The 230,686-nt window shown below is 31.3% G+C and carries 206 protein-coding genes, 2 tRNA genes and 1 riboswitch (1 of these 209 cut by a window edge); of the genes, 184 read left to right on the top strand and 24 right to left on the bottom strand.

Annotation, left to right across the window (positions count from 1 at the left end; genetic code table 11):
• Together BMY82_RS02445 and BMY82_RS02440 are read left to right on the top strand one after the other, a co-directional pair.
• Window positions 1-651, top strand: the final stretch of a protein-coding gene (locus tag BMY82_RS02445; RefSeq protein WP_091974265.1) for a MocR-like pyridoxine biosynthesis transcription factor PdxR. It extends 777 nt beyond the left edge of the window; the window shows 651 of its 1,428 coding nt (coding positions 778-1,428); the start codon falls outside the window, past its left edge; it ends in the stop codon at window positions 649-651.
• A gap of 109 nt (window positions 652-760) precedes the next feature.
• On the top strand, window positions 761-1,081 hold the full coding sequence (locus BMY82_RS02440; protein WP_091974263.1) for a DUF896 domain-containing protein: 321 nt from the start codon (window positions 761-763) through the stop codon (window positions 1,079-1,081).
• 140 nt (window positions 1,082-1,221) lie between these two features.
• Here BMY82_RS02440 and BMY82_RS02435 read toward each other — a convergent pair whose 3' ends face one another.
• On the bottom strand, window positions 1,222-2,148 hold the full coding sequence (locus BMY82_RS02435) for a selenium metabolism-associated LysR family transcriptional regulator (protein ID WP_091974262.1): 927 nt from the start codon (window positions 2,146-2,148) through the stop codon (window positions 1,222-1,224).
• Window positions 2,149-2,398: 250 nt separating this feature from the next.
• A tRNA-Leu gene (locus tag BMY82_RS02430) sits at window positions 2,399-2,482 on the bottom strand.
• 361 nt (window positions 2,483-2,843) lie between these two features.
• Here BMY82_RS02430 and polA point away from each other — a divergent pair.
• From polA to BMY82_RS02395, 6 genes are all read left to right on the top strand, one after another.
• Entirely contained in the window at window positions 2,844-5,489 is a 2,646-nt protein-coding gene (polA, locus tag BMY82_RS02425; protein ID WP_091974260.1) for a DNA polymerase I, read from the top strand.
• A gap of 59 nt (window positions 5,490-5,548) precedes the next feature.
• The gene (gene coaE, locus BMY82_RS02420) at window positions 5,549-6,154 is read left to right on the top strand and encodes a dephospho-CoA kinase (protein WP_091974258.1); all 606 of its coding nucleotides are present in this window, start codon (window positions 5,549-5,551) and stop codon (window positions 6,152-6,154) included.
• 1 nt (window position 6,155) lies between these two features.
• Window positions 6,156-6,710, top strand: a complete 555-nt coding sequence (locus BMY82_RS02415) for a lytic transglycosylase domain-containing protein (RefSeq protein ID WP_330386657.1) — start codon at window positions 6,156-6,158, stop codon at window positions 6,708-6,710.
• Window positions 6,711-6,762: 52 nt separating this feature from the next.
• Window positions 6,763-6,981: a heavy-metal-associated domain-containing protein gene (locus tag BMY82_RS02410; protein ID WP_091974254.1), complete on the top strand. Its 219-nt coding sequence runs from the start codon at window positions 6,763-6,765 to the stop codon at window positions 6,979-6,981.
• 680 nt (window positions 6,982-7,661) lie between these two features.
• On the top strand, window positions 7,662-9,197 hold the full coding sequence (locus BMY82_RS09560; RefSeq protein ID WP_242938892.1) for an SH3 domain-containing protein: 1,536 nt from the start codon (window positions 7,662-7,664) through the stop codon (window positions 9,195-9,197).
• A gap of 209 nt (window positions 9,198-9,406) precedes the next feature.
• Window positions 9,407-10,231, top strand: coding sequence for a carbon-nitrogen hydrolase family protein (locus BMY82_RS02395; RefSeq protein WP_091974342.1), 825 nt, complete (start codon window positions 9,407-9,409; stop codon window positions 10,229-10,231).
• A gap of 239 nt (window positions 10,232-10,470) precedes the next feature.
• Here BMY82_RS02395 and BMY82_RS02390 read toward each other — a convergent pair whose 3' ends face one another.
• On the bottom strand, window positions 10,471-11,265 hold the full coding sequence (locus BMY82_RS02390) for a DeoR/GlpR family DNA-binding transcription regulator (RefSeq protein WP_091974252.1): 795 nt from the start codon (window positions 11,263-11,265) through the stop codon (window positions 10,471-10,473).
• A 460-nt stretch (window positions 11,266-11,725) separates the two neighbouring features.
• Between BMY82_RS02390 and deoC the strand changes: the two genes are divergently transcribed.
• The 22 genes from deoC to BMY82_RS02280 all read left to right on the top strand — a co-directional run bounded on the left by deoC (window position 11,726) and on the right by BMY82_RS02280 (window position 39,638).
• Window positions 11,726-12,394, top strand: coding sequence for a deoxyribose-phosphate aldolase (gene deoC, locus BMY82_RS02385; RefSeq protein WP_091974250.1), 669 nt, complete (start codon window positions 11,726-11,728; stop codon window positions 12,392-12,394).
• 71 nt (window positions 12,395-12,465) lie between these two features.
• Window positions 12,466-13,653 carry a phosphopentomutase gene (locus BMY82_RS02380; RefSeq protein ID WP_091974248.1) on the top strand — a complete coding sequence of 396 codons (1,188 nt, stop codon included), beginning with the start codon at window positions 12,466-12,468 and terminating at the stop codon, window positions 13,651-13,653.
• Window positions 13,654-13,704: 51 nt separating this feature from the next.
• On the top strand, window positions 13,705-14,907 hold the full coding sequence (locus BMY82_RS02375; RefSeq protein WP_091974246.1) for a NupC/NupG family nucleoside CNT transporter: 1,203 nt from the start codon (window positions 13,705-13,707) through the stop codon (window positions 14,905-14,907).
• A gap of 524 nt (window positions 14,908-15,431) precedes the next feature.
• Window positions 15,432-16,733 carry a pyrimidine-nucleoside phosphorylase gene (locus BMY82_RS02370; protein ID WP_091974243.1) on the top strand — a complete coding sequence of 434 codons (1,302 nt, stop codon included), beginning with the start codon at window positions 15,432-15,434 and terminating at the stop codon, window positions 16,731-16,733.
• Between the two features lie 281 nt (window positions 16,734-17,014).
• Window positions 17,015-18,358: an electron transport complex subunit RsxC gene (gene rsxC / locus BMY82_RS02365; protein ID WP_091974241.1), complete on the top strand. Its 1,344-nt coding sequence runs from the start codon at window positions 17,015-17,017 to the stop codon at window positions 18,356-18,358.
• A gap of 19 nt (window positions 18,359-18,377) precedes the next feature.
• Entirely contained in the window at window positions 18,378-19,361 is a 984-nt protein-coding gene (locus BMY82_RS02360) for an RnfABCDGE type electron transport complex subunit D (protein WP_180366702.1), read from the top strand.
• A complete protein-coding gene (locus tag BMY82_RS02355; RefSeq protein ID WP_091974237.1) occupies window positions 19,361-19,927 on the top strand; it encodes an RnfABCDGE type electron transport complex subunit G in 567 nt (188 codons plus the stop codon). Before BMY82_RS02360 ends, BMY82_RS02355 begins: the two co-directional genes overlap by 1 nt.
• A gap of 14 nt (window positions 19,928-19,941) precedes the next feature.
• Window positions 19,942-20,535 (top strand): electron transport complex subunit RsxE, encoded by a 594-nt coding sequence (gene rsxE, locus BMY82_RS02350; RefSeq protein WP_091974235.1) that lies wholly within the window; start codon window positions 19,942-19,944, stop codon window positions 20,533-20,535.
• A 13-nt stretch (window positions 20,536-20,548) separates the two neighbouring features.
• On the top strand, window positions 20,549-21,124 hold the full coding sequence (gene rsxA / locus BMY82_RS02345; RefSeq protein WP_091974233.1) for an electron transport complex subunit RsxA: 576 nt from the start codon (window positions 20,549-20,551) through the stop codon (window positions 21,122-21,124).
• A gap of 16 nt (window positions 21,125-21,140) precedes the next feature.
• Window positions 21,141-21,995, top strand: a complete 855-nt coding sequence (locus tag BMY82_RS02340; RefSeq protein WP_091974231.1) for an RnfABCDGE type electron transport complex subunit B — start codon at window positions 21,141-21,143, stop codon at window positions 21,993-21,995.
• A gap of 190 nt (window positions 21,996-22,185) precedes the next feature.
• Complete coding sequence (radC, locus tag BMY82_RS02335; RefSeq protein WP_278308729.1) at window positions 22,186-22,845, top strand: RadC family protein; 660 nt, start codon at window positions 22,186-22,188, stop codon at window positions 22,843-22,845.
• Window positions 22,846-23,414: 569 nt separating this feature from the next.
• Window positions 23,415-24,464: a rod shape-determining protein gene (locus BMY82_RS02330; RefSeq protein ID WP_091974219.1), complete on the top strand. Its 1,050-nt coding sequence runs from the start codon at window positions 23,415-23,417 to the stop codon at window positions 24,462-24,464.
• A 12-nt stretch (window positions 24,465-24,476) separates the two neighbouring features.
• Window positions 24,477-25,358 carry a rod shape-determining protein MreC gene (gene mreC, locus BMY82_RS02325; RefSeq protein ID WP_091974217.1) on the top strand — a complete coding sequence of 294 codons (882 nt, stop codon included), beginning with the start codon at window positions 24,477-24,479 and terminating at the stop codon, window positions 25,356-25,358.
• A gap of 9 nt (window positions 25,359-25,367) precedes the next feature.
• Window positions 25,368-25,862 (top strand): rod shape-determining protein MreD, encoded by a 495-nt coding sequence (gene mreD, locus BMY82_RS02320; protein ID WP_091974215.1) that lies wholly within the window; start codon window positions 25,368-25,370, stop codon window positions 25,860-25,862.
• 11 nt (window positions 25,863-25,873) lie between these two features.
• Window positions 25,874-28,933, top strand: coding sequence for a penicillin-binding transpeptidase domain-containing protein (locus tag BMY82_RS02315; protein WP_091974340.1), 3,060 nt, complete (start codon window positions 25,874-25,876; stop codon window positions 28,931-28,933).
• Between the two features lie 22 nt (window positions 28,934-28,955).
• Complete coding sequence (gene minC, locus BMY82_RS02310) at window positions 28,956-30,305, top strand: septum site-determining protein MinC (protein WP_091974212.1); 1,350 nt, start codon at window positions 28,956-28,958, stop codon at window positions 30,303-30,305.
• Window positions 30,286-31,407, top strand: coding sequence for a rod shape-determining protein RodA (gene rodA / locus BMY82_RS02305; protein ID WP_091974210.1), 1,122 nt, complete (start codon window positions 30,286-30,288; stop codon window positions 31,405-31,407). Before minC ends, rodA begins: the two co-directional genes overlap by 20 nt.
• A 163-nt stretch (window positions 31,408-31,570) precedes the next feature.
• Window positions 31,571-33,430: a TIGR03960 family B12-binding radical SAM protein gene (locus tag BMY82_RS02300; protein ID WP_091974208.1), complete on the top strand. Its 1,860-nt coding sequence runs from the start codon at window positions 31,571-31,573 to the stop codon at window positions 33,428-33,430.
• Entirely contained in the window at window positions 33,430-34,131 is a 702-nt protein-coding gene (locus BMY82_RS02295; RefSeq protein WP_091974206.1) for a TIGR03936 family radical SAM-associated protein, read from the top strand. Before BMY82_RS02300 ends, BMY82_RS02295 begins: the two co-directional genes overlap by 1 nt.
• Before the next feature lie 210 nt (window positions 34,132-34,341).
• Window positions 34,342-35,646 (top strand): Rne/Rng family ribonuclease, encoded by a 1,305-nt coding sequence (locus BMY82_RS02290; protein WP_091974204.1) that lies wholly within the window; start codon window positions 34,342-34,344, stop codon window positions 35,644-35,646.
• Window positions 35,647-36,033: 387 nt separating this feature from the next.
• Complete coding sequence (locus BMY82_RS02285) at window positions 36,034-37,869, top strand: NAD(P)-binding protein (RefSeq protein WP_091974202.1); 1,836 nt, start codon at window positions 36,034-36,036, stop codon at window positions 37,867-37,869.
• Window positions 37,863-39,638, top strand: coding sequence for a [FeFe] hydrogenase, group A (locus tag BMY82_RS02280; protein WP_091974200.1), 1,776 nt, complete (start codon window positions 37,863-37,865; stop codon window positions 39,636-39,638). The genes BMY82_RS02285 and BMY82_RS02280 overlap by 7 nt, the downstream gene beginning before the upstream one ends.
• A 157-nt stretch (window positions 39,639-39,795) precedes the next feature.
• Here BMY82_RS02280 and BMY82_RS02275 read toward each other — a convergent pair whose 3' ends face one another.
• From BMY82_RS02275 to crcB (BMY82_RS02265), 3 genes are read right to left on the bottom strand one after another with little or no spacing between them, the layout of a single operon-like run.
• Complete coding sequence (locus tag BMY82_RS02275; protein ID WP_091974338.1) at window positions 39,796-40,719, bottom strand: ribonuclease Z; 924 nt, start codon at window positions 40,717-40,719, stop codon at window positions 39,796-39,798.
• Window positions 40,720-40,777: 58 nt separating this feature from the next.
• Window positions 40,778-41,188, bottom strand: a complete 411-nt coding sequence (gene crcB, locus BMY82_RS02270) for a fluoride efflux transporter CrcB (protein WP_180366701.1) — start codon at window positions 41,186-41,188, stop codon at window positions 40,778-40,780.
• 29 nt (window positions 41,189-41,217) lie between these two features.
• Window positions 41,218-41,568, bottom strand: coding sequence for a fluoride efflux transporter CrcB (gene crcB / locus BMY82_RS02265; RefSeq protein WP_091974197.1), 351 nt, complete (start codon window positions 41,566-41,568; stop codon window positions 41,218-41,220).
• 369 nt (window positions 41,569-41,937) lie between these two features.
• On the opposite strand from crcB (BMY82_RS02265), the gene recX reads away from it, so the two are divergent.
• From recX to BMY82_RS02185, 16 genes are all read left to right on the top strand, one after another.
• A complete protein-coding gene (recX, locus tag BMY82_RS02260; protein WP_091974195.1) occupies window positions 41,938-42,567 on the top strand; it encodes a recombination regulator RecX in 630 nt (209 codons plus the stop codon).
• A 461-nt stretch (window positions 42,568-43,028) separates the two neighbouring features.
• Window positions 43,029-43,718, top strand: coding sequence for a nicotinate-nucleotide adenylyltransferase (gene nadD / locus BMY82_RS02255; protein WP_091974193.1), 690 nt, complete (start codon window positions 43,029-43,031; stop codon window positions 43,716-43,718).
• Window positions 43,719-44,303 (top strand): bis(5'-nucleosyl)-tetraphosphatase (symmetrical) YqeK, encoded by a 585-nt coding sequence (yqeK, locus tag BMY82_RS02250; RefSeq protein ID WP_091974191.1) that lies wholly within the window; start codon window positions 43,719-43,721, stop codon window positions 44,301-44,303.
• Between the two features lie 4 nt (window positions 44,304-44,307).
• A complete protein-coding gene (gene rsfS / locus BMY82_RS02245; RefSeq protein ID WP_091974189.1) occupies window positions 44,308-44,694 on the top strand; it encodes a ribosome silencing factor in 387 nt (128 codons plus the stop codon).
• Window positions 44,695-45,099: 405 nt separating this feature from the next.
• The gene (leuS, locus tag BMY82_RS02240; RefSeq protein WP_091974187.1) at window positions 45,100-47,520 is read left to right on the top strand and encodes a leucine--tRNA ligase; all 2,421 of its coding nucleotides are present in this window, start codon (window positions 45,100-45,102) and stop codon (window positions 47,518-47,520) included.
• A 457-nt stretch (window positions 47,521-47,977) separates the two neighbouring features.
• The gene (locus BMY82_RS02235) at window positions 47,978-48,949 is read left to right on the top strand and encodes a DMT family transporter (RefSeq protein WP_091974186.1); all 972 of its coding nucleotides are present in this window, start codon (window positions 47,978-47,980) and stop codon (window positions 48,947-48,949) included.
• 458 nt (window positions 48,950-49,407) lie between these two features.
• A complete protein-coding gene (gene rplU, locus BMY82_RS02230; protein ID WP_091974184.1) occupies window positions 49,408-49,716 on the top strand; it encodes a 50S ribosomal protein L21 in 309 nt (102 codons plus the stop codon).
• A 9-nt stretch (window positions 49,717-49,725) separates the two neighbouring features.
• Window positions 49,726-50,043: a ribosomal-processing cysteine protease Prp gene (locus tag BMY82_RS02225; RefSeq protein WP_091974182.1), complete on the top strand. Its 318-nt coding sequence runs from the start codon at window positions 49,726-49,728 to the stop codon at window positions 50,041-50,043.
• Window positions 50,044-50,056: 13 nt separating this feature from the next.
• A complete protein-coding gene (gene rpmA / locus BMY82_RS02220) occupies window positions 50,057-50,347 on the top strand; it encodes a 50S ribosomal protein L27 (protein WP_091974180.1) in 291 nt (96 codons plus the stop codon).
• A gap of 324 nt (window positions 50,348-50,671) precedes the next feature.
• Window positions 50,672-51,949, top strand: a complete 1,278-nt coding sequence (gene obgE, locus BMY82_RS02215) for a GTPase ObgE (protein WP_091974178.1) — start codon at window positions 50,672-50,674, stop codon at window positions 51,947-51,949.
• A gap of 199 nt (window positions 51,950-52,148) precedes the next feature.
• Complete coding sequence (locus BMY82_RS02210) at window positions 52,149-52,568, top strand: YhbY family RNA-binding protein (RefSeq protein WP_091974176.1); 420 nt, start codon at window positions 52,149-52,151, stop codon at window positions 52,566-52,568.
• 506 nt (window positions 52,569-53,074) lie between these two features.
• The gene (gene ilvA / locus BMY82_RS02205; protein ID WP_091974336.1) at window positions 53,075-54,292 is read left to right on the top strand and encodes a threonine ammonia-lyase; all 1,218 of its coding nucleotides are present in this window, start codon (window positions 53,075-53,077) and stop codon (window positions 54,290-54,292) included.
• A 435-nt stretch (window positions 54,293-54,727) separates the two neighbouring features.
• Window positions 54,728-55,105 (top strand): RidA family protein, encoded by a 378-nt coding sequence (locus tag BMY82_RS02200; protein ID WP_091974174.1) that lies wholly within the window; start codon window positions 54,728-54,730, stop codon window positions 55,103-55,105.
• Window positions 55,106-55,212: 107 nt separating this feature from the next.
• Complete coding sequence (locus tag BMY82_RS02195; protein WP_180366700.1) at window positions 55,213-55,506, top strand: hypothetical protein; 294 nt, start codon at window positions 55,213-55,215, stop codon at window positions 55,504-55,506.
• A gap of 397 nt (window positions 55,507-55,903) precedes the next feature.
• The gene (locus BMY82_RS02190; protein WP_091974170.1) at window positions 55,904-58,600 is read left to right on the top strand and encodes a cation-translocating P-type ATPase; all 2,697 of its coding nucleotides are present in this window, start codon (window positions 55,904-55,906) and stop codon (window positions 58,598-58,600) included.
• 352 nt (window positions 58,601-58,952) lie between these two features.
• Complete coding sequence (locus BMY82_RS02185) at window positions 58,953-59,273, top strand: DUF2325 domain-containing protein (protein WP_091974168.1); 321 nt, start codon at window positions 58,953-58,955, stop codon at window positions 59,271-59,273.
• 196 nt (window positions 59,274-59,469) lie between these two features.
• Here BMY82_RS02185 and BMY82_RS02180 read toward each other — a convergent pair whose 3' ends face one another.
• Entirely contained in the window at window positions 59,470-61,326 is a 1,857-nt protein-coding gene (locus BMY82_RS02180) for a D-alanyl-D-alanine carboxypeptidase family protein (RefSeq protein ID WP_242938891.1), read from the bottom strand.
• 267 nt (window positions 61,327-61,593) lie between these two features.
• Between BMY82_RS02180 and BMY82_RS02175 the strand changes: the two genes are divergently transcribed.
• The 4 genes from BMY82_RS02175 to selB all read left to right on the top strand — a co-directional run bounded on the left by BMY82_RS02175 (window position 61,594) and on the right by selB (window position 67,290).
• On the top strand, window positions 61,594-62,316 hold the full coding sequence (locus tag BMY82_RS02175) for a helix-hairpin-helix domain-containing protein (protein ID WP_091974166.1): 723 nt from the start codon (window positions 61,594-61,596) through the stop codon (window positions 62,314-62,316).
• A gap of 462 nt (window positions 62,317-62,778) precedes the next feature.
• Window positions 62,779-63,831 (top strand): selenide, water dikinase SelD, encoded by a 1,053-nt coding sequence (gene selD / locus BMY82_RS02170; protein WP_091974164.1) that lies wholly within the window; start codon window positions 62,779-62,781, stop codon window positions 63,829-63,831.
• Between the two features lie 133 nt (window positions 63,832-63,964).
• Window positions 63,965-65,401, top strand: a complete 1,437-nt coding sequence (gene selA / locus BMY82_RS02165; protein ID WP_091974162.1) for an L-seryl-tRNA(Sec) selenium transferase — start codon at window positions 63,965-63,967, stop codon at window positions 65,399-65,401.
• Complete coding sequence (selB, locus tag BMY82_RS02160; RefSeq protein WP_091974160.1) at window positions 65,401-67,290, top strand: selenocysteine-specific translation elongation factor; 1,890 nt, start codon at window positions 65,401-65,403, stop codon at window positions 67,288-67,290. Before selA ends, selB begins: the two co-directional genes overlap by 1 nt.
• A 143-nt stretch (window positions 67,291-67,433) precedes the next feature.
• Here selB and prdC read toward each other — a convergent pair whose 3' ends face one another.
• Window positions 67,434-68,750: a proline reductase-associated electron transfer protein PrdC gene (prdC, locus tag BMY82_RS02155; RefSeq protein WP_091974148.1), complete on the bottom strand. Its 1,317-nt coding sequence runs from the start codon at window positions 68,748-68,750 to the stop codon at window positions 67,434-67,436.
• A gap of 791 nt (window positions 68,751-69,541) precedes the next feature.
• Between prdC and BMY82_RS02150 the strand changes: the two genes are divergently transcribed.
• The 37 genes from BMY82_RS02150 to BMY82_RS01975 all read left to right on the top strand — a co-directional run bounded on the left by BMY82_RS02150 (window position 69,542) and on the right by BMY82_RS01975 (window position 109,566).
• Window positions 69,542-71,299, top strand: coding sequence for a sigma 54-interacting transcriptional regulator (locus BMY82_RS02150; protein ID WP_091974146.1), 1,758 nt, complete (start codon window positions 69,542-69,544; stop codon window positions 71,297-71,299).
• A gap of 1,159 nt (window positions 71,300-72,458) precedes the next feature.
• On the top strand, window positions 72,459-72,869 hold the full coding sequence (locus BMY82_RS02145; RefSeq protein WP_091974144.1) for a sugar transporter: 411 nt from the start codon (window positions 72,459-72,461) through the stop codon (window positions 72,867-72,869).
• Window positions 72,870-73,024: 155 nt separating this feature from the next.
• Window positions 73,025-74,929: a D-proline reductase (dithiol) proprotein PrdA gene (gene prdA / locus BMY82_RS02140; RefSeq protein WP_091974135.1), complete on the top strand. Its 1,905-nt coding sequence runs from the start codon at window positions 73,025-73,027 to the stop codon at window positions 74,927-74,929.
• 52 nt (window positions 74,930-74,981) lie between these two features.
• Window positions 74,982-75,356: a CBO2463/CBO2479 domain-containing protein gene (locus tag BMY82_RS02135; protein ID WP_091974133.1), complete on the top strand. Its 375-nt coding sequence runs from the start codon at window positions 74,982-74,984 to the stop codon at window positions 75,354-75,356.
• 19 nt (window positions 75,357-75,375) lie between these two features.
• The gene (gene prdB, locus BMY82_RS02130) at window positions 75,376-76,107 is read left to right on the top strand and encodes a D-proline reductase (dithiol) protein PrdB (RefSeq protein ID WP_091974131.1); all 732 of its coding nucleotides are present in this window, start codon (window positions 75,376-75,378) and stop codon (window positions 76,105-76,107) included.
• A 176-nt stretch (window positions 76,108-76,283) separates the two neighbouring features.
• Window positions 76,284-77,045 (top strand): proline reductase cluster protein PrdD, encoded by a 762-nt coding sequence (gene prdD / locus BMY82_RS02125; RefSeq protein ID WP_091974128.1) that lies wholly within the window; start codon window positions 76,284-76,286, stop codon window positions 77,043-77,045.
• 13 nt (window positions 77,046-77,058) lie between these two features.
• On the top strand, window positions 77,059-77,523 hold the full coding sequence (locus BMY82_RS02120; RefSeq protein WP_091974126.1) for a glycine/sarcosine/betaine reductase component B subunit: 465 nt from the start codon (window positions 77,059-77,061) through the stop codon (window positions 77,521-77,523).
• A gap of 39 nt (window positions 77,524-77,562) precedes the next feature.
• Window positions 77,563-78,570: a proline racemase gene (locus tag BMY82_RS02115; protein WP_091974124.1), complete on the top strand. Its 1,008-nt coding sequence runs from the start codon at window positions 77,563-77,565 to the stop codon at window positions 78,568-78,570.
• Window positions 78,571-78,857: 287 nt separating this feature from the next.
• A complete protein-coding gene (locus tag BMY82_RS02110) occupies window positions 78,858-79,538 on the top strand; it encodes a sulfite exporter TauE/SafE family protein (RefSeq protein ID WP_242938890.1) in 681 nt (226 codons plus the stop codon).
• Window positions 79,498-79,737 (top strand): hypothetical protein, encoded by a 240-nt coding sequence (locus BMY82_RS09555; protein ID WP_242938889.1) that lies wholly within the window; start codon window positions 79,498-79,500, stop codon window positions 79,735-79,737. The genes BMY82_RS02110 and BMY82_RS09555 overlap by 41 nt, the downstream gene beginning before the upstream one ends.
• Before the next feature lie 461 nt (window positions 79,738-80,198).
• Window positions 80,199-81,254, top strand: coding sequence for a YeiH family protein (locus tag BMY82_RS02105; protein WP_091974122.1), 1,056 nt, complete (start codon window positions 80,199-80,201; stop codon window positions 81,252-81,254).
• Between the two features lie 133 nt (window positions 81,255-81,387).
• The gene (locus tag BMY82_RS02100) at window positions 81,388-82,086 is read left to right on the top strand and encodes a 5'-methylthioadenosine/adenosylhomocysteine nucleosidase (RefSeq protein WP_091974120.1); all 699 of its coding nucleotides are present in this window, start codon (window positions 81,388-81,390) and stop codon (window positions 82,084-82,086) included.
• 317 nt (window positions 82,087-82,403) lie between these two features.
• Window positions 82,404-83,288: a sulfite exporter TauE/SafE family protein gene (locus BMY82_RS02095; RefSeq protein ID WP_091974117.1), complete on the top strand. Its 885-nt coding sequence runs from the start codon at window positions 82,404-82,406 to the stop codon at window positions 83,286-83,288.
• 224 nt (window positions 83,289-83,512) lie between these two features.
• Complete coding sequence (gene trpS, locus BMY82_RS02090) at window positions 83,513-84,520, top strand: tryptophan--tRNA ligase (RefSeq protein ID WP_091974115.1); 1,008 nt, start codon at window positions 83,513-83,515, stop codon at window positions 84,518-84,520.
• 238 nt (window positions 84,521-84,758) lie between these two features.
• A complete protein-coding gene (gene lspA / locus BMY82_RS02085) occupies window positions 84,759-85,268 on the top strand; it encodes a signal peptidase II (protein WP_317316014.1) in 510 nt (169 codons plus the stop codon).
• 65 nt (window positions 85,269-85,333) lie between these two features.
• Window positions 85,334-86,329: an RluA family pseudouridine synthase gene (locus BMY82_RS02080; protein WP_091974111.1), complete on the top strand. Its 996-nt coding sequence runs from the start codon at window positions 85,334-85,336 to the stop codon at window positions 86,327-86,329.
• Window positions 86,330-86,446: 117 nt separating this feature from the next.
• Window positions 86,447-86,974 (top strand): bifunctional pyr operon transcriptional regulator/uracil phosphoribosyltransferase PyrR, encoded by a 528-nt coding sequence (gene pyrR, locus BMY82_RS02075; protein WP_091974109.1) that lies wholly within the window; start codon window positions 86,447-86,449, stop codon window positions 86,972-86,974.
• Between the two features lie 139 nt (window positions 86,975-87,113).
• On the top strand, window positions 87,114-88,895 hold the full coding sequence (locus tag BMY82_RS02070; protein WP_091974107.1) for an Rqc2 family fibronectin-binding protein: 1,782 nt from the start codon (window positions 87,114-87,116) through the stop codon (window positions 88,893-88,895).
• Window positions 88,895-89,722, top strand: coding sequence for an alpha/beta fold hydrolase (locus BMY82_RS02065; RefSeq protein WP_091974105.1), 828 nt, complete (start codon window positions 88,895-88,897; stop codon window positions 89,720-89,722). The genes BMY82_RS02070 and BMY82_RS02065 overlap by 1 nt, the downstream gene beginning before the upstream one ends.
• A 61-nt stretch (window positions 89,723-89,783) precedes the next feature.
• Window positions 89,784-90,665, top strand: a complete 882-nt coding sequence (locus tag BMY82_RS02060; RefSeq protein ID WP_091974103.1) for a YicC/YloC family endoribonuclease — start codon at window positions 89,784-89,786, stop codon at window positions 90,663-90,665.
• A gap of 23 nt (window positions 90,666-90,688) precedes the next feature.
• Complete coding sequence (gmk, locus tag BMY82_RS02055; RefSeq protein WP_091974332.1) at window positions 90,689-91,312, top strand: guanylate kinase; 624 nt, start codon at window positions 90,689-90,691, stop codon at window positions 91,310-91,312.
• A complete protein-coding gene (rpoZ, locus tag BMY82_RS02050; protein WP_091974101.1) occupies window positions 91,306-91,572 on the top strand; it encodes a DNA-directed RNA polymerase subunit omega in 267 nt (88 codons plus the stop codon). The genes gmk and rpoZ overlap by 7 nt, the downstream gene beginning before the upstream one ends.
• 33 nt (window positions 91,573-91,605) lie before the next feature.
• Entirely contained in the window at window positions 91,606-92,823 is a 1,218-nt protein-coding gene (gene coaBC, locus BMY82_RS02045; RefSeq protein WP_091974099.1) for a bifunctional phosphopantothenoylcysteine decarboxylase/phosphopantothenate--cysteine ligase CoaBC, read from the top strand.
• 49 nt (window positions 92,824-92,872) lie between these two features.
• Window positions 92,873-95,332, top strand: coding sequence for a primosomal protein N' (priA, locus tag BMY82_RS02040; protein WP_091974096.1), 2,460 nt, complete (start codon window positions 92,873-92,875; stop codon window positions 95,330-95,332).
• A gap of 89 nt (window positions 95,333-95,421) precedes the next feature.
• Window positions 95,422-95,877 (top strand): peptide deformylase, encoded by a 456-nt coding sequence (def, locus tag BMY82_RS02035; RefSeq protein ID WP_091974094.1) that lies wholly within the window; start codon window positions 95,422-95,424, stop codon window positions 95,875-95,877.
• 2 nt (window positions 95,878-95,879) lie between these two features.
• Window positions 95,880-96,809, top strand: coding sequence for a methionyl-tRNA formyltransferase (fmt, locus tag BMY82_RS02030; RefSeq protein ID WP_091974092.1), 930 nt, complete (start codon window positions 95,880-95,882; stop codon window positions 96,807-96,809).
• Window positions 96,810-96,840: 31 nt separating this feature from the next.
• The gene (locus tag BMY82_RS02025) at window positions 96,841-97,533 is read left to right on the top strand and encodes a zinc metallopeptidase (RefSeq protein WP_091974090.1); all 693 of its coding nucleotides are present in this window, start codon (window positions 96,841-96,843) and stop codon (window positions 97,531-97,533) included.
• A 355-nt stretch (window positions 97,534-97,888) separates the two neighbouring features.
• Window positions 97,889-99,232, top strand: coding sequence for a 16S rRNA (cytosine(967)-C(5))-methyltransferase RsmB (gene rsmB / locus BMY82_RS02020; protein ID WP_091974088.1), 1,344 nt, complete (start codon window positions 97,889-97,891; stop codon window positions 99,230-99,232).
• 24 nt (window positions 99,233-99,256) lie between these two features.
• Window positions 99,257-100,288: a dual-specificity RNA methyltransferase RlmN gene (rlmN, locus tag BMY82_RS02015; protein WP_091974086.1), complete on the top strand. Its 1,032-nt coding sequence runs from the start codon at window positions 99,257-99,259 to the stop codon at window positions 100,286-100,288.
• Between the two features lie 20 nt (window positions 100,289-100,308).
• Window positions 100,309-101,061, top strand: a complete 753-nt coding sequence (locus BMY82_RS02010; protein WP_091974084.1) for a Stp1/IreP family PP2C-type Ser/Thr phosphatase — start codon at window positions 100,309-100,311, stop codon at window positions 101,059-101,061.
• 12 nt (window positions 101,062-101,073) lie between these two features.
• Window positions 101,074-102,966, top strand: a complete 1,893-nt coding sequence (pknB, locus tag BMY82_RS02005; protein ID WP_091974083.1) for a Stk1 family PASTA domain-containing Ser/Thr kinase — start codon at window positions 101,074-101,076, stop codon at window positions 102,964-102,966.
• Window positions 102,967-103,102: 136 nt separating this feature from the next.
• Window positions 103,103-103,846: an elongation factor P 5-aminopentanone reductase gene (ymfI, locus tag BMY82_RS02000; protein WP_420358840.1), complete on the top strand. Its 744-nt coding sequence runs from the start codon at window positions 103,103-103,105 to the stop codon at window positions 103,844-103,846.
• Window positions 103,847-103,999: 153 nt separating this feature from the next.
• Window positions 104,000-104,896 carry a ribosome small subunit-dependent GTPase A gene (gene rsgA, locus BMY82_RS01995; protein WP_091974080.1) on the top strand — a complete coding sequence of 299 codons (897 nt, stop codon included), beginning with the start codon at window positions 104,000-104,002 and terminating at the stop codon, window positions 104,894-104,896.
• 28 nt (window positions 104,897-104,924) lie between these two features.
• Window positions 104,925-105,581 (top strand): ribulose-phosphate 3-epimerase, encoded by a 657-nt coding sequence (rpe, locus tag BMY82_RS01990; protein WP_091974077.1) that lies wholly within the window; start codon window positions 104,925-104,927, stop codon window positions 105,579-105,581.
• A 9-nt stretch (window positions 105,582-105,590) separates the two neighbouring features.
• Entirely contained in the window at window positions 105,591-106,256 is a 666-nt protein-coding gene (locus BMY82_RS01985) for a thiamine diphosphokinase (protein WP_242938888.1), read from the top strand.
• Window positions 106,257-106,331: 75 nt separating this feature from the next.
• On the top strand, window positions 106,332-107,042 hold the full coding sequence (locus BMY82_RS01980) for a response regulator transcription factor (protein ID WP_091974075.1): 711 nt from the start codon (window positions 106,332-106,334) through the stop codon (window positions 107,040-107,042).
• Window positions 107,017-109,566, top strand: coding sequence for a histidine kinase dimerization/phospho-acceptor domain-containing protein (locus BMY82_RS01975; RefSeq protein ID WP_091974073.1), 2,550 nt, complete (start codon window positions 107,017-107,019; stop codon window positions 109,564-109,566). The genes BMY82_RS01980 and BMY82_RS01975 overlap by 26 nt, the downstream gene beginning before the upstream one ends.
• A 139-nt stretch (window positions 109,567-109,705) precedes the next feature.
• On the opposite strand, the gene rpmB is transcribed toward BMY82_RS01975, so the two are convergent.
• Window positions 109,706-109,894 carry a 50S ribosomal protein L28 gene (gene rpmB, locus BMY82_RS01970; RefSeq protein ID WP_091974071.1) on the bottom strand — a complete coding sequence of 63 codons (189 nt, stop codon included), beginning with the start codon at window positions 109,892-109,894 and terminating at the stop codon, window positions 109,706-109,708.
• A 215-nt stretch (window positions 109,895-110,109) separates the two neighbouring features.
• Here rpmB and BMY82_RS01965 point away from each other — a divergent pair, with 215 nt between their 5' ends.
• The 14 genes from BMY82_RS01965 to nusB all read left to right on the top strand — a co-directional run bounded on the left by BMY82_RS01965 (window position 110,110) and on the right by nusB (window position 124,096).
• On the top strand, window positions 110,110-110,460 hold the full coding sequence (locus BMY82_RS01965; RefSeq protein ID WP_091974069.1) for an Asp23/Gls24 family envelope stress response protein: 351 nt from the start codon (window positions 110,110-110,112) through the stop codon (window positions 110,458-110,460).
• 15 nt (window positions 110,461-110,475) lie between these two features.
• Window positions 110,476-112,143, top strand: a complete 1,668-nt coding sequence (locus tag BMY82_RS01960; protein WP_091974067.1) for a DAK2 domain-containing protein — start codon at window positions 110,476-110,478, stop codon at window positions 112,141-112,143.
• A gap of 245 nt (window positions 112,144-112,388) precedes the next feature.
• Entirely contained in the window at window positions 112,389-114,446 is a 2,058-nt protein-coding gene (gene recG, locus BMY82_RS01955; RefSeq protein WP_091974065.1) for an ATP-dependent DNA helicase RecG, read from the top strand.
• A 119-nt stretch (window positions 114,447-114,565) separates the two neighbouring features.
• Window positions 114,566-115,126 carry a 16S rRNA (guanine(966)-N(2))-methyltransferase RsmD gene (gene rsmD, locus BMY82_RS01950; protein ID WP_091974063.1) on the top strand — a complete coding sequence of 187 codons (561 nt, stop codon included), beginning with the start codon at window positions 114,566-114,568 and terminating at the stop codon, window positions 115,124-115,126.
• Window positions 115,119-115,610, top strand: coding sequence for a pantetheine-phosphate adenylyltransferase (gene coaD, locus BMY82_RS01945; RefSeq protein WP_091974060.1), 492 nt, complete (start codon window positions 115,119-115,121; stop codon window positions 115,608-115,610). Before rsmD ends, coaD begins: the two co-directional genes overlap by 8 nt.
• A 66-nt stretch (window positions 115,611-115,676) precedes the next feature.
• Window positions 115,677-116,222: a permease gene (locus BMY82_RS01940; RefSeq protein WP_091974058.1), complete on the top strand. Its 546-nt coding sequence runs from the start codon at window positions 115,677-115,679 to the stop codon at window positions 116,220-116,222.
• A 12-nt stretch (window positions 116,223-116,234) separates the two neighbouring features.
• Window positions 116,235-117,542, top strand: a complete 1,308-nt coding sequence (locus BMY82_RS01935; RefSeq protein ID WP_091974056.1) for a nucleotidyltransferase — start codon at window positions 116,235-116,237, stop codon at window positions 117,540-117,542.
• A 262-nt stretch (window positions 117,543-117,804) separates the two neighbouring features.
• A complete protein-coding gene (locus BMY82_RS01930) occupies window positions 117,805-119,001 on the top strand; it encodes an acetate/propionate family kinase (protein ID WP_091974054.1) in 1,197 nt (398 codons plus the stop codon).
• 150 nt (window positions 119,002-119,151) lie between these two features.
• Window positions 119,152-119,670 carry a YceD family protein gene (locus BMY82_RS01925; RefSeq protein ID WP_091974052.1) on the top strand — a complete coding sequence of 173 codons (519 nt, stop codon included), beginning with the start codon at window positions 119,152-119,154 and terminating at the stop codon, window positions 119,668-119,670.
• A gap of 17 nt (window positions 119,671-119,687) precedes the next feature.
• Window positions 119,688-119,867 (top strand): 50S ribosomal protein L32, encoded by a 180-nt coding sequence (gene rpmF / locus BMY82_RS01920; protein ID WP_091974050.1) that lies wholly within the window; start codon window positions 119,688-119,690, stop codon window positions 119,865-119,867.
• A gap of 270 nt (window positions 119,868-120,137) precedes the next feature.
• Window positions 120,138-121,139, top strand: coding sequence for a phosphate acyltransferase PlsX (gene plsX / locus BMY82_RS01915; protein WP_091974048.1), 1,002 nt, complete (start codon window positions 120,138-120,140; stop codon window positions 121,137-121,139).
• Window positions 121,140-121,159: 20 nt separating this feature from the next.
• A complete protein-coding gene (locus BMY82_RS01910) occupies window positions 121,160-123,136 on the top strand; it encodes a fructose-1,6-bisphosphatase (protein WP_091974046.1) in 1,977 nt (658 codons plus the stop codon).
• Window positions 123,137-123,264: 128 nt separating this feature from the next.
• Complete coding sequence (locus BMY82_RS01905) at window positions 123,265-123,606, top strand: Asp23/Gls24 family envelope stress response protein (RefSeq protein WP_091974044.1); 342 nt, start codon at window positions 123,265-123,267, stop codon at window positions 123,604-123,606.
• The gene (gene nusB, locus BMY82_RS01900) at window positions 123,596-124,096 is read left to right on the top strand and encodes a transcription antitermination factor NusB (RefSeq protein WP_091974042.1); all 501 of its coding nucleotides are present in this window, start codon (window positions 123,596-123,598) and stop codon (window positions 124,094-124,096) included. The genes BMY82_RS01905 and nusB overlap by 11 nt, the downstream gene beginning before the upstream one ends.
• Window positions 124,097-124,146: 50 nt before the next feature.
• On the opposite strand, the gene BMY82_RS01895 is transcribed toward nusB, so the two are convergent.
• On the bottom strand, window positions 124,147-125,193 hold the full coding sequence (locus BMY82_RS01895) for an FAD:protein FMN transferase (RefSeq protein ID WP_091974040.1): 1,047 nt from the start codon (window positions 125,191-125,193) through the stop codon (window positions 124,147-124,149).
• A 99-nt stretch (window positions 125,194-125,292) separates the two neighbouring features.
• Between BMY82_RS01895 and BMY82_RS01890 the strand changes: the two genes are divergently transcribed.
• The 7 genes from BMY82_RS01890 (at window position 125,293) to BMY82_RS01865 (ending at window position 131,388) form a co-directional block, all read left to right on the top strand.
• A complete protein-coding gene (locus BMY82_RS01890; RefSeq protein ID WP_091974037.1) occupies window positions 125,293-125,664 on the top strand; it encodes a NusG domain II-containing protein in 372 nt (123 codons plus the stop codon).
• Between the two features lie 123 nt (window positions 125,665-125,787).
• Complete coding sequence (locus tag BMY82_RS01885) at window positions 125,788-126,462, top strand: uracil-DNA glycosylase (RefSeq protein WP_091974034.1); 675 nt, start codon at window positions 125,788-125,790, stop codon at window positions 126,460-126,462.
• A 308-nt stretch (window positions 126,463-126,770) separates the two neighbouring features.
• Window positions 126,771-126,867 (top strand) — tRNA-Sec (locus BMY82_RS09425).
• A 100-nt stretch (window positions 126,868-126,967) separates the two neighbouring features.
• Window positions 126,968-128,809: an aminotransferase class V-fold PLP-dependent enzyme gene (locus BMY82_RS01880; RefSeq protein WP_091974031.1), complete on the top strand. Its 1,842-nt coding sequence runs from the start codon at window positions 126,968-126,970 to the stop codon at window positions 128,807-128,809.
• Window positions 128,810-129,055: 246 nt separating this feature from the next.
• A complete protein-coding gene (locus BMY82_RS01875) occupies window positions 129,056-130,330 on the top strand; it encodes a double-cubane-cluster-containing anaerobic reductase (protein ID WP_091974028.1) in 1,275 nt (424 codons plus the stop codon).
• Window positions 130,331-130,342: 12 nt separating this feature from the next.
• Window positions 130,343-130,600: a putative Se/S carrier protein gene (locus BMY82_RS01870; protein WP_091974025.1), complete on the top strand. Its 258-nt coding sequence runs from the start codon at window positions 130,343-130,345 to the stop codon at window positions 130,598-130,600.
• 14 nt (window positions 130,601-130,614) lie between these two features.
• Window positions 130,615-131,388, top strand: a complete 774-nt coding sequence (locus BMY82_RS01865) for an acyl-CoA dehydratase activase (RefSeq protein WP_091974022.1) — start codon at window positions 130,615-130,617, stop codon at window positions 131,386-131,388.
• 141 nt (window positions 131,389-131,529) lie between these two features.
• Here BMY82_RS01865 and BMY82_RS01860 read toward each other — a convergent pair whose 3' ends face one another.
• Window positions 131,530-132,411, bottom strand: coding sequence for an SH3 domain-containing protein (locus tag BMY82_RS01860; protein ID WP_091974019.1), 882 nt, complete (start codon window positions 132,409-132,411; stop codon window positions 131,530-131,532).
• Window positions 132,412-132,720: 309 nt separating this feature from the next.
• Here BMY82_RS01860 and BMY82_RS01855 point away from each other — a divergent pair, with 309 nt between their 5' ends.
• Complete coding sequence (locus BMY82_RS01855; protein ID WP_091974013.1) at window positions 132,721-133,428, top strand: tRNA threonylcarbamoyladenosine dehydratase; 708 nt, start codon at window positions 132,721-132,723, stop codon at window positions 133,426-133,428.
• Window positions 133,429-133,446: 18 nt separating this feature from the next.
• On the opposite strand, the gene BMY82_RS01850 is transcribed toward BMY82_RS01855, so the two are convergent.
• A complete protein-coding gene (locus BMY82_RS01850; RefSeq protein ID WP_091974011.1) occupies window positions 133,447-134,274 on the bottom strand; it encodes a ComEC/Rec2 family competence protein in 828 nt (275 codons plus the stop codon).
• 294 nt (window positions 134,275-134,568) lie between these two features.
• On the opposite strand from BMY82_RS01850, the gene BMY82_RS01845 reads away from it, so the two are divergent.
• The 4 genes from BMY82_RS01845 (at window position 134,569) to holA (ending at window position 139,369) form a co-directional block, all read left to right on the top strand.
• The gene (locus tag BMY82_RS01845) at window positions 134,569-135,474 is read left to right on the top strand and encodes a DUF2156 domain-containing protein (RefSeq protein WP_091974008.1); all 906 of its coding nucleotides are present in this window, start codon (window positions 134,569-134,571) and stop codon (window positions 135,472-135,474) included.
• 15 nt (window positions 135,475-135,489) lie between these two features.
• Entirely contained in the window at window positions 135,490-136,668 is a 1,179-nt protein-coding gene (locus BMY82_RS01840; protein WP_091974006.1) for a GNAT family N-acetyltransferase, read from the top strand.
• 331 nt (window positions 136,669-136,999) lie between these two features.
• The gene (locus tag BMY82_RS01835; RefSeq protein ID WP_091974003.1) at window positions 137,000-138,262 is read left to right on the top strand and encodes a ComEC/Rec2 family competence protein; all 1,263 of its coding nucleotides are present in this window, start codon (window positions 137,000-137,002) and stop codon (window positions 138,260-138,262) included.
• 75 nt (window positions 138,263-138,337) lie between these two features.
• The gene (gene holA / locus BMY82_RS01830) at window positions 138,338-139,369 is read left to right on the top strand and encodes a DNA polymerase III subunit delta (RefSeq protein ID WP_091974000.1); all 1,032 of its coding nucleotides are present in this window, start codon (window positions 138,338-138,340) and stop codon (window positions 139,367-139,369) included.
• A 212-nt stretch (window positions 139,370-139,581) separates the two neighbouring features.
• Here holA and rpsT read toward each other — a convergent pair whose 3' ends face one another.
• A complete protein-coding gene (gene rpsT / locus BMY82_RS01825; protein ID WP_091973997.1) occupies window positions 139,582-139,848 on the bottom strand; it encodes a 30S ribosomal protein S20 in 267 nt (88 codons plus the stop codon).
• A gap of 201 nt (window positions 139,849-140,049) precedes the next feature.
• Here rpsT and lepA point away from each other — a divergent pair, with 201 nt between their 5' ends.
• From lepA to BMY82_RS01760, 13 genes are all read left to right on the top strand, one after another.
• A complete protein-coding gene (lepA, locus tag BMY82_RS01820; RefSeq protein WP_091973978.1) occupies window positions 140,050-141,855 on the top strand; it encodes a translation elongation factor 4 in 1,806 nt (601 codons plus the stop codon).
• On the top strand, window positions 141,848-143,158 hold the full coding sequence (locus BMY82_RS01815; RefSeq protein WP_091973975.1) for a CCA tRNA nucleotidyltransferase: 1,311 nt from the start codon (window positions 141,848-141,850) through the stop codon (window positions 143,156-143,158). Before lepA ends, BMY82_RS01815 begins: the two co-directional genes overlap by 8 nt.
• Before the next feature lie 16 nt (window positions 143,159-143,174).
• Window positions 143,175-144,035: a nitroreductase family protein gene (locus tag BMY82_RS01810; protein WP_091973972.1), complete on the top strand. Its 861-nt coding sequence runs from the start codon at window positions 143,175-143,177 to the stop codon at window positions 144,033-144,035.
• A gap of 239 nt (window positions 144,036-144,274) precedes the next feature.
• Entirely contained in the window at window positions 144,275-145,417 is a 1,143-nt protein-coding gene (gene hemW / locus BMY82_RS01805) for a radical SAM family heme chaperone HemW (RefSeq protein ID WP_091973969.1), read from the top strand.
• A 101-nt stretch (window positions 145,418-145,518) separates the two neighbouring features.
• Window positions 145,519-145,619: riboswitch (glycine riboswitch) on the top strand.
• A gap of 240 nt (window positions 145,620-145,859) precedes the next feature.
• Entirely contained in the window at window positions 145,860-146,246 is a 387-nt protein-coding gene (locus BMY82_RS01800; protein WP_091973965.1) for a GrdX family protein, read from the top strand.
• Window positions 146,247-146,388: 142 nt separating this feature from the next.
• Window positions 146,389-147,330, top strand: a complete 942-nt coding sequence (trxB, locus tag BMY82_RS01795) for a thioredoxin-disulfide reductase (RefSeq protein ID WP_091973962.1) — start codon at window positions 146,389-146,391, stop codon at window positions 147,328-147,330.
• An 83-nt stretch (window positions 147,331-147,413) separates the two neighbouring features.
• Window positions 147,414-147,731 (top strand): thioredoxin TrxA, encoded by a 318-nt coding sequence (trxA, locus tag BMY82_RS01790; protein ID WP_091973958.1) that lies wholly within the window; start codon window positions 147,414-147,416, stop codon window positions 147,729-147,731.
• A 177-nt stretch (window positions 147,732-147,908) separates the two neighbouring features.
• Window positions 147,909-149,195, top strand: a complete 1,287-nt coding sequence (locus BMY82_RS01785) for a glycine/sarcosine/betaine reductase component B subunit (RefSeq protein WP_091973955.1) — start codon at window positions 147,909-147,911, stop codon at window positions 149,193-149,195.
• 124 nt (window positions 149,196-149,319) lie between these two features.
• Entirely contained in the window at window positions 149,320-149,796 is a 477-nt protein-coding gene (gene grdA, locus BMY82_RS01780) for a glycine/sarcosine/betaine reductase complex selenoprotein A (protein ID WP_091973952.1), read from the top strand.
• 21 nt (window positions 149,797-149,817) lie between these two features.
• Entirely contained in the window at window positions 149,818-151,128 is a 1,311-nt protein-coding gene (grdB, locus tag BMY82_RS01775; protein ID WP_091973949.1) for a glycine reductase complex selenoprotein B, read from the top strand.
• Between the two features lie 94 nt (window positions 151,129-151,222).
• Window positions 151,223-152,755, top strand: coding sequence for a glycine/sarcosine/betaine reductase complex component C subunit beta (grdC, locus tag BMY82_RS01770; RefSeq protein WP_091973946.1), 1,533 nt, complete (start codon window positions 151,223-151,225; stop codon window positions 152,753-152,755).
• An 11-nt stretch (window positions 152,756-152,766) separates the two neighbouring features.
• A complete protein-coding gene (grdD, locus tag BMY82_RS01765; RefSeq protein WP_091973942.1) occupies window positions 152,767-153,909 on the top strand; it encodes a glycine/sarcosine/betaine reductase complex component C subunit alpha in 1,143 nt (380 codons plus the stop codon).
• Window positions 153,910-154,377: 468 nt separating this feature from the next.
• Window positions 154,378-154,773, top strand: coding sequence for a YbaN family protein (locus BMY82_RS01760; protein ID WP_091973939.1), 396 nt, complete (start codon window positions 154,378-154,380; stop codon window positions 154,771-154,773).
• Between the two features lie 175 nt (window positions 154,774-154,948).
• Here the strand turns inward: BMY82_RS01760 and BMY82_RS01755 are convergent, their stop codons facing one another.
• Window positions 154,949-155,491 (bottom strand): CD3072 family TudS-related putative desulfidase, encoded by a 543-nt coding sequence (locus tag BMY82_RS01755; RefSeq protein ID WP_091973936.1) that lies wholly within the window; start codon window positions 155,489-155,491, stop codon window positions 154,949-154,951.
• Between the two features lie 158 nt (window positions 155,492-155,649).
• On the opposite strand from BMY82_RS01755, the gene BMY82_RS01750 reads away from it, so the two are divergent.
• The 12 genes from BMY82_RS01750 (at window position 155,650) to BMY82_RS01695 (ending at window position 166,545) form a co-directional block, all read left to right on the top strand.
• Window positions 155,650-156,207, top strand: a complete 558-nt coding sequence (locus tag BMY82_RS01750; RefSeq protein ID WP_091973933.1) for a CD3073 family putative ECF transporter S component — start codon at window positions 155,650-155,652, stop codon at window positions 156,205-156,207.
• Window positions 156,208-156,524: 317 nt separating this feature from the next.
• Window positions 156,525-157,541, top strand: coding sequence for a heat-inducible transcriptional repressor HrcA (gene hrcA, locus BMY82_RS01745; RefSeq protein WP_091973930.1), 1,017 nt, complete (start codon window positions 156,525-156,527; stop codon window positions 157,539-157,541).
• An 18-nt stretch (window positions 157,542-157,559) separates the two neighbouring features.
• Window positions 157,560-158,153 (top strand): nucleotide exchange factor GrpE, encoded by a 594-nt coding sequence (gene grpE, locus BMY82_RS01740; protein WP_420358839.1) that lies wholly within the window; start codon window positions 157,560-157,562, stop codon window positions 158,151-158,153.
• 64 nt (window positions 158,154-158,217) lie between these two features.
• On the top strand, window positions 158,218-160,056 hold the full coding sequence (gene dnaK, locus BMY82_RS01735; RefSeq protein ID WP_091973927.1) for a molecular chaperone DnaK: 1,839 nt from the start codon (window positions 158,218-158,220) through the stop codon (window positions 160,054-160,056).
• Window positions 160,057-160,180: 124 nt separating this feature from the next.
• A complete protein-coding gene (dnaJ, locus tag BMY82_RS01730) occupies window positions 160,181-161,350 on the top strand; it encodes a molecular chaperone DnaJ (protein WP_091973924.1) in 1,170 nt (389 codons plus the stop codon).
• Window positions 161,351-161,668: 318 nt separating this feature from the next.
• Window positions 161,669-162,616, top strand: coding sequence for a 50S ribosomal protein L11 methyltransferase (gene prmA, locus BMY82_RS01725; RefSeq protein ID WP_091973921.1), 948 nt, complete (start codon window positions 161,669-161,671; stop codon window positions 162,614-162,616).
• A 10-nt stretch (window positions 162,617-162,626) separates the two neighbouring features.
• Complete coding sequence (locus BMY82_RS01720; protein WP_091973916.1) at window positions 162,627-163,406, top strand: RsmE family RNA methyltransferase; 780 nt, start codon at window positions 162,627-162,629, stop codon at window positions 163,404-163,406.
• A gap of 171 nt (window positions 163,407-163,577) precedes the next feature.
• Window positions 163,578-164,873, top strand: a complete 1,296-nt coding sequence (gene mtaB, locus BMY82_RS01715; RefSeq protein ID WP_091973913.1) for a tRNA (N(6)-L-threonylcarbamoyladenosine(37)-C(2))-methylthiotransferase MtaB — start codon at window positions 163,578-163,580, stop codon at window positions 164,871-164,873.
• Between the two features lie 29 nt (window positions 164,874-164,902).
• Window positions 164,903-165,223 (top strand): putative heavy metal-binding protein, encoded by a 321-nt coding sequence (locus BMY82_RS01710; RefSeq protein WP_091973910.1) that lies wholly within the window; start codon window positions 164,903-164,905, stop codon window positions 165,221-165,223.
• A 129-nt stretch (window positions 165,224-165,352) separates the two neighbouring features.
• Entirely contained in the window at window positions 165,353-165,697 is a 345-nt protein-coding gene (locus tag BMY82_RS01705; RefSeq protein WP_091973907.1) for a histidine triad nucleotide-binding protein, read from the top strand.
• A gap of 205 nt (window positions 165,698-165,902) precedes the next feature.
• Entirely contained in the window at window positions 165,903-166,082 is a 180-nt protein-coding gene (gene rpsU, locus BMY82_RS01700) for a 30S ribosomal protein S21 (RefSeq protein WP_002844447.1), read from the top strand.
• Window positions 166,083-166,104: 22 nt separating this feature from the next.
• The gene (locus tag BMY82_RS01695) at window positions 166,105-166,545 is read left to right on the top strand and encodes a GatB/YqeY domain-containing protein (RefSeq protein WP_091973904.1); all 441 of its coding nucleotides are present in this window, start codon (window positions 166,105-166,107) and stop codon (window positions 166,543-166,545) included.
• A 137-nt stretch (window positions 166,546-166,682) separates the two neighbouring features.
• Here the strand turns inward: BMY82_RS01695 and BMY82_RS01690 are convergent, their stop codons facing one another.
• Entirely contained in the window at window positions 166,683-167,060 is a 378-nt protein-coding gene (locus BMY82_RS01690; protein ID WP_091973901.1) for an HsmA family protein, read from the bottom strand.
• 267 nt (window positions 167,061-167,327) lie between these two features.
• Here BMY82_RS01690 and BMY82_RS01685 point away from each other — a divergent pair, with 267 nt between their 5' ends.
• The 20 genes from BMY82_RS01685 (at window position 167,328) to BMY82_RS01585 (ending at window position 191,656) form a co-directional block, all read left to right on the top strand.
• Window positions 167,328-168,467, top strand: coding sequence for a TDT family transporter (locus tag BMY82_RS01685; protein WP_091973898.1), 1,140 nt, complete (start codon window positions 167,328-167,330; stop codon window positions 168,465-168,467).
• 328 nt (window positions 168,468-168,795) lie between these two features.
• Entirely contained in the window at window positions 168,796-169,347 is a 552-nt protein-coding gene (gene hpf / locus BMY82_RS01680; RefSeq protein ID WP_091973896.1) for a ribosome hibernation-promoting factor, HPF/YfiA family, read from the top strand.
• 347 nt (window positions 169,348-169,694) lie between these two features.
• Entirely contained in the window at window positions 169,695-170,705 is a 1,011-nt protein-coding gene (locus BMY82_RS01675) for a PhoH family protein (protein WP_091973891.1), read from the top strand.
• A gap of 107 nt (window positions 170,706-170,812) precedes the next feature.
• A complete protein-coding gene (ybeY, locus tag BMY82_RS01670; RefSeq protein WP_091973888.1) occupies window positions 170,813-171,277 on the top strand; it encodes an rRNA maturation RNase YbeY in 465 nt (154 codons plus the stop codon).
• On the top strand, window positions 171,278-172,015 hold the full coding sequence (locus BMY82_RS01665) for a diacylglycerol kinase (protein WP_091973885.1): 738 nt from the start codon (window positions 171,278-171,280) through the stop codon (window positions 172,013-172,015).
• A gap of 86 nt (window positions 172,016-172,101) precedes the next feature.
• Window positions 172,102-173,004, top strand: a complete 903-nt coding sequence (era, locus tag BMY82_RS01660; protein ID WP_091973882.1) for a GTPase Era — start codon at window positions 172,102-172,104, stop codon at window positions 173,002-173,004.
• Window positions 173,005-173,059: 55 nt separating this feature from the next.
• A complete protein-coding gene (gene mgtE / locus BMY82_RS01655; RefSeq protein WP_091973879.1) occupies window positions 173,060-174,433 on the top strand; it encodes a magnesium transporter in 1,374 nt (457 codons plus the stop codon).
• A gap of 207 nt (window positions 174,434-174,640) precedes the next feature.
• Entirely contained in the window at window positions 174,641-175,390 is a 750-nt protein-coding gene (gene recO / locus BMY82_RS01650) for a DNA repair protein RecO (RefSeq protein WP_091973876.1), read from the top strand.
• A 20-nt stretch (window positions 175,391-175,410) separates the two neighbouring features.
• Window positions 175,411-175,998 carry a DUF4342 domain-containing protein gene (locus tag BMY82_RS01645; RefSeq protein WP_091973873.1) on the top strand — a complete coding sequence of 196 codons (588 nt, stop codon included), beginning with the start codon at window positions 175,411-175,413 and terminating at the stop codon, window positions 175,996-175,998.
• Between the two features lie 69 nt (window positions 175,999-176,067).
• On the top strand, window positions 176,068-176,952 hold the full coding sequence (gene glyQ, locus BMY82_RS01640; protein ID WP_091973871.1) for a glycine--tRNA ligase subunit alpha: 885 nt from the start codon (window positions 176,068-176,070) through the stop codon (window positions 176,950-176,952).
• Entirely contained in the window at window positions 176,945-179,008 is a 2,064-nt protein-coding gene (gene glyS, locus BMY82_RS01635; protein WP_091973868.1) for a glycine--tRNA ligase subunit beta, read from the top strand. The genes glyQ and glyS overlap by 8 nt, the downstream gene beginning before the upstream one ends.
• A gap of 328 nt (window positions 179,009-179,336) precedes the next feature.
• The gene (locus BMY82_RS01630; RefSeq protein ID WP_091973864.1) at window positions 179,337-179,972 is read left to right on the top strand and encodes a transcriptional regulator CcpN; all 636 of its coding nucleotides are present in this window, start codon (window positions 179,337-179,339) and stop codon (window positions 179,970-179,972) included.
• Between the two features lie 21 nt (window positions 179,973-179,993).
• On the top strand, window positions 179,994-180,833 hold the full coding sequence (locus BMY82_RS01625) for a pyruvate, water dikinase regulatory protein (protein ID WP_091973862.1): 840 nt from the start codon (window positions 179,994-179,996) through the stop codon (window positions 180,831-180,833).
• Window positions 180,834-180,951: 118 nt separating this feature from the next.
• Window positions 180,952-183,597: a pyruvate, phosphate dikinase gene (gene ppdK / locus BMY82_RS01620; RefSeq protein WP_091973859.1), complete on the top strand. Its 2,646-nt coding sequence runs from the start codon at window positions 180,952-180,954 to the stop codon at window positions 183,595-183,597.
• Window positions 183,598-184,586: 989 nt separating this feature from the next.
• Entirely contained in the window at window positions 184,587-185,765 is a 1,179-nt protein-coding gene (locus BMY82_RS01610) for a CD0519/CD1768 family membrane protein (protein ID WP_091973853.1), read from the top strand.
• Between the two features lie 507 nt (window positions 185,766-186,272).
• Complete coding sequence (locus BMY82_RS01605; RefSeq protein WP_144019711.1) at window positions 186,273-186,749, top strand: GrdX family protein; 477 nt, start codon at window positions 186,273-186,275, stop codon at window positions 186,747-186,749.
• A gap of 15 nt (window positions 186,750-186,764) precedes the next feature.
• On the top strand, window positions 186,765-188,051 hold the full coding sequence (locus BMY82_RS01600; RefSeq protein ID WP_091973846.1) for a glycine/sarcosine/betaine reductase component B subunit: 1,287 nt from the start codon (window positions 186,765-186,767) through the stop codon (window positions 188,049-188,051).
• 12 nt (window positions 188,052-188,063) lie between these two features.
• Window positions 188,064-189,359, top strand: coding sequence for a glycine/betaine/sarcosine/D-proline family reductase selenoprotein B (locus BMY82_RS01595; RefSeq protein WP_091973843.1), 1,296 nt, complete (start codon window positions 188,064-188,066; stop codon window positions 189,357-189,359).
• 100 nt (window positions 189,360-189,459) lie between these two features.
• Window positions 189,460-190,554: a YkvI family membrane protein gene (locus tag BMY82_RS01590; protein ID WP_091973840.1), complete on the top strand. Its 1,095-nt coding sequence runs from the start codon at window positions 189,460-189,462 to the stop codon at window positions 190,552-190,554.
• Between the two features lie 445 nt (window positions 190,555-190,999).
• Complete coding sequence (locus BMY82_RS01585; RefSeq protein WP_091973837.1) at window positions 191,000-191,656, top strand: Crp/Fnr family transcriptional regulator; 657 nt, start codon at window positions 191,000-191,002, stop codon at window positions 191,654-191,656.
• A 140-nt stretch (window positions 191,657-191,796) separates the two neighbouring features.
• Here the strand turns inward: BMY82_RS01585 and BMY82_RS01580 are convergent, their stop codons facing one another.
• Both BMY82_RS01580 and BMY82_RS01575 read right to left on the bottom strand, forming a co-directional pair.
• On the bottom strand, window positions 191,797-192,300 hold the full coding sequence (locus BMY82_RS01580) for a dihydrofolate reductase (protein WP_091973834.1): 504 nt from the start codon (window positions 192,298-192,300) through the stop codon (window positions 191,797-191,799).
• 24 nt (window positions 192,301-192,324) lie between these two features.
• Window positions 192,325-193,161: a thymidylate synthase gene (locus BMY82_RS01575; RefSeq protein WP_091973831.1), complete on the bottom strand. Its 837-nt coding sequence runs from the start codon at window positions 193,159-193,161 to the stop codon at window positions 192,325-192,327.
• A gap of 450 nt (window positions 193,162-193,611) precedes the next feature.
• Between BMY82_RS01575 and BMY82_RS01570 the strand changes: the two genes are divergently transcribed.
• The 4 genes from BMY82_RS01570 to BMY82_RS01555 all read left to right on the top strand — a co-directional run bounded on the left by BMY82_RS01570 (window position 193,612) and on the right by BMY82_RS01555 (window position 200,506).
• Window positions 193,612-195,756, top strand: a complete 2,145-nt coding sequence (locus tag BMY82_RS01570; RefSeq protein WP_091973828.1) for a cell wall-binding repeat-containing protein — start codon at window positions 193,612-193,614, stop codon at window positions 195,754-195,756.
• 293 nt (window positions 195,757-196,049) lie between these two features.
• On the top strand, window positions 196,050-197,243 hold the full coding sequence (locus tag BMY82_RS01565) for an iron-containing alcohol dehydrogenase (RefSeq protein WP_091973825.1): 1,194 nt from the start codon (window positions 196,050-196,052) through the stop codon (window positions 197,241-197,243).
• 317 nt (window positions 197,244-197,560) lie between these two features.
• Window positions 197,561-198,442: a hypothetical protein gene (locus tag BMY82_RS01560; RefSeq protein WP_091973822.1), complete on the top strand. Its 882-nt coding sequence runs from the start codon at window positions 197,561-197,563 to the stop codon at window positions 198,440-198,442.
• A gap of 285 nt (window positions 198,443-198,727) precedes the next feature.
• Complete coding sequence (locus BMY82_RS01555) at window positions 198,728-200,506, top strand: UvrD-helicase domain-containing protein (RefSeq protein WP_091973820.1); 1,779 nt, start codon at window positions 198,728-198,730, stop codon at window positions 200,504-200,506.
• 73 nt (window positions 200,507-200,579) lie between these two features.
• Here BMY82_RS01555 and BMY82_RS01550 read toward each other — a convergent pair whose 3' ends face one another.
• On the bottom strand, window positions 200,580-201,392 hold the full coding sequence (locus BMY82_RS01550; RefSeq protein ID WP_091973817.1) for an undecaprenyl-diphosphate phosphatase: 813 nt from the start codon (window positions 201,390-201,392) through the stop codon (window positions 200,580-200,582).
• Window positions 201,393-201,914: 522 nt separating this feature from the next.
• Here BMY82_RS01550 and BMY82_RS01545 point away from each other — a divergent pair.
• Both BMY82_RS01545 and BMY82_RS01540 read left to right on the top strand, forming a co-directional pair.
• Entirely contained in the window at window positions 201,915-202,913 is a 999-nt protein-coding gene (locus tag BMY82_RS01545; protein WP_091973814.1) for an ABC transporter substrate-binding protein, read from the top strand.
• Between the two features lie 324 nt (window positions 202,914-203,237).
• Entirely contained in the window at window positions 203,238-203,687 is a 450-nt protein-coding gene (locus BMY82_RS01540; protein WP_091973811.1) for a MarR family winged helix-turn-helix transcriptional regulator, read from the top strand.
• Between the two features lie 174 nt (window positions 203,688-203,861).
• On the opposite strand, the gene BMY82_RS01535 is transcribed toward BMY82_RS01540, so the two are convergent.
• On the bottom strand, window positions 203,862-205,061 hold the full coding sequence (locus BMY82_RS01535) for a pyridoxal phosphate-dependent aminotransferase (RefSeq protein ID WP_091973808.1): 1,200 nt from the start codon (window positions 205,059-205,061) through the stop codon (window positions 203,862-203,864).
• Between the two features lie 360 nt (window positions 205,062-205,421).
• Here BMY82_RS01535 and BMY82_RS01530 point away from each other — a divergent pair, with 360 nt between their 5' ends.
• Complete coding sequence (locus tag BMY82_RS01530) at window positions 205,422-206,381, top strand: galactose-1-phosphate uridylyltransferase (protein WP_091973805.1); 960 nt, start codon at window positions 205,422-205,424, stop codon at window positions 206,379-206,381.
• 333 nt (window positions 206,382-206,714) lie between these two features.
• A complete protein-coding gene (locus tag BMY82_RS01525) occupies window positions 206,715-208,616 on the top strand; it encodes a type I glutamate--ammonia ligase (RefSeq protein WP_091973802.1) in 1,902 nt (633 codons plus the stop codon).
• Between the two features lie 89 nt (window positions 208,617-208,705).
• Here the strand turns inward: BMY82_RS01525 and BMY82_RS01520 are convergent, their stop codons facing one another.
• Entirely contained in the window at window positions 208,706-209,539 is an 834-nt protein-coding gene (locus BMY82_RS01520) for a pyridoxamine kinase (protein WP_304206234.1), read from the bottom strand.
• A 306-nt stretch (window positions 209,540-209,845) separates the two neighbouring features.
• Between BMY82_RS01520 and BMY82_RS01515 the strand changes: the two genes are divergently transcribed.
• Complete coding sequence (locus BMY82_RS01515; RefSeq protein ID WP_091973799.1) at window positions 209,846-210,046, top strand: cold-shock protein; 201 nt, start codon at window positions 209,846-209,848, stop codon at window positions 210,044-210,046.
• Between the two features lie 296 nt (window positions 210,047-210,342).
• A complete protein-coding gene (locus BMY82_RS01510) occupies window positions 210,343-210,759 on the top strand; it encodes a CBS domain-containing protein (RefSeq protein ID WP_091973796.1) in 417 nt (138 codons plus the stop codon).
• A 158-nt stretch (window positions 210,760-210,917) separates the two neighbouring features.
• On the opposite strand, the gene BMY82_RS01505 is transcribed toward BMY82_RS01510, so the two are convergent.
• A complete protein-coding gene (locus BMY82_RS01505; protein ID WP_091973793.1) occupies window positions 210,918-211,385 on the bottom strand; it encodes a hypothetical protein in 468 nt (155 codons plus the stop codon).
• Window positions 211,386-211,553: 168 nt separating this feature from the next.
• Here BMY82_RS01505 and BMY82_RS01500 point away from each other — a divergent pair, with 168 nt between their 5' ends.
• From BMY82_RS01500 to BMY82_RS01480, 5 genes are all read left to right on the top strand, one after another.
• Complete coding sequence (locus BMY82_RS01500; RefSeq protein ID WP_091973790.1) at window positions 211,554-211,982, top strand: hypothetical protein; 429 nt, start codon at window positions 211,554-211,556, stop codon at window positions 211,980-211,982.
• A gap of 184 nt (window positions 211,983-212,166) precedes the next feature.
• The gene (locus tag BMY82_RS01495) at window positions 212,167-212,925 is read left to right on the top strand and encodes a peptidylprolyl isomerase (RefSeq protein ID WP_091973787.1); all 759 of its coding nucleotides are present in this window, start codon (window positions 212,167-212,169) and stop codon (window positions 212,923-212,925) included.
• A gap of 217 nt (window positions 212,926-213,142) precedes the next feature.
• The gene (locus BMY82_RS01490) at window positions 213,143-215,308 is read left to right on the top strand and encodes an ABC transporter ATP-binding protein (RefSeq protein ID WP_091973785.1); all 2,166 of its coding nucleotides are present in this window, start codon (window positions 213,143-213,145) and stop codon (window positions 215,306-215,308) included.
• The gene (locus tag BMY82_RS01485) at window positions 215,292-217,112 is read left to right on the top strand and encodes an ABC transporter ATP-binding protein (RefSeq protein ID WP_091973783.1); all 1,821 of its coding nucleotides are present in this window, start codon (window positions 215,292-215,294) and stop codon (window positions 217,110-217,112) included. Before BMY82_RS01490 ends, BMY82_RS01485 begins: the two co-directional genes overlap by 17 nt.
• Window positions 217,112-218,278: an AI-2E family transporter gene (locus BMY82_RS01480; protein WP_091973780.1), complete on the top strand. Its 1,167-nt coding sequence runs from the start codon at window positions 217,112-217,114 to the stop codon at window positions 218,276-218,278. The genes BMY82_RS01485 and BMY82_RS01480 overlap by 1 nt, the downstream gene beginning before the upstream one ends.
• A 120-nt stretch (window positions 218,279-218,398) precedes the next feature.
• Here the strand turns inward: BMY82_RS01480 and BMY82_RS01475 are convergent, their stop codons facing one another.
• The gene (locus BMY82_RS01475; protein WP_091973777.1) at window positions 218,399-219,106 is read right to left on the bottom strand and encodes a Crp/Fnr family transcriptional regulator; all 708 of its coding nucleotides are present in this window, start codon (window positions 219,104-219,106) and stop codon (window positions 218,399-218,401) included.
• 303 nt (window positions 219,107-219,409) lie between these two features.
• Here BMY82_RS01475 and msrB point away from each other — a divergent pair, with 303 nt between their 5' ends.
• The 6 genes from msrB to BMY82_RS01445 all read left to right on the top strand — a co-directional run bounded on the left by msrB (window position 219,410) and on the right by BMY82_RS01445 (window position 224,750).
• Window positions 219,410-220,357 (top strand): peptide-methionine (R)-S-oxide reductase MsrB, encoded by a 948-nt coding sequence (msrB, locus tag BMY82_RS01470; RefSeq protein ID WP_091973774.1) that lies wholly within the window; start codon window positions 219,410-219,412, stop codon window positions 220,355-220,357.
• 95 nt (window positions 220,358-220,452) lie between these two features.
• Window positions 220,453-221,700, top strand: coding sequence for an alanyl-tRNA editing protein (locus BMY82_RS01465; RefSeq protein ID WP_091973771.1), 1,248 nt, complete (start codon window positions 220,453-220,455; stop codon window positions 221,698-221,700).
• Between the two features lie 218 nt (window positions 221,701-221,918).
• Window positions 221,919-222,236, top strand: coding sequence for a hypothetical protein (locus BMY82_RS01460; RefSeq protein ID WP_091973768.1), 318 nt, complete (start codon window positions 221,919-221,921; stop codon window positions 222,234-222,236).
• 253 nt (window positions 222,237-222,489) lie between these two features.
• Window positions 222,490-223,308: a transporter substrate-binding domain-containing protein gene (locus tag BMY82_RS01455; RefSeq protein WP_091973766.1), complete on the top strand. Its 819-nt coding sequence runs from the start codon at window positions 222,490-222,492 to the stop codon at window positions 223,306-223,308.
• Window positions 223,309-223,320: 12 nt separating this feature from the next.
• Window positions 223,321-224,001: an amino acid ABC transporter permease gene (locus tag BMY82_RS01450; protein ID WP_091973763.1), complete on the top strand. Its 681-nt coding sequence runs from the start codon at window positions 223,321-223,323 to the stop codon at window positions 223,999-224,001.
• On the top strand, window positions 223,998-224,750 hold the full coding sequence (locus BMY82_RS01445; protein ID WP_091973760.1) for an amino acid ABC transporter ATP-binding protein: 753 nt from the start codon (window positions 223,998-224,000) through the stop codon (window positions 224,748-224,750). The genes BMY82_RS01450 and BMY82_RS01445 overlap by 4 nt, the downstream gene beginning before the upstream one ends.
• 266 nt (window positions 224,751-225,016) lie before the next feature.
• Here BMY82_RS01445 and BMY82_RS01440 read toward each other — a convergent pair whose 3' ends face one another.
• Window positions 225,017-225,607, bottom strand: coding sequence for a hypothetical protein (locus BMY82_RS01440; protein WP_091973757.1), 591 nt, complete (start codon window positions 225,605-225,607; stop codon window positions 225,017-225,019).
• A 223-nt stretch (window positions 225,608-225,830) separates the two neighbouring features.
• Between BMY82_RS01440 and BMY82_RS01435 the strand changes: the two genes are divergently transcribed.
• The 5 genes from BMY82_RS01435 (at window position 225,831) to frr (ending at window position 230,380) form a co-directional block, all read left to right on the top strand.
• The gene (locus tag BMY82_RS01435) at window positions 225,831-226,928 is read left to right on the top strand and encodes a protein kinase domain-containing protein (RefSeq protein ID WP_091973754.1); all 1,098 of its coding nucleotides are present in this window, start codon (window positions 225,831-225,833) and stop codon (window positions 226,926-226,928) included.
• A gap of 194 nt (window positions 226,929-227,122) precedes the next feature.
• Window positions 227,123-227,878: a 30S ribosomal protein S2 gene (gene rpsB / locus BMY82_RS01430; RefSeq protein ID WP_091973751.1), complete on the top strand. Its 756-nt coding sequence runs from the start codon at window positions 227,123-227,125 to the stop codon at window positions 227,876-227,878.
• A 91-nt stretch (window positions 227,879-227,969) separates the two neighbouring features.
• Window positions 227,970-228,878, top strand: coding sequence for a translation elongation factor Ts (tsf, locus tag BMY82_RS01425; RefSeq protein ID WP_091973732.1), 909 nt, complete (start codon window positions 227,970-227,972; stop codon window positions 228,876-228,878).
• Window positions 228,879-229,066: 188 nt separating this feature from the next.
• Window positions 229,067-229,771 carry a UMP kinase gene (pyrH, locus tag BMY82_RS01420; protein WP_091973729.1) on the top strand — a complete coding sequence of 235 codons (705 nt, stop codon included), beginning with the start codon at window positions 229,067-229,069 and terminating at the stop codon, window positions 229,769-229,771.
• A 51-nt stretch (window positions 229,772-229,822) separates the two neighbouring features.
• On the top strand, window positions 229,823-230,380 hold the full coding sequence (gene frr, locus BMY82_RS01415) for a ribosome recycling factor (protein WP_091973726.1): 558 nt from the start codon (window positions 229,823-229,825) through the stop codon (window positions 230,378-230,380).
• 124 nt (window positions 230,381-230,504) lie between these two features.
• Here frr and BMY82_RS01410 read toward each other — a convergent pair.
• The coding region (locus BMY82_RS01410; protein WP_144019710.1) for a transposase at window positions 230,505-230,686 on the bottom strand (182 nt) is incomplete at its 5' end.

Raw genomic sequence — 230,686 nt, 5'->3', positions numbered from 1 at the left:
GCAGAAGAATATGGATTTTATATTTTAGAAGATGATTTTATAAGTGATTTTAGATTTTTATCAGAGAACAATAGAACTTTAAAGAGCTATGATAAATATAATAGGGTAATTTATATAAAGAGTTTCTCTAAGATACTTATGCCGGGGCTTAGAGTAGGTGTAATGGATATTCCGACAGAACTTATTAATAGAGTTCTTATATCCAAGTATAGCTCAGATATATCAACTTCTACACTTATACAGAAATCTCTTTATTATTATATGGATAAGTTTAATTGGAAAAATCATATAATCAATGTAGAGAAAATATATACACAAAAATATGTAGAATGTTATAAATATATACATAAAAAGCTAGGATCAAGATTGAATATAATAGATAATAAGGGTGGAATTAACTTTTTTTTAGAGTTAAGTAGAGGTTATTTTTCTAATGACTTTACAAAGTTTATGTTAGAAAAGAAGGTAGCTCTTCAACCAGGATCTATGTATTTTGATAATGAAATAGATGATAGATTCTTTAGAATAAATATAGCTAGGGAATCTGTAGAAAGAATCAAAGAAGCTGTCGATATTATTGCAGATAGCCTTGATGAATTTTATCAAAAAAATTCTAATTTATCTAAGATAGATAATAGCGAATTACAGTAATAGTTAATTAATTATAAAATTTGATAAAAAAATAAATAATGTGGAAAAATAAGAATACTTATAGTATAATGTTATTCAGAATATTGGTATTAAATAAGGAGGTAATATTATGGATATGATTAATGAATTTGATAAAGATAAATTAGCTAGAATAAATGAGCTTGCAAAAATTGCCAAGGAAAGAGAATTAACTAAGGAAGAAACTGATGAAAGAGCAGGTCTAAGAAAAGAATTTCTTGAAAATTTTAGAGCAGGATTTAGACAACAGCTAAGCAATATAAAGGTTGTTCATCCAGAAGAGGTAACAGAAGCTATAGAGGAAGAAATTGAAGAGGAAATAGAAGAAGTAGAGGAAATAGCTGAAGAAATAGATGAGGAATTAGAAGCAGAGGTAGAAGAAGTAGCTTCAGAAATAAAAAAAGAGATTTAATTAAATGGAAAAATTAGGTAAAATAAAAACCATATTATCGTATAAATCGATAATATGGTTTTTTAGTTTATATGATTAAAAGTTCTTTTTAACAAAATTTCGATGAACTAATAAACGGAAAACAAATTTCAATAAAATATTTATGAAGAAAATATTTGCAAATCAATATCTAGATCGTAGAAATCCTTTAGATATTCGATGAATTTCTTTTCTGTTGGTGTGAATACTTTCTTTTTAGAGAATATAAAATAGAAGTTTCTGTCAAATGGATGATTTTTGATTCTATATTCTTTTAATTCTCCTTTGTCTATCAAATATCTTGCTGATATTTCTGATACAAAAGAACATCCTAAGCCATTTCTTACCATCTCAATTATTGCATTGTTAGATTCTACATAAGCTCTAATTTTTAGTGCTGATGGTGGAACTGGACTTGCATTTAATTTCTTTATAATTACATTTCTAGTACCAGAGCCTTCTTTTCGCATAATAAAGGTCAAATCTCTTAGTTTTTCGATGTCTATATATCCGTTATCGTTTTCTATCTCACAATCAGGAGGACAGATTAAAACAAGCTCATCATTGATCAAGTCGTAATAATCAATATGTGGATGCTTCTGCTTTGAACCGACAATACCGAAAGTAGCTCTTTCACTTAATATTTCTGGAATTACGAGATTTGAGTTACAGTGGTTTATAGTAAAGGTAATATTAGGGTATTTTTCACAGAACTTGTTTAGGAAACTAGGGAATAGATGCGCTTCTGGAACGGAGCTACATACTATACTAATGCTTCCTTCTATTTTACCTGAATACTCCTTTATGTCGTAAACAGCCTTTTTACAATCGTTAAGTATTACAATAGCATGATTGTAAAGAATGTGTCCCGAGTCTGTAAGAGTGATAGTTTTATTATTCCTATTTAATAAAACAGTCTGCATTTCGTTTTCTAAATTTTGAATATGAGAACTAACAGTCGGCTGTGTTAAGAAAAGTTCTCTTGCGGCTTTAGAGAAACTTTTGTGCTTTGCAACTGCAACAAAAACCTCAAGTTGTTTGATGTCCATCAATTCACCTCCATAAAAATAAATTACACTACTATTATACTACATATTTATAGATAAATGAAATATATATTATAGAATCATACTATATTTAGCTATAATACAAATACTAGCATAATATTGATAATTTTAAAGATTTTTAATCTAGATGTACTTATACAAAAAAATAACAAAGTTTTGCATAAATAAAACTATAACTAAAATTTTACAAAATAAAAGCCATAAAGAAATTAATCTTCATGGCCGGCAACAGTGCCGCTGGCCGGGGTCGAACCGGCACGATATTGCTACCGCAGGATTTTGAATCCTGTGCGTCTGCCAATTCCGCCACAGCGGCGCACAATTGTATATCTTAATAACGAATTTTAAAATACTTTAAAAACAAAGCGTTATCAAGTACATGTAATATATTAGCATAATGAGAGATAAAAAACAAGTTAATTATAAAAAATAATAAAAAAATTTATGAAGTAGAATTTGTGGTATAATTTATATGGTGATAGCTAGTTGAAAATAGCTAAAAAATAGAAATGTTTTTTGCTTTTAGGATAGAGATGAAAAGGAAATTAGATAGTCAGATAAAATACTTTGAAATAATATATTTTAAAGTAGATTTAAATTTAGAAGTAATTCTATATTGACTTGGAAAAAATATCTAGCTATCGATATGTATAATATGAAAAAGAAATGAGGATAATATGACAGATAAAAAAACTTTACTTTTAATAGATGGAAATTCCATCATAAACAGAGCATTTTTTGCACTACCTCCAATGGATAATGGAGCAGGTGTGCATACAAATGCTATTTACGGATTTTTGACGATGATGTTTAAGGTGATAAATGAGTGTAAGCCTACTCATATTTCAGTAGCATTCGATCTAAAAGCTCCGACTTTTAGACATAAATCCTATTCTGAATATAAGGCTGGAAGAAAAAAGACTGCGCCGGAATTATCACAGCAGTTTGAGCCTCTAAAGAATCTTCTTGATAAAATGAATATAGATAGGGAAGAAATAGAAGGCTATGAAGCTGACGATATCTTGGGTACTCTTTCTCTAGCCGCTGAAAAAGAAGGTTATAAGGTATATGTAGTAACTGGAGATAGAGATGCTATACAGTTAGCATCGGATGACACTACAGTATTAATTACTAAAAAAGGTATAACAGAAATGGAAGCCTATGATACAGAAGCTGTAAAAGAAAGATATGGCTTAACTCCATCTCAATTTATAGACCTAAAGGGATTAATGGGAGATAAATCAGATAATATACCAGGTGTTCCTGGAATAGGAGAAAAGACAGGAATCAAGCTTCTTACTCAATTTGAAAGTGTAGAAGGTGTTATTGATAATATAGATAAGCTAAAGGGAGCACAAAAGAAAAAAATGGAAGAAAATAAGGAATCTGCAATAATGAGTAAGGAACTTGCTACTATTGTAAGAGATGTTCCTCTAGATTACAAATTAGACGATATGGTCTTTGGTGATTTTGATATGCCAAGTGTAATAGAAGAGTTTAAAAATCTTAAATTCAATAGCCTTATATCAAGGATTGGAGAATTTTCAAATGAAGAAGTAGAAGAAATAAAAATAGAAATAGAAAAACTAGAAGATATTGAAAAATTCAAAGCAGAAGTTAGGGAAAAGAGAAGTGTCTTTATAAAGACTTTTGTAAGAGCAGGCAATATTCTAGAAAAGAATATATATAGAACATATCTATCAACAGAGTCTGAAAAAATGTACTTCCTTGAAGGTGAAGAAATTGAGCAATTAAAGGATATATTAGAAGATGCAGATATAGAAAAAATTGGATATGAATTGAAACAAGATTATCTAGCTCTTAGACCTTATGGTATAGAACTTGATAAAATTGCCTTTGATATATCTATAGCTGAATACATTATAGACTCAAAGTCTTCAACTTCTTATGAATTTGACATAATAGCCAATAAATACCTTTATAGAAAGGTTACTTCTAAGGAAGACCTTTTAGGTAAGGGGGCAAAGGCTGTAGATTATCCAGATGTAGATATAAAAGATTTAGATGATTATGCAGCTGGAATTATGAGCACAGTTTATGGCGTAATAGATAAGATGAAAAATGTTATAAAAGAAGATGACATGGAAATGTTATTTTATGATGTGGAAATGCCTCTTATAGAAGTTCTTGGAGATATGGAATATTCAGGAATATATACTGATGAAAAAATCATTGATGACCTAGGCAAAGAATTTGATGAAATTATAGAATCAACAGAAAGCAAGATATTTGAATATGCAGGAGAAGAGTTTAATGTAAATTCTCCTAAGCAGTTAGGTGTAATACTGTTTGAAAAATTAGAACTGCCAGTAGTGAAAAAGACAAAGACAGGATATTCGACAAATGCAGAGGTTCTAGAAAAGCTAAGTGATAAACATCCTATAATAGATTTAATAGGTGAGTATAGAAGTGTAGTGAAACTTAAATCTACATATATAGATGGTATTAAGGCTTTGGTAAATCCGATAGATGGAAGAATACATTCTTCATTTAATCAGACTGTTGCTACAACAGGAAGAATATCTTCAACTGATCCTAATATGCAAAATATTCCTGTAAGAACTGAAATGGGAAGAAAAATAAGAAAAGTATTTATAGCTGAGCCTGGCAAAAAATTAGTAGATGCCGATTATTCACAGGTTGAATTAAGAGTTTTAGCACATATGAGTGGTGATGAACATATGATAGAAGCCTTTGAAAGCGGAGAGGATATACATAGAAAGACTGCTTCACAGGTATTTGGAGTTGACTTTGATGATGTTACTCCAGAACTTAGAAGCGCTGCAAAGGCAGTAAACTTTGGTATCATATACGGTAAAAGTGATTTTGGACTTGCGAAAGATTTGGGAATATCTCAGAAAAAGGCTAAGGACTATATAGCAAGCTACTTTGCAAAATATGGAAGCATAAAAGGCTTTATGGATCATATTGTTTCATCTGCTGAAGATTTAGGCTATTCTACAACTATGTTTAATAGAAGAAGATATATACCAGAAATAAAATCAAGCAATTTTATGGATAAAAATAGAGGTAAGAGAGCGGCTATGAATGCCCCTATACAGGGAAGTGCAGCTGATATTATCAAGATAGCTATGGTAAATGTATACAATAGATTAAAGGAAGAAGAATTATATTCTAAGCTAATACTTCAGGTTCACGATGAGCTGATTGTTGAAGCTGTAGAAGAAGAAATAGAAAAGGTACAGGAACTTCTTAGAAGTGAAATGGAAAATGCAGTCAATTTAAGTGTAGATTTAGATGTGGACTTAAATACTGGAGATTCATGGTACGAAACAAAGTAGTTGACAAAGAAATCTTATTGTCATATATTAAATAGAAAATAAATAGGCGGGGATTATAAATGCTGAAAATAGGTTTAACAGGGAATATAGGCTGTGGAAAAAGCAGTGTTTCTAATGAACTAAAAAAGCACGGTATTGAGATTATTGATGCTGATATTATTTCAAGAGAAATATATGAATACGAGGATATGCTTGAAAAAATAAAAAAATATTTTCCAAGTGCCATAAAAAATTCTAAAGTAGATAGAAATGAATTGGGAAAGATAGTTTTTTCAGATAGGGATAAACTAGAGTTATTAAACAAGCTTACTCACACAAAAATAAAAGAAGTTGTTCTAGAAAGATTAAAAGAAGCTAATGAAAAAAAACATATAGCCGTATTAGATGCTGCGCTTCTTTGCGAGGCGGCATTTGATGATATGGTAGACAAACTAGTTGTGGTCTATTGTAAAGATAGCGAGCAGCTTAAGAGAGTCGTTTTAAGAGATGCTATATCAGAAGAAGAAGCTTTGAAAAGAATAAACAGTCAAATGAGTCAGATGGAGAAGGTGAAAAGAGCAGATTATGTTATTGACAACTCTTCTACTCTAGATGACTTAAAGAAAAATACGGAAAAATTACTTGAAGAAATAAAAAAATGGAAATATGAGTACGGGGGAATCTAGTTTGAAGGAGATACTGAAAAAAATTGCATTAGTATCTATCATGCTATTGACCGTTGTGCTATGTGTAAACTACAATCAGATAGAAAGAATATTTTATCCAACTGAGTATTCTGAGTATGTAGAAAAGTACTCCGAGGAATATAAGGTTGATAAATACCTTATTTACAGCATTATAAAAACAGAAAGTAAATTTAATCCAGATGCAGTTTCTTCTAAGGGGGCTGCAGGTTTGATGCAGATTACAGACGTTACGGCTTCGTGGGCAGCAAAAGAGCTCAAGTTAAAAAATGCCGACATACATGACCCAGAAACTAATATTAGGATGGGAACGTGGTATTTGCATCGATTGAATAAAGAATTTAAAGGCGATTTAAGTTTGATGATTTCTGCTTATAATGGTGGATCAGGAAATGTTAGAAAATGGTTAAGGTCCTCCAAGTATAGTGATGACGGTAAGTCTTTAACTCAGATACCATTTAAGGAAACTTCGCAGTATACTGAAAAAGTTTTAAAAAATTATAGGAAATACAGAGAGATTTATGTATATTACAAATAAAGTGGGTATATACTAATTTAGTAGTAAAATTTACATTAAAAGGAGCAGTGTCATGAAAAAGAGATTAATAATAGAAGGAATGCATTGTGAAAACTGTGTAAAGGGATTAAATGCAGTATTGACAGAAGATGTAGAAGGGCTTGAAGTAGTTGAAATCAATCTTGATGGTGGATATGCAGATGTTGAGCTTGATGATAAGGTAAGTGAAGATATTCTAAAAGATGCTGTAGAAGAGCTAGGTTTCGAGCTTAAGGAAATAAAAAATATATAGCATGGCTATAAATAGCATGATAAAAGAATAGGAATAAAAAAGACAGACCTTCGGGTCTGTCTTTTTTGCTAAGTAAGTATTTTAAAAGACTTGATATATTTATTGAAGAGTGATATATTATGTAACTAAAGATATTATGGAAAGTAATTTGCCTGTCTAAATTAGATAAAAAATAATGAGCTGGCATATATAATAGAAATAAAAAGTAATTTTAGTGCTTAGAGAGTATTGAAAAGAAAAATTAGACAATAAATAAAGAAAGTAAGAATGCAAATATTACAAAAAAATGTATATATAAATATATAATATCTATAATTTTTCCATAAAAAATAAAAAAGCGTCTAAAAAAACTAGAATTTAGACTAAAAAATGGGAATTTAAATAAAAAAAATATAAAAAACAAAAAAATTACAAAAAAGTAACAGAAATAAATGCTTGCAAGAAGCTAATAGTTACAAAATAGTGTCTAAAAGTAACAAAGTTTACTGTAAAAATGACATTTTTTCAAAAAAAAGCTTTACAAACTGTAATAATATGATGTATTATAAGAATGTAATCAAAATTTCCACGAGGGAAGTTTATAAAATCGAAAATAAAATTTAAAAATAGTAACAAAAGATAGCGACAATTAAGAGTCGGAAATATATAGGGAATAGAAAATAACGAGAGGTGAGAATTAGATGAAAAAAGCAATGACAGTATTAGGGTTAGGTGCAGCAGCTGTAGCGATATCTGTTTCTAACGCCAGTGCAATGGAACAGGCTCAGACGACGACAGACATAAACCTAAGACAGGACCCAAGCGCAACTTCAAATAAGGTCTCAGAATTAAAGGCTGGAGCAAATCTTCAGGTTCAGGAGACTAAGGATGGATGGACTAAGGTTCAGACTGAAGATGGACAGAATGGTTGGGTAAGTGGATATTATGTATCTGGAGAAGATAATAAGGAAACAGCACAGACTAATGATGCTAATTCACAAGCTGAAGCAAACCAGAATGTTCAGACTGAAAACACAACTGAAGCAAATAACCAGACAACAAATAATGAAAATAACGCAGTAAATAATACAAATACAACAAATAACAATAATACAAATACAACAAATAACAATAATGCATCTACAACAAACAACAATGTAAATACAGAAGCCAATTCTGCACAGAATAGTTCAGTAAAGGAAGAAAATGTAGATGGAAGCAAGTACATAAAGGAATCAAGTAAGGATGCTAATCAGCCAGCTAAGGTTACTTCAAACGGTAAGCTTAACTCAACAGCTGCTTTGAATGTTAGAGTGGGTCCATCAGTTTCTAATGGTGTATCTTCTGTAATATACAAGGGAGAAATATTTAAGGTTGTTGAAAAAGCTCCTAACGGTTGGGTAAAGGTAGTTCTTAATGATGGAACAACTGGTTGGGCTAATGGTAAGTACATAGACTTAACTGAAGAAGAAGACAAGACAAATATAACAGACTATAATAAGAAACCTGAACAGGATGCTTCAAAGGATACTTCAAAAGATGATCCTAAGGCAGAAGAAACTGTAGTTTCTCAGGAAGCTGCTAAGACTAATCAGGGTAAGGTAAACAGTTCTGTAGGTCTTAATGTTAGAGCAGGTGCAGGAACTAACACTTCAGTATTAACAACTTTAAAGAATAATTCAGTAGTTAATATAATAGGTGAAGAAAACGGCTGGTACAAGGTTAAACTTGATAATGGAAGTATAGGATATGTTGGTGCAAACTACATAACTAAGACTAGCAGCGATTCTGTAACAAATATAAAGGAATCAGCTGAAACTACAACTTCTAATTCTCAGGTTGCTAATCAGGGATCAACAGAAGCTGCTCAGAAGGTAGTAGATGTTGCTCAGTCTCTATTAGGTGTTAAATACTCTTGGGGTGGAACAACTACTGCAGGATTTGACTGCTCAGGATTTACTCAGTATGTTTACAAGAATGCATTAGGTATAGATATACCTAGAGTATCTAGAGATCAGGCAAAGGCTGGTACAGGAGTAGCAGTTAGTCAGGCAAAGGCTGGAGACTTACTATACTTTGATACAATGGGTAATGGTAGAACAAGTCATGTTGGTATATACCTTGGAGAAGGAAAGTTTATCCATGCAAGTGGTACAGCAAGTAGACCAGAATATGTAAAGATATCAAGCTTATCAGAAAGATGGGTAAACTGTCTAGGTGCTAGAAGATTTGCTTAATTAAATAATGAATATATTAATAGCATTGCGAAGTTCGTAGTGCTATTTTTTTATTTCAAATAAAAAAGTAAATATAAAAAATATATTTTCATATAAAATTCAATGTATATATAAAAGTTATTAAGAAAAAAGTTGAAGTATGTGGATAAATAGCTTTTAATGTATTAAGATAGAGTCAAGAGATAAAAATTTGATAGGAGGAAGTTATGATAGAAAAGTATAAATTAGCAGTAGTTCAAATGAAAGTAACAGATAATAAAAAAGAAAATATATCTAAGGCAAAAGATATGATAAGAGAGGCTGCCCAAAAAGGTGCCAACCTAGTTATACTTCCTGAAATTTTTAATTCTCCTTATAATAATTCATCTTTTCCTGTATATGCAGAAGAATTTCCAGGAGAAACATCTTTAGAAATGATGAAAATTGCAAAGGAGTGTTCTATAGTTCTTGTGGCGGGTTCTATACCTGAAAAAGAAGGAGATAGTATATTTAATACTTGCTACGTTTATAATGAGTCTGGAGAAGTAATAGGGCGTCACAGAAAGATACATCTCTTTGATATAAATATCAAGGGTGGTCAATATTTTAAGGAAAGTGATGTTTTAACAGCGGGTAAAGATTTTACAGTAGTAGATACAAAGTTTGGTAAAATTGGAATAGCAATATGTTATGATGTAAGATTTCCAGAGTATTTTAGAATATTATCTGAAATGGGAGCAGAACTAGTGGCTCTTCCTGCTGCATTTAATATGACAACTGGACCTGCTCATTGGGAAATATCCCTAAGAATGAGGGCTGTGGATAATCAGATTTATATGGCAGCAGCATCTCCAGCAAGAGATGAAAGTCAGTCTTATGTATCTTATGCAAATTCCATGATTGTTGATCCTTGGGGGAAGGTTTTAGAAAATGCAGATACAGATGAAAAAATTATTTATTCAGATATAGATAGAAAAAGAGTTTATGAAATAAGAGAACAATTGCCTCTTTTAAAGCATTTAAGAAAAGATCTCTATAAACTAAAATATAAGTAAAGAGATGGAATATTAACAGTTCTTAGTAAATGTAAAATTAATAAAGATAGAGAATTTATAGAAAATATAATGAATCTATACAAAGTATAAAATTAATATAAAATATAGAGTGAATGCTACAATATTGTTAAATATAAAAATAGGGTATCGATTCAAGTTCGACACCCTATCTTTATATTATGGTTTTTATTATCATACTCCAGAGTAAAGGAGATTAATAAGCAGCTAGTATAACTTATTTATACAATAATTAATTCTATTCCCTTTTCTCTAATTATTTTAATCCATTTTTCGCTTATGCCTGAGTCTGTAATTATTTTATCCACACAATCGATATCACATATAAACGCTGGGGAAACATTACCGAACTTTGTGGAATCAGCTAATAGAATTACCTCTAAAGAATTCTTTATCACTCTTTTTTTTGCGGCAACTTCATATGGATAGGCACAAGTTAGACCTAATCTATCGTGAATTCCTGCTGCTGAAAGGAAAAGCTTAGTAGCTCTTGTATTGTCTACTATAGATAAACCTTCCAATGATTCAAACATTCCTGTATCTCTATGAAATGAACCACCTGGCAGGACGATTTCAACATTTGGTTTTCCTAAAAGATGAATAAGATTATTTGCACTAAAAATAAGCGCTGTAAAACTAAGGTCATCATCTATATTCTGAGCAAGTTTTTCAGTGGTAGTACCGACATCTATGGCAACTACATCGTCATTTTCAATGAATTCAACTGCCTTTTTTCCTATTTTATTTTTTTCAAACTCCATAAGATGAGAATTTTCACTAATAGTATAGTTCATTTCATTCTCATCTTTGAGATTTAAGGGATTATCTTCTCTAGGATTAAAAACAGCTGCACCATAGAAGTTGTCGATGATATTTCTTTCTTCAAGTTCCTTTAAATCTCTTCTGATAGTCATTTCAGAAACACCGAATTCAGCGGCAAGCTCTTTTACTGAAGCACCGTTGGATTCTTTTAAAATGGTCACGAGGCCATTTATTCTATCTTCCTTTTTAGACAAGTTGTCTCCTCCTTACAAGTTCTATCCATATAATATAAAATTCGGGGAGAATATATATTACATAGATTATTATATATTTAAGTATTTAAAAAGATATATATATTATATCATATTTTGTGAGAAAAGGGAGATTTTTTTGTTATAAAAGTGATAGTTCAAAAGAAAATAGAAAAAAATGTTAAAGTTCGCACAGAAAAACGTTGACAAACATAAAACAAAAGTGTATTATAATTTATAGATTGATAAAATTTTTAATAAAATAAAACTTAAATCAAAGGACACAAGATTTAGCATTTAGGAAAACCATACTATAAAAATAATTATAGAAAAAAACGATAATTATTATAGTAAAAAACTAATACAAATTGTGTTAATCATATTACAAAAAGGTCTCAATGTGTTTATACTATAAAAGTGATTGTTTGAACACAAACATTTGAGGTCGGGAAAGGGTTATAAAATGAATAAAGAATCAATATTAAGTCACATCGATCACACACAGTTAAAGGCATTTGCAACTTGGGAAGATATCCAACTTCTTTGCGATGAAGCGGTTGAATACAAAACTGCTTCTGTATGCGTTCCACAGTCATATATAAAGAGAATAAAGGAAAAGTACGGAGATAAGCTGAATGTTTGTACAGTAGTAGGATTCCCTCTAGGATACAACTCAACTGGATCAAAAGTTAAGGAAATTGAAGATGCACTAGCAGATGGTGCTGGGGAAATCGACATGGTTGTCAACATATCAGATGTTAAAAATGGAGACTTCGATAAAGTTGAAGAAGAAATAAGAACTTTGAAGAATGCTTGTAAGGGTCATATCTTAAAAGTAATAATCGAAACTTGTTATTTAACAGAAGAAGAAAAAATAGCTATGTGTAAGGCAGTTACAAATGCAGGAGCTGACTATATAAAGACATCTACTGGATTTGGTACAGCTGGAGCAACTATGGAAGATATACTATTATTCAAGAAACATATTGGCGAAAATGTAAAGATGAAGGCAGCAGGTGGAGTAAAGTCTGTTGAAGATTTAATAGCTTTTATAGAAGCAGGATGCGATAGAATAGGAACAAGTTCTGCTGTAAAGATGCTTAAGGGTATGGATACAAAGGGAGAATATTAAATCTAACCGAAAGTAAATACATTACGAAGGGAGGAAGAGTTAAGCAATTAGAGGCTATAACTCGAAATAATATGTCAAATACTGATAAGATAAAAAGAGTATTCCTTATAGTTTTAGATAGCTATGGTATAGGTGAATTACCTGATGCAAAGGAATATGGAGACGAAGGTAGCAATACTTTAGCGGCAATCGTCAAATCAGAAAAGTACAACACACCATGGTTACAGAAAATGGGTCTATTCAATATAGAAGGTGTTGAATTAGGAAAGGAAGTATCTGCTCCTATAGGAAGTTTTGCAAGAATGAAAGAAGCTTCTAAGGGTAAAGATACAACAATAGGACATTGGGAAATAGCAGGGATAGTATCAAACAGTCCTTTACCAACATTCCCAAATGGTTTTCCAGAAGATTTTATTGAAGAATTTTCAAAGAGAACAGGAAGAAAGTGTGTATGTAACAAGCCATATTCAGGTACAGATGTAATTAGAGACTATGGAAAACATCACATGGAAACAGGAGATTTAATTGTTTACACTTCTGCAGACTCTGTATTCCAGATAGCTGCACATGAAGAAATTGTAAGCGTTCCTGAACTTTACAAGTACTGCGAAATAGCAAGAGAACTTCTTCAAGGAGATAGATTAGGTGTAGGTAGAGTAATAGCTAGACCTTTTGTAGGTGAAGAAGGAAACTTTACGAGAACTCCTAATAGACACGATTATTCATTAGTTCCTCCACAGAGAACAGTAATGGATGAAATGGTTGAAAAGGGATTGGATACAATAGGTGTAGGTAAGATATATGACATATTTGCTGGTAAGGGTATTCAGTCAACTAACAAGATGAAGGACAATACAGATGGAATGAACATTACACTTAGATTAATGGATCAAAATTTCCATGGTTTATGTTTTGTAAATCTTGTTGACTTCGATATGAAGTATGGACATAGAAATGATGTAGAAGGATATGCTCAGGCAGCAACAGACTTTGATAAGCAGCTTGGAGAAATGATAGGAAAGATGAAAGATGATGATGTTGTAATTATAACCGCAGATCATGGTTGTGACCCTTCGACTCCAAGTACAGATCATTCGAGAGAACATACACCAATGCTTATTTATGGAAAGAATATAAAAGCAGGTGTAGATCTTAAGACTAGAGATAGTTTTTCTGATATAGCTAAGACAATATCAGAAATATTCGATACTCCAGGACAAATTTCTGGCAAAAGTTTTTTAAAAGAGGTTATTAAATAAAAAATAATATAAAAAATAAAAAAGGGATTTAAAAAATCACCAGGAGGTTTTATGAAGGTTTTATTAAATATTGTAGGTATTATATTAATACTTGCGCTAATGTACCTATTCTCGTATAACAGAAAAGCTGTTGACAAGAAGCAGGTTCTAAAGGCTTTTATTATTCAGTTTATTATAGCTGCCCTAATAATAAAAGTACCAGCAGGTAGAGCAGTAATTTCTAAAGTAAGTGACGGAGTTGCTTCAGTATTAGGATATGGTAGTGAAGGTATACAGTTCGTATTTGGTTCATTAGGACTTCCAACAGCTCCAACAGGATTTATATTTGCATTCCAGACACTAGGTAATATAGTATTCATCTCTGGTTTAGTAGGTGTACTTTACTATCTTGGAGTGCTAGGATTTATAGTTTCTAAGTTAGGATGGTTACTTGGCAAGGTATTCAAGACTTCAGAAGTTGAAAGTTTTGTTGCCGTAGCAAATATGTTCCTTGGACAGACAGACTCTCCAATACTAGTAAGTAAGTATCTTGGACTAATGACAGATAGTGAAATCATGTTAGTTCTTGTTTCAGGTATGGGAAGTATGTCAGTAAGTATAATAGCAGGATATGTTGCTTTAGGTATACCAATGGAAGCTTTACTGATTGCTTCAACATTAGTTCCAGTTGGATCAGTAATTATTTCTAAGATAATTTGTCCACAGACTGAACAGGTTAATGAAATCGGTGAAGTAAAGATGGATAGAAAAGGTAAGAATGAAAATGTTATAGATGCTCTTTCTTCAGGAGCTATGGACGGTATGCAGATGGCATTTGCTATCGGTGCTGCACTTATAGCATTTATATCTATAGTTGCACTAATAAATGGTATATTAGGAAACTTCGGTGTTTCACTAGAAGGAATACTATCTTATATATTTGCTCCAATAGGATATTTTATGGGACTTGATGGTGGAAATGTATTAAAGGCTGGAGAACTTTTAGGTACTAAGCTTGTACTTAATGAGTTCGTTGCATATGGAAAGCTTGCTCCAATACTAGCAGGAATGGATCCTAGAACTTCATTAATGCTTTGTATATCACTAGCAGGTTTTGCCAATGTGGGAAGTATAGGTATGTGTGTATCAGGTATAGCTATACTTTGCCCAGAAAAGAAGTCAACTCTAGCAAGATTAGGTATTAGAGGTATGGTAGGAGGATTCTGTGTAAGTTTACTTTCTTCTCTAATAGTTGGTCTATTAATGTTGATATAGTTATAGTAGAAAATTTTAACCAAAATAAGAAATTCAGCCCTCGGTTTTTTAGCCGAGGGGATGGATTTTCTGAAATAAAAACCAATAAAAATGTATAATTAAAGATCTAAAATGTATAAAAAAAGTAAAATATTCAGTATGTCATATATATAGATTATATAAAACAATTTATATAGTGGGATTTATGATATCAATTGAGAATACTATGTCGTGTATAAAAATTCACAAAGATTAATATTATTGACAATGAAAAGATAAGTAAATTCTAAAATATGAAAGTATATTAAAAAAGTATTAAATAAAAAAGTGTATATTAAAATAAAGAGATTGCGGCATTTCTCTTTAAAACTATTTTTATTATTTTTAAAATAATTGGAAAATTTTAAAGAGTTAAAAAGGAATAATATAAAGATTTTAACAAAAGCTTATTGATTAAAATAATAATTCGAAATTGTTATTATTTAGCTTTGGGAAATCGTTATTTAAATTTTTATAAAGGAGGCCGGGAAACCGGAGAAAATATTATGAGATTTACAGATATAATAGAAAAGAAGAAAACAAATCAGGCTTTAACAGATGAAGAAATACAGTTCTGGATTGATGGGGTTACTGACGGAAGTATACCTGATTATCAGACAAGTGCCCTTTTAATGGCAATAGTGTTTAACGGAATGGACGAAAGAGAAACAGCTACACTTGCAGAAGCAATGATGAATAGCGGAGATGTAATAGATCTATCTTGTATAGAAGGAATAAAGGCAGATAAGCACTCTACAGGCGGAGTTGGAGATAAGACTTCAATGGCTTTAGGTGCAATGGTTGCAGCTTGCGGACTAAAGGTTGCTAAAATGTCAGGAAGAGGACTTGGACATACAGGTGGTACTCTTGATAAGCTTGAATCAATAGACGGTTTAAATATATTCCTTACTGAAGATGAATTTAAAAAGCAGGTAGATGAAATAGGTCTTGCGATAATTGGACAGACTGGAGAACTAGTTCCTGCCGATAAAAAGCTTTATGCTCTAAGAGATGTTACTGCAACTGTAAATGCTATACCACTTATAGCATCATCAATAATGTCTAAGAAACTTGCATCTGGATCTAATACAATATTACTTGATGTTAAATTCGGTGAAGGTGCCTTTATGAAGACAGTAGAAGATGCTAAAAAGCTTGCTAGTGCAATGATATCTATAGGAAATAGATTAGGAAGAAATACAATGGCTATGATTACAGATATGAATCAGCCTTTAGGAAATACTATAGGTAATGCCCTTGAGGTAGAAGAAGCTGTAGAAACTATAAAGGGAGAAGGTCCTAAGGACTTTACTGAACTTTGTATGTGTGCAGGGGAAATAATGTTAATGCAGGGCAAGGTTGCAGATACTAAGGAAGAAGCAAGAAAGATGTTAGAAGAAGCTATATCATCAGGTAAGGCATTTGAAAAGTTCTTACAGATGGTAGAAGCTCAGGGTGGAAATGTTGAACAAATTAAGAATACAAAACTTCTTCCACAGTCTAAGTTTGTAACTGAAATGAAGTCAAGAGAAGATGGATTTGTATCAAACATACACTCAATGCAGTTAGGAATCCTTGCAATGCATTTAGGTGCAGGAAGAGCTACTAAGGAAGATTCTATAAACTATGCAGTAGGTCTAAAGATGAATGCAAAGAAGGGTGATAAGGTATCTAAGGGAGATCTTTTATGTACTGTTTATCATGATGAAGAATTAAAGGAAGATTGGATAGAAGAATTCTATAATACATTCTCATTCTCAGATACAGAGGTAGATGCAATACCGATTGTAGAAGAAATATTAAAGTAGTTTAAATTCACATTACTAATATACTAAAAAAAAGACCACTTATTATATAGGTGGTCTTTTATGGTTAGGACATAATATGTGTTTGCTTAACTAAAATAATACTTAATATTTTTTAAAAAATGAATAATTTCAAAAAATATTAATAAAACAAGGCAATAGACAAAAAATAGTCAATCTTACTACTAGTAAATATAGTATAAAATATAGATTTATAGGCTTAAATGTTGTATACTAGTGTAGAGGAAAAAAGTAAATATTAGTTATGAATAGGAGGTAACATGATGAAACTCTTAACTTTTAAGGGAGGTATACATCCTCCATATGGAAAAGAGTATGCAAACAAGAAACCAATTGAGAGAGCAAAAGCTCCTCAGACTGTGTATATTCCTCTTCAACAGCATATTGGTGCACCTGCAAAGTGCATTGTGGAAGTTGGCGAAGAAGTTAAACTTGGTCAGAAGATTGGTGAAGCTCAAGGGTTTGTATCTTCTAATATTCATTCATCAGTATCCGGCGTCGTAAAGGCAATTAAGCCATGTAACGTACCGGGTGGTACTGCTATGTGTGTAGTTATAGAAAATGACTTCAAAGAAGAACTACATGAAAGCGTTAAACCACATGGTGATATAGAAGATTTATCTAAGGAAGAAATTGTTTCTATAGTTAAGGAGGCCGGTATAGTTGGTATGGGTGGAGCAACATTCCCTAACCATGTAAAGATATCTCCTCCACCAGATTCAAAGGCGGAGTTTGTAATTTTAAATGGTGCAGAATGTGAACCATATCTAACAGCAGATGATAGATTAATGGTAGAGCATCCTGACAAGGTAGTGTACGGTATCAGAGCTTTAATGAAGGCTTTAGATGTACACAAGGGCTTTATAGGTATAGAAGTAAACAAACCTGAAGCTATTAAGAACATGACAGAAGCTGCAAAAGCTTATCCTGAAGTAGAAGTTGTAAGCCTTCAAGTTAAATATCCAGAAGGTGCAGAAAAACAGCTTATTTATGCTTGTACAGGGAGAGAAGTTCCTTCAGGAGCACTTCCAATAGCTGCAGGGGCTGTTGTTGATAACGTAGCTACAGCGGCTGCTATAGCTAATGCTATTAGAGAAGGTATGCCTCTAGTAGAAAGAGTTACAACAGTTACAGGTCCTTGTATTAAGGAGCCTAAAAACTTAATAACAAAAGTAGGTACTAAGTTCAGCGAAATTATTGAACAGTGCGGTGGCATCAAAGAAGGTGTTAAGGCAGGAAAACTGATTGCAGGTGGACCTATGATGGGACTTGCTCAGTATACAGATGATATATCTACTAACAAAGGTTCTTCAGGTATATTAATACTTGATGAAGAAATGGCTACAGCTCCAGAACCAATGAACTGTATCAAGTGTGGTAGATGTGTAGACGTATGTCCAGCATTCCTTCAGCCATTATTCATAAGTGCATACTCATTAAAGAATGACTTTGATGAAGCAGAAAGACGTAGAGCGATGGATTGTATAGAATGTGGATCATGTTCATATATATGTCCTTCAAGAAGACTTTTATTACCTGCAATTAGACAGGCAAAGAGAGAAATCGGTGCTAAGAGAAGAAAAGCTGCTGCAGCACAGAAGAAATAATAGTTAGGGGGAACAGATAATGGATAAGAAATTGATTGTGTCTTCTTCACCACATATTAGGTCAAAAGAAGATACTTCATATATAATGAAACAAGTTCTAATAGCATTACTTCCAGCAACTCTAGCAGGTTTATACTACTTTAGAGTTCGTGGATTAGTGACTATTCTTGCTTGTGTTATCGGTGCAGTTGGTTCAGAATGGCTATATTGCAAGATAACTAAGAAGAAATCAACTATAAATGATTTATCAGCAGTAGTAACTGGTTTATTACTTGCATTTAACGTTCCTGCAGGACTTCCTGTATGGATGTGTGTATTGGGAGCTGTGTTCTCAATAGTTGTTGTAAAGATGATATTTGGTGGTATAGGATGTAACTTCCTTAACCCTGCACTAGCAGGCAGAGCATTCCTGCTTGCATCATTCCCAGTAGCTATGACTACATGGGTAGCTCCAAGTGTTACTGAAGTTGTTACAACTGCAACACCTTTAAGCTTTATGAAGCTTGCAGGTGCAGAAGGTATGGGAACAGCAGCAGGTGCAGTAGAAAAGCTACATGGTGCAAATATAACTATAGTAGATATGTTTATCGGTAATATAGGTGGTACAGTTGGTGAAACTTGTTCAGTTTTATTAATAATAGGTGGAATTTACCTTGTTTATAAGGGAATCATATCATATATAATGCCTGTTACATACATAGGACTAGTTTTCGTACTTACATTATTATTAGGTGGATTCAACGGAGAATTTGCTCTTTACCAGACATTTGCTGGTGGTCTTTTACTTGGTGGTATATTCATGTTAACTGACTATACAACATCACCAATGACAAAGAAGGGGCAGATTATATATGCTGCAATAGCAGCTGTAATAGCTACTTGCATAAGATTATACGGTGGTTACCCTGAAGGTGTATCTTATTCTATACTATTTGCCAACTGTTTAGTTCCATTAATTGACAAATATGTACATAATAGAGTGTTTGGGGAGGTGCGTAAATAATGAATAGTATGGTTAAAATAGGCGGTACATTATTTGGATTTACTGCTATAGCTGCATTATTATTAGCCGGCACAAACCAAATAACAGCACCTGTAATAGAACAGCGTAATGAAAAAGCTAGTAATGAAGCTAGAATAGCTGTTTTACCAGGAGCAAAAGACTTTAACCCAATAGAAGTTTCAGAATACAATTCAGCAGGAGCGAGTACTGTAGAAGAAGTATTTGAAGGAGTAAATGGTTCAGATGAAGTTGGTTATACAATTAAATCTCAGCCATCAGGTTATGGCGGAGCTATCGAACTTACAATAGGAATTAGTAAGGACGGTAAGATTACTGGAGTTAATGTTGGTAATAATTCAGAAACTCCAGGTCTTGGTGCAAAATCTACAGATCCAGCTTTCAATGGTCAGTACAAAGGTAAGGAAGCTAAGGAAATTGAAGTTGTAAAAAGTGGAACACCAGGAGATAATCAAATAAAGGCAATATCTGGAGCAACAATTACATCAAAGGCTGTAACAAGCGGTGTAAATGATGCAATCAAGGTATTTGATGTTTTAAATAAATAAAGGGGGGTCAAGAGATGAGTAATTTAGGTAAAATATTTAAAAATGGTTTAATCGATGAGAACCCTACCTTTGTTCAGGTAATTGGTATGTGTCCAACACTAGCCGTTACAAGTTCAGCAATAAACGGTATGGGTATGGGACTTTCTACTGCAGTAGTTCTTGCATGTTCAAACCTTGCAATATCATTACTTAGAAAGATAGTTCCTGATAAAATCAGAATACCATGCTTTATAGTAGTTATAGCTACATTCGTAACAATTGTACAGATGCTTTTAAAGGCATATGTACCAGCATTAGATAAAGCCCTTGGTCTTTATATACCACTAATAGTTGTTAACTGTATCATACTTGCAAGAGCAGAAAGTTTTGCTTGTAAGAATGGTCCAGCTGCTTCATTTGTAGACGGTATAGGTATGGGTCTTGGATTTACAATAGCACTTACAATTCTAGGTGCAGTTAGAGAAATTCTAGGAGCAGGAAGTATCTTCGGATTTACATTCCTTCCAGCAACATTTAACACATTGTTATTTATATTGCCTCCTGGTGCCTTCTTAACTCTAGGATTCTTAATGGCTATATTCAACAAGATTACTAAGAAAAAGGCGTAAAGGGGTGTAGATAATGAAATTAATACTATTATTTTTGTATATAGTTCTAGTAAATAATGTTATCACTTCTCAGTTCCTTGGTATTTGTCCATTCCTTGGTGTTTCAAAGAAAACAGATACAGCAATTGGTATGGGAGTTGCCGTTACATTCGTTATAGCGTTAGCTTCTGTGATAACATACTTCATACAGATGATATTAAACAAGACTGGTCTTGAATTTTTACAGACTATAGCATTCATTCTTGTTATAGCATCTATAGTTCAGTTCGTTGAAATGGTAATAAAGAAGACTTCACCTTCACTATATCAGGCTCTAGGTGTGTTCTTACCTCTTATTACAACAAACTGTGCAGTTCTTGGTATAGCGATAGTTAATATAACTAAGAACTACAATTTAATTGAAACTCTAGTAAACGGTGTTGGTGCCGGTATAGGTTTCACACTTGCAATAGTAATATTTGCAGGTATTAGAGAAAGACTTGAATTGGCAAATATACAGGAAGCTTTCAAAGGATTCCCTATAACACTTATATCTGCCAGCCTAATGTCAATTGCATTTTTAGGTTTCACAGGTCTAATAAAATTATAAGGGGAGGTACTAAAGAATGCTTATTGTATATGCGGTAATAGTCCTAGGGTTACTTGGTCTTATCTTTGGTATAATCCTTGACTTTGCTTCAAAGAAATTCGCTGTTGAAGTGGATGAAAGGGAAGCTGAAATACTAACAGTATTGCCAGGTGCAAACTGTGGTGGATGTGGTTACCCTGGTTGTGGTGGTCTAGCTGCTGCAATCGCAAAAGGAGAAGCTCCTATAAATGGATGTCCTGTAGGTGGGGCTGCTGTTGCTGAAAAGGTAGCAGGAATAATGGGAGTAGAAGCAGGTTCTGGTGAAAAGATGGTTGCTCATGTAAGATGTAAGGGCGATTGTGAATCTGCAAAAACAAAATATGATTACAGTGGTATAACAGATTGTAGAGCTGCTGCTTCATTAATAGGGGGACCTAAAGGTTGCTCATATGGATGTCTAGGACTTGGTACATGCGTTCAGGTGTGTAAGTTTGATGCAATACACGTAGTAAACGGTGTAGCAGTTGTAGATGAAGAAAAGTGTGTAAACTGTGGAAAATGTATTAACGTTTGTCCAAAGGGATTGATAGAAAGTAAGCCAGCTAACAAGGCTGTAATGGTTGACTGTATGTCAAAGGATTTCGGTAAGGCTGTAAAGGAAAACTGTTCAGTAGGTTGTATAGGATGTGGACTTTGCGAAAAGGAATGTCCATTCGATGCAATAATATTTGAAGATAAGCTTGCAAGAATCAACTATGATAAGTGTAAGCAGTGTAACAAGTGTGCTACTAAGTGTCCTACAAAGGTAATTAAGCCTAAGGAAAGAAAGAAACCTGTAGTAAAGCCTGCAGCTAAGCCTGAAGAAAAGGCAAAAGAAGCAGAATCTAAGTAAATACATATTACTTAATTTTTATAAGAAATTTTAATATGATTTATACAAAGCTATTGCGGAAAATTTCCGTAATAGCTTTTTTTATATTTATTTTGTCTATACATATATAGGAGTATGGGATAAAAGTATTGTAAAAATAATACTGAATAATCAAAGTAGGGAGGATAAAATGGATATAAGAATAAAAGATATGAATAAGGATGAAATGCCTAGAGAAAAGATGATGTCAAAGGGAGTGAAGTATCTTTCTAATTCAGAACTTTTAGCTATTTTAATAAGAACAGGAAATAAAAAATATAATGCCTTGGAATTGAGCTCTATGATTATTAAAAAAAGTGAAAATGGAATTAGATCTTTACATGAAATGAGCATAGATGAATTATGTAATATAGATGGAGTAGGACCTTCAAAGGCAACCATAATAAAGGCAGCGCTTGAATTGGGTAACAGAGTGTCTAACTATATACCAGAAAAATATAAAATTAAAAATCCATGGGACATATATATTTATTATATGGAAGAAATGAGATATATGAAAAAAGAGGTTTTCAAAATAGTACTTTTGAATACAAAAAATGAAATAATATCTGATGTAGACGTTTCTGTTGGAAGTCTAAATTCTTCAATAGTTCACCCTAGAGAAGTTTTTGTAGAGGCGATAAGAAAAAGTGCAAATTCCATGATATTAATTCATAATCATCCTTCAGGAAATCCATCGCCATCAGATGAGGATATAAGAATTACAGAAAGATTAATGTATTCTGGAGAAATAATTGGAATAGAAGTTTTGGATCATATAATAATAGGAGATGGAGAATACTATAGTATGAAAGAAGAAGGGGATATATAGGCAAGTAAAATACAAAATACTATTACTTCTTAGAAAAAAGGAAGTAATGGTATTTTTTTGTGTAAAAATGTATTTAGTTAATGTTTTATTCAGTTGTAAATGTTAAGATAATGAAAAAGACGTTTTATTATTTTATATATTACAAAGTGTTACTTTTGAACTGCTTACTTAGTAGATATATTACAGTATTTGCAAGACTTTAAAAGAATTACTTTTATTTAGTCTCTTTTTATACTAAATAATTAGATGAAGCAAAGTTAAAACTATTATGAGTGTTTAAAATTTTACTGATTTGTAAGTAAATCTTTATCTCAGATGTGATATACTATAATAGAGAAAAATTGTAAATAGACAGGTATTTCTGTGGCAGTTTTGCCTTCATAAATATATTTTATGAAAAATAGAATTTATATCTTAGATTTATTTGAAGGTATTTATATAATTCATGTAAAGATATTTAGATTTAGGAAAACTATTTATAAGTTAAAAGTTTACATTAAGAACACGACATGTAAATAATGAAATATTAGTGTTTTATGTTTATAATGATAAAATGTAGGAGGAGAGAGATGGGATTCTTTGATAAAATTTTCGGATCTAATATTAACAATATAATTACAAACGATATGGGTATTGACCTGGGAACAGCAAATACTCTTGTTTATATAAAGGGGCAAGGCATAGTAGTTGATGAACCTTCTGTAGTGGCAATTAGAGAAGACAACAATGAAATACTTGCTGTAGGTGAAAGAGCAAATGAAATGGTGGGAAGAACACCTGAAAATATAGTGGCTATAAAGCCAATAAGCGATGGTGTAATTTCAGATTTTGAAGCTACTCAGGCTATGATTAGCTACTTTATACAAAAAGGTTCAAAAGGAGTAGTAAGTCCTAGAATAATAATAGGAGTACCTTATGGAATTACTAAGGTAGAAAGAAAGGCTATAGAAGAAGCTGCTATACAAGCAGGTGGAAGAGAAGTATATATTATAGAGGAACCGATGGCTGCAGCAATAGGAGCAGGTTTGAATGTAAATGATCCAGAAGGAAATCTGATAGTAGATATAGGTGGTGGAACATCTGAAATTGCTGTAATTTCTCTTGGTGGTATAGTAGTTGCAAATTCAATTAGAATTGGCGGCGCTGAATTTGATGAGGCTATAGTCAATTTTGTAAGAATGGAATACAATATTGTAATTGGCTCAAGAACAGCAGAGAAAATCAAGCTTGCAATAGGTTCTGCATACCCTGACGAAGTAGAAAAAGAAATGGAAGTTAGTGGAAGAGATGTATTGACAGGTCTTCCAAGAACTATTACTATAGGCTCTACAGAAATTAGAGATGCAATTAAAGAACCTATAAGTCAGGTGATAGACGCTATAAGATCAACTTTAGAGGATACCCCGCCAGAATTGGCGTCAGATATAATGGAAAAGGGAATAACACTTACTGGTGGAGGTTCGCTTCTAAAAGATTTAGACAAGTTGATAAAGTTTGAAACAGAACTTGATGTAACACTTGCAGAAGATCCTATTCAGTGTGTAGTTAATGGTACTGGTAGAGCAATAGAAAATGAAGCTATTTTTGAAAGTATAGTAAAGATAAATGCTGAAAGTTAGTTGGTGATTGTTTTGAAGTTGAATAAAGATAATAGACGAAGATTTACTGTAAAGTCGATTGTTACTGCCGGAATAGTAATTGCAGTAGTTGTTATTTCAGCATTTTCTATTTCAAATAGTGACAAGCTATTATTTTTGGAAAACAATCCGGTGGCGGAAGTATTTTTGGATTTAGGGAGATATACTAATGATGCAGTAGATGGCGTCAGTGAGTTTGTAGGCGACATAATGCATTTTAGAAGAAATGCGAATAAAGTAAGAGAACTAACTAAAGAAAATGAGAAGCTAAAACAAGAGATTACAGATATGAAAAGTGATGAAAGTAAGGTTGAGTCATTTAAAAAACTTGAAAAAGCTTTAAATTATGTCCATGGAGACGATAGAATGCGCCAAGTATCTGCAAGTATAGTAGGTAAAAACGATGGTGATTGGTATCAGTCCTTTGTTATAGATGCAGGGGCAGATAGCGGTATAAAAAAGGATAGTATCGTAATAAATGGAAATGGCGTTGTTGGTATTGTTTACAGCGTAAGCAATAGATATTCAAAGGCCATTTCTTTAGTTGACTCAAGAGCCTCAGTAAGTTTTAAAATACAGGGAAAAGAAGATGATAAGGGGGTAATCACTACATCTTCTACTGTAGGAAAGTCTGATTTGACAGATGTAAATAAATTACTGCAGGGATATTTGTTCGATTCAAATTCTAAGGTTAAAAAGGGTGATAAGATAGTAACCTCAGGACTTGGTCTATATCCTGAAAACTTGCCAATCGGTAAAGTTACAAAGGTAATAAATGATAAAAGTAAATCTATGAAACTTATAAAAGTAAGACCGTTTGTAGATTTTAAGAAGCTTAATGATGTGATGGTTATACCACCTAGAAAGATTGAGTAGGTGATGTATATGAAGAATATAAGATATTTAATACTTTTTTTTATTGGGCTTTTGATAATATTTTTAGAGACATTTTTTACAAACTTTATAGGTCACTATGTAAGTGTAAACTTTCTTATGATCTATATAGTGTTTATATCTCTATATATAGATAAGAATAATTCTTTAATACTTGCAGGTATATTGGGAATACTAAGCGATGTAATATCGGGGGGAATAGTTGGAGTAACAGCTATTCTTTTCCTAGTTATATCATATTTTATATCGGTAATTGAAAAGTCGATATTTAAGGATAAAATAGGGATAATATGCTTACTTGTATTTGTGATAAGTATATTTTATTCTATAATAAATGCCGTGTTTTCAGCGATATTCTTTATACCGACACCAATTATTATTGCAATAGCAAAAAGTTTGATAATAATACCTGTGGGAAATACCATTTTTGCCTATATAGGATATAGAATATTTGGTAAAAAACTTAAAAAATTAAGAGAAGAGTAGTGGTGGCAAAGGTGAAAAAAAATTCGATTATTAAAAAAAGACTAAATACTATTAATAAAATAATAGTAGTAGTATTGCTGGTCATATTTGTCAAAATACTTTTTATGACTACCATTAGAAATTCTCATTACTCAGAACTAGCAAATCAGAAAACCTATAAACAGATATTAGTACAGGCACCAAGAGGTGAAATTAAAGATAGAAATGGAGTTGTACTTGCAGGAAATAAGCCTGAATTTGCGGTTCAGATTGTAGCTGACTCTTTTAATAAGCTCGGTGAAAACGAGAAAGAGGGTCCAAACAGAATAGCTTATTCGATTATTAATATACTTGAGAGAAATGGAGAAAAGTATACTGATGAATTTCCTATAATAATAGATGACGGTAAATACTACTTTACTTTTGATAAAAAGATTAGAGATTTTAAATCAGAAAATGGAATACCGATGAATTATTCTCCTAAAAAGTGTTTTTATTATGTTGTAGATTCACTAATAAAGAATGATGTACTTTCAATTTCTGATAGAAATCTGGATCCTGTAAAGCTACAGTCTAAGATGAATTCACTTGGTTACTATCCACCGATACTTGTTAAGGACTGGAAGTTTACTGAGCAGAAAAATAAAGAGGACTGGTTGAGCAGTTACAGTTTAGATTCAGATATAACAGCAAAAGATGCTTTTGAAAAAATAAGAAAAGATTATTATAAAATAGACAAAACTTTGTCTGATGGTGAAGCAAGAAAAATAATGTTAGTAAGAGACCTTTTAAAATCTAAAAGATATACTCAGTATAATCCTGTTACTCTTGCAAAGGGTATAAAAAAGGAAACTGTTGCTCAGATCGAGGAAAATGCTATGGAACTGTCAGGTGTATCGGTAGCAGTTGAGCAAAAGAGAGTATATCCAGAAGGGAATCTAGCAGCTCATGTTTTAGGATATGTTGGAAAGATTCCGTCATCAAAGGCGGAAGACTTAAAAAATAATGGCTATGAGGCTGATGATTTAATAGGGCTTTCTGGAATAGAACATAGCTATGAGGATAAATTAAAAGGTAAGCCAGGATACAAAGAAGTAAAAGTAGATAGTGTAGGTCGTGTAATAGATGAGATGAAATCCGTATCTCCTGTATCGGGTAATAGCGTCCAATTAACATTAGATAGCAAACTTCAAAAGGTGGCAGAGAAATCACTAGAAGATGCAATAGAGGCGGCTAGAACAGGAAATACATTTAAGAGTCAGTTTGGAGATATAGCGATAAGTGAAAGAGCACCTAATGCAAAGTCCGGTGCAATAGTGGCTATTGATGTAAAAAATGGAGATGTTTTGTCTATGGCAAGTTTCCCCAATTATGATCCTAACAAGTTTGCAGGTGGAATTACATCTAAGGATTATAATAACTATTTGCCAAAGAATAAAAACGACTTTCTTGCACCAAATCCACTTTTAAACCTTGCAACTCAGGGAGCATTCCAGCCAGGTTCTACATTCAAGTTGATTACTGCAATGGCAGCTCTTGATTCAGGTTTAGATCCAGGGTACACAATTAATGACCCTGGAGTTATAAGATTAGGTGGAAGAAACTTTGCCGACTATATATGGCATCATGGTGGAAAAAATCACGGAGTAGAAAATCTTTACAAGGCTATACAGGAATCTTGTAATATATATTTCTATGTAATAGGTAGTGATAGAAACTGGATGACAGGTCAGAATCTAAATCTTGGAATGGGTGCTAAAAAAATTCTTGAGTATGCTAAAAAGTTTGGTCTAAATGAAGGGACTGGTCTTGAAAATCAGCTTGAGGAAAGAAATGGTAAGGTTCCAAGTGAGGAGCAAAAGGCTGAAAGAACTAAGATTCAGTTGAAGATGGCGCTTGAAAGAAGAATGAAGACTCATTTTAAGGATATAAGTTATGAAAAAGACAGAGATGAATATGAAAAGAAGATAGATGAAATAGTAAGCTGGATAGATGAAGAAAAAACTCCAGGAAGAAAAGAAACAATAAAAAGACTCGGTGAATTAGGTGTTAAGGAAGAGGACATTGAAAGCGATGCAGACTTTATGGTATATAGCTACTTTAACTTTGCAAAGTGGGGTACAGGAGATACATTTAACCTTGCAATAGGTCAGGGTGAAAATGCCTACAATCCTTCTCAGGTCGTAAGATATATAGCTGCTATAGCCAATGGCGGAAATCTTGTAAAGATGAATGTCGTAGATAAGGTAGAAGATCCTAAGGGAAAAGTAACTGAAAAAACAGAAAGAAAGTCTGAAAAGATAAAGTTTAAAGACTCTTCTAATTTAAAAGATTTAACAGAAGGTATGGTAAGAGTTTCAAGAGATGGACTTGCCAAAAAGGCATTTGGGAACTTCCCAGTTACAGTAGCATCTAAGACAGGTACTGCTGAAAAAAGTGGTAAGATACCTAGTGACAATGAGTTTGAATATTTGTTATCTCACTTGGATTCATATTCGGTGAAAAAAGATGAGTTAATGGAAAAATATAAGGAGCTTAAATTTGAAAAAGAAAGAGCTCTTACAAATGAAAAGATAAATGAACTTAAAGAGAAAATAAAGAATAAAAAAACTTCTAAGGAAGATAGAAAAAAATATGAAGAAGAGTTAAACGCAGGAGTAAGAGTAAAGCTAGAGGATACAGATAAAATCAATGCATTTTATTTGAGAAAGGCTATAAAAGCTCTCAATCCAAATATAACAGACTCTGACATAGATAGATTCAAGCCAGATTATGGTTCTTTTGCTTGGTGTGTAGCCTTTGCACCAGCTGATGATCCACAGATTGCTGTAGCTTGTGTAATACCTCAGGGAGAGTCCAGTTCATATGCAGTTCTTCCTATAAGAGAAGTTTTGGGACAGTATTTTGGTCTTTTGAAAGAAGAAAAAGACGAAGAAAAAGACAAAGAAGAAAATAAAGATATGAAAAAGGAAGATATAAAAGAAGACAAAAATACAGATAACAATTCTGAAAAGAAAAATTCTGACGACAATAAAGTTGAAGAGGATGATAGAACAAGAGACTTAGATAGTGATATAGAAGGAATTGATTAGTAATAAGTGAAGGGATGATATTATGAGCTTTAGGGAAAGAGATGCAGTTGAATTTAAAGGAACAGGACGAGGGCTGATTCTGTATATAAACAAAGAATGCTCTATGGAAAATATTTTTGATTCTATCTCAAGCAAAATAAAATCATCCCCAAACTTTTTTGTAGGGGCAATACTTACGGATATAGATAGTAACTATATATCTCCCTACCAAAAAAAACTCATAATTGAATATCTTAGTGAAAACTACAATATTGATTATGTAGGGGTTGATGAATTTCACTTCAATCAGATGATGAAGAAAAAGGAATATAAAGGTGCAACAGCTATATTTAAGGCAGTTAGAACTTTGTATGTTATGGATGTAGAGGAAAATGAGGAAGTAGATTACAATGGGAGCCTTGTATTTATGACTACAGTGCCTTCAAATTCCTTAATAAAAGCTTCATGTGATATAGTGATTTTGGGAAGTGTAGAGATAGATGCAACGGTCATTGCCGGTGGAAATATTACGGTAATGGGAGAAATAAGAGGAAAGGCATATGCAGGTGCATACGGTAATGATAGTGCTTGTATAGTAGCTAGACAAATAAATGCTCAAAAAATAGCTATATTTAATCGTGAAAGTGAAATAGTAATGTGCAAAAGAAGAACTAGTATGAGTAATCCTGAAATAGCATATATAGATGAAAATGGGAAAATAGCAGTTTCACAGAAAAAGGAAATTCTTTATAAATACTCGCCTACTAGCATTAAGGACACAAGCTATGGCGCTTTTGACGTAAAAGAGCAGGGGGTTATGATGGAGAAGAATCAGTCTTTTAACGACCTTGCATATGAAATAAAGTACAGTAGCGAAACAGATAGAATTATTTCAAAAGAAGAACTTGAACAAAAGGAAAGTAAGGAAAGTAAAGTTTCTAATGGAGAAAGTCGTTTGAAAGATGATAAAAAAATTGGAAATATATCTGCACTTTTTTCAAATGACCTGTCAAGTGATATAGAAAATAAAAGAAAGATTGATGAAGTTAAAGAAATTGCTTTAAATACAGATTTAGATAAAGATAAAGCAATAGATATAAATCAAGATAAGTTGAAAAAGAGAAAAATAAGTAAAAAAAGAAGACGTGAAGTTGACGGTAGGAAGACAGAAAATAAAATAAAAAATTTAAAATTAAGCGATAAAAAAACTGTTGATAATAGTCTGGATTTAGAAAAAAACAAAAAAGTAAGGAAAAATGCAAGTAAAATCAGAGTTGTAAAAGACGGTGATTCTGTAAAGACTTCTGGAGAGAGTAAAAAGAAAAGATTAGTTGATAGACTAAAAGATTTACTCATAGAGGAAGAGGTGGATAATGAAGAAGATAGATTATAGCAAAAAAGGCAGAATTATAAGAAATATAGATTGGAAACTTGTTTCTATAGTTTTTATAATATTTTTCTTTGGGCTGCTCGTATTAAGTAGTGCCACTCATGTAAATGTTACTGGTAACTTTAAACAGATAATAGTTCAGTTAACAGCCTTTGCTTTGGGAATAGTAGTAATAGCTGTATTGTTAATATTTGATTATAACAGCATAGGTAAATACTATAAAGAACTATATATATTTAGTATATTCATGCTTGTGATAGTTCTGATACCAGGAATTGGTGATAAGCAATTTGGCGCAAGATCATGGATAAGAATAGGTAGTTTAATTAATCTGCAAACATCTGAAATTGCAAAGCTTACATTTATTTTAAGTTATGCAAAAATTGTAGATATGAATAAAGATAATATAAAGGATTTAAAAACGCTAGGAAAACTAGTAGTATATGCACTTCCATTTATAGGTTTATTATTAGGACAACCAGACCTTGGAACAGCTATAGTATTTATGTGTATAATATTCTTTATGCTTTATTCTGCAGGGATAGACAAGAAAGTTATAAGAAATGTTGTAATAGCAGGTATTATACTTGCACCATTGATGTATTTTCTTATGGCACCTCATCAGAGAATAAGAATAGTAAACTTTTTAAATCCAGAAGCATCTAGTAACTACCAAGTACTCCAATCTATGATAGCGATAGGTTCAGGTGGACTTACAGGGAAAGGACTTTATCACGGATCTCAAAATCAGGAAAACTTCCTTCCAGTAAGAGATAGTGACTTTATATTTGCTGTTGTAGGAGAAGAGTTTGGTCTTATAGGAATGATGTTTTTAATATTGATGTTTGTACTTCTTATTACAAGGCTTTTAACAATAGCTAAAAGGTCTAAAAATACATATGGAACATTTATAGTAGCAGGTATTACAGGTATGTTTGCATATCAGATAATACAAAATATAGGTATGACAGTTGGGATGATGCCTGTAACAGGCGTAACACTTCCATTTGTGAGCTACGGAGGTAGTTCGATACTTACATCTATGGCAAATATCGGTATCGTCCTAAACGTTTATATAAGGCGAAAGAGAATAAACTTATATTAATAAAAATATCTTTGATATAAGGTAGTAAAATAGGATATTTTCAAAAATAAAAATTGAAACTCTCCTATGATGGTGTATAATAAATAGGTGAATATTAATTGAACTAGGGCTTGTATTGAAAAATGTAAGCCCTATAAAACTATATTGGAATCGGAGGAAAATTTTGGAAAAAGTAAACATAAAAAGAATTTTGAAAAAGGTTGAAAAACCTGCTAGATATCTGGGAAATGAATTGAATACTATTCATAAAGATACTTCAAATGAGAATTTAATTAGATATGCGCATTGCTTTCCTGACATATATGAAGTAGGAATGAGTCATCTTGGAAGTCATATCCTTTACAATTGCATAAACAAGGAAGAAGATGTATTTTGTGAAAGAGTATATACTCCAGGAGTAGATATGGAAGAAAAAATGAGAGAAAACAATATTCCTCTATTTGGACTTGAATCAAGAGAAGCAATAACAAATTTTGATTTTGTAACATTTTCTCTTCAGTATGAAATGTGCTATACCAATATTCTTAATATGTTGGACCTTGCAAGGATACCTATGCTTGCCAAAGACAGAGGTGAAAAAGATCCATTTATTCTTGTAGGAGGATCTTGCGCCTATAATGTTGAACCTTTAGCTGACTTTGTAGACATTGTTGTTTTAGGTGAAGGTGAGTATATGAACCTTGATGTAATAAGAGCATACAAGGAATGGATAAAAAGCAATCCATATGAAAATGGTCAGACTAGAGTGGACTTTTTAAAGAAAATAGCAACAATAGATGGTGTTTACATACCTTCATTTTATGAATTTGAATATAATGAAGACGGTACTGTTAAGAAGTTAAATAAGTTAGTAGATATTGCACCAGATAGACCGAGAAAAAGAATAGTAGAGAATATGGATCTTGCAGAATATCCTGAAAAAATGATAGTTCCATTTATAGAAACAGTGCATGATAGAATAGTTCTTGAGCTTTTTAGAGGCTGTACTAGGGGATGTAGATTCTGTCAGGCAGGTATGATATATAGACCTATAAGAGAAAAATCTTTAGAAAGATTAAAAGAAATTGTTGATAATATGGTTAAAAATACAGGATACGATGAAATATCTTTATCATCTTTAAGTACGAGTGACTACTCTAAGATACAAGAGATAACAGATTTTCTTGTAGAGGAATATGCACCTCAAAACATAGGGGTTTCTCTTCCGTCTTTAAGACTGGACAATTTTTCAATGGAAATAGCAGAAAAAATTCAACAGGTAAGAAAGACTGGTTTAACATTTGCTCCAGAGGCTGGAACTCAGAGACTTAGAGATGTAATCAACAAGGGTGTTACTGAAGAAGATTTAAGAAATGCAGTAGGTAAGGCTTTTGAAATGGGCTGGAATAGTGTCAAGCTTTACTTTATGATAGGTTTGCCTACAGAAACATATGAAGATTTAGACGGAATAAGAGATCTTGCATATGAGGTAATTGACATATACAGAGAAGTACACGGTGGAAAGTTAAGAGGAAAATTTGGTGTAACAGTAAGTACATCAACATTTGTTCCAAAGCCATTTACACCTTTCCAATGGCATGGTCAGGATACGCAAGATGAAATAAAGGCAAAGCAGAAGCATTTAATAGGCAGACTTAGAAATGGTAACATAAAATATAATTATCATGATTCAAAGACAAGTTTGATGGAGGCTGTATTTGCAAGAGGAGATAGAAGGTTGGGAGCAGTTCTTTTGGAAGTATTTAAAAACGGAGCTAAGTTCGATGGTTGGTCAGAACATTTCGATCTAGATAGATGGTTAAATGCAATGGAAAAAGAAGGTCTTGATCCAAGTTTCTATGCACATAGAGAAAGAAGTTATGATGAAGTGTTCCCATGGGATCACATAGATGTAGGAGTAACAAAAGAGTTTCTTATAAGAGAAAATGAAACAGCGAGAAACGATAAGATAACAAAAGACTGTAGACATGGATGTAATGGATGCGGTATAAATACAAATGATATAGGAAGGGGATTATGCTAATGTCAAAAATAATGAGAATAAAATTTGTCAAAAATGAAGACATGATATATATTTCCCACTTGGATGTTCAGAGACTTTTACAAAGAGCATTTAGAAGAGCTGATGTAGAACTTTCATTTTCTCAGGGATTTAATCCGCATCCTAAAATGAGTTATGGTAATGCACTAGCTTTAGGTGTAGAGAGTTTTGGAGAATATGTAGATATAGAAATAGAAAATGAAGATATAGATTGTAAAGAGTTAATGGAAAGAATAAATAAGCAACTTCCAGATGGAATGCAATTTATAAAGTGTATAGAGCTTCAAGGTGGGGAAAAAGCTCTTGCATCAAATATAATATATGGAGATTATGTGTTTATAATTCCCAATAAACTGAATCTTAAAGAAGAATTAGTATCGTCAAAACTTGAAGAAATGATGGATTCTGAATCTATTATTACGACAAAGAGAAATAAAAAGAAAAAAATTGTAGAAATAGATATAAGACCTTTGATAAAGACTTTATCTTTAATAGATGCAAATGAAGATGAAATAAAAATATCTTCTGTTTTGGCAACTGGTTCAAAACAGAATCTAAATACAAATGTTTTTATACCGATGTTACTTGAATATCTTGAAATAGAAATGGATTCTCTTGATGTAGATATTGTAAGAAATGACTTATATTTTGAAGAAGATGGTAAAATGATAACACCATTTTAATAAAATTGGCACCTGCTTATATTAGCCTAGGTGCCTTTTTATTTTGAATATTTATTAATGAAAAATATGATCTTAGTAAAATTACAGAAGATATTTTAAGAGTATTTTTAAGCTTATATTTAAAAAGCTAGGTTAAATTTAGAAATTTAAGATGAAATAGTGTATAATATAGCATATATATTGAAAAAATAAATAGTTAGTGGTGATAATATGAAGGAATACATAATAGAAGATTTTATAGCTTCTAGAAAGCTAGCAGTAATTAATAATGGAGAATTAGAGAAGATTATTATAGAGGAAAAAAACAAATCTCTAAATATAAAAAATATATATAGAGGAAAAGTAGAAAAGATTATATCTACAATGGACGCTTGTTTTGTAGATATAGGTGAAAGAAACCCTGCTTATTTGAAAGTATCTAAAGATGAAAAAATTCAAGAAGGCGAAAGAATTCTTGTACAGGTAAAAAAGGAAGAGAAGGGCGATAAAAGAGCGAAGGTAAGTAGAGAAATAGATTTTTCAGGAAGGTATCTTGTATATATACCTTCAAACACCAAATTAGTTTTTTCTAGTAAGATTAAAGATAATGATGAGAAAAAAAGACTGAAAAAACTTGTTTTAGAGGCTTCTAATGGAGAAAAGGGCTTTATAGTAAGAACAGAGGCTCAAGGTCAAGGTATAGAAGAATTGAAAAAAGATATAGAAGAACTAAAAGATAAATATGATAAGTTAGTTGAAGAGTATGAGTCCAGTTTCTATCCGAAGTTACTTTATAAGGATAAAGGAAGTATTTTTTCATATATAAAAGAAAACTTATCAGAAGAAGTGTATAGAATTGTCTATGTTGATGGAGAGATAAACAGACCCTTGAGAGATCTCGTAAAATCTATAAAACTAGAATATCTAGAAAAGTTAAAAAAAGAAAAAAATATAGATATTTTTGAGGCATATGGAGTTAATAATATGTTAAAAAAATATACAAGCAGAAATGTCTGGCTTAAAAGTGGTGCCTATATAGTAATTGATAAAACTGAGGCAATGACAGTTATAGATGTTAATACAGGAAGTTTCAAAGGTAAGTCCGGATATGAAGATACTGTGTATAATGTAAATATTGAAGCTGCAGAAGAGATATCTAAACAGATTATTATGAGGGATATTAGCGGTATAATTATAGTTGATTTTATTGATATGCAGAGTAGAAAAAACAAAAATATGCTTTTAGAAAAATTAAGCACTTATCTTGAAAAAGAGGGAAAGAGAAGCAAAGTTCATGGCTTTACAAAGTTAGGTTTAGTTGAAATATCTAGAATGAGAAAGGAAAAAAGTCTTGATCAGTATTTCGATTCAGAAAATAGAGATTTAGATATTATAGAAAGAAAAGTTATATATGAAAAGTATCATTTAGGAAAAGAGAGAGTAGAAATAGAGAAAAAAAATATAGATCTAGATAATATATCAGATAAATTAAATGAAATAGAGAAAAAATATAATGTTAATTTAAAATTTATTTAACATAATATCTGTGTATAAATTGTTAAAAAAATATATTAAAAAATAATTAATTCAATAAATAAAGTGTTGAAAAATTACCTTTATTCAGATAAATAAGTAATAATAGAAAAACTGTAATTAATAATATAAAATAAATGTGAAAAAAATCACTACTTATTAATAAATTAAGTAGTGATTTTTTAGATATAATTAATTTTTTTAAGAAATTTATTAAAAAAATTGATGAAAATTTTTTGCTTATATGTTACTATAAGAATAAAGAAGCAAATAAAAAGGTTACTTAATATATAATCAAAAAGGAGAAAATCTTTATAAAATTAATTGTACAGAATAAGATTATAAGTGATTATGTAAATCTTTTTAAAACTTAATTAAGGAGGTATTTTAATGAGTAGGTTATACATCAATACTCCAGATACAGCTCAGATAGTAGTTGAAGGTCTATATAAAGATCTAGAAAGAAGAATTGTGTCAAGTCCTCCAGGAATATGTCCTGTAGAGGTTTCTCTTGCATTTTTGAAACTGTGTCATGCTCAAACATGTGGAAAATGTGTTCCTTGTAGAGTAGGGCTAGACAAACTTCAGGAGATGATTGAAAGTGTACTTGATGGAGAAGCAACAGAGGAAACTTTGGAGCTAATTGAAGATACTGTAAGAGTAATTATAAAAACAGCAGATTGTGCAATAGGTTATGAGGCTGCGGAAATGGTTCTCAAGGGAATAGTTGGATTTAGAGACGACTACCTTTCCCATATAAGAACTTCAAAATGTTCAATGGATAGAAACATATCAGTACCATGTGTTGCAATGTGTCCAGCAGGTGTAGACATACCTGGTTACATAGCCCTAATTGGAGAAAAAAGATATGCAGATGCAGTTAGGCTTATTAGAAAAGACAATCCATTCCCTACTGCGTGTGCCCTAGTGTGTGAACATCCTTGTGAGGCAAGATGTAGAAGAACTATGGTAGATGCACCTATGAATATAAGAGGGATGAAGAAGTATGCAGTCGATCATGCAGGTATAGTTCCACCTCCAGCTTGTGCAGAATCAACAGGCAAAAAGGTAGCAATAGTAGGTGGTGGTCCAAGTGGATTAAGTGCAGCATATTATCTATCACTTATGGGACACAAGGTTGTAGTATATGAAAGAAGCAAAAAACTTGGTGGTATGTTGAGATATGGTATACCAAAATACAGACTTCCGAGAGAACGTTTACAAGAAGATATAGATGCTATACTTAAAACAGGTATAGAAGTTCATAGAAATATAGAGGTAGGTAAAGATATATCAATAGAGGATATAACAAAAGAATGTGATGCTATGTATATAGCTATAGGAGCTCATGATTTTAAAAAGTTAGGAATAGAAGGCGAAGATGCTAAGGGAGCTATTTCTGCTGTTGAGATGCTAAAGATGATAGGTGATGAAAATTACCCGGATTTGACAGGTCAGAAGGTAATCGTAATCGGTGGAGGTAATGTAGCAATGGATAGTGCTCGTACAGCCAATAGATGTAACGCCGAAAGAGTGTCTATAGTGTATAGAAGAAGAAAAGAAGATATGACTTGTCTAAAGGAAGAAATAGAAGAAGCTTTAATAGAAGGTTGTGAGCTATATTCTCAAATGGCTCCTATAAAAATAGAAACTGATGAAGATAATAATATAAAGGCTGTTTGGATTCAGCCACAGATAGTTGGAGAAATGGATAAGAGTTCTAGACCAAGACCTAGAAATTCAAGTGAAAAGCCTGTTAGATTAGAATGTGATAAGTTAATAGTTGCAATTGGGCAAAACATAGAATCAAAGCACTTTAAGGAGTTCGGAATGCCAGTAAAGAGAGGTATTATTGAAGCTTTAAATTCTAGTGAGGTGGAAAATATACCTGGTATCTTTGCAGGTGGTGACTGTGTAACAGGTCCTGCAACTGTAATAAAGGCAATTGGAGCAGGTAAGGTTGCTGCTGCTAATATAGATGAATACCTAGGCTTTAACCATTTAATAAGTGTAGATATCGACCTTCCAAAAATAAGATGGAATGATAGAAATCCTTGTGCAAGGGCAAACATGAAGGAAATAAGTACTCATGAGAGAAAGAATAACTTTGCAGAGGTAGAAAAAGGACTTACTCCAGAAGAGGCTGCACAGGAAGCAGGAAGATGTTTAAGATGTGATCATTTTGGATGGGGTAACTTCAGAGGAGGTAGAACATCAATATGGTAAAAGTAACTATAGATAATCAGACTATAATGGTAGAGGAAGGTACTAAAATAATAGATGCTGCAAAGGAAACGGGCATTATTATACCTAGGTTGTGTTTCTTGAGAGAAATAAATGAAATAGGTGCGTGTAGAGTATGTTCAGTTGAAGTAGAAGGAACGGACAAACTTCTAACAGCTTGTAATACAGTAGTTGAAGATGGTATGGTTGTAAAAACAAATAGTCCAAAAGTAAGAAGAGCAAGAAGGACAAATATAGAATTTATACTTTCACAACATGATTTTAGTTGTGCTACATGTGTAAGAAGTGGTAATTGTTCACTTCAAGAAATAGCAAACGACCTAAATGTGGACTCTATGCCATATAAAATAAAATATGAAAAAAGAGCCTGGAATAAGGATTTTCCTTTACAGAAGGATTTTTCAAAGTGTATAAAATGTATGAGATGTATACAGGTATGTGATAAAATTCAAAGTCTTGGAATATGGGACGTTGTAAATAGTGGTTCAAGAACTACTGTAGATGTTTCTCATAATAGACAAATAGAAGATGCAGATTGTGTATTGTGTGGTCAGTGTATAACACATTGTCCAGTAGGTTCTCTAACAACAAGAAACGATACTCATAGAGTGTACGATGCAATAGAGGATGAAAATCTTATAACAGTAGTTCAAGTTGCACCTGCAGTAAGGGCTGCATGGGCAGAAAACCTTAATATAGAAGAAAAGTCAGCTACACCTAGCTTGATGGTTGCGGCACTAAAGAAAATTGGTTTTGATTATGTATTTGATACAAACTTTAGCGCTGACCTTACAATAATGGAAGAGGCAAACGAATTCCTAGAAGTATATACATCAGGTGGAAGAGACCTCCCTATGTTCACATCATGTTGTCCTGGTTGGGTGAGATTTATGAAATCTCAGTATCCAGATATGGTAAAGTATTTGTCAACATCAAAATCTCCTCAGCAGATGTTTGGAGCAGTAGCAAAATCATATTATGCAGATCTTTTGGGAGTAGATGCAAACAAAATATGCTGTATATCTATTATGCCATGTACTGCAAAGAAAAAAGAAGCAGAGATTGAGACAATAAATGATACAGAAGCACAAAGAGATGTAGATATAGTTATTACAACAAGAGAAATGGAAAAGATGATAAGAGCGGAAAACCTTGACTTTAGCAAACTAAAAGAAGAATCATTTGACTCACCTCTTGGAATAGGAAGTGGCGCAGGTGTAATATTTGGTGCTACTGGTGGTGTAATGGAAGCAGCTCTTAGAAGCGCGTATTATTTTGTAACAGGGAAAAATCCTGATCCAGATTCTTTTGTATCTGTAAGAGGAGAAGAAGGTTGGAGAGAATCTAAATTTTCAATAGCTGGAAATGAATTAAGTGTGGCTGTAGTAAGTGGACTTAGAAATGCTAGAGAGTTGATGGATGCTTTAATAAGAGGAGAAGTTAAGTATGACTTTGTAGAGGTAATGGCATGTCCTGGAGGCTGCTCTGGTGGCGGAGGACAACCTATTAAGGATGGTTGTGAATTAGCATATACTAGGGCTAACAAGCTTTATAAGCTTGATAAAAAGATGTATTTAAGGTATTCACATGAAAATCCAGCAATACAAAAAATATATAGCGAATATCTTGGAAAGCCAAATTCTGAAATTGCTCATAAGCTACTTCACACAGACCATGAATCTTGGAAGATGCCTTTATCTCCAATATTCTCAATGGACGAAGATAGTAAATTTAGATATAATTTTAAATAAAAAAACTATATAAAATTATTAATAAAACTTAGAAAATATATAATAAAAAATGCAGGAGAGATTTTTCCTGCATTTTTATATGTTTAAAATAGCTAGATTCATTTATAAATTTTAAATAACAGTAATTATAAAATATCTGTTTTCTTGCAAAATTGACTTAGTCTTCAGCACTATAACTTAAATCAATTTTTATACCATCATGGGCAATAGTTGTATTTTTAAATACAGACCTTGCATTTTCAATAAAATAACTAGGATTATCTACTGATGGAGAAAAATGTGTAAGTAAAAGATGTTTTACTTTTCCAAGTTTTGCCAAACTAGCAGACTCTCTAAATGTCATATGCTTGTTCTTTACTGCCTTGGCAATATCCAAATCATCTCCGTACATTGCCTCACAAATGAATAAGTCACTTTCCTTTATAAAATCAGGAATAGTATTTATAGGTCTTGTATCTGTAATATAGCTAAATTTAATACCTTTTCTTTCTTCACCTAAGACCATATCTGGTGTATAAGCATTATCGTCAATATAAAAAGTTTGACCTAATTGGAGATTTTTCCATAAATATTTTGGGACATTATTCTCTATTGCATTTTGAGGACTAAACTTTCTATTTCTCTTGAAATAAAGACTATATCCTATACATTCAGTTGAATGTTCAAGTTTAATTGTAGAAATCTCTATTTCCTTAAATTGACCATCATTTATTGAAAAAGCCCCTGAAGGATTTTCTATAATATTTAATGGATAGGGAATACCTTCTATTAAAACGAGCATTGCCTTAATAGCTCTTTTGATTCCTCTAGGTCCAACAATAGTCAGGGGGGTTCTTTTTTCTGAATTTCCCATTGTTGAAAGCAATCCTATTAAACCGTTAATGTGATCACCATGTAAGTGGGTAATTAGGATAAGGTCTATTCCCTTAAAACCACATCCAACTTTTTTCATAGATATCTGAGTACCTTCACCACAGTCTATAAGTATTTTTCTTCCTTTATAGTTCAAAAATGCACTGGAACAAAATCTATTTGGTGATGGTACATTTCCACCAGTTCCAAGCATTGTAATGTTTACCATTTCATCACCTGCCATTCTTAGTTTTAAAATAAAGTTAACTCTTGTATATAGTATATAATTACATAAATTCATTTTTTTGTTTCAATTTTTTAGCATAAATATTATTAGCACATAAATAAGCTAGATAAACCATAATAAGCCCGCCTAGAAGCGAAATTATCATATAGATAGCTGCCAGAAAGAAATTTGTTGAATAAATTAAATCTGCTAGATTTTTGGAAAAAGTAGAAAAAGTAGTAAAGGCTCCCAAAAGTCCAGTAGCAAGTGCTGCATGCAAATTATCATTCATTTTAATAGATTTTTCAGCAAGATGTACCGTAAGTGAAAGTAAAAAGCATCCAAGTAGATTTACTATTAGAGTATTTAAGGGAATTAGCTGAAAATCTGACAAAAAAGGAATATTAAAAAACAAATTTCTCAATAAAGCACCGAAAAAGCCACCTATAAAAATATATATTAATCTTTTCAAAATATCACCTCATATAAATTTGAAGCCACTTAATAAAACATTCTAGCTCCAATAATAAAAAATATAACTCCTAAAATAGTTGTAGGAAGCATATATTTTAACATAGAAGGAAATCCATCTTCTTTTAAAAGCTCAAAGCTTTCTACTAAGAAAGTAGAAAAAGTAGTAAATCCTCCTAAAATACCCGTTTGTATAAATGCAGCTAAGTTGTTATCACGAATTGCAAAAACACTAACACCAAGGAAAAAAGATCCTATGATATTAATAAGCATAGTGCTAATAGGAATTGAAAAATAGCTATGTTCTTTTATTATCTTTGACAAAATATATCTCATTAAAGCTCCTATTCCACCACCTAGCGATAGAAGAATTAGACTCATATTATCACCTCTTTTTCCACATAACAATAATTATATAACATAAATAGAAATAGTTTAAGAGCTTTTTATAGGTAAAAGTAAAATTAATTAATAAAAAGAATAATATAGAGATGACTTCTAGCTTATTAAAAGAAAATAAAAAAGATTATCTAATAGAGGTTTTATTAGAAAATAGAAGTAAGAAGAAAACCGCTGGCAAATATCGAAAGATTTAAATTTTAGAAGAAATTGATAAGTATTTAGATATATGGTGAAATTTATATAGCGAATAAACAAAAAATATATAGGTTACAAATAGATGAAGATGTAGTTATTTAAAAAATAATAAGTATTTTTATGGTATAATTTAAAATGAAAGGCAGTGATAATATGTCAAAAATAACGGCAATAGAATTTCAAAAAAAGAATAAAGACAGGGTTAATTTATATGTAGATGATGAATACCTTCTTTCTCTTTATGCGGAACTAATTTATAAATATAATTTAGAAAAAGGACAGGAAGTCGATAAGGATAAACTCGTTGAAATCCTTAAAGTTGATGAATATGAGAAAGCTAAGAATAAAGCACTACAATCTATTACTAGAACGGAAAAGTCAGAAAAGAAGATGAGAGAAAAGCTTTTAAAAGATTTTGATGAAGATATAGTTGAAGAAGTAATAGAGTTTTTAAAAAAATATTCATTAGTAGACGATGAAAGATTTGCAGATAGAATAGTCGCTAATGATGTTAATTTTAAAAAAGTAGGCAAGAATAAAATAAAGCAAAATCTATATTCAAAGGGAATAGGAAGAGAATATATTGAAAGTGCAATATCTGAAATAGATAGAGACAAGGAATTGGAGAATGCAATATATTTGGCGAAAAAGAAAATTTCGAAAATTAAATCCACAGATGAAAGAACCATCAAAAATAAACTATATCAGCATCTTGCATATAAGGGATTTGACTATGATACCATCAATTCGGCAATTAGAAGAGTACTTGAAGGCGAAGACTAGTTAATTAACTGTAGAATCTATAGATAACAGAGTATTAATTAAGTGTAAGTCTTCAATTTTATTTGTTTTAAAACACAAGTGGTGTTTAATATATAATTAGGACGGAACGGATAAATGAAAAACTTGATAATTATAATAGTAAGCACTATTATAGGAATTTATGATATAATTAAGCTCTATGTCGATGAAAAATAAAGGAGTATCTAATTTGCAGATGAAATATTTTTTAGAGCTGATAGAATTTGCATAAAAATTAGCACAAGTGTATAAAAACAAAAAAGATATTGTAAATATGCAAAAAGGATTTTATTTTTTTTGATACTGCATTAGAAAAATAAGAAATTTTGAATAAAAAATAATAAAAATTTGTTATTATACAAAAAAACATGGAAAAAACTGATTGGACTTATATACTTAGCTGTGATAAAATGAATTTATCATGGTTATAAAGGGGAAAGAACATGTTGTTAGAAGAAAGACTAGCTTTATCTCACAAGAAAAATGAAGAAAAGCTGAAAACCTTTAAAGAATCAAATGAAAAGATGAAGCTAGGAATTATGGGTGGGACATTTAACCCAATTCATAATGCTCATCTAGCTACAGCTGAATTTATAAGAGACAAATATGGACTTGATAAGGTGGTTTTTATTCCTACGGGAGATCCACCTCATAAAAGAAATATATTGGATAAGAAACATAGATTCAATATGGTTGTTATGTCGACTCTTAAGAACGATGATTTCTTTGTATCAGATTATGAAATAGCATCAAAGGGCGAAACAAACTATACTGTGGATACACTTAGATATATTGGACAAACTTATCCAAATGAAGAAATCTATTTTATTACGGGGTCTGATGCAGTCAATCAGATGGAGTCTTGGAAGGAATTTCAAGAGAATTTTAAACGTGCTAAATTTATTGCAGCCATAAGACCGGGAATAGATTTACTTGAAACACAGGAAAACATAGAAAGATATAGAAAAGATTATTCTGCAAATATTGATATGGTGTATGTTCCATCTCTTGAGATATCATCTACCTATATTAGATCTAGAGTTAAAAGCGGAAAAAGCATTAAATATCTTGTTCCTGGAAGAGTAGAAGAATATATTAGAAAGTATAATTTATATGGAGGTGCGAGTAGGTAGATGGAGATATCTGAAATGATTGAGAAACTAAACGATTATCTACCAGAAAAAAGGAAACGCCACTCTTTAAATGTAGCTAAATCTGCAGTAAGATTGTGTGAATTCCGAGGTTGTGATAAAAAGAAGGCAGAGATTGCAGGGATTTTGCATGATACAGCAAAGTATGTTAAGTTTGCTGATGTGGATAAGTATTGTAAGAAATATGGTATAGAACTTGACGACTTAGAAAAGAAAAGTACAGCATTATCTCATAGTGTTCTTGGATCATATATAGCAAAGTATGAATTTGGAATTGATGATGAAGAAATTTTAGGGGCAATAAGATATCATACTACAGGCAAGCCTGACATGTCTCATATTGAAGAGGTTATATATTTAGCTGACCTTATAGAAGAAGGAAGAGACTATCCAGGAGTTGATGATTTAAGAAAAATGGCATACTCGGGAGAGATTGATAAAGCAATAGTAAAATCTATAGACAATACTATTACTTTGGTGTTAAAGAAAAAAGCACCTTTGCACACAAGAACTGTGGATGCAAGAAATTATTACATACAGAAGATTAAAAGTATGGAAAAGGAGTAGAATTATGGTTACAGTTGAAAATATGACGAAACAGATTTGTGAAGCGATAAGCGACAAGTTGGGAAAAGATATAGCAGTATTGAATATAGGAAAGGTTTCTAGCCTATGTGATTACTTTATAATAGCATCAGGATCTACAGCAAGACAGGTAAAGGCAATAGCTGATAGTGTTGAAGATGCTATGTCAGAAATAGGGATAGAGGCAAGAGGAAAAGAAGGAAGAGATACTCAGAGCTGGATTCTTCTTGACTACGGTGATGTAATGGTTCATATATTTGATGAAGAAAATAGAGGTTTCTATAATCTTGAAAAGTTGTGGAAAGATGCACCATATGTAGAAGTCGAAGAGCTTGACGAAATAGATGCAGAATCTTTAAAAATTGACCTTTAAAATAAATTATACAGATATTCTTTTGTGTATAGAATAAAGAAAAAACCTTTATTCTATTGACAGAAAATTTTAAGGGTGTTAATATATGTAAATATAGCTAGAATTTATAAAAATAAATTATATGCAATCGAAGTAGTAAATACAGATGGATTTTCAGAGAGCTATCGTTTCTGCGAGGATAGTATTTTTATCGTGTTGAACTTGTCGACTAAATTGCATAACCGTTGTTGGTATAAAGACTTTACCGAGAGAGCTGTTTTGCAGCTAATTAGGGTGGTACCGCGAGAATTTACTCGTCCCTAAACAGAGATGTTTAGAGACGAGTTTTTTTATTTCTATAAAACTTTCTAGAAAATTAGAATAAAGAAGATATTAAAATATAATAAAATAAGTAGGAGGAAAAAAATGAGCTTTTATAATTTCAAAGATATTGAAAAAAAATGGCAGAAAACGTGGAAAGAAAACGGACAGTATAAAATGGATATAGAAGATACTTCTAAGCCAAAGTATTATTGTTTAGAAATGTTCCCTTATCCATCAGGAAAGATACATATGGGACATGTAAGAAATTATTCAATTGGTGACGTAGTTGCTAGATTTAAGAAAATGGAAGGTTATAATGTACTTCATCCAATGGGATGGGATTCATTTGGTCTTCCTGCAGAAAATGCTGCAATAAAGAACGGAATACATCCTCATAAGTGGACAATGGCAAATATTGAAGAAATGAAAGAACAGCTTAATATGCTTGGTCTGAGCTATGATTGGGACAAGGAAGTAGCAACATCTACACCAGAATATTACAAGTGGACTCAGACTATATTTCTTAAATTTTTAGAAGCAGGTTTAGCATACAAGAAAAATTCATATGTTAACTGGTGTCCGTCATGTGAAACAGTTCTTGCAAATGAACAGGTTGTTCAGGGGGAATGTGAAAGATGTGGATCAACAGTAGATAAGAAGGAACTAGAACAGTGGTACTTCAAGACAACTGAATTTTCTGAAGAATTGTTACAAGATCTTGATAAGTTAGATGGATGGCCTGAAAAAGTTAAGTTGATGCAGAAAAACTGGATAGGAAAGAGCTACGGTGCAAATGTTACATTCAAGGTAGAGGGAATGGACAAGGAAATAACTGTATACACAACTAGACCAGATACAATTTTTGGATCAACATTTATGGTTATTGCTCCAGAATCAAAGCTTGCAAAAGAATTGGTAAAGGGAACTGAATACGAATCAGTAGTAGAAGAATTTGAAAAGAAAATGCATGCAATGACAGAAGTTGAAAGAGAATCTGCTGAATTAGAAAAAGATGGTAGATTTATTGGAAGAGAAGTAATCAATCCACTAACAGGAAAGAAGATGCCTATATGGATAGCTAACTATGTACTAGCAGATTATGGTACAGGTGCAGTAATGGGGGTTGCAGCTCATGATGACAGAGACAATGAATTTGCAAAGAAATTCAATCTTGAAATAATACCAGTAATTGATGAAGACGACAAAATGATAAATTCTGGTGAATTTAATGGAATGAATAAAGATGAAGCCTTTAATGCAATAGTTGAGAAGTTAGAGGAAATAGGAAGAGGAAAGAAGACAACTAACTATAGATTAAGAGACTGGCTGATTTCAAGACAGAGATATTGGGGATGTCCTATACCAGTAGTATATTGTGAAGATTGCGGAATAGTTCCAGTAGAAGAAAAAGATCTACCAATACTTTTACCAACAGATGTTAAATTTACTGGTAGAGGGGAATCACCTCTTACAACTTCTGAAACATTTAAGAAGTGCAATTGTCCTAAGTGTGGAAAGCCGGCAAGAAGAGAAGTAGATACAATAGATACTTTTATTGATTCTTCATGGTACTTTATGAGATATATAGATAGCCAAAATACAGAGACTCCTTTTAGAAAGGATTTAGTAGATAAGTGGCTTCCAGTAGACCAGTATATAGGAGGTGTAGAACACGCTATACTTCATCTTCTTTATTCAAGATGGTTTACAAAGGCACTTCATAAGCTAGGTTGGACTGACCATACAGAACCATTTAAAAACCTTCTAACTCAGGGAATGGTTTTAATGGACGGAAAGAAGATGAGTAAGTCTAAAGGAAATACAATATCTCCTATGGAAATAATAGAAGAATATGGTGCAGACACTGCAAGATTATTTATACTATTTGCGGCTCCACCTGAAAGAGATCTTGACTGGTCAGATAAAGGTGTTGAAGGATGCTATAAATTCTTAAATAGAGTATATAGGCTAGTAGATGAATTGGAAGATGTATTTGAAAATAAATCAGAGTTTGGTGAATTGACTAAGGCTGATAAAGAACTTAGAGCAAAGGCAAACTCAACTTTAAAGAAAGTAACAGATGATTTAAGTACAAAATTTGGATTCAATACAGCAATAGCAGCTCTTATGGAACTTGTAAACGACATATATAAGTATAAAGAACGTGATGATAGAAATGATGCTGTAATTAGGGAGGCGTTAGAGACTATAATAGTAATAGTTTCTCCTTTTGCTCCACATCTAGGTGAAGAATTGTGGTCTAAGATAGGTAAAGAAGGAAGTATATTTGATATATCTTGGCCAAAATATGATGAAGATGCAATCCAGCTTGATGAAATGGAATTAATAGTTCAGGTAAATGGAAAACTAAGAAATAAAATAATGGTTGCATCAGATATATCACAGGAAGATATGAAGACAGCAGCATTAGAAGATGAAAAAATAAAAGATTTTATAGGCGACAAAAATGTTGTTAAGGTAATAGCTATACCTGGCAAGCTTGTAAATATAGTAATAAAGTAGTAAAATAGAATACGTATCATAAAAGCATGGATTTTTCCATGCTTTTATTTTTAAAATAAATATCGGTGTTTTTAGTAAAAAGTCTTTTTATTAAATACAATAAAAGAAAGAAAAGAAAGCAGAAAAAAATAATTGAAAAACTAATTGTATAATTAGAAAAATTCACTGGTTTACTTACTAAACCTCAAAATCGTTTTAGTATCAAATTTAATTTAGAAAATATAGTGTATTTAATAAAGAATATCATTATATAAAAGTAAAAAAAGAATTAAGAAAAATACTTGAAAATAACTAGAAAAAAAGAGAAAAAATTTTATTTTAGGGTGTTGAATATGAATATAAATTATGTTAATATTGAGGTGTGGAAAAGAATATGTAGATATGATTATAAGGGTGATTGCTTCTTGCGATGCCCTTTTTGTTTGAGAAATTTTGGAAATTGGAAGGAGGAAATTTTATGAATCAGCAGAAAAAAAAGGAAACACAGAGTGCTTTACTAATGGTTTTAACAGCAGTTATATGGGGGATTGCATTTGTATTCCAAAGAACAGGCATGGAGCATATAGGTCCATTTGCCTTTAACTTTTTTAGATGTTTATTAAGTTTGGTTTTCCTATTAGCAGTTAGTGGATTTTTAAAGATAAAAAATAAGAATTCTGAAAAGAAGCAGACTAACTTTAGTAGAAAATCTCTTTACATAGGTGGTATATTAGCAGGCCTTGCTTTATTTTTAGGTATGAGTACACAGCAAGTCGGAATGGTAAGTACAAGTGCTGCTAAGGCAGGATTTATAACAACTATGTATATAGTTCTTGTTCCTATAATGGGAATGTTTTATGGTAGAAAGACAACTCCAAAGATGTGGCTATGTGTTGCAATAGCAGCGGTAGGACTTTATATGTTATCGATAAAAGAAGGTTTTGTCATAGAAAAAGGAGACTTCTTTGTATTCCTATCAGCTATATTCTTTGGGCTACAAATAGTTATTATAGATATATTTGCTCCAAAGGCAGATGCAATTAAGCTATCAATGATTGAATTCGCAACAAGTGGTGTGCTATCTTTAATAGCTACACTTATGACTGAAACAACTACAATGGCTGGAATTCAGGCTGCAGGAGTAGCGATACTTTATACAGGTTTATTATCAAGTGGTGTAGGTTTTACACTTCAGATAATAGCTCAAAAGAATCTAGCACCGACAGTTACATCTCTAATAATGAGTATGGAATCAGGTGTATCAGCAATAGCGGGTGTAATATTCTTGCATGAAGCTCTTACATCAAGAGAAATAGTAGGTTGTATAATAATGATAATAGCTGTACTTCTTGCACAGTTAGACTTCCCTATGATGAAGTCCAAAAAAAGCAAGAGGATTGAAAGTGTAGAACTTTCACAAGGAAATGAAAATAGGAAGATGGCTCAGTAATATAGAATTTTTAAATAAAATAGTATTTTACTTTATTAAATAATATAGAAATAACTCTCTCAGGGAGAGTTATTTTTATGTTAAATATCTTTATTTTTATAAATTAAGTGACTTTCTATTGACTATGAAGTAAGCAAATATTACTTTTCTAAATTATATTAGTATAATATAAATTTCATCTTAAAATTCAAAATAAATAGATAAGTATATATTTAGATTAAGAAAAAGTAGATAAAAAGATATTAATATATAAAGATTACAATAATCATTAAAATAAATTTTAAAAAAGTCAAAAATCAATTGACAAGAGAATTTCAATTTAGTATAATGAATAGGTAATTGCCGCACGGGAAGGGTAGCTGCACGTGAAAACAGTGCTCGGCATGAAACTCTATAACAGATATTTATACCTGATATAGATACCTGATCCGGCGAGTTTGAAACGAGGAGGTGTATATATGTACGCTATAGTAAAGACTGGAGGAAAGCAGTATAAGGTTTCTGAAGGTGATGTTCTTTTCGTTGAAAAGTTAGAAGCTAACGAAGGTGATGTTGTTACTTTAAATGAAGTATTAGCAGTTAATGACGGCGAGCTTAAGTTAGGAGCTCCTGTAGTTGAAGGTGCTAACGTTCAGGCGAAGGTTCTTGAACAGGGTAAAAACAAGAAGATTGTTGTTTACAAGTACAAGGCTAAGAAGGACTACAGAAGAAAGAACGGTCATCGTCAGCTATATACTAAGTTAGTTGTTGAAAAGATCAACGCATAATAATCGCATATGATTAAAGTAACATTTTTTTATAATGACGGTTTTAAAATTAAAGGCTTTGAATTAAAAGGTCACGCAGAATATGGCGAATTTGGATACGACATAGTTTGCTCGGCCGTTACAAGCAATTCAATTGCTGTTATTAATTCATTAGATAGCCTACAGAAAGTAAGTTTTGAAGATGTTAAAGCTTCTGAGGGTCACATTTTATGTTTTGTCAAAGACGAAGATCTTGAGAAGTCACAGCTGTTATTACAGCATTTAAGACTTGCACTAGAGGAAATAAGTAGAGAATATCCAAAAAATATAAAAATATTTGAAAAGTAGGGGGTGACTCCAGATGTTAAAAATGAATTTACAGCTTCTTGCATCTAAGAAGGGAGTAGGTTCTTCTAAGAACGGTAGAGATTCTATCTCTAAGAGACTTGGTGTTAAGAGATTTGATGGACAGGTAGTTACAGCAGGTTCTATCATAGTTAGACAGAGAGGAACTAAGATTCATCCAGGAACAAACGTTGGTAAGGGTGGAGACGATACTCTATTCGCACTTGTAGACGGTAAAGTCAAGTTCGAAAGAATGGACAAGAAGAGAAAGAGAGTTAGTATATATCCAGTAGAAATCGCTGAATAATGCAAGCTATAGAGCTATCAAATCTGATAGCTCTATTTTTATAAAAAGGATATAGAATTCTGCCTTTTAAAAAAGACTTCATACTTTAAGTGGAAATTTTGCAGTAAAGATTACTTAATTGGATATCTTTGTTAAAATATACTATTATAGAGTAAAGATTGTCGGTGGATTTTTAGAAGGTACGAAGCTTTTTTTAAAATTGCGCAGAGGTGTATCCTAAATCGATGCGTTATAGAAAATAGTTGAGAATTTTAGAGAATATATCTATAGTTTATAGTTTTGATATTCTATAGTTATAATAATTTGAAAAGGAGGTAGACACATATGTTTATAGATAAAGCCAGAATATTTGTAAAGGCGGGAAACGGTGGAAACGGTTCAGTGTCCTTTAGAAGAGAAAAATATGTTCCAGCAGGTGGTCCAGACGGTGGAGATGGAGGAAGAGGAGCTAGTATAGTAATAGTAGCTGACTCAGGACTTAGAACACTTATGGACTTTAAGTACAAGAAAAAATATGCAGCTCCATGTGGAGAAGACGGTTCAAAAAAGAATAGATCAGGTAAAAATGGAGAAGATGTAGTTCTTAAAGTTCCTGAAGGTACAATTGTAAAAGATGAAAAAACAGGTCTTATAATAGCGGATTTAAAAAATGACGGAGATAGTGTAGTAGTAGCAAAGGGTGGTTTCGGCGGAAAAGGAAACCAACATTTTGCAAATGCAGTTAGACAAGCTCCATCATTTGCCAAGTCTGGAACAGATGGAGAAGAAAGATGGATTGTACTAGAACTTAAGATGATAGCAGATGTTGGGTTAGTAGGATTCCCTAATGTAGGTAAATCTACATTTTTATCAGTAGTTACTTCTGCAAAACCAAAGATAGCTAACTATCACTTTACTACTCTTACACCCAATTTAGGTGTTGTAAAGACTAAGTACGGTGAAAGTTTTGTAATGGCTGATATTCCTGGTATTATAGAAGGCGCATCAGATGGCGTTGGCTTAGGTCATGACTTCTTGAGACATGTTGAGAGAACGAAGGTATTAATACATATAGTTGATATATCAGGGATTGAAGGAAGAGATCCTATAGAAGATTTTGATAAGATAAATGATGAACTAAAGCTTTATAATGAAAGATTGGCTACTAGACCGCAGCTTGTGGTAGCAAATAAGTCAGATATACTTTTTGATGATTCTGTATATGAAAAATTCAAAGAAACAATGACTGAGAGAGGTTATGAAGTATTTAAAATGTCAGCTATAACTAGACAGGGAATAGATGAAGTTATAGAAAGGGCAGCTCAGATACTAGATGAGTCAGAAGAAATAGAACTTGTTACAGAAGAAAATATCTATAGACCAGAAATGGATGAAGCCGAGGAAGGTCTAAAGATTGAAATTGATGAAGATGGAGTATATGTAGTTACAGGTAAAGAATTGAGAAGAATTCTTTATTCAGTTAACTTCGATGATATGGAGTCTCTACAATTCTTCCAAAGACAGCTTGAAACAAGAGGAGTATTCAATATGCTTCGTGAAAAGGGCATAGAAGATGGAGATACTGTAAAAATATACGAACTTGAATTTGAGTTCTATAATTAAAGGTATCATAAATAATACTCAAAAGTATTTTTGAATTTTTATTGCCAAAATATGAAAATATAGAGTATTTTTTATTAAAAAATGCAAAATAAGGTGTCATAAGTATATATGATACCAAAATAAAAAAAAGTAGAAGAGTACATTGTTTTTATTATTAAAAAACAAGGCTACTTTCAGTATATTAATTAGGAGGTAAAGTATGCTTAACGGAAAGAAACGTGCATATTTAAGATCAATAGCAAATACAACAAAGCCTACTACACAGATAGGTAAAGATGGTATTACAGAAGAATTTTTAGAACAGCTTGATGATCAGCTTAGAGCTAGAGAAATTGTAAAGGTAAATATCCTTGAAACAGCTGGTTTAGATACAAAAGAAGCAGCAAATGCAGTATGTGAAGCAATAAGAGCAGAATTTGTTCAAGCAATAGGAAGTAAATTTACTGTATATAAGAAAAATCTTGAAGAAACAAAGATAATATTCCCTGGACATGAGCAGGCAAAAGCTAAGAAAAAGGGTGAACCAAGAACAAATAGAGTCACAAAGAAGCAGGCAAGTTATGAACTAAAGAAAACAAGTGGCGGAATAAGAAATAAGGGAAAAAGCAAGAAGAAGTAAATAGAAAACAAATAAATTTCTGCAGCCTTTAATCAATCGATTTTAGGCTGTATTTATTTTATTTTTACGTAGCTATTTAAAAAAAATAGAAATACTCTCAAATTTTTAAAAAGAAAATAAAAATAAAAAACAACTGGAAACTTGGTAGAAATTTTCAAAAAATGATATAGATAATAAATAGTAAATATTGAATAAAGCTTTATAAATAGCCAAAGTAACATAAGTGCTTTATTATATACTATTGATTTAATCAATAGGACATATTTGAATAATTTACAAAAAAAAATAAGAAAAACTAATATAAGTATTGAAATTTTTCAAAGGTAGTATTATATTAGATACGTAGGCAATTTTCAGGCGATTAATTTATTTTCAGATGTTCAGGAAAATATTTTCTTAGCCTATTTGTCAATGCAAAAAGGGTGTTTGTATAACTCAATCGATTATATTAAAATTATATGTGGGTGTTTGTATAACTCGCGGAAAAAGGAGAATTTAAAATGGAAATGGAAAAGGTTACATTAGAAGATGTAAAAGAAGCAAGAGAAACTATCAAGGATATTGTCTTAAAGACTGACATTTTAGAAAATGTTAGATTATCAGAAAAGACAGGCGCTAGAGTTTGGTACAAGTGTGAAAATCTTCAGAGAACAGGATCATTCAAGATCAGAGGAGCTTGTAACAAGATTGCTCATCTTACTGAAGAAGAAAAGTCACATGGTGTTATAGCATCAAGTGCAGGTAACCATGCACAGGGTGTTGCTTTAGGAGCTAAGAACGTTGGTATAAAGGCTACTATATGTATGCCATCTACTGCACCAGTATCTAAGGTTGCAGCTACAAAGAGCTACGGAGCAGAAGTAGTTCTTCACGGAAATGTTTACGATGATGCACATGCAAAAGCAGTTGAAATACAGAGCAAGACTGGAGCTACTTTCTTAGAACCATTCAACGATAAGGAAGTAATCGCAGGACAGGGAACTATAGGTCTAGAAATATTTGAACAGCTAGACGGTAAGGTTGACACTGTACTAGTACCAGTAGGTGGTGGTGGTATCGTTGCAGGTATTGCTACAGCACTTAAGGGATTAAATCCAGATGTAAAGATTATAGGAGTTCAGACTTGTAATATACCATCAATGAAGGTATCATTTGAAGCTGGAGAAGTTAAGTCAGCATTTAATGATGTTACAATTGCAGATGGTATAGCAGTTAAGACACCTGGAGATTTAACATTTGATATAATTTCTAAGAAGGTTGATGAAATAGTAACAGTTACTGAAGAAGAAATAGCAGAAGCTATATTATTCATGATGGAAAACCAGAAGCTTGTAAGTGAAGGAGCAGGTGCAGTAAGTACAGCAGCTTTATTATCAGGTAAGTACAAGCCACAGAAGGGTGAAAATGTAGTATGTGTAGTATCAGGTGGAAACGTGGATATAAACACACTATATAGAATAATGAGTGTTGCACTTAAGAAGCAGGGTAGAAGATTAAGTATACAGGTTGAATTAGCAGATGAACCAGGTGCACTTGAAAAGCTTGTATCAATATTTGCTGAAAATGGTGCAAATGTATTAAGCATCAATCAGGATAAGCTTGCAGTTGGTAAGCATATCAAGAAGCAGATAGTAGAAGCAACTGTTGAAACTCAAAGCTTTGAACAGATTGATAGAATAAAATCTGATCTAATAGAAAATGGATTAGAAGCTTCTTATTTATAAGAATAAAATCATATAAACTAAGTTTATATATAAAATAAATGCAATAAACAAAACAACAATTTTAAAAAATACTAAAATAAAAAACAATTAATAAAAGACAATAAAAACAGTTAATAAATAATAAAAGAAACAACTTATATAAAAACATACAGATTTAAAAAATAAAAAACAAACTAAAAAGAAAACTAAGAAACAATTTAAAAATAAAAAACAGACTAAAAAGAGAACTAAAAAACAATTAAAAAATAATTAACAATTAAAGAAATTTAAAATACTTGGAATTTCTAAACAAAAAGGAAAATGAGCCATATATTTTGAAATGTTAGAAAAAAGGATATAAAACTTATTTTTTCTAAATAAAAAGAAGAAAATATGTTGAAATATTAACGGGTAAGGTATATAATAAATATAGATTATATATAGGAGGAATGGATTATGTCAGAAGTAATATTCACAAAGAATGCTCCAGCAGCAGTTGGACCATATTCACAAGCATTAAAGGTAGGTAACGTGGTATACTGTTCAGGTCAGATACCTCTAGTTCCAGAAACTGGTAACTTAGTAGAAGGAGATATAAAGGCTCAGGCTACTCAGTCATTAAAGAATGTTAAGGCTGTTCTTACTGAAGCAGGTGCAGATGTAACTAACGTTGTTAAGACTACAGTTTACTTAGCAGATATGGCAGACTTCGGTGCGGTTAATGAAGTATATGCTGATTTCTTTGGAGATCACAAGCCAGCTAGATCTTGTGTAGCAGTAAAAGAATTACCAAAGGGTGCAAAGGTAGAAGTAGAAGTACTAGTAGTTCTTTAATTAGATATAAAAGACGCTGTTTATCAGCGTCTTTTTTTTATTTTCAAAAGTTAATTATAATACTGTTTTGTTTGTATTATTTAGCTAGAGTTTTATTACCAGTTACAATGGAATACTATTTTTGGATGATTTTTTCTATATCGATGCTTTGTGGTCTAATAGTATTTTTAATTGTTGGAATAAGAGATATTATAAAATTGTATTCAATAAAAAAATTCAATAGTTCAAATGCTAGAATAGAGATTATAGGTGTGATTTTATTAATAATATCCATACTATTAATGATCTTAGGTTTAAATATTGAAAGTAGCCTAAGCTTATCATCTTACGGAAATATACTAGCATTTATTTCTATAGTATTGATAATATTTTCAGTTGTAAAATCTGCAAAAGAAAAATAAATATAATACAAATATAAGCATTATTTTAAATATAAGTTTTATAATTTTCAAGATATTTAAAAAATATTGTTTTGACAAAAGTAAATTACTGATGTATAATATTGGATATTGAAGGGGAGTAGCGATGTACTTTGTACATTCATTATTCGTCAGGACGGTGCTTTTGCACTCGGATATTGAACAAGGAATTTTAGCCTTGACAGCGAGACTTTCAGATAAACGGGCGTAGTTTATCTTGAAAGCAGTTGTCGGGCTTTTTTTATACAAAATATTAATATTTGTAACAATATTTTGTTAGATTTTATGCTTTAAATCAAGCTATGTATTATAATATATGTAGTGTAGTATTTGCTGAAATCAAATGGGTTAATTAATATATCAATTTAAGGAGGTAAGTATGAAACAAAATGAAAAGTTTTATATGATGAGTGTTGAAGACTCTTTGAAAACTTTAGAGTCAAAAAGAGATGGTCTTAGTAGTGAAGATGTAGAAAAAAGGCTTCTCGAATATGGAAAGAACGAACTTAAAGAAAAGGCAAGTGTGCCTACATGGAAGATCTTTTTAGAAAGTTTCAAAGATCCCATGGTAATAATCTTAATTGTAGCAGCTGTAATTCAGATTGCTACTGGTTCTATAATGGAATCACTTATAATATTCCTTGTTCTTATATTAAATGCAATACTAGGAACTGTTCAAACAAAGAAAGCTGAATCTTCTATTAACAGCTTAAAGCAGATGTCTGTTCCTGACGCCAAGGTTTTGAGAAATGGCGAAAAGTTAACTATATCTTCTACAGAAGTCGTTCCTGGTGATATAGTTCTTTTGGAAGCTGGAGATTATGTTCCAGCAGACGGAAGATTAATAGAAGCAGAATCTTTAAAGATTGTTGAAGGTATGCTTACAGGTGAGTCTGAACCCGCAGAAAAAAATACAGATATAATAGGGGAAGAATGTACAGTTGGTGACAGAAAGAATATGGTCTACTCAACTTCTATGGTTGTAAATGGTAGAGCAACTTATCTCTGTACAGGAACTGGAATGAATACAGAAATAGGTAAAATTGCTGATTTACTTGAAAATACTGATGCAAAGCAGACTCCACTTCAGTCTAATATAGAAGTATTTTCAAAAAAGCTTGGAATTGCAATCGTTGCAATATGTATATTTATATTTGCAATAGAAGTATTTAGAGCATTTACACATGGAGATGGTCAAAACATAAAAGAAGTTGTTTTAAGTTCATTTATGTTTGCAGTGGCTATAGCTGTTGCTGCTATTCCAGAAGCCCTATCCTCTATTGTTACAATAGTTCTTTCTGCTGGAACAAAGACTATGTCTAAGAAAAATTCAATTATTAGAAAGCTTCCTGCAGTAGAAACATTGGGTTCAACATCAGTAATATGTACAGATAAGACAGGTACTCTTACTATGAACAAAATGACAGCTGTTGAATATTATACATGTCCAAATGAAAATAAGGGTGTAGCTACCTCTAAGAAGGTAGAAGAAAGCAATAGATTAGAAAGTATTGATTTTGAAAATTTAGATTCAGAAATAATGCTTAACTTTGCCGCAGCCCTTTGCAATGATTCTATTGTAAATGAAGATGGCAAGGAAATAGGTGATCCGACAGAAGTTGCTTTGACAGTATTTGCAGATAAAAAAGGATATATTACAAATAGAGTTAGAGAAAAATATAAAAGACTTCAAGAAATACCTTTTGACTCTGATAGAAAGCTAATGTCTACAGTTCATAATATTAATGGAAAAAATATTATGTTTACAAAAGGGGCTCCAGATATTTTAATATCTAGATGTGAAAATGTTCTATTAGGTGATAAAGTAATTAAGATGACTAAAGATATCGAAAAGGATATAAGAGATCAAAATGAAGTATATTCAAACAAGGCATTGAGAGTTTTGGCGTTTGGATATAAGGAAATAGAAGATGGAGTTTTAATAGACCTTGATTCTGAAAATAATTTCGTATTTATAGGTTTGATAGCTATGATAGACCCTCCTAGAGAAGAAGTTATCCATGCTGTTCATAAGGCGAAATTAGCCGGTATAAAGCCTATAATGATTACAGGAGATCATAAGACAACAGCAGTAGCAATAGCTAAAGAAATTGGAATCTTTGAAGATGGTGATATTGCCTACACTGGTAATGAGTTAGATAAGATAGATGATGATGAATTAGATAGAGAACTTGAAAAAATAAGCGTATATGCTAGAGTTTCTCCTCAAAATAAAATAAGAATAGTATCCGCTTGGCAGAAAAAGAATAAAGTAACAGCAATGACTGGTGATGGTGTCAATGATGCTCCAGCCCTTAAAAATGCTGATATAGGTATAGGTATGGGAAGTGGTACAGAAGTTGCAAAAGACGCTTCTGCAATGGTATTAATGGATGATAACTTTGCAAGTATAATAGATGCGGTAGAAGTAGGTAGAACAGTTTATAGTAATATCAAAAAATCTATTACATACTTATTCTCTGGAAACCTTGGTGCAATAATTTCCATATTATTTGCAGTGTTTGCAGATTGGTCAAATCCATATACGGCACTTCAGCTTATATTTATAAATATGGTAAATGACTCACTACCTGCAATAGCTTTAGGAATGGAAAAGCCAGAAGAAGGAATAATGAATATTCCTCCTAGAGAAAAGAATGAAGGTTTACTAGGTGGTGGAACACTTCAGGCAATTCTTTCTAGAGGTATATTTGTTGGTATAGCTGCCATAATAGCACAGTTCATAGGAATGAAGATATCAAATGAAATGGGCGTAGCAATGGCATTTACGACACTTCTTCTTTCTAGAACTCTTCAGACATTTGCATGTAGATCCGATTTTAGAAATGCATTTGCAATAGGCTTCTTTTCAAATAAGTTTGTAATATATGCTGTTTTAGTATGTTTATCACTTTTAGGAATCGTAATGATACCAGCAGTGAGACCTATATTTGCAATACCAGCAGCATATTCAATGAAGGAATTTGGAATATCAGTTTTACTAGCAATTATTTCTGTAATATGTATGGAAATAACAAAGACATTAAGAAATAAAAAAATAAATTCAGCAAAGTAATCTAAAAAATGGATTGAGTACTTTGAATGAAAAATTATAATAAAATAGGAAAAGCTCAGTTTTTTAGTAGATATAGATATAGCCTACTATATAAAAACTGGGCTTTTTATATTAGAGGGTTTTATATATAAGAATAAATTCAAAATAATAATAGGTATGGAAGAATCGGCTTTAAATATGAGAATTATTAAATGATAAAAATTATCAATAAATTGTTGACAAAAAATAAAAAATAATATATTCTATTAACAAGGATGATAATTATTATCAACTAACAACAGGATTGTGTTTGAATAAAATTTCTTTAGTCCAAGGAATTTTGAGTACGTGATATTTAATTTGGAGGTAGAAAATGAGTTTATTAGTAATAGGTGGTCATGAAAGAATGGAGAAAGATTATTACAAATTAGCTAAGAGCAGAGGCTATAAGACAAAAGTTTATACTACAATGTCTAGTAAGGTGAAAAATTCTATAGGAAGTCCAGATGCTATAGTAATATTCACATCTACAGTATCACACAAAATGACAAAAACAGTAGAGTCTCAGGCAAAGAAAAGGTCTATTCCGATTATAAGACACAAAAACAGTAGCAAAGTAGCTTTTAATCAATGTCTTGAAAAGCTAGAATCATGTTTGGGAAACTGTTCAGAATGTTGTAAATGTAAGAATTAGTAAAGAATATATTTAAAATAAATGAATAATAAGATATTTAGCTATATAATTTCTTATGTTTGTATTATTCATTTATAATTAATGTAAAATCAAGTAGTAAGTAATAAGTAGTAAGTAGTAGTTTAATATTTAATAAAAAAGAGACCAAATTTTTTATTTGGTCTCTTTTTGGAATTCAAATTAAGATTTTGACTCTTTAATTATCTTTTTTAATAGGAATTCTTTTTGTTTCCTGAGTAATATCATTTGTATTATTATTTTTATTTAAAGTTTTTGATTCATCTTCTTTTGCAATTATATCATCAACACTCATTTCTTTCTTTTCAGAAACTTCATTCTTTACTTTTTCTTTCTTAATGTTGATCTCTTCTTTATTAGAAGATTGTTTCTTATTTTTAGACTTTTTCTTTTCAGATTTTTTGTTTTTTTTCTTTTTGATATTATCTCTAATAATAGCTATTAATAAAATTAAAACAATCAATAGTATTAAAATTGGAACACCCCAAATAATTACTTTTGCTGGAATGAAAGTAACCTTTTCACTTATTTTCTTATCTAAGAATTTATAGAAATTACTATTTTCTATATTTTTAATACCATTAGAAGTAAACAAGTTAGAGAAGAAATCTCCTATTCCAGAGAAAATAGCAATAAATCCATTATAAGAATTTGATGCAGCCGTCTTTACTTTTTCTACAAATGAATCATCATTTGTTTTTTCATTTTCTTTGCTAGCATCTTTTTCTTTTGAATTTTCTTCTTTTTTGCTATCTTTCTTGTCTTCAGATTTAGCATTTTCAGTCTTTTTTTCTTCAGCATTTTTCTTTTCAGAATCTGTTTTTTCAGATTTATTCTTTTCTTTGCCGAAAGGAAGAAGACTCATTACATATTGTAAATAACTCTGTGAATCATTTTCTGCAATAAGACCTATACTTGAAACCATATTTCCATCATCAAAAATACTTACTGTACCTATTACATCACCCTTTTTAACAGGTAATTTAAGATTGGAGAAATTGAATTTTGTTTTGTAATCTTTTTTATCAACATTCTTATCTTTAGGAATAGTAATAGTATAGTCATTTGCAACACTGTACTTTATAGTAGATGGTTTGGCAAATTTGACCTTTTTTTCACCCTTTAAATCTTTCTTATTGAAAACAGTGACAGATTTGAAGTTATCAAAACCATAATCAAGAACCATTCTTGAATCATGGTATAAAGCTCCACCTGGCGCACCAAATACACCACAGATTAGTCTGCTTCCATTTTTTTGTGCAGTTGAAACTAGGCAGTTACCAGCATCATCAGTATAGCCTGTCTTTATTCCATCAACTATATCGTATTTAATAGGTATTTTTTTACCCTTATAATCGATATTATCTAAACTTGATAAAAACTTATTGCTATTAAACATTTGCCTATCAAGTTTACAATTATGTGACTTTTTGAAGTCTACTTCTTTCATAGCAACAATTTTTTTGATTATATCATTACCATATGCAACTCTGGAAAGATTAACCATATCAAGTGCAGTTGTATAGTGTTCTTCATCAGGTAGTCCATGAGGATTATGAAAATGAGTATGAGTAGCTCCATATTTTGCTGCTTCTTCATTCATAAACTTTATGAAATTATTTGCATCTCCATCTCCAAAATGTCTCGCGAGAACAAATGCAACGTCATTTGAAGAGTGTATAAGAAGCGCTTCTAGTAATTCTAAAACTGTAAATTTCTCTCCGTTTTCAAGATACATACTTGAGCCTTCTATTACTGGCATATCCTTTATTTCGATTACTTCATTTACATCTTTACATTTTTTTAAAACACAAAAAGCTGTCCAGATTTTAGTAGTTGAAGCTGGATAAATCTTTGAATCAGCATCTTTTTCATATAGAACTTTCCCGGAATTATAATCCATAAGTACAATATGCTTTGATTCCAATGAATCTAATTCAGATTTTTCATCTGCAAATATGCTAAGTGCTGAATTTGATAAAAAACTTAGACATATTGCTATTGCTGAAAAAATAGAAATAATTTTCTTTAGCATAATTCTAATAAAATGCATTGTACTAACACATCAGAATATAGTATTCAGTTTTATAATAATAAAATAAATTCTTTTAGACGTATTGTACGATGCATCAACCTCCTTTGCCTGATATATTTGAATATAGTTCGCAAAAATAGTATAACATATATTTTTATATTTTTGGTGGAGAATTTTCAAATTTATGCCTATATAATGATGTGGAAATTATATTCAGTTTAAAAATAAATAAATAAAAAGATGGAATAGCATAAAAAGGAGCGAAAAATGAAGGATGAGTTAAAAGAAAAGTTAAATAATATAAATAAAAGAAAAGCTATTTTTACTGCATTAATTATTTTAATAGTCTTATATAGATTAATATTTGGGTATACTGGAGGTATTTTTGAAAAAAGGGAGAAAATAAATAGTCCTCAAAATACAGAAGCTTCTAGGGTAGTCGATAAGGGAATAGAGAAAAAAGAAAATAATTCTAATGCTATTATCAAAAATGAGGAAAATAAAAAGATAACAGTATATATAAGTGGAGCTGTTGCTAATCCTGGAGTTATAACTATAGAAACAGACAAGAGGTTAGATGATGCAGTTAAAAAGGTAGGAGGTTTTACAAAAGATGCAGACCTTGAAAGGATAAACTTGGCGATGAAAGTTGAAGATTCACAGCATTATATAATACCTGAAAAAGGGGATGATTCACAGTTAACAGATAGTAAGCAGGATTTAAAAAGAGATAGTCAATTAGATGGAAGTCAATCTAATGATACGATGAAGTCTAACCCTAATGGCAGTTCTAATGGAAAAATAAATATCAATCTTGCGGATCAAATTCAACTGGAAACTATACCTGGGGTAGGACCTTCAACAGCTAAAAAAATTATAGATTATAGAGAAAAAGAAGGAAAGTTTTCTGAAGTGGAGGACATAAAAAATATATCAGGAATAGGAGATAAAAAATTTGAGAATATGAAAGAATACATTTCAACTCAATAAAGAAAGTTACTTTTATTATAGAAGATTTTTAATCTGCCTAAATATATACTTATATTAAGAAGATAAAAATATATAATTAATTACTGCTATAAATAAATTACAGTAAAAGTTTTTTATTAAAGAATATAATTCATAAAGCAAATAAAGACTATCTATTAAATGACTTGTTTAAAAAGACAACAATTTATAGAATTGATAGTTTATTTATGCTATAATATGTAATGTATATAATTATGTAAAATAACTGCTAGTTTGTTGATTTATCAATAGAATTTCAGATGTAAAAAAGCTGAAGTCTATAATAATATTATTAATAAATTAGTATTAAATAGTAGATTTTAAGAGGTAATTAGTTAATGATTGTTTCTTATGGGTACAATCATTGTTGTAAGAGGATTAGTGATTTTATGAAATACTTTCCTCTTTTTTATGTATTTTAATAATATGTTTAAGGAGATAATTATGGCAAAAGAATATATGAGATTAACAGAGATGACAAAGGCTGGAGGGTGAGCAGCCAAAATAGGACCAGAAGAACTGGCTTCAGTTCTTTCAAAACTCCCTGGAAACACAAGTGATAAAATGAAAAACTTAATGGTTGGACTAGATACTGCTGATGATGCAGCTGTATATAAGCTTACAGATGATAAGGCTCTTATACAGACTCTAGACTTTTTTACACCAATGGTAGATGATCCATATACATTTGGACAGATAGCAGCAGCAAATGCTCTATCTGACGTTTATGCAATGGGTGGAGAGCCAATAGTAGCAATGAATATTGTATGTTTCCCTTCTTGTCATGATATGGGAGTATTGGGTGAGATACTTAGAGGTGGAGCAGATAAAGTAAATGAAAGTGGATGCCTTTTGGTAGGTGGACATACAGTAGATGATAAAGAACCTAAATATGGTTTGTCTGTTTCAGGTATAGTTCATCCAGATAAGGTACTTGCAAATTCAACAGCAAAAGCTGGGGATAAACTTGTTTTAACAAAGCCTTTGGGAGCAGGTATAATGAATACTGCTATGAAGGCAGGGCTTGTTGATGAAGAAACATCAAATCATGTTATAGAAGTTATGACACATCTTAATAAATATGCAGCTCAGAGTTTTGATAAATTCCCTATAAATTCAGTAACTGATATTACCGGATTCGGGCTTTTAGGTCATTGTTTAGAAATGGCAGAAGCATCGGGAGTTACAATTGTAATTGATTCTAAGAAAGTTCCTACAATGAATCAAGCTCTTGAATTTTCAAGAATGGGCATTATACCAGAAGGTGCATATAAAAATATGGGATATGTTCAAGACGAAACATTTATATCAGAAGATGTAGAAGAGGCTCTTTCTGATATTTTTCATGACCCTCAGACATCTGGAGGTCTTTTGGTATCGCTTCCTGCAGAGTATGCTGATGATATAGTTGAAGATATGCTAAACAATGGGACAATAGCAGCAGCAGTGGTAGGTGAAGTGGTAGAAAAAAGAGATAAATACCTAGAAGTATATTAAGTTATAAAGACTTATTTTAAAATCTTTTATATTAGTATGGGAACTTAATAGGTTTTCAATATTTAAAATATGCTTTGTAAGCTGATTTATATACTTAGGTCAACTAAAATATGAACTTGGAGAAGAAGATAGTATGAGTGATAATAAAAGTAAAAGAGAATTGTTTGCAGTACTTCCGTCAGTAGATGAAGTACTTAGTGATAATAGAATAATAGAGCTTTGTACAAAGTTACCTAGAAATATAATTTTAGATTCAATAAGAATGACTATAGATAAGCATAGAAAAACAATAGTTGCTTTAAAGGATGAAGAAGTAGAAAGTTTTAATCTTGAAGAAGAAGACATAATAGTAGATAGTATAAGACTTTCTAAAAAATCATATGAACTGTCTTTAAAGAAGGTAATAAATGCTACGGGTATAGTTGTTCATACAAATTTAGGTAGATCTTTGCTAAGTGAAAATATAAAAGAAGAACTTTGGAATGCAGCGTCAAGATATTCAAACCTTGAATATAATATTGATGAAGGACACAGAGGTTCAAGATATAACCATCTTACTTCTATGATAAAGAGAATAACAGGAGCAGAAGATGTTCTTGTTGTAAATAATAATGCAGCAGCGGTTCTTTTAGTTCTTAGCACAATGGCTAGAGGCGGAGAGGCTATAGTTTCAAGAGGAGAGCTTGTTGAAGTTGGTGGTGCATTTAGAATACCAAGTATAATGGCATTAAGTGGTGCAGATTTAGTGGAAGTAGGATCAACAAACAAAACTCATTATAATGATTATGAAGATGCTATTACAGAGAATACTAAGGTTTTAATGAAGGTACATACAAGTAATTACAGAATAGTAGGATTTTCTGAAAGCGTAACTCTTGAAGAAATGAGAGAATTAGGTGATAAATACGATATACCGGTTGTAGAGGATCTTGGAAGTGGTGTATTTATAGATTTATCTAAGTATGGAATGAGTTATGAACCAACTGTATTTGACTCAATAAATAAGGGAGTAGATATAGTTAGCTTTAGTGGTGACAAAATGCTTGGTGGACCTCAGGCAGGTATAATAGTCGGCAAGAAAAAGTATATTGAAAGAATGAAGAAAAATCAGCTTACAAGAGCACTTAGAGTTGATAAAATGACAATAGCAGCCCTTGAAGCTACATTGAGATTCTATCTAGATGAAGAAAAGGCAATAAAGAATATACCTACGTTGAGAATGTTGACATACACTTATGAGGAACTCAGAAAGAAGGCTGATATTCTTTATAATACAATAAAGGCATCCATAAAAGAAAATAATTTAGATCTTGATCTTTCAATAGAAGATTGTAAAGGCCAGGTAGGTGGAGGGTCAATGCCAACAGAGGAGTTAAACTCAGTTGCAGTTGCTATTAAGCCAGGTGAAATGGGTGTAAGTCGTTTTGAAGAGAAATTAAGACTTAGTGATTCTCATATAATTGCGAGAGTCTACGATGATAAATATATCCTTGACGTCAGAACTATCTTTGAAGAACAGTTTGATGAAATTGCAAACGAAGTAGTGAAGGCTTTGGGAGGGGATAATTAATGAAACATATAGTAATAGGTACAGCCGGTCACATTGACCACGGTAAAACCAGTCTTATAAAGGCTTTAACAGGAAGAGAAACAGATACACTTGAAGAAGAAAGAAAAAGAGGTATATCTATTAATTTAGGATTTACATACTTCAATCTTCCTAGTGGTCAGTCAGTTGGTATAGTAGATGTTCCAGGTCATGAAAAGTTCATAAAAAATATGTTGGCAGGAGCATCTGGTCTAGACATGGTTATTTTGGTTGTAGCGGCAGATGAAGGAATGATGCCTCAAACTATAGAACATATAGACATACTTTCATATCTAAACATAAAAAAGGGACTTGTTGTAATGACAAAGTGCGATATGGTAGATGATGAAATGTTAGAGTTAGCTGAAGAAGACATTAAGGAAGGTCTTGTAGGAACGTTTCTAGAAGGCGCAGAAATTCTAAAAGTCGATTCTTTATCGAAAAGAGGAATAGCAGAGTTAATAGATAAGCTTGATAAAATGAGTTCAGAGGTGGAAGAAAGAAATAATAATCTTCCGGCAAGATTAAACATAGACAGAGTATTTTCTATAAAGGGATTTGGAACAGTAGTTACTGGAACGATTATAGAAGGAACAATACATGTTAATGATGAACTGGAGATATACCCTAGGGCAAAAAAGGCTGTTGTTAGAAATATACAGGTTCATGGAAATAATGAAGAAGAGGCATATGCCGGTCAGAGAACGGCGATCAACCTAGCTAATATAAAGGTAACAGATATAGAAAGAGGAGATATATTAGCAGCTCCAGACTCTCTTCTTGAGTCTATGATGATAGATGTTAAGATAAAACTTTTAAATCATGATGGTTGTAAACTTGAAAATTGGGATAGACTAAAGCTTTATCACGGAACTAGAGAGATTCTTTGTAGAGCAGTTCCCCTTGAAAAAGAAGAGATGAAGGCTGGAGATGAAGGTTTTGTTCAACTTAGATTAGAAGAAAAAATAGTATGTAAGAAGTTAGATCCATTTGTAATTAGAACATATTCACCTATGGATACAATAGGCGGTGGGCTAATAATAGATGTATCTAATGAAAAACATAGTATAAATAAATATACTCCAAAGTTAATTGAAGAATTGAAGATAAAAGAATCAGGTGACGACAAGTCTATACTTGAAGTTTATCTTAAAAACAATTCATCATCATTCCCTAAAATTCAGGATATGATGAGTTATGTAGGAGTATCAAGAGATAGAATAGAAGAAGTTATAGCTCAACTAAAAGAAGATGGCAAGGTTTTAGATATAAATAATAGAATTGTACATAAAGATTACTTTGATTTTATAGAAGGAAAACTTGTAAGGATTCTAGAAAAATATCATAAAGAGAACACTTTAAAAATAGGTATGCCTAAGCAAGAAGCTGGAAGCAAAGTAGATTCATCTTTTAAGGCTAAGGATATAGATGCATTTTTAGCTAGAGTTAAAGAAGACGATTTAATAAAGATACAAAACAATCAAGTATCTTTAAAAGAATTTGAAGTTAAGCTTACAGATGAACAAAAAAGTATAAAATTAGATATTGAAAAGAAATTAAAATCTATGGGTTATAATGATATAGCTACAATAGAAGAAATCTGTGGTGGGGACAAGAATAAAAAGGATGTTCTTGACTCGATGATCGGATCAGATGTTCAGCTGTTAGATGAAGAATATATCATTTCAAATGAACTTTATGAAAAGGCTAAAAAATCAATGTTAGATTTTCTAGGAAAGAATAGTGAAATGACTCTTGCAGAATTTAGAGATTTAATCAATTCTAGCAGAAAAATAAGTATGTTGATATTAGAGAGTTTTGATAAGGAAAAATTAACTAAGAGAGTAGAAAATAAAAGAGTCTTATATTAGCATAGAAATAGCAGAAGTTGAAACTTCTGCTATTTTTTATTTGAAAAATAGTGAACTAAAAAAGCTAATAAGTAGATACCTTTAAAAAGGAATAAAAAAGAGAGTAGATATTATCTACTCTCTGAATTATTATTTAGTTAAACTTACTTCTTCTGTCCATCCTTTAAGAATCTTACTCTTTCAATTCCCATAGTATCTAATATTGTATCAGTCTGATGGTGAACAGGTATACCCATCTTAGGAGCAACACCCATTACTGTATTTGTACAGTCTGTACAGTTAGATATAAGAACTTCTTCAGCTCCAGCCTTCTTAAGACCTAACATCTTCTGAGCCTGTCCTGGGCAATGTCCTGGGTTTTCACACTTTAATGCTCCACCCTTTCCTTCTACAGCCTGCTTACATCTTTCAACGCCAACAACTTCAGCGCCCATGTAACCAGCTATTTCTCTTAATCTATCTTCATTACCACCACAAGCACAAACTAGAAGACCCATCTTCTTGTTAACCTTTGGATATGGCTTAGTAACTAATATACCACCAGTAGCCTTTACTATTGGAGCGTCCATTGTAGTAGACTTACCAGTGAAAGGTCCACCCATTATGATTTCGCCATATTCACCGTACTTAAATAATCCGCCAGCTCTTTCTATTAAATCGCCAACTCTAGTACCAATTGGAACGTCCTTGAATATTTCAAGAGAGTTAGCAGTATTTAAATAACCAGCAACTGTTACATCTTTTTCTATTAAAGGCTTAAGATCATCAACAGCATCAGCTATAGCACACATAGTTTCAGAGTTAACGACAACAGCATTTGCTTCAGATGGTAACTTATCTGTTTCAAGAACAATACCTAGACATTCTCTAACTACAGCTCTTTCTTCACCCATTGGGTACATATTTGGCATAGCCTTAACAGTTATTCTATCATCATCTATTATCTTGTTTAAAGCTAATATTTCCTTTTCGTGTATTTCCTTAAGTGCAAATATACCATGAGCGGCATTACATGATTCCATACATAACTTCATACCTCTAAGTAGCTTTTCTGGTTCATGAAGTAACTGATCCATGTTATGTGATAGTATTGGTTCACATTCAGCAGCATTACATAGGATATATCCAGTACCACCTAAATCAGTACCTAACTTAACGTGAGTAGGGAAACCAGCACCACCAAGACCAACTATACCAGCGTTCTTAACAGTTTCTGCTATTGTAGCACCCTTTTCAATTTTAACGTAATCTTCGCCTTGAACTTCATTAGCTTCTATTACGATTTCGTCATCATTAACTTCGATAACCTTACCATCAACACTTGCGTGTAGATTAGCACCGATAAATCCTTCGAAATCAGCTATTAGCTGTCCTCTTTTAACTTCATCTCCAACCTTAACTATTGGATTGTTTTTAGCACCAATGTTCTGCTTTAATAATAAATGAATAGTATTTGACATAATTTTGCCCCCTTAAATAATAAATAATATGTAGTGTTTAATAATATTTGTTTGTAGTGCATTATTTAAATGCTAAGTAGTGTTATAAAATGCTACAACTATCGACAATCAAGTGATGTTATATGCCATATTTAAAGCCGTAGCTTATTTTTGATAATTAGCATTATAATCGGAGAAAGGAAAAATTCTAGATAATCGCTTTCTCACTTCTGTTATTATATCATAGAATACATAGTTATTAATAGGGTATTTATAAAAGTTAAAATATTAATTTGTTAATATTTATTTTTAAAATAAGATAAAAATACTAAGAAATCTGAAAATATTGTTTATTTGATAGAGAAAATGCTTTATGAAAATATTTTCTTAAAAAAAAGTAAGTATATCTTTCTTTTTTTAATTGTTAAAAAAACTCCTTCTATTATAAAATTTTATAAAAAAATATGATATTATAAATAGAATAACTGAAATACTAGTAAGTATGTGAATAAATTGTATAAATATGATTTTAAAAAAACTAAATAAATAGTTATATAAAAATAAATATATATATATAGAATTTTTAAAAGAAATAGTGTATAGTTGAATAGATACACAATAAATTAAATTCTATTTATATTGTATAAATTTTTTTTACCTATTTATGTACAATTAGCAACTATGGGCAATCATTTTTTATTTATAATAATTTATTATAATCTATTGTGTAAGTATTGTAATTATATATATGCAATAAATAAAAAGGAACATTATGATATAATCAATAAGAAGTAGGTTTAGGAGGTGTATTTATGTTTGGTGTCCCTATTAAAGAGTCAATTGAAAGCATGATTCAAAAAGATATTGAGCTTGTAGAAGAAAGTTTTACAGTTGGAGATGTTTTTGAATATTTAATAATAGAAAACAAACTTGTAATAATACAAGATTGTGAACATGAAAAAATAGTGGGGTATCTTTCAATTTATGATATACCTCATATAATGAAGAGATATGAATCAAATTACAGAGAAATACCACTTAGAACAGTTATGAACACTGATTTTGAGCTTATAAATGAGCGCTGTGGTTTTTTATCATATGACAAGCTAATAGAAAACGGTTCATATATGAATATAATTGTAAATGTAGAAGGAAAGTTGAAAGGATATATAAGCTCTAGATACATAAAATATACAAATTATGAAGAATTAGAAGAAAAGTATACTACATTAAAATATATTACGGGTCAAATTAATGAAGGAATATCAGCTATAGACAAGGATGGAATAGTAATTTTTTGGAATAGATTTATGGAAGAGAGATATGATATACCAGCATCTGAAATAGTTGGGAAAAAAATGAGTGATTATCTTGAAGATACCATATCTGGAAGAGCTCTTGTAACTAAAAAGGATATGAATGATTTTTACCATTCTAAAAATATAGAAGAAGGAACTGATCTATATGGATTTGTTCAAGCTAGTCCTGTATTCTATAATGAAGAATTCGTAGGAGTTGTATGTACAGAAGTTGATATTACCGATGCAACCAAACTTTCTAAGGAGTTGGAGTTGACTCAAGAAAGACTTAATTATTTAGAGAGTGAGGTAAAGTCTTTATCAAGAAATGATTTTGATGAAATACTAGGTAATAGCTATGCCCTTGAAAGGTCTAAACAGATAGCTAAGCAGGTTGCAAAATCAAATAGTTCAATAATGTTAAATGGCGAAAGTGGTACAGGTAAAGAAGTTTTTGCAAGAGCGATTCACAAATATAGTGAAAGAGAAGGAACTTTTATACCTGTCAACTGCAGTGCTATACCACAAGAGTTGTTCGAAAGTGAGTTCTTTGGATATGCTCCGGGTGCATTTACAGGTGCTACTAAAGCAGGGAAAAGCGGTATTTTTGAGTTAGCAAATAATGGAACAATTTTTTTAGATGAAATAGGCGATATGCCATTGAATATGCAGGTAAAACTTTTAAGAGTACTACAGGAAAAAGAGTTTATGCGTGTAGGTGGAAGCGATATTATAAAAGTTAATGTAAGAGTTATTGCTGCTAGTAATAAAGATATAAAGCAAATGGTTAGAGATGGCAAGTTCAGAGAGGATCTTTTCTATAGATTAAATGTAGTGGAAATCAAATTGCCGCCGCTTAGAGAAAGAACAGGAGATGTTAGGATACTTGTGTATCATTTCCTAGAAGAACAATGTAAAGAAAATAATAAGCCTTTCTTAAAGATAAGTAAGGAAGCTTTGAAGTTATTAGAAAAGTATTACTGGAAGGGTAATATAAGAGAACTTAAAAATACCATAGAAAATATGGTTGTACTTTCATCAGGTGATACTCTTGAAGTAGAAGATGTACCTGAATACATAATAGAAGCTATAAGTAAGCCAAAAAACTTTGATTACCCAATGGATCTTAATAGAGCTATTGAGATTTTGGAAATTAATAAAATTAAAGAAGCTTTAAAGATGGCAAGGGGAAATAAAAGCAAGGCTTCTAAAATTTTAAATATACCTAGAACAACTCTATATTATAAAATGAATCAATATAATATAGAGTAAATTTAACAAAAAAATATTTTTTTTTAATATAAGTGTTCAAATTTAAATTGCAGTAATGTAAGAAATTTGAACACTTTTTTATAAAGTAAGAAAAAGTTGACTTTAGAATATAAAAAAAAGACAGAATATAGTTAAAAAAGAAAGAAAAGAATAAAGTGTTGTCATTTTACTTACAAACTAAGATAAAACTTGTATTATCAGTAGATATAATATGTGGTAATTGTATTTTAAAATATCAAAAATATGATATAATATCAATACAAGGAAAATAAAAACAATAATGTTCAATAAACCGTCATATGTCAATAAACAGACATAGAAAGTTGGGAAAAATGTTTTCACAAAGAAAAGAATCCTAATAAAAGTGTAATTTTTTTAACAAAAATCTAATAAATGAAAAAAAATCAAAAAAAAACTTATTTTAATGCGATTTGCTAAAAGTTGGCACAAGCTTTGCTTATAATATCCACGAGAAGACTGTTAGAAGCAGTGTTCATGTAATGTTTGTATGTGTAAGGTTTTAAAATGTGCGTTTAAGAGTTGTATGAAACTGCAACTACTTAAGTGTACGGTGACATTAAAAATATCTGCATATGATTTTATGCAGGTAAAGGTGTTAATGCTATTGCAAGGGATATTTGATAAAAAATATTTTTAAATTGCATAAAAATATCTTTACTAATTCAAAAAATTAGTGTACACTTTAGTTGGTATACAAAATTGTGAAAAAAAGTATAATGTTTTTTTATGTATGTCTGATAGATATTTTCTATATATAAGTAAGTTTACTATAGAGTGAATGGATTTAAAACTTAAAATAAGAAAAGTCTGTCAATTAACAAAAAAATATTATTTTTATTCAGTTAGTCAACTTGTATTATTGTTCTTTTGCTTTAGTTTAAGAATTAATGTCTAAGTAGTTGTTAAGACATGTCTGACTGGAAAATTTCCAATTAGTGTTATCGCAGAAACAGTAGTGGTTTGAAAATCACGAATGATAATATACAGACTGTTAAGTTTCTCAGAGATATACCTATAGAGTATTGATATGTATTTTATTATATATATCAGTGACATGGTTAATAAGTACGATGAATTTCAAAAAAAGTTTTCGTATTTATATAATAAATTTAACTTACATTTTGAGGAGGTTTTTACTATGTCAATCACTGAAGAAACAGCAAAGGCTCATGCTAATGATCCTGCTGTCTGCTGTTGCAGATTTGAAGCAGGAACAGTAGTAGAAGCAGCAAATCTAGAGGATCCAGCTATATTCCCTGATTTGGTAGATTCTGGATTATTAGAAATCCCAGAAAATACACTGACTATTGGACAGGCTTTAGGAGGCACTCTAAAGGAAACTTTAGATGCACTTTCTCCGATGACAACAGAAAACGTAGATGGTTATTCTGAAATTGTAGAAGAAGAGGAAGAAAAAGAAGAAGTAACTGAAGAAGTTTCTGGAGAAAGTTCTTCCGGTTCAGTAACAACTCAGAAAGTGGATGGAGTTATAAAGATCCGCATAGAAGAAGGAACAGGAATTTATTTAGAAATTCCAACAGGTGTTTAAACTGCGTATAAAACGCGTATAAAAATATCAAGAAATATGTGTAACAGCAAGAGTTGCAAATTGGCTTTTGTGTTGAGATACATAAAAGCTAGCGACTCCTGTTCACGTATTTGTTATAAATTTAATTTAACTTATTAATAAGGAGGTTTTTTGCTATGTCAATAACTAATGAAACAGCAAAAGCTCATGCTAATGATCCAGCAGTCTGCTGTTGCAGATTTGAAGCAGGAACAGTAGTAGAGGCAGCAAATCTTGAAGATCCAGCTATATTCCCAGATTTAATTGATTCTGGATTGTTGGAAATTCCAGAAAACGCTCTAACAATCGGTCAGGCATTAGGAGGTACTTTAAAGGAAACTTTAGACGCACTTTCTCCAATGACTACTGATAATGTAGAAGGGTTCTCTGAAATGGAAGAAGAAGTAGAAGAAGAAACTGTAGAAGAAGAAGAAGCTTCTGTAGCAGCACCAGTAGCAACAGCTACTAATGTTGCAGGTGGAACTATAAAGATCCATATAGGTGAAGGTAAGGGAATAGACCTTGAAATACCTACTGGATTAGCAACTGGTGGAGTAGCAGGTGCTCCAGGAGTTGTAGAAGTAGCTCCAGCTGAAGTTGAAAAGGAAGAAACTAAGGTAATAAGAACTTTAGTTAAGAAGCACTATAAGATAGATAAGGTAGTATTCGGTGAAAAGACTGAAATAAACGGTACTACTCTTACTGTAAGAACTCCAGAAGAACTATGTAAGGAAGCTGTTGATACTGAAACTCTTGTATACGACATGAAGTTAGATATAATAACTCCAGATAGATACAATGAATATTCAGAAGCAGTACTTGACTTACAGCCAATAGCAACTAAGGAATCTGGTGAACTTGGTGAAGGTGTAACTAGAGTAATAGATGGTGTTGTAATGGTACTTACTGGTACTGATGCAAATGGCGTACAGATAGGTGAATTCGGTTCATCTGAAGGTGCAATGGATACAACAATGATGTGGGGTAGACCAGGTGCAGCTGATTATGGCGAAATATTCATCAAGGGTCAGGTTACTATTAAAGAAGGTACTAACATGGAAAGACCAGGACCACTAGCTGCTCATAAGGCATTTGATTACGTTACTCAGGAAATAAGAGAAGCTCTTAAGGCTGTAGAAGACGAATCACTAGTAGTTGACACTGAAGAAATAACTCAGTACAGAAGAACTGGAAGAAAGAAAGTAGTTATAGTTAAGGAAATAATGGGACAGGGTGCAATGCATGACAACCTAATATTACCAGTTGAACCAGTTGGTACATTAGGTGCTAGACCAAACGTTGACTTAGGTAACGTTCCAGTTGTTCTATCTCCACTTGAAGTACTTGATGGTGGTATCCATGCATTAACTTGTATAGGACCTGCATCTAAGGAAATGTCAAGACATTACTGGAGAGAGCCATTAGTTAAGCTTGTTATGGAAGATGATGAACTAGATCTAGTAGGTGTAGTATTCGTTGGATCTCCACAGGCTAACTCAGAAAAGTTCTATGTATCTAGAAGATTAGGTATGTTAGTTGAATCTATGGAAGTTGACGGAGCTGTAGTTACTACAGAAGGTTTCGGTAACAACCATATAGACTTCGCTTCACATATTGAACAGATAGGTATGAGAGGTGTTCCAGTAGTAGGTGTATCATTCTGTGCTGTACAGGGTGCTCTAGTTGTTGGTAACAAGTACATGAACTGTATGGTTGACAACAACAAGTCTAGACAGGGTATAGAAAACGAAATACTTGAAAACAATACTCTAGCTCCAGAAGAAGCATACAGAATAGTTGCAATGCTAAAGAACGCAATCGAAGGTGAAGAAATAAAGGCACCTGAAAGAAAGTGGAATAACAATGTTAAGTTAAATAACATAGATGCTATAGAAAAGGCTTTAGGTATTGAAATTCCTCTAGAAAAGAATGAAACTTCACTTAATATGACAAGAAAGAGAAGTCAGTTATACGAAAGAGCAGATATCGAAGCTGGCGTAGTTGAAGATACATATACTCCAGTAGAGGGTGAAATAAAGTAGGAAATTAATCTAAAACCATAGGTTGTTCAGATGCCTAAGAAAGGGGATAAAAATGGAAGAAAATTTAAGATATATATCCTCAGAAAAATATTATGAAGGTGTCATTTCTAATGTTGAAGGTGGCGCAGTCACAATAGACTTAAAGGGTAGACTTGGACAATTCAAAATACCAAATAGAATGCTTATTACTGACTATAATCCTCAAGTGGGCCATGAGGTTGGATTCATGTTAAGCAATCCAGAGGTATTAAGTCCAGAACCCAATGAGGAATATAAAAGAAAAATAAAATGTCAGCAGAAAGTTGAAGAAGAAAAGAAAATTGAGAATCTGACAAGGTTAGAAAGAGAAATTTTAGAAAAGACGGAAAAACTTGCCGAATTAGAAAAAATGATCAAGATAAAAGAACTTGAGTCAGAACTTAAATAGTCGAAGGGAGAGAAATACAATGAGTCGTAAGTTAACAACAGTTCCGGGACTTCAATCAGAAATATATGTTCCAATAACACCACCTCCAGTTTGGGCTCCTGTTACAAAACCATTAAATGAAATGGTTATAGCACTAGCTTCAGCTGCAGGTGTACACATGAAGAATGATGAGAGATTTAATCTAGCAGGTGATACAGGATTTAGAATGGTTCCTGACACAGCTACACCAGCAGACCTAATGGTTTCACATGGTGGATATGATAACTCTGATGTAAATAGAGACGTAAACTGCATGTTCCCAATCGAAAGATTACACGAACTTGCTAAGGAAGGATTTATAAAGGGAGTTGCTCCTTGTCACTACACATTCATGGGTGGTGGTGGTAACCAGGAAGTTTTCACAAATGAAACTGGTCCAGCTATCGCTGCTAAGTTAAAAGAAGAAGGTGTAGACGGCGTTGTTATGACAGCAGGCTGAGGTACTTGTCATAGAACTGCCGTGATCGTGCAGAGAGCAATAGAAGAAGCTGGTATACCAACTATAATAATAGCAGCTCTTCCTCCAGTAGTTAGACAGAACGGTACTCCAAGAGCAGTTGCTCCATTAGTACCAATGGGTGCTAACGCTGGTGAACCAAACAACGTTGAAATGCAGACAGGAATATTAAAGGCTACTCTAGAACAGCTTGTAGCTATTCCTTCAGCAGGAAAGATAGTTCCATTACCATTCGAATATCACGCTGCTATATAGTTAGTTGATATCGATAGTTGTATATGGGGTCCCTCCTGTATATGATGAAAAGTAAATATGGGAAATAATTAAGTTAATAGTAGTACATCCTCTATAGAAATATAGGGGATGTATATTACTATAAAAGTAATATTGGATTTTTTCCAATATAATATAGCGCCAAAGGTGGTCATAGTATGGATGAAAAGGTTTTAAGACGTCTTGTTATCAAACCTTTTGCTATAAATAGAGTGAATTTTGGCAAAAGATTTGCAATTAAAGGCAATGTTCTTGAAATTGTTCAGGAAAAAATTGATGAACTAAAGGAAGCTGATGACCTAATCAGTGATATTAAGTTAGAAATAATAAGCCCTGGCGATTATGACAGGAAAATAAACACAATAATGGATATAATACCAATTTCTACTAAAGTACTTGGTACAATAGGAGAAGGAATTACGCATACTTTATCAGGTGTTTGCGTAATGCTTACTGGAGTAGATGAAGATGGAAGACAAATGCATGAATTCGGTTCATCTGAAGGTGTATTAAGTGAACAGATGATTTTTGGTAGAAGAGGAACACCTGATGTCAACGACTATATAATACATATGGACGTTACAATAAAGGGTGGACTTCCATTTGATAGGCATCTTCCGAATGCTTGTTTCAAAGCTTGTGATAAATTTATCCAAGAGATCAGAAACACATTGAAGAAAGTTGACGGAAGAGAAGCTAGTGGCTCATATGAGTATCTAGATAAAGTACCTGCAGGTAATAAAAAGAAGGTTGTTTTAGTTAAGCAAGTTGCTGGGCAGGGTGCAATGTATGATAACCTATTATTCCCAGATGAACCTAGTGGTTTTGAGGGAGGTACATCTATTATTGATATGTGTAATATGCCTATGATTTTATCTCCTAATGAATATAGAGATGGAATTTTAAGAGCATTAGTCTAGGAGGTGTGTTATAATGGGTATAGGTCCTTCAACAAAAGAAACATCATTGCATATGTTTAGAGACCCATTGGTAGAAGTATTGGGAGAAGATACAGACATAGATTTTGTAGGTGTAATAGTAGTGGGAACACCTGATGGAAATAAGTACAAAAATCTTGTCGGACAGAGAGCTGCGGCATGGTGTGAAGCCATGAGAGTAGACGGTGCAATTTTAAGTTCAGATGGGTGGGGAAACTCACATGTCGACTATGCAAATACATTTGAAGAAATAGGAAAGAGAGGAATTCCAACTGTTGGAGTTACTTTCAATGGTGTTCAAGCAAAGTTTGTAGTTACAAATAAGTATATGGACACTATAGTTGATATAAACAAGAGTAAGGAAGGTATAGAAACTGAAGTTGTTGGTGAAAACAACGTAGATGTTGTAGATGCAAGGAAGTCTCTTGTTTTTCTAAAACTTAAAATGCGTCAAAAATAGTTAAAAAAATAATAAAATATTTGAATGGAGGTACTAATTATGAAATTTAGTAAAAGTATTCATGCAATTGATTCTCACACAGCAGGAGAGGCAACTAGAATAGTTGTTGGTGGAATTCCAAATGTAAAGGGAAATTCAATGCCAGAAAAGAAACAGTGGCTAGAAGATAATCTTGATTATCTTAGAACAGCTATAATGTTAGAACCAAGAGGACACAATGATATGTTTGGTTCTATATTAACTCAGCCTACAGATCCTGAAGCTGATTATGGTATCATATTCATGGACGGTGGTGGATACCTTAACATGTGTGGACATGGTACAATAGGTGCTATGACTGCAGCTGTTGAAACAGGTATGGTAGAAGTTACTGAGCCTATAACTCACGTTGTACAGGAAGCACCAGCTGGTATAATCAGAGGTGAAGTTACTGTAGAAGATGGAAAGGCTAAGAAGGTAGCATTTAAAAACGTTCCTGCATTCTTATATAAGAAAGACCAAGAAGTTGAACTTCCAGGATATGGAAAGATTAAGTTTGATATATCATTTGGGGGAAGCTTCTTTGCAATAGTTAAGGTGGATCAGATAGGAGTAGAAATAGTTCCTGAAAATGCTGATTTACTAAATAAGTTAGGTATGGAATTAAGAGATATAATCAATGCTGAAATACCAGTTCAGCATCCTGAATTACCACATATTCATACAGTAGATTTAATCGAATGGTGGTCAGAAACTGACACTCCAGGTGCAACTCTTAAGAACTGTGTTGTATTTGGACAGGGACAGGTAGACAGATCTCCATGTGGTACTGGTACAAGTGCTAAACTTGCTACTCTATACGCAAGAGGAGAATTCAAGATGGGTGATAAGTTCGTTTATGAATCAATTCTTGGAACATTATTCGAAGGTGAAATAGTTGGTACTGCAAAGGTTGGGGACTTCGATGCAGTTATACCACAGATATCTGGTTCAGCATATATTACAGGATTTAATCATTTTGTAATAGATGAAACAGACCCAGTTAAGTACGGTTTCATATTAAAATAATAAGAGTTACATTAAAAAATAATAAATAACAAAATATATAATCATGTACTTTTAAAGTTACATGTAATACCTGCTCTAAATGCAGGGAACTGTATTTAGAGTAAGGTATTTTTAGTAATATTATTACTTTTGGGTTATTAGAAATTTGTTCAGTTTAGATATGCATCTTGCTTTTGAACAAATTTATTTCAAAAGCATTTCTTTACGGAAATAATTATAATTTTTAAGCATATCTTGAAGGAAAGATAATAGCCCCCCAAAAGGGACAATAAAGGGAGGCAAATAAGATGGTTAAAGCGTTACAAATATTATTATATGCAGCATTTGCTATATATGCAATATACTTCTTTATGAATATAGCTAAGGCAAAGAAGAATGATGAGTTTGAAGAAGAAGCAACTTGGAAACCGATTGTCACTGGTTTTGCAACTAATTTTTTCGATACACTAGGTATAGGTTCATTCGCACCGACAATGTTTATGTTTAAGGCATTAAGACATAATATACCTGATAAAAAGATACCAGGAACACTTAATGTAGCAGACTGTCTACCAGTTTTACTTGAAGCAATCATATTTATAGGTGCAGTTAAGGTTGATCCAGTTACATTAATAGTACTAATTGCAGCAGCAGTTGTAGGTTCATATGTAGGTGCTGGTATAATTTCTAGAATGGAAGAAAAAAAAGTTCAGCTTGTAATGGGAATAGCATTACTTGTATCAGCAGCTTTATTCTTAGCGTCAATTGTAGGAATCATGCCAATAGGTGGTACTGCATTAGGATTAACTGGAGTTAAACTTATAATAGCAGCAATTATATTCTTTATATTAGGTGCCTCTTATGACAGCTGGTATAGGTCTATATGCTCCAGCGATGGTTGTTGTATTCTCAATGGGAATGGACCCATCAGCAGCATTCCCAATAATGATGGGATCTTGTGCACTATTGATGCCAGTTGCATCAGCTAAGTTTATAAAGGAAGACACATATGCAAAGAAGAACTCAATTCTAATAGCACTATCTGGTTTAGTTGGTGTTGTAGTTGCATATAAATTCTTCTCTGGATTAGACATAGAAAAATTAAAGATACTAGTTGTAATAGTTGTTACAATTACTGGTTTAATTATGTTAAAATCTGCTTTCAAAAAGACAGAAGAAGTAAAATAATAAGCAAAAAAATTGATTCTGTTTTAACAGGATAATATATAGAAAAAGGCTATCGTTTTGATAGCCTTTTCTAATGTCGATTAATAAAATATAGCATCAAAAATATCAAATTCAATGGATTATAAATCGAATAAAAATAATAAAAATCATAAAAAAATATACACAATAATAACTAATAATAACTAAACTTTGCTAAAATTATAACTTAACGATACAAAAAACGGGAAAACCTTTATTTTTTTTAAAAAACTTAATTAATATAGCTAAAATATGAAAATATATGAGAAGTAAAAACTTATAATCTTAAAAAATATATTTTTAAAGGCAAAATACTAAAAAAATAAACTTATAATTAATAAAAAATATAGAAATACCCTCTTTTGTGAAATAAATGAGTTGAAATTTTTTATAAGTAAATGTAAAATAGATTAGTATTATATTTTTAATAGGAGGAAACTTATATGACTAAGGAAAAGTATAAGGGAATTTTGTTCTGTTTTCTTATATCAATTCCGGCATGGTATTTAGGTAAAATGATGCCTATTATTGGTGGACCCGTGTTCTCAATAATAATAGGTATAATTGTCGGGCTTGTAATGAAAGACAGAAAAGAGGTATTTGAACCAGGAATAGCATTTGTTTCAAAAAAAGTATTACAATATGCTGTTATTCTTCTTGGATTTGGACTTAATCTTCAGATGATAGTCAAGGTAGGAAAAGAATCTTTGCCTATAATTGTATGTACAATAGCGACTTCGCTGATAATTTCTTACTTTGTAAGCAAGAAGCTAAATATTCCAAAGAAGATATCAATTTTGGTCGGTGTCGGATCATCTATATGTGGTGGTTCAGCAATAGCTGCTACAGCTCCAGTAATTGATGCAGATAGTGATGAAATTGCTCAGGCAATATCAGTAATATTTTTCTTTAATATTATTGCGGCTCTTATATTTCCTACAATAGGAGATTTAATTGGCTTGACAAATCAAGGATTTGCAATTTTTGCTGGTACAGCAGTTAATGATACTTCATCAGTTACTGCGGCGGCTTCATCATGGGACAGTATCCATCAGACCGGAACAATGGTATTGGATTCAGCAACAGTTGTTAAACTTACAAGAACTCTTGCTATAATACCGATAACTTTCTTCTTGTCACTTCATTTCTCAAAGAATGAAGACAAGGAAGAATCTTTCAGTTTATACAAAATAGGAAAGATGATTCCATCTTTTATATTGTATTTTGTTGGATGTTCAATAATTACTACAATATGTGAGATGATGATATCAAATGGAACTATTTCAGGAGCTTTGGCAGCTGGTATACCAAATTTCTTTGCCTTGATGAAGGTAGTAAGTAAGTTCTTTATAGTAATGGCTATGGGAGCTATAGGTTTGAATACAGATATTGTTAAACTTATTAAAACAGGTGGTAAACCTATATTATTAGGTACATTTTGTTGGATAGGTATAATAGTTGTAAGTTTAGTTATGCAGAAAGCCACTGGGCTTTTCTAAGAAAGTTTTTAAAATGAAATATAATTTAAAGTGTATTTATATGCAGAAATCATAGTGTTTCAAAGCACTATGATTTTTAATGAATATTTAAGCAGTGAAAGGGGTGAATAGTATACAAATTGTATACGATAATATGAAAAAAATAGGTGTTATAGGTGCTATGGAAGAGGAAGTAAAAGAACTTACTTCTATGCTTGAGGGCAGAGAGATGAAAACAGTTGCTGGGCTTTCTTTTTATGAAGGTAAAATAGAGGGCAAGGATGTAGTAGTTGTTGAATGTGGTATTGCAAAGGTAAATGCCGCAATGTGTACTCAAATATTAATAAGCGAGTTTAAAATAGACGCTGTTATTAATACAGGCGTTGCTGGAGCTCTATACGAAAAACTTGATATCAATGATATCGTTATATCTACAGATGCAGTAGAGTATGATGTAGATGCTTCACCTCTTGGAGATCCAAAGGGGACAATACCTAGAATGAAAACTTCTGTATTCACTGCCGATTCAAGACTGATAGATGCTGCATATGGTGCTTTTGAAGAAGAAAAGTTGAAATTTAATGCATATAAGGGAAGAGTTGTTACGGGAGATCAGTTTGTAGCTGACAATGAAACAAAAAATGCATTAAGAAATGATTTTGACGGATATTGCTGTGAGATGGAAGGTGGAGCTATAGCACACGTTGCTTATTTAAATAATACTCCATTTGTAATAATTAGAGCTATATCCGACAAAGCAGATAATTCAGCGGAAATGACTTATGATGAATTTGTAAAGATAGCCGCTGTAAACTCTAAAGAGATGGTAGTAAATATGTTAAAAAGAATATAACAGAATAAAATAGATTCTGTTTCCTGAATGTTGATGTTAAATGGATAAGTAATTTTTATAAAATAAGAAGATATTAAATAGTGGTCTTATATAGAAAAGTATGAGAAATAAGTATAGAGTAAAAGAAGGTTTAACTGTTAAACTTGATAGTTTATATGATGAAAATATATTTGTAATAATTGCTAACTGTAAGTGGATAAACAGTAAGTGATTTAAATATTTTCTTATTTGTATATAAAAGTGCTTATTTTTCAGGAGTTAATGTATATTATTGTCTGGAGATGATTAAAAAATTAACAAATAGGGGAAGGTATAAAATGATAAGAGTATTACAGATATTACTGTACGTTGCAGTAGTAGGATTTGGAATCGTATTTTTTAAGGATCAGATATCTGCAAAGAAAAATGGCAGACTAGAAAAAGAAAAGGCTTGGAAGCCTGCATTAATAGGTTTTTCAACTAACTTTTTCGATACATTAGGAATAGGTGCATTTGCTCCTACAGTGTTTTTATTCAAAGCTTTTAAAAGTAATATAACAGATAAGCAGATACCTGCAACACTTAATGTTGCTTGTACGCTACCTGTTTTATGTGAAGCAATTATATTTATACAGGCTACAAAAGTTGAGCCGATAACTTTAGTATCTTTGATAGCAGCAGCTGTAGTAGGCTCATATCTTGGAGCTGGAGTTATAGCTAGAACTGATGAAAAGAAGATACAAATAATAATGGGAGTAGCACTTTTTATATCAGCAGTAATGCTACTACTATCTACTTTAAAAGTATTACCAATAGGTGGTACTGCTTTAGGACTACATGGTGCTAAGCTTATAGTTGCAATAGTGATATTCTTTATACTAGGAGCTTTGATGACAGCAGGCATAGGTCTATATGCCCCTGCAATGGTTGTAGTTTATTCAATGGGAATGGATCCATCAGCAGCATTTCCAATAATGATGGGATCTTGTGCACTATTGATGCCAGTAGCATCAGCTAAATTTATAAAAGAAGATGCTTATGCAAAGAAAAATTCTTTATTAATATCTATATTTGGTATAATAGGAGTAGTAATAGCAGCGTTTTTTGTAAAAGGCCTTTCAATAGACAAGTTAAAGATACTTGTTACAATAGTTGTAGCCTTAACTTCATTTATGATGTTAAAGTCTGCATTTAAGAATAAGGGAAATGCATCTGTAAACTAAGCAGATTTAGATATAGAAATAGTATAGTTTCAAAAATGTTAAAATATAATACAAAAAAATAGTAAATTTATTTACTTTATTAAGAAAACAGCCCACTTCTAGCGAAAATAAGTGGGCTGTTTCCATTATTGACACTTTTTTTAAACAAGTATATAATGGAGAATAGGTAAAAGCTTTTAATATATTATATAGGGTTTATAAATACTATATAAGGAGAGAATAAAATGGGTGAACAAGAAAAAAAGGTAATATTTAGTGGAGTACAGCCTTCAGGTAAAATGACTTTAGGTAACTATCTTGGAGCATTGAAGAGTTGGACAGATTTACAGAAAGAGTTTGAATGCTATTTCAGTATGGTAAATATGCACGCTATAACAGTTCCACAGGATCCTGAGGTTCTTAAAAGACAGACAATTGAGCTTCTTGCACAATTTATTGCATGTGGTATAGATCCTGAAGAAAACACAATCTTTATACAATCACATGTTCCACAGCATGCTGAACTTAATTGGGTTTTATGTACAATGACATATATGGGCGAACTTAATAGAATGACTCAGTATAAGGATAAGTCAAAAAAGAGTGAAGCTAATTTGAATGCAGGTTTATTTACATATCCAGTTTTAATGGCAGCAGATATACTTTTATATCAAGCTGATGTTGTACCAGTAGGAGATGACCAAAAGCAGCATATGGAGCTTGCTAGAGATCTAGCAGAGAGATTTAATAACAGATTTTCTAAGACATTTGTTGTTCCAGAAGGTTACTATCCAAAGGGAACAGCAAGAGTAATGAGTTTACAGGAACCAGAAAAGAAAATGAGCAAGTCTGATTCTAATGAAAATGGATTTATACTTCTTTCAGAAGATGCAGATACTACTGCCAAGAAAATTAAAAAAGCAGTAACAGATTCTGTAGGTATAGTTAGATATACAGATGAACAGCCAGGACTTAAGAATCTTATAAATATTTACTCTGCTATGACAGATAAGTCTGTAGAAGAAATAGTTGCTATGTATGAAGGTAAGGGATACGGAGCATTTAAAAAGGAAATGGCAGAAGCCGTTGTAGAATCACTTAGACCGATTAGAGAAAAGTATAATTATCTTTTAGATAATCAGGATTTCCTTGAAGAAATATATACTAAGGGTGCTAAAAAGGCTGAGTTAAGAGCTCAAAAGACTCTTGATGCAGTTTATGATAAAATAGGATTTATAAAGAAAAATTATTAATAAAAACTATTGATATAAAATTTAAAATTAAAATTTATTAGATATAAAATGAAATAATTATTATAAAAGTACCGTAATTAAGCGGTACTTTTATTTTTTATGCTATAATTTATGGTATAATAAATTATTATGGATAATTGTGTGGAAAAGTAATTTTATATATTTGTTTCTATACAATTTGGCATGAAATTACTTAGCTCATTAAAGTAGTATATAAGGTATATAGTTAAAGAGTTTAATAAAAGATTTCATAAAAATAGAAAAGGAGAATCTTATGTATTTAGTACTCATAATAATTCTAATAGCTTTAGATCAATTTTCCAAGATAGCAGTTCAACAAATGCTAAGTGGAAGAAGTAGTCTTCCTATTATTAATGGAATATTTCACCTTACATATGTTGAAAATCGTGGTGCAGCATTCGGGCTTATGCAGGGAAAACAGATAATTTTTGCTGTAGTTGCAGCTGTAGTTACAGTAGTTGGATTAGTATGTATATATAAAAAAACTTACGGGAAGTTAGTAAATATATCTATTTCACTGGTAATAGCTGGGGCTATAGGCAATCTCATAGATAGAATAAAATTGGGATATGTGGTAGATTTTTTAGATTTTAGATTTATATGGAATTATGTATTTAATTTGGCAGATGTTTTTGTAATAGTAGGTACTCTTACACTTTGTATTTCTATTATAATAAGCGATCTTAAAGAAGGTAAGAAAGAAAAAAATAATAAAAAAAGAGTTTAATATTTTAACGTCTTCAAAGGGAGTATAGAAAATATTAAACCCTAAATTGTGGAGAAGTTGATATTATGTTAAGTAAAGTTGAACAAAATAAAAATATAGATTGTGATATAGCAAATGTCTCTGAGAAAGAGCGCGATAAAAATGAAGAATTAGATGTATATATAGTTTCAAAAGAAGATATAGGAAAAAGACTTGATTTATATGCATCTGAGAAATATAAGGATATTTCGAGAAGTTACATCCAAAAACTAATAAAAGAAGATAGAGTATTGGTTAATTCCAAAAAAGAAAAGGCAAGTTACAAACTATCTTTAGGAGATGAACTTACTATATTAATGCCAGAACACAAAGATTTGGAATTAATTGCTCAAAATATAGATTTAAATATAATTTATGAAGATGAAGGTCTTCTTATTGTCAATAAGGAACAGGGCATGGTAGTACATCCAGCTCCAGGAAATCCAGATAATACACTTGTAAATGCACTTTTGTATCACTGTGGAGATAATCTATCTAGTCTAAATGATAGAATAAGACCTGGAATTGTTCACAGAATAGACAAGGATACGTCAGGGCTTTTAGTAGTTGCAAAAAACAATGTGGTGCATGAGAGTCTAGCAAAACAATTTGCAGTTCACTCTATAACTAGAGAATATGAAATGTTGTGTATAGGAAATGTAAATTGGGAAAAGATGACAGTAGATAAGCCATTAGGAAGAAATCCTAAAAATAGATTAAAAAGAGCAGTAGTGGAAGATGGTAGAAGGGCTGTTACTCATTTTGAAACTTTGAAGTCTTTAAATGGTTTTACATATATGAAGGCAACTCTTGAAACAGGTAGAACTCATCAAATAAGGGTTCATTCAGCATTTATCAATCATCCGATAGTAGGAGATAATTTATATGGATATAGTGTAAAGAAGTTTTCTAAGTTAAAGGGGCAGATGCTTCATGCAAGAAAACTTGGATTTATACATCCTTTAACTGGAAAATATGTGGAGTTTACATCAGAGTTACCTGAACACTTTGTAAAAACTTTAAATATCATGAGAAAGTTATAGACCACTAAAACTTTTTATATGTTTTATAAATTATAAATATTAATTAAAAAATAGGATTTAAGTTAAGTTATAAATTTTAAAAAGAAAATGAAATTATTATAAGGAAAGGTGAAGTTTATGGAAAAAGCTAAAATTATGGATCAGAAGGCTATATCTAGAGCGGTTACAAGAATAAGCCATGAGATAGTAGAAAGAAATAAAGGTGTAAAGGACATATATATAATAGGGATAGAAACTAAGGGAACTCCTCTTGCGAAAATGATAGCATCTAAAATTGAGGAGATAGAAGAAACGAAGATAGCATGTGACTCAATAGATATTACTATGTATAGAGATGATATTACACATGAAAAAATAAAAGATACAATGGATGAAAACTTCAACTTAGATGTTGAGGACAAAACAGTAGTCCTAGTGGATGACGTTTTATATACAGGAAGGACTATAAGAGCGGCGCTTGACTATATTATAGATAATGGTAGACCAAAGCTTATACAGCTTGCTGTACTTATAGATAGAGGTCATAGGGAACTTCCAATAAGGGCAGACTATGTAGGCAAAAATGTTCCAACATCAAAATCAGAATCAGTATTTGTAAAGTTTGATAGCAATGATATTGATAGCTCAGTAATTATATGTGAGTAGTTCGTAGCTGAAGAAATTGTATAAATTTGTTGCAAATACATAGTAATATACACTTATCTTTTAAAATAAAGTATAAGAGTATATTCGATAGATTGTAGAATTTAGTTATAGAAAATAATTAGTGATAGGGTGGTTAATAATGGCATTTGATGGTATAGTAATAAATTCTCTTGTAAGAGAATTGAAAAAAAAGCTAGTAAATTCAAAAGTAGATAAGGTATACCAGCCTGAGAAAGACGAAATATGTCTTAAAATAAGAGGGAGAGAAGAAAATTTCAAACTTATTATCAGTGCTAGTGCATCGAATCCTAGAATTTATTTAGCGGAAAAGTATGAGAAAAATAATCCCAAGAAAGCTCCTCTATTTTGTATGACTTTAAGGAAGTATATACAAAGTGGTGTAATAACAGATGTAGAGCAGATGGGATTTGAAAGAATAATAAGAATTTCTGTGGATTCTTATGATGAACTTAGGGAAAAGACGACTAGGTACTTATATGTTGAGATAATGGGAAAACATAGTAATATTATTTTAGTTTCAAAGAATGAAAATAAGATTTTGGACTCCATAAAAAGAGTACCGATAAGCGTAAGTAGAGTAAGGCAGATACTTCCCGGAAATGAATATGAGCTTCCACCTTCACAGGACAAGATTAATCCATTAGAAGAAATAAATGAAGAAGATTTTAAGAAAAGATCAAAAGAGTCTTCCGGTGTTATTTTTAAGTCTATTTATGGTAATATACTTGGTATTTCACCATTGATAGCTAGAGAAGTTTGTATTAGAGCGGATTTAGATAAGAATAAAAAAATAGAAGAAATGACAGATGATGAATTTAAATCTATCTGTTATCAAATAAATTATATATTTAATGACCTAAAAAACGATGAGGTTTATCCAAATATTATTGTAGATGATAGTAGGGACAAAATTGTTGAATTTAGTGCTATAAAGCTTTATCAATACAGCTCTATGCGTGAAATAAAAAAAGAAAGTATATCTTCTGCAATAGAGGATTTTTATTTAACAAAAGATTTAAAAGAGAGGATGAATCAAAAATCCTCTAATTTAAAGAAAAATATTTCTCTTAAACTAGAGAGAATTAATCATAAGATAGAAAAGCAAGAAAAAGAGCTTAAAGAAGCACAGAAGGCTGAAAACTACAAAGTAAAGGGAGAACTTCTTACTGCCTATATCTATATGATAAAACAAGGTATGGAGTCAATCAAACTTTTAGATTTTTATAATAACAATGAAGAGGTAGAAATAAAGCTTAGAAAAAACCTTACTCCATCGGAAAATGCTCAAAAATATTTTAAAAAGTATAATAAGCTGAAAAAAGCAAATGAAGAGTTGAGTATTCATATTAAGAACAATAAGGAAGAAGCTGAATACCTTGAAAATACTCTTTTAAGCATAGAAAACTGCGAAGATGAAAAAGAATTAAAAGAGATAAAAGAAGAACTTATGAGAGAAGGTTATATTAAGGTATATAGAATGCCTAAGAAAAATAATAAACCTAAAACTACAATAATGAAGTATTTATCATCAAAGGGTACGATGATAATGGTAGGGAAAAATAACAAACAAAATGATTACCTTACACTTAGGTTGGCAGACAATGAAGACTTATGGTTTCATACAAAAGATATACCGGGATCACATGTACTCCTTAAATGTGCAGGCAAGAAAATAGAGGAGTCGGAGATTTTAGAAGCTGCTACACTTGCTGCTTATTATAGTAAGGCTAAGATGTCTCAGAATGTACCAGTTGATTATACAATTAAGAAAAATGTTAAAAAACCAAGTGGTGCTAAGCCAGGACTTGTAATTTATGAAAAGAATAAAACCATTTATGTAACTCCTTCTGATGAAGAAAAGGCAAAAATTAAAAAGTTTGAAAGCGATGGTGAAGAGTAGTGATATTTACCAATAGTGAAGGTTTAAAAATATATTACAGAGATTCAGGGGAAGAAAATCTTCAAACTGTAATTTTCCTTCATTCGTGGGGGTCAAGTCAAGTTGACTTTGAATATACATTTAAAAATCTTGATGGATATAGAAAAATTATATATGATCATAGAGGTTTTGGAAAATCTGATAGACCAGAAAGAAATATGTCGCTAAGGACATTGGCAGAGGATTTAAAAGAGTTAATTGAAAAACTTAAAATAGAAAATCCAATTCTTGTTGGATACTCTATGGGTGCCTGTGTATTGTTCAAATATATAGAACTTTTTGGTGACAAGAATATAAAATCTTTGGTTATATGTGACATGACTCCAAAGATAATTAGTGACGATACTTGGGATTTGGGAATAGTTGATGGAAACTATGGTCAAAAAGAGTTTATGGAAAGTATAGCTATGCAGTTTGATAATATGCTAGATGCCTATATAAAACTTTTTACAGACATTGATCCAAAACTTAAAGGAAGAAATAATAAAGTTCTTAAAAAAGTAATAAATATGGAACTTGAAAAAAATTCATACTACTCTATAACTTCAATGTGGTTTTCAATGGGATACGAGGATTTTAGAGAAAGTGTAAAGAAGATAAAAGTCCCTACTGCACTTTTTTTTGCAAAACCAGGTTCACTTGTAAATCCTAAAGTGGTGGAGTATTTAGAAGAATCAATAGAGGATACATATACTCGCATGTTTGAGAATAGTAGCCATAGTTTTGTAAGTAGTAAACCTAAAAAATTTAAAAGTGAGTTGGAATTATTCTTAAAAACGTTAAAATAATGATTTTTTATGATATAATGAAGGGTACGGTAATAATATAAATTGAATTGGAGAAGTGAATATGGCAAAGAGTATGACTGGATTTGGCATGGGGGAATATAAGGATGAGAGCTACAGTATATCAGTTGAATGCAAGGCTATCAACCATAAATACTTAGATATAAATCCTAGATTGCCAAGAAAAATATCTTTTTTAGAAGATAAGTTAAGATTATTGGTTAAAGACTATCTTAATAGAGGTAGAGTTGATATATTTATCAAGTTTGAAACTTTAAAATCTTCAGGAGTAAAGCTTCAGTATGATGATGAACTTGCTGGTCAGTACAATGAAATTTTAAGAAGGATTAAAAAAGATTTTAATATAGAAGAAGAAATTTCAGCTACTGATATAGCTAGATTTCCAGAAATTATAACATCTACAGAAGCTGAAGATGATGAGGAATTACTTTGGAATATGCTTTCTGAAGCAACTGAAAAATCACTTAAAAGACTTCTTGAAATGAGAGAAGCAGAAGGTAAAAAATTAGAGAAAGATATACTTGAAAGAACTGATCTTCTAGAGAAGTATATACTTGACATAGAAAAATTTTCAGATGATGTAGTAGATGAATACAAGGAAAAGTTAAACTCTAGAATTTCAGAGATATTAGAAGATCCAAGTGTAATAGATGAGTCAAGACTGGCTCAAGAAGTAGCTATATATGCAGACAAATCAAATATTACAGAAGAGATTGTAAGATTTAAGAGTCATATAGTACAACTTAGAAATACAGTTAAAAAAGATGATACTATTGGAAGAAAAATGGATTTTCTAATTCAAGAAATGAACAGAGAGACGAATACTATAGGTTCTAAGTCTTCTAATATAAATATAACGAATTTAGTTATAGAGGTTAAGGCTGAACTAGAAAAAATAAGAGAACAGATACAAAATATTGAATAGCTAGAGGGGGTTATAAGGTGTCTATAAAGAAAAAGGGCTTACTATTAGTAATATCTGGACCCAGTGGAGCAGGCAAGGGGACTATATGCAAGGAGCTATTAAAGGTAGGAGCAAGTACAAAACTTTCAATCTCAGCTACTACAAGAAATCCTAGAGCCGGTGAAAAAGAGGGGATAAATTACTATTACAAAACAAGAGAAGAATTCGAAAATATGATAGCTGAAGGAGAATTTCTTGAATACGCACAGATATATGACAACTATTATGGAACTCCTAAAAAGGCTATATTTCATGAACTTGAAAAGGGGAATGATGTAATTCTTGAAATTGAAATGCAAGGTGCAATGCAAATAAAGAAGGCTTATCCAGAAGCTGTATTTATATTTATACTTCCTCCAAGTTTAATGGAATTAAAAAATAGAATAGTTGGAAGAGGCACAGAAACAATAGAGCAAATAGAAAAAAGATTTGGAAGCGCTTATAGTGAAATTAAGTTAATAGGTGATTACGACTACTTTATATTTAATAATGTAGTTGAAAAGTCGGCAGATGAAATAAAGCATATAATCTATGCTGAAAAGAATAAAGTTGGCAGATATAAAAAAGATGTATTAGAAATGTTTGAAAAGGAGATTAAAAAATGTTAAGACCATCATTAAATGACATAGTAGAAAAGATAGAAAATAGATACTTCCTTATAGCGACAGTATCAAAGAGAGCGAGAGAGTTGGTAAATGGTGAAAAACCTTTAATACAAACTCAACCAAAGGACAAGCCTGTTGTAATAGCAAGTGAAGAAATAATAGCAGGTAAGGTTGGATATAGACTTCTTACTGATGAAGAAATTAAGGAAAAAGAAATTGCTCATAAGATAGAACAAGAAAGAAAGTTATTGGAACAGGAATAATAAATAATATTTTAAAAGAAAGAAATGGTGTAAATGCTTAATAATAAAACTATTGTCGTAGGTGTTACAGGTGGAATAGCTGTATACAAAGCCTGTGATGTTGTAAGTAGATTAAAAAAGCTTGGAGCTAATATTCATGTAGTAATGACAAAGTCTGCAACTGAATTTGTTTCGCCAATGACATTTCAGACTTTAAGTAATAACTTCGTAACAGTAGATATGTTCGAAGAAGTAAAGACATGGGAAGTTGAACATATAGAACTTGCCAAGAAGGCAGATGCTTTTCTTATAGTTCCTGCTACAGCAAACTTTATTGGCAAACTTGCCAATGGAATAGCAGATGATATGTTGACTACAACAGTTATGGCCACAACTTCACAGCTAATAGTAGCTCCTGCGATGAATACTAATATGTATAAAAATCCTATCGTTCAGGAAAATATAGAAAAACTAAAAAGACATGGTTGTATCTTTATAGATCCTACTTCTGGTCTTCTTGCTTGTGGAGATACAGGAGCAGGTAAACTGGAAACTCCGGAAAAAATAGTAGCTTCTGTGGAAAAGTTTTTTGAGGAAAAAGAAGCAAAAAGAGACTTAGAAGGTATAAAAATACTAGTAACTGCTGGACCTACTATTGAATCAATAGACCCAGTAAGATATCTTACAAATAGATCTAGTGGGAAAATGGGTTATTCAATAGCAAGTGAGGCCGTTAAAAGAGGAGCTTCGGTAATACTTGTTTCTGGAAAAACAGATCTAGAAGTACCATCTGGGCTTGATAAATATATTCAGATTGAAAGTGCAGAAGATTTATATGAAGCAATTATAAAAGAATATAATGCTTGTGATGTAGTAATACAAAGTGCTGCAGTTGCAGACTACAAGCCTAAAACTTATTCTGATAAAAAAATCAAAAAATCAGATGGAGATATGATAATTGAGCTTTCAAGAAATAAAGATATAGCTCAAGAGCTTGGAAAGATAAAGGGAGACAAAATTCTAATAGGATTTGCTGCAGAAACAAATGATCTTTTAGAAAACGCAAAAAGAAAGATTTCAAAGAAGAATTTAGATTTTATCGTTGCAAATGACCTTACAACAGAGGGGGCAGGATTTAAATCTGATACAAATATTGTTAAAATTATTAATTCTGCCGGTGAAATATCTGAGTATCCTAAACTTCTAAAAACAGAGGTTGCAGATGTAATATTAGATAGCTTGCTAAAGATAATGGACAACAAGGATAAATAAAAAGTATAGGGGAAGTTTTACTTTCCCTTTTTTAAAGGAGGTGCTTTGTGTGTATGCTGATTTAATTTTGCGAACGAGAGGAAAGTTTGCTGATATGCTGTTTACATATGAGGTGCCTTCTCATCTTTTGACAGATATAAAAGAAGGACATAGAGTAAGCGTTCCTTTTGGACGCTCTAATAAACCGATAGAGGCTATAGTAGTATCATTAAGAGAAAATATATCTGAGGATGCCGATATATCCAAAATAAAAGAAATAGATGATATACTAGATGAAAGCCCGCTTATAAGCTCAGAAAATATAGATTTGATAAAATGGATGAGAAATAGATACATGTGTACCTATATTGATTGCTTAAATCTTTTTTATCCAAAGGGCTATTCATTAGAAACAAGAAAAATTGTAGAAATAAGGAAAATAGAAGATGAATTTGAGCTTGAAGATGAAGAAATGAAACTTATAAATACTTTAAGGTTAAGTTCAAGTGCTGCCACATATGAAGATTTGACAAAAAACTTTACTAAAAAACTTATTTCAGATATGAAAAAGAAAAGATTAATAAAGATTATATGGGAATATAAAGACAAAAAAAATGAAAAGTTTATCAAATATATATCCCTTGCAGATACTATGGAAAATATTGAAAAATTAGTAAAAGATAAGAAGTATAGACTTGGAAGTAAGCAAAAGGAATTAATAAAGTTTTTATCATTAAATGAAAGTGTAGAGCAAGATGCTCTTATGCAACTTCTTGAATTATCAAGGAGCACAATAAAAAGTCTTGAGTCTAAAGGGATAGTTAAGATTGAGATGGTAGAGTATTATAGAAAATCTATAAATAAGTTGGCTTATAAAGATAAAGAAATATCTTTAAATAAGGAACAAAAAGAGATTTACGAATCTATATTAGATAAAATTAATTACAATAGCAGAAAGGTAACTCTACTTCATGGAGTTACTGGAAGTGGTAAAACGGAAATATATCTAGAGTTAATAGAGTACATGTTGAGTCAGGGTATGGATAGTATTTTTTTAGTTCCTGAAATAGCCCTTACTCCCCAAATGATTGCTAGAGTAAGAAATAGATTCGGTGATATAGTCGGTGTTTTTCACAGTATGCTTTCAGAAGGTGAGAAGCACGATGTTTTTAGAGAAATAAAAGAAGGTAATGTAAGAGTTGTAATAGGCACAAGATCGGCGCTTTTCCTGCCATTTACATCTTTAGGTTTGATAGTTATAGATGAAGAACACGAGATGAGTTATAGGTCAGAAATGACACCGAAATATGACTCGATAGAAGTTGCTAGATATATGGCATATAAACAAGGTGTAACTGTTCTTTTGGCTTCTGCGACACCTTCGATTTCAGACTATTATAGGGCTGAAAAAGGTGAATACGACCTTTTAACTCTAAATAAAAGGGCAAATAATAAGCCTATGCCTGAAATAGAAGTTGTAGATATGAGAGAAGAGCTACATAAGGGAAATAAAGATGATTTAAGTGAAAAAATGATAGAAGAAATTCAAAGAACCGTCGAAAGTGGAAATCAAGCAATACTATTTTTAAACAGAAGAGGTTTTGCAAGCTTTTTGACTTGTAAAGACTGTGGTCATGTTTTTAGATGTGACAGGTGTGATATTTCACTTACTTATCATAAATACAAAAATAAAGGCGTATGTCATTACTGTGGCAAAGAGGAAGTCATTCCGGATAAATGTCCAGAATGTGGAAATAAAAATATTTGTCCTATAGGTATAGGAACAGAGAAGATAGAACTTTATCTTAAAGAAAAGTTTCCTAATTATAAAATATTAAGAGTCGATAAGGATACAACTTCCAAAAAGGGACAGTTAGAGAAAATCTTAAACTCTTTTAATTCTGGTCAAGCAGATATACTTATAGGAACGCAGATACTAAGTAAGGGGCATGACTTTGACAATGTAACACTTGTGGGAATTATTTCTGCAGACATGATGTTGAACTATCCAGATTATAGAGCTTTTGAATCTACTTTTCAGCTTATAACTCAGGTATCGGGTAGAGCAGGAAGGTCTGACAAAGAAGGAAAAGTAATCCTACAAAGTTATAATACAGAACACTATGCAATACAAAAGGCAATAGACTATGATTATAAAGGCTTTTATCAAAAGGAAATAGCTATTAGAAAAACTTTTGGCTATGAACCATTTAATAATATATTTAGATTGGTGTTCTCTGGTTATAAATATAATAAGGTAAGAGAAAATGCGGACAGATTTTTAAAGACTTTAGAATATTTACAAAAGGAGAACAATATATATTTCTCTGATTTAATACTGGGACCAAATGAGTGTTCTATTAATAAAATAAATGACAAGTATAGATGGCAAGTAATTGTAAAAGATAATAATATGAATGTTAAAAAGCTTAAATCTATGATTAAATATATCTGTGTAACAAAATATGAAGAAATATTTGATAAGGATATAGTAATTAGTATAGAGCAAAATCCTAATAGTTTTATATAATTTAAGGAAAATTTCATGTAAAACAATTACAAAGTATAAAAAAAATGTTAATATAATTATATAAAGAAAGAAAAAGTAGGAGGGAAGACATGGCAATAAGAAATGTAGTAAAAATGGGAGATCCTGTTTTAAATAAAAAGTGTAAAAAGGTAGTGGATTTTGATGAAAGGTTACATGAACTGCTAGATGATATGGCAGAAACAATGTATGAAAATGATGGTGTTGGTCTAGCTGCACCACAGGTTGGAATTATAAGACGAGCTGTAGTAGTAGATGTAGGAAGTGGTCTTATAGAACTTATAAATCCTGAAATAATAGAGTCTTCAGGTGAACAGACAGATCCAGAAGGATGCCTTAGTGTAGAAGATTATATAGGGGATGTTACAAGACCAAACTATGTAAAGGTTAAGGCACAGGATAGAAATGGAAAAGATATACTTGTTGAAGGAACAGGTTTCCTAGCAAGAGCTTTCTGTCATGAACTTGATCACCTAGAAGGAATTCTATTTGTAGAAAGAGTAAATAAAGAAGAAAAGGGTGAATAATAATGCGTATTGTTTTTATGGGTACACCCGAGATATCTGTCGGGACTTTAAAGAGGATAATAGCTGATGGACATGAACTTTTGGCAGTTGTAACTCAACCAGATAGACCTAGAGGCAGAGGTAAAAAGATGATGATGTCACCTGTTAAGGAAGTTGCACTTGAAAATAATATAGAAGTGCTTCAACCACAGAAAGCATCAGATCCTGAATTTATAGAAAAACTAAAAGAATTAAATCCAGAGCTAATAGTTGTAGTAGCTTACGGACAGATTTTAAGAAAGAATCTTCTTGAAATACCAAAAAAAGGTTGTGTAAATGTTCATGTATCGCTACTTCCTAAGCTTAGAGGGGCAGCACCAATAAATTGGACCATAATTAATGGGGATTCAAAAACTGGTGTCACAACTATGTTTATGGATGAAGGTCTTGATACTGGAGATATTATAATGTCAAAGGAGTTCAAGTTAGATGACGAAATAACTGCAGGTGAACTTCATGATTGGATGATGGTAGAAGGCGCAGAGCTTTTAAGTCAGACAGTGAAGGCTATTGAATCTGGCAACTATACTAGAACAAAGCAAGATGATGAAGAATCTACATATGCACCTATGATGGATAAAAATTTAGGTCATATTGATTTTTCAAAGTCTGCACAGGAAATACATAATCTTGTGAGAGGAACAATTCCTTGGCCTGGAGCTTGGTGTGAATCTGACTATGGAAAAATTAAAATTTGGAAAACAAAAGTTATAAAAAGAGAACACTCACAAGAAAATGGAAAAGTACTAAAAGTAGATAAAGAAGGTATAGAAGTAGCTTGTGGAAAAGATATACTTTTAATTGTAGATATACAAATGCCTAACAAAAAGAGAATGCCGGTTTCGGAATTTATAAAGGGTAATAGTATAGAAGAGGGAACTATTTTGAGATAGTGTTCACTGTATTTTATAAGGGGTGATAAATATGTATCCATATGGTTTTTTTTGGGATAGAACAATGTTAATATTGTTACCAGCAATTATACTTTCAGCATATGCTTCATACAAAGTAAATTCGGTAACAAGCAGATATTTTAAAGTAAGAGCATCAAGAGGTCTTACAGGTGCAGAAGTGGCAAGAACTATATTAGATAGAAATGGTCTTAGCTCAGTGCCTGTATATCCAGTTAGAGGAACTCTTACTGACCACTATGATCCAAGAAGTAGAAAGGTAAATCTTTCTGAGGAAGTTTATTATGGAACATCCATTACTTCAGTAGCAGTTGCTGCTCATGAATGTGGTCATGCTATACAGCACAAAGAGTCTTATTTACCATTGACACTCAGAAGTGCAATAGTACCAGCTGTAAATTTTGCATCATCAGCATCATGGATTATAATTCTATTAGGTTTCTTTATAAATAAAAGTTTGTTATGGATAGGAATAGTATTATTCTCTGCAACAGTATTATTCCAATTAGTAACACTTCCTGTAGAATTTAATGCTTCTAGTAGAGCTTTAAAACAATTACAGAGTCTTGGAATAATGGGAGCAGAAGAAAATCAACAAAGCAAAAAAGTTTTAAGTGCAGCGGCACTAACATATGTAGCAGCAGCACTTTCATCAATTCTTCAGCTACTAAGATTAGTTGTAATTGCAAGAGATAATAATGACTAAGAATATTTAACAATATGACTATATGCAATGCATATAGTCATATTAGTTTTAAATATTAATTTAGAAACTTGCTTGTATGAAAAAATATAACTATAAAAAATATATGAATAGAAAATATGAAAGTCGCTCTATAAGTAGATTTAAGTTATTTAAAGGTATTTTGAAACAGAGTAATGTAAGATAATAATAGTGTTATAAAATGAAAAGATAAATATGTATATTTATAGAATATGGTATAATGTTACTTAATTGTATTTGAAATAACTGATTTTAATAGTAAATATATTGAAATGAGTTATCTGTAAATATGCAAAAGATAAATTAAATATAATATGAGGAAATGGAAGGAGAAATTATGTCGGCAAGAAAGATTGCGTATGAAATTTTAATGGACATAGAAGTAAACAACAATTATTCCAATATATCTCTTAACTCTCACCTATCAAAGGCGAAAGTTGACAACAGAGACAAGGGTTTAATAACAGAGCTTGTTTATGGTGTAATAGAAAAAAAGAGGTATATTGATTATATAATAAACAAGGTATCGAAAATAAAGGTAAGAAAAATGGAAAACTCTGTAAAAATAGCGATTAGGCTAGGAGTGTACCAAATTGTATTCTTAGATAGAATAGCAGATTATGCAGCGATAAATGAGTCAGTAGATATTATTAAGAAAATAGATAAAAGAGCGTCAGGTTTTGTAAATGCTATTTTAAGAAATGTTCTTAGAAAAAAAGATGATATTTGCAAGATTAATGATAATACAACAGAAAATATAGCTATAAAGTATTCCTATGAAAAATGGATAGTAGATAGATTGATAGGAGAACATGGACTAGCTAGAGCAAAAAGCATTTTAGAATCTTTATCAGAAAGACCAAAGCTTTACTTGAGAATAAATAGAAGTAAAATGGATGGTTTTGATGATATTGATGAGTTTGCAGAATTTATAATTGATCAGCTTGAAAAAGAAGGGATAAAAGCAAAGAGAAGTGAGTTTTTAGAAGAAGCTATACAGGCGGATAATTTTAAGAATATCGAAGCTAACAAGCTATTTAAAATGGGCTATATAAGTGTACAGGATATAAGCTCTATGTTAGTTTCAAAAGCTTTAAATCCAAAAGGAAATTCAAAGGTTTTGGATTTATGCGCAGCTCCTGGTGGTAAAACAACACACATAGCAGAATTAATGAATAATACTGGCTTAGTTTTATCACAGGATATTTATGATCATAAAATTAAAATGATAAAATGGTATGCAAATAGATTAGGTCTAAATAATATAAAAGTTGAAAAAGCTGATGCATTGAGCCTTTGTGAAGAATATAAGGGTAAGTTTGATTATGTTTTAAGCGACGTACCTTGCTCAGGTATGGGAATAGTAAGACGTAAACCAGAAATTAAATATAAAACAGAGGAAGAAGTAAATAAGCTTCCAGATATTCAACTTTCAATATTAAGAAATGCAGCAGAATATGTTAAGGAAGGTGGAGTGTTAGTTTACTCTACTTGTACTATATTTAAAGAAGAAAATATGGGAATTATATATAGATTCCTTTCAGAAAATCAAGATTTTAGCCTTGATTCTATAGAAAATCTAAATCTAGATAGCTCTACTTTAGACAGTGGATATATAAACATATATCCTGATGAGTTTGAAATGGATGGCTTCTTTATATGTAGATTGAAAAAAAATTAAAAAAAGTATCAGAGGTGTGATATAATGTATAAAGGGAAGATAGTGTTAAAAAACTTAACAGAAAAAGAAATGAAGGATTTTTTAGTAAGCATAGGTGAAAAAAAGTTCAGAGGTAGTCAAATATTCTCTTGGATATACAAGAATATAAGAGATTTTGATGAAATGAACAATATACCAAAGTCACTTAGAGAAAAGCTAAAAGAAACTTCTATTATAGGAAATATAGATATAGAATTAAGGTTAGAGTCTGAAATAGACAATACCAAAAAATATCTATTTTTATTAAATGATGGAAACATTATAGAAACAGTAGCCATGGAGTATGATAATAGAGTTACTGTTTGTGTTTCAAATCAAGTTGGTTGTAGGATGGGGTGCAGATTCTGTGCATCTACAATAGACGGACTTGAAAGAAACCTTGAAGCTTGGGAGATACTGGATCAGATAATGAAGGTTCAGGAAGATCTTGGGAAAAGAGTTTCCAATGTAGTAATGATGGGAAGCGGTGAGCCGCTTGACAATTTTGAGAATTCAAAGAAATTCCTGGAACTTGTTAATGAAGAAAATGGTTTGAATATAGGATATAGACATATAACTTTATCTACTTGCGGATTGGTGGATAAAATATATGAACTTGCAGATTTGGAAATACCAATAAATATTGCAATATCACTTCATTCTCCATTTGATGATGAAAGACAGGAAATAATGCCGGTTGCGAAAAAATATTCAATTGATGAAATTATTAAAGTATGTAATTATTATATTTCAAAGACTAACAGAAGAATAACATTTGAATATTCTCTAATTAAAGGGAAAAATGATTCAGATAGAGAAGCTAAAAAATTAGTTGAATTATTGAGAGGAATGCTGTGTCATGTTAATTTGATACCGATTAATCCAATAGAAGAAAGAGATTTTGAAAAACCGGATATGGAGTATATTAATAGGTTCAAAAACTATCTAGATAAAAAGAACATACCTGTTACTATCAGAAACTCTATGGGGGCTGATATCAGCGGTGCCTGTGGGCAGTTGAGAAGAAAAGTGAAGTAACAGATTTAAGGAGGAAGAATATGGATTTTGTATGTACTTCTCACATTGGCATGGTCAGAAAAAACAACGAAGACTATTGCAAAGGAGAAATAATAGAGGTTGGAGAGGATAGCGAAGTTGGGATATTCGCTATTGCTGATGGTATGGGTGGCCATAACAAAGGTGAGGTTGCCAGCCAGCTTGCCGTTGATAATATAATTGAATTATTCAACGACAAATTGATACAAAATGAAACAATAAAGATTGAATACATTGACGATATAATTAAGCAATCATACAATACAGTGAATTCAATGATATATGAAAAGTCAAAAGAAGATATTGCCTTTGATGGTATGGGAACAACTTTAACAGTTGCAGTTGTCTATAATGGGGTAGCATATGTTGCAAATGTTGGCGATAGTAGGTGCTATGTTGTAGACTCAGATGGTAAGTTAGAAAAGATAACATCAGACCACTCTATAGTAGAAGAATATGTAAAGGCTAATATTATTACAGAAGAAGAAGCGAGAGTTCATCCTGATAGAAACAAAATCACTAGAGCCGTTGGTACTGAACCAGTAGTTGTAGTAGATATATTTACTAGAGAATTGAAGGAAGGCGAAAAACTTTTACTTGCTACTGATGGTCTGACAGGCGCAGTCAATAAGGAAGAAATTGAAAAAGTATTTATAAATAATGGTGATGCTAATATTATCGCTGATAGCCTTATAGATCTGGCTAATAATTCTTCAGGTAAAGATAATGTTACTGTAATAATAGTTATGGCGTAAGGTGGTGTTATTATGGGAGCGACAGTATTAGGAAATAGATATGAAATTCTAAGGAAAATAGGAGACGGTGGAATGGCCTTTGTTTATCAGGCCAGAGACAAGCTGTTAAATAGAATAGTTGCAGTAAAAGTATTGAGACCTGAATATGTTGATGATCAGGAATTTTTGGTGAAGTTTAAAAGAGAGGCAGAAGCCGTTGCAAGTTTATCACATCCAAATATCGTGAACGTTTACGACGTTGGTGAAGATGGTAAGGTTCATTATATAGTAATGGAATATGTAGATGGGCAAAACCTTAAAGAAATAATACAAAATGAAGGTTGTTTAGAAGAATATACAGCACTTGATATTGCTAAGCAAATAGCTCAGGCTCTTAGTGCAGCTCATAGAAACGGTATAATACATAGGGATATAAAACCACACAATATACTGATTTCAAAAGATGGTAGATTAGTAAAGGTTGCTGATTTTGGTATAGCCAAGGCGGTGAGCAGTTCTACAATGACAAATATGGGGAGTGTTATCGGATCAGTTCACTACATTTCACCTGAACAGGCAAAGGGAAAGCATCTTACAAGCAATGCAGACCTTTATTCTTTGGGTATAGTTATGTATGAAATGATAGTTGGTAGAGTTCCATTTGTTGGAGACAGCCCAATATCAATAGCACTAAAGCATATAAATGAAAATATAACTTTTACAGAAGAGGAAGAGGTAAGAATTCCCAAAAGCGTTAGAACGATTATAGGAAAGCTTACAGAAAAAGAACCTGCAAATAGATATCAGACAGCTGAAGAACTTATTGAAGATATTGAGTTTGTAGAGAATAATATAGATCTTCCGTATGTAAAAGACTATGATAATTTTGCAACTTCAGATATGAGCAGTAGGGATCCAAGTATGTTTAATGGAAGAAGACCTGCAGTTTATAATGATGATGAAGACCAGTATTATGATGAAGATTATGACGATGATTATTATGATAGTGATGACTATTATGATGATGATTACTATGAAGAAGATCCTAAGTCTAGAAGAGATCTTAAAAAAGAAAAGAAAAAGAAGGCAAGAAAGCAGGAAACTCCTAAGTCTAGAAGAAGGCTTAAGATAATAGCTGCCATACTGATATTAATACTTATGGGGTATGGAGTAGCCGCAATGAAATACTTTGGATTCAATCCATTTGGAGATAAGGGCGAAGATATAGCGGCACCTAATCTTATAAATATGACAGTTGAACAAGCTCAAAATGAGCTAAATTCCAAGGGCTTGAACTTGACAGTTAAGTCTCAGGAGTATAGTAATCAAGTAGGTGAAGGCAAGATAATTTCTCAGACTCCAAGCCCAGATACAAAGTTGAAGAAGGGTGATTCAATAGGAGTTATAGTAAGTAAGGGAAATTCTAAGGTGCCAGTACCAAATGTTGTAGGCTTGAAATTGACCCAGGCAGAAAAGTTATTAAACGATAATGGACTGCTTCTAGGAAATGTTAAGTATGAATATAACAGTGCAGAAGAAGGTACTGTATTAAGTCAGAGCTTGATAGGTGGTTCAAATGATGAAGGGCAGAAGGTTTCTCTAGTAGTAAGCAAGGGTAGAGAACCTAAGAAGGAAAAGCCAAGTATTATAGAGAATACAGAGACTCCTAGTGAGGATTTAAATAATGATATAGACAACAATAATACAAATCCACCAGCAACAGGAGAAACTGGAAATAACTCAAATACTGGAAATCAAGAAAATAATAACCATTCCGGCAATCAGAATACAAATCCACCTACTACTCCAAATACTGGAAGTCAGGGAACTACACAGGGTGGTCAGACTAACCAGAACCCAGGAACTACACAGGGACAGGGAAGTAATCATGGAAGTCAAAATACAGGAAGTAATGGAATGAATTAAATATAAAATTAAAAAGAGTTATCGAAAGATAACTCTTTTTAATTGTGTTTTAAAGGGACAGTTTGAATTTTTACGAAAGATAAGCTTATTGAAATAATAAGAAAAATATAATTAACAATAAGGGTTAGAAAGTAAGGTGTTAGAATTGAAGAAAACAGCATTGGTAACAGGAGGCTCAAGAGGAATTGGAAGACAAATATGCCTGGATCTTGCAAGAGAAGGATATAATGTAATTATAAATTATAATAAGTCAGAAGATAAGGCAAAAGAAATAAAGGAAAAATTAAATGCTGAGTCTATTAATTGTGAAATATTTAAGGCAGATGTATCGAAGTCAGAAGAAGTAAAAAGAATGTTTGAATTTTGTATAGAAAAGTACAAGACTCTTGATTTACTTGTAAATAATGCAGGAATAAGCTTTGAAGGATTAATAACAGATATGGAAGAAAAAGATTGGGACAATATAGTTAGTAATAATCTTAAATCTGTATTTTTATGTTCAAAAGAGGCATTAAAGATTATGATTTCTGAGCATAAGGGGAAAATAATAAATATGTCTTCTATGTGGGGTGTAACTGGTGGATCTTGTGAAGTAGCCTATTCTGCTAGTAAGGCAGGTGTAATTGGATTTACAAAGGCTCTAGCCAAGGAAGTAGGACCATCAGGTATCAATGTAAATGCCATAGCCCCAGGAGTTATAATGACTGATATGATGAATGATTTTACAGAGGATGACATTAGAGTTTTAAAAGATGAAACACCTCTTATGGAGCTTGGAAACCCTAAAGACATTTCTAACGCAGTGTTATTTCTTGCTTCTGAAAAATCCGACTTTATAACAGGACAGATTATAGGTGTTAATGGAGGATTTGTAATATAATAAAGAGATATTTTTATAAAATATAGACTAAAAAACTATTATAATTTATAAAACGAAATAGATTAAATCTTTTATAAAAGATGGCAATATGTTATCATGTATTATAGAAGTATTGTGTGATTAATGAAATTTTAAGAAAAAAACGGAGGCAGGATGCTAGAAGGAATCATAATAAAAGGAATTAGCGGATTTTACTATGTAGAAGTTCAAGATACAATATATGAATGTAAAGCAAGAGGCATATTTAGAAAGAGAAATAAAACACCCCTTGTAGGAGATAGAGTATCTATAAGCATAGTAGATGAAGAAGGAAAAAAAGGTATAGTGGAGGAGATTCATCCGAGAGTTTCAGAACTTGTAAGACCACCTGTTGCAAATATAAACAAGGTTATGATTACATTTTCTGTAAAGGAGCCTAATCCGAACTTTGTTTTATTGGATAGATTTATAGTATTTTCAGAAAGAGAAAACTTGGATATTGTAATAGTTCTTTCCAAGACAGATCTTGATGAGAGTGGTGAAATTACAAAATCTATACAAGAGGAGTTTGAAAAAGTAGGTTATAAAGTACTGGCAGTAAGTACCAAAACAGGAGAAAATATGGAAAAGGTTCTTGAAGAACTAGAAGGCTGTATATCTGTTTTTGCTGGGCAATCAGGAGTAGGAAAGTCGAGTATTATTAATTATATAGCTCCGGGGATTGACCTTGCAACGGCTGAAATTTCTCAAAAATTAGGAAGAGGTAAGCATACTACAAGGCATGCAGAGCTTTTCAAAATAGGCAAGAATGCAATAATAGCAGATACTCCAGGTTTCAGTTCTTTTGAATTAAATAATATAGAAGTAGAAGAACTACAGGAATATTTTATTGAATTTGAACAATACAGAACTTGTAAATTTGGTTCAAAGTGCATACATAAAAATGAACCAGCTTGTGGTATAAAACAAGCAGTTGAAGATGGAAATATATCAAAAAGAAGATATGAAAGCTATCTTCAAATATTAGATGAAATAAATAATTTAAAAGGGAAACTAAAAAGAAATTTATAAAATCATTGTGATTTAACTAGGAGGAAAAATTATGAAATTAGCACCATCAATATTATCGGCAAATTTTGCCACACTTTTAGAGGACTGTAAAAAGGTTGAAAATGCAGGATGTGAGTATCTTCATTTAGACGTTATGGACGGTCATTTTGTACCGAACATTACATTTGGACCAGCTATAATAAAGAGTCTTAGAAAAGATATAGATATGGTATTTGATGCACATCTTATGATAACAGATCCAGATAACTTTATACCTGCTCTAGCAGATGCAGGTTGTGATATTATAACAGTTCATCAAGAAGCGTGTATACACCTTCATAGAACAATACAAAATATCAAATCTCATGGAATGAAAGCGGGTGTAGTTCTTAACCCTGCAACACCTATAAATACAATTAAACATGTTTTAGGTGATATAGATATGGTACTTTTAATGTCAGTAAATCCAGGTTTTGGTGGACAAAAGTTTATACCTGAGACAATTGAAAAGATAAAGGAATTAAAGGCATTAATAGAAGAAAAAAATCTAAATGTTCTTATAGAAGTTGATGGTGGAGTAAAGGCCAACAATATTAAAGAAATTGTAGATGCTGGAGCCGATGTATTAGTTGCTGGTTCAGCGATATTTGGAGATGACATAAATAAGGCAGTTAAGGGATTAAGAGACGCTGCTGAAGGAAAGTAGTTGGTGTAGTTGTACGGTAAATTTATTTCTACGAATAGAGCCTGTGTGGTTTTAAATGGTGAAGTTAAAGATTATGAAAAGTTAAGAAGTATAATACTGTCTAAAGGATATACACACATAATAGCAATAGATGGTGGAGCAAACCATCTTTATAAAATGGGGATTAAGGCAGATTACATAGTAGGAGATCTAGATTCTATAGACAAAGAAGTATTTGAAAAGTCTAAAGAACATGGAATAGAATACTATAAATATCCATGTAAAAAAAATGAAACAGACTCTGAGCTTGGAATCATACTAGCAATTGAACTAGGAAATATGTGTATAGATATTTACGCAGCTCTTGGAGGAAGAATTGATCATGAGCTAAGCAATATTGGTCTCCTATATTATATATTAAAAAAGGGAGTATATCCTAGAATAATATCTGAAACAGAAGACATATATATACTTGAAAATGATGAAATGGCAATAGAAGGTAAAAAAGGTGATATTGTATCTGTAATTCCTTTTAAGGGAGATGCAAATGGGGTTACATTAAGAGATTTGGAGTATCCTCTTGAGGAGTTTGATTTAGAATATTCTACTCCTAGAGGTATTTCTAATGTAATGCTAAATGATGAATGTCATATAAATGTTAGAGATGGATGTTTGCTTATAGTGAAACAAAAATAATCAAAGGGGATATATGTGGATGAAAATCTACATATATCCTTAGTACTATATAACTATTTAATAAGGGAGGTTATTATGAATCCATACAATATATTGGTAGTAGAAGACGAAAAAGAAATAGCAGAGGCAATAGAAATCTATCTTCTTAATCAGGGTTATAATGTTGTAAAGGCATATAACGGAGAAGAAGGTTTAGAAGCAATAGAAAAAAATGATATTCATCTTGCAATAGTAGATATAATGATGCCTGTAATGGATGGAGTTACAATGATTATGAAGCTTAGAGAAAAACATGATTTTCCTGTAATAATTCTATCTGCAAAGTCAGAAGAAGTAGACAAAATTATGGGGCTTAATATAGGAGCAGATGATTATGTAAACAAACCATTTAAACCACTTGAACTTCTTGCAAGAATAAACTCTCAGCTTAGAAGATATACAAAGTACCTTAACCTAGTTGAAAATAGCGAGTCAGAAGAACAAGAGGGCGTATATGTAATAGGTGGCTTAGAGCTAAATGAAAATACAAAAATGGTATCAGTTGATGGAAATAATGTAAAACTTACACCTATTGAATTCAAAATATTAAATCTATTGATGAGGAATCCTGGAAGAGTATTTTCATCGGAAGAAATTTATGAAAAAGTATGGAATGAAAGTGCAATTAATACAGATACAGTAATGGTACATATAAGAAATATTAGAGAAAAAATTGAGTTGGATTCTAAAAATCCAAAGTACCTAAAGGTGGTGTGGGGAATTGGATACAAGATTGACAAAATCTAAAAAAGAAAGGAATATTTTCACCTTTTTAGTTTTGTTAGTTATGCTTGCTCTTTCTTTGGTGATGATTTATAGATATCACTATGTTGAAGTCAAAGTAAGAAATGACAATACAAATCCTTTTGATAGTGAAGCATATATGTCGGATTTATACAATTCTAATTACTATTTATATTACAAGGAATATCAATATGAAAAAGATAAATTAATAAAGCCATCAGATCTTTTTTTAACAGAGGAAACAATTAAGTCTATGGTGGACAATGTAAAAGTTGACTACTATTCAAGTGAAATGGATAGTCAAGGAATAAAAGATTCATTTAATGCTGGCTTTGAAAATCTCAATACTTTTATAACAGAATCCAATGGTAATATAAAGTATTATTGTGAAAATACAAAGACTAAGACAGTTATGACAAACTATGATTTCAAAAACTTTAAGAAAGAAGATCTAAAAAGATTATTTATGAACTATATAGTTTTTGAATATGATGAAAATGGTGATGGAAAAGTTACTTATTGTTACGGTCTAAATAAAGAGACTATGAATAATTATTTTTTAGATTTACAAGCAAGTAAAAATATAGGAACTTTGTATTTTATAAATGGAGAACCATCAAGTGATTTTTCAAATTATAAAATAGAGCCTATAAGAAATATGAAGTTTGTATATGCAGTACCAAGGAATATAAATGCAAACTTTTATACAAGTAATGACTCTGTAAGTAACTTTATCAATAAAAGTGAAAGAAGGTCATATAAGATAATAGAGACTATTGCAAGGGCAATAATTATTGTTATATCACTTATAGCTCTTATGATCCCTACAGAGAGATTGAGAAGTTTTAGAGGTATGGAAAGGCTATATAGATTTCCTTTTGAAATAATTTTGGGAGTATTTTTCTATCTATATTATTCTCTTTTAAGCGATAATGTACCTATAAAAATAGTCAGAGAAACTATTACAGGAAATTTATTAAACCTAATAATAGCAAACGGAATCAAGCTTTCCATTGCAAAGCAAATAGTAAATTTGCTTAATATAGGATACTGGTTTTTAATATTCTTAATGGCATTTATTTGCGTTACTTTCTTAAAAATAGCATTTAAAGAAGGTTTTTCAAGTTATTTCAAAAATAAAAGTTTGATAATTAGATTTATACGACTGATATATCGCTCTCTTTATAAATCTGTAAAGAATCTTTTAAGTATAGATTTCAAGAAAAAATACAATAGGCTATTTATAATAGGAATAGTAATTATTTTTTCAGGATTTATATTTGTAGTCCTTATTTTTACAAATAATAATCCTATGGTAGACATATTATTTATATTTTATGTTTTAATGCTATTTTTATTTATAAAGATAGTAAAAGACACGATAAATGAAGCTATAGAAGATTATGCAAATCTTTTAAATCTTACTAAGGATATTGCAAATGGAAATTTGGATAAGGACATTATGTCCGAAGATGTAGGTATCTATGAAGAAATAAAAAGGCAGCTTGCAAGTATAAAAAAGGCGTATAAAAAATCAGTAGATGATGAGATCAAAAGTCAGAAGATGAAAAGTGAATTGATTTCAAATGTTTCTCATGATCTTAAAACTCCACTGACATCAATACTTTCTTATACAGACCTCTTAAAGACTGTAGAGACCAATGAGGAGGCTGTAAAGTATATAGATACTATATACAGGAAGTCTGAAAGGTTAAAAGTCCTTATAGATGATATGTTTGAAATTTCAAAGGCACAAACAGGTAATATTAAGCTAGAGTTTAATGATATTGACGTAGTAGAGCTGATGAAACAAACTATCTTTGAAGTAAGTGATAAGTTAAAAAATAAGGATATTTCTGTTAAGACAAATTTCCCAGAGCATAAGGTAATTTTGAAGTTAGACGGAGAAAAAACCTATAGAATATTTGAGAATTTGTTAGTAAATATATCCAAGTATGCAATGGCTAGTACAAGAGCCTATATAGATATATTTGAAGATGACAACAATGTTCATATTATTTTAAAGAATATATCAGAAACTGAAATAGACTATGAAGTAGAGGATATTTTAGAGAGATTTAGAAGAGGAGACAAATCTAGAAATACAGAAGGTTCAGGATTAGGTTTATCAATAGCTAAAAGTTATGTTGAAGCTCAAGGAGGACAGTTAAGGCTTTATCTTGATGGAGACTTATTCAAGGCAGAGATAAGCTTTAAGAAGGATAGTGAAACTAAAAAAGCATATGAAATAAAGAAAAAATATGAAGAAAAGAAAGAAAAAGAAGAAAAAAATATTTCTAGATACATAATACCAGAGTCTAATAAAGAAAATTTTGAAGTAGAGAAAGATTTAGAGAACAAAAATACCGAAATTGTAAAGTCGGATATGAAAAGTTTTCAAATAGAAAAAGATTCTTGTGATTTTTTTATGAAAAATAAAAAGAATCAAAAAAATAATAAAGTTGATAATAAAAAACCTTCAAAAAAAGGGAAAAGAGAGATTAAAGATGATGATTTAATCGGTTAATATTAAAGTACCTATGAAATTTTTCATAGGTACTTTTAATATGCAAAATAGAAAAATAAAAGTTATTTTTTAATAAAAAGTGAGTTTAAAAAATAATAAAAAAAGCTATGGGTTACAACCCATAGCCTATTTAAGCTAACTAAGCTCTTTCAACTTTTCCTGAACGTAAACATCTAGTACATACAGCAACTCTCTTTGGAGTACCGTCTACTACAGCTCTAACGTTTCTTAAGTTTGCTGACCAAGTTCTATTACTATGCTTGTTTGAGTGAGATACCTTACTTCCAGATACTCTACCTTTTCCGCACACGCTACATACTCTTGACACTATGCACACCTCCTTAATACTAAAATATTAAGCCTAAAAACATAATTAATGATATCATAGTAAAATAGAAAAATCAAGTAAAAAATTGCATTAATCTTATTTTTTTTGTATAATATAAGATACAGGATTTAATCAATAAATATTTCTTTTAAAAAGATTTGAATAAGTTCTTTTTGGATATTAAATTGTATATACAGAAAATTAGGAGGTAGTTTATGAGCTCAGTAATAGGCAATAAATTAGGAAACATAGAAATAGATAAGCACGTACTTGCCCAGTTAACTTACAAAGCTGCTATGGAGAGCTATGGTCTAGTTGGCTTCTCAGCTAAATCAAAGGGAATAGTAGAGCTATTAAAAGGCGAAAATGCAACTAAGGGCGTTAATATTGTAGAATTAAATGAAAAAGAAGTGGATATAGAGATATTTGTAATATTACAGTATGGTACAAACATCACTACTGTTGCAAATAATATTATAGAAAGAATAAAGTACACAGTCGAAACTTATTCCGGAGTAAAGGTTAATCAGATAACAGTAAGTGTTCAGGGAATAAGAGTCAAGTAATTGGGAGGATATGTAATGAATCAAAAGATAGATGGCAAATTATTTAGGGAGATGTTTATTTCGGGTGCGAATAATCTTCAGAATAATAAAGAATTAATTGATAAGCTAAATGTATTCCCTGTTCCTGATGGAGATACAGGTACAAATATGTCGCTTACAATAGCATCCGCTTTAAAGGAGCTTAACAAGGTAAAGGAAGACAATATTGAAGAAATAGGCAAGGCTTTATCTAAAGGGTCTCTTATGGGGGCTAGAGGTAACTCAGGAGTTATACTTTCACAGATAATAAGAGGTGTTGCTAAGTCTGTAGAGGGCAAGAATGAGTTGGATATTAATTCATTTGCTAAAGCTTTAAAGTCAGGATCAGACACAGCATACAAGGCAGTTATAAAGCCTATAGAAGGTACCGTTCTTACTGTTGTAAGAGAATCAGGCGAATACGCAGTAAAGCATGCCAAGAAGTATAAGGATATAGTTGAGTTTTTTGAAAGCGTAGTAGAAGAGGCCAATGCATCTCTTGAAAGAACTCCAGAATTACTAAAGAATTTAAAAGATGCTGGAGTTGTGGATTCAGGTGGTAAGGGTCTAGTTTGTATGTATGAAGGAATGCTTTCAGCTTTAAAGGGTAGAAAAGTAGAACTATTATCTGCAGGAAGTGATACACAGGCGAAGTCTGAAAATATTGGTACAAAGAGTGATAGTGCTAGAGATGTAGATATAAAATTCGGATACTGTACAGAATTTATATTAGAATCAGATAGTATTGATTCTGATTCTATGAGAGATATAATGCTAAATTATGGAGATAGTTTAGTAGTTGTAGGATATGATGGTGTAGTAAAGGTTCATGTTCATACAAATGAACCAGGTAATGTACTTCAGGAAGCTCTTAAATATGGGCCATTATTGACTATAAAAATAGAAAATATGAGAGTTCAGCATGAAAATCAAATAATACCTGATGATGAGCAAGAAGAAGTAGCTCAAGTAGGAAAAGAAGATGGATTTGTTGTAAATGAAGAAAAGAAAAAGTATGGTTTCATCACTACAACAATGGGAAGTGGACTTTCTGAGATATTTGAAAAATTAGGTGTTGATATAGTGATAGAAGGTGGACAGACAATGAACCCTTCTACAGAAGATTTTATGAATGCTGTAAATATGATAAATGCAGATAATATATTTATACTTCCAAATAATGGAAATGTTATAATGGCTGCAAATCAGGCAAAGGAAATCTCTGAAAAGAATATATATGTTGTTCCTACAAAGAATATACCTCAGGGTATAGGATGTCTTGTAACTTTTGACCCTGAAGCCGATGCAGATACAAATATGGAAAGCTTCACAGATGCACTTGAAAACATTAAGTCAGGTGAAATAACATATGCAGTAAGAGATACTATTATGGACGGTATAGAAGTAAAAGAAGGCGATGTAATAGGTATAACAGGAAAGAAGCTTATATCTTCGGGAAAGAGTGTAGATGAAGTAACTAAGAATGTAATTGCTGATATGGTAGATGAAGATTCTGATATAGTAACTCTTTATTATGGAGAAAATGTGGAAGAAGATTCAGCAAGAGCCTTTGCAGAATTAATACAAGAGGAATTTGAAGATGTTGATGTAGAACTTTACTATGGTGGACAGCCACTATATTACTACTTTATATCTGTAGAATAAATTTTGTAAAATAATATTCAAAAAATAAGCAAGATAAAATATTTATTTAAATTGAGACTTTATAAAAATAGACATAACTAATTATTGATATATAAGTCGAAGATGATTGAATTTAGAGGAGAAGAGCATAGTATCTTCTCCTTTTTTGTAAAGGATTTTAAAAAAAATTACTATATGATATAATATTTTCAGTGTAGTTAATAAAAATATATTTTAAATAAATCAGCACAGTGAGAGGGATAAAGATGTATAGTGTATTAAATGAAAATATTCAATATATAAAAGGAGTAGGTCCTAAAAAGGCAGAGAAAATGTCAAAACTAGGAATCAAAACTATAAAAGATGCCCTTTATTATTTTCCGAGACAGTTTGAAGATAGGAGTCGGGAAAAGAAAATTTTTCAACTGGAAGATTCGGAAAAAGTAAAAGTTAAAGTAAGAATAAACAATATAGTGAATTTAAAGGCTAACAAACTGACTATTACTAGGTTTGAAGTAAGCGATGAAACGGGAAAGGCAAGCCTTATATTTTTTAATAGAGCTTATTTAAGAAATACATTTAGAGTAGGAGATATAGTAAGAGTTTTTGGAACTGTAAAAATTGAAGGAAATTCCAAAGTAGAAATGCACAATTGTGAAATTGAGTATGAAAAAACAGAAAAGAATACAGGAATAATAGTTCCAGTGTATTCCTTGACTTATGGAGTCAGCAACAAGGATGTAATGGGAGTAATAAGAAATGTTTTTGAAAACTCTGATGTAAGAATAAAGGAGTATCTACCTAAAGAATTGATTAGTAAGTATAGTATGTGTGATATAAACTTTGCCATAAAAAGTATGCACTTTCCTATAAGAAAAGAAGATTTAAAAGTTGCGATGTTTAGACTAATCTTTGAAGAGTTTTTATTTATGCAGCTAGGACTATTTTCTATAAAGGGTGGAAATAGCACTGTAAGAGGTATTGAGTTTGAACATAGATCCAAATTAGATGAAATAGAAGATTCTCTTCCTTTTAGGCTTACAAAGGCTCAAAAAAGAGCTTTAAATGAAATAATAGATGATATGAAGTCTCCTAAGGTTATGAATAGATTAGTTCAAGGAGATGTTGGAAGTGGGAAGACAGTAGTTGCCCAACTAGCACTTGCAAATGCTGTTTTAAATGGATATCAAGGGGCTTATATGGCGCCTACAGAAATACTTGCAAAGCAGCACTATGAAAGTTTTACTGAGTTTTTTAGAGATAAAGATATTAAGGTGGAGATATTGACTGGAAGTACTAGAAAAAAAGAAGGTCAAGAAATATTGGAAAGATTAAGTGCAGGAGATATAGATATTTTGATAGGTACTCATGCCTTGATAGAGGATAGAGTTGAATTTAAAAAATTGGGATTGGTAATAACTGATGAACAGCATCGTTTTGGAGTAAGGCAAAGAGGAAAACTGAATTCAAAGTCTGAAAATCCAGATGTTATGGTAATGACTGCAACTCCCATACCTAGAACTTTGGCTCTTATTTTATATGGGGATTTGGACATATCTATAATAGATGAATTGCCACCTGGAAGAAAAGCAATAGAGACTATTGCGATTGAAAAAAATAAAAGAAAAAAATATTATATGTCAAGTGTTCGATCTGAAATAGAAAAAGGAAGGCAAGCCTATATAGTTTGTCCTCTAGTGGAAGAAAGTGAAGTTTTAGAAGTTCAGTCTGCAACTGAAGTATATGAAGAACTAGCAAATGAGATGTTTCCAGATTTGAGAGTAGGACTTTTGCATGGGAAGATGAAGGCAAAGGAAAAGGATGAAATTATGGAGGCTTTTAAAAACCACGAATTGGATATACTTGTTTCTACAACAGTTATAGAAGTAGGCGTTAATGTTCCTAATGCAACTTTGATGATAGTTGAAAATGCAGAGAGATTTGGTCTATCTCAGCTACATCAGTTAAGAGGAAGAGTCGGCAGGGGAAGTGAAAAGTCCTACTGCACACTAATATATGATTCTAAGACAAAAGTTTGTAAACAAAGAATGGATATAATGGAAGAAACTAATGACGGTTTTAAAATATCTGAAAAAGACCTAGAAATAAGAGGTCCGGGAGACTTTTTTGGAACAAGACAGCATGGTTTACCAGAATTAAAGGTTGCAAACTTATTTAAGCATATGAAAATATTGAGAATGGTACAGAAAGAAGCAAGGGAAATTTATTCTAAAGACCCAGCTCTTGAATTAAAAGAAAATCAAGGAATAAAATATAAAATAGAAGAAATGTTTAAATCTATAGGTGAAAATATTTCTCTTTAGATAATTTAAGATTTTAAAAAAACATATAAGATACAGCTTATAAAATAACTTAACTCTAGTTAAAAGGTACATTGTATGATAAAATATAATAAGATATATGTGTAAAAAAGGAGGTCACAATGAGAGTAATATCGGGAAGTGCAAGGGGACTTAAGTTGAATACTCCTACAAATAATGATATAAGACCTACCACTGACAGAGTCAAGGAGTCAATGTTTAATATAATTTCTCCTCAGGTTTACGACAGCACTGTTTTAGATCTCTTCTCGGGAAGTGGTGCTCTAGGAATAGAATGTATATCCAGAGGAGCAAGAGAAGTTTACTTTTGTGACAAAAGTAAGGAAAGTGTACAAGTCTTAAAAAGCAATTTAAAAAAGACAAAGTTTAATGAAAAAAGTCACATAATGAATGAGGATTACAAGTCAGTAATTAAGAATTTAGCTTCAAGGGGAGTGAAATTTGACTTAATTTTTGTAGATCCACCATACTATAAGGGTCTATTTGAAGATGTGCTTAAATCAATAGATGAAAGTGGAGTTTTAGATAAAGATGGAATTATAGTCGTGGAACACGATGCAGATATAAAAATGAAAGATGTTGGGGATCTCTGCGTTTATAAAGAAAGAAAGTATGGGATTACTATGTTGACATTTTATGGTTTGGAGGAAGATAATGAGTAAGCCTATAAAAGCAATTTTTGCGGGGAGTTTTGATCCAATTACAAATGGTCATATAGACATAATAGAAAGGGCATCTAAGTTGTTTGGAGAACTTAAAATTGGTATTCTGATAAATCCAAATAAGAATGCGCTTTTTTCAATGGAAGAAAGACTTGAGTTAATAAGAAAATCTACAGATCACATAAAAAATATAGAAGTTGTATTTTTTGAGGGGCTACTAGTAGACTATTGTAAGAAAAATGATATAACAGTTTTAGTGAGAGGGATTAGATCATCTGCAGACATTGCATATGAATTACAAATGGCCCATATGAATAAGGAACTTGATGATAGAATAGAAACAGTAATAATACCTACAAATACAAAGTATTCTTTTATAAGCTCTTCACTTATAAAAGAAGTATTAAGGTTTAATGCCAATATAGAAGATTTAGTTCCTAAATGTGTTTTGGAAGAATTGAAGAAAAAAAGAGGTCTTTTATAAAATTAGTAGCATATAATGCACTATTTAAGAAATACTATATTAAATATAATTAAATTGGAGGTTAATATGAGCGAAGATATCAGAGTAATAGACCTTATAGGTAGGTTAGAAGATATATTAAATGAAGCTGGAAAGCTTCCTTTATCAAAAAAAGTCGGTGTAGACAGAGATGAAATGCTTGATTTACTAGATAGTTTAAAAGAAAGCTTGCCATATGAGTTAGATACTGCTTTAAAGATACTTGATGAGCAGGACTCTATACTAGAATCAGCAAGAAATGATGCTAACTTTATAGTTGAAGAAGCAAAAAGAGAAAAAGAACAGAGTATAAAAGAGTGTAATGAAGATATAATTTTGAGAAAGAAGCAAGCAGATAGTGAAATGGAAACTATGATGAGAGAAGCTACAATGAGAGCAGAAGAGCTTGTAAGTGAAAGTAAGACAATGAAAGATGCAAAGGCTAGATCAGAAAAGCTTATTAGAGAAGCACAGGAATATTCAAGAAATATTAGAGATGGTGCAAGAGGATATTCAATAGACAAGTTAGAAAGCGTTGAAGCTACTTTATCATCAATATTAGCAGAAGTAAGATCAGACAAAGGAAAGCTTTAAGATGGTGACATTATGAAAATAGGATCAATAGTAGCTGAATACAATCCCTTTCATAATGGTCATAGATATCAGATTGAAGAATATAAAAGACATAAAGATATATCTCATTTAGTAGTGGCAATGAGTGGAAACTTTGTTCAAAGAGGAGCTCCTGCAATATTTGACAAATTTAGCAGAGCTGAAATGGCAATATCTGCAGGTGCAGACTTGGTAATTGAAATTCCAGCTTATTTTGCAACTCAAACAGCAGAACTTTATGCAAGAGGAGCAATATTGAGTCTAGATGCACTTGGGTGTTTAGACTCAATATGTTTTGGAACAGAAGAAGAAAATATTGAAAAACTAAAAGAAACTGCAAGGATATTGGTTTATAGAAATGAAGAATATGAAAAAATACTATCAAAATATTTAGCAGAGAAGCTTCCATTTCCTATAGCAAGGCAAAGTGCTATAGAAAAGATTTTAGAGCTTGATAATAGTGAATTTTTATCAATGTCAAATAATATTCTAGCAATAGAATATTTAAAAGAACTGCTTAGAATAGATTCTAATATAGAAGCAGTCTCTATTTTGAGAAAGGCAGTAGACCATAATAGCATTGAAGCAAAAGGCAACTTTAAATCGGCGACTTCAATAAGAAAGAGTCTTTATAATGTTAAAGAGACAATTTCTAAAAGATATAGAGAAATGGATACTATAGAAAAAATTGAAGAAGAAAAAATTTTAGGTTTTGAAAAATATCTACCAAGCACAAGTGTAGAAGTAATAAAGAAAAATTTTTCAAAAGATATTTATCCTATCTATGCAGAAAATTTTTTTGATGAGCTTTGCTACTCTATATTGAGAGAAGAAGAAAACTTAGAACAATATTTTGAAGTAAATGAAGGAATAGAAAATTCCATAAGGAAAAATATTACAACTTCTTATAATTTTGAAGAGCTAGTTGAAGAGTTGACGTCGGCAAGGTATAGCTCATCAAGAATAAGAAGAACTTTGTTTAATATTCTTTTAGGAATATATAAAGATGATATGAAAGAGATAAGAAGATTAAAAGCTCTTTCATATATAAGAGTCCTTGCTTTTAATAAAAAGGGAACAGAAATTTTGAAAGAGATTAAAAATAAATCCAATGCTTTAATAATTAAGTCACCCGCAAAAGCTAAAAAGTCGGATGAGTACAGAAATAATGCTATATTAAAAAAGATGTTTGATTTTGATATCAAATCTTCTAATATATATTATCAGAAGTACTATAGTCAAAACCGCAGTATTCTTAAAAAGGGTGAACCCGATTTTGTAACACTGGGGTATATGTTATAGCATTTAAAGTATTTAAAATATTTTCAGTTGTTGTTTAAAAATGATAACTGAATAAGATAAAAATGTTAACGTTATCATCTAAAAGTAAGCACGGTGAAATTTTTGCCGTTTAAGTTTTGCAATAGCTATACAGTATAACATTGATATTTTATAAACTAAATATAGAATTTATGTTAAAAATGTGTACATTTAGATTAAAAAGTGATATATTAACATTGGATTATTAATAATAAATAATATATTTATGGAGGTAAACATTATAATGAAGGTTTTAGTATTAAACTGTGGAAGTTCATCATTAAAGTATCAGTTAATAGATATGACTAATGAATCAGTACTATGTAAGGGGCTAGTTGAAAGAATAGGAATAGATGGTTCTGTTCTTAAGCACGAAAAGCCAGGGCTAGATGGTAAGCACATAGTAGAAACTCCTATGAAGGACCACAAGGATGCAATCAACCATGTATTATCAGCAGTTGTTGATGAAAAGGTTGGAGCAGTAAAGGATATGAAGGAAATAGATGCTGTAGGACATAGAATAGTTCACGGTGGAGAAAAGTTCGCTTCTTCAGCTGTATTAACAGATGAAGTAATAGCAGCTATAGAAGGTGTATCTGATCTTGCACCACTTCACAATCCAGCTAACTTAATGGGTGTTGAGGCTTGTAAGGCTATATTACCAGACGTAGTACAGGTTGCTGTATTTGATACAGCTTTCCATCAGACTATGCCAGAAAAGACATTTTTATATGGTCTTCCATATGAATTATATACAAAGTATGGAGTAAGAAGATATGGTTTCCATGGTACAAGTCATATGTACGTAACTCAGAGAGCTGCTGAAATGTTAGGAAAGGCTCCTGAAGATCTTAGAATAATAACTTGTCACTTAGGCAACGGTGCTTCAATAGCAGCTGTTGATCATGGTAAGTGTTTAGATACAAGTATGGGATTAACTCCTCTTGAAGGTCTAATAATGGGTACTAGATGTGGTGATATAGACCCAGCTATAATACCATTTGTAATGAAGAAGGAAAACCTAGATGCTGACGGCGTTGATAAGCTAATGAACAAGCAGTCAGGTGTATATGGTATGACTGGTATATCTTCAGACTTTAGAGACATAGAAGATGCAGCAAACAATGGAGATAAGAAGGCTATAAATGCTTTAGAAGCTTATATTCAGAGAGTTAAGAAGTACATAGGTGCATATGCAGCAGAAATGAATGGTGTAGATGCAGTTGTATTCACTGCTGGTCTTGGTGAAAACAGTATAAGCATGAGAGCTGATATATGTAAGGATATGGAATTCTTAGGAATAAATATAGATGAAGAAAAGAATAATGTAAGAGGTAAGGACACTGTAATATCTACAGAAGATTCAAAGGTTAAGGTACTTCTTATACCAACAAATGAAGAATTAATGATAGCAAGAGATACTGTAAAGCTTGCTAAGTAGTAAAATAAAGCTACTGGTAAATATATATAAATATAGAAAATATTTTACCGAAAAATAACTCAAAAAAAAATAAGTATAAGGCAAAAATGCTTGACAAATAATTTTTGAGTATGTATAATAGACAAGTAATGTTTTTAGAGGTGATAAATTATGAAGCTAAATATTGAATCTCTATATAATAAGGAAATAAGAAGTAAAGACTTCGATTTGAGCGAAAATGTCTCAAGTTTCGAATTTTCCGGTGTAGAGTACAAATTAGTATCACCGGTTCATCTATCTGGACAAATATCAAAAGCTGGGCAGAACTTCTTATTAAAGGCAAAAGTTGAGTTTGTTTTTCTAGGTAGTTGTAATAGGTGTCTAGCCGATGTCAAAGTTCCGGTAGAATATAATATTGAAGCTTATCTAATGAGAGAAGAATACGATGAGAGTGAATTTGAAGATGTGGATGTATTTGAGATAGATTCATCAGAAGTTAACCTTATGGAGATTATCGAAAGTACTTTATGTTTTAATATGCCTCAACGAATTCTATGTAGCGAATATTGTAAAGGAATATGTTCAGGCTGTGGGGTAAATCTTAATACTGAAGACTGTAAGTGTGAAGACTCCATAGATGTCGATGACATTGATCCTAGATTTGCTAAACTAAAAGAATTGTTAAAATAGAGTAAGGAGGTGTCTTCATGGCAGTACCAAAGCGTAGAACATCTAAATCTAAAAAGAATATGAGAAGAGCAGCTAACTCAAAGATGGTTCCAACTGGTTTCGTTGAGTGCCCTCAGTGCCACGAACCAAAGTTACCACACAGAGTTTGTCAGACTTGTGGAAGCTACAACGGAAAAGAAGTTGTATCTGTTGACTAATTAGATTTTAGAAAATTTAAAAATGATAAATGATGTGAATGAGATTCTTATCTCATTCACATTTTTTATGCAAATTTATGATATAATAGGATTAGGAGTTTGTGCTTAATTAATAGATATTAATTGCTTATAAAAGAATAAATAGTGATGTAAGAATATTTTATGAGGCTAAGTATTTTGAATATAATTTATAATACTTTTGCCAAGAAGAAATGCAAAGCTATTACAGACTTCTGTATATACAAAAGTATATGAGATGGGAGGAATTATATGAAGATTGTCATAGATGGAATGGGCGGAGATAACGCTCCACAGGCAGTAGTAGAAGGTGCTTGTATGGCTGTTAATGAATACGGAGTTGATATTGTTATAACAGGCGATGAAAAGGCTATAAATGAAGAGCTTAAAAAGCATAGTTATGACAAGAATAAGATATCTGTAGTTCATACAACAGAAGTGATTACAAATGAAGAAAAACCTGTCCATGCAATTAGAAAGAAAAAGGATAGTTCAATGGTTGTAGCACTTAATATGGTTAAAAATAAAGAAGCGGATATAGTAATATCTGCAGGAAGTACAGGGGCACTGCTAAGCGGGGGAGTGTTTATCATTAAGAGAATAAAAGGTATATCAAGACCTTGTATATGTGCTACTCTTCCAACTATAAATGGTGGTTCCACTATGCTGGCGGATACTGGAGCCAATGTTGATTGCGATGTGCAAAATCTCATGGATTTCGCATTTATGACAGACATATATGCTAGAAAAGTCCTTAAAAAAGATTCTCCTAGGGTAGCTCTTGCAAATATAGGAACAGAAGAAGGTAAGGGGAATGATCTCGTTAAAAAAACTTTTGAAGAATTAAAGAATGTAGAGGGCTTAAACTTCATTGGGAATATGGAAACAAGAGAAATTCTTAACGGAGTATGCGATGTTGTAGTATGTGATGGATTTATCGGCAATATTGTTTTAAAAACAGTAGAAGGTAGTGTTTTATCACTGTTTAAAAAGCTTAAAGAGGCGATGATGTCTACTACAAAGTCAAAAATTGGGGCTTTATTAATGAAGAGTGAATTAAAAGAAATAAAAGATCTACTTGATTATACTTCTTATGGTGGTGCACCTTTCTTAGGAGTAGATGGTGGAGTGATTAAGGCACACGGTAGTTCTAATGCAAAATCTATTAAAAATGCAATATACCAAGGTATTAAATTCCATGAAGGAGAAGTAATGGATGAAATAAAGAAATATGTCGAAGGTAAGGCAAAATAGATTTTTGGAGGTATTATATCATGACTGAAAAATACTCATATGAGGAGTTAAAATCTAAGATGAAGTATTTGAAACTACTGGCTAATCAGTATCCTACAATATCAAAGGCTAGTACTGAAATTATTAATTTAGAAGCAATATTAAATCTTCCTAAGGGTACGGAGCATTTTTTATCTGATATACATGGAGAGCATGAAGCTTTTATACATGTATTAAAAAATGGTTCAGGAGTAATAAGAAGAAAAATAGACGAATTATTTTCAAATACTATGCGGGACTCAGAAAAAAAGACTCTGGCAACTTTAGTCTATTATCCTCATAGTAAATTGGAACTTGTTAAAAAGACAGATGCAAATATAGAAGATTTTTATAGAATTAGCATCTATAGATTGGTTGAACTTTGTAAATATTGTTCAAGTAAATATACTAGATCTAAGGTGAGAAAGCTATTACCAGCTGAATACAGCTATGTAATAGAAGAGCTTCTTCATGAACACAGAAAAAGTGAGCATAAAGAAGAATACTATGAATCTCTAGTTGAGACGATAATTAATCTGGGACAGTCAGAAGATTTTATAGTTGCAATATGTACAGCTATACAGAGGCTAGTGGTAGATAGATTACATATTGTAGGGGATATTTACGATAGAGGACCAAGACCTGATATTATTGTAGATAGACTTATGGAGCATCACTGTGTGGACATACAATGGGGAAATCATGATATTCTTTGGATGGGTGCAGCTGCAGGAGAAAAAACTTGTATAGCAAATGCCCTTAGGATTTCATCTAGATATGCTAACCTAGACATTGTAGAAGATGTATACGGTATAAACTTGCTACCTTTAGCAACATTTGCACTTAAAACATATAAGGACGATCCTTGTAGTGAATTTCTTCCTAAAATGGGAGATTCAGAATTTAATACTCAAGAGATCCCTTTAATTGCAAAAATGCATAAGGCGATAAGTATTATACAGTTTAAGTTAGAAGGAGAAATAATAAACAATCATCCAGAATATGGAATGAATCACAGGTTACTTCTTGATAAGATAGATTATGAAAAAGGAACAATCAATTTAAAGGAAAAAGTTTATAAACTAAAAGATACTAATTTCCCTACAATAGATCCAAAGGATCCTTTTAGACTAACTCAAGAAGAATGTGATATAGTTGAAAAGTTAGTAAAATCATTTAGAATGAGTGATAAGCTTCAAAAACATGTGAACTTCTTATTTGTAAAGGGAAGTATTTATTTAAAATATAATGGAAATCTATTAATACATGGCGGTATTCCACTAAATAATGACGGAAGTTTTATGGAAATGAAACTAAAGGGTAATAAATATAGTGGAAGAGCTCTTCTAGACAAGATGGAGAATCTTGTAAGAGAAGGTTACTATGAAAAAGATGATAATAAAAGAGCCTATGGTCTAGATATGTTTTGGTATTTATGGACAGGAAAATGCTCGTCATTATTTGGAAAAGATGAGATGACAACTTTTGAAAGATACTTTATAGAAGATAAGGAAACTCATGTAGAAAATAAGAATCCATATTATATTTTAAGAGAAGATATGGATGTTTTGAAGAATATATTTGAAGAATTTAATATGAACTTTGAAGAAGATCATATTATAAATGGTCATGTTCCTGTTAAATTTAAAAAGGGAGAAAAACCTGTAAAGGCAGGGGGGAAGATATTCGTTATAGATGGTGGATTTTCTAGGGCGTATCAGTCCAAAACTGGTATGGCTGGATATACATTAATTTATAACTCAAGAACTCTTCAATTAGTATCACATGAGCCTTTTACTTCTAAGGAAGATGCAGTAGAGAATGAAATTGATATAATATCTTCAACTGTTCTTGTAGAGCATAGAACAAAGAGAAGGATGATAGCGGATACCAATGATGGTAAACAGTTATCTGAAAAAGTAGAAGATTTAAAGACTTTGTTGGCAGCATATAAATGCGGTCTTATAAAGGAAAAGTAAGAGTCAACAAGGCTTATAGATATACAATATTATAAAAATTTTGCTTTTAAGTGATTTTTTTAAAACACTCAATAGCATAGAGGCTTAAAATATGGTATAATATTGTAAGTATTTTATGGAGGTGTAAAATGGAAAATTTGGGTCAGATAAAGATATCAAATGACGTTATACAGACAATTGCTGGTTTTGCAGCATTGGAAGTTGACGGAATAGACAAGTCTACATCGTTTACGGATAAATTATTTGGTAACAATGGAATAAAAGTTGAAATAGACAGCGATAAGGCGTCTATAGATGTTGAACTATCAGTTACATTTGGTCAGGTTATACCTGAAGTTTGTTTCAAGGTTCAAGAAAATATAGTTAATGCAGTTGAGACAATGGCGGGACTAAAAGTATCTCAGGTCAATGTTCATGTTGTCAGCGTAGAGCTTAAGAAGGAAAGAGATAAAAAGGATAATGAAAAATAATAAAGTTAATGATTTGCTAGTAAGAAGAGTTGTATCAAGAGAACTTTTCATGAAGTTTTTGTATCAGAATGAACTGCTAGAAGCAGGTTGGGAAGATTTATATCAGAAGTTAGATACATTTCTTGATGGAGTCGAAGATGATGCAATGGAGATACATATAGAAAATGGTGGTAGAGAATTTGACCAGCTAGAAACATATAGAGATGTAGTACTTGACGGTTCATACCTTATGGATATGTCAAGAGTTATTGAATCTAATATATCAGAAATAGATGAATATATAAATAAGTATGCTAGAAATTGGACAGTTGAAACTTTGCCTAAAGTAGATGTTTCTATTTTAAGAATAGCTATAGCAGAAATAAAGTACACTGCAATAGTTCCAAACGGTGTTGCTTGTGATCAGGCAGTAATACTTGCTAAAAAATATTGTGATGATAATGCTTATAAGTATATAAATGGTATACTAGGAAGTATAATCGGAGAATAGATAAATAAAGAAAACCTTGGGTATTTACCCAAGGTTTTCTATTTTTATGATTAATTTACAAGATGGTATTTGTTATTTAGTAATTCAAAATTGTTTTTTAGACCATCTGTAATATACACTTTTGAGTCCTTAGTAATAAAAATAGCATCTACACCTTTAATGCTTTTTATTTTTTCAAATCCTTCTTTTAAACCTAGTCCATAAATGGAAGTTGAAAGTGCATCTCCATCTATAGATTTATCAGAGACTATTGTAACACTGTTTAGATTGTTGTCAAAAGGATATCCAGTTTTAGGATTTAACATATGATGATAAATCTTTCCGTCTTTTTCTAGATATCTTTCGTATATTCCAGATGTAACAATTGACTTGTTACTAACCTTTATATTTGCCATAGGGCTACTTGAATCCTTTGCAGGGTCTTGTATTCCAACTGAAAAGTCTTTATTTCTATCGTTTTTACCTAAAACATATATATTACCACCAAGGTTAATTATAGCATCTTTGACTCCATTATTTTTAAGATAGGAAGCAATTTTATCTGCACAAAAGCCCTTAGCAATTCCACCTAGGTCAAGCTTCATACCTTTTTCCTTTAAATAAACTGTGCGTTCAGCTTTGTTTAAAACTATATTTTTGTAGTTGACCAAAGGCAGTACATTTTTAATTTCTGATTCAGAAGGAACCCTTGCATTTTTATTGCCAATATTCCATAAAGAAGTAAGTGGACCTACTGCTATATCAAATTCGCCATTTGTAAGCTTAGAGTAATAAACAGATTTTTCAATTACATTAAAAATATCATCACTTACTTTTACAGCTTTAATACCAGCATTTTTATTTATTTTTGATAATTCGCTTCCAGGAAGCTGAAGACTCATTTCATTATTGATATCCAATATTATTTTGTCAACCTCAGGAAGAAGCTTATCTGCTTGTTTTTTTCTAATATTTATAAGTGAAACTTCATTTACTGTGTCCAAATAGTAGTTAGTTTGGGAATAAGTTCCCTTCTTAAAAACGGTATTAGATACTATAAGGGCAGTAAGCAAAATCAGCGTTGTAATCAGAAATAAGATTTTTCCATTCTTTTTCATTTTATCCTCCCATATATGATATAATTTATAATGTGACTTAGGGTGTAGACTAATCTGCACAAGCACACAGTACATTATATCATAATTTAAGGAGATTCTATGAAAAAGAAAGACATAATTTTGATTATAAGCGTTATAATTATTGCCTTGGGAGCTATTTTGGGTAACAAAATTCTAAATTCTGGTAAAAGTGATAGGGTTGAGATATATGTAAATAATAAACTTTACAAAGAATTACCAATTAATGAGGATAAAAAAATTGAGATAAATAATGGAAAAGGCAAAAATACAGTATATATTCATGATAATGGAGTTGAGATGCTTCATGCAAATTGTCCAGATAAAGTTTGTGTAAGAACTGGTTTTGTCAAGAAAACAGGTGAGAGTATAGTATGTCTTCCTCATAGAGTGAATATCAAGATAGTCAGCGATAATAAAGACAAAAAAGAACATGACGTAATAGTCAAATAAAATATTTAAAAATAATATTATAATATAAGGAGATAAACTATATATATCTTAAAATATTAAAATGATTAAGACAAATATATAGTGAAAATATATTAATAAAAGGTTTGAAAATAGGGGGATAACATGGTACATATAGGAAATGATTGGGATGAGATACTAAAAGGAGAATTTGAAAAAGAATATTATAAAAATCTAAGAGAATTTCTTAAAAAAGAATACTCGACTCAGGAAATTTTTCCCAATATGTATGATATATTCAATGCTTTGAAATATACTTCATATAAAGATACAAAGGTGGTAATAATAGGTCAAGATCCATATCATAATGTAGGACAGGCTCACGGTTTAGCCTTTTCAGTTAAACCAGGTGTTCAGACTCCACCATCTCTTCAAAATATGTATAAAGAATTAAAAGATGAACTGGATTGCTTTATACCTAATAATGGATATTTAGTCAAATGGGCAGATCAAGGAGTACTTTTAATCAATACAGTTCTTACTGTAAGAGCTCATAATGCAAACTCTCATAAGGGAATGGGTTGGGAGATATTTACTGATAATATAATTAAATATCTTAGCGATAGAGAGGATCCAGTAATATTTTTATTATGGGGAGCAAATGCAAGAAGTAAGAAAAAAATAATAGATAAAAATAAACATATTATTTTGGAAGCGCCTCATCCAAGTCCACTTTCTGTATACAGAGGTTTTTTCGGATGTGGACACTTCAAAAAAGCAAATGAAATTCTTGAAGAAATGGGCAAGGAGAAAATTGATTGGCAAATAGAAAATATTTAATATTATATAATATTGATAAGTATATTGATGTTTCATATGATTGAAAGCATTAGTCTAGAAAGTCATACAAGAAGTTGCTTAAAAACTTATAGTAGATGGATAAAATTTCCAAAAAATATGAAAAAATATCTAAAGTTATTTAAGAAAATAGTATTTAAAACTTTTTTATTAAAAAAGTGTAGTATTTATAGATTTATGTTATAATAGATATAAATAAAAAGTATTATATAATTAGAAAAACTCTTGAAGGAAAACAATATTTATGCTACTATTATATAGTACTCACTTAAAGAAGTACACAAATTTACGGGGGTGAATGGGTGCTGGTGTGCCCTCTAGTCTTCAAAACTAGTATGAGGGGTTAGGAGCCTCTTGGGTGAGTTCGATTCTCACGCATTCCCGCCAAATTATGAATTTTACTACTGATTTTATGTTATACTAAAATCAGTAGTTTTTTATTGCAAAAAATAAAATATTTTAATGAATTTTATTTAGGGGGGATAGTATGGAATTTGCAGCATCCTTTAGTGGTGGTAAGGATTCAACATTGGCAATTAAAAGAATGCTTGATAGGGGTCATAGAATAGTAGCTATTATTGTATCTGGTAAGGAAGATAAGGAATCTTCATGGACTCACAATATAAAAAGAGAGTATTTTAAGAAGGCAGCAGAGATATTTAGATGTGAACTTATTTTTACAGATACAAATGTAGAAGACTATGAAGAAAAATTTGAAAAAGCATTGTCTGAAGCTAAAAAACTTGGTGCACAAGCTTGTATTTTCGGAGATATAGACATAGTAGAACATATTAAATGGAACAATAGAAGATGTCAGAATATAGGAATAGAGTGTATACACCCATTGTTATTTGAAGATAGAAAAAGTATTGCCAAAGAGTTTATATCTACATCCATAAAGGCAAATATTGTAAAAATAGATGAAAGCACACTATCAGAAGATTTAATTGGTCAAGTTTATGAGCAAAGCTTCATAGATAAATTAGAAAAGTTACAAGTGGATCCATGTGGCGAAAATGGAGAATTTCATACAAAGATTGATTTAGATTCTCTAAGAAAAGTAATATGTAAAGAAATTTATATAGATAATGCCTCAAGTTCTTTTCCAAAAGCTCCCAATCTTGCCAAAAGTATGTCGGAGTTTATTGATAATGAATCTTTTAGTATAAATAGAGGGACATATATGAAGGCCTATAAACTATCTTCAAAAGTTATAGATGTAAGAGATAAGATGCTTAAATTTACGAATTCGCCTAAGGGATATAATTGTGTTTTCGGATCTTCTGCAACAGAACTTATAAACCTTATTTTAAGAGGAGTATTAAAAGAAGGTGATGAGATAATAGTAGATGATAGAATGCATAACTCTACATGGAGAACTTTGCAGTATCTTGAAAAAAAAGGCATCAATATAAAGGTATGGTCTTCAAGTAGTGATAATAATAACAGGGATAAACTTCTTATATCTAAGTCTAGAAAGGCAGAGATAAAAAGTTTTATTTTAGGAAGTAATGAAAATTTAGATTCAAAAAATAGTGGAGACGATTTAAAAGATTTATTAGAATATGAGTATAAGATTTCTGATTTTGAAAACTTAATCGGCGATAAGACAAAAGTAGTATTTTTGACTTTAGTAGATAATATTACAGGTTTTTATAATAGAAAGGCTATAGAAGTGGGCAAAGTATGTGCTAGAAAAAATATTATTTTTTTTATAGATGCAGTTCAGGCAGCTTGCGAGCGTGAAATAAATGTAGAAGAACTCAAAGCTCATGCTATAGTAGTATCATCTCATATCGGATTAATGGGACCGGAAGGCCTAGCGCATTTGATTATAAATAATGAAATCGCAAAAGAAATAGATCCATTGATATACGGAGGAACAGGAAGTCAATCCAATAGTCCTAGTATGCCTTTAATGATACCGGATAAATTTGAAGCAGGTACCATGAATTTACCAGCAATTATAGGAACAGGGGCGGCTTTAGATTTTATAGATTATGTTGGATTAGATAAAATAATAGAAAAGAAACATATCCTGGGCAAAAAGCTTAGAGAAGGTCTTTCTAAAATAGAAAATGTAGATGCTAGGGGTAGTGGTTCATTTTGTTCTGTAATAATAAGTGGACAAGATGATGCAATGGTAGCATTTAATCTAGATATGATCAATCATATTATGACTAGAGTTGGAATACAGTGTTCACCTTGCACACATATGGCAGAGGACACTTTTCCAAATGGAAGTATTAGATTTTCTATAGGTTATTTCAATAACAAATACGATATAGACTATATTATTAAATCCGTTGAAGAAAATATATGTATATAAATAAAAGGACTTATATAATATAAAAGAAGTAAGGTTTTTAAAAGAAAAATCGTTTAAAAAGTCAGAAAAATAATAGATAAAAGCTATAGTCAAACACACAACTATTATTAAAACTTATAGCATATAAAAATTATCCATAAAAACTTTTTTATATGTTAATATAAAGATAGAAGTGTGAAAAATAATTATTAATTTTTTAACCTTCTTAGATAATAATATTATTTCATATTAGGGGAGGAAATATTAATGGCAGATTACAGAGAAATGTGGAAAGAATTAGGAATGGATCTTGAGACTCATGATCAGCTATGTGAAGTGCTTCCGATGGCATTTACAGATGTTTATTTATCTCAGAAGAATAGACCTGAGAATATGGGGTACTTCGACTTTGTTGTATCTGAAATACATGGGGTAAGACCAGCTGAATTAGTACAGGCTCAGAAGGATGGAAAGAAGGTATTCGGTACATTCTGTGTGTATGTTCCAGATGAAGTTATATTTGCTGCAGACGGCATAGCAACAGGTTTATGTGGCGGTTCCCAGTTCTGGGTTCCAGGAGGGGAAAAGGTTCTTCCAACTAATACATGTCCATTAATAAAGGCATCAGTAGGAGCGAGATTAGACAGTACATGTCCATTCTTTAAGATAGCGGATATGTATATAGGTGAAACTACTTGTGATGGCAAGAAGAAGGCGTGGGAAATTCTTGGAGAAGATGTTCCTATGTATGTAATGGATCTTCCACAGATGAAGAGAAGCAAGGATTACAAGGCTTGGGCTGAAGAAATAACTGAGCTAAAGAATAAGGTTGAAGACTTTACGGGTAATAAAGTTACTGCAGAAAAACTTGCAGATTCTATAAAATTAATAAACAACAAGAGACGTGCTCTTGATAGACTATATTCATTCAGAAAGAATAAGAATATACCTATTTCAGGAAAAGACTGTCTGTTAATTTCTCAGATAGCTTTCTATGATGATCCAACTAGATTTGCTGAAATGACAAATAAGTTATGTGATGAACTTGAAAAGAGAGTGGAAGAGGGAGTAAGTGTATTCCCAGAAGGAACAAAGAGAATACTTCTTGCAGGTACACCTCTTGCAATACCAAACTGGAAGATGCACAATATAATAGAAACTTCTGGTGGAGCGGTTGTTTGTGAAGAAATGTGTACTGGTACAAGATATTTTGAAAGATTAGTTGACGAAACTAAGGATACTGTTGAAGAACAGATAGATGCATTAGCAGAAAGATATATGGGAATAAACTGTGCATGCTTTACTCCTAATCAGGGTAGAATAGATGATATATTAAGACTTTGCAAGGAATATGATATAGATGGCGTTATAGATATAAATCTTAAGTTCTGTAATCTATATGACACAGAAGGATTCTTAGTAGAAAGAGCTTTAAAGGAAGCTGGTATTCCTGTACTTGGAATTGAAACAGATTATACTGACTCTGATGTTCAGCAGTTGAGAACAAGAGTTGGAGCATTTATAGAAATGCTAGAAAGGTAGTTAGTGTAAGAAATGGAAAAAGTTTTTTACGTTTTATTTAACAACCATGAGAATGGTCTGAAGTTAAATTCTAAATTAAAGGAAAATGGACTTCAGTCAATGATATCTCCAACACCTAGATCTTTGAGTAAGTGTTGTGGTATATCTCTCATAGTTGAAGAAAATGAACTAGATGAAGTAAGAAGAGTAGTTGAAGAAAATGATATCGAAATAATAACAATAGAATCTATAGAAAGGGACATCAATCCTAATAGAGATAGATATTGTTAGGGAGGATGTGTAATATGATTTATGTAGGGATAGATATTGGTTCAACAGCATCTAAAGTTGTGGCTAGAAAAGAAGATTCAACATCTAAGTTTGTAATACCTACAGGTTGGAGCAGTAAGGAAACTGCAAGTACAATAGTAGAGAGATTAATGGAAGATGAAATAGATGTTGAAAGTGATGAGGTAATAGTAGGAGCTACAGGTTATGGAAGAGTAGCCGTAGATTTTGCAGATTATGTAGTTACTGAAATTACTTGCCATGGAAAAGGTGGCTATGAAATGGTAGGTAAGAATTGCACAATAGTAGATATTGGTGGACAGGATACGAAAATCATAAAAATTGAAAATGGTTTTGTATCGGATTTCCTAATGAATGACAAGTGCTCCGCTGGAACAGGGAAATTTATCGAAGTTATGGCAAATAGACTTGGAGTAAGCATAGATGATTTGTTCAACCTAGCTATGGAAGGTGAAATACTGCCGATAAGCTCTCTATGTACAGTATTTGCTGAATCCGAAATTATAAACTATATCGGAGAAGGTAGAAGTAGAGCAGATATAGCTGCAGGAGTAGTAGATTCGGTAGCTGGTAAGGTGGCACAACTATTCAGTAAGTTTGCAAATTCTGAATATGTGGTGCTTACAGGAGGATTGAGTCACAGCAAGTTTTTTGCTGACTCTCTTTCAAAGAAAATAAAGTTGCCTGTTAATACATCTGAAGATGGAAGGTATGCAGGTGCTTTAGGAGTTTCTTTAATAGCAGAAAGCAAGTATAATAAAGAAAAATAGTATTAATATACGGTCCTTAAAGATTGCGGCAAACTATTAGGTTTGTCGCTTTTCTTATAACATAGCCTATATATAAAAATACCCTCTATTAAAGGAGACACAAAGAAGAATCTTCTTTAATAGAGGGTATTTTAATTTGTATTATTTGATTGTATTATTCATAGTATTGTATGAAATCCATCCACCATCTATTTTGCACCATATTCTACTTTCCGATTCAACATAAGTATCGTAAATATAAACTTCATCGCCTCTTGAAAGAGTTCCTACAACAGATGAACCCTTACTTGGACCAGATCTTACATTAGCCTGAGCTGAAGTGATATACTGATAGCTACCGTTGATTGCACTTGCTGTTTGATTTGCTTGGCTAGGACTAGAATTAGAACTGCTTGCATTATTGTCTGAAATTACAACAGGAACATTTTTTTCAACTACTACCTTTTCAATTTCTTTATCGCTTTTACCAGAAATTTTCTTATAAAGCTCTATTGCCTTCTTATCATCAGGGACTACAGATATATAATCTGAAAGGATGCTACTTGCTTCTGATGTATTTCCTGAATCGATCATCGAGCTAGCCTTTCTTACAATTTCCTTCTTTAAAGAATCGATTTGAGCAGATGCATACTGATAGTTTTTTGCGTCCTCCTTTGGAACCGCTTTGTATAGAACTATTGCCTTTACAAGATCACCTTTTTGTTCCTGCTCTTTGGCATCTTTAAGTGTATCTTTTACTTCTTTTTTGATAGAAACTTGATTTCTACTTGATTTGTATTTTACATCTCCTGTTTTAGTATATAGGTCTGAATATACCTTTAGAGCTTCATCATAGTCTTCCATTTCAACAAGACTTTGTGCTTTCTTCTCAAGTGACGATATTTCTACTTTCTTTTTAAGAAAAAAACCAGCTACAATAAGTGCAATTACTAAAATAATTATTCCGCCTATGATAAAATATTTTTTTTTCTTATCACCATCATAATCTTCATAATCATCATAAAAATTATTATCAGTTTTCAAAACACTTTCCTCCACTATGATTATTTTTGTTTAAAAATATAAATATTATTATAAATATAAATTTGAATATTTTACCCTACTCTAATTATACAAAATCTTTCAATTCTTTTCAATTGATAAAGCACTTTTAAGAAAAAAATCCCTTGTTTTCAATGTTGACAATAAAGTATGATGAGAATTATAATGAATCAAGGTATATGAATATTTATTGAAAAGATATAACTTGTGCATATCTTAGCTTACTAATAAATAATAAAAAATAGAAGGAAGTATATTTCACATATAAGAAATATTGTTAAGGAGAAAATAATGGATAAAAAATTCAGTCAAAGAACAGAAATTGTAATAGGAAAAGAAGGTGTTGATAAACTTGCAGCTGCCAATGTAATTGTTTTTGGTGTTGGTGGAGTAGGGAGCTATGTTGTTGAAGCTCTTGTAAGAGCAGGAATAGGAAATCTTACAATAGTTGATTTCGATGATGTAGATATAACAAATATAAACAGACAGATACCAGCATTACATTCTACTATTGGTAGATATAAGGTAGATGTAATGAAAGAAAGAATAAAAGATATAAATCCAGATATAAATATAAACGCTAAAAGGATGTTATTTGATGAAAAGACATCAGAAGAGTTATTAGAAGGAAATTATGATTTTGTAGTAGATGCAATAGATATGATGAAGTCTAAAATACATTTAATTGAAGAGTGTTACAAAAGAGACTTAAACATTATAAGTAGTATGGGTATGGGAAATAAATTGGACCCTACAATGATAGAAATAACAGATCTTTACAAGACGGAGATGTGTCCCTTGGCTAAGGTTTTAAGAAGGGAGCTAAAAAAAAGAGGAGTCAAAAAATTAAAAGTGGCATATTCTAAAGAAAAACCAAGGGAAACAGCTGTATTTAAAGAAGGAGATAAAGTAAAAAGAGTAAATGGAAGTATGTCTTTTGTACCTTCGGCTGCAGGTTTGGCTATTGCATCATATATAGTAAGAGAAATAATAAAGTAGTATTCAAAAATAGTGTGCTTATTTTGATAAAAAAACTCCCTGGTCATTAAAATAAAAGTGAAGAGTGCCAGAGATATCTGTGCGAAAAATCTTAGAGTTATATTTGGATAGAGTATCAAGGGTGTCCTTAGATGGATGCCCATATCTATTTTTGTATCCACAGGATATAGCTGTTATATCTGGTCTTAAAGTTCTTATAAATTTTTCAGATGATGAAGTCTTACTACCGTGATGTCCGGCTTTTAAGAATTCACAGTGTCCGAGCTTGTACTTTTGAAGAATTTTGTTTTCTATTTCAGAATCTGCATCTCCTGTAAAAATCAAGGAATGATTTTTAAATTTAAGGAGAAAAACAATTGAATTTTTATTAGGATCTTGACTTATTTTAGATGGAGATAGTATATATATGACAGTATCTTTATCTATCTTTAAAATGTCGCCAGATTCAACCCTATTTAGATTTACATTCATAGATTCAGCTGTAGAAATTAAGTTATTTAGCTCTGTTTTTAAAATATTGTCTTTAGAAAGTATAAGTTTATCAGCACCTACTTCTTTTAAAACATCACTCATTGCACCTATATGATCAGAATCTGAATGAGTTCCTATAACATAGTCTAGTTTTTTAACTCTATTTTTCTTTAAATCTCTAATAACTGAGCGTGAGAAATCTTCTTCTCCAGAATCTATAAGAAGACTTTTCTTTTCTGGAGTTATTACAAGAATGGAATCACCTTGATCTACATCTATAATATCGAGTTTTAATTCATTTGCATTTTCTCTACAAGAGACAAGAAGTATAGAAAAAACAAATAATACAATAATAGAAAAAAGTTTATTTTTCATGGAATTTAAAAAAACCTCCTATTTGATAAAAATTAATATAAAAACCATATAAAATTAAATGAAAATAAGTAAATATATAATAATCTAATATTATATAGAGATAATTAGATATTCATGTAAACGATATCTGTAATCTTGATGTTTACATTTCTCTTAAAAGGGTATATTATTATATAGTGATTACCCTTAAATTATTGGCTAGAGTAATATAGTCATTAAAGGGAAATTATAAAATAAGATTAGAAAAAATTAAGATAAGAATAGTATTTTAATAATATATAAGGAGATGTTTTAATGGATTTTAAAGAAATAAATATAGAGGCTAAGGATGTGCTCGATAAATATTTCGAAATGGTTGATTATGAAGCCTGTGAGTATTGCTTTAATACATTGTTTATGTGGCAGCACTCATACAAGACTTGTTATCATATAGGAGATGGATTTGCAGTACTTGTAGGTGAACACAATGGTGAGGTATTCTCTATACTTCCCCTTGCACCAAAGGAGAAGATACCAGAAGCGATAGAGTTTGTAATAAATTGGTTTGACAAGGACAAGCATAAAATTTACTTCAGAGGTATAGATAAAGATGTTGTAGAAACATTAAAGAAGATGTATCCAGGAAAATTTGAGTATACAGCAGAAAGAGATATTTTTGACTATGTATACGATGCAGAAAAGATGAGAACTGTAAAGGGAAGAAAGCTAAGCAATAAAAGAAATCATCTTAACTTCTTTAATAGAGAGTATGAAGGCAGAGTAGAGAGAAGATTGCTTACAAAGGAAGATTTCCCTGAATGCTTTGAATTATTGAGATCTTGGAATGAAACAAAGTCAGGTGACAAGGACTATGAAGAAAGTATAGATGATGAATTTGTAGGAATGAAGAAGCTTTTTGATAATTATGACAAAATAAGTGATAAATTAAAGATATACGGTGTGTTTATAGATGGAAAATTAGAAGCTTTTAGTATGGGAGAAAAAATAAATGACAATATGGCTCTTATACATATAGAAAAGGCAAATGCAGATATAAGAGGTCTATATCCATATATCAATAAGATGTTTTTAATTGACGTATTCCCGGATGTTGAATGGGTCAACAGAGAAGAGGATATGGGTGTAGAAGGACTTAGAAAGGCAAAGATGTCATATTATCCTGAAAGATTTGTAGAAAAGTACACAGTAAGAGAAGTATAAAAAAGGGGTCATACTATGAAGATAAGATTTTGTAACAAAGAAGATATTGATTACATAAGAGAGTTATGGGAATACTGTTTTAATGATAGTCCAGAGTATGTAGATTTTTATTTTGAAAATAAGTTCAGTCCAGAGAACACTATATTACTAGATGATCAAGGTAGGGCTGTTTCATCAATTCATATGAATCAACATAGCTTGAGTTTAAACTTTAAAAAGTTTGATGTGTCATATATTGTGGGCGTATCCACACTTCCTGAAGTAAGGGGAAGTGGAAAAATGAAAGAGTTGATGGAATACTCCCTTAGACATATGTATGAATCTGGTCAAGAGGTGGGAATCTTAATGCCTATAGATTTCAGACTTTATAGAAGATACGGATTTGAAAATTGTTACGATATGTTAGTACAAAATCTAGATGTTGATGATCTTAGAAAATTTAAGATTTCAGGTGAATTTAAAAAAGCAAAAAAAGCAGAGGATTTAGAGGAAATATATAGATATTCACAATCCCTATTTAACGGATATGCTATGAGGAATAAGAAATATTTTGAACAATTTATAGATGAAATGGATACAGATGGTGCTTATATTTATATTAATTATATAGAATCTTGTCCTGAGGGATATATTGCTTATTCATTTGAAGATAATGAAATGATAGTAAGAGAGTGTTATTATAAGAGTATAGAGTCTTACAAATCTATTTTAAGATTTATATATAATCACAACACACAAGTAAAAAAGGTTGAGATTTATTCTGCAATAAGTGATCCTTTAAGGCATATGCTTGACAATCCTAAGGATTCTCAATTTGAAATAAAGCCTTTTATGATGGGAAGAGTAATAAATTTTGAAAAGCTAATTGAAAAATTAGATATAGTATGTGATGAAGACTTTCAAGCATTTAAAATAGCAGTTGAAGATAAATATATAGATGAAAATAATGGTATATTTGAGTTCTATAAAGAATTAAATAAGGTAAGAGTTAGAAAAATAGGAGATTTATATGAACTAGAAGATATTGATATTTTTACGATAAATGAACTTTCTGCTATGTTCTTTGGCTATATGAAGGTTGAAGATGTAGACTTTATGAGAGAAAGAAAGATAGTTTGTATTATAGAAATGAGAGAGTTATTAGAATCAATTTATGATACTAATACTATAAATCATATAAATGAATATGTATAGAATATAAAATAAAATGTGTTTAAACAACAGCATCTTAATAGATGCTGTTGTTTTTTTTGTAAAAATTATATGTAAGGAAATTTTTATTATTGGATAAAGAATAGGCATTTAGAATCTATAAAGATATACTTATTTAATACTTATATTATGTTAGAAGTGTCTATATTTTAGATGAAGACATTTCATAAAGGCTTTTATTTTTAGTATATATTTTTTAGACATATATTATGGAAGAGTTTTTTATAAAATTACTATAAAATACATGTCTAATACTTGAGAGGTCTGGCTTTGAAGTTTTGGATTAGTTTGAATATTCGGAAGGAGTTTGGCTGTGGTTAGAAGAAAAGGAGTATTGATTTTAATTTTTACAATTATATATGCAGTCCTGATTAATAGTAGCTTTAAACAGTCCTATTTAAAGAATAGAGAGCTTCTACTAGATGGAACGGTTAGATATACTCAAACTAAAAAATATTCCTCAGAATACCTTATAGGAGACACCCTTTTAGTAAATAAAAAAAGAAATCAAAATATCAAAACAGGCGATATATTAGAAGTATTTGGAAAAGAAGAAGATATGAATAATATGAGAATAAAAGATTTTGATTATGGAAGGTATTTGAAAAGCAAAGGAATAAGGCGAGTCATAACTATGAAAAAATATAGAATTATAGGTGTTAGTATTTTTTATGAAAAAATAGGAGATTTAAGACAATATATAAAAAGTACAAATGACTATTTATATAAAGAAAACTCTGGAATACTAAATGCAATTGTAATTGCTGACAAAAGCGCCATAGATAAAAAAACTTCCTATATTTTTATGGATTCAGGGACAAGTCATATTATGGCAATATCCGGACTTCATATTACAATAATACTTGGAATAATAGTTCTTTTAACTGGTAAAATAAATAGCCCATTAAAGTTTATTGCCTTTATATTTTTTATGGAGTTATATAGTGAGCTTATAGGAAATAGCCCCTCAGTAAGAAGAGCAGTAGATCTATTTATATTTTCTTACATAGGATTTTTTATAGATGAAAGGTTGGATATCTTAAATGTACTATCTTTTATAGCAAGTTTTATGATTTTACAAAATACCTATATAATATATAATCTTTCCTTTCAACTAAGTTTTATATCAATTGTTTCTATTTCAATTTTAAGCAAATACCTCGATAAAATTGTGTATGGGAAAGTACTAGCATCATCTCTTGCAATAATTATAGGAACTGCCCCATTAGTTCTTTATATTTTTAAGGAAGTTTCATTGGTATCTTTTATGGCAAATATTATAGCTATACCATTTACAGCTTTAATTATGGTTTTTGATCTTATTTCTTTATTTTCGTATTTTTTTATACCTGGATTGAGTTATTATATATCTTTTATCAATAATGCCTGTATAGACTTTATGCTATTATTTTTAAAAAAGATAGGTAATTTTGGATGTTCCAATATAGTAGTAAAAAAAATAGATTTTAAATACATTATTATTTATTATTTTATACTGATTTCTATAAATATTTTTCTTTACATAGCGACGATAAGAAAAGAATTATATCTTGAAGAAGGGGAAAAGAATATATAATATGGCTGCTTTTCCTTGTATAATAAGGCATCAAATGATATAATAATAGGGAAACTCTATATGTGGAGGAAAATTATGGAAAGAAAAAAACTTCTTGAGGAATTAGAAAGTGGAAATCTTAAACAGATTTATCTGATATATGGAAAAGAAACTTTTTTAATAGAAGAAATACAAGAAAAATTTAAAACTTTAGTAAATCCTGCAATGATGGATTTCAATTTAAGTGTGATTGATGGAAAAGAGACTAACTTAGAAGAATTCAGGTCATCTATAGAGACGCTTCCTTTTATGGATGAAAGAAGATACATAATAGTAAAGGATTTTGAACTTTTAAAGGGTAAAAAGAAAAACTTTACTGATTCTGATGAAAAAGAACTTATAAAGGCCCTTGAAAATATATCGGCAACAACTGTACTTTTATTTATTAACTATGGAGATATAGATAAAAGAAAGGCAATATATAAAGCTATAAACAAACTTGGAAGAGTTTGCGAAATGAAAAAATTAGATGATATGTCTTTACTTAACTGGTGTAAGAGACAGTTTGATTCAAGAAAGGTCAAAATAAGCAATTCAGATGTAACTTATTTTATAGAAACAACGGGATATAGGGACAGAACTTCTGAAATGACACTTAATGATGTTGAACAAGAGATTATCAAGTTATGTTCTTATGTAGGTGATGAAGAAGCAATTACAAAAGATATTATAAGAAATCTTATGAACTCAAGAGTTGAAAATGATATTTTTCAGCTTATTGATATGATAGGCAGTAAGAATGCAAAAAGATCATATAAAATACTTACAGATATGATAGAAAGCGGAGAGTCAATTCTCGGCATATTTGCTATGCTGTCTAAACAATTTAATCATATAATGCAAGTAAAATCTTTGCAAGAAGAGAGAATGCCACATAATCTGATAAAAGATACTTTAAAAATGCATCCTTATACTTTTAATAAGGTTGTAAGACAGGCTAGAAATTATGATGAAGATAATCTTTTGAGTATAGTGAACTATATTTCAGATTATGATTATAAGATAAAACAGGGGCTAATGGAAGATAGCTTGGCAGCGGAGATACTTATTGCTAAATATTGTAGATAAAATAATACACTAAAGAATGTTGATAAATAATATTTATGGCATTCTTTTTTTGTAGAAAGTTTATATTTTTATACTAGAAAAAAGATGAGCTTCCATGTGGAAGCCCATCCCTTATCTAGTATTTTCAAACGTTTGACACACAAGATATAATCTATATATTGCGTAGTCACAATTATAAATGATACCCGTCGATATCAAATTGTTTCGCATAATTAAGCGTTCATAGAGTTTAACTTATTAGCAAGCTTTGATACTTTTCTATCAGCAGCATTCTTATGGATAGTTCCCTTTGAAGCAACCTGATATATTCTCTTCTGAGCAGCCTGGAACTTAGCCTGAGCTTCGTCCTTGTTTCCAGCGGCTACGGCTTCATCAAATCTTCTAATAGCAGTCTTTATCTGAGACTTTCTTACTCTGTTCTGAGCAGTTTTCTTTTCAATTACACCGATTCTCTTCTTTGCAGATTTAATATTTGCCATTCATTTCACCTCCCTGTTATCTATGTCTAAATTCATAATCAACATACATAATTTTAACAGAGTTAAATACAAAAATCAAGTAAAAAGTTGAAATTTAGTAAAAAAATTAATAAATCACTTTCTAATGTTTACGATATAGGATTTTTAAAGTAAAATATAAAGTGTATAGTTATGTAAATTTTAAAAAGGAGGAGTTTATAAGTGGGAAATAGACAGAGTAGAACGAGAAATTTTAGTATAATCGCTCATATAGATCATGGTAAATCAACTCTTGCAGATAGATTAATTCAGAATACCGGACTAGTTGCGGATAGAGAAATGAAGTCTCAGCTTCTGGATAATATGGATCTTGAAAGAGAAAGAGGTATTACTATAAAGTTACAGAACGTAAGATTATTATATAAGGCAAAAGATGGTGAAACTTATCATTTAAACCTTATAGATACTCCAGGGCATGTAGACTTTAACTACGAGGTTTCAAGAAGTTTGGCAGCTTGTGAAGGTGCTTTACTGGTTGTAGATGCAGCACAAGGGGTTGAGGCACAGACATTGGCAAATGTCTATCTTGCTTTAGAACAAGACTTGGAGATTCTTCCAATAGTTAATAAAATAGATCTTCCAAGTGCTAGACCAGATTTTGTAAAGGGAGAAATAGAAGATCTTATTGGTCTTGACTGTTCAGACGCACCTTTAATTTCGGCTAAAAATGGAATAAATATAGAAGATGTTCTTGAAGACATCGTAAAAAATGTTCCAGCGCCAACGGGAGATCCAGATGCTCCTTTGAAGGCCTTAATTTTTGACTCTTACTACGATGCCTATAAGGGTGTTGTTGCCTATGTAAGAGTATTTGAAGGAACTGTTAAAAAGGGCATGATAATAGAAATGATGAACAGTAAGAAAAAGTTTGAGGTTACTGAAGTGGGTGTGATGGCACCTAGACCTACTGAACTTTCAGACCTTACAGCTGGTGATGTTGGTTATATTGCTGCAAGTATAAAGGATATTAGAAGCTGTAGAGTTGGGGATACTATTACAGATGCAGAGAATAGAACAGATTCTCCACTTCCAGGTTACAAAAAAGCTACTCCAATGGTTTATTGTGGTATTTATCCAGGTGAAGGAGAAAAGTATGAGAATGTAAGAGATGCCCTTGAAAAGCTTCAGATAAATGATGCTGCTCTTGAATTTGAAGCAGAGTCTTCTGCGGCTTTAGGATTTGGTTTTAGATGTGGATTCTTAGGTCTTCTTCATATGGAGATAATTCAGGAAAGATTAGAAAGAGAATTTGATCTTAATATTATTACTACAGCACCATCTGTTATCTATAGGGTAACAAAGGTTGATGGAGAAGTAGTAATGATTCAGAACCCAACAAATCTTCCTGATCCATCTGAAATAGAGATGATAGAAGAACCAATAGTCAACAGTGATATTATAGTTCCAAAAGATTATGTGGGTGTGGTTATGGAGCTTTGCCAGGAAAGACGTGGAACTATGAAGGATATGGAATACATGGATGAGACTAGAGTTATGCTTCACTATGAGCTACCTCTTAATGAAGTAATTTATGATTTCTTTGATGCATTGAAGTCAAGAACAAGAGGTTATGGTTCTATAGATTATGAAATGAAGGGTTATATACCTTCTGATCTAGTTAAAATGGATATATTGATAAATAAGGAACAAGTAGATGCTTTGAGCTTTATTATACATGAGTCTAGGGCCTATGTTAGAGGTAAGGCAATGTGTGAAAAATTAAAGGAAGAAATACCAAGACATCAGTTCCCTGTACCTATACAGGCAGCTGTAGGAAATAAGATTATAGCTAGAGAAACAGTAGCTGCTTATAGAAAAGACGTGCTTGCTAAGTGCTATGGTGGGGATATATCAAGAAAGAGAAAACTTCTTGAAAAGCAGAAAGAAGGTAAAAAGAGAATGCGTCAGATTGGTAACGTTGAAGTTCCACAGAAGGCGTTTATGTCAGTTCTTAAACTGGATGATTAAAGAAGGTGTTTATTTGAATAATAAGTTAGAAAAGATATTTGCTCCGGAGATTGATTCCGGAGCAAACTTTATAATTGAAGAATTAGAGAAAAATGGTTATGAGGGCTTTGTTGTAGGTGGTTGTGTAAGAGATACTATAATGGGAAGAAAGCCTAATGATTGGGATATAGCTACAAATGCTAAACCAGATGAAGTAATGAGGATATTTAGAAAAACAATTCCGACTGGTATAGAGCATGGAACTGTAACTGTAATGATAAATAAAGTAGCCTATGAACTTACTACATATAGAATAGATGGTGAATATGTAGATATGAGGCATCCTGAAAAGGTAGAATTTAGTAAGAATATAGTAGATGATCTTTCAAGAAGAGATTTTACTATTAATGCTATGGCATATAATAAGAGGATAGGACTTGTAGACAAATTTGGTGGAATGGACGATATAGAGAATAAACTTATCAGATGTGTCGGAAATCCGAACAAAAGATTTAACGAAGACGCCCTTAGAATGATAAGAGCCGTACGTTTTTCTGCAAAACTAGGCTTTAAAATTGAAGAAAAAACATTTCAGTCTATTCTAAAAAATGCAAGTAATATTAAAAAAATATCAATTGAAAGAATAAATAAAGAGCTAGAAGAGACCATAAAATTTGATCCAGAGAGCTTATTTTTACTAAATAAAATGGATATTTCCGAATACCTATTCGGAGTTAGTCTTGAAAAAAATAATCTTAAAATAGCAAAAAAAGTAGACGGATTTTTAAGGGAATATAATCTTTATAAAAAAAATGAAAAAGAATTGATAAATGCCTTAAAAAGAGCATTTATTTTGGAAAAACTCGATGTTTGTAACCTTAAGAACATTTTAAGGAAGTTAAGATATTCACGAAAGGATATCGATATGACATCAAAGCTTCATAGTATTTTAAAAATGAATATTTATGATCATATAACTGATGAAAATATGTCAACAAAAGAAAGAAAAGTTATGATTAAGTATATATTAAAGGATACAGGAGACCTTTTATTGGCAAAATATGCTATATATTCAAGGTTTATTGAAAAAAATAGCAATCCAACTGTATGTTTTAGTGAATTTAATGATATAATAGAATCAGGAGAATGTTTTTCCACGTCTCAACTTGACTTAAATGGAAAGGACATCATAGAAAACGATATTGCTAAGGGAGCAGCTGTAGGTATTCTTCTTAATGCAATGCTTGAGTATGTGATACTTAATCCTAAAGAAAATGAGAAAGAAAAACTATTAGCTTTTGCTAAAAATTATAAAATTATGTAATTTTGGAGGTAAAATTATGGACTATAAGTCATTGATAGTTAATGGAAGATCAGTAAGAAATTTTAAGGAAACAGCTGTAGAAACAGAAAAACTTTCTGAAATAGAAACTTTTATAGCTGATTGCAAGAAATTAGTTTCAGAAATAAAGATAGAAACTAAGTTCTTTGCTGGAGATGATGCCTATAAGAGACTATACGGAATAGCAGGTTATCAGGGTGTTATGATAGAAGCACCTAACTATCTTATTCTACTATCTGAAAATCATCCACAGAGTATAGAAAATGCTGGTTATGTAGGTGAAAGAGCAATACTAAAGGCTAGAGACCTTGGAGTTGATAGCTGTTGGGTATCATATTCAGATGGAAATATGGTAAAGTCTGTTCTAGGTATAGAATCTGATAAGGAAGTAGTTGCGTTAATAGCATTAGGATATGCTGCATCTAATAAGAAGATAGAAGGTGCAACAAAGACTGGAGAAAACTATTCAAAGTCAGAGGTTTCAGTAACTCAGGACGTTTCTGAAAGAATAGGAATTGAAGAAATGGTGTTTATAGACAAGTGGGGGAATTCTGCTACACCTGAAATTCTTGAAGAAAGAGCTCTTCTTGACGCATTTTCATATGCTAGAATGGCTCCATCAGCATTAAATAAGCAGCCATGGAGATTCATAGTTGATGGCGGTAGAGTTATACTTGCTATAAATAATGAAAATTATGAAGGAAGTTATATAAACAGAATAGATGCTGGTATTGTAATGCTTTACTTCGGTGTAATACTTGATGTAACTATGTTTGATTCTAAGTGGGGATTTGATAAGTTAGATAAAGATTATGGAATTCCATCAGATTATACAGTAGTTGGATATTGTAATATATAGCAATTATTTTGCATAGATTTATTTATGTGATAAATTAATTTTATAGTATATTAGCTGTCGGCTTTTTGTCGACAGCTTTATTTTTGTAAAATAAATAATTAAAAAATATTAAAAAATAAATTATATAAAATATATCGCTAAAGTCTAAAAAATAATATAATATAATGTGAAAAAAGAAAGTAAGAACTATTTTTATACATATATAAATACAAAAAAGTATATTGAAAGGTTGGGAAGTTATGAAAGAAAAGGGCTTGTACGTGCACATTCCTTTTTGTGCTAGAAAGTGTAATTACTGTGATTTTACATCTTATGTTCCAATAAAAAATGAAATAGATTTCTACCTAGATTCATTAGAGCGTGAAATGAAGATGTATAATATGAAAAATGAAGTAATAAAAACCATATTTATAGGTGGAGGTACTCCTACAATTCTTAATTTAGAACAGCTTAGAAGATTATTTGAAATAATTTCATCTGAAGTGAATTTAGAAAACGTTGAGGAATACACAATAGAGGCAAATCCTGGAACTTTGGATATAGAAAAGCTGAAAGTGATAAAGGCTGCTGGAGTCAATAGGTTGAGCATAGGTCTTCAAGCAATTCAAGATAGAAATTTAAAGTTTATGGGAAGAATACACAATTTAAAAGATTTCGAGGAAAGTTATGACAATGCGAGAAAAGTAGGTTTTGACAATATAAATGTTGATCTTATTTTCGCTTTTTATGGTCAAACTTTGGAGGATTGGAAAGAAACATTGGAATATATCGTATCTAAAAATCCAGAACATATATCTGCATATTCTTTGATTATTGAGGAGGGGACAGATTTTTATAATAGATATGAAAATGGTGATATAACTGACTTTGATGAAAATAGCTTCGTAAAAATGTATAGATATACTGTAAATTATCTTGCGGAAAATAGATACAAGCAATATGAGATATCGAATTTTTCAAAGAACAGTTTGGAGTGTAAACATAATATAAAATATTGGTTATGTGAGGAATATTTCGGTATAGGAGTGTCTGCATCAGGTTATCTAAATGGGAAAAGGTACACAAATGTCAAGACATTAGAAAAATATGCGGAGCTTACTAATAGCAACGTTTTCCCGAAGGAATTTGAAGAACAATTAACATACAAGGATATTTTCAATGAGAAAATCATGTTGGGCTTGAGGATGAATGAAGGGATAAATTTTTCACTTATAGATGAAATTGAAAATGAAATATTGAAAAAATTTATCGAAAAAACTATTGATAAATATGAAAAAAAAGGATATATTGAAATATATAAAGACGATGCAAAAAAAGTAATAAAATTGACACAGTCTGGAAGAGAAATTTCAAATATCATAATTTTAGACTTGATGTTATAAAATTGTTTGAATAAGGACTTGATTTTTTATTATCAAGTGTGTACAATAAACTTACAAGATGGTTGTTAGTTGTATAATAACTGAACATATAAATAAGACGGAAGAAGATTCTATGAGAGAGCGTTAGCCACCGAAGGGACAAGTAATGTTTCATGTCAAGAAACATTGTGAATTTCTCAGGTAAAAGTAGTAGAATTGGACGTGTCTCTGAAAACAATGATGACAGAGGAAATAAAGGACAACTTTATTTCCTCTTTTTATAATCATAAAAATGTTGTATTAGCAACATTTAATATTGCTGGATAAACAACAATATACTGAGTTTTCAAAAGAATAAGTTTTATTTATTTAATTAACAGGAAAACATTTGTTAAGTTTAGGAAAAGTTTTGTACGGACTAAATAATGCATTAAAATTAAATAGTGTATGAAAGGTGATTACAATGCTTTTGATAACAAATAATAAAAAATTTATTGAAATTAAAGAAGATTTATTAGCCAAAGGAATAAAAGTTGAATTTCTTGATGAAGATTATATAGGCGTTCTTCAACATGGAAGAGATTTGATACATGGTGGTTATGAGTTGTTGACTCATCCACTTTATGGAAGTGTAAAGCCTAATGAAACAATTTATAGAACAATAATATTGAAAGAGGGTAGCAAACTTGATTTCAATTCATTGGGATTAATTGAAGATGCTATTCAGACAGCGGAGAAATTTAAGAAAAATAAACTTACTCCGAATTGGACTGAAAGGGTAAAGGATGATTTTAGAGTAATTGACTACGATTTAATGAGTAAAACAGTTAGAAGAATAATAAATGAGTAGGCCTTAACTTTAAAAAATATTTAGATTGATATTAATAATACATTAATATACAAAAAGTTGCTTGATTACTTAATTAAGTCGAACTTTTCTGAAAAAAATCTAGTTAATCAATTAACATTATAAATATGTGTGGAGGTACATTATGGAAAATATTTATGATTTAATAATTATCGGTGGTGGGCCAGCTGGTTTATCAGCAGGTTTATACGGTGCAAGAGGAAAACTTAAAACTCTTATACTAGAAAAACAAAAAAATGGTGGCCAGATAGTAATAACTCATCAGGTAGATAATTATCCAGGATCAGTAGAAAATGCAAGTGGTCCTACACTAACAGCTAGAATGGTAGAACAAGCAAAAGCATTCGGTTGTGAAATAGAAAGAGGAGAAGTAGTTTCTTTTGATTTTGAAGGAGATATAAAGACAATTAAAACTGCTGATAAAGAATATAAGACTAAGGCAGTTATTGTAGCTACAGGAGCAAATCCAAGAAAAATGGGTTGCCCAGGAGAAGATGAATTAATTGGTAAGGGTGTATCTTACTGTGCAACATGCGATGCAGATTTCTTTGAAGATTTCGAAGTATTCGTAATCGGCGGTGGAGATAGTGCTATAGAAGAAGCACAGTACCTAACTAAGTTTGCCAGAAAGGTAACTATAGTTCATAGAAGACAGGGATTTAGATGTGCACCAATAGCTCTTGATAAGGCAAAAGAAAATCCAAAGATCGATTTCTTACTAGACACAGTAGTAGAAGAGGTTAAGGGCGATGGAATACTTGAATCAATAGTATTTAAGAACAAGATTACTGGTGAAATAACTGAATACTTTGCAGATGAAGAAGATGGAACTTTCGGATGCTTTGTATTTATAGGATATGTACCACAGACTGAACTATATAGAGATGTATTAGACTGTGATGAAGCAGGTTACTTCATAGCAACAGATGACACAACTACAAAGATACCTGGAGTATTTGTTGCAGGTGATTGTAGACAGAAAGTTGTTAGACAGGTTGTTACTGCAACAAGTGATGGTGCAACAGCAGCAGTTATGGCAGAAAGATATATAGCAGAAAAGTTCTAAGTTTAGATAAGTTTTATAATTTTAATATATAACTTTCAAGCTACACAAAGTAGCAGCAAAATAATAAATGGGGGGTAATAGAAATGTTAGAATTAACAAAAGCAAACTTTGAAGAAGAAGTACTACAGGGCGAAGGATATATATTCGTTGACTTCTGGAGTGAAGGATGTGAACCTTGTAAGGCATTAATGCCAGATGTGCATAAGCTAGCTGAACAGTATGGTGATAAGATTAAGTTCTGTTCAATGGATATAACAAAGGCAAGAAGACTTGCTATTAAGCAGAAGGTACTTGGTCTACCAACAATGACAATATATAAAGATGGCGAAAAGGTTGAAGAAATAACTAAGGATGATGCTAATATAGCAAACATCGAAGCCATGATAAAGAAGTTTTACTAAAAACTAAATAGTTTATCCACTTACAGTTAAATAAGTATTGCATCTACTTATTTAATTCATCAACAATTGACGTCAGACAAGGGTTGTTTTCAATCCTTGACTGTGTCAAGATAAATTATTTATTTTTATATTAATCAAGTGTATTATACAAAATTATTTTTTATAGGAGGTAACCCTATGCGTCTTGAAATAGGCAAAATCTTCATTAAAGACATACAGTTTTCTGATGTTACGAAGATAGATAAAGGTGTTTTATATGTAAACAAAGAAGAAATGATCAATGCAATATGGGAAGATGAACATCTTGCAACAGTTGATCTAGACATTGCTAGACCTGGTGAAAGTGTAAGAATAACACCAGTAAAGGATGTAATTGAACCAAGAGTAAAAGTAGAAGGTAACGGTGGAATATTCCCAGGAGTACTTTCAAAAGTTGAAACTGTTGGTGAAGGAAGAACTCACGTACTAAAGGGAATGGCAGTTGTAACAACTGGTAAAATAGTTGGTTTCCAGGAAGGTATCATAGACATGCAGGGTCTTGGAGCAGAATACACTCCATTCTCAAAGACAGTGAACCTAGTAGTAATAGCTGAACCTAAGGAAGGTGTTAAGCAGCACGATCATGAAAAGGCTGTTAGATTCTTAGGATTTAAGGCTGCAAGATATCTTGGAGAATTAGCAAGAGATCTTGAACCTGAAGAAGTTCAGGCTTTTGAAACTAAGCCTTTATTAGAACAGATAGCAGAATATCCTGAATTACCAAAGGTAGGATATGTATACATGCTACAGACTCAGGGCTTACTACATGATACATATGTATATGGTGTAGATGCTAAGCAGATAGTTCCAACTATATTATATCCTACAGAAATTATGGATGGTGCTATAGTTTCAGGAAACTGTGTTTCTGCTTGTGATAAGAACCCAACATATGTACATCTAAACAACGGTGTAATAGAAGAATTATATGCTCAGCATGGAAAGAGCATCAACTTCTTAGGTGTAATAATTACAAACGAAAATGTTTATCTAGCTGATAAGGAAAGATCTTCTAACTGGTCATCTAAGCTTTGTAAATACCTAGGACTAGACGCAGCAATTGTTTCACAGGAAGGATTCGGTAATCCGGATACTGACTTAATAATGAACTGCAAAAAGATAGAAAACCAAGGAGTTAAAACTGTAATAGTTACAGATGAATACGCAGGTAGAGACGGAGCTTCTCAGTCACTAGCAGACGCAGATGCTAAGGCAGATGCAGTTGTTACTGGTGGAAATGCAAATCAGTATGTTGTTCTTCCAAAGATGGATAGAGTAATAGGACATGTTGAATATGTAAACATCATAGCTGGTGGTAATGAACATTCATTAAGAGAAGATGGTTCTATAGAATGTGAAATTCAGACTATAACTGGTGCAACAAATGAAACAGGATTTGGTTATTTATCTGCTAAGACATTCTAATTAGAAGACATATTTTACAAATCTTAACAATAAATAAAAGTTTCAGATTGGAAGGAATACACTAATCTGAAGATAATATAAAAGAGTATTCAATATAATATAAATGAAAAAGGAGATTATCGTTATGACAACTTTACAGAATAAAAAAGTTATAATAATCGGTGACAGAGACGGTATACCAGGTCCTGCTATCGAAGAATGTGTAAAAACAGTTGACGGCGCTGAAGTAGTGTTCTCATCTACTGAATGTTTCGTCTGAACAGCTGCTGGGGCTATGGACCTAGAAAACCAGAACAGAGTTAAGGAAGCTGCCGAAAAATTCGGAGCTGAAAATGTTGTGGTATTATTAGGTGCCGCTGAAGCCGAAGCTGCAGGTCTTGCAGCTGAAACAGTTACAGCAGGAGATCCAACTTTTGCTGGACCACTAGCAGGTGTAGAATTAGGATTAAGCGTATTCCACGCTGTTGAAGAACCAATGAAGGAACAGTTCGATGAAGATGTTTATGAAGAACAGATCGGAATGATGGAAATGGTTTTAGATTGTGATGAAATAGCTGAAGAAATGTCAGAAATTAGAGAAGAATTCTGCAAATATTTATAGAATTCTATAGGAGGTAGAATAATGTCAAAGATTAGAGTAGTTCATTATGTAAACCAATTCTTTGCAGGAATAGGTGGAGAAGAAAAGGCCGATGTAGAACCAGCGGTTTTAAAAGAACTTCCTCCAGTTAGTGTGCAATTAGGCAAAAAATTAGGTGAAGAATTTGAAATAGTTGCTACAGTAGTTTGTGGTGATAGTTATTTCAATGAAAATATAGATGAAGCAAGTGAAGAAGTTTTAGCAATGATTAAGGAATTTGATCCACAGTTATTTATAGCTGGACCAGCATTTAATGCAGGTAGATACGGTGTTGCTTGTGGTACAATTACTAGCGTTGTTAAGAATGAATTAAATATACCTTGTTTAACAGGTATGTACGTTGAAAACCCAGGTGCAGATATGTATAAGAAAGATTTATACATAGTTGAAACAGCAAATTCTGCAGCTGGTATGAGAAAAGCTCTTCCAAAGATAGCTAAGTTAGGTGCTAAATTAGCTAAGGGCGAAGAAATAGGTTCTCCAGCAGAAGAAGGATACATCGAAAAGGGTGTAAGAGTAAACTACTTCGCTGAAGAAAGAGGTTCAAAGAGAGCTGTTGATATGCTTATAAAGAAGATAAATGGTGAAGAATTCGTAACAGAATATCCAATGCCAAACTTCGATAGAGTAGATCCAAATCCAGCAGTTAAGGACCTATCAAAGTGTAAGATCGCGCTTTGTACATCAGGTGGTATAGTTCCAAAAGGTAACCCTGATAGAATAGAATCATCAAATGCTACTAAGTATGGTGAATATGATATCACTGGTGTAATGGACCTTACTGAAGAAGGTTGGGAAACAGCTCATGGTGGATATGACCCATCATATGCTAATGAAGATTCAGACAGAGTTCTTCCAGTAGATGTATTAAGAGATCTTGAAAAGGAAGGCGTAATAGGAGAATTACACAACAAGTTCTACACAACTGTTGGTAATGGTACTGCTGTTGCATCTGCAAAGGCATTCGCTGCTGGATATGCACAGAAGTTAATAGCTGATGGAGTAGATGCAGTTATTATGACTTCTACGTGAGGTACTTGTACTCGTTGCGGTGCAACGATGGTAAAGGAAATAGAAAGAGCTGGTCTACCAGTAGTACATATGTGTACAGTTGTTCCTATTTCATTAACAGTTGGTGCTAACAGAATAGTTCCAACAATAGCTATACCTCACCCTCTTGGAAACCCTGCTTTAGATCATGATGAAGAAAAGGCTCTAAGAAGAAAGTTAGTTGAAAAAGCCCTAAAGGCATTAAATACTGAAGTTGACGGACAGACTGTATTTGAAGACTAATAAAAGATTATAGCTGTTAATACTATTGGTACACCTACTTTGTCTAGGTGTACCAATATTAATATTAATATAAATTTAATTTGGAGGTAATATTATGTCATTCCCAGTATTCAGAGGAGCAGGATATGTTTTAGTACATACTCCTGATATGATAATAAAGAATGGTACTACTTGTACTGTTGAACAAGAAATAAACCCAGATTCAGAATTCCTTAAAGAAGTAGGAGATAGAATTAGAAGCTATGAAGAAGTAGTTAACTACATACCTAATCAGGTATATATTGGTAATGAAAGACCAGAAGCTCTTGCTGACAAGAAGCTTCCATGGTGTGAAATAGAATATAAGGGTGAAAGAAAAGGTAAATTCGGTCAGATAGTTCCTCAGGATGAGTTTCTTGCTTTAATGCAGATTTGTGATGCTTTTGAACTAGTAAAACTTTCAGAAGAATTTGTAAACGGCATAAGAGAAAGAATAGAAGAAAACTATAAAGAATTAGAACCATTTTTCCATCTGCTAAAAGGAGAAGACATATCTGGTGCTGAAGAATTGATAGAAAATCATGTAGTACAGGGGCTTTATCATGATCATAAATTAGTAGGTTATGTTAAGAGAGCTCATGATGTGGATGTTAATTTAAGTGCACATACTATGTTTGAAAACCTTGTTGTTAAGGCATCTGGTGTAATTTCTGCTTTAGAATTACTAAGAAGCTCTAAAATAGCAAAGGAAGAAATAGATTATGTAATTGAGTGTTCTGAAGAAGCTTGTGGTGACATGAACCAGAGAGGTGGAGGAAACTTTGCCAAGTCTATTGCTGAAATGGCTGGTCTTGTAAATGCAAGTGGTTCTGATACAAGAGGTTTCTGTGCTGGACCATCTCATGCATTAATAAGTGCTGCTGCTTTAGTAAAAGCTGGAGTTCATAAAAATGTAATGGTAGTAGCAGGTGGTGCTTCTGCTAAGCTTGGAATGAACGCAAAGGATCATGTTAAAAAGGGTCTACCAGTTCTTGAAGACGTAGTAGGAGGATTTGCTGTACTTATTTCTGAAAATGATGGAGTTCATCCAATAATAAGAACTGATCTTGTTGGTAAGCATACAGTTGGTACTGGTTCAGCTCCACAGGCAGTTATGACTTCATTAATTACTCAGGGATTAGATAGAGCAGGACTTAAGATACCTGATGTAGATGTTTATTCTGTTGAAATGCAGAATCCAGACATCACTAAGCCAGCTGGTGCAGGTAATGTTCCAGAAGCAAACTACAAGATGATAGGTGCTCTTGCTGCTAAGAGAGGCGAAATAGACAAGAAGGAATTAAAGAGCTTTATAGCTGGTCATGGTCTTCCAGGATGGGCTCCTACTCAGGGACATATTCCATCAGGAGTTCCTTATATAGGATTCTTAATTGACGACTTAACAAGTGGTGATAGAAATAGAGCTATGATAGTTGGTAAGGGTAGCTTATTCCTAGGTAGAATGACTAACTTATTCGATGGTATATCTTTCATAGTAGAAAGAAACCCAGGTGCAGTAGAAGAAGAATCTTCAATATCTAAGGATGAAATAAGAAAGATAATCGCAGAATCAATGAGAAAAATTGCCCTAGACATGATAGAAGAATAGGGGGTGTAGATATGTCTAACAAATTAATATCTGATGCGTTACTAGAACTTGCAGAGGCAATGGAAACTGGTAACTTTGGAAAGAAAATTAGAGTAGGTTTAACTACACTTGGAAGCGAACATGGATCTGAAAATCTAATAGAAGGTGCTAGATTAGCTAATAGTGGAATGTTTGAAATAGTTCTTATTGGAAAGGGCGACGACGACTTCAAGTCTTATGAAGTAGACACTGAAGACGAAATGTACAGTAAGATGGAAGAACTATTAGATGCCAAGGAAATAGATGCCTGCGTAACAATGCATTATAACTTCCCAATAGGTGTTTCAACAGTAGGAAGAGTAGTTGCTCCTGGAAAGGGTCGTGAAATGTTCCTAGCAACTACTACAGGTACTTCAGCTACTGATAGAGTTGAGGCAATGGTAAGAAATGCAATTTCTGGTATAGCTACTGCTAAGGCGTGCGGAAGAAAGAAGCCAACTGTAGGTATATTAAATCTTGACGGTGCAAGACAGGTAGAAAAGATTCTTATAAACTTAAAAGATAATGGATATGAATTTGAGTTTGCAGAATCTATGAGAGCTGATGGTGGAGCTGTAATGAGAGGTAACGATTTATTAATAGGTGTTCCAGATGTTATGGTTACTGATACTTTAACAGGAAATCTTTTAATGAAAGTATTCTCTTCATTTAATACAGGAGGAGACTTTGAAGCTCAGGGTTACGGATATGGACCAGGTATAGGAGAAGACTACGATAGAAGAGTTCTGATCCTATCTAGAGCAAGTGGAAGTCCAGTAGTTGCTAATGCCCTAAAATATGCATATGACATAGTAAAGGGAGAAGTTAATGAAGTAGCTAGAAATGAATTCAAGAGTGCTATAAAGGCAGGACTTGATAAGGAAATAGAAGCTATAAAGGCTAAAAAAGCTCCTAAGGAAGCTGTAGAAGAAGTTATAGCTCCACCTAAGGAAGTAGTTACTGAGGCAATAGCAGGTATAGATATATTAGACCTTGAAGATGCTGTACAGGTTCTATGGAAAGAATCTATATACGCAGAAAGTGGAATGGGCTGTACAGGTCCAGTAATACTAATATCTGAAGCAAACTTTGCTAAGGCTGAAGAAATATTAAAAAACAATGATTTTGTAAAATAATCATAAATATTTTTCCAAATAGTCTGTGGGAGGACTTTTGTCCTCTAGCAGGCTATTTTTTTAACGAAAAAAATTAGAAAGTAAAATTAACTGAGTATTTTTTGAGTATTTTTTTAGAAAATATTAGTGAAAAAGTGAACAATGTTTTGTAAAAAATATATAAATAATTATTAATTTAATTAAGATATTAATATAAAAAATGAGAAAATACAAATTTTAAATAAGAAATACATCTTCATTTTTGAAATAAAAGAAAATAAAATCGTAAAAAGAGTTTATTAGTTAATGTATGGGTATATAGAAAATATAGGCCTGTCAAAAAATCAATAATTAAAAATATTTATATCTTAGATGAATTAAGAATGAGGTAAAAATAAAAAAATCGTAAAAATTTCAATATCGTATAATATTAGAGTTTTAAATGAAAGGATATTTATAAATTAAAAAAGCTTTTAAAGGAGGTAGATTGTGAGAGTAGTTCTTGTAATAATCGGATTTATTTCGCTTTTGCTTGGAATGATTGGTATATTTCTTCCAGTACTTCCAACAGTGCCTTTTCTTTTATTATCATCGTGGTGCTTTGCAAAAGGTTCGGATAAGTTTTATAAGTGGTTTATTTCAACAAAAATATATAAAAAGCATTTGGAAAGTTTTGAAAAGGAAAAATCTATGACACTTGAAACAAAAATTAAGATTCTTTCTATAACCACAGTGATGCTATTATTTGTTATATATAAATATAATATATTGGCTATGAGATTGACTATAATTGCACTTATTTTAGTAAAATATTATTACTTTATAGCAGTTATCAAAACAAAGGATAGTAAAAAGAGCGAGTACATTTCTGAGGATGTATCTTAAAGAATGCAAAAGGCATATTTAAAAGGAAAAAAGTCTAAAAATAAAATTAAAAAGCTTGGAATAAATGAAGATAATAAAAAGGTCCCTTTAAAGGGACCTTTTTATTATTAGTTATACAAATAGGTTTTAGTAAGTTGCTTACTTAAGAAAAAAAGAGTTAATCTGAGAGGTTGAACTAGAATAAAGACTTTCTTAAGTCATCCAAGGAAGTGTATTTATCTTCTTCAAGCTCTAAGATATCTATCTTAATATTATTTTCTTTAAGCAGCTTTACAACTTCCTCCATAAATACTCCTGGTCCTTTTACCATTTTAATATCTGACAAACATTGAGATAAATTAGGATTAGAAGAAAATTCTCCAAAACATTTTTTGCTACTGCATGTTAGACTGTTTCCACAACTTGGACTACCTTCAATAGAAACTATACCTTCTATTGAAAAACCATTGTTTACATAGTCTTTAATCTGAAGAATATAGGGCTTAAGTAATTCCCTACATTGTTCTCTATAAAAAGGTGTATCAAACTGTTCTCTAACATGACCCCATCTTCTCTGACCATATATGATGTTTTCAGGACAGGGTAGCTGTATAATAGCATAGCCTTCATTTAAAAGATCTATCGCTAACTTGTGGAATGGAGTTTTTTCTTGAAAACTTTCCACCTTTGAGTAGGAGTTAAGTATACAATGTGAAAGTACTATTAGTTTTTTGTTCATCTATGCAACCTCCTAATGAGATTTTAGCATTAAAAAGCACTATTTAAAAGATATATAGGTATAAACTATTCAATCAAATATATCTATAGAAATAAAGTATTTAAAGAATTAATATAATTATGATAATCTATAGTTATATTAATATTTTGGAGGTTTTTATGAATTCTAGTACTAGAAAAATAACTTTTAGTGCCATCTGTATTGTAGTAAATATCGTTTTTGGAACATTTGTGAGTATGTTAAATATACCTTTCTTATTTCTAGATACAGTAGGTACAATTTTGGGCTCAGTAATATTAGGACCTTTCTGGGGGATGCTGATAGGTGGAGGAACCAACTTAGTTCTTGGTGTAACTACATCGCCAACAAATATACCATTTGCCCTTGTAAATATGGCAGTAGGACTAATAGTAGGTTATGTAGCAAAGAAAAAGAAATTTGGTTATAAGGAAGCAATAATAACAGGTATAATATTAGCAGTTGTATGTCCATTAATAGGAACTCCTATAGCAGTTCTTATGTTTGGTGGTCTAAGTGGAAGTGGAGCGGACATTTTAGTTGGTATGCTTATTCAGTCAGGTCAGGAAATATTTACAGCAGCGTTTATACCTAGAATTTTGAGCAATTTGGTAGACAAGCCGGTGTCTTGTATTATGGTTGTTCTATTTATTTCAAAAATGCCGAAATCTTTTTTAGCACAATTTAAAAGAAAATAATAAAAGTAATAGATTGAATTTAAAATAGCACTTTTTTATTAAAATAATATCTTAAATAAATTCTAAAAAAATAATGTGAAAAATAGTTAATAGAAAATATAAATAAAAGAAAAAACACATCGTTAAGTTTTAATAACAGAGAGTAACTGCTATTTTTTATTTAATGATGTGTTTTTTTTATATTTTTTTGAAAAAAATTGAAAAATATAGTTGACAATAAAATTAATACATGATATAACAATATTAGAAAGTTTTTAGCACTCCTAATCAATGAGTGATAACAACAGTAAGGTTCAGGTTTGAAAGAAGGTGATGCTATGGATCTTACAGATAGACAATTAAATATACTTAAGGCCATAGTTAAGGACTATGTTGAAACTGCTGAAGCAGTTGGATCAAGAACCATATCGAAGAAATACAATCTCGGCATTTCAGCAGCAACTATAAGAAATGAAATGGCAGATCTTGAAGAAATGGGCTACTTGATACAGCCACATACTTCAGCGGGAAGAATACCGACACAGAAAGGCTATGAGCTATATGTTGATTCACTTATGAGTGATCATGAATTAGAAGATCATGAAAAGGAGATACTTCAGAGATGTATAAGAAATGATTTTGAAAAGGCAGATGATTTCATTTCGGAGTTGTCCAGGATATTATCCAGCATGACAAACTATACAACAATAGCTGTTTATGATAGAGGCGTTGAGTCCCATAGGATAAAATACATTCAGTTAGTTAGTCTATCAGCTGATAAAATACTTTTAATAGTAGTATCGGAAGAAGGCGAAATAAAGAGTAGAGAGTTCGAAACAACAATTGAACTTCCACAAGCAAAGCTCAATGTAATATCTTCTCATCTTTCAAGCAAACTTGAGGGGATGAAGATAGGGGATTTAGATGAGGATATGATTTCTTATATAAAATTTGAAATCGGTGAGTACTCTGAAATAGTAGATGACCTTGTGTATTTATTGAATAATGTAGTAGATGGTGATGAATACAAGATGTCAATGACAGGTGCTACCAATATATTCAATTACCCAGAATTTAATGATATGGTAAAAGCAAGATCTTTCTTGAATATGTTGGAAGAAAAAGAAAGCATAGCAAAAATGATTGGTGCAAAAGGTATACAAAAGGATAATCTTAATATAGTAATAGGTAATGATGGAGATGAATTAAGTACTGATTTAAGTATTGTTACAGCAACATATAATGTTTCTGATAATCTTCATGGTAAGATTAGTTTCATAGGGCCCACAAGGATGGATTATTCTAAAGTATATTCAATATTAAATTATATGAGTCTGCTTCTTAACAATAAATAACGAGCAGCTTGAAAAGGGGTGTATGTTTTGGATAAGGAAAAAATGGAAAAGATGGAAAATATAGATGAAAAGGAAGTGAAGAATTGTTCTCAGGAAGAAACTGATACAGAAGAAACAGTAGAAGAGGTGGTAGAGGGCAATGATGAAAATATAGATTGTGAACCTGCCTTTAAGATAAAGAGTCTTGAAGGTAAGTTGAAAGAGCAAGAAGAAGCATATATGAGAATAAATGCTGAGTATGCAAATTATAGAAGAAGAACAGCAGAAGAAAAGAGCACAATTGGATTATATGCTAATGAAAAGGTGATGACTAGCCTTATTCCTGTAATAGATAATATGGAAAGGGCTCTTGATTCTTTTGAAGACAAGGAAAATCCTCTATATACAGGAGTGGAAATGGTCTACAAACAAATGATGGATGCACTTTCTGATGCAGGAATGAAAGAGATACCAGCAGAAATAGGAAGTGACTTTGATCACAATATGCATATGGCAGTAATGCAGGAGCCTAGTGAAGAATATGAAGAAGGAAAAATTACAATGGTAATGCAAAAGGGATATTCTTTAGGCGATAAAATTCTTAGAGCAACAATGGTAAGAGTTTCCTGCTAAGATTAAAATATAGAATTAAAATTAAAATGGAAAAAAATAAACTAAAATATTGGAGGTAGATATTATGTCAAAGGTAATAGGTATAGATTTAGGTACAACAAACTCATGTGTAGCAGTATTAGAAGGTGGAGAACCTGTAATAATACCAAATAACGAAGGTATGAGAACAACTCCTTCAGTAGTAGCTTTTACTAAGGACGGAGAAAGATTAGTAGGTGAACCTGCAAAGAGACAGGCAGTAACTAATGCAGATAGAACAATAACATCAATAAAGACTCATATGGGTACTGATTATAAAGTAAATATAGATGGTAAGGATTATACTCCTCAGGAAATATCAGCAATAATCCTACAGAAGTTAAAGGCAGATGCGGAAAGTTATCTAGGAGAAAAGGTAACAGAAGCTGTAATAACAGTACCTGCTTATTTCACAGATGCTCAGAGACAGGCAACAAAGGACGCTGGTAAGATAGCAGGACTAGATGTTAAGAGAATAATAAATGAACCAACAGCTGCATCACTTGCTTACGGTATGGATAAGCTAGATCAGGAAAAGAAGATATTAGTATTTGACCTGGGTGGAGGTACATTTGACGTATCTATACTAGAAATAGGAGATGGAACATTTGAAGTTCTTGCAACAGCTGGTAACAATAGACTAGGTGGAGACGATTTCGACAATATACTAGTAGATTATTTAGCAGAAGAATTTGAAAAGGCAGAAGGCGTTGACCTAAGAAAGGACAAGATGTCACTTCAGAGATTAAGAGAAGCTGCTGAAAAGGCTAAGAAGGAACTTTCTTCAACAATGTCAACAAATATCAACCTTCCATTCATAACTGCAACTGCAGAAGGTCCAAAGCACTTAAATATGGATTTAACAAGAGCTAAGTTCAATGAATTAACAGCTGGACTGGTAGCTAAGACTATGGAACCAACTAAGCAGGCTTTAGCAGATGCTAACCTTTCTAAGAGTGATATAGATGATGTATTACTAGTAGGTGGTTCTACAAGAATACCAGCAGTACAAGATGCAGTTAAGGACTTTATAGGAAAGGATCCTCATAAGGGAATAAACCCAGATGAATGTGTTGCAGCAGGTGCTTCAATACAGGCAGGTGTATTAACAGGTGAGGTAAATGATATATTACTTCTAGACGTTACTCCATTATCACTAGGTATTGAAACATTAGGTAATGTATTTACTAAGATTATAGAAAGAAATACAACAATACCTACAAAGAAGTCTCAGGTATTCTCAACAGCAGCAGATAACCAGACAGCAGTTGATATACATGTACTTCAGGGTGAAAGAGCAATGGCTTATGACAATACTACTTTAGGTAGATTCCAGTTAACTAATATACCACCAGCAAAGAGAGGGGTACCTCAGATAGAAGTAACTTTCGATATAGATGCAAATGGTATAGTTAACGTTACTGCTAAGGATTTAGGAACAGGTAAGGAACAGAAGATAACAATAACTTCTAACACAAATATGTCAGAAGAAGAAATAGAAAAGAAGGTAAAGGAAGCTGAAGCAAATGCAGAAGCTGACAAGAAGAAGAAGGAAAGAATTGAAGCTGTAAACCATGCAGAATCAGTTGCATATCAGACTGAACAGACTCTTGAAGAATTAGGAGACAAGGTTCCAGCAAATGAAAAATCTGATATAGAAGCTGCTATAGCGAAGGTAAGAGAAGTTAAGGATAAGGAAGATTCTTCAGCAGAAGAAATAAAGGCTGCAGTAGATGAACTTATGAACAAGTTCCAGAAGATTTCTCAGGAAATGTATTCACAGGCTCAGGCAGCTCAGCAGGCAGGAGCAGAAGGTGCTCAGTCTGAAGGACCAAAGGATGACAATGTTGTAGATGCTGACTTTACAGAAGTAGACGACAAGTAATAAGAAAAATAGTATAGACATTCAAATAGCTTTAGAATATAATTTAAAGAGTGTTGATACAAAACAATAGCTTGTGGTATTAACCACAAGCTATTGTTAATTAAAAAGAAAGCAGGTGTTTATTTTGGGTGCAAATAAAGATTATTATGATATCTTAGGTGTATCAAAAACTGCTGACGATAGAGAAATTAAAAAGGCTTACAGAAAGTTAGCGATGAAGTATCATCCAGACAAGAACCCAGACGATAAAGAAGCTGAAGAAAAATTTAAAGAAATTAATGAAGCATATGAGGTTCTTTCTGATGAAGAAAAGAGAAACATTTATGACCAGTATGGTGCAGATGCTGTAAATGGTCAAGGTGGTTTCGGAGGCGCTGGCGGCTTTGGAGGCGCAGGTGGCTTTGAAGATATCTTTGGTGATATATTCGGTGATATATTTGGAGGCGGCGGAGGCTCAGGCTTCGGCGGTTTCGGTGGATTTGGATCTTCTACTAGAAGAGGACCTAGACCAGGTGCCGATATAAAGCAGTCTGTAACAATTGATTTCAAGGATGCAGCATTTGGTAAGAAAATAGATATAAAAGTAAATAGAAGTGAAGAATGTGAAAACTGCCACGGAACTGGATGCAAACCAGGAACAAGCAAAAAGACTTGTTCACAGTGTGGTGGATCAGGTGTAATAAGAGAAGTAAAGCAGACTCCATTTGGAAATATGGCATCTCAGAGATCTTGTCCTAACTGTAACGGTACAGGAGAAGAAATTGAGAGTCCATGTGGCAAGTGTGGAGGAAGTGGATCAGTAAGAAAGACTAAAACTGTAGAAGTTGATATTCCAGCCGGTATAGATGATGGACAGGTAATAAGACTTTCAGGACAGGGTGAATTTGGAGATCCTGGAGCTCCAAGAGGAGACCTATATATTGTAGTTAATGTAAAGCCAGATAAGATTTTCCAGAGAGATGGATATGATGTATATGTAGATATGCCTATAACATTTGTTCAGGCAGCTCTTGGAGATGATATACAGGTTCCAACAATAGATGGTGATGTCAAATATTCAATCCCTGCAGGAACTCAAACAGGAACTGTATTTAGACTTAGAGGTAAAGGTGTCCAGAGAATGAACTCAAGTTCAAGAGGAGACCAGTATGTTAAGGTAAATGTAGAAGTTCCTAAGAAGCTTTCAGAAAAGCAGAAGGAGCTATTAAGAGAGTTTGCAGGTGAGAGCGGACAAAAAGTTAAAGAAAATAAGAAATCTTTCGGACAGAAGGTGGAGGATTTTTTCAACAAATAAGGAATTTTGTAAAAAAATATATTAAACGTAAGAAATGAGACAGCGTAAATATATGGCACAGTATCTAGCTAAAAATATATTTTAAATACAAGTCAAGATATAATCAAAAGAAGAGTTATCTTTTGATTATATAAAGCTGTGCCTTACAGATTCCGTAGAGCATTAGTGCGATTTCAATTATAGATATTGAAGTCGCATTTTTTTCGTAAAAATGATATAATAGTAAGGATATAAAAAAGTAAAATAGTTATTTATTACTAGAAAAGAAAAATAAAAATTAGCTTTTAGATATATTAAATAGCAAAGCAGGAGGTTCTTATGAGCGATTTATGGACGGAAGTAACAATTGAAACTACTACAGAGGCTGTAGAAGCAGTAACAAATATTTTATTTGAGAATGGTGCACAAGGTGCTATGATAGAAGATCCAAAGGATTTAAATCCAGAAAAAATAAATGATTATGATTGGGATTATGTAGATGAAAATATGCTTAAAAAATCAGAAGATGATGTAGTAAAAATTAAGACATACATATCAGATGAAAAGAATGTTAAGGAATTTATTAAGGCAGTAACAGAAGAAGTGAAGAATCTTACAGAATTTGGATTAGATATTGGTAACGGTAAAGTATATACAGACTCAGTAAGAGAGGATGACTGGGCTAATAATTGGAAGCAATATTATAAACCTACTAGAATAGGTGATAATATAGTGATCAAGCCTGAATGGGAAGAATACGAGGCAAATGATAGTGACCTTGTAATAGAAATGAATCCAGGTATGGCATTTGGAACAGGTAATCATGAAACTACGAGTATGTGTGTTGCAAACTTAGAAAAATATGTGAAAAAAGATTCAACAGTATTTGATATAGGATGTGGAAGTGGCATACTTGGAATAGTAGCCTCAAAACTAGGTGCCAAAAATGTTTTAGGAATAGATATAGATGAAGTGGCAGTTAAGGTTGCTAATGAAAATGTAGTTAAAAATGGTGTCGATAATGTAATGAAGGCAGTAAAGGGAAATTTAGCTGACGATATAGATAAATCTATAAAGCCAGATATAGTAGTTGCAAATATAATGGCAGATATTGTGATTTTACTTTCTAAGGATGTAAGAGACTTTTTGCCAAAAGATGGAATCTTTATATCTTCAGGAATTATACTTGCCAAGATAGATGAAGTAACAGAAGCTCTTAAAGAAAATGGATTTGAAGTAGTAGAAGTTCAGAAAAAGGGTGAATGGGCTTGTATATTAGCCAGATAGGAAGGTTATAATGGATAGATTTTTTGTTGAAGCAGATAATATAGATCTTGATAATAAGAAACTGAAAATATTAGGGGAAGACGTAAAGCATATAACTAAGGTTTTGAGATATTCTAGTGGCGATAAAATAGAAGTTTGCGACGGAAATAATAAGGAATATATTTGTGAAATAGTCGATTTTGATAAAGAGTCAGTAGAGCTCAATATATTAGAAAGTGTGGATATTCTAAGAGAAAGTAAAGTTAAGGTTAGATTATACCAAGGTTTGCCTAAAAGCACAAAAATGGATATCATTCTTCAAAAATTAACAGAATGCGGAGTGTCAGAAATTATACTCGTAAATACAGAAAGAACAGTTGTCAATCTAAAAGATAAAAAGGCTGATAAAAAACTAGAAAGATGGGAAAGAATAATTTATGAGGCAGCGAAACAATCTAAAAGAGGAATAGTTCCAAAACTTAGTGGTATAATGACTTTTAAAGAAGCAATTGAGGATATGAAATCAAATGACATTAATATGTCGCCATACGAGGAAGAAAGATCTCTTGGAATAAAAGAGTTTTTATCTTCAGATGAAGTAAAAAGCATAGCAGAGAAAAAAGATGAGCTAAGAGTAGGAATTTTTATAGGACCAGAAGGTGGTTTTACTGAAAAAGAAAATTCTATAATAAAGGGCAATAATATATCTTCAGTAACAATGGGACCTAGAATTTTTAGAACAGAGACGGCATCAATAGCATCAACTGTAATAACTATGTATGAACTAGGAGATATAGGCAATAGCTTTTAAATAAAAGGTTGTAGTTGACAATTTAATGGAAAATTACAATTAAATAGTAATAGTGTATATATTAATTAAAAATATAGTTGGTCAAAAATATAGATAAATTAAGTTAGATAATAGGCTAAACATTATAAGGGTATAAGGTTTAGGGAAAAGTTAAGACAGGAGGAGTTTAGTTTGAAGAAAGTGGCATTTTATACATTGGGATGCAAGGTAAATCAATATGAAACAGAAGCCATGCTGGAAATGTTTGAAAAAAAAGGCTACGAAGGCGTAGATAGCGAAGAATATGCAGATGTGTATGTAATTAATACATGTACTGTTACACATATGTCTGATAGAAAATCAAGACAATATATAAGAAGAGTAAAAAATAAAAATCCAAATGCAATAATAGCAGTTGTAGGCTGTTATTCACAGGTTTCACCAGAAGAAATATTAGAAATAGATGATGTAAATCTTGTAATGGGTACAAATGATAGAAGAACAATAGTTGAGAAAGTAGAGTCAATAGATTGTAATACTAAATTGAGCACAGTAGATGACATAATGAAGGTAAAGGAATTTGAAGAAATAGAAATATCTCAAACAAATGGTAAAACTAGAGCCTTTATAAAAGTGCAAGATGGTTGTGATAGATTCTGCACATATTGTATTATTCCATATGCAAGGGGCAGGATACGTTCTAGAGATTTAAATAGTATTATAGATGAAGTTTCTAATCTTGCAAACATGGGATATAAGGAAGTAGTTCTTACAGGTATACATGTTGCATCTTATGGAAAGGATTTAAAAGATGGTTCTAGTCTTTTAACTATTATAAAGGCAGTGGCTCAAATAGATGGTATAGAGAGAATTAGACTAAGTTCTGTTGAGCCAGTTTTATTTACCGAAGAATTTGTAGACGAAATAAAAAAGATAGACAAATTAGTTCCCCATTATCATCTATCTCTTCAAAGTGGATGCGATGCAACTCTTAAGAGAATGAATAGAAGATATACTGCAGAAGAATATAAAGAGATAGTAGATATATTAAGAAAGAATATAGAAAATGTTGCTATTACAACAGATGTAATAGTTGGCTTCCCAGGGGAAACAAATGAAGAATTTTCAGAGACTCTTGAATTTTTAAAGGAAATAAAGTTAATGCATACTCATGTATTTAAGTATTCTCCAAGAAAGGGTACACCTGCAGCTTCTATGGAAAATCAGGTAGATCCTCAGATGAAAAATCTAAGAAGTTCTACATTGTTGGCTCTTTCTACAAAGAATTTTAAAGAATTTGCCAAGGACTACATTGGAAAGACAATGAGAGTTCTTTTTGAAGAAAAAAATAATGAAGGATACTATGAAGGTTTAACAGATAACTATATGAGAATAAAGGTCAAGTCAGATACGGATATAAGGGATAAGTTTGTAGATACAGTAATCAAGGAAGTAAAAGATGATTTTTGTATAGGAGAAGTAGTATAATTAAGAAAATACATATTCGGGAGGATACTATGATAGTAACAACAACGGTTAGTGTAGAAGGAAAAGAAATAGAATCTTATAAAGGAATAGTTTTTGGAGAAGTTGTAACAGGAGTTAATTTTTTTAAGGATATTGGTGCAAGCTTCAGAGACTTCTTCGGAGGACGTAGTCAGGGCTATGAAGATGAGCTTATGAAGTCTAGAGAAGAGGCTATTGATGAAATGATAGCAAGAGCATCTTCAATGGGTGCAGATGCCATTGTAGGCGTTAAAATGGACTATGAAGTTTTAGGTGCAGAAAATAGCATGTTAATGGTTACTTGTTCAGGAACTGCAGTTACTTTAAAGTAAGAGCTTAAATGTTTTTTAAAGATTAAGAGTTTTTTAGTAAGAACAAGTATAATTACAATTGTTAATATTTGGTAAAAAAACAAAATAGTGTTATAATATAAGTAAATAGATGACTAGGAGATGAGAACAATGGATTGTATATTTTGTAAACTAGCAAATGGTGAAATAGCAACAGATATGGTGTATGAAGATGAAAATGTAGCGGCTTTTAGAGATATGAACCCTGTAACACCAGTTCATATACTAGTAGTTCCTAAAAAGCATTATGAAAGTCTTGAAGCTATACCTTTTGAAGAAATGGATATAGTATCTGATATACACAAGGCTATTAGAAAAATAGCAAAGCAAGAAGGCTTTGCAGAAGACGGATATAGAGTAATTAATAATTGTGGTGAACACGGTGGACAGGAAGTTCTACATATTCACTATCACTTGTTGGCGGGGAAGCCCCTAACAAAGCTGGTAACAGATTAGTTAGAGTTTTTAAAAACATTGTTAATTCAATAAAAATTAAAATAAAAACGACCTGATGGCAGTTAAAGAAAAAATATGATAGTTATTAAAAAATATTATATAAAACACTTGATAAATTTAAAAAATTAGATTATAATATTATGGTGTTAAACTAAGAGTTTAGCTCTTGTTTAATAAATCGCTAAGTTGTAGGGAGGTGAAACAGATGTCAGAAGTAAGAGTAAGAGAAAATGAATCATTAGATAGCGCGCTTAGAAGATTTAAGCGTCAGTGTGCTATGTCTGGCATAATGTCAGAAGTTAGAAAAAGAGAACACTATGACAAGCCTAGTGTTAAGCGTAAGAAAAAGGCAGAAGCTGCTAGAAGAAAAAACGCAAAAAGATAGTAATTAAGAAGAGGTGAAGGGGATGTCCCTTAAAGAAAAACTACAAGAAGATCTAAAGTCTTCTATGAAAAACAAAGATACAGTCAGAAAGTCTGTAATTACATTAATCAGAGCCGCTATAAAGCAGTATGAGGTGGATAACCGTCAAGAGCTTGGTGATGAAGGTGTTATAGACATAATATCTAAACAGCTAAAGCAAAGAAAAGACTCTTTAGTTGAATTTGAAAAAGCTGGTAGAGAAGATCTGATTGAAGAAACAAAATCTGAAATACAAGTTTTGGAAGAATACCTACCTCAACAATTAAGCGAAGATGAATTAGAGCAAATTGTAATCCAGACCATAGCTGAAGTAGGAGCTACTTCTATGAAGGATATGGGAAAGATTATGTCTACTATCAAGCCAAAGACAGCAGGTCGTGCTGATGGCAGAAAAATTAATGAACTTGTGAAAAAGAATTTGTAATTAGTTGGACCCTTATATCATTTGGTATAAGGGTTTTTTGTTATTTTAAATAAGCAATAAAATAAGATATTATTTAAAGTAAAAAGACAGTCATTCTGAAATTTCAGTTGACTGTCTTTGCTTATATATTTCTTCAATTATCTTGTCATTCCTATAAAAACGCCTATAAAATAAGGTATAAGCCATATGCACCATACCACTATACTAAATTTGTGGAAGATTTGACGGGAGTGCTGATTGTTTTTAATAAGTATAACTGTAGCCCATATAGCATGAAAAGCCATAAGTAAAAGAGCAATAAGCCCAGTAACACCATGAATATTCATTTCAAAGCCTGTTCCAGCAATCTTACTCATAATAGTTGTACCAGCTGTATCACATACAAATCCACACCAGAAAATCACAACATGCCATGGAAGCAATGTTCCTTTTTTCTTTTCCGCGAATACACCAATAGTATAAAATATCAATGCAGATGTTATAAACAGAATGGCAAAAATTAACAATTTAGACATCGTATACCTCCTTTTAAATTTATTGTAGATATAGTATTACTTAGAATACTTAAAAACACACATCTAAGATATAACTTTTACATGATATAGTCAATAGAAAATAGATAATAAGGAAATATAGTTAATAAAAATATAAAGAAAGTTGAGATTATCTAATATAAAAGTTAAAGGAAAACATTCGCCTAGCAATAGTTTACAAAAATATTACAACAAAATTCTATTCTGTGATATAATTGTAATTGTTAAATTATTTAGAAGAGGTGATAAGTGTTGAAAAATTTGACTTCTAGGCTACCTCTACCAGTTACCGTTTTAGCTCTTGGTTGGGTTATACTAGGTAATATATTAAAGGATATTATTCCACTATTAAGTGATATATGCATGATAATATCAATGATGCTTTTGATTATAACAATATTAAAGATTGTTTTAAGTCCGAGGGGATTCTATAAAGGAATAAAGTCTCCGGCAGGTTTATCGATGTTTTCAAGTTTTAGTATGTCACTTATGCTTATATCAGTATGGATGAAAGGCTTTCTTGGAAAAGCAAATATATATATATGGATTATAGGTGTTATACTTCATACAGTTATATTAATTGTATTTACGATTAAATATGTGCTTAATTTCAAGATTAAGTATGTATTTTCAAGCTGGTTTCTAGTCTATTCTGGAATAGGTATAGCAGCTATAACATGTAATGATTTTGGAATGATTGTTTTTGGTAGATCGGTACTAAAGTTTACAGTATTCGTTTCTCTGTTAATACTGCCATTTGTATTGGCAAGATTGAAAATTATGGGGAGTACTCAGGCAGCCAAGCCGATTTTCTCTCTAATATGTGTGCCTTTAGGAATAATTGTTCCTGCCATGGTAAGTATTAATGAACCAGCATCTTCAAAAGTTATGTGGGCTATGTTCATAGCTATTCAGATTTTATTATTAGTAGTTATTATAGATATGCTTATCCATTTATTTATGGGATTTTATCCAAGTTGGTCATGCTATACAGTAGCAATAGTAATATCTGTTTACTCATCTATGTATTTTAATAAGTACCTAGCTATGGTTAAGATGAGAAATTATTTTGTAGAATCCTTACTTTATTTTGAATATGTCTTGGCATTTGTTGTTTGTTCGATAGTGTTATTAGCATATTTCATTAATACTCTTGAAGATCCAGAGGTACATAAGAAGAAGTTACATGATAAGGCAATAAATGAGAAAAGAATTAGAGAAAAGAAAATAAAGGAAAAAATGTTAGCAGTTAGAAATAAAAAATACGGTTCTAAAAAGGATAGTATGTTAGAGAAATCCAATTTAACTAAGGTTAAAACAGATTTTGGGCAAACGAAAACTTTATTTGAAGATGACGATATAGATGAAATATCTGATTTGTTAGATTAAACTCCCTTAATAAGGGGGTTTTATTTTTTATGAAATATGTGTATATTTAAATAGATAAATTATTCTATTAAAGTTATTCTGTGAATATAAAGTGGTTACTATATTAAAGTGATATCAAATCTACTTTATATAAGGTATTCTTTGAAAACAATAAAAAAAATAACTATAAGTGAAATGAAGTTAAAGGTATAAAACACTCATAGTATAGTTTCATTTTAACATAAAAAAAGAAAAATTTAAAGACTATTAATAATATTGAAAAAGTATTATAGTATATGTAAGAATAAAAGTATCACAAATTATACTGATACTGAAGGGAGAGGTTTTTATGAAGATCGTAATATCTGGAAAAAAAATAAAGCTTACAGATGGTATCACAGGATACATCGATAAGAAATTCGGCAGATTGGAAAAGCTCCTAGATCCAGACGCAGAGTTAAGAGTTACAGTTAGTGCAAATAAGAAGACTAAACAGAAAGTAGAGGTAACACTGGACAATATCAACGGTCATGTAGTAAGAGCTGAAGAAGTTCAAGAAGATTTATACTCAGCAATAGACTTAGTTTGTGACAAGTTAAATAGACAGATAGTTAAGTATAAGAATAAATTTAAGACAAGAAAAACAGGAAATGAAACTATAAGATTTGATAAATTTGAAGAACTTCTAAGTGAAGAGGTTGAAGCAGTGCCTGAAGAAGATGGTCTGGTATTTGAAAGAAAGAAGAGATTTAACCTTAAACCAATGAGTCCAGAGGAAGCTGTTTTACAGATGAATCTTTTAGGACATGATTTCTTCTTATTTAAAGATCAAGATACATTTGAAGTTTCTTTGGTATATAGAAGAGGCGATGGTGGCTACGGTTTAATTGAGCAGGAATAATTTATGTTGAAACCTTAGAGGGTTTACATATATAGAGATGCTGTAGGGATACAGTACTTTCGGAGGAGGCAGTACATTTTGTGTACTGTCTCTTTTTATTTAGCAATCTAGTGCAAGTGTAAAATTTTCATGATATAATAAAATAGGATATATGTATTAACAAATAAATAGTTATTGTTTAATATACAGAAAAATAAAAGGATAAAAAATTTATTATTTTAATATAAGGCGGGAGATATTTTTAAAGAAATAAGCATAGATTTAATTGATAGGGAGCTTTTTCTTAAAAAGTTAGTCTTTTATTATTAAGGTATAAATTTCATAAATAAAAATAAGGAGTGAATAAGTTGATAATACAAAAACAATTTCAAATTTATGAAGCAGAATTTGAAAGGGAATTATTTGGTAATTTTGATGAGAATGTAAAACTAATAGAAAAACATTTAAAAATAGATATTCTTTTAAGAGAGGGTAAAATTGTTCTTATAGGTGAGGAAAAAAATGTAGACCTTGCAATGAAGCTTATGAATGAGCTTCATTCAATGGTAAAATCTGGTAAAAAATTAGATAGACAGTCTATAACATACTCTCTTGACCTTTTATTTGATGGCAATGAAGAAAAAATGAAAGAGTTGGAATCAACAATTGCTATAACAAAGAAAGGTAATCCTGTTCAACCGAAGACTTTAGGACAAAAGGAATATGTAAATCTAATTGAAAATAACGATATTACCTTTGGAATAGGTCCAGCAGGTACAGGGAAAACCTATCTTGCAGTTGCTATGGCGGCAAAGGCATTTAGAAATGATGAGGTATCTAGAATAGTTCTTACTAGACCAGCAGTTGAAGCAGGGGAGTCTTTAGGATTTCTTCCTGGGGATATGAAGGACAAGGTAGATCCATATTTAAGACCTCTTTATGATGCCTTATTTGAAATGTTCGGTGCAGACAAATTTAATAAACTTCTTGAAAGAGGTACTATAGAGGTGGCTCCACTTGCATTTATGAGAGGTAGAACTTTGGATAATGCTTTTATCATTCTTGATGAAGCACAAAATACTACATCTGAACAAATGAAGATGTTTTTGACAAGACTAGGTTTTGGTTCAAAAGCTGTAGTAACTGGAGATATTACTCAGATAGACCTTCCTATCAATAGAAAAAGTGGTCTTATACAGGCTACAAAAATACTTTCTGGTGTAAAGGGAATAGGTTATAAGGAACTTACAGAAAAAGACGTAGTTAGACATGAGCTTGTGCAAAGAATAATAAAAGCATATGCAAAATATGAAAAACAAGAAGAATATAAATCAAGTAAAAATAAAAGAACAGAAAATGAAAAACGTAGAAGAAAATAAAAATTAGAAGAGTTAAAAGTATATATACTAATTAAAGAGCATTTTTATATAAAAAGGATTTTAAAGATATTGAATATGTTTTTTAATAAATGAAAGAGGTGTTTTGGATGGAAATAATTTTTGATGACAGGCAAGAATTTAAAAAACTAGAAGAAGGAATAATGGATAATATAGAGTCTGTAATAAAAGAATGTCTTGACTATGAAGGCTATTCAGATGACTATGAGGTAAGCTTATCTTTTGTAACGAACAATGAGATAAAAAAGCTCAACAATAACTTCAGAGGGATAGACAAGGTTACAGATGTACTATCTTTTCCTATGATGACAGAAGATGATTTTGATATAGAATATGAGGAAGAATCACTAGGAGATATAGTTATATCAATAGAAAGGGCAAGTGAACAGGCAGATGAATATGGGCATAGTCTAGAAAGAGAAATCTGTTTCTTAGTATGTCACAGTATGTTTCATCTTCTTGGATATGATCATATGGAAGAGGACGAAGCAAAAGATATGCATGCTAGAGAAGAAGCTGTTCTTGGCAAACTTTCAATTACGAGGGATAAATAAATGGCTAAAAGAGCTGACAGAAAAAAGAAAAAAAAGAAAAAACAGAGTTTTGTTAAATCTGTAAATGCCGCAATAGAGGGGGTAATGTATACCTTCAAAAGTGAAAGAAATATGAAAGTGCACTATCTTGCTTCGTTCATAGTGCTTATTGCCAGTCTTTTTTTTAATTTTTCAAAGATAGAATTCGTTCTTCTTTTGGGTGCTATTACTCTTGTTGTAATTTCTGAGATGTTTAACACAGCAATTGAAAAGACAGTAGACCTTGCTACAAGCGAGATACATCCACTGGCAAAGATAGCTAAGGACGTTGCAGCAGGAGCGGTCTTAGTGGCGTCGCTATATGCTATTGTAGTTGCATATATACTATTTTACAATAAGCTTACAGCCCTTACAGGAAATTTGGTATATAGGATTAGAGAGTCAGAACTACATATTACATTAATATGTATAGTAATAGTTTTAATAGCTGTAGTTGTAGTTAAGGCAGTAACTTTTACTGGGACACCTTTGCGTGGTGGAATGCCGAGTGGACATGCTGCACTTGCCTTTGCACTTGCAACATCTATAACACTGATGACAGAAAGAGTCGAGGCATCTTCCCTTGCCTATTTAATGGCATTTTTAGTTGCACAAAGTAGAATTGAAGGTAAGATACATACTTTCTGGGAGGCGATGGCTGGTGCTATACTGGGAACTCTTATAGCAATTGTAATATTCCAGCTAGGACTATTTTATTAATAAATAGCGCTATTTTATAATATTGCAAAATGTGGTATAATATACTACGGTTAAATTTAGATATAATTTAAAGTAAGGAGAAAAATATGTCATATAAATCAGGATTCGTGAGCATAATAGGAAGACCTAATGTTGGTAAATCTACGCTTATGAACAACATAGTGGGAGAAAAGATCGCGATAATGAGCGACAAACCACAAACTACAAGAAATACAATACAGGCAGTATATACTGATGAAGAAGCACAGATAGTATTTCTTGATACACCGGGTATTCACAAACCTAAGAATAAACTCGGAGAAATGATGGTTAAATCTGCAGAAGATGCATTTAGAAATGTTGATTGTATAATTTTTGTTGTAGATGATTCCAAAAAAATAGGTAAAGGTGACTCTATGATAATAGAGGAATTAAGAAAAACAAAAACGCCAGTTTTTCTTGTAATAAATAAGATTGACAAACTGGAAAATAAGGAAGAACTTTTTGAATTGATTCAGATGTATGATGAACAAGGGGTATTTGAAGAAATTATACCGACTTCAGCATTAAAAGGATCAAATATTGATGAACTTGTTTCTGTAATAAAGAGCAAGCTATCAGAAGGACCTAAGTATTTCCCAGACAATATGATTACAGATCAGCCTGAAAGAATACTTGTTTCAGAGCTTATAAGAGAAAAAATCTTATTGTATACAAATGATGAAGTACCTCATGGTGTAGCAGTAAGCATTGAAAAGATGAAAAAAAGAAAAGATAGAGATATGATAGATATCTCAGCTGTTATATACTGTGAAAGAGATTCACATAAGGGTATAATAATAGGAAAAGGTGGAAGAAAACTTAAAGGTGTTGGAAAATCAGCTAGAGAAGAAATAGAATTTCTTTTAGGCTCTCAAGTTAACCTTCAGCTTTGGGTAAAGGTAAAAGAAAACTGGAGAAATTTACCTAATTATATAAATGATTTTGGATTAAATGAAAATAGAGATTAATTCCTAAAAGGGAAAATTTTCAATAAATTATTAATGTAAATTAAAGGTGGTTATAATGGACAAAAAACAGGACTCGTCGCGAGAGTTGTACGATGAAGTTAAAGAGATGATGGATGCGAACAAACTTATAGAATTGAGAGAGATGCTTGAAGAATATCATAATATGGATATATATGATATTCTTTTAGAGCTAGATGAAACAGATAGAATAAAACTGTTTGAAATACTACCTCTAGATACGGCAGCAGCAATTCTTGAAGAATGCGAGGCGGAATTTTTTATAAGTATTATTTCAGGTATGGATAAAGAACATATCAGAAGTGTATTTGATGAAATGTCTCTTGGTGATTTATCTGATATACTTCGCGACCTTGACGAAGAAGAAAGAGAAAAAATTCTTGATGCGGTCAGCAAGGAAGATGAAGATGAATTAAGAGAACTGCTTGCATATTTGGATGATACATCAGGTTCAACCATGAAAAAGGGATATGTAACAGTAAACAAGAATCTAAATGTTATGGAAGCAATAAATACAATAAGAAAAGAGGCGACAGAAGCAGATTCTATCTATTATATATATGTAGTAGATAATTCACAGAAGCTAGTGGGCGTTTTATCTTTAAGAGATTTATTTGTATCCAAAGAAACAGATCTTGTTGAAGATATAATGATTGAAAATGTAAAGTCTGTTAGAGATAGTGAAGATAGAGAAGAAGCTGTAAAAGTGGTTTCAAAGTATAATCTTGTAGCTGTGCCAGTTGTAGACAGTGAGGGTATCCTTAAAGGTATAATTACAGTTGATGATATACTGGATGTTATGGAAGAGGAAGCTACAGAAGATATGTATAAGTTTGCTGGAAGCAGTGAGCATGAAAGAGATGTAGCAGAAAATGAAAAATCTACTTTATTTGAACAAGTAAGATCATGCGTTAGAGGTAGAGTAGCGTGGTTAATACTTACAGTAGTACTTTCTTTTATTTCAGTTCTTATATTTACGAAACTGAAGTTTTTAATAGGAAGTAGTGCAATGGAACTTTTATTCTTTACACCTCTTGTAATAGCAATGGGTGGAAATGTAGGTTCCCAATCTTCTGCAGTAACAATAATTAATTTAACTAACAAGGATAAGGATGTAGATTCTGCAACAGTCTATAAAGAGGTAATAAGCAGCTTTATAAATGGAGTTGTAATAGCTATTATTGTGAGCATTATTCTTACAATATTTGTAAAGAATCCTACTATAACAATTGTTGTTGCTCTTTCAACTTTAATAAATATGATTCTTGGAGCGACTCTTGGTACTTTGCTACCAATGATGCTTGAAAAGATGGACTTGGATCCGTCGGTTATATCATCACTTATAGTTGCGGTGATAATGGATATAATTGGTATATTAGTGTATTTTGCATTAATATCCGCATTATTATAAAAATTATTTCCCCCTTCACAATGAAGGGGGTTTTTAATACTAAAAATAAAGTTGATTCTGCAAAATACTATTTTAAAAGAAGAACTATTTTTAAAAAAGTGAAATAAATTTTAGTATCTAGTATACATATTGTATTTTAGGTGTATAATATATATATGCGATAATTTTAAATAATAGTAAATATAAAGAATTGGTTAGGGTGGTTGTATGGCGACATTAAGTACGCAGGGAATTGTATTAAAAAGCATAAAATATAATGATAATGACTTAATACTTACTATTTTTACTAGAATGTATGGTCGAGTATCTGCAATTGCAAGAGGAGCTCGTAAATCTAAGAGCAGACATCTTCCGACTTCTCAGATATTCTCATATAATAATTATATACTAAATAAGCAGAGAAATCTTTTTACTATATATCAAAGTGAAAGTATTAAAAGCTTTTATAACATATCAGCGGATTTTGAAAGCTTTTCTCATGCATCATTTATAACAAAACTGGTAGAGATGAATGTAGATGAGGGGCAAACGAATAATAAGTTGTTTGAACTACTAGTTCAGACTTTATTTTTGTATTCAGAAGGATATGAAGATAAGCTGTATTTATTAGATATATTTCTTATGAAGTTTATATCATTTATGGGATATACTCCACAGGTAGGTAAATGCGTATCATGTGGCGCCACAGGGTATGACTATGCAGTATTTTCCATCGAAGAAGGTGGTATAATATGCGACAAGTGTGCTAGAGATGAAAAATTTTATATAAAAATAGATCAAACTACTATATCACTTATGCAATACTTGCAAAATAATGATATAATAGTATGTACTAAGGCTAAAGTTTCAAAGATTTTAGTTAATGAACTTTTTTATATTTTGAAAAAGTACCTTATTAATTATTTTGAGAAAGTTGATTTTAAATCTTTGGAAATGTTGGATAGCATAAAAATATAAAATATGAGGGAGGAAATATTATGACACAGATAACTATTGAAATGGTAGATGATGTAATGGAAAGACTTCCAAATGTATCCTATAAAGATGCAAAAGAAGCGCTTATTAAGACAGATGGAAATGTATTAGATGCAATTATTCTTTTAGATGGAGATAAAAAGTTTAGTATATCTGCTATAAAAAAGGACGGTCTAGATAATATAGGCACAAAGTTTACAGCAGAGACAGAAAAGTTAAGACGTCAGACAATAGAACTTCTAAAAACGGCTAAAAGAGTAAGATTAATTGTAGATAGTGAAGAAAGAACAATATTGAATCTTCCTTTAGGCGTAGGCATCTTAGGTATTGCAACACTTCCTATACCTACTGTTCTTGGTCTTTCAGCGGCTGTTCTTACAAATTGCACAGTTAAGATAGCAGACGAAAATAGCGATGATCAAGTTGAATTTGGTGTCATGACTCCAGAAAAAATGGATATGTTAAAAGAGATATTAACGAATTCATTTGATGAAGTAAAAAAGACTTTGGAAAATAAAAAGGAAACAAAAAAAGATAATGATGACGATTCAGACATTACTGATGAATTGTTAAATGAAGAAAATAAATAGTTCAATCTATTTATATAAATATACGCTAATTAATAGTTGTAAAACTATAAAATATTCAGGAGGAATTTTATGAATTTTCAAGATATGATTTTAACTTTGCAAAACTTCTGGGCAAAGCAAGGCTGTATAATGACTCAGCCATATGATGTTGAAAAAGGTGCGGGTACAATGAACCCTAACACTTTTTTAAGATCACTAGGTCCAGAACCATGGAGAGTTTGCTATGTCGAACCATCAAGAAGACCAGCAGATGGTAGATATGGCGAAAATCCAAATAGACTATATCAACATCATCAGTTTCAGGTAATATTAAAGCCGTCTCCAGATGATATTCAGGATCTATACCTAGATTCTCTTCGTGCTATAGGAATTAATCCAGATGAGCACGATATAAGATTTGTTGAAGACAACTGGGAAGCTGCAACAGTAGGTGCATGGGGACTTGGTTGGGAAGTATGGTTAGACGGTATGGAAATTACTCAGTTTACATATTTCCAGCAAGTAGGTAATCTTGAATGTGAACTAGAAACAGGAGAAATTACTTATGGACTTGAAAGAATAGCAATGTATATACAGGATGTAGATAGTGTATACGACCTAAAGTGGAATGATAATATCACATATGGAGAAGTATTCAAAAAACAAGAATATGAAAATTCAAGATATTCATTTGATGAATGTAACTTCGATATGTTATTTAAAATATTTGATTTATATGAAGCAGAAGCAGTAAGACTTGCTGAAATAGGACTTGTAATACCATGTTATGACCATGTTCTTAAGTGTTCTCATATATTCAATACACTAGAAGCAAGAGGAGCTATAGGTGTAAGTCAGAGAGCTGCATTTATAGCAAAGATAAGAAATCTAGCTAAGGTAGTAGCAGAAAGCTATGTTAAACAAAGAGAAGAAATGGGATACCCACTATTGAAAGCAGGTGATAGAAATGAATAATTATCTACTATATGAAATTGGTGTAGAAGAAATGCCCGCTAGATTCGTGGAATCTACATTAGTTCAACTAAAGGAAAATTTAGAAAAAAGCTTAAACGAAAAAAGAGTTAAATTTGATGCAATAGATACATATGCAACTCCTAGAAGACTTGTGTTAATAGTTAAGGGACTTGCTGATAAGCAGACAGACCTTGAGGAAGAAGTAAAGGGACCTTCTAAGAAAATAGCAGTTGCTGAAGATGGAAGTTTTACAAAGGCAGCTCTAGGATTTATGAGAGGTAAAGGTCTAGAAGAAGAAGATGTTTACTTTAAAGATCTTGATGGTTCAGAATATATTTTTGCAACAATAAAAGAAGAAGGAATTTCTACTGAAGAGGTATTATCTGAGATTCTTCCAGAAATAGTTAAAAATGTTGTATTCCCTAAGTCAATGCGTTGGGGTGGAAAGAATATGAGATTTGTAAGACCGATAAGATGGCTAGTAGCTATGATGAATGATAAGATTGTTCCTGTAAATCTAGAGGGAATAATAGCATCAAATAAAACAGTTGGTCATAGATTCTTAGGTTCAAAGAACATTGAATTTAACAGTATTGAAGAATATCTTAAAAAGCTTGAAGAAAATTATGTAATACTAGATCAAAATGAAAGAAAAGAACTTATACTAAAGCAGATTAATGATGTTGCAAAGAGTATAAATGGGCATGTTGATATGGATGAAGAACTTTTAGAAGAAGTTACTTATATAGTTGAGTATCCAACAGCATTTTACGGTGAATTTGATAAAGAATATCTAGAACTTCCTAAAGAAGTTGTTAAGACACCTATGAAGGCTCATCAAAGATATTTCCCTGTACTTGATGACAAGGGTGATCTTCTTCCATACTTTATTGCAGTAAGAAATGGTAATGAGCATAAGATAGAGAATGTAAAAAAGGGTAATGAAAAAGTTCTTGAAGCTAGACTAGCAGATGCCCTATTCTTCTTTAAAGAAGACACTATTCATGACTTAGAATACTTTAGAGATAAGTTGAATTCAGTAGTATTCCAAGAAAAGCTAGGAACAATACTTGATAAGTCAGAAAGACTTTATAGAATTGCTAAACAGTTAGAGGATAAGTATGAACTTGATAATGCAAAACTTGAAAGAGCAGCATATCTTTGTAAGGCAGACCTAGTAACAAATATGGTATTTGAATTTGATGAACTTCAAGGATATATGGGAATGGAATATTCTAAGCTAAAAGGCGAAGATGAAATAGTAGCCAAGGCTATATTTGAACATTATCTACCAAGATTTAATGGTGATATAGTGCCAGATACAATGGAAGGATCAATTCTTTCAATAATAGATAAGATCGATACTATAGCAGGTTTCTTTGCTATAGGAATTACTCCAACTGGTTCTGCAGATCCATTTGCTCTTAGAAGACAATGTCTAGGTATACTTACTATACTTTTAAAGAATAATATTGAACTTGATGTAGCTGAACTTGCTGGAATTGCACTTGATCAGTATACAGAACTTGAATTCAATAGAGAAGAAGTAATAGATAATATAGTAGATTTCTTCAATGAAAGAACAAAGAATATGTTTAAGGATATGGGTATAAGATATGATGTTATAGATGCAGTTCTTTCTTCAAAGGAAAAGAATATACTAGATCTATATACAAGAGCTGAAGCTATAAACAAGTGGATTGATAGAGAGTCTTTAACAGATATGCTTGTAGCATTTAATAGAGTATCAACTCTTGCTGAAAAGGCTGTAATAGATTCAGTGGATGAAGCTCTATTTGAAGATGAAACAGAAAAGGTATTATACGAAGAGTTCCTTATAGCTGACAAGGAAATTGAAAGTCTAATGTCTCAAAAAGAATACACTAAATCACTTGATAGATTCGCTACTTTAAAGACTTCTATAGACGGATTTTTCGATTCAGTTATGGTAATGGATGAAAATGAAAAGATAAGAAATAATAGACTTGCATTGTTAGATAATATATATAATTCAATGCTACAAATATGCGATTTATCAAAAATAGTATATAAATAATGTATTAATAAAAAATTAGTATATCATATATTGGAGAATCAAATAGATGCCTACGATTTACACCTATTTGATTCTCTTTTTATATTAAAATATAATATTAATGATGTACTAATGATGTACTAATAATGTATTAATAATACATTAAAAATAGATGATTTTATATAAAAAAATAATTTTATATTTAAAAAGCTCTTTAAAAATATAATTTCTTAAAAAGAAAATATATTTTTATAAATCTATTGCTTAAAAGGAAATATAGTATTATAATATACTATATAGAAATGGTATATCATATATACGATAGTTAGTATGCATTAATTGAAAGAAGGTGATTCTTATCCGGCTTAATGATAGACAATTAAAAATTATTGACATAGTAAAAGAAAATGAACCTATCACTGGGGAAAAGATTGCAGATAGATTAAATGTTACAAGAGCAACTCTTAGATCCGATTTGGTTGTTCTTACTATGACAGGAATACTGGATGCCAGACCAAAAGTTGGTTATTTTTATTTAGGTGAAGGAGATTTTTCCAATGAAAATAACTCTATGAAAAAGATGAAGGTATCTGAAGTAATGGGAGTTCCACTTACTGCAAGACAGGAAGATTCAGTATATGATGTAATAGTTAACATATTCCTTGAAGATTCAGGTGGAGTATTTATTACTGATGAGGAAGAACTTTTATGTGGTGTAGTATCAAGAAAAGACCTTTTGAAAGCCACTGTTGGTGGTAGTGATATAAATAAGCTGCCTATAGGTATGATAATGACGAGAGTTCCTAATATCGCGACAGTTTTAGAAGATGATTTGGTGAGCTTGGCGGCAAAAAAACTTGTAAAGAGAGAAGTAGACAGCGTGCCTGTCGTAAGATATATTGACGGCGATAAAAACAGAATGAAAATCGTAGGAAAAATATCTAAGACATCAATTACAAGGCTTTTTGTAGAAATAACAGAGTAGATAGGTGCATCAGGAGGTATTATGAAGAAAAATTTCAAGATATTTATAGTGTCAGACTCTCTTGGTGAGACTGCAAGATCCGTTGCAATAGCAACTATTTCACAGTTTCCAGAAATAGAGAGCTGGGATATTAAGAGATTTCCTTATGTAAATAATGAAGATATTTTAAGGGAAGTTCTTAAGCAAGCTAAAGATTCTAATGCTCTTGTAATATATAGCATTGTAAGCAAAGAGCTTGGAAGATTAGCAAGAGAAATTTGTGAAGAAGAAGAAATAGAATATATAGATCTTTTATCTGATATAATTGAAAAATTAAGTAAGAAGTTCGATATGGAGCCTCTAAGAGAAGCAGGTCTTATAAGAAGAATGGACAAGTCATACTTCAATAGAGTTGAAGCTATAGAATTTGCTGTTAAGTATGATGACGGCAAGGATCCAAGAGGTCTATTAAAGGCTGATCTTGTTCTTGTAGGTATATCTAGAACATCAAAGACTCCGTTGAGTATGTATCTTGCTAATAAGCATATTAAGGTTGCCAATGTTCCATTGGTTCCAGAAGTTCCAGTTCCAAAGGAACTTTCAAGTGTAGATCCAAAGAGAATAATAGGTCTTACAAATTCACCAGAGAAACTAAATGTAATTAGAACTGAAAGATTAAAGGCTATGGGGCTTAATGGTGGAGCAAGCTATGCAAAGTTAGATAGAATACTTGAAGAACTTGATTATTCTGAAAAGGTAATGAAGAATTTAAAGTGTCCTGTGATTAATGTTGCAAATAAAGCAATAGAAGAAACAGCAGGAATAATATTAGATATACTGAAGGAAAACAACATTGACATTTTGAAAGACTATGATTTATAAGGCAGAATGTGGGGCAAAGCCCCACAGAATCTGTTTCTAGGTTTTTAGTTTTTTAAAAATAGATTTTCGGAATAGGAGCAAAGATATTCTGAAGAAACGAAAATTTTAGGAGGAAATTATGAGTACTAAATTTGTTTACAGTTTTAATGAAGGTAATAAGGATATGAGAAGTCTGCTAGGTGGTAAGGGTGCGAATCTTGCAGAAATGACAAACATTGGTTTACCTGTACCTCAGGGATTCACAATCACTACTGAGGCTTGTAATGACTACTATGCAAACGATTTGAAGATAAGAGAAGAAATAATTAATCAAATTGATGAAAAGCTAGCTCAGTTAGAAGAAGAACAGGGAAAGAAGCTAGGATGTGAAAAGAACCCTCTACTAGTATCAGTAAGATCAGGAGCTGTTTTCTCGATGCCTGGTATGATGGATACTATATTAAATCTTGGTTTAAATGATATAAGTGTTAATGGTCTAATAGAATCAACAAAGAATGAAAGATTCTCTTATGACAGTTATAGAAGATTTATACAGATGTTCTCAGACGTTGCAATGGAAATACCTAAGTACAAGTTTGAAAACGTTTTAGATAAATTTAAAGAAGTTAACGGCTATCAGTATGATACTGAATTAACTACAGAAGATTTAAAGAAAATAGTTGAAGAGTTCAAGGGTATATACAAAGCTGAAATAGGAGAAGATTTCCCTCAGGATCCAAGAAAACAGTTAATGTTATCTATAGAAGCAGTATTTAGATCTTGGAACAACCCTAGAGCAATCGTTTACAGAAGATTAAATGATATAGACAATAACCTTGGAACAGCTGTAAACATACAGTCAATGGTATTCGGAAATATGGGAGAAGACAGCGGTACAGGTGTTGCATTTACAAGAAATCCTTCAACAGGAGAAAATAAACTATTTGGTGAATACCTTATAAATGCACAGGGTGAAGACGTTGTTGCAGGTATAAGAACTCCTCAGAGTATAGATACTCTAAAGAATGATATGCCTGAAATATATGATGAATTTGTACAGGCTACTCAGACTCTTGAATCTCACTACAGAGATATGCAGGATATCGAGTTTACAATAGAAAAAGGAAAGCTTTATATATTACAGACTAGAAACGGAAAGAGAACTGCAAAGGCAGCTATCAATGTAGTAGTTGACTTAGTTAAGGCAGGAATGATTTCAAAAGAAGAAGCGATTTTAAGAATAGAACCAAATCAGCTTGACCAGCTTCTACATCCAACATTTGATCCAAAGGCATTAAAGACAGCTGAAAAGATAGCTAAGGGGTTACCAGCATCTCCAGGAGCTGCAGTTGGTAAAGTATACTTCCATGCAGAAGATGTTGTAGAACATGTTAAGAATGGAGAAAAGGTTTTACTTGTTAGACAGGAAACATCACCAGAAGATATAGAAGGTATGGTAAGTGCTGAAGGTATACTTACAGCAAGAGGTGGTATGACTTCTCATGCTGCAGTTGTTGCTAGAGGTATGGGTAAGTGTTGTGTAGCAGGTTGTGGACAGCTTAGAGTTGATGAAGCAGCTAGAGAAATAAGAGTTGGAGATAGAATAATTAAAGAAGGACAGTATTTATCAATAGACGGTTCTTCTGGAACTGTATACATAGGTTCTGTAGATATGACAAATGTAGAAGTTCATGGTAACTTTGCTATATTTATGGAATGGGTAGATGAAATAAGAGATATGATGGTAAGAACAAATGCTGATAACCCAAGAGATGCAAGAAAGGCTATAGAATTTGGTGCTGAAGGTATAGGTCTATGTAGAACTGAGCATATGTTCTTTGACGAAGAAAGAATACCAGCTGTAAGAAGAATGATACTTGCAGAAGAAGTAGAAGATAGAATAGCAGCCTTAGATAAACTTCTTCCATACCAGAGAGACGACTTTTATGGTATATTCAAGGCTATGGATGGAATGCCAGCAAATATAAGACTTCTTGACCCACCACTACATGAATTCCTTCCACATGATGAACCTTCTATACAGGCTCTTGCTAAGCAGATGAATATTAAGCCATCTGATCTTAAGAAGAGAGTAGTAGACTTAGAAGAATTCAACCCTATGTTAGGACACAGAGGTTGTAGACTCGCTGTAACATATCCAGAAATTTGCGAAATGCAGGCAAGAGCTATAGCGCAGGGAGCAATACTTGCTGCTAAGGAAGGTGTAGAAGTACACCCTGAAATAATGGTTCCTCTTATAGGTACAGTAAATGAATTAAAGTTACTTAGACCTTTAATAGAAAATACAGTAAATGAAGAAATAGAAAAATCAGGTGTTAAGTTTGAATATACAGTAGGTACAATGATAGAAATACCAAGAGCTTGTGTTACTGCAGATGAAATTGCAGAAGTTGCTGATTTCTTCAGCTTTGGTACTAATGACCTTACTCAGATGGGATTCGGTTATTCAAGAGATGATGCAGGTAAATTCCTAGATGAATATGTAGAAAAGGGAATACTTGAAAAAGATCCATTCCAGGTATTAGATCAGGATGGTATAGGTAAGTTTGTAGAAATGGCAGTTAAGCTAGGAAGAAGCACTAAGCCAAATATTAAGTTAGGTATCTGTGGAGAACATGGTGGAGAGCCATCTTCAGTAGAATTCTGCTATAGATTAGGATTGAACTATGTATCTTGTTCACCATTTAGAGTGCCAATTGCTAGATTAGCAGCAGCTCAGGCTACAATAAAGGCTAAGAAAGGCGATATAAGCAGAGATAAGTAAAAATAGATAAAATAATACATATCAAAAATTAAAAACCGTCAGAATGGCAATTAAGCCTTTCTGGCGGTTTTGCTATATAGGAGTATATATATTTTTTAACATAGAATTTATCAAGAAATTAGAATAAATTTACCTTTATTTTAAAAAATGCAAAAATAGATGATTTATTTAATTTTATATGGATATATTATTTAAGTTATTTCGAGGATTATTCCAATGTTATATAAAAAAATATATATAAATACACTTCGGATAGTAAGGTAGATAGATATAAGTATTACTTAAAAAAATAATGAAAGTTTTAAAAAACAATATTCATTTTCTTTTTAAAGTAATTAAAGAAATAAAAAAATATTATGTAAAAAAGTAGAAATGAATATACTTGAAAAAATGTTGTAAAAACGACAAAAATAAGAATATCTTATACAAAAATATCAAAATATCTTGTAAAAAAGATAAAACTGTAATATACTTGAAATCGTACGGTAAATATAAAAAGAAAAGTCATATAATCGCTGTTAAAAAAGAGATAAAAGAGCATATAAAAAGTGATTTTTATAAAAAAATAAAAAAAATTTTATTAGCAGATTTTATTTTGAAATTCAAACAGAAAATTAGAAAAATTACAGGAAAACCTTTTTCTGATTCAAAAAACGTTAAATTATGAAAAAAATGATATAAAAAATTCAGGCTAGAAGACTTTAAATTCAATTGATATACCCATATGAATGGTAAAAATCTTATTATAGAAAATTCTGAAAAAAGAAATATTTAAAAAATAATCATCATTTATCAATGTTTTAACATTATTATAAAATATATATTGTAAAGGAGATTGACAATAAAATATTAAAAACAAGTTGAAATTATTGTTAAAAAAAGCTATAATATAAAAAAAAAGCTTTGCATTATAATTTGCAATAAAAAAATAAATAAAAATTAGAAAAATATTATTTAACCTGCAAAGCGAGAAAGGAAGGTATAATATTATGGATGGACGGAAGAAAGTAAAAGCCATTTCGATGGAGACGTTTGTCTTCTTAGTAATCTTTATAGGAGGATTTGCATGGGTAGGTCAGATCATGGGTGTAGGAAATATGTTCAAGACAATGATGAACACTGCACATGACTTACTTCTTCAGACAGTATTCTTGATTATGGCAATGGCAGTTCTAGCGGGTGCGATTAGTGGTATCTTATCTGAATTTGGTGCGATAGCTCTTATAAATAAGATATTTGCTCCTTTGATGAAGCCACTATATGGTATGCCAGGTGCAAGTATAACTGGTGTTTTAGCAACATATTTATCTGATAACCCAGCAATTATATCATTTGCAAAGGATAGAACTTTTACTCAGTATTTCAAGAAGTATCAGGTTCCGGCTCTTTGTAACTTAGGTACATCTTATGGTATGGGGTTAATTCTTACTACATTTATGATTGCTCAAGGTAAAGAATATATTGCTCCTGCATTAATAGGTAACCTTGGTGCAGTAATAGGTAGTGTTGTCAGTGTTAGACTTATGACAGCTAAAACAAGAAAGTACTATGGAGCTGAGGCAGACGATTATTACAAGATCAGTGAAAGCGATGAAGTTGATAATGCGGAAATAGATACTGAAGTAATCGGCGAAGTAAGATATGTAAGAGATGGTAATTTATTCCAAAGAGTACTTGATGCACTGTTAGAAGGTGGTAAAAACGGTGTTGATATGGGTATGGCGATTATACCAGGCGTATTAATTGTATGTACATTAGTTATGATGTTGACATTTGGACCATCAAAAGATGGATCTTACACAGGTGCAGCTTATGAAGGTGTTAAATTACTACCTTACTTAGGTGAAAAGATTTCATTTATAGTTAAGCCACTGTTTGGATTCAAGTCACCAGAAGCAATAGCATTCCCAGTAACTTCACTAGGTGCTGTTGGTGCGGCAATGTCTATGGTTCCGAACTTTATACAGAATAACATAATAACTCCTAACGATATAGCAGTATTTACTGCAATGGGTATGTGTTGGTCAGGATATTTAAGTACTCACATCGGTATGATGGATGCTTTAAATTCAAGAGAACTAGCAAGTAAGGCAATAGTGTCTCATACTATTGGTGGTCTTGTAGCAGGTATAGCTTCACATTTCCTATTTGTATTGTTAATCCATTAAGATAGTATATTTTAAAGAAATGCATTATCTTAATCATACAAAGAATATATATAGCAGTCACATTTGTGGCTGCTATTTTTATGTTTAAAAAAGTAATGTTATATATAAATTTTCTTGTAGATCAATAAGGCATATTATAAATAGGAACTATATTTGTTATATAAAAAACGAATAATAGTATTAGAATTTTATAAAAAGACAAATAAAAAGCAAGTAATGTGTAAATAGCAAAGGTTATATGGATTTTATTTGAATTTTTATAACTATAATTTTTAGATAATTTCAAAAATTGTTGGAATAACAACTTTTATACTTTTACTAAATTTGTTATTATTAAATCAATGATAGGGAAAGCAATAAATAAAAATGTAAAAAGATGAATTTCTTAAATTTAATAAAGAAATACTGGGTATTTTGCGCTTAAAAATCATTTATAAATTTGGCTATTAAAGAGAAATAAATTTGGACTTAGTAGTTAAATATTAATCAAATTAAGAAGGAGGATGGATGCGAATGGCGGATTGTATTACAAAAAATATTCTTGACAAAAACTATACACTAGGAATTGCTAAAGAGTTTGAAAAAGAAAGAAGCTCAGAAAAAGATTTTTTAATAATAACAAATAATTCTAAAATCGAAAAAGAGTTTTCTAACATTATTCTTGTGGATGGTGATTTTAAGGATGTTCTCAAGAAAACTAGAGATATGGTACATATAGGTTATAAGATGATATCTTATCCCTTAGCTGCTAGTATCAGAATGATGTATTCTCCTACTAGATCAATTCTTATATCAGCAAATCCCCAAGAAGTAGATGAAATATCAATGGAAATAATAGATGATAGTATTCAAAAATACGATATTACAATGGGACAGAGAAATGTTGATGTAAGAAATAGAAAAGATTATGAAATCATAGATTATGATTTAATTATATCTGCAATTAAGGAAAATGGTTTCATGAAGTGTATTAATAAAATATAAGAAGGGGTGAATGTATTGAAACTAGAACTTAGAAGAATTCCAATTACTGATGTTAAATTTGGAAGCGAAACAAAGGTAGACGGTACTACATTAGTACTAGACAAAGATTCAATAATCGCAGAATTAAAAAAGGTGCCAAATGTAAAGGATATAAAAATTGATTTGGCAAAGCCAGGCGAAAAGACAAGAATAATACCAGTTAAGGATGTTATCCAGCCTAGATATAAAGTTGAGGGAGCAGCTGGATTTGCAGGTGTAACTTCAGATGTAGCACAGCTTGGTAACGGTATAGTTAATATTTTAGATGGATCTGCAATTGTTACTATTGGTGATATAGTAGGTTTCCAAGAAGGTGTTATTGATATGTGGGGAGAAGGTGCCAAATGGACTCCATTTTCTAAAACAAATAATATCGTAGTGGATATAAGTGTAATAGATGGTTTAGATCCTCATGAACATGAAGAAGCTTGTAGAATAGTTGGTTTAAGAGCTTCTGAAATAGTAGGTATGGCGGCAAAAGATCTTGAATCAAATGATATAGAAATATTTGAAATGGGAGATAATGATGAGGAAACTGAAAAGTATCCAAATCTTCCTAAGGTTATATATGCAGAGATGCTTATATCTCAGGGCTTGTTACATGCTAGTTACATATATGGTGTAGATTCAGCTCATATATTACCTACTTTCATGCATCCTAATGAAGAACTAGACGGTGCAGTAATAAGTGGTAACTGTGTTGCCGCTTGTGATAAGATAACTACTTATCAGCATCAAAATAATGCAGTAATAAAAGAACTTTATAAACTTCATGGAAAAGAAATAAACTTTATAGGTGTAGTTCTTGTTCCTGAAAAGACTACTTTAGATGGTAAGTTTGTTTCTTGCGACTATACAGCAAAATTATGTAAGGCCCTTGGAGCAGATGGTGTAATAGTTTCTGAAGAAGGTTATGGAAATCCAGACTCAGACCTTGTAATGATTTGCTCAAGAGTTGAAAAACAGGGTATAAAGTCAGTTCTTATTACAGATGAGTGTTCTGGCTGGGATGGAATGAGCCAACCACTTACAGATGTAGCAAAAGAAGCAGTTGCTGTTGTATCTACAGGAAATGTTTCTCATGTTGTAGAGATAGGGAAGGCAGACAAGGTGCTAGGAGATCCAGAAGCTATTGCAAATATAGCAGGTGGATGGGCAGGAGCTTACAATCCTGAAGACGGAACAATGAAGTGTGAATTAAATGCAGTTATAGGTTCTACTTCTGAAATAGGTACACATAATGCAACTGTAGAATTATATTAAGGAGGAAGAAAAATGTCAAATAAGAAAATCTTATACTATCTAAATCAGTTCTTTGGACAGATAGGAGGAGAAGAAAAGGCAGATATACCTCCTATGTTAAAAGAAGAAGCAGTTGGGCCAGCAGCAGCTTATGCTCAAAAATTAGGTGATGCAGGCGAAGTAGTTGCAACTGTAATATGTGGTGACAACTATTTTAATGAAAATAAAGATGAAGCAATAGCGTTTTTAAAGAAAATAAACGATGAAATAAAGCCAGATCTTGTAGTGGCTGGTCCAGCATTTAATGCAGGTCGTTATGGAATGGCATGCCAAGGGGTTGCAGAATTTTTCGCTAAAGAAATAGGGATTCCTGTAATATCAGGTATGTATGAAGAAAATCCAGGTCTTGAAGAAGCTAGAAAAGTAGCTTATGTAGCGAAAACTGGTGATTCAGCAGCAAAAATGAGAAAAGCACTTCCGATAATGGCAAAAATAAGTGAAAAAATATTAAATGGAGAACTTGTAAAGCCTGATGTAGATAATTATTTTGCTCAAGGAAAGAGACTGACAGTATTCTCTGAAAAAACTGGTTCTCAAAGAGCAGTAGAGCTACTGATGAAGAGATTGAATGGTGAGGAGTTTAAGACTGAACTTCCAATGCCTGTATTTGATACTGTAGATCCAGCTCCTGCAATAAAGGATATGTCAAAAGCAACTATTGCACTTGTTACTTCAGGTGGTATAGTTCCACTAGGAAATCCAGATAGAATTCAGTCAGCTTCGGCTCAGAAGTGGGGTAAGTATGATGTATCAAAACTAGATGCTTTAAAAGGCGATTACTGTACAATACATGGCGGATATGACCCAGTATATGCAAATGAAGATCCAGATAGAGTTGTTCCACTTGACTCTTTAAGAATGCTTGAAAAAGAAGGCAAAATTGGAAAAGTATTCGATATGTTCTACACTACTACAGGTACAGGAACAGCAATAGGAAATTCTATTACTTTTGGTACTGAAATAGGACAAGAATTAAAAGATGCTGGTGTAGATGGCGTTATCCTAACTTCTACGTGAGGAACTTGTACTCGTTGCGGTGCAACGATGGTCAAAGAAATAGAAAGATATGGAATTCCTATTGTACATATGGCTACAATAGTTACAATATCAAAGTCAGTTGGAGCTAATAGAATAGTTCCTACTGTTGCAATACCTTATCCAGTAGGTAATCCAGAAAAGGGAAAAAAGGAATTTTCTTTGAGAAATTCATTAGTAGACAGAGCAATAGAAGCTTTATCTACAGAAGTAGATGGACCTACAATGTTCTAAATTAAAAAGGCCTACAAATAACTAACTTATTGTAATACACAGAAAAACCAGGGCCAGTAAATATCTGTCCCTGGTTATTTTTTTAAGGGAGAGGATTTTTATGAAAGATTCTAAAGAAGTAGTAAAGTTTGGTAAGGTAGTAAACTATGCAGGAGCATTTATAGCTCTGTTAATTGGTTCAGGATTTGCAACAGGACAAGAAGTAATGCAGTATTTTGCAGCTTGGGGTTACAAAGGTATTTTGGGAGTATTTGTAACATTCATACTGCTAAGCTATGTGGGGATAAGCTTTATATCTGCTGGTTATAATAATAAATTTGCTACTCCAAACGATATATATAGATATTATTGTGGAAAAGCTTTGGGAACATTTTATGACTATTTTTCAATTTTCTTTATTTTCCTTTCATTTACAGTAATGATCGGAGGAGCAGGTGCAACTACTTCACAACACTACGGTTGGTCACCATATGCAGGTGGAATATTAATGGCAACTTTAGCAGTTGTAACTGTTTTGTTTGGACTAAGTAGAATAGTTGAAGTAATAGGTAACATAGGACCAGTAATAGTTATAATAGCCATATTTGTAGGAGCTGTAAGTATATTTACAAATCTTGATGGAGCAAAAGAAGCTCCAAAGATAATACACGAACTAGTGGCTAATAAAGAAATAAAAGTAGCATCCACTAATTGGTTTCTTGCAGCTGGATCATATGTAGGTTTTTGTATGTTGTGGCTAGCAGCTTTTCTAGGACAGGTTGGAGCAGGTGCAAATAGTGATAAGGAAGGTAAGATAGGTGCCTTTGGAGGTGCTGCAGGATTTTCTTTAGCGGTTCTTTTAATGTCTCTGGGAATATTCTTCTCAATAGGAAGTTTAAAAGGCACTCAAATACCAACTCTTATATTAGCAGGAAAAATTCATCCTATGTTGGCAAATGTGTTTTCAATAATAATTTTATTGGGAATATACACAACTTCTGTTCCATTATTGTGGTCTGTAATAGCAAGATTTGCAAAGGAAAAAACTACCAAGTTTAAAGTTTTAGCAGTTGTTTTAGGTGTTGCAGGAGCTGTAATAGGATTAATACTAAAATTTGACTCATTAGTAAATGTAGTGTATGTACTTAATGGTTATGTTGGTCTAGGTCTATTGATAATAATGATAATAAGATCTATCCAATGGAAAAGAATATAAATAAAAATATAAATGAATTGAAAAAATAAAAAAGATATAATTGTATTTGTTAAAAAAATGCCTATAAAAAATAATTTATATAAACACAAATGTCTAAATTTAGCCTAGCTATATTTGACGAAAGGTGATACAGTTCATGGTAATATTTCTATAACTGTATCACTTTTTCTGTTTAAAATGTCTAAATAAAATTATTTACAGAAAAAAGCTAGTTTATTATAAAAAGAATATATCTATATTAGGAGATAATGTTATAGAAAAATAAGATAAATAGAGTTTTAAATACAAAAATAAGTTTATGGGTAATAATTTCTAATTATATATATAATATATATCAAATAGTTAAAAAAACAATCAATTCTGAATAATAATGCATGATATAATATTGTTAATGTATAGATTATATAATTATAGTAATGTGTAAAAGTTGGACGAGGTGAGTTGTATGAATGATTTATTTTGGGACAGGATGATATTTGAAGGTATATCAGAAGAATCAAAAAAAGCTATAGAAAATATGCCAAAAGAAGAAAAATCATATAAGGCAAATGAGTTAGTATCGAGTGAAGGGGAAGCTATTGAATCTGTATGTATAATACTTACTGGAGCTTTAAAAGCAACAGAATATACTTCAGAAGGAAAGGAATTAAATTCATCATACTATTTTGCTGGAGATGCATTTCCATTTTACTTAGTATACGGCGGAATTAAGAAGAATTTTTCAAATACATATGCCCTAAAGAAATCTAGAGTAGTATGGCTTAAGGTAAAAGATCTCATACCGATTATTGATAATGATCAGGTTTTTCTTCACAATATACTAAGATTTGTAGCAGAATACTGTTGTTATAGCAAGTTGATAATAAGATGTACTCAATATAGAAGAGTGTTAGACAGGCTTAGTTTTTGGCTTTTACATGTAAAAAATCCTGATAAATTAATTGAAATACCAAACTCTCAGGAAGTATTGGCAGACATACTACATGTAAACAGAAGTAGTTTAAATCAAGAATTAAAGTTTTTAGATACAGAAGGAATTATTGAGTTAGAAAAGAAAAAAATAAGAGTAATAGATAAAGAATACCTTCAATCACTTTTATAAAATAAGCTTTTGTGAAATATAAAAATAATATTATTGACACTTAAAAGCAATAATATATATTTGATAAATAATATGTTTTTAGTGATAAAAAATAGCAGCAAGGATACAATTGAATTTGTAAACTTGCTGCTTATTTTTAATTAAATTCTATCAAATATAAAAAATCTGTATCTAGGTGCATTTTCAGGGCATATATAGTCTGAAACACTAGATATTTTCCAAATTTTTTTATCTATATTAGGGAAAAAACTATCAGCAGATACTTTTTCCTTCTCTTCTATAATAGTAACAAATAATTTTGAAGCTGAATCCATAAATTGAGCATACACATTGTCACCACCACAAATAAATATCTCTTCACTGGGATTATCTTTGGCATATTTTAAAACTTCTTCTTTTGAGTGAAGCGTGGAGGCTCCTTCAAAAATGTTATCAGTTCTAGTTAAGACAATATTTTTTCTATTTGGAAGAGGTCTTTTTGGAAAACTAAAATATGTTTTTCTTCCACAAACTATTGTATGATTTAAAGTTGTTTCCTTGAAATATTTTAAATCGTCTTTTAAATGATAAAGCATACCACCATCGATACCAATAGCATTTGTCTTTTCCGTCATTGCAACGATAATATATATATTATTATACATTTAATACCTCTTTTCTATATAAAACTATATTGCTAATTCAAATTTTAAGTTAGGTTTTATAGGATTGTAATTTTCCATTTTAAAATCATCTATAGTAAAATCATAAAAATTAGTTTTTTCAGGATTAAGAACTAGTCTTACCTTATTATGATCTTCTTCTTGTGGCTCTCTATTTAAAAGTTCTTTTACCTGTTCAATGTGTCTATCATATATGTGCGCATTGTTTACATAGTGGCAGAATACACCTGCTTCAAGACCAACATGTCTTGCAACCATCATTAAAAGAGCTACATATTGTATTTTATTTATTGCATTTGCAACTGGAACATCTGAAGAACGCTGAATAAGAGTCATATCAAGATATCCATCTCTTACACTCCACTGAGTTTCCATAGCACAAGGGTGCAAGCCCTTAGTTGATTCAAGGTCTGTTTCCTGATAAAGGTTAATAATATGACGTCTACCATAAGGTTGATTCTTTAGACCGTCTAAAAGCTTATTCATTAAGTCATATTTTTTAACAGTTGCACCATATCTCTGTCCTATAGTTCTGTTACCAATATCCCATTCATCCCACCATGTGATAGAATACTTGTTCTTTAAAAGATCTAAGTCATTACTTTGGTCCTGGTAAATCCAAAGAATTTCTTTAATTCCTGACTTCCAAGCAGTTTGTCTTAATGTTAAAATAGGAAGTTCACCTTTTGATAAATCATACTTTTCAAATACTTGATTTACAAAATATGTATGAGATGGAGTTCCATCTGCATATTTAGGTCTAACCTTTTCTCCTAAAGTATTATTTCCACTATTTAGTATGTCCATACATAGCTTTTTAAAATTTTTATCAGCGATAGTCATAATATCCTCCTTAATTATTTCTTAATTTATTCTAATGTATTTATTCTACCATAAAAACATATAAAAGAACAAATTAATATAAGAAAATAAAAAAATATCAATGGTTGCACAAAAAAAATTTTTGTTTTAATAAAGCGAAAGAATGAAAGTGCTTTATATTACAAAAAAGAAACGAAAGTATTAACTTTGTGAAATTAAAGAGAAATATCATTCATTAATTTAGAAAGAAAAAAATAAATATATCTCTAAAATTGAAACAATATAATCAATATTTTGCTATTTACTATAAAGTAATAAAAAAAATTATCCTATTTTCTAAAATAATATATAATAACAAACTGTTACTTTTTATAATTATGAAAGACAATATTGTTACCAATAAGATGTTGAAAGTAAAGCAGTTAATTAGATATACTATAGATATAGGGAAAACCTTTGGGAGGTATTATTATGAATAAATTTATAAAAAAATCAATAGTAGCAATTTCTTTGGCAGCATTATTGGCTCCAATATTATCTATTAGCTCTTATGCTGATGAATATATAGTAAAAGATATAAGTGGTAATGATAGATTTTCAACAGCAGTTAGCATATCTAAGAATGGATGGGATAAGGGATCTGAAAATGTAATGCTTGTAAATTCACAAGCTGTTGCAGATTCTCTTTCTGTTGCACCGCTTGCGAGTAAGCTAAAAGCCCCCGTTCTTTTAACAGATAGCAATGCTTTAAAGTGGGAAAGTAAAGAGGAAATAAAGAGATTAAATTCAAAGAGAGTTATTATAATAGGTGGTTATAATTCTGTTTCAAAAAATGTAGAAGATAGATTGAAGTCTGAAGGATACAAAGTAGAGAGGATATCGGGAAATACTAGAGTAGAAACTTCTGTAAATATAGCAAAAAGATTGAAAGATTTTTCTAGTGTAAAATTAGAAGAAGCTTTTGTAGTCAATGGGATAAGGGGATTAGCAGATGCTGCAGGAGCAGGTGCAGTAGCAGCGAAAAATAACGCTCCTATAATCTTTGCAGATAAAAATAAATCTGAAGAAATAAAATTAAATTTAAAAAATTTAGCCATAGGAAATGTATATCTAATAGGTGGGAAGTCCAGTTTACCAAATAGTTTTGAAAGTGTGGCTAGAAATGTAGAACGTATCTCTGGTAGTAATAGACAGGAAACAAATTTAAAATTAATAGATAAATTTTATAAAAATTACAAGGCAGTTTATATAGCAGATGATGGAAGCAGAAACCCGTCTAAATTAATAGATTCGGTTTTAATAAATGCTGGAATTATTGCTAGTAACAACAGTGGTGAAGATGTAGCTTATATTGAAGCTGAAAAAAGTAATCCAGAAAAAACAAAAGTAGATAATTTAGAAAAAGAAAATTTAGATGCAAGCATTAGTAAGAAAGACGATGGAGAAGTAAAAGAAAATATATCTTCAAAGGAAGAAAGTATAAATGAGGAAAATTCTAAAATAAATTCAACTGAAAGTGAAGATTTAAAGGATATAACTATAAAATCTGATGAAGATAAAACTATATCGAATCAAAATATTTCAACTGAAAATATAGAAGATAAAAGAAATGATAATATAAAAACAGATAGAAAAAGACAGGAAAGTGGAGAATCTACATTTGAGGAAGGTCCTGTTATGTTGGTCTCAGAAGATAGAGGGCTTACATATGAACAGATGAAGAACTTAAATAATAACAGAAACACACTTACAAGTATGGTTCAAGTAAGCGGTGGCAAAAACTTTAGAAGATATATGGAAAATATGTCTGACTTTATAGTAAATAGAAATAATAAAAAGGCAGAAGATGCTTTCAATAAAATGATGTCTTATGAACATATAACTATAACTTATAATGTAGCTGGAAATAAGAAAACTCTAGATGGTAATAGCATCTTAGCAATGATAAATTGTAATTCCAACAATGGGTTTAATATTGAGTTCAATAAAGAGATGCTAAACAGATTTGTATCAGATATTGATTTAAGTTCAATAGTAGACAATTCTTCTAGTGCATATGCATATAAGAAAAACGGTAATATAGTAATAGATAAATCAGGTTTTGGAGCTGTAATAGATACTAATAAAGAAGTAAATAAGCTTGCAGATATGCTTAATAGTGGAAAATCATACTATAATCTTATTCCAAGTTATACAAAGAAGGAAGCTCCAAAGGGTGCTATGAATCTTGGTAAGAAGTATGTTCAAATAGATCTGAAAACACAGCATATGTGGGTTTGGAAGGATAATAAGGCAGTAGTTTCAACTCCGATAGTTTCAGGAAATCCTAATAAAGGTATGGCAACTCCTCCTGGAATGTTCACAATAAAGAGCAAAATGAGAAATGTAGTATTAAGAGGACCGGGGTATGCGTCACCTGTAAAGTATTGGATACCATTTAACGGAAGTATAGGAATACATGATGCTTATTGGCAACCAGTATATGGTGGCAATAGATATCTTTATGCAGGTTCACATGGTTGTATAAACACTCCATTAAATGCAGTAGGAGTTTTATATAATAACGTATCTGTAGGAACTCCTGTAATAGTTCAAAGTAATGCAAGTATAAGATAAATAGAAAACAAAAAGAAAAAAGAAAAGAATTTAAAGGAACACCTATTTAGGTGTTCCTTTTTTAAAATTTATAAAATGCTTTCTTGTGAGTATAATGTTAGAAATAGAATGTAAAATAAAAATCAGAAAAAAGATAGAGAAAAAAATAACAAAATTTAAAAGGAAATGTTTACAAATTAACGAAAAAGGTATATAATACAAATTAAATAAAAGTAAGTTAAAGATATATAAACATAACAACCAACTACTTTTATTGACATATACTTAATAAAGTTACTTTGGAGGTATTTAAAATGTGGGAAAAAGATATTAACGTAAATGAAGTAAAAGAAATAAGAGTTAAGACAACAACATATTTAGGCGCAGGTGCTATACAAAAATTTAACGATATAGCCAAGGAACTTGCTCATAAAGGTTTAGACAAAGTAGTAATATTAACAGGAAAATCTGCGTACAAAAAAACAGGTGCATGGGATGTTGTAAGTAAGGCTTTAGAAGAAAATAATATTGAATATGCATTATTTGATAAGATAACACCCAATCCTCAGCATTTAGATGTAGATGAAGCGGCAAAGCTTGGTAAAGAAATATCTGCCAAAGCAGTAATAGGAATCGGCGGTGGAAGCCCTATAGACTCTGCCAAGTCAGTGGCAATATTACTAAAATATCCAGAAAAAACAGCAGCAGAACTTTATGAATTAAAGTTTGTGCCAGAAGAAGCAGCTCCAGTAATAGCTATAAATCTTACTCATGGAACAGGAACAGAAGTTGATAGATTCGCTGTGGTATCTATACCAGAAAAAGAATATAAACCAGCCATAGCATATGATTGCATATATCCGATGTATGCTATAGACGATCCAGCTCTTATGACAAGCCTTCCAAAATTCCAGACTATGTCAGTATCAGTAGACGCAATAAATCATGTATTTGAGGCAGCAACAAGCTTAGCTGCAAATCCATTTAGTATACTATGTGCTAAAGAAACTGTAAGATTGGTACATGAATATCTTCCAAAAGCTTTAGAAGATGGAAAAGATATAGAAGCAAGATACTATTTATCATATGCCTCTATGATAGCAGGAACATCATTTGATAATGGACTCCTTCATTTTACTCATGCCTTGGAACATCCTCTAAGTGCTATAAAAACAGATTTAACACATGGATATGGATTAGGAATACTTCTTCCGGCGGTAGTAAAACAATGTTTTGATGCAAAGAAAGAAACTATAGAAGAAATTTTTGAGCCAATATTCTCAGGTGCTAAAGATTTAAATGCTGAAAAAGCAGCAGAGTTAACAAGAGATTGGCTAAAGTCAGTAGGTTTGACTCAAACACTTAAAGATGAAGGATTTACTGAAAGTGACTTAGATAAATTAGCTGATTTGGCGTTTACTACACCTTCTCTAGATGGACTTCTTGGATGTGCTCCAATAGAAGCTACAAAAGAAGTTGTAAGAAATATATATAAAGAATCTTTATAAGATATAAGAGTATTTTTATAACTATAAATAAACTATAAAACAAATCTAATATTATAAAATTGTATTTGCGAGTTTGTAAAATCCCTAAAAAAAACTAATAGGAATTTTATAGACTCGCTTTAATTTTTAACTAAATAAAAAAAGAAACTAAAAAATAAAAAGTCAATGACGAGAATAAATTTTAAAAAGTTAAAAATAAAAATAATATTTTTAAGATTTATAAGTTGGAAATAGATTGAAGAATTTTTATTGAGATGTTATTATTTAACTAGAATATAAGTTACTAAATTATATAATAACTAAAGTTGGAGGTTTCTATGAAGAAGATAAATAAAATAGAGTTCAAAATAAATATAAAGAAAAATAAGTTTGATATCGATATGAAGCATGATTTTTCACCGGTAAAGGTTTTAATGGTGGGGAATAAAGTAATGGCTGAGTACGCCATGCTAATGATGCAAGACGAAAATACAGATATATTTGATCAGGATATTGTAGCTATGACAAAAAGGCTTGAAGAACTTGGAGACATAAAATTAACTATAGAAGAGTATGAGTCTAATACTTTTAATTTTAGCAAACAGATAATCCATGAAGTAAAATATGATAAGTCATACACACTAAAAGATGTATTTTCAATAATAAGTGTTGCTATGACTTATATGAAAGATACACTTGTAACAGCCTATGGAATGGATAATAAAGTATATGAAATGCCTAAAGAAGATGCTATAAATTTTTTAACTGATTTTGAAAGAAGTATGGAATCTTATAAAAAAATATCTGATATGTATGGCATGGCAGGTTATGTATATAAAAATTTTGAAAATAGCATGGAAAATCTCGTTTCTAATATGGCATATTTATCTGAAATATGTGGGGAAATGGCAGATAGTTTTATGGAGGGTGGTCAAGATATATTTTCTGAAGAATTGATCGAAGGTGAAGAAAATATAGACATAGCTAGACAAAATGCAGAAGAAAACTATACAAGGTTAATGGAAATGGTAAATGCTGCAGTTCAGATGCATCATGAACACCATCATCACGGTCATCACCACCATCACGCTTCTTGTAATTGCCAGGAGCATCATGAAAATGAAGAGCCTTGCAGATACCAAGAGGAAGGTCACAGTCACGACACATCATGCAACTGCCATAGTGGTGAGCATGAGGGTCATTGCGACTGTAAAAAGTAAAAGGAAATATTAGAAGATTATTTGGTCAATAAATAATGTAAGAACTTAAAATCTAATATTAAAGAATAGTTTAGTAAAATTATCTATACGCAGCTGATATTTATTAAATAAAGCTGCGTATATTATATTATTTATTTCAAGTATAGTCCAATGTCTGATATAATAGAAGTATAAATATTTATAAAATTCCGTTATATGAAATTTTATGGTATGTTAGTTTATAAATGTTAAAATGATTATTCCGAGATTACGGAAAGGTATTCTCTTTTGTAGGAGGTAATGATATTGAAAAACTATAAAGATATAAAATCTAATTTAGAAGCTTTAAAGCTAAAAGATATCGAAAAGAATATATACAGAAATGCGAAAGACGGTGATTTATTAATACCAAAGGTAATACCTTTTAAGGGTGTAAACACTGATATATTATATATAAGAAATAATTCTATATTATTTATAAAATTTATGGATACAACAGAAGAATTATTTTCTTTTTTGGATGAAGAAATACTTGAAATAATGAATGAAGAATATGAACTTTTGTGTAAAAATATGAGCAAACACTATCCAAATATTCATTTTAACTATATATTTGCAATGCCTAATATAGAGTTTATAGAAGAAAAGTACGATATGGTAAACTTTATCGATAAGTATGTTATAGTGGGGAATGAAGCTAAGGAACTTGCAGAGGATACGAATCTTTTAGATAAGCATCTAAGTAAACAAAATGATGAGATTGAACTTTCTATGTTTATATTTGGTATATGCAATGAGTATTTTACAGTTACTGAGGATTTGAATTTAAATCCTTTTTTCAAGAAAATATCCTTTAAACATGATGAGATAAGTTATAAAGTTTGTATGTTAGAGGAAAAGCAAATTACAGAAATTGCATCTGCAAATTATGGAAATCATTTGATTGTAGGAGGCTCAGGAACTGGTAAGAGCTCTTTGTTATTAGGGAGAATAATAAAGCTTTCTAAAATTTATCCTCATCACAAGTTTCTTCTTTTGTCATTTACAAAGCAACAATGCAATAGATATAAAGAATTACTTGAGATATTAAATGTGGATACATCTAATATAGAGGTTTTTACATTTAGTTCTTTTATATTCAAACTAGCTAAGGCGAATAATTTGGTTATTAATTATAATATGCTAAAGAAAAATTATGATAAATCATTTATAAATATTATGAAGCAGATTAACAATACAATGAAAAATAAGAAGATGTATAAGGGGATATTTGTAGATGAGGCAGAAAATCTTAGTGAAGAAGAAGTTATACTTGTAAATGAATTTTTATACAGTACTAAGAATATATTTAATGCGAGTGTATGTAAGGCATACAATATAAATAATAATTTAAATATATTTAAGTGTAATATTAGGGCAATTGAATATGAAGATGAAATTTATTTAGATAAAAACTATAGACAAGGTAAAGAAATAGTAGAATTTGTCAACAGATATTGTGATAGAGCTAATAGTTTTATAAAAAGTCTTAGAGAAAATATTGAAACGGACGTTTATAAGAAAACGAACTTTACGTGGGAGAACAATCAGTCTGTTAATATTGTAAGAGTAGAGGACTTAGATGATCAAATTAGTTCAGTTATATGGGAAGTTCAACATATGATAAACGATTTAGGATATTCTCCTGAAGATATAGCTATTGTTTATCCATATAATAAAAAGAGGTTAAAAAATGGGAAAATGATATATTTCCAGTATATGCTGAGAAAATCTCTTGAAGATACTGGGATAGAATATATTTTTGCAGATGATACAGTAACCAATATAACACCTAAAGATGGGATCACTATATCTAATATATATTCTATAAAGTCGCTTTCTTACAAGGTTATAGTCCTTTGTGAGCTGGAAATGCTATATAACCACAATATAGAAAAGGATAGTCAAGACTATCAGGTAAATGATTTTGTAGGGGATTTGAACAAGGTATATACAGGTATGACAAGGGCGGAAGAATGTCTTAGTATAATAGTTTCATATACAAGTGATAATAGCGATATAATAAGAATATTAGGAGATATATAGTATTGTAAAAAGATAATATAAATAAAAAACCACTGCTTATGCAGTGGTAAATTTATGTTTAAAATAATATTTTCTATTTAACTATTGCAAAGTATAGGAATACTATCAAACCTAAAACTATTCTATAAACACCAAATGCCTTGAAGTCATGTTTCTTTATATAGTTTATGAAGAACTTTATAACTATAACAGATACTATAAATGCAACGAATGATCCTACAAACATAACTAACCATTCAAAGGCACTAAATGTAAATCCAGCTTTTAGAAGTTTAAGTAAACTTGCTCCTAGCATAGTAGGTATAGCAAGGAAGAATGAAAATTCCGCTGCTATATATCTTGATGTACCTATTAAAACCGCACCTATAATAGTAGAACCTGATCTTGAGGTACCTGGTACAAGTGCAAGAATCTGGAACATACCAATATAAAGGGCTGTTTTATATGATAATTGGCTGAATTTTGTAATCTTAGGTCTTTTATGTCTATTTTCAAGCCATATCATTATGATACCATAGATAATAAGAGCTGCAGCTACTACAGAAGGTTTGAAGAATACTCTATCTATTTGATCTTCAAACAAAACTCCTATAATTCCTGATGGTATGACAGCAATTATAACCTTCATCCATAAATCCCAAGTGGCTTTTCTTGCTTTTGGACTTTTCTTTTTTGAAAATGGATTTAGCTTTTCAAAATAAATCATCAGTACAGCTAATATAGATCCAAACTGTATTACTACAAGGAAAGTACTGATAAATTTCTCAGAACCTGAAAGATGTAGAAACTGGTCTACAAGAATCATATGTCCGGTACTACTTACAGGCAGCCATTCTGTAATACCTTGGACAATACCAAGGAATATGGCCTTTAAAATTTCTAACAAATCAAAAACCTCCTATTCAAAAATAAAGAATTTATTCAAAATTTTACCTATTAATATTATCATATAAAGCTCTAAAAATCAATGAAAGGCTATTATCTTTTGAAAATCTTATAATAAGTGAATTAATTTAAAATAAAAAAATTTTCTGATTTTTTATTGACACGTAAAATATTAAATGTTATTATAATATACAATAAAACAAACAGACAAATAAATGGAGAATGGAGGAAAAAAGATGTTAGGATTTATTAATGGAAGATATTATTATTACTTTGGTTATTATATTTAGGGCTTGTAGCGTGTTGGAATTATAGTTTATATTCGACAATTTGTTGCAGACCCATTTTGAGTACAAAATTAAAGGTTTGTAACATGTCGGCCAAAGTAAAGAACTTCTGTAAATAAGTTTTGATTGTTATCGCCGCGTGTTGGCGGTTTTTTTATATCCATTTTAATCTACCGCCAGTAAATTGCTGGCGGTTTTTTTTATTTGTCTTGTTAATTAAAATTGGAGGTATTATTATGAAATTCATAAAGAAAAACAAATGTGCAAAAAAAATAATTGCTATGGCTATGCTTGCTGTACTGTCAGTTGGAGCATTAACTGCTTGTAACTCAGGGGATAGTGAAAGCAAGAAGGTTGGAGTTTCACAGCTTGTAGAACATCCTGCTTTAGACCTTTCAAGAGATGGATTTATTGAAGGATTGAAAGAAGAAGGTTTTGAAGAAGGAAAAAATTTGGAGCTTGATGTTCAAAATGCACAAGGTGATGTTCCTACTGCTCAAACTATAGCCAATAAGTTTGTTACAGATGATAAAGACTTAATATTTGCTATTGCGACTCCAGCGGCACAGGCTGCAAAAAATGCAATAAAATCAAATGATATTCCGATAGTATTTACAGCTGTATCAGATCCAGAAAAGGCAAATCTAGTAAAATCTAATGAAAAAACAGGTGCAAATATTACTGGAACATCAGATTTTCAAAATATTGATAAGACTATAAATGTAATAAAGGCAGTATTGCCAAATGCTAAGAAAATAGGTGCTATATTTAATACATCAGAGATTAATTCAAAACTTCAAGTGGAGAATATGAAGAAGGAAGCTGCAAAAAATGGTTTAGAAGTAATTGAAGTAGGTGTATCTTCAACTAATGAAATAAGCCAGGCTGTAAGTACTCTATCAAAGAAAGCAGACCTTATATTTACTCCAACTGACAATCTAATGGCAGCTTCGATGCCTGTAATCGTAGAGGTTGCTAAAAAAGATAAGATCCCTGTAATTGGTTCAGAAGAAGCTCATGTTGAGAATGGTGCTCTTGCAGCAAACTCATTAAGCTACAAGGAAATAGGTATAGAAGCTGGTAAAATGGCTGGTAAAATATTAAAAGGTGAAGAAAAAGCAGAAAATATTCCAGTTAAGTTTACAGATAAAGCTAGACTAGTAATGAATGAAAAAACAATGAACGATTTGGGTATAAAGTTAGACAAAAATGTAAAAGTTGAATTTATTAAGTAAAAAAACTTTAAAAAATTTATAAAACTTATATTTTTGAAAAAAATATAAATAAAAAAATAAATTAATAAAAAAATAAAGTAGGTGAAAAACCTACTTTTTTTTAATGAAAAACAGTATTAATAGGAATAAATGTTATTATTAAAGACTTTTGAAAAAATGTTTTCATATTAAAACACAGATAATATAGTGTAGTGTTGAAAAAAAATAATTTTTTAATTATAATATACTTAAAAGAGGTAAAAAGTATGGTAATTATGTCTTATGACATATATCTACTATTTAAGCAGTTAGAAAGCGTATTTGTTATAGAAGGGAGATATAAGTATGCAGAAAAGTGTGGACACAACGATATCTTTCTTGGTTAAATCACTTCCAAGATTGTACAATGATTTTTATTTAGAGTATATTAAGTCTTTTATACAGGGAAAAAATATTAATAAAAATCAAGTGAGAGCTCTTACTTTTATAAAGAACTATGGTTCGATAAGTATGAGTGAATTATGCAACATGTTAAATATAGAAAAGGGGAGTCTTACAAGTATGATAGACGACCTAGAAAAGAAGAAATATGTTGAGAGGATGAAAGATAAAAAGGACAGAAGAAAGTATAATATTGTTCTTACTAAGGATGGGGACAAGATGGCTTGTGAGTTCTTAGAACATTTAAAAATTAATCTTCACGACAAAATAGAAAGAATAGAAAAAGATAATCTAGGTAAATTTTTCGAATCAATGAATGAAATTATCAAGACAATGGAAAGTATTGATAACTAATTTAGTATAGAAAATTTGTAGTAGATAAAGTAAAGAAAAGTTTATATGCTGAAGGATAAAATATAAATCTTTCGACAGAGTGATTTAGTGTTTGTGGGACTGTAATATTGATAAAAAACCACTGATGATTTTCATCAGTGGTTTTTTCTTATTGTAAATTAATTTTCATATATATTACTTATTTCCCTTAGCTTTGTAAGCTTCTAGACCTAACTTTAAGCATTCAGCTGCAGCCTTAAGATCTTCTTCCTTAAGGATGTATGCAAGTCTAACTTCGTCTCTACCAAGACCTGGAGTAGCATAGAATCCTTCAGATGGAGTAGCCATTGTAGTAGCGCCATTGTGTCTGAATTCATTTAACATGAATATAACGAAATCTTCAGCATTTTCTACTGGAAGCTTAGCTTCGATATAGAATGCACCTGTTGGCTTTTCGCAAACAAGACCATCTATCTTCATTATTTCATTGTATAATACGTCTCTTCTCTTGCAGTATTCAGCATTAACTTCAGCTAAATATGACTTTGGAGTTCTGTAAAGTTCAGCAGCACCGATCATTTCTAGTGTTGGAACACAAAGTCTTCCCTGACAAAGCTTAAGAACCTGAGCTATAAAGTCTTTGTTCTTAGAAGCTAATGAACCTATTCTAGCACCACATGCTGAGTATCTCTTAGAAACAGAGTCAACTATTATCACTCTATCCTGAACGTTTTCTAAGTTTCCGAAACTTGTATACTTTAATCCATCGTATACGAATTCTCTGTAAACTTCGTCAGCTATTATCCATAGATTCTTTTCTATAGCAACTTCTGCCAACATTTCCATTTCTTCTCTTGTGTAAACAGCACCTGTTGGGTTACCAGGGTTAGAAAGAAGTATCGCTCTAGTCTTGTCATCAACACGACTTAATATTTCTTCCTTTGATGGAAGGTGGAATCCATTTTCTGCCTTAGTAGTTATAGGCTTGATTTTTACATCTACGCAAGTTGCGAAACCATTGTAGTTTGTATAGAATGGTTCTGGAACTAATATGTTGTCACCATCATCACATAGTGATAACATACAGAATAATAATGCTTCTGATCCACCGTTAGTGATTAGTAATTCACCTGGTTCGAAGTGGATGTCATATTCCTTGTAGTAGTTTATCATAGCTTCAACTAGTTCATCAGAACCAACTGAATCAGCATACTTTAAAACATCCTGATCGAATGCTCTTATAGCGTTCATAAATCCATCTGGAGTCTTTATGTCTGGCTGACCTATGTTTAGGTGGTAAACCTTAACACCTTCTTTTTTTGCAGCATTTGCAAAAGGTACAAGCTTTCTTACTGGTGAAGCCTGCATTGAACCAACTCTGTTAGAAAATTTCATGATATAAACCTCCGTATAATTAAATGTTGCTTAATCAAGTTGCGATATCAAGACGCAACATAATTTTACATTATATTTAGAAAGAAAATAAGTCATAAAAACGTTTTTTCTCCTAGCATTAGGATAACATAAAATGAGAAAAAAATAAATAAGTTTATAGTATATTTATATTTTAACAAAGAATAACCTAAAAATAAAAAGAGAAAAAACATATAGAGCGATAATAAGAAATTTAAATTTTAAGTAAATGTAACAAAAATATTCCTCTATCTTCTTTAAAATATGAATTAGTGATATAATTTATACTAAATATGTATATTTTTTACTTGATACAACTTTTAAAATAAGGAGAGCATTATAATGAAAGAAATAAGAAGAGATATGATAACAGGCGATCTAGTAATATATTCAAGTTATAGAAATAAAAGACCACTAGACAAAGTTAAAATAGTAGGTGATTTTGATAGTAAGGAAGATGAACATAGTGAAACTTGCCCTTTTTGCAGAGGTAATACTGAAGATATAAAAGAAATAAAAGAGACTATCAATGATGAGAGTGGGCAGTGGGTTGCCATGTCTGTAGCAAATAAATTTCCAATATTAGACTTGTCAATCAAAGAAATTTTTGGAGAGCATGAGGTGTTAATAGAAAGTTATAGACATAATGCTAGCTACTATAATATGACGGAAGAAGAATTTAAAAACACATTTGCTCTTTTAAAAAGCAGATATAAGGATCTATCTAAAAGAGAAGGGATAGAATATGTAAGCGTGTTTAAAAACTCAAAGAGAAATGCAGGAGCATCTCTTATGCATCCACACTCTCAAATAGTTTCTTCAAATCTTTTGCCGCCTGAAATAAAAAAAGAAATTGAAGTTTCGGATAAATATAAAATAGAAAATGGTACAAATTTATATGAAGCTTTATTAGATAAGGAAGAAAAAGATAAAGAAAGAGTCATATATAGCGGAGAATATTTCCTGGCATTTGTACCATATGCAACAAGATATAATGGAGAAGTGAGAGTCATTGAAAAGGATGATTTGGATCCTTCACAGTGGACAGATGAACATATAGAGGAATTGTCTTATATATTTAAAAATATGTTTAGAAATATGGAGGAGTATCAAGGAGATATACCATTTAATATCCTGCTACATTCTAAAACAGTAAATAAAGAAATAGGAAAAGAATTAAGAACACATTTCCATATAGTACCCAGAAAATATAATTTTGGTGGTTTTGAACTTACAACAGGGCTTTATGTATGTGGAAGTGATCCTAAAGAACTAGCAGAGTATTTTAGAATAAAAAAATAACAAGTATATATGATACACTATATTATAAATTTTAATATATAATGCTTGCATTTAAAATAAACTTAGGAAGCTAATAAACTTTGATATATATATTTTTGAAAAGAGTCTTTTTGAGGCTCTTTTTAGTTTTCAATTAATTTCAAAATGCCTATATTCAAAAAAATGAAAATAACATTAGGAAAAGTAAAATAAAATTGTTTTCCCATAATAAAATTAGAAAATTTATGTGTATTGTATTGAAAATATACTTAAATTGATATATAATATAAAAAATAAATACGAATATTAAAACCAAATATTAAATAATAATTCATGTATTTTGAAGGAGGAAGTATGACAGACTTATTATACTTTATAGAGAGAAAAGACCATTCAAGCGAAAGGTTAGCGGAGATATTAAAAAACAATAAAAATATAAAATTTGCATCTTTAATGGGTGTCGATTTAGGTGGAAATGCCACTGATGAGAAGATACCAGTCAAGCTTTTTTTAGAGGATATTGATTCATTTTTAAATTCGACAATACAGACAGATGGATCTTCAGTTGAACTATATGAAATAGCAACATTGAACAATGCAAAGGTTGATTTGATGTCAGATCTTGATGCGACTTGGTTCATAGACTATAATTACAATCATATTGATGAAGAAACAAATCTTCCAATAGGTACGATTATAATACCTGCATTTCTTGTTCATAACAACAAGATGGTCTGCTCAAGAGCTACATTGATGAGAGCGGAAGAACACTTTAAAAGAAGTATAATGGACATTATAAAAAAATATCCTAAAATTCTTGATAATACGAACATTGACAATCCAGAAGATATAGAAAGTATAGGTTTAACTGCGGCAACTGAACTTGAATTTTGGGTAAATACTCCTGAAGATAAAGCAGACCTTGAAAAGTTATTTGTGTCTCAGAGTCTTAAAGAACAGTATTGGAAGAGAACTCATGGAGTAATAAGAACTTGTCTAGAAAGATGTCTTATTGAGTTGGAGAGATATGGGCTTGAACCAGAAATGGCTCATAAAGAAGTTGGTGGAATACACAGCTCTATTAATCAAGAAGGTTCAACAAATCATGCTATGGAACAGTTAGAAATTTCATGGAAGTTCAATACTCCTTTACAAGCAGCAGATAATGAAATACTTGCAAGAGAAGTAGTATATGATGTATTTGAATCACATGGTCTAGAGGTAAGTTTCAAAGCAAAACCAATACATGGTGTTGCTGGAAGTGGAGCTCATGTACACGTTGGTGTAGGAGCTAAGTTAAAAAATGGAAAGTTTGTAAACCTATTTGCCCCAAGAGAATTAAAAGAGGACTATTTAAGCCCAATAGGTTATGGAGCTTTAATGGGACTTTTAAAAAATTATGAAATACTTGCTCCAATAGCTACTAATACAAACGATGGTTTTAATAGATTAGAACCTGGATTTGAAGCACCTGTATGTACAGTAACATCACTAGGACATGACTATGAAGTCGCTTCAAGAAACAGATCAGTCCTAGTAGGTCTTATAAGAGATGTAGAAAATCCAAAAACACTTAGATTTGAGCTTAGATCTCCAAATCCGCTTACTAATAAATATTTAGTAATAGCAGGCTGCTATCAGACTATGCTAGATGGCATAAAGGCTGTAGTAGAGTTAGATAAGTTTGATACAAAAGAACTTGAAAGAGAGCTTTCAAAGAAACCTGAAGATAAAGGATTTTATCTTGAAGAGGGTAGAGCATATAGAGATGAAAATGATGTATTTGAGTACTATACACTAGAGGAAAGAAATCAAAGATTTGGTCTTCCACCTGCAACTGTATATGAGGCAATGCTTAATTTTGAAAAATATCCAGACAAACTGAAGTCTTTGACTGATGGAGAAGTATTTACAGATGATATATTAAACTCTTTTAGAATAGGTTCTTTAGATATATGGAAGAAAAAACTTTCTTCAAGAATAATAGATAGAAATATAAGACTTCTTAGATCCTTTAAGAAACTTCATAGACCAGAGGATATGGATGCATTAGATGAAGTGATGTGGGATTCTATTAAGCAGATAAAATACGACTTGATGAAAAATACTCTAAGTGGACCTTCAATATACGGTATGATAAAAAATTCTCTTGAGATAGGAAATTATAAAGAAGCATCAGACCTTCAAAAAGTAGCTAAGAAGAAAATGGAAGAAATACAGCAACTGTACGTGAATTATAGAAAAAATATTTTGTAGTATAAATTAAAAGGAAATGCTGTGTAGAATTCTACACAGCATTTTTTACTTGCTTTTTTATTTATTTACTTAAAAATAGAATTAACAACCTAAATACTTACTAATTTGTCAAGGAAGTATTCAAAAAGTATACCATCATTTCTATTAAAGTTATCTTGCTTGACAGTAAAGTTCACAGCTTCATAGATAAAATCAGTAGCACACTTTACACTATCTTCAATAGAAAAAGATCTAGTTATCATTCCAGCTATTATAGAAGTAAAAGTATCTCCTGTTCCACTAAAGCTAACTTTGTTATATTCAGTACCAATTTTGGTCATCAAATCAGTATCTGAGTTATAGCAGATATTGTAAATCTTACCGTTTTTTTCAAATCCAGTTATAATAACATATTTTGGTCCTAGATTTGAAAGAGATTGACAAAGCTCTTTTAAAGAAGAATCATCATAGTCAAAGAAATCTGCCTTTCTAGATGCAAGAAGATTTGCTTCAGTAATATTAGGTGTAATTAAGTTTGCCATAGAAACAAGCTTTCTCATTTCCAAAACATCGTCGTGACTAAAAATAGGGAAAAGATTTCCCAAGTCGGCTAAAACAGGATCAACAATTACAAAAGCTCCTTTATTCATATTTATAAACTTTTCTACAATTTTAATCTGTCTACCAGAACCTAGAAAACCACTATAAATAGTATCGAACTTTCTATCTAAATCATGCCACACCTGAATATATTCCTCCATAGAGTCAGTAAGATCTTTAAAAGTGTACTTTGGATAGCCAGTCTGACTAGATAAAACAGAAGTAGTCAGAGGGCAACATTGACATTTTAAGGCTGATATAATAGGGAGAGCTACTGTCAAAGAACATTTTCCTATACCAGAAATATCATTTATACAAGCTATTTTTTTTTGCATATCTACCATAAGTTTCCTCCACTTAGTAAAATTATATACACAATAATATCATAGTTTATATTATTTGACAAAGCAAGACAAAGCAAATAGAAGGCTTTGTTTTGATAAGAAGAAAAAATAATTAAAAATTTTAAAATTTATGTAGTAATTTTTATATTATCATGTTATAATAAAAGAACAGCAAGGCAACCTAGGAAGTGAAAATAATGAAATAGTTTTCATAGAATGCTTTAACTAGCATAATTTTGCGTGCTGTGAGAAAGGAATGTACCATACAAAAATAATATACAGGTACATTATGTAGGAGGATATTTAATGAAAGTCGGAGTAGTAAAGTGGTTTAACAACGAAAAGGGATTTGGTTTTATTTCAGTAGAAGGAGAAAATGACATATTTGTACATTTTTCAGCAATAGAAACTGACGGATACAAGTCTCTAGAAGAAGGTCAGAAGGTTGAGTTTGAAGTCGTAGATGGCGCAAAGGGACCTCAGGCTGCAAATGTAACAAGAATATAATTTAAGAAATTTAATATAGAGATAGATTAAATAGCAATTAAATTTTTATTGGATTACAATGCAAAGGACTAACTAATGTTAGTCCTTTTTCTTGTCCATTTTTATAAAACTTATAAAAATTATCTAAGATAAAAATAAATGCTGAAAATTGTATAATATAAAAAGAAATAGAAAAATAAGTAAAAAATAAAGAATTAAATAGGAAAGTCATTTAGTTAAATAAATGTAACAATAGTGAAATAAGTTTAAATATATGTTATACTTAAGTTAGAAAAAATAAAAAAGGAGATAGTATTATGAATATCCTATTCTTTTTAACACCAAAGATAGAAGTAGTCAGTGTATGTGATAAAGATAATTTAAAGCAAGTACTTGGAACTTTAGAGGAACATAAATTTTCTTCAGTTCCTATACTGAATGAAGAGGGGAATTATCTTGGAACAGTAAAAGAAGGAGATCTTTTATGGTATTTGAATAGTAAAAAAACTTTTGATGATAAAACATTAGAAGAAACAAATATTATGGATATACCTAGACGGCTTACAAATGAAACAGTGAGAGTAAATGCTAATGTTGAGGATCTTTTCCATATACTTATAAATCAGAATTTCGTTCCTGTTATTGATGATGCCAATATATTTATAGGTATAGTAAAAAGAAGAGATGTAATATCCTATGCTTCAGATAGATTGAAGCTAGAAGAATATAGATAGAGGCAAATAAATAATTCCTTGACATATTTATTAATTTGCAAAATATGATTTAGAGAGAAATATTAAAAATCCCTTCTTATTAATTTAGAGGGGATTTATTTTGATTGAAACTATATATTTTATAAATAAAATAAAAAAGGTAGCAATGCTACCTTTTTTTATCTCTTTGCATCTTTTCTAGTTACTAAAATTGCTATTTTTGCATCTGGATTATAAGTAACCTGTATTAGAGCATTCTTTTTAACTCTTTCTAGGTCCTCACCACCGTATTTAATATCAAGTTTAACTGGTTTTTTACCTTGCTTTAAAAGAGCTGTATATTCATTCTTACCCTTTTTTTCTAGGGTAATAAGATTACCTACATAAGGAACAAAGTTATTGAATTTGTCTCCTGCTTTCTTAAGATAAAAATATGTAGCTACTGCAATTAGAGCTTCAATTATAAGAATTCCCCACCATGGGATTTTTGCAACTGATCCAACGATAATTGCTACTATAGCTATAACTATAGGCAAAATAGCCTTCTTTAGTAAAAGTTTACCAATTAAATCGTTAGCTTTTTTTTCAGGACCGCTCATTGTTTTTTGTCTAGCAAATTGCTCGGCAAATTTATCTTTTATGCCCATATTCAAGCCTCCATTTCTATTAATTATATATATAAAAATACCATATCATTTTAACATATATACATAAAAATTTAAAGGGTTATATAAAAAGATTTAGAAATTATAGCAAAATACCAACAATTAAGATATAATTAGAAAAAGTGCTTTGTTAAAAAAGAGGTGGTAGTATTGATTAAAAAAATGAGAGAATTGGCACCAATGGAATTATACTTTAGATTAATAAGTTTGATGTTTTGGCCTATTTACTGGTACAAATGGATTGTAATTACAATTGAAAACTATAATAACATATTATTTTATATATATTTTGTAGTCGATGCTATATTTATAACTCTATTGATAATAAAATATATAAGAAAAAAAATTGAATCTAAGAGGTATTTTAAATTTGCTTTGTCTATGTCACTAACATATTTAATAACCTTATCAAGCTTTATGATTTTTACAACAAATATAACGCTTCTGTATGCACAAATAATAATGTGCATTATTTTGATGGTAGAATCCTGGAAACTTATAAAAGAAGACTATAACGATATAGGTGTAGTAGGTGTATTAGCAGCGCTACTTATATTAATTCTTACTTATTTTTATTAAGTAAGAAAAAAGAACACTGAAATCCTATAACTTATAGTCAAAAGGTATAATTTGAAGTTGAACTATATTATTTTCACAAATTTGTTAAAAGATATAATAAAAGGTTCTTCTATTGTAGACATAATATGTAAAAAATGGTATGATTGAATAGTAATTAAAATTGCAATATGATGGAGGAATAGACATGACAGAAGCAAATTATTTAGCAAAAATAGGTGACAAAGTAATTACAGCAGAAGATATTGAAGCTGCAATAAATAGTTTAGATCAGTTCCAAAGACAACAGTTTGACAGCGAAGAAGGAAGAAAGAGAATATTAGCAGACTTAATCAATCAGGAATTATTCTATCTTGACGCTTTAGAAAGAAAGATGGATGAAGATGAGAGATTTGTTAAGGAAATGGAATTAGTAAAGGCTAATATGTTAAAGCAGTATGCTATAAACTCTTGCCTTGCTTCAGCAGAAGTAACTGATGATGAAATGCTAAAGTACTATGAAGACAACAAGGATAAGTTTGTAAAGCCTGAAACTATCTCAGCTAAGCATATATTGGTTGACAATGAAGAGCTTGCAAATGAAATAGAAAGCAAGTTAAAGAAGAAGGAAATTTCATTTGAAGATGCTGCAGTTGAATATTCAACTTGCCCTTCTAATATGAATGGTGGAGACCTTGGTACATTTGCAAAGGGTCAGATGGTTCCGGAATTTGAAGAAGCAGCATTTGAATTACCAGTAGGTAAGATCTCTTCTCCTATAAAGACTCAGTTTGGTTACCATATAGTAGTAGTAAATGATCATTCAGATGCTTCTCAGGCAGAATATGAAGAAGTAAAGAACGATGTAAAGAGTGCTCTATTATATCAGAAGCAGAATGAAGCTTTCATGAGCAAGATGAATGAATTAACTGACAAGTACAAGGATATATTAGATATAAACAAGTAAGATAATAAATTATAAATAAAATGATTTTAGTTAGATTATATTGTGTTTTTTAGTAAATTACCAATATTAATTAAAAAAAATTTTATAATTCAGATATTCATTTAAAAGAGGTTCATTTGAACCTCTTTTTTTATAAAAAATAAAGAAAGTTTATTTTGGAAAATTGAGATAAAGTGTTATAATAATTTCATAGTATAAAATAAGAAAGGAAGAAGAGATGAAGACGATATTGTCATATTTTAAGAAACATTTACTATCGATACTTGTGTTAGTAGCTGTGCTTGCTATTCAGGTTCAAGGTGAGCTTTTGCTTCCACAGTATACATCCGATATAGTAAATGTTGGAATCCAACAAAAAGGTATAAAAGATTCTGTACCTAGGATAATTGATGAAAACACATATGGAGTAATGCTATCGCTTTCAAACCAAAGTGATAAAAAGCACATTGCTGAGGCGTATGAACTATGGATTCCCAGTATTAAAAATTCTAAAAATGAGAATATAGCTAAGGAGAATCCTAATTCAAAACTAATAAAAAAGGACAGGTACAAGACTAACTACTATCTACTGAAGAAAAATGTGGATATAGAGAAACTTGAACCTTATATGAATAATGCCCTTACTAAATATGCGTCGTATGCAAGTGCAAACATGCCAGATTCTAAAAACGATATGATGAAGTTTTTAAGTGATAAAAACATTCCAGATTTTATGAAAAAGCAAATTGGCATGAGATTTGTAACACAGATTTATAAAAACAACGGCGTTGATGTGAACAAGATTCAGACTGGATATCTTTGGAAGACTGGCCTATTGATGCTGATAGTAGCAATAGCAACAGGAATACTATCTATTATAGTAAGTTATTTTTCTTCAAAGGTTTCAGCCAAGGTATCAAAGGATTTGAGAAAAGACTCTTACAAAAAAGTACTTGAGTTTTCAAATCATGAAATGAATAGATTTTCTATTGCATCTCTTATATCAAGATGTACCAATGATATACAGCAAATACAGCAATCTTCCGTAATGGGATTAAGATTTTTATTTTACGGACCAATAATGGCTGTATGTGCATTTTTAAAGGTACTTACATTAGATGTTTCTATGGTCTGGATAATAGTCCTTGCCGTTTTCATGACACTGATGTCAATTCTTCTTATAATGAGAAAGGCACTTCCTAAGTTTAAGATAATACAAAGTATTGTCGATAAGCTTAACCTCGTTACAAGAGAATTTATATCAGGAATTGAAGTAAATAGAGTATTTAGAACAAATAAACATGAGTTAAAAAGATTTGACAATGTTAACAGTGAGTTAACAGACACTATGTTATATATGAGTAGAATAATGTCTCTTATGCAACCTATTATGATGTTGATAATGAATGGTGCAACCTTGCTAATTGTTTGGGTTGGTGCAAAGAACATCAATGCTGGTAATATTCAAGTAGGAGATATGATGGCATTTATACAGTATGCTATTCAGATAATAATGGCATTCTTATTTATATCAATGATGTCTGTAATACTTCCTAGAGCGATGGTCAGTGCAAATAGAGTATCTGAAGTATTAGATAGTGATATTGCTATTAAAGATAGTGGAAGAAACATTGACTTTACAAAAGAAGGAAGTGTTGAATTTGATAAAGTTTCATTTAAGTATGAAGGTGCTGCTGAAAATGTTATAGAGGATATAAGTTTTGAGGCAAAGAAGGGAAAAACAACTGCTATAATTGGGTCAACAGGTTCAGGAAAGACTACAATAGTAAACATGATACCTAGATTTTTAGATGCAACAGCCGGTAGTGTAAAGGTAGATGGTGTGGATGTAAGAGATATACCAATGCATATATTAAGAGACAAGGTATCAGTTGTACCTCAAAAACCAGTTATATTCTCAGGCACTATAGCATCTAATATTGAGTATGCAAAAGGTATGAGAAGCTATAAAAATATGAAGGAAGCAGCTGAAATAGCTCAGTGTATGGATTTTGTAGATAGCAAGGAAAACAGATTTGAAAGTGAAATAGCTCAAGGTGGAGCAAATCTTTCAGGTGGTCAGAAACAGAGATTGTCCATTGCTAGAGCACTTGCAAGAGAGTCTGAAATACTTGTATTTGACGATAGTTTTTCAGCTCTTGATTCAAGAACAGATAGAAATTTAAGAGAAGCTATACACAAAGAACTTTCTGAAAAAACGCTTATCATTGTTGCACAGAGAATAAATACAATAATAAGTGCAGATGAAATAATAGTTTTAGACGAAGGGAAAATTGTAGGCAAGGGTACTCATGGAGAGTTGCTGAAATCTTGCGAGGTTTATTATGAAATCGCAAAATCACAGTTGACAGAGGAGGAATTGAAGCATGAAATCGCAAAATAATATAGATAATTCTTCTAGTACAAACAAAGACTTTTCAAAGAGTATCAAAAGACTTATGAAATATATGAAGGGCGATTACCTAAATATAGTGATCGTATTTATATTCTCTATATTTTCTACTGTATTTCTAATAGCCGGTCCTAAAATAATGGGTAAGGCAACAACGGAAATATTTGATGGTGTGATGAGAAAAATAAGTAATCCTCAAGAGGGGATTGATTTTTCAAGGGTGCTTAGAATTGTAATAATACTTGCAATACTTTATACAATAAGCTCAGTATTTTCTTACTTGCAGTCTTATATTATGAGTGGTGTAGCACAGAGAATATCATACAATTTAAGAAAAGAAATATCAGAGAAGTTTAATAGATTACCTATATCATACTATGATAAAAATAGTAGGGGTGATATTATTTCTAGAGTAACAAATGATGTTGATACTCTAAGCCAGACTCTTAATCAGAGTTTGATGCAGGTTGTAACGTCAATTATAACAGTTATAGGTGTATTTATAATGATGCTTTCTATTAACATTTTAATGACTATAGCAGCCCTTATAATACTACCTCTTACAATGTTTGTCTTGATGTTCGTAATAAGAAAGTCACAGGTTTATTTTAAGATGCAGCAAAAGTATCTAGGTCAAATAAACGGTAAAATAGAAGAAAGTTTTGCAGGACAGGCACTTATAAGAGGTTACAACGGAGAGAAGTTTGAAGAAATAGAATTTAATTCAATAAACAGTAAATTATATAATACCGGTTGGAAGTCACAGTTTTTATCAAGTATAATGATGCCTATAATGATGTTTGTAGGTAATTTGGGATATGTAATAGTATCTATATTTGGTGGATATATGGCTATTAACGGCAAAATAACAGTAGGTGATATTCAGGCATTTATACAGTATATGAGATCATTTACTCAGCCTCTAAATCAGCTTGCTCAAATAATGAATCTATTACAGTCAACAGTAGCTGCTGCTGATAGAATATTTGATTTCTTAGATGAAGAAGAAGTTGATTTCTCTCAAACTGAAGTAATAACAGATGAAGAATTTGAGGGACATATAAAGTTTGAGAATATAAGATTTGGATACGAAAAAGATAAGATAATAATAAAAGACTTTAATTTAGATGTAAAGCCAGGTCAAAAAATAGCAATAGTGGGTCCAACAGGTGCTGGAAAAACAACACTTGTAAAGCTACTTATGAGATTTTATAGTCCAAATAGCGGAAGAATACTCCTTGATGGAAAAGACATTTCAAAGCTAAATATAGATAACTATAGAAGTAATTTTGCAATGGTGTTACAGGACACTTGGTTATTTAGTGGAACTATAATGGAGAATTTGAGATATGGTAAGCTAGATGCCACAGATGAAGAAGTATATAAGGCAGCATCAGCGGCATACGCAGATAGATTTATAATGACTCAAAAGTATGGTTATGATACTGTTTTGAGTGAAGATACAAAGAATATATCTCAAGGACAGAAACAGCTTCTAACAATAGCAAGAGCTATACTTTCTAATCCTAGAGTACTTATCCTTGATGAAGCGACAAGTTCTGTAGATACAAGAACTGAGGAACTTATTCAGGGTGCTATGGATAATCTTATAAAGGATAGAACTAGCTTTATAATTGCTCACAGACTTTCTACAATAAGAAATGCAGATTTAATACTTGTTCTAAAGGATGGAGATATTGTAGAGCAGGGAAACCACGATGAATTGATGGCAAAGGACGGATTCTATAAGAAGCTTTACGATTCACAGTATGAAGACCTTGAGGGGGTAAACTAATGAAAATTAACTGGAATAAAAAATATACAACAATTGCAGTATACAGTCTAATAGTTATTTTTCTTAGTATATCATTTTATCTTGCTTTAACAAAATTTTCGAAGTTAAGCGAGTTGACAAATGCCTTTTTTGCAATATTAAAACCTTTTATACTAGGCTTTTCGCTTGCATATTTATTTAATTTTATCTTAGAGTTTTATGAAAAAGGTATTATTGATAGATATACAAAAGATGGTATTAGTCTTAAGAAGAAAAGAGCATTGTCTTTGATACTTACTTATCTTACAGTAGTAGTTGTAATAACATTATTTATGATGTTTATACTGCCGCAGGTTGCGAATAGTTTGGCAAGATTGCTTACAGATTTTCCTAAGATAATGGATGAGTTGTACTCTTATTCTAGTAAAACTATAAATAGTTTAAATATGTCAGAAGAATCGAAGATGATGTTTGACAGCAAGGTAAATGAGCTTGTAAGAAAAGCAATAGAGTTTGCTACAAACCTGATGCCATACCTAGCAAATGCCTTTTTAAACGTAGTAAAGAGTGTTTGGAACACTATACTTGGATTGATAATATCAATTTATATTTTGGCAGACAAAGAAGGATTTTTTGCAATTTGCAAAAAATTTATTTCAGCAGTATTTCCAGTTGAAGTTACTGAAAGAATATTATATGTTACAAGACTTTCAAATCAAATATTTGGAAGATTTATAGCAGGAAAAATATTAGATTCAACTATAATAGCTTTTTTAACTTTTATAATACTATCGATTACCGATATGCCATATAAGATATTATTGACATTTATAATAGGAGTTACAAATGTAATTCCATTCTTTGGACCATTTATAGGAGCAATACCATCAGTTATGATTGTACTTCTAATTGATCCGGTTAAGGCTTTGTGGCTAATACTTATTATATTTGTAATACAACAGTTAGACGGTAATATTATAGGACCAAAAATATTGGGAGATTCTATAGGGATTTCATCCTTCTGGATTCTTTTCTCACTGCTAATAGCGGGAAAATTCTTCGGAATAATAGGAATGATTATAGGAGTACCTTTATTTGCTATAATATATACTATAATAGGAGAGTCAGTGAATACCAAACTTAGAAAAAAGGGTCTACCTGTTTCAAAAGAAGCATATAAAAAATAAATTAGCTAATAATTTAAAACTAATAATAAATAATAAAAATGCTATGAGTTTTTCTTTTAAGTTGAATTCATAGCATTTTTAATGTTTGATATAATATACATATTATGTTTTTTATATAGATTAAAGAATCTTAAAAGTATTCTTATCAAAATCTATAACTTTTTCCTTTTTAAGTTTACTTAATTCTCTTGATAGAGCACTTCTATCGACTCCTAAAAAATCTGCCATTTCTTTTCTTGAGTAAGGTATATGAAATATCTTACTTTTATTTTTTTCTTTTTGCATTTCCAAAAAATGAATAATCTTTTCTCTAGTATTTCTTCTAGATATAATTTCTATTTTAGATAAAAGAATTAAGTTTTTATCTGCAAATGTCTTAAGAAGATTTGAAACAAGGTGATATTTATTTGCAATTTTTGATGAGTCATTTCCATCGAGAGAAAGAAAATCTTCTGTGTTAACTAAGAATACAAGAGAATTTTTACTTGCTTGAGAAGTTACAGGACTTATTTTTTCTGTAGTAAATGAAAAAACCTCTGCAAATATTTGTCCCTTTTTTATAATATCTATAATATTTCTGTTTCCAAACTCATCGTTATTTGAAAGCATTATTTCACCTTCAAGTAGTATACACATATAGGGAAAAGTATCCCCTTCAAAAAAAAGTATTTCATCTTTATTTAGTGATATAATTTTATGATTTAGTGAATTTAAGAAAAGTGAAAGTTCATCAACTTCAAAATTTGAAAAAAGTGGATTTTTTTCTAGTAAAGTTAGGTAGTCTTTGATTTCCGGTTTGCCACCTTTAAAGTTATTATTTGAAAACATACTGCTATTACCTCCGTTAACATATTTTTATTATATATGATAGATAATTATATCATTATTATATAAAAAAGTATATTTTTTTAGTAACTATAATAAATAAAAAGAAAAGTAAAGAATATGTTTTTTGAAATTAATAAAATATTGTTAACTATAGTGAAAGATAAATGAACTTTAATAAAGTAAGAATAAAATGATAAACATTTTCAAATTAAATATTGTTTATTTAATTAAATATAGGGAATAATATTAATATACGTAATAAAAGAAAGATTAGCAAATTATTTGCATGAAGGGAGAATTAAAATGAAGAAACTAGCAACTTTCGCAGGAGGCTGTTTCTGGTGCATGGTTAAGCCGTTTACAGCATATGAAGGTGTGTTTGATGTTATTAGTGGATACACTGGTGGAGAAAAAGAAAATCCAACATATGAAGACATTTGTAGTGGTAGAACTGGGCATTATGAAGCGATAGAAATAAGCTATGATGATGAATATATAAGTTATAATGATTTATTAAAAATATATTGGAAACAAATAAATCCATATGATGATGGAGGGCAGTTTTCAGATAGAGGAAGTCAATATGAATCAGCTATTTTTTATCATGATCTTGATCAAAAAAGAGAGGCTGAAGAATCGAAGAAGGCATTAGAAGAACTTAGTGGTAAAAAAGTTTATACAGAAATAGTTGAAGCTGGAAAATTTTATCCTGCTGAGGAATATCATCAGGATTATTATAAAAAGAATCAGAATCACTATAACCTATACTATAAAAACTCTGGGAGACAGAAGTTTTTAAAGGAGAACTGGGATAAAAATAATTTTAGTAGGGAAAAACTTAGAAAAAAATTAACCAATATACAATTTGAAGTAACTCAAAATGATATGACAGAAGTTCCCTTTGAAAATGAGTATTATAATAATTTTGAAAAAGGAATATATGTAGATGTAGTCGATGGAACACCATTATTTAGTTCAAGTGATAAATTTGACTCAGGATGTGGTTGGCCAGCCTTTGGGAAAACCATAGAAGAAGCGTGTGTCTATTATAGAAGCGACTACTCTTTTGGAAGAATGAGAACAGAAGTTAGAAGCGTTAATGCAAATAGCCATTTAGGTCATGTATTTTTAGATGGACCTGATAAATTTGCCAAAAGGAGATATTGCATAAATTCAGCTTCACTAAAGTTTATACAATATGATAAAATGGAAGAGTACGGATATGGTGAATATAAAAAGTATGTAAAATAATTATATTATCCGGCGACTAAAAATACGGTTATAAAGTTGAAACTTATTTATGACCGTTTTTTTAGTAGTAAATAATATGTATGTAGGAGTTAATTATGAAAAAACTTTATTATAGTGAAAGGTATAAGACAGAATGTGAAAGCTATGTTAAAGATGTAGTTAAACATTCAGATAAAGATGCCTTTATTCTTCAAGAAACAATATTTTTTCCAGGTGGCGGTGGACAGATTTGTGATATAGGAAGCATTACATATATAGATAGTAATGGACTTGAAAAAGAGGTTAATGTCATAGAAACTTGCGAGAATGAAGACGAAGTAGTACATATATTAGATGAAAAAGTAGAAAGCATAGATTTAAGTCAAAAGATCAAAATGAGAATAAATAGAGATAGAAGATATGATTCTATGTGCCAGCATACTGGGCAACATATTCTATCAGGATGTTTTTATGAGTTATTTCAGAGAAACACAAAGGGACTTCATATAGGGAAAGATGTATCACAGCTAGATATAGAAGGTGAATTTAGCGAAGATATGGTTGAAAAAGTTGAAAATATGGCAAATGAAATTATTTATCAAAGAATAGATATAAAAAACTATGTTTTAACAGCTGAAGAAAAAGAAAACTTTAAGACAAGAAGACCACTTCCAGAAACTTCAAGTGATATAAGAATCTTAGAAATAGAAAATCTAGATATAAATGCATGTTGTGGAGTACACGCTCTTAATACAAGTGATATAAGGCTTATAAAAATTAAAAAATACTATAAACACAAAGATGGAACAAGGTTCGAGTATCTTGCTGGACAAAGGGCTACAAAGTACGTTTTGGAAAGAGAAAGAGTACTAGATAGAATATTAGAGTCTTTTAATTGCAATGAAGAAAATATAGAAAATGCAATAGAAAACCTTAGAATGAAAAAAGATGAGTTTTATGAAAATAATAAATATGTAAGTGAAAAGTATATAGATTTATATTCTGATAAACTAATAGGAGAATCAGAAAAAAATAAAGACGATATTATTATTGTAAGAAAAACTTTTGAAAATGAAGAAAAGTGGTTGATTTCAGAACTTGTAAAATCAATAGCTGAAAAAAATAAAGCAATAGTTATTGTTGGAAACAAAGTAGACGGGGATTCCTCAGTTCATGTACAATGTTCTAAGGAACTTGCAAAAGAATTTTCTTACATAGATATAGGCAAGGACTTTAGAAGTGAGGCATCAGCTTTTGCTATAAAGGGTGGAGGATCAAAGTTTATGGCTCAAGGGCTATGTCAAGATGAAAAAAATGTTGACATTTTCCTAGATAATATTTATCATATATATATTGAAAAATAAGCTTAGTTGTAGAATTGACTTGAACAATTTTATAAATTAAAAAGCTTTTAAGTATTTTTATCTAATATCAATTTTAATATGGTCATGCTAAGCTTATAGTGTGCTGAGCAGATAATATAGATTAGGAATGATTTTTTAAAAGTGTTCAAATTAATATTGCAATTTAAGGATTGAAAAATAAGTATTTATTTTCAATATTTTTATAGGGGGAAATCAAAATGTCATTAACAGGACTAGTCGTTCTAATATTGTTATCAGCATTTGCAATTTATTGTATGCTTGGTAAGAATGGTAGAGGCGCAAAAAATTATATTATAAGAAACACAATAGGTGTTTATGTTATGATATTAGGATTGCTATCCATAATAAAGTCTAATTTAGGGCTTATACAGGGCTTTTACTTAGGTATTGTTACACTTATTATTTCAATACTGACATTGTTCGTTTTCAAAAGAGACTATAAGAAGTGTCAGATTTTGAATGTAATAGGTATAGTAGTTGGAGTAGCAGCTACATATTTTGCATATATAAGATAATTAATTATAGATATTTATCAGTTATTGATAAATAAAATGTAAAATTTAATTAAAATTATTTGGCGACATAAAGGATTTTTGTGTCGTCATTTTTATTTATTAATATTTTAAATATTGATAATTCACTTTATCTATAACGTAAGCTATATTTATTATAAAAATTAATACAAGCTTTGAAATATTGAAAAAAATTTTTTCATATGATAACATGAAGCTTGATAGGCCTATATAATTTAATATTAGGAGATTGGAAATGAAGAAAAATTTATTTGTCAAAGTTGTTCTATCAAGTTTAGTATTGTTATTAGCTGTTGGATGTGGAAAACAAGAAGATAATAAGAAAGATGACGCAGCACAGAGTAATGCTGAAAAACAGCAGGTTATTAGAGTTGGTACATCAGCATCATATAATCCTTGGGCATTCCAAGAAGATGATAAGCTTAAGGGGTTTGAAATAGATGTATGGAATGAAATAGCAAAGAGAGAAGATTATAAGCTTGAGTTCAAGCTTGGTCAGTTCTCAGGTTTAGTTGGTATGCTTGACGCTGGTGAAATAGATACAGTTGCACATCAAATGTCAATTACACCTGAAAGAGAAGAAAAGTATTACTTATCAGCACCATATGCATACAGTTATTATGACCTTTTTGTAAAGGATGATAGTAGCTACAAGACACTTGAGGACCTAAAGGGTAAGAAAGTTGGATGTTGGCTTGGCGGAAACGGAGAAAAAACTTGTAGAGAAATAAATGATAAGTATCATATGAATTGGGATATAGTAACATATGATGGTGTTCCTATGGAAGAAGAACTCAAGATGGGAAGAGTAGATGCTATATGGCAGGGTGAAATAAAGACTCTTGCTGTAATGAAGAAAAATAAACTTCCAATTAGACAGATCAATCAAAAGCTTGTATATGAAGTAAATGCATATCCATTTAGAAAAGATGATGCAGGTAAGGAAATGTCTGAAAAGGTAAGTAAGGCTATAGATGAAATGAGAAAAGACGGAACTCTAAGCAAGCTTTCTGAAAAGTGGTTTGATGTAGATATTACAAAAAAAGAGCAATAGGAGAGATTAGTGATGAAACTTGATTTTCACTTTATGGCAAAAGTAATACCACTTATGATAAAATACAGTGGTGTAACAATAAAGCTATCTTTACTGGCGATTTTTTTTGGATTTTTGTTAGCTATTATAATATCTATGACAGTTCACTTAAAGGTTCCCGTTTTATACAGGTTTTTTAAGATCTATATTTCATTCTTTAGAGGAACTCCTCTAATGGCTCAGATATTCTGTCTTTATTTTGGTATTATACCAATTCTGAACAATACGGGGCTTCACATAGACTCCTTTAAAGCTGCACTGATATCTCTATCGCTTGCTAGCTCGGCGTATATGGCCGAGTCAATTAGAGCGGCTATAATGTCTGTAGATAAGGGACAGATAGAGGCGGCACAGTCTATAGGAATGACATATTTTCAGTCTATGAGCAGAATAGTAATGCCACAAGCTATTAGAATAGCTATACCTACTCTTTTTAGTAGTTTTATAAATATAGTAAAGGATACATCTCTTGTATTTGCTATAGGAGTTAAAGAAATGATGGCTATGGCTCAGTTAGAAGGTGCGTCTGGATACAGATATCTAGAGGCATATATTAGTGTGCTTATGGTTTACTGGTGCATAACTTCGGCTATGGCTATGGTTCAGAAGAAGCTTGAAAATAAATTTAATAAATCAGTAGGTGAAATTAGATGATAAATATAAAGAATATAAAAAAGAGATTTGGAGATAATGAAGTTCTAAAGGAGATTAGCTTAGATGTATCTCAGGGAGAGGTAATATCGATAATAGGACCTTCAGGAACAGGAAAATCTACTTTTTTGAGATGTATAAACTGTCTTGAGATTGCCGATAGCGGGACAATATCTTTGTGTGAAAAAAATATTGATCTTGAGCATATAAATAAAAAAGATATTTTATGGCTTAGAAGAAATACCGCAATGGTATTTCAAGGATTTTTTCTTTTCAATAATAAGACAGTAATTGAAAATATTACTGAAGGTTTGATAGTTGTTAAGAAAATGGATAAAAGGAAAGCAATAGAAAAAGCTGAAGGTATATTAAAATCAGTGGGACTTTCAGAGAAAAGAGATTTTTATCCAAATCAGCTTTCAGGAGGTCAAAAACAGAGGGTAGCTATATGTAGAGCAATAGCTCTCGAACCAAAGGTTTTGCTGTTTGATGAGCCTACATCAGCTCTAGATCCAGAGTTGAAAAATGAAGTTTTATCGCTTATAAAAGATCTTGCAAATAAAAATAATACAATGATTATAGTAACTCATGAAATAGAGTTTGCTAAGCATGTATCAGATAGAGTTATCTTTATGGACGAAGGAATTATTATTGAAGAGGGAGATGCAAAGCTTGTTATAGACAATCCTCAAAAAGAGAGAACTAAGAAATTCCTTGAATCAATAAAAAGTAGAAATAGTTATGAGTATTAAAAAATAAAATAAACCGAGTAAAAGGTTTGTTATCATTAGGATGGCATAGTTATTTTATAAAATTACTATGTCATATTTTTGTATTAGCCAACAGACGTTTAAAAATTTCTTATTAGCATACCTAACTATATTGAGGGATTATAGATAGATGTAGTTGAGTAACTATTTGAAATAGAAAAAATTTTAAATAGAATATATGTATAATTAAATATTGAAAAATTAAATTTTTGTATAAGAAAAGACCTATATTTTGTATAGGTCTTCCTTCATCTATCTTTTGTAAGTTCATATCCATTTACAATTAGAGAATTCATCGTATCTGGTGTCATCACCGCATCAAAATAGATCTTATTTTTCTCATTAGGATAAGTAAAATATCCATTTGCATATATATAATTGTTATTTTTATGCATAGAAGTAGTTTTTATATTTAAATCACCATCAGCTTTGACATAGCTATTTAAATAAGATTTAATTGTTTTGTCATATTTTGCGAAATCATCTTCATCTACAGTTCTGCTTTGTGTAACAAATTTATCAGGAAGTAATCTATCCTTTGCAAAACCAAAATTATTAGTTACTCTAGCCACAATAAGTATTATAAGGATTACCGTTGCTATTGTATACACTGCTTTTACCCAAGTAGGAGAGTTGAAATGGCTTACTTTAGAACCCTTTTTCTTTGTCTGTTGGTTAATTTGCTCGCGCATCTTGTTAATATCGTATTGAATAACACGATTATCATTATAGGCGCCTTTTGGTGGGTTGGATTGCATTTTTTTGCTATTTATGGACTTTTTCTTCTCTGCAAAATTTATTGTTTTGCCGCTATTATTCTTCTTTATCTTCTCGCTCAAATGTAACCCTCCTTTTTCATAATGTATAAAAGCTTATCAATAATACAATTATATTAAATTTACAAATAATAGTCAATAATGATATAGTCAAACATTTGTAAAATAGACATTTAAAGTCATTAAAGATATGTAGAAAGAATTGAAGTTTTGTGATAAAATGAATAATAAGAGTGTAAATATAGAAACTAAAAATTTACTTTCTTGAAGGAGGAAGAGAAAAAAAGTGATTTTTATAGGAAATAGATATGAAATAACGGATAGACCTGTTTATATAGAGGAAAATAAACTCTATAATGCTTATGACGCAGAAAGAAAGGTTAACGTTAAAATTAAAATTATAGAAAACAATAGATATGTGAGTATTGATTTTATTCCTAATTTAATAGATGAGAGCATGATAATCAATGATTTGAAGTGTCCCTATATACTTAATATAGTAGATGTAGGTGTTCATAGAACAGTCGATAATCTTTTATACTATATAGTTTATGAGAATTTTGATGGAGTATCTTTATCTACATTAACAAGAGGAGCCTATCTTCACCTAGATGCCCTTATAAGAATATCAACACAGGTTGTTAAAGCTTTGCAGGCATATAAGAGTATAGGCAAACATCATGGTTCTTTAAAGCCAGATGATATACTTGTAGACGAGAAGTATGCTATCAAAATAGCGGATTTTGGAATCACAGAGGCAAATAGAGGCACTAATATTAGATGTTCAGGAAATTTAAAGTACCTATCTCCTTCTCAGTTATCAATTGACTTTACAGATATAAAGACGGATTTATACTGTTTAGGGGTAATACTTTATGAGGCAGTATTTAAAAAGTTTCCTTTTAGTGAGGCGCATACTGAAAAGCAGTTGATGAGGGCGATAGATAAGGGTGTAATGTGGTCAAAAATAAATACAAATGATTACAACCAAGATTTTATCGCAATTATAAAGAAACTTTTAGAGAGAAATGATAATTTGTGCTATAAAAATTATAATGAAGTATTGATGAGCCTAAGTCAATTTATGTATAAAACTTCTAAAATAAGTTCATCTGATATTAACGATCTTGCAACAAAGCCTCAGCTTGAATCTGTTCTTGATAAAACAGGAAGAGTTAGTCCCGAAGATTTTTACAAGACCAATCAGATATTTTTAAATGATATCGATCAAGCTCTTTTAAAACAGGAAGAAGATAAAAAGAGAAATGAAAAAATTGAGGAATATGAAGAAGAAAAAACAAAAAAAGGAAATAAAGTCGCTATTGTAATAGTATTTATAATAGTAATCATGATATTAGGGATAGTAGTGCCTACATTTATGTAGTAGTAAACATTGTATTGTATTAAAATGTTTAAAAATCTATTGACATAAAATAGCTACAATGATAAAATGATATAGGTTATTTTAAAACCAAAAAATAAATTATACACAGCAACGGGATTCCTAAAAGGTGCCGATAAAGTGGTTTTTTAGGAAGTAGAACGTGCTGGAAGCGTAAAACCAAGGAGGAAAATTTAATGTCAGTAATTTCAATGAAACAGTTACTAGAAGCTGGTGTGCATTTCGGACATCAGACTAGAAGATGGAACCCAAAGATGGCGAAGTTTATATTCACAGAAAGAAATGGAATATATATTATCGACCTACAGAAAACAGTTAAGAAGGTAGACGAAGCTTATAAGTTTATGCAGGAAGTAGCAGAAACTGGAAAGCCAATCTTATTCGTTGGTACAAAGAAGCAGGCTCAGGAAGCTATCAAGGAAGAAGCTGAAAGATGCGGAATGTACTATGTAAACGAAAGATGGTTAGGTGGTATGCTTACTAACCATAAGACTATAAAGACTAGAATCCAGAAGTTAAGAGAATTAGAAGCTATGGAAGAAGATGGTACATTTGATGTACTACCAAAGAAGGAAGTTATAAAGCTTAGAGCTGAAAAGGACAAGCTTGAAAAGTTCCTAGGTGGTATAAAGGATATGCCAGAACTACCAGCTGCAATATTCGTAGTTGACCCAAGAAAAGAAAACATAGCTATACAGGAAGCTCATAGACTAGGTATCCCAGTAGTTGGTACAGTTGATACTAACTGTGATCCAGACGAGATAGACTATCCAATACCAGCAAATGATGATGCTATTAGAGCTGTAAAATTAATAACTGGTGCAATGGCTAATGCTGTAATCGAAGCTAGACAAGGTGTTGATGATGTAACTGTAGAAGAATCTGAAGTTGAAGTAGTTGTTGAAACTGAAGAAACTACAGAAGAAATGTAATTAATACATTGAATAATGTAAAGCTTATGGTAAGGGCATTGCCCTTACCATTTTGTGAATAAAAATAATTTAATTATAGGAGGATTTTACGATGGCTGTAACTGCACAGATGGTAAAAGAATTAAGAGAAGCAACAGGCGCAGGAATGATGGACTGTAAGAAGGCTCTTACTGAAGCTGAATGCGATATGGAAAGAGCAATTGATATATTAAGAGAAAAGGGACTTTCTAAGGCAGCAAAGAAGGCTGATAGAGTAGCTGCTGAAGGTCTTGTTACAATATTGGCTAATGAAGATGGTACTTCTGCTGCAATAGTAGAAGTTAACTCTGAAACTGACTTCGTTGCTAAGAACGAAGATTTCAAGGTATTCGTAAGAGACGTAGCTGAAATGGCTTTAAATGGTGATTCAAAGGATGTAGAAGAACTATTAGCTTCTCAGCACAAGGAAGGTAAGGAACTTAAGGCAGTTCTTCATGATAGAATAGCAACTATAGGAGAAAAGCTTGACATAAGAAGATTTGAAAGATTATCTACAAATGGTAAGCTTGCTGGATATATCCACGGTGGTGGTAAGATAGGTGTTGTTATAGAACTTGACACTGATTCAAATGATGAAAAGATATTCCAGTTAGGAAAAGATATAGCTATGCAGGTAGCAGCAATGAATCCTAAGTACTTATCAAGAGACGATGTAGATCAGGATTATATCGCTCATGAAAAGGAAGTTCTTACTCAGCAGGCTCTAAACGAAGGAAAGCCAGCTAATATAGTTGAAAAGATGGTTGTTGGTAGATTAAACAAGGAATTAAAGGAAGTTTGTCTATTAGACCAGGTATTCGTTAAGGATTCTGATTTCACTATAGGAAAGCTTGTAGACAAGGTTGCTAAGGAAGTTGGTAGCCCAATAAAGGTATCTAGAATGGTTAGATACGAAGTTGGTGAAGGTATCGAAAAGAGAGAAGAAAACTTTGCTGACGAAGTTGCAAAGCAGATGAAGTAGTAAATTAAGTAAAGAGAACACTTAGCGTGTTCTCTTTTTTATAGGGATCTCTTGGATTTCTAGTTGTTTTGTTAAACTTTATATAGTCTTTAACAAAAACATCATTGAATGTGATATACTTAGATTGAGTTATGCTTACATTTAAGTAATTTAAAAAAATTTATTTAGTTTCAAAAGGAGAAAAAGATATGAAGGAACCAATATACAAAAGAGTGTTACTTAAGATAAGTGGAGAAGCACTATCTGGGGGAACAGGTTTTGGTATAAATAACGATGTCCTACATGACATATCACTAGGTATAAAAGAATTAAATGACGTAGGTGTTGAAGTGGCAGTTGTAGTAGGTGGTGGAAACTTCTGGAGAGGAAGAACAAGCCAGGGAATGGATAGAACAACAGCAGACTATATTGGAATGCTTGCGACAGTTATGAATGCAATGGCATTACAGGATTCTTTAGAAGATGTTGGAGTTCCTACAAGAGTTCAGACAGGAATTGAAATGAGACAAGTAGCTGAACCATATATTAGAAGAAGAGCAGTTAGACATCTTGAAAAGGGAAGAGTAGTTATATTTGGTGCTGGAACAGGTAATCCATACTTCTCAACAGACACAGCAGCAGCTCTTAGAGCTGCTGAAATGGAAGCAGATGTTATTCTACTTGCAAAGAATGTTGACGCGGTATATGACAAGGATCCAAAGGTTCATGATGATGCTAAAAAGTTTACTAACCTTACATATATGGAAGTAATTAATAGAGAACTAAAAGTTATGGACTCAACTGCTACATCTTTATGTATGGATAATAAGATTACAATAAAAGTTTTCGAACTTTCAACAGAGAATATTATAAAGGTAGTATACGGAGAAAATATTGGTACTACTGTTGAATAAATAGTATAATAGATATAAAGAAAAAACTTTTAAATATTTAGGAGGTAATTTATGAAATTAGATGTTCATGTTCAGTTAAAAGAACAAATGGATAAGACTATAGAAGCTTTGAAGTTCGAATTTGGAACTATAAGAGCTGGTAGAGCTAATCCATCAATGCTTGACAAGGTAAGAGTTGATTACTATGGTACTCCAACTCCAGTTAATCAGATGGCTGCAGTAGCTGTTTCAGAAGGCAGAATATTAACTATAACACCTTGGGACAAGTCAAGTATACATAATATAGAAAAAGCTATAGCTGAATCAGATGTAGAAATATCACCTACAAATGATGGTTCAGTAATAAGATTAGTTGTACCACAACTTACAGAAGAAAGAAGAAAAGAGTTAGCAAAGAAAGTATCAAAGGCTTCTGAAACATTTAAGGTAAGAATAAGAAATGACAGAAGAGATGCCAATGATGAAATTAAGAAGATGGAAAAGGCTGGAGAGCTTGCTGAAGATGAAGCTAAGAAAGCTTTAGATGAAGTTCAGAAGATAACTGATGAATATATAAAGACTATAGAAAAGCTTACAACAGAAAAAGAAGAAGATATAATGTCAGTATAATATATCTTTTAAAGGATGGTTTAAACCATCCTTTTTATATGGTTCTTTGTCAAATAGTGTTGATGAAAAAATATCATATAATTTAATCTAATTAATAGGTAGCATAGATAACTTTCTATGCTACCTATTTTATCTCAAATCGTTCTCTTAAAAGTATTCTGGCTCTCATATTTCTATAGCTTCTAAATCCGAAGGATACTCTTTTAAAAACCTTTATCATATTGTTTTTACCTTCTACTACTGCATTGGTATAGCTATATTTGATTGAGTTAATTACATAATGAATTCTCTTTTTTAGTGATTTTA

The organism is Peptostreptococcus russellii (assembly GCF_900110295.1).
Classification (GTDB): Bacteria; Bacillota; Clostridia; order Peptostreptococcales; family Peptostreptococcaceae; genus Peptostreptococcus; species Peptostreptococcus russellii_A.
Note: the sequence above shows the minus strand (reverse complement) of the source record. Positions and strands in the feature narration are given on the sequence as shown.

Coding starts and splice junctions, on each gene's coding strand:
- BMY82_RS02440 (WP_091974263.1), top strand. CDS start 761: ATGGATATGATTAATGAATTTGATAAAGATAAATTAGCTAGAATAAAT.
- BMY82_RS02435 (WP_091974262.1), bottom strand. CDS start 2,148: ATGGACATCAAACAACTTGAGGTTTTTGTTGCAGTTGCAAAGCACAAA.
- polA (WP_091974260.1), top strand. CDS start 2,844: ATGACAGATAAAAAAACTTTACTTTTAATAGATGGAAATTCCATCATA.
- coaE (WP_091974258.1), top strand. CDS start 5,549: ATGCTGAAAATAGGTTTAACAGGGAATATAGGCTGTGGAAAAAGCAGT.
- BMY82_RS02410 (WP_091974254.1), top strand. CDS start 6,763: ATGAAAAAGAGATTAATAATAGAAGGAATGCATTGTGAAAACTGTGTA.
- BMY82_RS09560 (WP_242938892.1), top strand. CDS start 7,662: ATGAAAAAAGCAATGACAGTATTAGGGTTAGGTGCAGCAGCTGTAGCG.
- deoC (WP_091974250.1), top strand. CDS start 11,726: ATGAATAAAGAATCAATATTAAGTCACATCGATCACACACAGTTAAAG.
- BMY82_RS02380 (WP_091974248.1), top strand. CDS start 12,466: ATGTCAAATACTGATAAGATAAAAAGAGTATTCCTTATAGTTTTAGAT.
- BMY82_RS02375 (WP_091974246.1), top strand. CDS start 13,705: ATGAAGGTTTTATTAAATATTGTAGGTATTATATTAATACTTGCGCTA.
- BMY82_RS02370 (WP_091974243.1), top strand. CDS start 15,432: ATGAGATTTACAGATATAATAGAAAAGAAGAAAACAAATCAGGCTTTA.
- rsxC (WP_091974241.1), top strand. CDS start 17,015: ATGAAACTCTTAACTTTTAAGGGAGGTATACATCCTCCATATGGAAAA.
- BMY82_RS02360 (WP_180366702.1), top strand. CDS start 18,378: ATGGATAAGAAATTGATTGTGTCTTCTTCACCACATATTAGGTCAAAA.
- BMY82_RS02355 (WP_091974237.1), top strand. CDS start 19,361: ATGAATAGTATGGTTAAAATAGGCGGTACATTATTTGGATTTACTGCT.
- rsxE (WP_091974235.1), top strand. CDS start 19,942: ATGAGTAATTTAGGTAAAATATTTAAAAATGGTTTAATCGATGAGAAC.
- rsxA (WP_091974233.1), top strand. CDS start 20,549: ATGAAATTAATACTATTATTTTTGTATATAGTTCTAGTAAATAATGTT.
- BMY82_RS02340 (WP_091974231.1), top strand. CDS start 21,141: ATGCTTATTGTATATGCGGTAATAGTCCTAGGGTTACTTGGTCTTATC.
- radC (WP_278308729.1), top strand. CDS start 22,186: ATGAATAAGGATGAAATGCCTAGAGAAAAGATGATGTCAAAGGGAGTG.
- BMY82_RS02330 (WP_091974219.1), top strand. CDS start 23,415: ATGGGATTCTTTGATAAAATTTTCGGATCTAATATTAACAATATAATT.
- mreD (WP_091974215.1), top strand. CDS start 25,368: ATGAAGAATATAAGATATTTAATACTTTTTTTTATTGGGCTTTTGATA.
- minC (WP_091974212.1), top strand. CDS start 28,956: ATGAGCTTTAGGGAAAGAGATGCAGTTGAATTTAAAGGAACAGGACGA.
- rodA (WP_091974210.1), top strand. CDS start 30,286: ATGAAGAAGATAGATTATAGCAAAAAAGGCAGAATTATAAGAAATATA.
- BMY82_RS02295 (WP_091974206.1), top strand. CDS start 33,430: ATGTCAAAAATAATGAGAATAAAATTTGTCAAAAATGAAGACATGATA.
- BMY82_RS02290 (WP_091974204.1), top strand. CDS start 34,342: ATGAAGGAATACATAATAGAAGATTTTATAGCTTCTAGAAAGCTAGCA.
- BMY82_RS02285 (WP_091974202.1), top strand. CDS start 36,034: ATGAGTAGGTTATACATCAATACTCCAGATACAGCTCAGATAGTAGTT.
- BMY82_RS02280 (WP_091974200.1), top strand. CDS start 37,863: ATGGTAAAAGTAACTATAGATAATCAGACTATAATGGTAGAGGAAGGT.
- BMY82_RS02275 (WP_091974338.1), bottom strand. CDS start 40,719: ATGGTAAACATTACAATGCTTGGAACTGGTGGAAATGTACCATCACCA.
- crcB (WP_091974197.1), bottom strand. CDS start 41,568: ATGAGTCTAATTCTTCTATCGCTAGGTGGTGGAATAGGAGCTTTAATG.
- recX (WP_091974195.1), top strand. CDS start 41,938: ATGTCAAAAATAACGGCAATAGAATTTCAAAAAAAGAATAAAGACAGG.
- nadD (WP_091974193.1), top strand. CDS start 43,029: ATGTTGTTAGAAGAAAGACTAGCTTTATCTCACAAGAAAAATGAAGAA.
- yqeK (WP_091974191.1), top strand. CDS start 43,719: ATGGAGATATCTGAAATGATTGAGAAACTAAACGATTATCTACCAGAA.
- rsfS (WP_091974189.1), top strand. CDS start 44,308: ATGGTTACAGTTGAAAATATGACGAAACAGATTTGTGAAGCGATAAGC.
- leuS (WP_091974187.1), top strand. CDS start 45,100: ATGAGCTTTTATAATTTCAAAGATATTGAAAAAAAATGGCAGAAAACG.
- BMY82_RS02235 (WP_091974186.1), top strand. CDS start 47,978: ATGAATCAGCAGAAAAAAAAGGAAACACAGAGTGCTTTACTAATGGTT.
- rplU (WP_091974184.1), top strand. CDS start 49,408: ATGTACGCTATAGTAAAGACTGGAGGAAAGCAGTATAAGGTTTCTGAA.
- BMY82_RS02225 (WP_091974182.1), top strand. CDS start 49,726: ATGATTAAAGTAACATTTTTTTATAATGACGGTTTTAAAATTAAAGGC.
- rpmA (WP_091974180.1), top strand. CDS start 50,057: ATGTTAAAAATGAATTTACAGCTTCTTGCATCTAAGAAGGGAGTAGGT.
- obgE (WP_091974178.1), top strand. CDS start 50,672: ATGTTTATAGATAAAGCCAGAATATTTGTAAAGGCGGGAAACGGTGGA.
- BMY82_RS02210 (WP_091974176.1), top strand. CDS start 52,149: ATGCTTAACGGAAAGAAACGTGCATATTTAAGATCAATAGCAAATACA.
- ilvA (WP_091974336.1), top strand. CDS start 53,075: ATGGAAAAGGTTACATTAGAAGATGTAAAAGAAGCAAGAGAAACTATC.
- BMY82_RS02200 (WP_091974174.1), top strand. CDS start 54,728: ATGTCAGAAGTAATATTCACAAAGAATGCTCCAGCAGCAGTTGGACCA.
- BMY82_RS02195 (WP_180366700.1), top strand. CDS start 55,213: ATGGAATACTATTTTTGGATGATTTTTTCTATATCGATGCTTTGTGGT.
- BMY82_RS02190 (WP_091974170.1), top strand. CDS start 55,904: ATGAAACAAAATGAAAAGTTTTATATGATGAGTGTTGAAGACTCTTTG.
- BMY82_RS02185 (WP_091974168.1), top strand. CDS start 58,953: ATGAGTTTATTAGTAATAGGTGGTCATGAAAGAATGGAGAAAGATTAT.
- BMY82_RS02180 (WP_242938891.1), bottom strand. CDS start 61,326: ATGCTAAAGAAAATTATTTCTATTTTTTCAGCAATAGCAATATGTCTA.
- BMY82_RS02175 (WP_091974166.1), top strand. CDS start 61,594: ATGAAGGATGAGTTAAAAGAAAAGTTAAATAATATAAATAAAAGAAAA.
- selA (WP_091974162.1), top strand. CDS start 63,965: ATGAGTGATAATAAAAGTAAAAGAGAATTGTTTGCAGTACTTCCGTCA.
- selB (WP_091974160.1), top strand. CDS start 65,401: ATGAAACATATAGTAATAGGTACAGCCGGTCACATTGACCACGGTAAA.
- prdC (WP_091974148.1), bottom strand. CDS start 68,750: ATGTCAAATACTATTCATTTATTATTAAAGCAGAACATTGGTGCTAAA.
- BMY82_RS02150 (WP_091974146.1), top strand. CDS start 69,542: ATGTTTGGTGTCCCTATTAAAGAGTCAATTGAAAGCATGATTCAAAAA.
- BMY82_RS02145 (WP_091974144.1), top strand. CDS start 72,459: ATGTCAATCACTGAAGAAACAGCAAAGGCTCATGCTAATGATCCTGCT.
- prdA (WP_091974135.1), top strand. CDS start 73,025: ATGTCAATAACTAATGAAACAGCAAAAGCTCATGCTAATGATCCAGCA.
- BMY82_RS02135 (WP_091974133.1), top strand. CDS start 74,982: ATGGAAGAAAATTTAAGATATATATCCTCAGAAAAATATTATGAAGGT.
- prdD (WP_091974128.1), top strand. CDS start 76,284: ATGGATGAAAAGGTTTTAAGACGTCTTGTTATCAAACCTTTTGCTATA.
- BMY82_RS02120 (WP_091974126.1), top strand. CDS start 77,059: ATGGGTATAGGTCCTTCAACAAAAGAAACATCATTGCATATGTTTAGA.
- BMY82_RS02115 (WP_091974124.1), top strand. CDS start 77,563: ATGAAATTTAGTAAAAGTATTCATGCAATTGATTCTCACACAGCAGGA.
- BMY82_RS02110 (WP_242938890.1), top strand. CDS start 78,858: ATGGTTAAAGCGTTACAAATATTATTATATGCAGCATTTGCTATATAT.
- BMY82_RS09555 (WP_242938889.1), top strand. CDS start 79,498: ATGGGATCTTGTGCACTATTGATGCCAGTTGCATCAGCTAAGTTTATA.
- BMY82_RS02105 (WP_091974122.1), top strand. CDS start 80,199: ATGACTAAGGAAAAGTATAAGGGAATTTTGTTCTGTTTTCTTATATCA.
- BMY82_RS02100 (WP_091974120.1), top strand. CDS start 81,388: ATGAAAAAAATAGGTGTTATAGGTGCTATGGAAGAGGAAGTAAAAGAA.
- BMY82_RS02095 (WP_091974117.1), top strand. CDS start 82,404: ATGATAAGAGTATTACAGATATTACTGTACGTTGCAGTAGTAGGATTT.
- trpS (WP_091974115.1), top strand. CDS start 83,513: ATGGGTGAACAAGAAAAAAAGGTAATATTTAGTGGAGTACAGCCTTCA.
- BMY82_RS02080 (WP_091974111.1), top strand. CDS start 85,334: ATGTTAAGTAAAGTTGAACAAAATAAAAATATAGATTGTGATATAGCA.
- pyrR (WP_091974109.1), top strand. CDS start 86,447: ATGGAAAAAGCTAAAATTATGGATCAGAAGGCTATATCTAGAGCGGTT.
- BMY82_RS02070 (WP_091974107.1), top strand. CDS start 87,114: ATGGCATTTGATGGTATAGTAATAAATTCTCTTGTAAGAGAATTGAAA.
- BMY82_RS02060 (WP_091974103.1), top strand. CDS start 89,784: ATGGCAAAGAGTATGACTGGATTTGGCATGGGGGAATATAAGGATGAG.
- rpoZ (WP_091974101.1), top strand. CDS start 91,306: ATGTTAAGACCATCATTAAATGACATAGTAGAAAAGATAGAAAATAGA.
- coaBC (WP_091974099.1), top strand. CDS start 91,606: ATGCTTAATAATAAAACTATTGTCGTAGGTGTTACAGGTGGAATAGCT.
- def (WP_091974094.1), top strand. CDS start 95,422: ATGGCAATAAGAAATGTAGTAAAAATGGGAGATCCTGTTTTAAATAAA.
- fmt (WP_091974092.1), top strand. CDS start 95,880: ATGCGTATTGTTTTTATGGGTACACCCGAGATATCTGTCGGGACTTTA.
- BMY82_RS02025 (WP_091974090.1), top strand. CDS start 96,841: ATGTATCCATATGGTTTTTTTTGGGATAGAACAATGTTAATATTGTTA.
- rsmB (WP_091974088.1), top strand. CDS start 97,889: ATGTCGGCAAGAAAGATTGCGTATGAAATTTTAATGGACATAGAAGTA.
- rlmN (WP_091974086.1), top strand. CDS start 99,257: ATGTATAAAGGGAAGATAGTGTTAAAAAACTTAACAGAAAAAGAAATG.
- BMY82_RS02010 (WP_091974084.1), top strand. CDS start 100,309: ATGGATTTTGTATGTACTTCTCACATTGGCATGGTCAGAAAAAACAAC.
- pknB (WP_091974083.1), top strand. CDS start 101,074: ATGGGAGCGACAGTATTAGGAAATAGATATGAAATTCTAAGGAAAATA.
- rsgA (WP_091974080.1), top strand. CDS start 104,000: ATGCTAGAAGGAATCATAATAAAAGGAATTAGCGGATTTTACTATGTA.
- BMY82_RS01980 (WP_091974075.1), top strand. CDS start 106,332: ATGAATCCATACAATATATTGGTAGTAGAAGACGAAAAAGAAATAGCA.
- BMY82_RS01965 (WP_091974069.1), top strand. CDS start 110,110: ATGAGCTCAGTAATAGGCAATAAATTAGGAAACATAGAAATAGATAAG.
- BMY82_RS01960 (WP_091974067.1), top strand. CDS start 110,476: ATGAATCAAAAGATAGATGGCAAATTATTTAGGGAGATGTTTATTTCG.
- recG (WP_091974065.1), top strand. CDS start 112,389: ATGTATAGTGTATTAAATGAAAATATTCAATATATAAAAGGAGTAGGT.
- rsmD (WP_091974063.1), top strand. CDS start 114,566: ATGAGAGTAATATCGGGAAGTGCAAGGGGACTTAAGTTGAATACTCCT.
- coaD (WP_091974060.1), top strand. CDS start 115,119: ATGAGTAAGCCTATAAAAGCAATTTTTGCGGGGAGTTTTGATCCAATT.
- BMY82_RS01940 (WP_091974058.1), top strand. CDS start 115,677: ATGAGCGAAGATATCAGAGTAATAGACCTTATAGGTAGGTTAGAAGAT.
- BMY82_RS01935 (WP_091974056.1), top strand. CDS start 116,235: ATGAAAATAGGATCAATAGTAGCTGAATACAATCCCTTTCATAATGGT.
- BMY82_RS01930 (WP_091974054.1), top strand. CDS start 117,805: ATGAAGGTTTTAGTATTAAACTGTGGAAGTTCATCATTAAAGTATCAG.
- BMY82_RS01925 (WP_091974052.1), top strand. CDS start 119,152: ATGAAGCTAAATATTGAATCTCTATATAATAAGGAAATAAGAAGTAAA.
- rpmF (WP_091974050.1), top strand. CDS start 119,688: ATGGCAGTACCAAAGCGTAGAACATCTAAATCTAAAAAGAATATGAGA.
- plsX (WP_091974048.1), top strand. CDS start 120,138: ATGAAGATTGTCATAGATGGAATGGGCGGAGATAACGCTCCACAGGCA.
- BMY82_RS01910 (WP_091974046.1), top strand. CDS start 121,160: ATGACTGAAAAATACTCATATGAGGAGTTAAAATCTAAGATGAAGTAT.
- BMY82_RS01905 (WP_091974044.1), top strand. CDS start 123,265: ATGGAAAATTTGGGTCAGATAAAGATATCAAATGACGTTATACAGACA.
- nusB (WP_091974042.1), top strand. CDS start 123,596: ATGAAAAATAATAAAGTTAATGATTTGCTAGTAAGAAGAGTTGTATCA.
- BMY82_RS01895 (WP_091974040.1), bottom strand. CDS start 125,193: ATGAAAAAGAATGGAAAAATCTTATTTCTGATTACAACGCTGATTTTG.
- BMY82_RS01890 (WP_091974037.1), top strand. CDS start 125,293: ATGAAAAAGAAAGACATAATTTTGATTATAAGCGTTATAATTATTGCC.
- BMY82_RS01885 (WP_091974034.1), top strand. CDS start 125,788: ATGGTACATATAGGAAATGATTGGGATGAGATACTAAAAGGAGAATTT.
- BMY82_RS01880 (WP_091974031.1), top strand. CDS start 126,968: ATGGAATTTGCAGCATCCTTTAGTGGTGGTAAGGATTCAACATTGGCA.
- BMY82_RS01875 (WP_091974028.1), top strand. CDS start 129,056: ATGGCAGATTACAGAGAAATGTGGAAAGAATTAGGAATGGATCTTGAG.
- BMY82_RS01870 (WP_091974025.1), top strand. CDS start 130,343: ATGGAAAAAGTTTTTTACGTTTTATTTAACAACCATGAGAATGGTCTG.
- BMY82_RS01865 (WP_091974022.1), top strand. CDS start 130,615: ATGATTTATGTAGGGATAGATATTGGTTCAACAGCATCTAAAGTTGTG.
- BMY82_RS01855 (WP_091974013.1), top strand. CDS start 132,721: ATGGATAAAAAATTCAGTCAAAGAACAGAAATTGTAATAGGAAAAGAA.
- BMY82_RS01850 (WP_091974011.1), bottom strand. CDS start 134,274: ATGAAAAATAAACTTTTTTCTATTATTGTATTATTTGTTTTTTCTATA.
- BMY82_RS01845 (WP_091974008.1), top strand. CDS start 134,569: ATGGATTTTAAAGAAATAAATATAGAGGCTAAGGATGTGCTCGATAAA.
- BMY82_RS01840 (WP_091974006.1), top strand. CDS start 135,490: ATGAAGATAAGATTTTGTAACAAAGAAGATATTGATTACATAAGAGAG.
- holA (WP_091974000.1), top strand. CDS start 138,338: ATGGAAAGAAAAAAACTTCTTGAGGAATTAGAAAGTGGAAATCTTAAA.
- rpsT (WP_091973997.1), bottom strand. CDS start 139,848: ATGGCAAATATTAAATCTGCAAAGAAGAGAATCGGTGTAATTGAAAAG.
- BMY82_RS01815 (WP_091973975.1), top strand. CDS start 141,848: ATGATTAAAGAAGGTGTTTATTTGAATAATAAGTTAGAAAAGATATTT.
- BMY82_RS01810 (WP_091973972.1), top strand. CDS start 143,175: ATGGACTATAAGTCATTGATAGTTAATGGAAGATCAGTAAGAAATTTT.
- hemW (WP_091973969.1), top strand. CDS start 144,275: ATGAAAGAAAAGGGCTTGTACGTGCACATTCCTTTTTGTGCTAGAAAG.
- BMY82_RS01800 (WP_091973965.1), top strand. CDS start 145,860: ATGCTTTTGATAACAAATAATAAAAAATTTATTGAAATTAAAGAAGAT.
- trxB (WP_091973962.1), top strand. CDS start 146,389: ATGGAAAATATTTATGATTTAATAATTATCGGTGGTGGGCCAGCTGGT.
- trxA (WP_091973958.1), top strand. CDS start 147,414: ATGTTAGAATTAACAAAAGCAAACTTTGAAGAAGAAGTACTACAGGGC.
- BMY82_RS01785 (WP_091973955.1), top strand. CDS start 147,909: ATGCGTCTTGAAATAGGCAAAATCTTCATTAAAGACATACAGTTTTCT.
- grdC (WP_091973946.1), top strand. CDS start 151,223: ATGTCATTCCCAGTATTCAGAGGAGCAGGATATGTTTTAGTACATACT.
- grdD (WP_091973942.1), top strand. CDS start 152,767: ATGTCTAACAAATTAATATCTGATGCGTTACTAGAACTTGCAGAGGCA.
- BMY82_RS01755 (WP_091973936.1), bottom strand. CDS start 155,491: ATGAACAAAAAACTAATAGTACTTTCACATTGTATACTTAACTCCTAC.
- BMY82_RS01750 (WP_091973933.1), top strand. CDS start 155,650: ATGAATTCTAGTACTAGAAAAATAACTTTTAGTGCCATCTGTATTGTA.
- hrcA (WP_091973930.1), top strand. CDS start 156,525: ATGGATCTTACAGATAGACAATTAAATATACTTAAGGCCATAGTTAAG.
- dnaK (WP_091973927.1), top strand. CDS start 158,218: ATGTCAAAGGTAATAGGTATAGATTTAGGTACAACAAACTCATGTGTA.
- prmA (WP_091973921.1), top strand. CDS start 161,669: ATGAGCGATTTATGGACGGAAGTAACAATTGAAACTACTACAGAGGCT.
- BMY82_RS01720 (WP_091973916.1), top strand. CDS start 162,627: ATGGATAGATTTTTTGTTGAAGCAGATAATATAGATCTTGATAATAAG.
- BMY82_RS01710 (WP_091973910.1), top strand. CDS start 164,903: ATGATAGTAACAACAACGGTTAGTGTAGAAGGAAAAGAAATAGAATCT.
- BMY82_RS01705 (WP_091973907.1), top strand. CDS start 165,353: ATGGATTGTATATTTTGTAAACTAGCAAATGGTGAAATAGCAACAGAT.
- rpsU (WP_002844447.1), top strand. CDS start 165,903: ATGTCAGAAGTAAGAGTAAGAGAAAATGAATCATTAGATAGCGCGCTT.
- BMY82_RS01695 (WP_091973904.1), top strand. CDS start 166,105: ATGTCCCTTAAAGAAAAACTACAAGAAGATCTAAAGTCTTCTATGAAA.
- BMY82_RS01690 (WP_091973901.1), bottom strand. CDS start 167,060: ATGTCTAAATTGTTAATTTTTGCCATTCTGTTTATAACATCTGCATTG.
- hpf (WP_091973896.1), top strand. CDS start 168,796: ATGAAGATCGTAATATCTGGAAAAAAAATAAAGCTTACAGATGGTATC.
- ybeY (WP_091973888.1), top strand. CDS start 170,813: ATGGAAATAATTTTTGATGACAGGCAAGAATTTAAAAAACTAGAAGAA.
- BMY82_RS01665 (WP_091973885.1), top strand. CDS start 171,278: ATGGCTAAAAGAGCTGACAGAAAAAAGAAAAAAAAGAAAAAACAGAGT.
- era (WP_091973882.1), top strand. CDS start 172,102: ATGTCATATAAATCAGGATTCGTGAGCATAATAGGAAGACCTAATGTT.
- mgtE (WP_091973879.1), top strand. CDS start 173,060: ATGGACAAAAAACAGGACTCGTCGCGAGAGTTGTACGATGAAGTTAAA.
- recO (WP_091973876.1), top strand. CDS start 174,641: ATGGCGACATTAAGTACGCAGGGAATTGTATTAAAAAGCATAAAATAT.
- BMY82_RS01645 (WP_091973873.1), top strand. CDS start 175,411: ATGACACAGATAACTATTGAAATGGTAGATGATGTAATGGAAAGACTT.
- glyQ (WP_091973871.1), top strand. CDS start 176,068: ATGAATTTTCAAGATATGATTTTAACTTTGCAAAACTTCTGGGCAAAG.
- glyS (WP_091973868.1), top strand. CDS start 176,945: ATGAATAATTATCTACTATATGAAATTGGTGTAGAAGAAATGCCCGCT.
- BMY82_RS01625 (WP_091973862.1), top strand. CDS start 179,994: ATGAAGAAAAATTTCAAGATATTTATAGTGTCAGACTCTCTTGGTGAG.
- ppdK (WP_091973859.1), top strand. CDS start 180,952: ATGAGTACTAAATTTGTTTACAGTTTTAATGAAGGTAATAAGGATATG.
- BMY82_RS01610 (WP_091973853.1), top strand. CDS start 184,587: ATGGATGGACGGAAGAAAGTAAAAGCCATTTCGATGGAGACGTTTGTC.
- BMY82_RS01605 (WP_144019711.1), top strand. CDS start 186,273: ATGCGAATGGCGGATTGTATTACAAAAAATATTCTTGACAAAAACTAT.
- BMY82_RS01590 (WP_091973840.1), top strand. CDS start 189,460: ATGAAAGATTCTAAAGAAGTAGTAAAGTTTGGTAAGGTAGTAAACTAT.
- BMY82_RS01585 (WP_091973837.1), top strand. CDS start 191,000: ATGAATGATTTATTTTGGGACAGGATGATATTTGAAGGTATATCAGAA.
- BMY82_RS01580 (WP_091973834.1), bottom strand. CDS start 192,300: ATGTATAATAATATATATATTATCGTTGCAATGACGGAAAAGACAAAT.
- BMY82_RS01575 (WP_091973831.1), bottom strand. CDS start 193,161: ATGACTATCGCTGATAAAAATTTTAAAAAGCTATGTATGGACATACTA.
- BMY82_RS01570 (WP_091973828.1), top strand. CDS start 193,612: ATGAATAAATTTATAAAAAAATCAATAGTAGCAATTTCTTTGGCAGCA.
- BMY82_RS01565 (WP_091973825.1), top strand. CDS start 196,050: ATGTGGGAAAAAGATATTAACGTAAATGAAGTAAAAGAAATAAGAGTT.
- BMY82_RS01560 (WP_091973822.1), top strand. CDS start 197,561: ATGAAGAAGATAAATAAAATAGAGTTCAAAATAAATATAAAGAAAAAT.
- BMY82_RS01545 (WP_091973814.1), top strand. CDS start 201,915: ATGAAATTCATAAAGAAAAACAAATGTGCAAAAAAAATAATTGCTATG.
- BMY82_RS01540 (WP_091973811.1), top strand. CDS start 203,238: ATGCAGAAAAGTGTGGACACAACGATATCTTTCTTGGTTAAATCACTT.
- BMY82_RS01535 (WP_091973808.1), bottom strand. CDS start 205,061: ATGAAATTTTCTAACAGAGTTGGTTCAATGCAGGCTTCACCAGTAAGA.
- BMY82_RS01530 (WP_091973805.1), top strand. CDS start 205,422: ATGAAAGAAATAAGAAGAGATATGATAACAGGCGATCTAGTAATATAT.
- BMY82_RS01525 (WP_091973802.1), top strand. CDS start 206,715: ATGACAGACTTATTATACTTTATAGAGAGAAAAGACCATTCAAGCGAA.
- BMY82_RS01520 (WP_304206234.1), bottom strand. CDS start 209,539: ATGGTAGATATGCAAAAAAAAATAGCTTGTATAAATGATATTTCTGGT.
- BMY82_RS01515 (WP_091973799.1), top strand. CDS start 209,846: ATGAAAGTCGGAGTAGTAAAGTGGTTTAACAACGAAAAGGGATTTGGT.
- BMY82_RS01510 (WP_091973796.1), top strand. CDS start 210,343: ATGAATATCCTATTCTTTTTAACACCAAAGATAGAAGTAGTCAGTGTA.
- BMY82_RS01505 (WP_091973793.1), bottom strand. CDS start 211,385: ATGGGCATAAAAGATAAATTTGCCGAGCAATTTGCTAGACAAAAAACA.
- BMY82_RS01495 (WP_091973787.1), top strand. CDS start 212,167: ATGACAGAAGCAAATTATTTAGCAAAAATAGGTGACAAAGTAATTACA.
- BMY82_RS01490 (WP_091973785.1), top strand. CDS start 213,143: ATGAAGACGATATTGTCATATTTTAAGAAACATTTACTATCGATACTT.
- BMY82_RS01485 (WP_091973783.1), top strand. CDS start 215,292: ATGAAATCGCAAAATAATATAGATAATTCTTCTAGTACAAACAAAGAC.
- BMY82_RS01480 (WP_091973780.1), top strand. CDS start 217,112: ATGAAAATTAACTGGAATAAAAAATATACAACAATTGCAGTATACAGT.
- BMY82_RS01475 (WP_091973777.1), bottom strand. CDS start 219,106: ATGTTTTCAAATAATAACTTTAAAGGTGGCAAACCGGAAATCAAAGAC.
- msrB (WP_091973774.1), top strand. CDS start 219,410: ATGAAGAAACTAGCAACTTTCGCAGGAGGCTGTTTCTGGTGCATGGTT.
- BMY82_RS01465 (WP_091973771.1), top strand. CDS start 220,453: ATGAAAAAACTTTATTATAGTGAAAGGTATAAGACAGAATGTGAAAGC.
- BMY82_RS01460 (WP_091973768.1), top strand. CDS start 221,919: ATGTCATTAACAGGACTAGTCGTTCTAATATTGTTATCAGCATTTGCA.
- BMY82_RS01455 (WP_091973766.1), top strand. CDS start 222,490: ATGAAGAAAAATTTATTTGTCAAAGTTGTTCTATCAAGTTTAGTATTG.
- BMY82_RS01450 (WP_091973763.1), top strand. CDS start 223,321: ATGAAACTTGATTTTCACTTTATGGCAAAAGTAATACCACTTATGATA.
- BMY82_RS01445 (WP_091973760.1), top strand. CDS start 223,998: ATGATAAATATAAAGAATATAAAAAAGAGATTTGGAGATAATGAAGTT.
- rpsB (WP_091973751.1), top strand. CDS start 227,123: ATGTCAGTAATTTCAATGAAACAGTTACTAGAAGCTGGTGTGCATTTC.
- tsf (WP_091973732.1), top strand. CDS start 227,970: ATGGCTGTAACTGCACAGATGGTAAAAGAATTAAGAGAAGCAACAGGC.
- pyrH (WP_091973729.1), top strand. CDS start 229,067: ATGAAGGAACCAATATACAAAAGAGTGTTACTTAAGATAAGTGGAGAA.
- frr (WP_091973726.1), top strand. CDS start 229,823: ATGAAATTAGATGTTCATGTTCAGTTAAAAGAACAAATGGATAAGACT.